Genomic DNA, 227,465 nt, shown 5'->3' on the forward strand with positions numbered 1-227,465 from the left:
TTCTCCGATTTCGGCAACCCCTCCCTCGCGCCGGAAAGCAGCACGAGTTTCGACTTGGGCATCGAGAAAGGGCAACGCGATTCCCGCCTCCGCTTTGCTGTGACCGCCTTCCGCCGCGACAGCGAGAACCTCATCGGTTTTGCTTCTTGCGCGCCCGGAGACGACGCCCCGATTTGCGCAGAGCGCCCCTTCGGCTTTTATGCCAACACGGGCCGCGCCCGCGCGCAAGGCATTGAGGTGGAGGCCGGTCACAGCCTAACCGATGCGCTCTATGTCGCGGGGGTTTACAGCCTCGTCGACACCGAGGACCGCGACACCGGCAATTGGCTGGCCCGCCGCCCGCGCCATTCGGGAACGCTGTACGCTGATTGGGAAAGCAATTTCGGCCTCAACCTCGGCGCGGATTTGCGCATCGTGGGCGACAGCTATGACGATGCAGGCAATTTCACCCGCCTCGACGGCTTTGAGGTCGTCGACCTGCGCGCCTCGCAGGGAATCGGCGAGAATCTGACCCTGTTCGGCCGTGTCGAGAACATCTTCGACAAGGACTACGAAACAGTCGCGGGATATGGCACCCCCGGTCGCGGGGCATTCATCGGGCTGAGGGCGCAGATGTGAACCGTCTCGCGCCCGCGCTGGCCTTCGCTCTCGCGGCATGCGCGGGCGGAGGAGCTGCGGGGGAAGAGGTGGCCGGACCAACCGTGGTCAGCCTCAACCCCTGTACCGACGCCATCCTCGCACAGGTCGCAGCGCCCGGGCAGCTGCTCGCGGTCTCGCATTACAGCAAGGACCCGTCCTCCAGCTCGATGGAGCCGGAGGATGCCGCGCGCTTTGCAGCGACGGGCGGAACGGTTGAGGAGGTGCTCGCGCTCGACCCCGATGTGGTGGTGGCAAGCAGCTTCCTCGCGCCCGCCACCCGCGCCGCGCTGAAGGAGTTTGGTGTGGAGGTCGTCACCTTCGGCGGCACCGCGACGGTCGAGGAGAGCCTGGCGCAGGTTCGCGAACTAGCGGCGCTGGTCGGGGATGAGGCGGCCGGCGAGCGACTTGTGGCGGACATCGAGGGAGCATTGGCCGAAGCCGCACCGGTCGGTCCTTCTGTCGAAGCGGCCCTCTGGCAACCGGGCGGCATCGTGCCGGGCGAGGCTTCGCTGGTGAGCGACCTGCTGCGGCGCACCGGCTTCTCCAGCTATAGCGCGGCGCGGGGCATGGCGCAGGCCGACTACCTCTCGCTCGAGCAGGTCGTGGCAGACCCGCCAGAGGTGTTGCTGATTGCCGGAAGCGAGCGCGGCCAGTCCCATCCGGCGCTGGAAAACCTCGCCGGAATGCGACGCGAGAGCTTCGACACCCGCCTCATCTACTGCGGCGGTCCGACCATCATCCGCGCTGCGCAGCGGTTGGCTGAGATAAGGCAATCCCTCCCCGTTCGTGTCGAGCGAAGTCGAGACACCCGCTCGCCTACGCTTCTCGACTTCGCTCGAAGCGAACGGAGGTTGGGTCGATGAACCGCGCCACGCTCATGTTCGGCGTGTTGCTGGCTTTGGCCCTGCCGCTTTCATTGCTCGCAGGGCGCGTGTGGCTCGACCCTGCGAGCACGCCCAACGCGACCATCATCCTCGCCGAATTGCGCCTGCCACGGGCAGTGCTCGCCATGATTGTCGGCGGCGGGCTGGGCGCGGCGGGGGCGGCGATGCAGGGTTATCTGCGCAATCCGCTCGCCGACCCCGGACTGTTCGGTATCGCACCGGGAGCGGCACTTGGCGCGGTGGTGGCGCTATGGTTCGGCTATGCGGCGAGCGCTTGGCTACTACCGCTATTCGCACTCGTCGGAGCGGGCGGGGCGATGGCGCTTCTGGCCGCGATTGCCGGGCGAACGGGCGGGATTGCGCTGTTCACGCTGGCGGGATTGATGGTCGCGAGCCTTGCAGGCGCTTTGACCGCGCTGGCGATTTCGATGGCGCCCAATGCCTTCGCCATGAGCGAAATCGTGCTGTGGCTGAACGGCGCGCTGACCGACCGCAGCTGGCGCGAGGTTTGGATTGCCGCGCCGCTGGTTACGCTCGGCGTTGTGCTGCTGTGGCGCACGGGGCGCTCGCTCGACGCGCTGACATTGGGTGAGCCGGTGGCGCGGTCGCTCGGCATCGATACCTCGAAATTGCTCTGGCTGCTCATCCTCGGCATCGGCCTGACGGTCGGCGCGAGCGTGGCGGTAGCGGGCATCATCGGCTTCGTCGGCCTCATCGTGCCACATCTCGTCCGCCCGCTGACCGACCGCAGGCCCTCGCAGCTTATCGTTCCGAGTGCGCTTGCCGGGGCCTTGCTGGTACTGGTCGCGGATAGTGTGGTGCGTGTATTGCCGCTCGTGACCGAACTCAGGCTCGGCATTGCGCTCAGCCTGCTCGGCGCACCGTTCTTCCTCTGCCTGCTTATCCGGATGCGGAGAGGACTGGCATGACGCTTTCGGCGCAATACCTATCACTGGCAGGCCGTCTGGAAGCCGCGTCCTGCGCTTTGGAGAAGGGCGGGATTACCGCTATCTGCGGCCCTAACGGAGCGGGCAAGTCCTCACTCCTGCAGATCTTGGCCGGACTGCTCGAAACCGATGCCGGAGAAGTGACGCTGGACGGCGAAAGCCTCGCCTCGCTCGAAAGCCGGGCTAAGCGCCTCGGCTACCTTCCCCAAGCGCCCGAAATCGCGTGGGACGTCACGGTGCGCAGCGTGGTCGAACTCGGCCGCATCCCGCATCGTGACGCGGCGACGGCGCCGGTAGAGGCGGCAATCGCGGCCATGGACCTCGCCGGATACGAGAGCAGGCGCGCCCAGGCGCTGTCGGGCGGAGAGCAGGCGCGTGTCCTGCTCGCGCGTGTCCTGGCGGGCGAGCCGGAATGGATACTCGCCGACGAGCCGCTGGCGGCGCTCGACATCGGCCACCAGCAGGCGCTGATCGGACACCTGAAACGCGAAGCGAGGGCGGGCAGGGGCGTGGTTCTGGTGCTCCACGACCTTGCGATGGCGATGAACCATGCCGACCGCGTGTTGGTTCTGGATGAAGGCCGGTTGGTCGCCGACGCCGGACCTGCAGAGGCCTTGTCGAGTGAGCGGATTGCCGAAGTCTGGGGCGTCGAGACCCGCTGGCTAGGCGAAGAGGGCGCACGGGCACTCGCGCACGCCTGACCCGTTCTTGCGGTCATGGACCGCGATGCGCTCGTCTCACACTGGTTCGAACTGACGCGCGAGCGGATGCCTGCGCTCGCCTCCGAGCGCGGCTGGCCGGTGCGGTTCGACCATTGCTTCCAGCGCATCCTGCTCGACAATGCGGTGGGTGCGAAGTGGAGCGATCACATCGCCTCGCCTGCATACAAAAACGCACCCGTGCGGGTGCTGCAGGATGCCATCGATATAGGGGAGGCCTGCGCGGCGGGGAGGGCGGAGCTTGCCGCCTTCAACCGCCTGTCGCTGGAATGGCGGGGCAAGCTTTAGGCCCACCCCGCCAACTAGATTACATTCCGGCGTCGCCGACCGTGGCTGGACCATCGTCCGACACGCTGCTGTCTGCCGCCTCGTCACCCGCGATGAGGCCGCGGGCCTCGAGCATCGGGGTGACGTCGGGCGCGCGGCCCGCGAAGTTTTCGAACATTTTGAAGTAATCCATCGTGCCGCCGCGGCTGAGCACGGTGGCGCGATAATGGTCGCCATTCGCGCGGGTCAGGCCGCCATTGTCGATGAACCACTTGCGGCTGTCATGGTCCAGCATCTGCGTCCACAGATAGCTGTAGTAACCAGCCGAATAGCCGGTCGGGCTGCTGAAGATGTGGTTGAAATAGGTGCTGCGATAGCGCGGCGGCACGAGGCTGACCTCGAGGCCAAGGTCTTCCAGCGCGCTGCGTTCGAACTCGTCCACCTTTTCCGGTGTATCGAGCGCGGCGGCCTCTTCCTTGGAAAGAGCTGCCCAGCGCATGTCGAGCAGCGCGGCTTCCAGCGTCTCGCCAAAGTCGTAGCCCTGGTTGAACTTGGAGGCTTCGGCAATGCGGTCGACCATGGACTGCGGGATGGTTTCGCCGGTTTCGTAGTGCTTGGCATAGTTGCGCAGCACTTCGGGATAGGTCGCCCACATCTCGTGCACCTGGCTCGGGTACTCGACGAAGTCGCGCGCCACGGCGGTCCCGCTCAGGCTCGGATAGCGCTGGTCGGCAAAGAAGCCGTGCAGCGCGTGGCCGAATTCGTGGAAGGTCGTGTTCACATCGTCATAGGTCATCAGCTGGACCTCGCCAGCGGGAGCCTTCACGATGTTGAGCGTGTTGTAGATGACCGGCTTGGTGTTCCACAGGTGGCTCTGGTCGACGATGGCGTTCATCCACGCACCGCCGCGCTTGGAGGGGCGCTGGAACGGGTCGAAGTAGAACAGGCCCAGTTCGCTGCCATCGCGGTCGAACACGGTGTAGGTCCAGATATCCGGATGCCAGGTGGGGATGTCGCTGCGGCGCTCGAAGGTCAGGCCGTAGAGCTTTTCCGCCATGTAGAAGACGCCGTCTTCCAGCACCTTGTCCATCTGGAAATAGTCGGTGAGCGCGTCTTCATCGAGGTCGTAACGTTCGGCCTTGATGCGGTTGGCATAGCGATACCAGTCCCACGGCTTCACTTCGTAATTACCGCCGTCGGCTTCGATCGCTTCGTTGAGGATGGCGGCTTCGCGGCGCTGGGTTGCCGCAAGCGCGGGAACCATCTGTTCCATGAAATCGAGCGCGGTCTTGGGCTTTTCCGCCATGCGGTCGTACATGGTGTAGCTGGCCCAGTCGTCCTCGCCGAACAGCGCAGCCTTCTCGGCGCGAAGCTCGGCAATTTTCGCGATCAGCGGTCGCGTGTCGATATCGGTCGTGCCGTCGGCGCGGTGATAGCTTGCCTTGAAAAGCTTTTCGCGCGCGGAGCGGTTGGTCATGGCGGGAAGCAGCGGTTGCTGCGTGGTGTTCTGCAGCGGCAGGGCGAACTTGCCCGGGAAACCCTTTTCCACCGCGAGCGCGGCAGCGGTTTCGATTTCACCATCCGAAAGGCCCGCCAGATCGCTGCGGTTGTCGAAGATGACCGGCTGGTCCGACATGGCGGCGGCGATAAGCTGGCCCGCTTCGGTGGTCAGCGTCGAAAGCTCGGTGTTGATGGCTTTCACCCGCTCGCGCTGGGCTTCGGTCAGGAGCGCGCCGGCGTGGACCATATTGTCATAGGTCTGCTCCAGCAGCTTGGCATCTTCGGGCGTCATCGTCATCGCGGCGCGGTTGTCGTAGACAGCCTTCACGCGCTGGAAGAGCACCGGGTCGAGCGTGATGCTGTCGCTGTGCGCGGTCAGGCGCGGGCCGATCTCGGAAGCGATCTCCTTGATACGGTCGTTGGTGTTGGAACCGGTGAGCGTGTAGAACATCGAGGCGACACGGCCGAGCATCCGGCCCGACTTCTCGTAGGCGACAATGGTGTTCTCGAACGAGGGAGCGGCCGGGTTGGCCTTGATGGCCTCGATCTCTGCCTTGTGAATGGCCATGCCCTGTTCGAAGGCAGGGATGTAATCGTCTTCCGAAACAGCGCGCCAGTCGGGCGCGTGGAACGGCAGGCTGCTGTCGGCGGCGAAATAGCCGGTCCCCTTGGGGATGGATACGGCCGCATCGACGGCGGCGTCTGCGATGGGGTCCATGTCACCTCCCGGGGTGCTGGTGCAGGCAGAAAGAAGGGCGGCGGCGGCAGTGGTGGCCAAAATGTGGGCCTTCATGGCGACTCCAATATCTGTTTTGCGAATCCTGCTTCCCAAATGCGCGGGAGTGGCAATTGGTTGCAGTTGCGACAATGTGCGCCAAGCGCAAGGCTGGCGCACGGGCAAGCTGCGACCGGCGAATGTTGGATGCCAGTCTACCAGCGGCGTATGAAGCTCACCTGAGGGCCTCGCCCTCTCCCCGTTCAGCCTGGTCGCGAGCGACCGCGGCGGCTTCCCCCAGCGCCTGGCGGTTGACCGTCATCACGCGCGGCTGGCCGGTGTCATCGACGATCAGCCAGAGCGAGCCGAGTTCGAAAAAGCCGCCCTGGTCCTTCTCGACCGTCATCTGCGACAAATCGAGGCGCTGGAGGAGGTCGAGCATGTTGTCGTCGAACACCTCGTCGAACAGCGATTCGACCTCGTCTTCGGTGAGTTCGCGCCGTTCGCCCTGATCGGTGATGTAGAGCAGCGGAATGCCCACCTCATCGAGGATTCGCGCCCTGTCACCGCTCTTCGCGGCATCGCGCAGGGAGGAAATCGCGGCCTCGAACTGGCTCGGAGACGCTCCGGTGGCGCAGGAGATGGCGCCGCCTTTCACGGCATCATGCGCGCGGTCGAATTCGATGTCGGGATCGTCCTGTTCGGACCACACCATCAACAGGCAATTGTCGCCCGGATTGGGGCTGGCCTCGGCCTCGACCGTTTCCAGCAGGCGCTGGCGTGCCGGATCTTCGGCGGTCCGCTCGCCAGTGACCGGCGAGCACGCACCCGCCATGGCGGCCAGTATCAGCGTGGTCAGGGGCGACAGGCGGGGAGGGGTCATGTTGGAGTGGCCGGATAGGTGACTACGGGTTGGTAGAGCGAACCCTGCTCGCGCAGGAAACTTTCGTACAATATGTAGTCATCGACCTGCCACGGTCCAAGGGCCAGCCCTTCGTGCCGTGCAAGGAACGGGGCGAGCGGGCCGGATGCGGTATTCAGCCGGGCCAGCGTGATGTGGGGCGTGAACTTGCGGGTCTGAGGTTCGAGGCCGCACTGGTGCAGAACCCGCTCGAGCTTGCGCTGGAACCGCATGAGCGGTTCGGTCGGGTTCACGCGGGCGTAGAGGAGTGTGGGGCGGTGTTTCTTTTCGAAATATCCGACACCTGCGACAGCAAGCTCGAACGGCTCGAAGGGCAATGTCGAGGCCGCATTGGCGATATCCTCGGCCATTGGGGTGTCGACCTCGCCGATATAGCGCAGGGTCAGGTGCAATTGCGCATCATCCTGCCAGCGCGCGTTGTCGACGTCCTGCATGATGTCGAGCAGCGCCTCGCGGATGGCGCGGGGCGGGCGAATGCCGAAAAAGAGGCGGTGGCTCATCGTTAACCCCGCACCTGTTGCGGGTCGTAGGTCAGGAGGTAAACCGGCGGACAGTGTTGCGACCGGCGGCCTTGGCGGCATAGAGCGCATTGTCGGCGCGTTGCAAGGCATCCGAAATGCGCTCGTCTCCCGCGAAGGTGGAGATACCCACCGAGGCGGTGCCGAGCCGTTCGGCCATGTCGAATTCGTCCGCCAGCTCGGCGATGGCCGCACGCAGCTTTTCCGCGACGAAATCGGCTTCCTGCTCGTCCGCAATGCAAAGCACCACGGCGAACTCTTCTCCGCCGAGGCGGGCGGCCTTGTGGCCATGGCCGCCGATTTCGCGCAATGTGTCGCGCAGCACCTGACCGATGCGGATGAGCACACGGTCACCCATGTCGTGACCATAAAGGTCGTTGACCTGCTTGAAATTGTCGATGTCGATCAGCAGGAGGTGACGGTCCATTTCCGACATGGTGTCACCTTCGAACATGGCGCGGCGATTATAGAGGCCGGTCAGCGGATCACGCTTGGCGAGAAACTCCGCTTCGGCCAGCGCTTCGGCGAGGTCTTCGCCCAGCCGCCGGTTGTCGACCAGCATGCCGGCCGCAAAAATGCGGTTCCTGGCTGCTCCGATGGCAAAGGCTGCGACCGCGAGCAGGATGACGGTGATACCGAAGAGCACCGGCATGCGGAATTCCTCGGGAGCGCCTGCCATGCCGAACCAGAACACCAGCAGGAAGGATGCACAGAAGGCCACCCAAATTTGCGGAAGCGAGGAGGTGTTGGTGATGACCAGGCTGGTGGCAATCAGCGCCCCGGCCAGCACGAGGAATGCCGCAGGATGGAAAGTGGGTTCGAGAAACAGGGGCAGGATGAGGTAGGCCCAGCTGGCCCCGGCAAGGGTCCCGACCAAGATGCACGCGCGATAAACACCATCGATGCTCGCACCAGTCGCGAGGCGGGCGCGAATGCGGACATAGACGAGGCTGGTCAGGCCGATTGCGACAAAGCGCAGGATGGCCGGGAGCAGGAAGCTCTGCGCGTTGGGAAGCAACTGGGAAAAGGCGATAATGACCGCCGTGCCGACGATATTGGTTGCCAGCGTGTGGCGCTCCACCTCGGCCATCGAACGCAGGATTTCGGTGCGCCGTTCCGCGTACCATCCTTCGTCTCGTTCGATTGCCGGGACACCGGTGGATGCCCTCTGCGCCGTGCCGTCCATCACGCCATCCTATCACACGCAAAGAGTACAGCCCACTTCAATATCAGGATGCGACCGTGCCGCTCTCGCGCGGGTCCTCGTAGGCGGCATCCATGAAGATCTTCGCCCGGCGTTCGGAACGGAATTCGAGGCCGCGGGCAACCTTGCCGGCCGCATGGGTGTAGTCGAGCTCGGCGGCGATGCCGTCGTAATCCTTCGCCGCAATCGCAGCGTTCAGGCGCGGGCTCTTCTTCTCGGACACATTTCCGAGGCCGACATTGTAGACGAGGTCGAGCAGGGCGTCGAACTCGTGCTGGTAGAGCGGCAGGTCGCCAACCAGCTTGGCTACGCCGCGCTCGGCGGTCTTGAGGTCCTGCTCGAGAAAATCGAGCACCTGCTCGTCGGAAATCCGGTCGCCGACGCGCAGATTGTCTGCCGGGCGGATCAAATGTCCCACACCCACCGTCGGATAACCCGCGACATCGCGATAGACGGTGTAGCGCACCCCCTCTTCCTCGATGAGGGCCTGCTTGAATTGCTCGCTCGCCTTGAGAAGGTGGGCCGGTTTACGGATATCTTCCTGCTCGACCACCTTGGTCGTGGGATGAGCGGAGGTTGTGGGATCCTTCTTCTGGACCGGCGGGCCGGTAAAGGCGGCAAGGCTCATGGCCCCCGCACCCATCATCAGCGAAGCGCGCTTGCGCGTCGAGAGCCGTGGTTTGACCTTGTAGACGCTGGCGGCAGCACGGCGGGCACGCTTCAATTCCTTGCGGTGCCTGCGGTGCCTGCGGATACGCGCAAGCAGGCCGAGCGCCTTGGGCTGCTCGCCCGCGTGCGGGGTCGAGGTCCATTTTTCTTCGTCGAGCGGCCGGTCGAGTTCCTCCATCAGGGCTTTCAATCGCGCGCTCTCTATCGAGCTTTTCGGCGATGGCCTGAACTTGGGGATATCGGTCGGCGCGCTGACCTTGCTGGTTGAATTGTCCGACATGGATAAGTGCGCCTTGTAACTTCGTATTTCTGCCCGGGAGTGCCGGGGCGCCCGGCCCGTAACCCGCTCGATCAGCAGGCAGGGGGAGGGCGATGTGTACCTGTTCAACGGTCGAACGGCGCGGATAGGTCCACGCTTCACCGTTCCTGAAACACAGATGGCAGGCAGGCGTGTCGCCATGAAAAAAGGGGCCGGACATCGTCCGACCCCCTCCATAATCCTCCTCGTCACGCGAGGAGTTAGCTATAAGCCCTTGTTAAAGAACGAAATCCGCTACCGTCAGTTCGACCTGTCCATCCAGCCAGATCATGAAGTCCGCCACACCGTCACCGTCGGTATCGCCCTCGATCAGCGTATAATACTGATCCGGAGTTCCATCGAAGGAGATGCGCAACTCGCCCGCGACACCGCTGAATGCTGCCGAACCGATGAAAGCGAAGGCGTCGTCCCCGCCGCCGGCGATCGCATCGATGGCGCCGAGGTCGATGATGTCGTTTTCAGCCTGGTCGAAGTCTGTGATGTAGTCGGCGTTGTCTTCCCAACGCGCAGTGTGGCCTTTCGCGAAGACGAAGGTGTCTGCACCGGCGCCCCCCGACATGATGTCCAGCCCCCAGCTGCCGATCAGGATATCATCACCATCGCCACCGACGAGGATATCGTTGTGGCCACCACCGTTGAGCAGGTCGTTGCCTATACCGCCTTCGAGATAGTCCTCGCCAGCAGCGCCGAACAACTGGTCGTTACCATCCTCGCCGTACAGGAGGTCATCGCCGGACTGGCCGTTGAGCATGTCGTCATCCAGCCCGCCATATCCGTAGTCGGCGTCCGCACCGAGATAAGCGCGATCGGTCCCCTCTCCGCCGAAGATCTTGTCGTTGCCAGCGCCGCCCCTGAACAGGTCGCCGCCATTTTCGCCGTACAAATCGTCGTTGCCGTCACCGCCGTACAGCTTGTCCCAGCCGTTGCCGCCGTAGAGGTTGTCGTTGCCCTCGTCGCCGAAGAGGAAGTCCGAACCGATGCCACCTACAATGTCGTCGAAGCCATCCCCGCCGTAGATGGCAGTGGACAGGTCGCCTGCGTGAAGCGTGTCGTCGAAGGCTGAGCCCGCCAGGCGTTCGACATCGATCAGGGTATCCATGCCCGCGCCGCCGGTATCCTGCGCAATGCCCTGGATGCCGAGGTCAACGGTCACTGCAGCGGCAGAATTGGCATAGCTGACGGTATCCGTGCCGTTCCCACCGTCGAGCAGGTCGTCGCCTTCGCCGCTGTAGAGCGTGTCCCAGCCATTCTCGCCATAGAGCGTGTCGTTGCCATAAACTGCATGCAGGTGGTCGTTGCCGGAGCCCCCGCGAACCGTATCATCCGGGTCATATACCTCGCTGAGCTCAGCCCCGGCGACATCGGCATAAATTGTATCGTCGCCATCCATGCCGAGCAGCGTCTCGCTGCCGTTCGAGCCGGTGATGATATTGTCGACGCTGTTGCCGGTGAGTGTGCGTCCATTTGCATAATTTGCTTCGCGATAGGACAGGTTCTCGAGGTTCTCGCCAAGGGTGTAGTCGTAATTGACGACGACCGTATCGATGCCTTCTCCGGCGTTCTCCACGATGGTGCCGGTTTCCCACACACGGTAGGTGTCGTTGCCGAGACCGCCGATGAAGGTACCGTTCTGGCCCGCCAGGTAGTTGTCCTGCTCGTTTCCGGTCAGCGTGCTCGACGAGCCGAAAATCGTCGCCTGTTCGACATGGAGCGGCATGACATAGTCGAGATTGGGGCTGAGCGAGACACGGTCGTAGCCGCCGTCCGCTGCCTCGATGACTGTCGCATCGCTGCTGGTGAGATAGTAATAGTCGTCGCCCGCACCGCCCGTCGCGCTGTCTGCTGCGTCCATATTGCGGAAATGGTTGGTGCCATCGGTGCCGATTACGCTCTGAGCGAAACCCCAGCCTTCGAAAGTAATGTCGAAGATGCCGTCGGGAGCTTCGTAATAGGCCGCCGAGACATGCAGGTAATTGCTAGGTTGTCCTGTCCAGTAATCGGTCCCGGTGCCGGGAATGACGACATCATTTGTATCGTCCACGTAGAAGTGCGTCAGGCCGTCGGTGAGGCTGCCATCCATGATGTCGGCACCTTCGCCGCCATCGAGATAATTGTAGCCGGTGCCATAAGCGGTAATCGTGTCATCGCCCGCGCCGCCATTGAAGGCAGTGTCCCCGCTTCCGCCGCCGTAGAGGACGTCGTCCCCGGTCCCGCCATCGAGGTAAAGTTGCCAATCGCTATAGCCGACGAACTCGATTCCACGCGCATCCAGCGTATCCGCCCCGTCTAGCCCGAACGCCTCCAGTGTGCCGTAGTAATTCGACTCTGGAAGCGCGAAGGTCATCAAATTGTCGAGCGCATTTCCGTAAAGAGAGAAATCCTGACCATCAGGCCCGATTTCGAAATTCTCGACATAGTTCGGCAGGACGAAGGAGCCATCGGAAAGGATGACCGTATCGATGCCCTCGTCGGGAGCCTCGACCACGATGTCGTTGAGGTTGTCGACATGGTACACGTCGTCCCCGAGGCCGCCGTACATCGTATCTTCCCCGAAGCCGCCGTCGAGAATGTCGTCGCCGTCAGTGCCAAATAGCGTGCCGTTGGCCGCATGGCTGTCGCCCCCCGAAACCAGGCTGCTGACATCGATCGCCAGTATACCGTCGACCGTATTGATAAGGGCGGTCTGGGTGTTCTCGTTGATGACCATTTCATCGCCGTAGGGCAGCACGGCTGTCTGGATTTCATTGAGGTAAAGCGGCTCGCTCGGCTGGAATGTCTCCATGTCATAGCCGGTGATGGTGCCGCCAAGGCTGTCGAGGGCAAACAGCGTCGAACCATCGGCGCTGAACGTCAGGGCCGCAATCTCTCCCGAAAATCCGTCATTGTAGGAGAGCGTGGTGATGTAGTTCATCTCCATGTCGAACAGGTACAGCGACCCGTTCACGTAGAAGGCATGCTTGTACCCGGTCCACGTCGACGCCTCGACACCGGTCGCACCGTCGAGCGCGCCCGGCGGGAGCGCGGCGTTTTCTGTCGTCATGCCGTAATCGAAACCATAGGCTCCGGTCAGTTCGTACTCGCCGTCAGTCGTCCCCAGCTCCCCGACGAGGGCCAGGGCTTGATCGCCAACCGGGGTCAGGGATGGAGCGAGTTCACCGGACTCGTAGCCGTTCTGCTGTTCGTAGGTGCCATCCCAATAATCCATCGTCGTGAGCGGCGCGGTCCCGCCACCTTCGACCGTCTGCGTCATGATGATGTAGGGGAGGGGGGCAAAGGACACGTCGCCGAATGCGCGCTGGTTGCCGGAGACGGGGACATCATAGGTCGTCGCCTGGAAAGTCTGTGTATCGACTATCACGACATGCGCCGTAGCCGTGAAATCCGCGCCACTTCCCGATTCATTCGATAACGTGCCCACGGTGATGGCGAGGACCGAGCCGTCCATCGGGTGGATGGCTATCCCGTCCAGATCGCCGCCGATGTAGAGCTCACGCACGAGGCTTCCGTCGATGGTATCGAAAACCCGCAGGTAGCCGTCGTTGCAGGCGAGGTAGATCAGCGAGCCGTCAAGGCTCACCACCCAGTTCTCGTCTGCTTCCTTCGAAATCAGGAATTCGGCCATGTCTGCGTCCCCCTTGGCATTGGTAGAAATACCTATGGGGAAGGGCGATACAGCCTAAAACTTGATGAATTCTAACCACATGGCACTTTGATTGGAGAGTATCGCTCCAAACAAAAAGAAAAGCCGGACTGCAATTGCTGCAGCCCGGCTTTTTTCGCAAATAAATCGGTAGCCGATTATTACAGCACGAAATCACCCGCGGTCAGGTCGAGTACACCGCCCAGCGAAATCGAGAAGTCGGCTAAGCCGTCCCCGTCCACATCGCCTTCGATCACGGTCTGGTTCTGGCCATCGACATAGAAGCGCAGCTGGCCGGCAACACCGCTGAATGCCTCGTTCGCGATAAAGGTGAAGGCATCGTCCGCGCCGCCCTTGATGGCATCGATGGCCGAAAGGTCGATGGTGTCACCTTCCTCGCTGCTGAAGTCGGCAATGTGGTCCGGTTCATCCTGGCCCCGGGCGGAATGCCCGTCGTCGAAGACGAAGGTGTCGGCGCCCGTACCTCCGTTGAGCGTGTCGCGGCCCCAGCCGCCGATCAGCACGTCGTCACCGGCACCGCCGATAAGCTGGTCGTCCTGGCCGCCACCATTGAGCGTGTCGTTGCCGCCTCCGCCGTGAAGCGTGTCGTCCTCGGCCTGTCCGTTGAGCATGTCGTCGTCCGCGCCGCCATAGGCGACGTCGTTGCCCGAGCCGAGCCACGCACGGTCGGTCCCCGCCTCGCCGAAGATGAAGTCACGCCCATTGCCGCCCTGGAAGCCGTCGCCGCCATTGCCGCCGTACATGATGTCGTCGCCATCGCCGCCGTTCAGCTGGTCCCAGCCATTGCCGCCGGTCAGCGTGTCGTCACCGCTTTCGCCGAAGAGCGCGTCGGAACCGCCGAGGCCGGTGATGACGTCATTGCCGAGGCCGCCGACGATGCTGTTGACCACCTCGCTTCCGCCGAGAGTGTCGTCGAAAGTGCTGCCGATGAGGTTTTCCATGTCGACGAGCATGTCGAGGCCCGCGCCAACCGTGTCCTGCACCTCGCTCGAAGCGAGGTCGACGATGACGCCTTCCAGCGCGGTCGCGTAGCTCGCGGTGTCGCGGCCATTGCCGCCGTCGAGGTAGTCATTTCCTTCGCCGCCCTCGAGCGTGTCCCAGCCAGCACCGCCATAGAGGCTGTCGTCACCTTCCGCCCCGGCCAGCGCGTCATTGCCGCCGAGACCGTAGATGCCATCACGTTCCGCGCCGCCGGTGAAGCCGTCGACTGCATTGGTGCCTTCGGTAATGGTACCGATGCCGAGGTTGTTTTCGCCGGTGAACCCGACAAAGCGAACGAGGTCGAACTCGCCGTTCGAAAGCACCAGTGTACCGTCGGCGAAACCGTCACCATCGCCGTCATACTGGACCAGCGTCTGGCCGCCGGAGTGTTCGTAGCGAAATTCACCCGCAGAGCCGCTGAAAGCGGACGAGCCGATGAAGGTGCTTACAAGCGAACCTGCTGCATCGTTCCACGTCAGGTCGATCCAGTCGTCTGCTGCGAAATCGGTGATGGTGACACCATCGATGGCCCGGACAGCAGAGCGGAATGAGTATTCGTCAGCACCGCCATTGCCGGTGAGGATATCCGTGCCAGCCGACAGGTAGTCGAAGCTGGCGCTGCTGTAGTCCAGGGTCCAGAAATAATCGTCACCCGAGCCACCGATAATGATGTCGTCACCAGACGTGTTGGGAACGTAGACAGAAACTGCCGAAGCTGACGCGTCGACATTGTAGGTGCCGCCGTCGAAGTATAGCGAAAAGGAGATGAGTTCGACTTCGGTGACGTCTGCAGAAACCGTGGCGCCCGAAATGCTGGTCCAGTCACTTTCTGTGACTATGGTGTAGTTTCCGCTGCCGCCAGCCGGAGAGACGACATCGCGACCTTCGCCACCCCAGATATCATGGCCGACACCGTCAATTCGGAACCGGTCGTCCAGCGATGACCCGATAAGGGTGCTGAAATCTGTATAAAGAGTGAGCTGGACTCCCTCGGTGGCGTTGGGATTATCTCCCCAGGCCGATGCGTCGATGGTCAGGAAACCATCGGAGAAATAGTCGTTAAAAGCGAAATTCTCGATGTTGGTGAAAGTCGTTGTTCCCGACCCGGAACCCGTACTGAAAGTCAGCGTCGAGCCAGTCAGGACGTATTCGCCCCCGTAACCGAAGTCGGGACTAACATACAGCTCGTCTTCGCCTTCTCCGCCATCGACGGTGTCGTTGCCTGACGTAACTTCTATCGAGTCCTGGCCGGCGCCGCCTTCGACCACATCGTCACCGGACGTTCCTTCGAGAACGTCATTTCCATCCGTACCAACGATATACATATTTGACCCCTGACATATCCATGTCGTGCCTGCGCGACGATCCGGTCACGGCAGGCACTATAATTGAACTCGAAGCGTGGATTGCTTTGCGACCCAAAGCGAATTTTCCGCCCATTTGAGTTTGGAATGAATAGTAAAAAGCCCTGCCGGTCAATGCCGGCAGGGCTACGAATTGGTTTTTATTCTGATAAAGCCACGAATTCGCGATTTTACATTACGAAGTCTCCCGCCGTGAGGTCATGCACGCCTTCCAGCCTGATCTGGAAGTCGGCCACGCCATCGCCGTTCACATCGCCTGCGACGAAAGTAGCCTCGCCTTCGACGTAGAACCTGAGCTCGCCCGCCGTACCGCTGAAGTCCGCATCGCCGATGAAAGCGAAGGCATCGTCATCGCCGCCAGCGATGGCATCGATGGCGGATAGGTCGATAATGTCGCCGTCTTCCTGGCTGAAGTCGGAGATGACATCCGCATTGCCCGTCCAGCGGCCCGAATGGCCGGTTTCGAAGACGAAACTGTCCGCACCCGTCCCGCCGGTTAGCGTGTCGAGACCCCAGTTGCCGATGAGTATGTCGTCGCCTGCGCCGCCGATGAGCACGTCTTTCTGCGCGCCGCCATCGAGCGTGTCGTTGTCCGCACCCCCGTCGAGCGTGTCACGGCCATTCGAGCCCTTGAGCACATCGTCGCCTTCATCGCCATGGAGCACGTCGTCGCCGGCCTGGCCGTAGATGTCGTCTGCGTCCGCGCCGCCCCATGCGGTGTCGACATCGTTGCCGCCGTAGATGCGGTCGGTGCCCGCCTCGCCGTGGAAAGTGTCGGCGCCGGCATTGCCCTTCATCAGGTCGCCGCCATTGCCGCCCCACAGCGTATCGTCGCCTTCACCGCCGGACATCTTGTCCCAGCCAGCGCCGCCGTAGAGCGTGTCGATGCCTGCCTCGCCTTCGAGGACATCGCTGCCGCCTTCACCGTAGAGCGTATCGCCCTCTTCGCCGCCGCTGAGCGTGTTGATGCCTTCGTCACCGGTCAGCGTGTCGGCAAAGGCTGAGCCGGACAGGTTCTCGATGGACAAGAGGGTATCGAGACCTGCGCCCATAGTATCCTGTGCCATGTCGGCAAGCGCGAGGCTGACCATGATGCCCGAGGTGGCAGACGCATAGCTGGCCGTGTCTATCCCATCGCCGCCATCGAGCGTATCATCTCCATCGCCTCCTTCCAGCGTGTCCGCGCCAGCTTCGCCGTAAAGTAGGTCAGCGCCACCGTTGCCATTGAAGATGTCGGCGCGGTTGGTGCCATAAATTGTGTCTGCAAAAGCGGTGCCGATTACGTGTTCGACACTCTGCAACGTATCCACCCCGTAGTCGGTGCTGGTGACCTTGCTCCAGCGCATGAAGATGCCGGTGGCGGACTGGGAATAATCGACTGTGTCGTGTCCCTTGCCAGCGATGATTGTGTCGTTACCGCGGCCCGGATCAATGTAATCGTCACCAGCTTTGCTCTCGATACGGTCATCGCCATCGCCGCCATAGATCACGCCGCCCCCGATGATGACGTTGTCGAGCTCGTTGCCGACGATATGTGCAAAGAGGTCTGGGTCATTGGCCCCTTCCAGCGTCGAGATCACACGCTCGAGATTGGGATCCATCACGATGTCAAGCAGGTCGGTTCGCAGCGTGTCGTAGCCGCCGTCCGCAGCTTCGTGAATGGTGAAGTCGGCAACAGCGGGGTTGCGCAAGATCAGGTAGGTATCATCCCCGCCGCCGCCGTGGAGATCAAGCTCTTCGGTAGGCACGAGAGTCTCACCCTCGTCGGAGCCGACAAGCGCGCCAACACCGGTGCCGAGCACCCAGCCGTCTTCAGCCATCTCGATATCAAGCATGGCGTCCAACTGAGCCATGATATCAGCATAGGCGGCATCGCCGGCCAGGTTGTACACATTGTTCGTGTCGCTCGCTGCGTAAAGTTCCACGCCTCCCTCGAAGTAGCGGATATAACGCCATTCGTTCGTACGGATCGAGCCACTCCCATTGTGGGTAGTGATCGCCGAGCCATCGTCGAGCAGTGAAGGGTCCTCGATGAAAGAAACGAGGCTGCGTCCGTCAAGGTTGTCCGGGCTTGCAACGCCTAGGAGGTCGTACACGGTTGGCATGATGTCGAGCAGTTCGACGACCTGCCCAACGACTTGGCCATCGTCATCGCTTCCCGGCTGGGCGATGACGAAAGGCGCGCGTGCGGCATTGTCCCACAGCGTGAACTTCCCCCACTTGTCCTTGTCGCCGAGGTGGTAGCCGTGATCGGTCCAGAGCACGATCATTGTGTTATCGTCGAGGCCGGTCGCCTCTAGCTGGTCGAGGATCTTGCCGATCAAAGAGTCGGCGAAACTGATCGCGGCAAGGTAGGCCTGCATGGCATACGCGCCTGCTTCATCGGGATCGATAGACCAGCGCTCGACGCCGATCATGTTGAAGGCCGCTTCGGGAAGGTCGTCCAGGTCGAAGGGCGGATTGTCTACGAGGACGATTTCATCGATGGGGTATAGGTCGTAGAATTCCTGAGGTACGACCCAGTTGAGGTGCGGCTTGTTGATCCCAACGAACATCGCAAAGGGATCGGTGGCGTCGTAGCTTGCAAGCAGGTCGAGCGCATAGCCGACGTTGACTTCATCGCCGTTGATACCGGTCAGCGCCGGATCAAGGACACCGATCTGGTTGCCGGTCACATCGGTACGGTCGTTGAATATTACGTTCGCAATTTGGTTTCCATAGTCGGCGCTGAATCGGTTTGAATGGACGACTTTGCCGATCATGCTCGTGTGGAAGCCCGCATTCATCAACTGGCCCATCATCGTGTCGCCGGGATCGACCGCGTCAGACCATAGCAGTAAATTGCCATGTACTCCCGTATGCGCAGGAGACAGTCCGGTTAGCATGGACGTGCGGGAAGGATTGCACATCGCGACTTGCGAAAATCCGTTCTCGAAGGTCGTTCCCATCGCCATGATGCGGTCGATGTTCGGAGTGTGGACCGTGCCCGCGTAAAGACTCTTCAGCATCGAAAATGCTGCCAGGTCGTCCACTGAAATAAAAATAACGTTCATTGGTTATCACCTGACAGCGTTCTTGCCATGTCAGCCCAATTGAGGCGGTCGGTTTTTATCCGGGCGGAGAATGGTGAGTTCGTCAGCGAACCTGCGGCAAACATCTCGGTACCTGCAAGCGGCAAAAAATTCATTACTCGCTTTTCCGTGTAGCTGGGACAGCACGACGGCGTATTGTCCACGCCTTTTGCCTGCCGCGAATTATGGCCTGACCGTAAAGATTGTTTTCTGGCGATTGGTAAATGGTCGGATAGGGATTAGCTTTGAGACACGCCGTGGCCCGAATTCTTGGGTCACAAGCGCTGCGAGCAAGGCAGATAACCGACCAGCGGCACGACAAACATTGCCGAACGCCTCCAAAATCGCGCAAGACTTCCTATGTCGGCGGCCAAGCTTGACCTTAACGAACATTTGCGGAACACGCTTCCTCCATGGCACTTACGAAAATCTCCGTCCGCGGCGCGCGGGAACACAATCTCAAGGGCGTCGATATCGACCTGCCGCGGGACAGTCTCATCGTCATCACGGGGCTGTCGGGCTCGGGCAAGTCGAGTCTCGCCTTCGACACCATCTATGCCGAGGGGCAGCGGCGCTATGTCGAGAGCCTGAGCGCCTATGCGCGCCAGTTCCTCGAGATGATGCAGAAGCCCGATGTCGAGCATATCGACGGGCTTTCCCCCGCCATCTCCATCGAGCAGAAGACCACCAGCCGCAACCCGCGCTCGACCGTGGCGACGGTGACCGAGATTTACGACTACATGCGTCTGCTATGGGCGAGGGTGGGGGTGCCATACTCGCCCACCACCGGCCTGCCGATCGAGGCGCAGACGGTCTCCAATATGGTCGACCGGGTGATGGAACTGCCCGAAGGCACGCGGCTCTATTTGCTTGCGCCGGTCGTGCGCGGTCGCAAGGGCGAATACCGCAAGGAGCTGGCCGAGTGGCAGAAGGCGGGCTTTACCCGTGTGCGCATCGACGGTGAAATGTACGCAATCGAGGAAGCCCCCGCGCTCGACAAGAAGTTCAAGCACGACATTGAAGTGGTGGTCGATCGCCTCGCGGTGAAAGAGGGGCTGGAAACGCGCCTTGCCGACAGTTTCGAGACCGCGCTGAAGCTCGCCGATGGGCTGGCCTATGTGGATCTTGCCGATGGCGTGGTGCCGGGACGTGAGGATGAGGGAGCGTCAGGCGGCGCGATGAAGGGGGCGGGGCTGCCCGCCAACCGCATCGTTTTTTCGGAACGCTTCTCCTGTCCGGTCTCCGGTTTCACCATCGAGGAAGTCGAGCCGCGCCTGTTCTCCTTCAACGCGCCGCAGGGGGCCTGCCCGACCTGTGACGGTATCGGCGAGAAGCAACTGTTCGACCCGCAGCTGGTCGTTCCCAACGAGGCGCTCAGCCTCAAGAAGGGCGCGGTGGTGCCTTGGGCGAAAAGCAACCCGCCAAGCCCCTATTACATGCAGGTGCTGGCCAGCCTCGCGCGCGAATACGAGTTCGACCTCACCACCCCGTGGGAGGAGTTCGACAAGGAAATCCGCGACATCATCCTCTACGGCACCAAGGGCCGCGCCATCCCGCTCACCTTCAAGGACGGGCGCAAGCAGTACACGGTGAAGAAGCCGTTCGAGGGTGTCATCGGCAACCTCAACCGCCGCATGCTCCAAACCGAGAGCGCATGGATGCGCGAGGAGCTGGCCAAGTTCCAGACCGCGCAGCCATGCGAGACCTGCCACGGCAAGCGCCTCAACGAGAAGGCGCTGGCGGTGAAGATCGACGGGACCGATATCGCCACGCCGACCAAGATGAGCGTGGCCGATGCGAAGGCCTATTTCCTCGCGCTCCCCGATGCGCTGAACGACACGCAGCAGCAGATTGCCAAGGCCATCCTCAAGGAAATCAACGAGCGACTGGGCTTCCTCGACAATGTCGGGCTCGACTACCTCAACCTCGACCGCACCAGCGGCACATTGTCCGGCGGGGAGAGCCAGCGCATCCGTCTCGCCAGCCAGATTGGCTCGGGGCTTTCGGGTGTGCTCTACGTGCTCGACGAGCCCAGCATCGGCCTCCACCAGCGCGACAACGACCGGCTCCTGGAAACCCTCAAGCGCCTGCGTGATCTCGGCAACACCGTCATCGTTGTCGAACATGACGAGGACGCCATCCGCACCGCTGACCACGTGGTCGACCTCGGCCCGGGCGCGGGCGTGCATGGCGGCGAGGTGGTGGCGCAGGGTACGCTCAAGCAGGTGCTCCGCTCGAAGAAGTCGCTCACTGCAGACTACCTCACCGGGAGGCGCGAGATTGCCGTCCCGCAGGACCGCCGCAAGGGCAACGGGCACGAGCTCACCGTCCACGGCGCGCGGGCGAACAACTTGAACAACGTCACCGCCAGCATCCCGCTCGGCACCTTTACCTGCATCACCGGCGTCTCGGGCTCGGGCAAGTCGTCTTTCACTATCGACACGCTCTACGCGTCTGCCGCGCGGACATTGAACGGTGCACGCGTGGTCGCGGGCGCGCACGACAAGGTCACCGGCCTCGAATATTGCGACAAGGTGATCGAGATCGACCAGTCGCCCATCGGCCGCACCCCGCGCTCCAACCCGGCGACCTACACCGGCGCCTTCACCCAAATCCGCGACTGGTTCGCGGGCCTCCCCGAAGCGCAGGCGCGCGGCTACAAGCCCGGCCGCTTCAGCTTCAACGTCAAGGGCGGCCGCTGCGAGGCGTGCCAGGGCGACGGCCTGATCAAGATCGAGATGCACTTCCTGCCCGACGTCTACGTCACCTGCGAGGAATGCGGCGGCAAGCGCTACAACCGCGAAACGCTGGAGGTGAAGTTCAAGGGCCACTCCATCGCCGACGTGCTCGACATGACGATCGAGGATGCGGAAGTCTTCTTCAAGGCCGTCCCCCCGATCCGCGACAAGATGCACATGCTGAACGAGGTGGGGCTGGGCTACGTCAAGGTCGGCCAGCAGGCGACCACGCTGTCAGGCGGCGAGGCGCAGCGCGTGAAGCTGGCCAAGGAACTGTCGAAGCGCAGCACCGGCCAGACGCTCTACATCCTCGACGAGCCCACCACTGGCCTCCATTTCGAGGATGTGAGGAAACTCCTCGAAGTGCTCCACCGGCTGGTGGACCAGGGCAATTCGGTGGTGGTGATCGAGCACAATCTCGACGTCATCAAGACCGCCGACCACATTCTCGACCTCGGCCCCGGCGGCGGCGTGCGGGGCGGGGAGGTTGTGGCGCAGGGGACGCCGGAGGAAGTGGCCGAGGTGGCGGAGAGCTACACGGGGCAGTATCTCAAGCCGATGCTGGAGCGGCAGCGGGAGGCGGCGGAGTGAGCGAAGTGCTAAATCGGCAATTCTACAGTGACTTCGAGCGCATTGCGTTTCATTAACTTGACGGTATTACGCTGCCCCTATGGGAGATGGTCAGGAAATTGAGCGTGTGAAGCTTGACGATTCAATGCTTCGTAGCTGCCTGAAAGAATGGTTGGCTGATTGCCACGCTAGCGAGTCAGATACAGCAATCACCGAGGAATTGCCCATCCCACGTCCATCGGTGCGCGCTGATGTTGTCGTTACTAACGGACGCTTCGCAGGTTATGAAATCAAGAGCGATCTCGATAGCTTATCGCGTCTTCCCCGTCAGGTTCGAGGCTACAGCGAAGTATTTGAGAGGGCCTTTGTTGTCACCACTACAAGGCGGGTCGTACAAGCTAAGAAATACCTACCTGACTGGTGGGGTTTAATTGAGATTAAGCCCGATTTGTCTGTACGTGTCCATAATAAGGGGCGTATGAACCCAGCGCTCAACATAAAGAACGTTTTGTACATTCTTCCGCGAACGAAGCTTAGAAATGTCGCAGCAGAACTCGAGCTAAGCGTTCAATCCAATTTGAAAAAATCTGACTTGATTACTGCAATCACAGCCGGAGCGTCGAGGTCAAAAATCCTGTCAGCTTTCCGGAAAAGTATGAAAGATTAATTCATTCGTCGAGGTCATCTGGGTCCACAATCCGAGACTGGCGCTCAATATGTCCGGACATACGCAAGGCGTGCCAATCTCGCGGCCGGTCTCCAACATCAATACCTTGTTGAGCGACCTCGGTGATCCTCTCGTCCGTACGGGAATCGATAGGGTCGAATGCATCGTGAGCAGCGATTACCTCGCACCCGCGCGTCCATCCCTCCGGATCGTCGCTATTTTCATCGCGATGAATCAGCCATTGCTCGTCCAATGTATGAACGACCGTAGCTCGAAAGCTTCTAGGCTTGAATGCGCTTAGAGATGAGACCTTATGTGATGCAGCATAATCCCCGAAAAGAAATGGGAACTCATCACAGGCGTCTACCCATACTTCTCGATCATAGTTGTCAGCAATTCGAAGCCCGTCGTGATTGGGTTGCGGGTAGGAATTGCTCATGCATACGGCCTCAAGATCGGCAATCTGTTGGCGATCAAGCTCGTTCGTTATCAGCGCCATGGTGTCCGCAGCCCATTCTGCCCGTTCCAAATAATTTCGCCGAGCTTGGCCACAATCCAAAATTACCAAGACTTGTGCACTGCTTGGTGCGATAGAAAGTATCTGAATAGCCAAATTTGCAAGGAGATCGGATTGGTGTCGCTGGATACGAATTGCGATGCGCTCATGCGAATTTAGCAGTAGCGCTGCTTGCCTGATGATCGCATTAGCTTGCGGCCCTGGGTTAGTATACTGCAAGACAGGAACTGCTTCTGGCAATTCGGCAACGAGAGCTCGCCAATTGCGAAAACCATCGGCGGGATCGAGCAATGACGATAACGCCTCATTGAACGCATTGTTCTCTGCCGTTTCTCTTTCGACGCGGGCAGCCTCCGCAATGGGGTCAGAAGGATTGCGTGACTGATACGGAGGCGGTGCCACCCGCTTGTCAAGATCTATGAGAAACTGGGGCGCTCGGATAGCGGAAACGAGTTCCACCGAAGGTGCGAAGTCTGTTGCCGACCTGTTTCGTGTCAATTCGAAAAGAGGCAATAGCCGGTTTCTGCATTCGTCGCTCAAATGAGCGAATGCGATTTGTGAAACTTCGTCACCAGTTAGGACTGGCACATAGCTATGTTCGGAAAAATTAACGACCGGCACGCTGACTCCTTTTGTTCGCTTTTCGTTCTTTACCGTACCTCTGTCCCGGTTGCAATGCGAAGCCACCGAAATGGATGTAGTTGTTCACAAAAATGAAATCCACATGACAGCAAGCGCGCTGTCCTACTCCGCATTCTCAGTATAACTAATTCGGTTCACTCCAATCCAAGAGGTGAACCATGAACGCTCTCGTCACCATCGAAAGTCCGCTCGATAGCTCCGCTGGCGCGGAGCAGGCCCCCACCGCCGGTCCTCACGGGGAGGGGCACACCCTCTTCTCGCCCCGGCGGCAGGCCGAGTTTCTCACATCTCTCCAGCTGTTCGGCCCAAGGAGAGTTTAGGGCCCGGCTCGCGGCGAAGGCGGCGCGGGTTTCGGCTCAGACCGCCGATCACCTTTGGTGAGCTTCGCTTCCGCCAGCGGCGGGCCTCTCCGGCGCTGCGCAAGGCGTGGGATGCGGCGCTGCTCGCGGCGCGGGAGCCTTGGCTCTCCTGAGCTTGCCGAAGGGCCGGGCAGGGGGCTCGCCAGCCGCCTGCTCCGCCGCAAGCCCCCTACATCATTTGATGGCGCGCGTTCATGTTGCGCCTGCTAAGAGCTTCCCATCGCTGGCCCGGATTTGGCTCGCCGGCGACCGAGAGAAGCTTGAATGCATTGCTCCCGCCTCGTGCAAAGGAGTCGCATCATGCCCGATTGGGTCTTTATCATCCTGTCCGTCCTTGGGGCGCTCGCCTTCGCCTATGCGATGAGCGAGCTCATTATGCTCGGCCGCCGCGGACGCTGATACCGCCGCCGCCCGCGGTGAGGGGCGGAAATCCCCGCTCTGGAACCGGCCGCCGATGCGGCGTATACTGCCCTTCCGGAAGAGGAGGGTGCAGCGATGAAGTGGCTGGTAATGATAGCGGCGGGCGTGGTCGGCTTCGTGATCGCCTTCGGCTTTGCCGCGCGCGACGAAATCGGGGCCGAGGTCGACCGCAAGCTGGATGAGGACTTCGTCCCCCAATGCGTCAAGCGCGCGCAGTTCCCGCCCGAGTTCGCGGGGCGCGAGGAAGACATCTGCGGGTGCATGAAACGCGATTTTGACGCGCGCGGTCTGAAGCTGACCGACGCTTTCGGCGACCAGCGCGACCTGATGCGCCAGATCACGCAGGAATGCGCCGAGGCCTATCGCTGAACACGCGAGGCCCTTTGGGGTCGTTCGGTTGCCATTCATGAAATCGAATTTAGAGTGACACTCTACGGGTCGCACCGGACTGAAACCGAGATTTCGGGAGAGACATGCGATGCGTAGGAAACAAGCCGAATTCATGGGGGCACTGTGCCTCATCGGGCTCATGGCGAGCCCTGCTACGGCAGGCCTGACGGGGTATCTGAAGCTTCCGGACATCCCTGGCGAGAGCACCGAAAACGCCGGTATCGAACCCGACGAGATCGACGTGAATATCGCGCCCGACGAGGAATCTCGCGCCGCTCGAGCCGAGGGTGATGTCGAATACTTCACGATCACGCTTACACCCGCTGCCCAAGGCGACGAGCACGAGGTGGAGTATCATATCGCGAGGGCGGCGAACGCTGCCCCGAGCGACGACCGGATGATCGTCTGGTCCGGCGCGGCGGCACGGCCAGCGGGCAAGCGCCAGCATCGGCCCTTCAGGGCGATCAAGCCGATCGACAAGTCCTCGCCGGCCCGGGCCGCGAGCGAGGTCGAAGTCATGCCCGCTCCGCAATCGGACCGGAGCGGACGCGTGCGCGTGGCGGCGGCTTGGGACGGCTGCAAGGTCGGGGCGAAATACCCGCATGCGCTACTCGGCGGGGGTGAGCCCGTGCAAGAATACATGCTGGTGGATGTCACCGTAAGCGAATGCGCGAGCGAACATGTCTCGCTCACTTTCGAGGAGATCAAGACCGACTACTGAGGCCGGCTGTCGGCGCGCCAATCAGTCGAGCAGGGCGAGTTCCACCGTGCCGTGGCCACGGCGCACGATGCCGATTTCCTCCGCAGCGGCGCGGCTGAGGTCGATGGTGCGCCCACGGGTGAAGGGGCCGCGGTCGTTGATGCGGACGACGACGCTCTTGCCGGTGCTCGGATTGGTCACGAGGACGCGGCTGCCGAAGGGCAGGGTGCGATGTGCAGCGGTCATGGCATGCATGTCGAACCGTTCGCCATTGGCGGTGCGGCGGCCATGGAAGCGTTTGCCGTAGTAGGACGCGACGCCATTGCCGAGCGAGGTGCCGGCGGGCTCTGCCTCGACCGGCGGCTCGAAGCTGTCGAGGTCGACCGCGTGCGCGCCGGGCTCGGGCGTGTCGGGCAGTTCGCGATAGGGCGCGAATTGCGATGAGAATGTCGGCTGGACGATTGCAGTGGTGTCGCTGTCCTGCGAGTGTCCGGCGGTACTCGGCAGCGCCAGGGCTGCAAGAAACAGTACGCTGCGAAGCGCGCGATTGGCCATGAATGGACCTCCCGTTCGGTTCCGGAGGCTATAGGGCAAGCTTGCAGAGGAGTCGTTAACGTGCGCGTCAACTGCCTCGTTTCGGCCACGTTTCGGCGCGCTAATCGCGTTTGTTGGCAAATTTAGTGGGTAGCGCGCTCATCGGGCACAAGTTGCAGGGATTCGGGGGAGGGCATAGCAAATGGGGCCGGCATTGCTGCCGACCCCACTCTCACCGATGCGTGGCCGAGTTCCTTCATCCGAAGATCAAGGGACGCGTAACTTGGCATCCGATGTTTTCCCTTCCGTTCCGTCCGAAGACTTCACTTCCGGTTCTATCACCGGCGCTCGCACCGGCATCCGGATCTACCCTCCACTCGGCCCGGTGTCGGTCGCGTCGCGATCCGAAGATCGTTCGCTTACCTTGCCCAGCCGCGCTTCAGCGGGCGGTTCCGCAGCCATGCCTTCCGTTGGTGGCGGGAGGCTCAAACGGTCACATCGCCTTCCGGTCCGAAGACCTTTATACGACGCCACCTTCGCACATCCTGCCGGGTTGGCCTGGCTCGCCTCGGGAAACCTTCGCACTTCCGTCATCGACCCGCCTTGCGTCCGGCGTGAACCTTCGGCACGAGGGTCTCGAAAAGCGCGTGGACAGATCCCGCGACGTCTTCCCGGTTTGGAATTTCTCACTTCTTTCAAGTCGTTAGACCGTCGAGAGGAGAAGCTTTCTTCGCCGTTCCGATGAATTGAAGCTGCGCCTGATCAGCCGATTCTTCAAGCTGTCAAACCCGGAGTTATCCACTTTCCCCGCAATTCGCTGTGGAGGGGGGTGGATAAGTCAACCACTCGTCGCAAAATTCGGAACGCGTATGGGCGATGGGGCGTAATCTTACGCCTCCAAGCCCAAATTCAGCGAAATTTTCTACCGGTCGCGCTTGGCGAGCAGGCGCAGGCGGAGCGCGTTGAGCTTGATGAAGCCTTCGGCATCCTTCTGGTCATAGGCGCCCGCGTCATCCTCGAATGTGACGTGCGCTTCGGAATAGAGCGAATTGTCCGACTTGCGGCCGACCACCATGGCGTTGCCCTTGTAGAGCTTCAGCCGGACGGTGCCGCTGACCTTCTCCTGGCTGAGGTCGACCGCCGCCTGCAGCATTTCGCGCTCGGGGCTGAACCAGAGGCCGTTGTACACCAGCTCGGCATAGCGCGGCATGAGCTCGTCCTTGAGATGCGCTGCGCCGCGGTCGAGCGTGATCTGCTCGATGCCGCGATGCGCGCGGGCGTAGATTTCGCCGCCGGGGGTTTCGTACATGCCGCGGCTCTTCATACCGACGAAGCGGTTCTCCACGAGGTCGAGGCGGCCAATGCCGTGCTTGCGGCCAAGTTCGTTGAGCGCGGTCAGCAGCTCTGCCGGGCTCATCGCCTGACCATTCAGCGAAACGCCGTCGCCCTTCTCGAAGCCGATCTCGATATATTCGGGCGTGTCGGGCGCGTCTTCGGGATGGTCGGTGCGCGAATAAACGTAGTCGGGCGTCTCCTGCCACGGGTCTTCGAGCACCTTGCCCTCCGACGAGGTGTGGAGGAGGTTGGCATCGGTCGAGAAGGGGCTCTCGCCGCGCTTGTCTTTCGGCACCGCAATCTGGTGCGCCTCGGCCCAGGCGATCAGCGCGGTGCGGCTGGTGAGGTCCCATTCGCGCCACGGGGCGATGACCTTGATGTCCGGATCGAGCGCATAAGCGGACAGTTCGAAACGAACCTGGTCATTGCCCTTGCCGGTGGCGCCGTGGGCGATGGCGTCGGCGTTTGTCTCATGCGCGATTTCGACGAGGCGCTTCGATATCAGCGGGCGCGCGATGCTGGTGCCGAGCAGGTAGTCGCCTTCATAGCGGGCGTTGGCACGCATCATCGGGAAGACGAAATCGCGCACGAATTCCTCGCGCAAATCCTCGATGAAGATGTGCTTGTCCGGAATGCCCATGGCGCGGGCCTTCTCGCGCGCAGGCTCGATTTCCTCGCCCTGTCCGAGGTCGGCGGTGAAGGTGACCACCTCCAGCCCGCGCTCGACTTCGAGCCACTTGGCGATGACGGAAGTATCGAGGCCGCCGGAATAGGCCAGGACCACACGCTTGATATCGGACATTCGAATACACCTTCTGACTATGGCCGCGCCGCTAGCAGCACCGCTGCGCTGGTGGCAATGAAGAAGCGCTAAGGCGGCGCAAAGCCAGGGGCGCGCGATTGACAGTGATGGGCGCCCGTAGGAAGGCCCGCCCATGTCCACTTGCGTCACCTGTTCCGGACCCTTGCGCTTCCAGCGCCGTTACGTGTTCGAGAGCGATGCCTTCCGCCGCATCTATAGCGGGCGCGAGGTCTATCGCTGCGAGGCGTGCAACCTGAGCCAGGTCGATACGGCAAAGGTCGATGACGCGGCGCTAACGCAGTACTACCGCGAGGATTACCGCAAGGTGGGCTCGGCGGGCAGGCTGAACGAGGCGACGCGACAGTGGTATCTCAAACGCGGCGAGGCGCTTGCCGAGCTGGCCCGTAACCACGCAGTCGAGAGTGTCGTATCCATTTTCGAGGTCGGCGCGGGCTTTGGCTACAATTTGCGAGCGTTCGGCCAGCGCTATCCGGGGGCGAGGCTGGAAACCGACGAGATATCCGGTGTCGCGAACGAAGCGCGCGCCGGCGCCATAGCCGCTGGCCAGTTGGGCGATGGGCGTCACGACGTCGTCATCCTCAGCCATGTGCTTGAGCATTTCACCGATCCACGCGCACTGCTTGAGCGGGTCTGGCAGGGCCTTCGCCGCGGCGGAATTGTCGTTATCGAGGTTCCCAACGATGTTGACGGGATCGAGCGGTTCAACGGACCGGACGAACCGCATCTGACCTTTTTCGAAGAGCCGACCTTGCGTGCCCTGCTAGGGCGCACCCGCTTCGAAATCGCCGAACTGTTTCCGGCAGGCCCCGCGTATGTCGAGCGGTCACGCATGCGGTCTGCGCGTCAGGCGCTGCGATGGGTGCTGTACCGCATTCCCGGGATGGGCGCTTACCTCCACCGCCGCGCCGCGCGCAATGTGGCGGCATTGCCCGATTTCTCTGGCGAAAACCCCCGCGGGGTCTTCCTGCGCGCTGTCCTGCGCAAAAGCTGACGAAGGTTCCTGTTAACCCGCGCGCGGCATGGCTAAGACTTGGCCCTGCAATCGGGCGTAGGAGGGACGCAGCACATGGGACTTTGGAACAAGGCCAGATCGCTGGCCGAGCAGGCGCCGCCCGAGCGCAACCGCTATGTCGATTTCCTGCGCGCGCTTTCCATCCTCGCGGTGGTGGTCGGCCACTGGCTGGTCGCCGCGCCCTATATCGGCAGCGACGGCGAGGTGGTCGGCGGGCATTTGCTCGGCATATTGCCGTGGACGCAGTGGCTCACCTGGGGATTCCAGGTCATGCCGATTTTCTTCCTCGTCGGCGGCTATTCGAACGGGGTGAGCTGGGCCTCGACCCGCGCCAAGAACGGTCACTATTCGGACTGGTTCGCCAGCCGCATCCAGCGCCTCATCAACCCGGTCTTCCCTGTGCTGCTGGTGTGGGCGGCTTTCGCCTTCATCGCCACGCAGGTCGGCATGGCGCGCGAGACGGTACGCATGGCTGTGTTCCTCGCGCTGATCCCGGTGTGGTTTCTCGCCGTCTATTTGCTGGTGACCGCGCTCGCGCCGCTGACGTGGAAGCTGTGGGAGAGACTGGGCTGGGGCAGCATAGCGCTCTTCATCGCGGGTGCGGTCGCCATCGACTGGCTGACGCTCTCGCAGGGCGTGCCCTATGTAAACTTCCTCAACTTCCTCTTCGTGTGGCTGGGCATCCACCAGCTCGGTTACGCATGGCAGCAGGGCAGGCTCGGGCAGGGAAGGGCGCTGGCGCTGTTCCTCGTCGGCCTCGCTGCACTGGTGGGCCTCACCATCTACGGCCCCTATCCCATCGCCATGATCGGCGTGCCGGGGGCGGAGATCACCAATTCCATGCCGCCGACACTCGCGCTGCTGGCGCTGGGCGTGACGCAGACGGGGCTGGTGCTTGCGCTGGAGCCGTGGGGCAGGAAGCTGCTCGACAACCTGACGTTCTGGACCTCGACGGTGCTGATGAACGGCATGATCATGACCGTCTATCTCTGGCACCTGACGTCTTACGTGCTGGTGATGGTCGCCGCCTGGGCAGCGGGAGGCATGGGGCTGCGCGTCATGCCGGGGACAGCCGAATGGTGGCTCGCCCGCCCCGTCTGGTTCGCGCTCTACATCGCCGCCTTGCTCCCGCTGATCGCCATCTTCGCCCGCTACGAGCGGGGGATGGGAGCCGCCAAGCGCGAGACCCCGGTCCCGCGCCTGCGCCTCGTGATTGGCATGATCGCGATCTGCACCGGGCTAGCCATGACCGCGGCCATCAGCATCGCCAGCCCCGAGGGCGTGACCGGCGTGCGCCTATGGGTCGTGGCGCTGCCCTTTGTCGGCGCCGCGTTGGTGGGGTTCGGGCCGGTCTATCGATGGGTGAGGGGGTGAAGTGCCCCCTCTATTCTTCTGATGGTTCGTCGCGAGGTTCAGCCGATGCGCTAAGCAGGGACAGGAGGTTCGTAAAATTTATGACGGACCAGCATTCTCTTATTGTGAGGGAAATTAACGCGTACATAAAGAATCCTGAAGCCAAACGAGAAGCTTGGTTCGTCCAAATGTAAAAATCGAATCCACCAGCAGCCATGATGGCTATGTAGACGATGGCAGAGAACAGAATCAGGATAGAGGTTTGGTATCCATAAACGTAGTCTTCAATCGGGTTTTCTTCTCGTACGAATTTGGAGCGGAAATCCTTATCGTTAATAATTATTGCGGCGCGCGCAGTCCAAGCGACTGCCATGCCGACCAAGATTGACGCGGCTGGAAAGAGAGCTTTTTCTGCGAAACCGAACCCATCGATCCGAAGGAAGAAGGTCAATATCGCTGCCACAGCGATATCGAGGATCAACCATTTGCTCACAAGCGCCCTCAGACCGGTCTGCCGTCCGGTCCGCTTGAAAAACCAAGGCCAAAACTCAGGTATCATTGTTCGGTTTTCTTAGTCGGTGATAGGCGCGTTTGGCTGCTGCCAGCATCGTCTCCTTGAGAGCATCAGCCTTATCGGCAAGTTCAACAAGTTCTAGCAGAGGTGTTCCGCGAAGATAGATTGTTTTCAGTTTCCCTCCCTTTTCGGTTTTGACCGTAGCTGACGCAGGGTCGCCTACAGATGCAGCGCTCCTAGCGGCTTCCTCCACCACGTCTTTGTCCAAATCATCGCCACGGGATTCAACGGTAGTCTTCGCGCCGCGGATTGCCTCATTGTATTCTTCGGCTGGCCTATGGATCAAGCCGTACACATCGTGCGGGTTCTCGAACTCTGCTGTGAACGAAAATCTTGTGACTCGGTAGGAATCTCTGATCTGTTCAATGAATCCAGTCGGATCACGCAATTCATCGACTCGTATAGTGACACCCGCTTCAGCCGGTGCGCTTGCAGAATTCAGAAGCTTCTCCAGTTTAGGCGCAATTTCGATTGCTTTCGCGGCTACGTTGGGTCTCCTCTCGATCACACATGTCTGGGTTTCGCCGTCGAAGACACCCTCAGTGTAGGGCGCACGTTCACCTTCCGCCTCGAAAAACTTACGAGTTCCTTCGTCATACTGTGGTTGGTTGACTTTCTGCACCCGACCAATCTGAAAGTAGACGGCGCTTCCAGCAAACCTTTCAGCAGCCGCAATATGCCAGTCGCTTCCGCCTCCGATTTCACCTTCTGGCATGGCTAGAAGAGCTTCTGCTATTACGTCGCTCGGTTCGCGCTCGACCGTAAGAAAATCTGCTTGTTCAAGATGCTCTGCTCGAATGCGCAGAACGTGGACCCACTTTTCCATACTTCACCCCCATTGCCTCCGCGAACTTGCAGGAGGTAAGTCATGCTTGATTACTTCCTGAATTTACGAGCGATTTGCCGGATTGCAAATTAAGAGCTACCCATTCTTGTCCGCGTTAACCGGGTTCAAACATGCACTTTCCTACACCCACCCACCTGGCTACCCTCACCCGCGCTCTTTGACCCCGTAAACCCTCACCCTCCGAAAGCCCCGCCACCGTGCGGGGCTTTGGCGTTTTGGCGTGCCTCTATGGACGGCGCTGCCCGCATGTATTTCGTCAACTTGCGTTAAATTCACCAACACGCGGCCGCGCAGCTTGCGGGCCGCTGTGCGGTTGAAAATTACTCCGCCGCTTCCCTCTGCGCGAAGCGCCATTCGGGCACCTTGCCTTCGTCGGCGGCGCGCAGGCGGGCGCTTTCTTCCGTGATCCACTCGCGGGTCATGGGGATGGCGCTGCGGTCCTTCACGTAGATCAGCTGCCAGTTGACCATGTCGCCGTGGCGGAAGCTCTGTTCGGCGCCGGCGAGGTAGTAGAGCCACATGCGGTAGAAGGTCTCGTCGTACATATCGACGATTTCGGCGCGGTGCTGGACCGTGCGGTTGTACCATTCCTCCAGCGTGTGGCTGTAGTGGAAGCGCATCGCCTCCACGTCCATCACCTGCCAGCCGTATTGCTCGGACTGGCTGACGAGTTCGGAAAGCGCCGGGATGTAGCCGCCCGGGAAGATGTAGGTGCGCGTCCATGCGTCGGTAAAGCCGGGAGGGCCGGCGCGTCCGCAGCAGTGGCTCATCATCACGCCGTCGGGTTTGAGCAAGCGGGCGGTGTGTTCGTAGAACTGCGGGTAATGCGGCGTGCCCACGTGTTCGAGCAGGCCGACCGAGCTGATGCGGTCGAACTGGCCCTCAACGTCGCGGTAGTCGGTGAGGCTGAACTTGACCTTGTCGGCCACGCCCGCTTCCTCCGCGCGCTCCTTGCAGAAGGCGATCTGGTCGGGGGCGAGGGCGACGCCGTGGACTTCCACGTCGTAATGCCGCGCGAGGTAGAGCGCGAAGCCGCCCCAGCCGCAGCCGATGTCGAGGATGCGCTGGCCGGGCTTGATGTGCATCTTGGCCGCGAGGTGCGCCTTCTTGTCGAGCTGCGCCTTCTCGAGCGAGGTGGTTGCCGGATCCTCGCGGTAATAGGCCATGGTGTACTGGCGATCCTCGTCGAGGAAACGCTCGTAGAGCTCGCGGGTGAGGTTATAGGTGTGCTCGGCGTTCTTCTTCGCCTTGCCGCGCAAGTTGATGCTGTCGGCCCTGGCGAGCAGTTTCTGGGTCATCATGCGCAGTTTGCCCTGCGGCTTGATCTGCTTGTCCGTGGGCTTGCCGGCCTGCTTCGTGACGAAGAGGATGAGATCGCGAATATCGTGCGGCTCTTCCACCGTGAGCCAGCCCCACATGAAGGCTTCGCCCGCGCCCATTTGCGGATAGCGGGCGATGTGGTTGGCGGCTTTCTTGTTGGTAAGAGTGATGCGCAGGGAAGGCTCTGCGGTCGGCGCGCCATAGTCGTACACCGTGCCGTCATGGTCGGTGACGATCAGGTGCCCGGCCTTGATCACCGTCTTCAGGAATTTGTCGAGCAACCACATAAGCTTGTTCCCTCCCACGCGATGTGGGCCGAGCATGGCACGGGATTGCGGGGAGTCAATCGAGTGGTAGGATGTTGTCCATGACCGATGCCAAGACCCAGATAACCGATGTCGACCCGGCAGATTTCATCGAGGCCGTCGAGCCGGAGAATAAGCGCGAGGAGGCAAAGCTTCTCGACGCTTTGTTCCGCAAGGTGACGGGCAAGGAGCCGCAGATGTGGGGGCCGAGCATTATCGGTTATGGCGAGTATCGTACGACATATGACAGCGGGCGGGACGTGCACTGGATGCGGAGCGGGTTCAGTCCGAGGAAGGCGAAACACTCGCTCTACCTGATGGGCGGCTATTGCGACGAAGTTGCGGGCAAGCGGCGCGATGCGCTGTTGGAGAAGCTGGGCAAGTACAAGACGGGCAAGAGCTGCCTCTACATCAACAAGCTCGCCGATGTGGACATGGATGTGCTGGAGGAATTGCTGCGCAACGACTGGGAGGCGATGGCGCGCAAATATCGGGACTAGGGGTCAGATACCGGCGTACCACTGGTAGCCGGAGCGGTCTTCCCAATAGCCGCCTTTGCCCTTGCCGATGTCGTCGAGGCTGGCGACGGCCTCGATGGCGGTCAAATATTTGGCGTGCTTGTAGCCCAGCTGGCGTTCGATGCGCATCCGCAGCGGTGCGCCGTTCTTTACCGGCAGCGGCTCGCCGTTGAGCAGGTGGGCGACGATGGTTTGCGGATGGTAGGCGTCGATAAGGTCGACGCTCTCGTAATAGTCCTGCCCGTTCAAATTGTCGGCGCAGCGGAAGACGATGAATTTCGCTTCCGGCTTGAGCTTTGCAGCATCGAGCAGGAGCGAGAGTTGCGGGCCGGTCCACTCGCCGATGGCGCTCCAGCCCTCGACGCAATCGTGGCGGGTTACCTGCGTGCGCTGGGGCAGCTTGCGGATGTTGTCGAGACTGAGGCTGAGCGGGTTCTCGACCAGCCCGCGCACTTCCAGCCGCCAGTTGGCAAAGCCTTCGGCGGCTTGTGCGGGATAGTCGCCGTTCTGCGGGTCGGTCGAGCCATTGCCGCGGAAATAAGGCGAGATGGCGCTCTTCGGATATTCGGGCGCAAGCGCCTCGCGATTGGTCAGCAAGCGGTGGGCACCCTGATGCCATTTCTCCGCCGCGCCGAGCAGTCTGGACCCGGCATTGCTCTCGGCCACCTTGTTGCAGCCTGCGACGAAAGCCGCGCCTGCCACGGCGAGGAAACCCCTACGCTTCATCGCGCGTGCCTCCCGTAATCATGTCGCGAATTTGCCGGAACGGCCCCGCAAGGATGACCAGCAAGACGTGGACCACGAAGAAGCCGAACAGCAGGAACGCGAAGATGAAATGCAGGCTTCGCGCCGACTGCCTGCCGCCCATCAAATCGACCATCCAGCCGAAGGTCGGCTCCATGCCCGGGCTGATGCCGATGCCGGTGAAAACCATCATCGGAAGGAAGGCACCGAGGACCAGTCCGTAAGCAAGCTTCTGGAGGAAATTGAATTTCCCGCCCTCGTGGTCGAAGTTGAGTTTGAGATGCTGGACAATATCGTTCCAGATGGCTCCCGGTTTCCACTCCTTGCGGGTGGTCATCAGGTCGCGCTTGAAGTGGCGGTTCACGAGCATGGCGACCCACATGAAGAGCAGCATCAGCGCGAAGGGCCATGCCATCAGGATATGCCAGTCGCGCGCCACGGCGAGGCTGTAATAGCCCGGAATGGTCATCCAGTCCGGGAAACGCGGCACGGCGAGCCACGCCTGCTCGGGCGCAAATCCCCAGTCACCCCAATAGAGGCGGCGGTGGGCGTTGGAAATGGTGAGGCCCGACATGAACAGAACAACGACGCAGACGAGGTTGCTCCAGTGCCAGATACGGGTCGAGAGCGCGTGGCGCTTCATGCGGTGGCCTCGCGAGCGAGATAGATGACGTCGCGCTCCTGCCGCAGCAGGTGTTGGCCGCTGTCGATGTAGAGCGTCTGGCCGCTGGCAAGGTTTCCGCTGGCGAGGAACACTGCTGCATCGGCCACCTCGCTGGCCGAGGTGCGACGGCCGAGCAGGTTCATTCTGTGCGAGATTTCGGCCTCTTCCTCGCTCTGGTCATGGCTGGCGAGAATGGCGCCCGGAGCGAGGCCGTAGACACGGTCATCCTCGCGCGCCGCGCCCATCGAGAGCATGGCAATCGTCGCATCCAGCGCGTGCTTGCTCATCGTGTAGCTGAAGAAATCGGGATTGGGATTGGCCAGCTTCTGGTCGGTGACCTGGATAACGTGACGGCCAGAAGCAGTTCGCGCCTGGGCAAGGTAACGTTGCGCGAGGACCGCGGGGGCGCGGGCATTGACCTCCATGGCCTGCCTGTTCGTTGCGGCATCCAGTCCGGTTACATCGTCAGGTTTGAAAACCGAGGCGCAATTGACCAGCGCGCGCCAGTCGGAAAGGCGAGGGACCAATGTCTCGACCATCGCGGTGACGGCATCGAGGTCGCAAAGGTCCGCTTGTACCGTCTCTGCGCTGTGCAATTTCGCAGCGAGGGCTTCTGCCTCCTCGCCGGAGGACTTGTAGTGGATGACCACGTGCCATCCCGCTTCACTGAAGGCCTTGGAAATGGCTGCGCCGAGGCGCTGGGCGCCGCCTGTTACCAGAACCGATGGTCTCTCTTCGCTCATCGACCCCGGCATAGGGTGTGTCTTGCAAATAGGAAAGCGGCGCCGCCACCTTGGGAGTGACGACGCCGCCGATTGCGACCCTTGTCAGGTCAAAACCGTCTTAACGGCAGCTCAGGCTGCCACGGTCGATTTCGCGGCCGACGATTGCGCCGACAGCGCCGCCGAGGATGGCACCGAGCGTCTTGTCGCCGCGGCCTGCCAGCTCGTGGCCGGCCAGCGCGCCGACCCCGGCACCGATGACGAGACCGGTCGTGCCGTTGTCGCGCTTGCAGTAATAGCGACCGTCACGGCCGCGCCACATGTAGCTGGAGCGCGTGATACGACGCGGCGACACGTAATAGCCGCGGTCGTCATAAACGCGCACGACGCGGTGACCCTTGTCCTTGGCACGCTTGCCGTGCGCCGGAGCCCATGCGGGAGGGTCGGCAGCGGCCGGAGCCGCGGTTCCGATGCCGGTCAGCGCGAGAGTGGCAGCGCCGATTGCGATTGCGAATTTCTTCATGGTTTGTCCCTTTGGTAATCCCTGGCTGCAATTAGCGCATGGGGATTACAACGGCGGCTGAACGAACGCGCTTAACTCCATATTAGCGATAAATCGTGCGCGCTGTGCGGATGAGCCGTTGGGATTATGCGAGCCTTGCCCGCAACTTGGCCTGCCATTGCGGGCCGAGGGCGGGGAGCGAGAGCAACTCGCGCACCTCAGCTTCGGGCGACTCGCGCGTTGGGTCGAACAGCAGCGCGAAGGCCTCCTCGACGCTCCACTTTTCCTGGCTTCGTTCTACCAGTTCAAGCGCGTCGCCGGCTTCGGCCACGCCCTCTTCGAGCACGCGATAATACCAGCCGCAGCGGTGGTTCGCGATGATCCGCTTGACCATGTCCCTGCGCTGGAAGTGTCGCTCCAGCGTGCTGCAGGGCTGGCGACCCATGCTGAGTTCGAGCAGCGCGCTGCCTAGCCGGAAGCGGTCGCCGATGAATACATCGCGTTCCGTCAGGCCCCGTGTATGGAGGTTCTCCCCGAAAGCCCCGGGGGTGGAGAGGCGCGCGACCTCGGGGATTTCCCCAAGCCAGTAGGGATAGTGGTCGGCGGCGTAGAGGTGGACCGCCATATGCTCGCCGCCGTGGTGCTTGCGGTCGGTCTGCGTGTCGCCTTCCAGCCCCATGCGCGTGACGCGGACGGGACCTTCTATTGCGGTCTTGTCGATAGAACTGAGCTTGCCATCGGGCAGGGGAGCAGCCTTGCCGGTGCACAGGGCGAGGACTTCGGCTTTCATGGACGGCATGCCTTTCCAACAGGCTGGAACACATGGAACACGGTCCATGGGCAGAAATCGATTTTCCGCTGAAGGCACCCGAAACCGGCGGTTTTCGAAGGCGTGTGAAGGCTCATGGAAGCCTTATCAGCACACAGCGCCAAAGTAGGAAAGCCTCACGCAGGCCGCCGCAGCGTAAGGGCATACCAGTCGCGCTGCACACCGTCCGCGCCTTCGCCGCGATAGCGCTCGGTCATCTCTATATCGAAACCGGCCTCGCGATAGGCCTGCTCGAGCCACGCCTCGTCGGGCAGGTTGGTCAGCCGTCCGAGCGGGTCCCGGCCTTCACCGCTCCCGAGTTTGTAATTGGCAAAGTGCCAGCCGCCGGGCTTCAGCGCGCGGTAGATGGCAGTAAGCACTCGCGGCATATCGACCCGCGCGACGTGCAGCAGGCAAGCATGCGCCCAAACCGCATCATAGGCTGCCACTGCATCCAGTTCGTCGAACCGCATGACCCGCGCGCCGACATCGAAACGCTCGTTGGCTTTTTTCACCATGGCAGGCGTGCCATCGGTAGCATCGAGGTCGAACCCGCGTTCGATGATCCGCGCCGAGTCCCGCCCACCGCCGCAACCGAGCTCAAGGATGCGTGCCCCAGGCTCCAGCCGGTCGAGGAAACTGTCGAGATGGCGGCTGGGAGCCTGCCCGAAACTCAGCGTGTAGCGCGGCGCATTGGTCTGGTAATATTCGAGAGTTGCGGGGTCCATCACCAAGCCTGTGTGGGCTTGCGGGCCTCGCTTTGGCAAGCCTGCCTGTTCGCGCTAACCAGTGCATCTCGTCACATGTCCGGGGGGAACATGAGCAAGACCAGCGACACCGCCACGGGCATCGCGCCGATAACTTCGACAGAGCGCTTTGGCGAACTCGACATATTGCGTGGTTTCGCGCTGCTCGCGGTCTTCGTCGTCCATTTTGTCGGGGCGAGCTTCTATGACCTTCCGCTGGAAGAAAGCCTGTCGGAAAGCTGGAATGCAGACGTCCTCCAACGCGGCGCCGTGTTCCTTTCCGACTGGTGGTTCGAGAACAAGGGCAACACGCTGTTCGCCACGCTGTTCGGAATGGGTTTCTGGGTCATGATGGAGCGGTTGGAGGCGCGCGGAAGCGACTTCCAACGGATCTACCTGCGCAGGCTCACCGCGCTTTTTCTCATTGGGCTGGTGCACCTTTTCCTGCTGTTCCCGATGGACGTGCTGCACGAATATGCCCTGCTTGGTTTTGCGCTGTTCTTCATGCGCAAGCTTTCGGCGCCAGCGATGCTCGTCCTCGGGCTGGTGCTCGCATTCGTCGGCCAGCCGCTGGGGGATTTCCTCGCAGGCGAGCTGGTGACCGGAGAGCGCGCAGAAAGCCGCTGGCAGGAGGTTTTCGCAGGCGGCAGCTATGCCGAGTGGGTGGCTTGGTGGCCCGGCTGGCACCTCTATCTCGAAATAGAGCGCGGCGGATTGCTCGGCTGGGCGCTCTACATCCTCGGACGCTTCCTGCTTGGCGCATGGATAATCCGCATGGGTTTCGTTGCGCGCGCGAGGGAACTGCTTCCCCTGATGCGCCGGATTTGCCTCGTCGCCCTGCCGCTGGGGCTGGTGCTCGAACTCGTCAGCCTGCTCCAGTGGATGGAACTGCTGCCCAAGACTGACTGGTCCGACACCGCGCTGCACGAGATCGGCGGGCCCATCCTTGCGCTAGGCTATGCGACCGGGCTGATACTGCTCTACCATTCGAACTGGCGTGGTTGGGTGGCGCAACTCGCGCCTGTGGGGCGCACCGCGCTTTCCGCCTATGTCGGGCACGGCGTGGCCTGGACCTTCCTGTTCTTCCCGATGGGGCTGGGGATGCAGGGGCGACTGACGCCTGCCGCCTCCATGCTGGTCGCGCTCGGGCTGTTCGCCGCTTTCACGCTAGCCGCGAAGTTCTGGCTGGCGCGCTATCGCTACGGCCCGCTCGAATATCTCTGGCGCTGGGCGACCTACGGCAGCCGCCCGAAGTTCAGGCTTCAGCCCGCTGCTGCCTGAGCCTCGGCTTCCGCCGCCTCGCGGTCGCGCTGGGCGCGGCTTTTCTTCTCCGCTGCCGTCTTGAGCTGACCGCAGGCTGCGTCGATGTCGCGGCCGCGCGGGGTGCGCACCGGGGCCGAAATGCCGCCTTCGAAGACGATGTCGGAGAAGCGCTTCACCCGCTCGGGCGTGGAAGTGTCATAGGCAGCGCCCGGCCATGGGTTGAACGGGATGAGGTTCACCTTGGCGGGCAGCTTGTAATGCTTGAGCAGCCGGACAAGCTCACGGGCGTGCTCGTCCGTGTCGTTCTTGTCCTTGAGCATCACATATTCGAAAGTGATGCGGCGGGCGTTGCTCGCGCCGGGGTAGGCGGCGCAGGCTTCGAGCAGTTCCTCGATGCCGTACTTCTTGTTGAGCGGCACGATCTCGTCGCGGATTTCCTTGGTCACCGCGTGGAGCGAAACGGCAAGGTTCACGCCGATTTCCTCGCCGCACTTTTCCATCATCGGGACCACGCCGCTGGTGGAGAGCGTTATACGGCGCTTCGACAGGGCGAGGCCGTCGCCATCCATGACCAGCTTGAGCGCACCCTTCACATTGTCGAAATTGTAGAGCGGCTCGCCCATGCCCATCATCACGATATTGGTGAGGAGGCGTCCGTCGCTCGTGTAGTGGCCCTCGTCCTCGGCTTCGTCGAGACCGGCCATGGATCCCTTCGGCCATTCGCCCAGAGCATCGCGTGCGAGCATGACCTGGCCGACGATTTCGCCCGGCGTCAAATTGCGCACAAGCTTCATCGTGCCGGTGTGGCAGAAACGGCAATTGAGCGTGCAACCAACCTGGCTCGACACGCAGAGCGTGCCGCGATCGGCATCGGGGATGAAGACCATCTCGAACTCGTGCCCGTCGGCGGTCTTCAGCAGCCACTTGCGCGTGCCGTCGGTCGAATGCTGGGCTTCGACCACTTCGGGACGGCCGATGACGAAGCGTTCGCTGAGCCACGGACGCATGGTCTTGGCGATATCGGTCATCGCCTCGAAATCGGTGACGCCGCGATGGTAGAGCCAGTGGAACACCTGCTTTGAGCGCAACTTGGCCTGCTTCGCCTCAAGGCCCGCTTCCTCGAACAATTCGCGGATGCGGTCCTTAGGAAGGCCAATCAGGTCCACGCGGCCATCGGCGCGCGGCGTGATGTCACGCGCAACGGGGACCGGGTCTACCTGCCCGGGAATGCTCATCAGTGTCGTATCTGCCATGGGAGCCGCGCATATAGTCGCGATGGCCAAGGAATGAAAGAGCCTGCGCGGGCGCGCAACAATCCGTCTTTTGCGTTCGCGTTCCTTTCATTCGTCGAAAAGTAGGTTCAGCTCGTCGCAGAATTCGCAACTGCACAATCCGTCGCTGGAGTGGCTCTTTTCGTCGCGCCTTATGTGGCTAAAAAATCACGCTTTCTTGTTGTGAAATGTTCATGAAACTGTTTTCGGTCGAGCGCCGTTTTCATGGTCCACGCGGTCGCAAACCGACGGCGGACAACAAAAACGGAGTTATGAAATGAAAACCACCGCAGCACTTCTCGTCGCAGGTTCGATGCTTGCAGTTGCAACCCCGGCCATGGCGCAGGACAGCGAGAATTTCGACGGCTTTCGCCTCGAAGCCCTCGCCGGCTATGACGTCGCCCAAGCAGGCAGCAGCGTCGATACCGAAGGTGAAGACGACGAATCCATCGAAGGCCTCGCCTATGGCGTCGGCGCCGGTTACGATTTCGACGCTGGTGGCGTCGTCCTCGGCCTTGAAGCCGAATATGTCGGTTCAACCGGTGAAGTCGACGTCGACGGCGGCGACCCCGAAGGTTTCGGCCTTGGTACGGTTTCGGCCGGTCGTGACCTCTATCTCGGCGGCCGTATCGGTGTGAAGGCGAATGACGACCTCCTCGTCTATGCCAAAGGCGGTTACACCAATGCCACCTTCGACGTTCTTTCGCGCGACGGTGACATCGAATATCGCGCCGACATCGACACCGACGGCTATCGCGTCGGCGCGGGTCTCGAATATGCGCTGAGCGGCAACACCTTTGCGAAGGTCGAGTACCGTTATTCGAATTATTCGGACGCCGAACTTGATTTCGAGGGCGACGCGCCGGACGTAGACCTCGGCGAAATCGACCTCGACCGTCACCAGGTCATGGCTGGCTTCGGCATGCGCTTCTAAGCGCCTGACCAGCTAAGCAAACGGGCCGGGAGCGTGAGAGCGCTCCCGGCCTTTTTTATGTCAGCGTCGCGTGCAGGCAAGAGTGGCGGCGTCGATGGCGGTGGCTGCCCCTGTAAGCAGGTAGGTGTTGGAAAAGCGGCGACCGCGCGCGTCGGTGGCGTAGACGGTCATGCTGTCGGCCTTGCGGATGGCATCGAGGATAGCGCTGTCCATCGCCGCATCGCGTGCCCATGCATCGGCCTTGCCGGGAGTTAGGCGGAAGCTGGTCCTCCCGACGCGCAGGGTGACGCGGGTATTGGCGCGCAATTCTCGTGAGAGGCGGAGGTGGACCTGGCTGCGGATACGACGCGCGGGCCAGCTGGCAATGGTCGCGTAGGGCTGGAAATCGCGCGACAGCGTGCTCGGCTCTGCCTCGGCTATGGCATAGCAGCGGGGAACCGACGGGTCGCGGAAGGCGGCCCAGGTCGAGAACACACCGAGGCTGTCCTTTGCCATCAGCGGAGTGGCAAGAGCCAAGGTCGCAAGGGCGGGGAGGGCGAGCTTACGCATAGTCGATCGCCATGACCTCCCACTCCTTGTCGCCGCCGGGCAGCCGCACGGTGCGCAAATCGCCGACCGACGCGCCCTTGAGCGCGCGGGCGAGCGGACTCGACCAGCCAATACGGCCTTGGCTTGCATCCTGCTCGTCGTCGCCCACCAGAGTGACAACCTTCTCTACATCGTCCTCGTCGGCGAGCGTGACGGTCGCGCCGAAGAAAGCGCGGCTCTTGTCGGGCTGGTCTTGCGGCGTGATGACGCGCGCGGCCTTCATCCGGCGCGAGAGGTGGCCAAGCTCGCGGTCGATTTCGCGCATGCGCTTGCGGCCGTAGAGATAGTCGCCGTTCTCGCTGCGGTCGCCGTTTCCGGCGGCCCAGCTGACGATTTCGACTATCTCCGGCCGTTCTGTGCCCAGCAAATGGTCATAGCGCGCCTTCATGGCGGCATAGCCTGCCGGTGTTATCGGATTGGTCTTGCCCTGCATTGCGGGGCCAGCCCCTAGCGCAAGTCAGCGTGGAAGGTAATGCTTCACATCGCGCTGGTAGGGGGCCGACTTGTCCGGATGCATGTTGGCATAGGTCACCGCGTTCCCGATGACGCGCATGACGTAATAGCGCGTCTCGAAATTGGCGGGGATCTGCTCTATCCAGGTGACCCAGTCGACCGACCCGTTACGCGGGTCGCCATTGAGGCGAAGCCATTCGTTCACCCGGCCCGGACCCGCGTTGTATGCCGCAATCGCGAGCGGATAGGCACCGTCATAGCGGTTCATCAGGCGAGCGAAGTGCTGGTCGCCGAGGCGGATATTATAGGACGGGTCGCCCGTGAGGCTCGCCGACATGTACTGGATGCCTGCCTTGCCTGCTTCCTCGCGCGCGGTGCCCGGCATCAGCTGCATCATGCCGCGTGCGCCTGCATGGCTGACGCGGGTGCGGTCGAATTCGCTTTCCTGGCGGGCGATAGCGTGGACCATCGTCCAGTTCGCGCCCGAATGAGTGGGCACGGTCGGGAAACCGAGCCGCTCGAAACCGGCAACTCCGGTCTCGCCAGCGACCATGCCAGCGACAACGGCCATCTCCTCGAGACCCGTTTCGCGGGCGAGTTCGGCCACGAGTGCCATTTCGGTCGGCGTCTTCGCGTTTTCCGCAATGGTTTCGAAGAACGCACGTTCGGTCCGCCAGTCACGGCGGTTGCGCGCCATTTCGCGCAAGGCCTTGGTGGTCGGCTTCGCTTCGAAGGCGCGGCGGGCTTCCTCGTCGATGCCGGCGGTCAGGATCGGCGCGAAGGTCGGCATGGGCTTGCCCATCTCGCTCAGCGCCAGCTGGCCGTAATAATAATCGGGATAGGCCGCGGCCATGTTCCAGTAGCGCTCCGCCTCGGCACGGTCTCCGGCACGCGCCGCCGCGCGGCCCGCCCAGTAAAAACCCTTCGCGCGGGTCAGCGGGGTCTTGCCCGCCGTGCCATAGCGGTAGAACAGCGGCGCGGCGCGCGCCCCGTCACCCAGCGACCACAGCGCCTTGGTGCCGCCGAGCCACATGAGGTCGGTATATTTGTCGCGCAGGGTGAAGCTGCGCTGCGAGATATCGGTGCCGGGGGCGAACAAATCGTCGACCCTGGAGGCGATATTCACCGCGCTGCGAGCATCGGCTCCCTGCGCCACGCGCAGTGCCTCCACGACGTAATCGGTCCCGTCGAAAGCAGGAGTCGTGAAGCTGGCACGGTTGGCGAGCAGGTTCACTGCCGCGGGCAACTGGCCATTGCTGCGATAATAGCGCGCGAGATTATAGACATAGCCCGCGTCGCTCATCGCGCCCTGGGGCACGGTGAGACCGGCGTCGCTCGGCGTACTGCCCTGGAGGAGGGCAAGACGCGCCTGCGCCATCGGGCGATAGGCGGGCGACACGCGCATGATCTGGCGCGATGCAGCCTCGAGATTGCCCTGCCACAGCAGCGCATCCATGCGCGCATCATGGTCTTCGGGCGAGAACGTCTGGCCGAACAGGCCCTGCATATAGGCTTCTGCAGGGCCGCTCATCGTGCCGTTGCGCCAGGCTTCGCGCGCAAGCTCGCCGGCTTCGGGACGGTTCATCGCCGCCAGCGCCAGCGCATAGCGCGCCTTTGCCCCATTAGTGATGGGCGGGTGCGCGTCGAAGAAGCGGACGAGCGCCTGTGGTGACACCGCGTCGCTATCGAGCGCATCTTCCGCGCGGCGCTGGAGCAGTTCCTGCTTGGGAAACTCCGGATGGCTGGCGATGAAGCCGGCATAATCGGCGAAAGCGCCTTCGTCTGACTTGGTCAGATACTCCCAGCGCGCGATTGCCTGGGACATCTTTCCGGGCATCTGGGCGACCATCGACTGGCTGCTGCTGTCGGGCCAGCTGGTCGGCGTTTGCGCCTGCGCGGCGTAGGGAAATGCCATCGCCGTTCCGGCGAGCAGTGCGAAAGAAAAATATGATTTTCGGCCCATGCTGGACATAATGCCCGGCCCCTCCTTATCAGGCGGTGAATGAATTGTGTCCGCGGGTGCCTCAAAGCGCCCGTTTTTCATGTAACTAACGCAGGAAAGAAGAAAATGTTCTCAGGCTCGATTCCGGCTCTGGCGACTCCTTTTCGCGACGGGTCGTTCGACGAGGCGGCTTTCCACAAGCTGGTCGACTGGCAAATCGAAAACGGCAGCAAGGGGCTGGTGCCTTGCGGTACGACCGGCGAGGCCTCGACCATCTCCAATGCGGAGCATCACCGCGTCATCGAGGTATGTATCGAGCAGGCCGCGGGCCGGGTCCCCGTCATCGCCGGTTGCGGCAGCAACGATACGCGTAACGCGCTGCTGCACATGCAATTCGCCAAGAAGGCGGGCGCTGCTGCGGGCCTCTGCGTTGCGCCTTATTACAACCGCCCGAGCCAGACGGGTCTCATCGCCCATTTCAGCCATCTGGCCGAGAACAGCGACCTGCCCATCGTCCTCTACAACGTGCCAAGCCGCACGGTGACCGATATCGAGGACGAGACCGTGTGCGAGCTGGTCAACAAATACCCCGACCGCATCATCGCCATCAAGGATGCGAGCGGCGATTTGTCGCGCGTGGCCGACCACCGCATGGGCATCGGGCGCGATTTTTGCCAGCTTTCGGGCAATGACGAGCTATGGCTGCCGCATTCGGCTGCGGGTGGCTCGGGCTGCATTTCGGTGACGGCCAATGTTGCGCCGAAGCTGTGCGCCGAATTCCACGAGGCGATTGCCGCCGCCGACCTCATCAAGGCGCGCGAAATCAACGACCGCCTGTTCCCGCTGCATTACGCGATGTTCTCCGACGCGAGCCCCGCGCCGGTGAAATACGCGCTGAGCCGTGTGCACGACTGGTTCTCCGAGGACGTCCGCCTGCCGCTGTGCAATGCGAGCGAGGCCAGCCGCCGCCAAGTCGACGAGGCGCTGGAGCACGCGGGACTTCTGTGACAGAGCCCTTTCGCAGCCCGCTTCTGGACATACCCCACGACCTTGCGCGTACGGTGCGCAGCGTATTCGATTTCCATGGTCGGTCTCGCCGCACCGAGGTCTGGACCTATCTTCTCGTCTGGAACTTGGCGCTGCAGTTCACCCTAGGGCTGTTGCTCAAGCTTGGGTTCGATATCGAGACAGAAGACGGAAAGCTGACGCTCTTCGCCGGTCTCGTTACTTTCGCTTATCTCGCACCTTTACCAGCGCTAATCGCGCGTCGTGCCCACGATATCGGCTGGACCGGCTGGACCGCAGTTGCCGTTCCCTTCACCGTATTGGTTTCCGTGCTGGATGAGAACGGGTCTCCCTCGCTCGCAGGCATCGAAAAGCAGGACTTGGGATTGCTGGTCTGGGTATCATCAGCAGCGTTCCTGCTGATATTGCTGATTGCGCTTCTTCCGCCTCACCCGAAGGCGTCGGTCTATGGACCCAATCCTCGATTGAACGAGGTAGCAGACAGCTGAAACGTTTCGCCCCCGCCATATCGGGATATGACGGGGGCGAAGTTGTCAGTTGCTTAGGCGTCAGTTCGCCGGGTTGTGCTTCTCGACGAAACCGATGGATGCCTCGAGCATCTTGAGGCGCGTCGAAGACAGCGACAGCCAGTGGTCTTCGCCGTCGAGCGTGACCAGCTCGTAGGGCCTGCCGGCATCCTTGAGCGCATCGGCCATCTTGTGGCTGTGCGAATAAGGCACGACCGTGTCGTCCTTGCCGTGGATGAGCAGCACCGGCGCATCGGCCTTTGCGGCGAAGCGGCGCGGAGACACTGCGTCCCAGCCTTCTTTCGGGCCGAGTTGGTCGAGCAGCGCGCGCTTGGTAATCCGCTGGCTGCCCGATGCGCGATAGTCCTCATTATACATGGCGGTGATGTCGCTCACCGGAGCAACTGCGACCGCGCATTCATACAGTCCCTGCTGCAGCGTTACGCCCGCAAGAGCGGCATAGCCGCCATAGCTGGCACCGACGATGCAGGCGCGGCTCGGGTCGATGATGCCCTTTTCAGCGAGCGCAGCCATCCCGTCCGAAAGGTCGGTCTGCATCTTGCGGCCCCATTCGCCATAACCTGCCAGCTTGAAGGCCTGGTTGCGGTTGGTCGAACCGCGGAAATTGGGCTGGAAGACCGCATATCCGCGTGCAGCAAATGCCTGCGCCCACCAGTCGAACCCTTCGGTATCATGGGTATGCGGACCGCCGTGCGGCATCATGACCAGCGGCAGGTCCTTGGCTTCCTTGCCGGGCGGCAGGGTCAGGATGCCGTCCATCTCGAGACCATCGGCAGCGGTGTATTCGAAGACCGAGGTTTCGCCTACTACGTCCGGAGTAAGAGATTTGCGTTCATAGGCGATGGCATTGGCTTGTCCGGTCGAAAGGTCGACCACGAACCAGGAACCGCTGTCCCTGTTGCCGCTGGTGCGCACGAGGACTTTCTTGAAGTCGGGCGTCCAGTCCACCATCCGCATGTCGAAATCGGCAAAGGCGGCGCGGATGCTGTTGGCGGTCTTGCCATATTCGGGATTATGGAAAACCGGGCCCTCTTCCTCATCGAGATAACCGACGAGGTAGCCGGTCGTCTCGTCCCAGTAGAGGCGCTCGACATGGGCATCGTCGAGGAAGGGCTTGGCCTCACCGCCGGCGAGAGGGATTTCATACCAACGGATAATATTCTCCGCATCGCGCTCGGAATAAATGACGGTGGTCCCATCATAGCCGAGGCCGACGAGGCCGACGCGGCCATTGCGCTGGTTGCCCGAGGCGATCACGTCGTCGGTGCCCGATTTCAGCTTCCAGTCGCCGTCATTGTAGCTCAGGTCGAGCGATGCAGCGATTTTCCCGTCAGGGCCCAGTACCCAGTCACGATATTCGTTTTCGCTCGCGGAATTGGCCACCTTGCTGACGCGGTTGGTGCGCGTCTCGACCTCGTAGAGGTAGGGGCGACCGTGCTTCCACGTATATTCGCGCATGTTGGAGCCGAGCTTCTCCAGCTCGATGGCACCGAAATAGGCGACATAGCGCCCGTCGACGAAGCGTACGCCGTAGTTACCGTTGATGGAATCGACGAGATTGCGCTTGTTGCCGAAGACGGTCTCGATTTCGCCTTCGTAGGTCACCGGAATGATGCGCGCGACGGAAAACTCGGCCTTGTCGGTGGTGAAGCCCCACAGCTTCTCGGTCTGGCTGGTGATGAACAGCAACTGGTCGTCGCCAATCCAGTCGAAACCGCGGACCTTGGCATCGCCCACCGCCATGCGGCGGATGAGTTTGAGGTCGGGGCCGACGATGAACAGCTGGCGCGTGCCGTCGAGAGTCATCAGGACGGCGATGTTGTTGCCGCTCGGCGAAATGGCGGCATCCTCGACATCGGGCAGGGCGCCATAAGCCGACAGCGGCGCAGGCTCCTTGGCAGCCAGCGCCTGGCCGGAAATTGCGAAAGACACGGCAGCCAATGCTGCCAGGCAGTGACGGAAATACTTCATGCGACCCCCTAAAAGATGCGCGTCTTTTGCATGGCATGACTTACCGAAGCAATAACATAGGGCATGGGGGCTTGGCCTTTTCCCCGATAGTCACTAGATGCGCCGACCTTATGGCCCGTCCCAAACCCGCCACTTTCGACAAGCAGAAAACCGTCGCCGACAACCGGCGCGTGCGGTTCGATTACCATGTCGAGGAGACCTTCGAGGCCGGCCTCGCGCTGCAGGGCACCGAGGTAAAGGCGCTGCGGGCGGGCGAGGCGAGCATCAAGGAAAGCTATGCCGAGGTGCGCGACGGGCAGGTCTGGCTCATCAACGCCAACATTCCCGAATATTCGCACGGCAACCGGCTGAACCATGAACCGCGCCGTCCGCGCAAGCTGCTGCTGCACGCGCGCGAAATCGAGAAGCTCTTCGGCGCGGTAGAGCGCAAGGGCATGACGCTGGTCCCGCTGTCGATCTATTTCAATTCGACCGGCCGCGCGAAGGTGGAACTCGCTCTGGCCAAGGGCAAGCAGGCGCATGACAAGCGCCAGTCCATCAAGGAACGCGACTGGAAGCGCGACAAGGCCCGGCTGATGCGCGAAAAGGGATAAATTCTGCTTCTACCCCTTTCGCAATCAACCTGTGCTAACCACATCGACAATCATGCCGGTTTCGTCGCCTTTCCCCTGTTTTGCACCCTTGCACCCCGCCAGCGAGCGGCGCATGGCAGGAGCATGGGCGTGAGCAGCTTCAAATCGAAGACTTTCCTGGCGGATTTTCTCCGCAAGCACATGCCCACGCGCGATGAAATGGCGAAAAACCGTTTCCTCAAGCCGATCGCGCACCGTTTCCTGAGCCCGGAACTCTGGCGTTTTACCCGCCGCAGCGTGCCGCGCGGCGTGGCGCTGGGCCTGTTCGCAGCCTTCATCGTGCCGCTGGGCCAGATTTTCCTCGCCGCTTTCATGGCGCTGCCCGCACGAGCCAACGTGCCCCTGGCTGCGCTGGTCACCTTCGTCACCAATCCCTTCACGCTGCCCTTCTGGCTCTTGTTTGCCAACCAGACCGGCAAGTTCGTGCTCAATATCGATGCTGCCGTCGGCGGTGGGGCAGGCCAGCTTGCCGAGGACAGCGGCGCGCTTGCCCGCTGGCTGGAGCTGGGTGGGGTGACAGCCTTCGGCTTCCTCGTCCTCGCCATCGTGACCGCTGCAGTCGGCTACATCCTGTCCGGTTTCATCTGGCGTTTCGTTGTCGCCCGCAAGCGTGCACGCCGCCTCCGCCACATGGAAGCACGGCTGGACGAGCGGCTCGAAAAGGGCGCTGAATGAGCTTCTCGGCGGAAGAAGACGTCGAGGGCCTGCCCCCTGTCCCGCTCCTGCTCGGCATATTGCTGGCCTTTGCCGTATCCGTTGGTCTCGTCTGGCTCGCAGCCGGCACATCGCTGGCGGCGGCGGCCTATGGCGGCTCGCTGGTTGCAGTGGTCCTCGCGCTCCTGCTGTCGGCCCGCATGCGGAACAAGCCGACAGAAGACGGTGTGGGCCAGCCCGACTGGTCGGTGACGGCCGCAGCCATCGAGAACCGCAGGCGCGGTGTCGCGGTTGTCGATCGCGCCAATCGCCTTACCTGCGCCAATTCGACCTACGAGAAATGGTTCGGCGCAGACGTCGCGCCGCATGAATTGCGCTTTTCCGACGAAGCCCGGCAGAAAGTCGCCGATGCCTCGCGCACGGCATGGCGCGAAGGTTTTGCCGAATGCGCTGACCTCCCGCTTTCCGAGGGCGAGAACATCTACAACCTCGTCGTCGAGCGAGTCGGGCGCGGCGAGGATTACCTTGTCTGGCGCTTCGGTGAAATCGTCCGCCAGCGTACGCATGACGGCATGGCCGAGCGTATCGCGGGACCGCTCGGCACCATCATGTCGCGCTCGGGCATCGAGCTGGCACTGGTCTCGCCCGACGGCATCGTCCAGGTGGCGACACCGGGCCTTTCGGAACGGGCGACCGGCGCGAAGGATGCCTCGCTCACGGGGCAGGAGTTCGTCCAGCTGCTGCGTTCCGACGACCGCGACCGTATCTTTTTCGCGCGCGAAGGACAGCAGGGTTCGCCGCAGACGCTGGTCCATATCCCGCTCGACCCGCCGCCTGCCAAGGCCGGCCAGCCGCCCGAGGCCGCACCGGCGCTGATGCTGCTGGTCGACAGCACTGTCGGTATCGGCGGCGGTTGGCAGGGTGCGGGCAAGGCCGCCATCCCGCAACTCGAAGCGCTTCTTTCCGCGCTCCCGCTCGGCCTTGCACTGACCGACCGCGACGGGCGCTTCCTGTTTGCCAACAAGGCCTTCCTGCGCGCAGTCGAGCGCGAGGACCTGGGCCTGCCGCAATTCCCTTCCGACCTCGTCGTGCGCGAGGACAAGGCGGCGATGGCCGACACCGTTCGCCGCTTCGCCAAGGGCGCGACGGCCAGCGGCGACATGGCCGTGCGCCTCGCCAACGACAAGGAAGAGCCGGTCTCCATCGGTCTTGCGGGTGTGCGCGGGCTGGGCGATGCCGCCGTGCTCCTTTCCATCAGCGATTCCACCGAGGAAAAGCGCCTGCGCCGCCAGGTCGCGCAGGCCACCAAGATGCAGGCCGTCGGCCAGCTCGCGGGCGGTGTCGCGCATGACTTCAACAATGTGCTGACCGCCATTATCGGCTATTGCGACCTCATGCTGCTGCGCCACACGCCGGGCGACAGCGATTACGACGACATCCAGCAGATCAAGGCGAACTCCAACCGCGCGGCGTCTTTGACCCGACAGTTGCTCGCCTTCTCGCGCCAGCAGACCCTGCGCCCGGTCGTCCTCCAGATGCCCGACGTGGTGAGCGAGGTCAGCCAGCTGCTGAAACGCCTGATGGGCGACAAGATCGAATTCTCGGTCCGCCACGACCGCGAACTCGGCCCGGTGCGTGCCGACCCGCAGCAGCTTGAGCAGGTCATCATCAACCTCGCGGTGAACGCACGCGATGCGATGCAGAGCCATGCGGCCAAGCTCGGCAAGCAGGACTGGAAGGGGCGCCTCACGCTCGCCACCCGCCGCGTCTCGGCGCGCGACGTGCGCAAGATGGGCATCGATATCATGCCCGCCGACGATTACACCGTGCTCATCGTGCAGGACACGGGTGGCGGCATCCCGCAGGACAACATCAACAAGATTTTCGAACCCTTCTTCACCACCAAGGAGCAGGGCAAGGGCACCGGGCTCGGCCTTTCGACGGTCTACGGCATCGTCAAACAGTCGAACGGCTTCATCTTCGCCGACAATGTCACCGATGCGAACGGCGAGGCGGCTGGCGCGCGCTTCACGATGTACCTGCCGGTCTACAAGGGCGAGATGCCTGCCTCCATGCGCGGCGAGGAGTCCGAAGAGGCCAAGGCAAGCGAATGGTCGGGCGGCGGCAAGCTGCTGTTGGTGGAGGACGAAGACATGGTCCGCGCCGTGGCCGAGCGCGCGCTCACGCGTGCAGGCTATTCGGTCACCACCGCACGCGACGGCGAGGAAGGCCTCGCGCAGGTTGCCAATGGCGATATCGAATTCGACCTCATCGTGTCCGACGTCGTCATGCCCGCGATGGACGGCCCGGCAATGGCGCGCGCCGTGCGCAAGGTAAAACCGAAGATTCCGATACTCTTCATGTCGGGTTATGCCGAAGAGCAGTTGCGCAACGACATCGATATCGACAACATGCACTTCATACCCAAGCCCTTCAGCGTCCAGCAGATCAATGCGAAGGTGTCTGAAGTCTTGGGAGAACAGGCCAAGGTCGACGCCTGACATTCGCGCGACCCTGCGGCCTATGCACGAGGGGAGCAGCAATGACGGGTCGTTTCATTCCGGGTCTGGTAGTCACCACCGCGCTGGCAGCCATGCCGCTAGCCGCGCAGACGGACGCAGAGGCGCTCGCCGACCCCGATGCCACCGCGCAAGGCGATGTTTCGGTTACCATTTACAATGGCGGCGAATCGCTGGTGCAGGACATCCGCCAGCTCAACATTGCCAATGGCCGCAGCCGCATCGAATTTCCCGATGTCTCGGCGCGCATCCAGCCCGAAACTCTGAGCTTCGCCGCCGACGGCGCGGCCATCGTCGAACAGAATTTCGACTTCGACCTCCTCACCCCGACCAAGCTGATGGAAAAGGCGATCGGCCAGACCATCACCCTCATCCGGACCAATCCCGCGACCGGCGCCGAGACGCGCGAGCGGGCCACGGTGCTCTCGACCGCAGGGGGCGTAGTCGTAAAGATCGGCGACCGTATCGAAGTGCTGCGCGATGATGGCCTGCCGGTGCGCGCCATTTTCGACCGTGTCCCGCCCAATTTGCGCGCTCGCCCGACGCTGTCGGTCATGGTCGATTCGACGCGGGCAGGGCGCCGTCCTGCCTCCATTCGCTACCTCACCGACGGGCTGGGCTGGGATGCCGACTATGTCGCGCTGTTCGACGAGGGTAACAGCCTCATCGACATGCAGGGCTGGGTGACACTGACCAACACCACCGGCACCACCTTTCACGATGCCGACCTGCTGCTCGTCGCAGGCGACCCGACGCACGGCCGCGACCGCCGCCGCGCCCGTCGCAGCATGGTCCGCCCCGGCACCGAGACCGCCAATCGCGAGCGGCTGGCCGATTTCTATCTTTATCCTATCGAGGGCCGCACCACGGTCGCCAACCAGCAGACCAAGCAGGTGAGCTTTCTCGATGTGCAGGGCGTACCGGCCAACCGTCGCTACACCAGCTATATTGATTGGCTCGCGCGCGACCCGAGCCCGGTTGCGGTGAATACATCAATTCGTTTCAGCACCTCACGCGAGCAGGGGCTGGGCGATGCACTGCCCGGAGGCACGGTGCGCTTCTACCAGCGCGACAGCCAAGGGTCGCCGCAATTCATCGGCGAATCCAGCATCCGCCACACGCCGATGGGCAGCCAGCTCGGCCTAACCACGGGCGACGCCTTCGATGTCTACACGCAGGCCGAAGTCGAAAGCCGCGAGGAAATTTCCAGGGGCGAATTCGAACGTTCCTACCGCAAGCGCGTCCTCGTCGATGGCGAGGTGGTGCGCGAGGAGGATATCGAGGTCGAGGTGAAATATTACCGCACGACCATGCGCTACACCTTCTTCAACGCCAAGCCGGTGCCGGTCGATGTCGAGCTCTTCCAGCGCGGGCTGCAGCCCAATTGGTGGAGCCGCGACTACCGTGTGGTGTCGGAAGATGTCGAAGGCGAGCAGCACAGCATCGGCACTCGCAAATGGACCGTGCGCGTGCCCGCCAATGACGAGCGGGTAATGCGAGTGACTTACGAAACGCGCTACTGAGCGGGAGGGTTAGCGCTATGCGCCTCACGCTCCCATATGCCGCGGCCCTGACCTGCGCGCTGGCCATGCCCGCCGCCGCGCAGGAGGAGAACCGCGCGCGCATCTTCGCCTCTGCGCCCAGCCATCACGCCGTCACCGTCTATCGCGACCCCGAGCGCGAGGAAGAAGAGCGCATGCGCCGCAACTGGCCGCAAGGTTTCGCGATGATAAGCGAGACCCGGACAGTCACGCTCCCGCCCGGCCAGTCGACCATCCTCTTCGAAGGCGTGGCCGAGGGCATGGTCGCCGTCAGCGCCATCGTCACCGGCCTGCCCGGCGGCACAATCGAGAAGAACCGCAACGCCGACCTCCTCTCGCCTGCCGCGCTGGTCGACCGCACGCTCGGCAACCGCGTCACCATCACGCGCACCAATCCGGGCACGGGCGAGGCGAGCAGCGAGGAGGCTATCGTGCGCACCCGCGCCGACGGGGGCCTCGTACTTGAGACCCAGAGCGGGTTCGAGGCGGTGCGCTGTTCGGGACTTCCGGAGAAGCTCACCTTCGACAGCGTTCCGCGCGAGCTCTCCGCCAATCCCATCTTCAACATCGACACCTTCAGCGAGACCGGCGGCACCTACGAGGTGACGCTGACCTACCTCTCCTGGGGCTTCGACTGGGAGGCCAATTACGTCGCCTATCTCGGCAACGGGAAGGCGGACGGCACCTTCGACATGCAGCTGATGAGCTGGCTCACCGTGCTCAACGACAATGGCCAGTCCTTTCCCGATGCCGAGCTGATGGTGGTTGCCGGCGAACTGGTGGTCGAAAGCGATTTCGAAGACCTCGCCGATGCGCCGACTGCCCGCCCGCTTCGCCTGAATTGCTATCCGCTGGGTTCCACCGCTACCGGCTCGCCGGTGCCGTTCTACGGTCCTTACCCACCACCGCCTCCGCCGCCGCCTTCTCCGGCAATGATGGACTCGGTAGCCCCGATTGTCGTGACTGGCTCTCGCGCACGGCAGCAGGCGCTCGAACTTGCCAGCCCCGTGACCGTGCTCTCGGCAGAAGCCATGGCGCGCGAGGAGGCGCTTGGCGACCTGAAACTTTACCGCGTTCCGCGCGGAGTTACGGTTGCCGCCAAGGGCATGAAGCAGGTTGCCTTCCTCTCGCGCGAAGCGGTTAGCACACGCTGGGTTTACGAGGCGCAATGCGACCCGCTCGATGACATTGAAGATTTCGAAAATCTCGACCCGACCTCTATCAAGCTCGTCACCGAGAATACCGAAGAATCCGGCCTCGGTGCATCATTGCCGATGGGCAATTTGACTGTTTACGAAAACACCAGCGTCGGCCCCCAACTGGTATCGGAACTGAACCTGCGCGATTATCCTTACGGGCAGGATGTCGAGCTTGAGATCGGAGACAGCACCCAGGTTTTTGCTGAGTGCAATCATGTTGAAGACAAGGATGCTGAAGACCGCGGGCGCCGCTGGACCAAGATGCGGGTTCTGCTCAGCAACGCTAATGATGCGCCTGTCCGGGTAAGGCTGAAACTCGGCTATCCCGACGAGTGGGAAATCCGCTATCCCCGCCGCAAGCCACAATTGAAGGATGGCGAGATGGTCATCGAAGTCGAAGTCCCCCCTAACGGGACGTTCGACAAGGTCTTCCGCATCCGTCCGACCAAGGCGCGTCTCCGCTAATTTCTCCCCCGGCGTGAAAAAATTTCTGTTCCACTCTTGTTCTTACGGAACAAAGTGGGTACATGACGTTCCAGTTGAAGAGTCGATAGCGGCTCTGGATATTGCAAAGGGGAATATGTCATGGCGGCCAGTCTGAAGCTTGTAGAAGGAAAGAAAGTGGACGCAGACCGCCAGAAGGCATTGGACGCAGCGCTCTCGCAGATTGACCGCGCATTCGGGAAGGGCTCGGCGATGAAGCTGGGCCAGAAGGAAGCGATGAATGTGGAGGCTATCTCCACCGGCTCCCTCGGCCTCGATATCGCACTGGGTGTCGGCGGCCTGCCCAAGGGCCGCGTCATCGAAGTCTATGGCCCTGAAAGCTCGGGCAAGACCACGCTCGCGCTGCACTGCATCGCCGAAGCGCAGAAGGCCGGCGGCACCGCGGCCTTCGTCGACGCCGAACATGCGCTCGACCCGGTCTATGCCAAGAAGCTGGGTGTCGACATCGACGAACTGATCGTGTCGCAGCCCGATACCGGCGAACAGGCACTCGAAATCACCGACACGCTGGTGCGCTCGAATGCCATCGACATTCTCGTGGTCGACTCGGTTGCAGCACTCGTGCCGCGCGCCGAAATCGAAGGCGAGATGGGTGACAGCCACGTCGGCCTGCAGGCCCGCCTCATGTCGCAGTCGCTGCGCAAGCTCACCGGCTCGATCAACCGTTCCAAGTGCATGGTGATTTTCATCAACCAGCTGCGCATGAAGATCGGCGTGATGTACGGTAACCCCGAGACCACCACCGGCGGTAACGCGCTCAAGTTCTACGCTTCGGTCCGTCTCGACATCCGCCGTACCGGCCAGATCAAGGACCGTGACGAGGTTATCGGCAACTCGACCCGCGTGAAAGTGGTCAAGAACAAGGTCGCCCCGCCGTTCAAGCAGGTCGAATTCGACATCATGTATGGCGAAGGCATCTCGAAGATCGGCGAAATCCTCGACCTCGGTGTGAAGGCCGGCGTGGTGGAGAAGTCGGGCAGCTGGTTCAGCTATGACAGCGTCCGCATCGGCCAGGGCCGCGAGAACGCGAAGAATTTCCTGAAAGAAAATCCTGAAATGTGCGCCAAGTTGGAAGCCGCCATCCGCGGCAAAACCGACGAGGTCGCCGAAGAGATGATGACTGGTCCGGACGCGGAAGACTGATCACATCGCTTCAAGCGGGAGCGCGAGGCAGCACCCATTCCCCGCCGCCTCGCCGCCAGCCGGACTGTCCCCCGGCGCTCCCGGAAACACGGAAAGCCGGTGCGCGCGCTCCCTCCCATTGCCGCCGCACCGGCTTTTCGCGTGTCCGGTCGGGACACAAGATTGAGGGTGGCGCTCCGCTCTCCGGCTGCCTAGGCAAGGGCAAATTTTTCGGAGAGAGCGCATGACCATCACCGTCCACCACCTCAACAACAGTCGCTCACAGCGCATTCTCTGGCTGCTGGAGGAACTGGGCGCGGATTACGACATCGTCTCCTACCAGCGCGATGCCACGACAAACCTCGCACCGTCCGAACTCAAGAATGCCCACCCGCTCGGCAAGTCGCCTGTCATCGAAGACAATGGCCGCCTCATCAGCGAAAGCGGGGCCATCATCGAATACCTCTGCGAGAGGCATGGCGGCGAGGACTGGCTCCCGGACCGCAGCAGCGACGCCTGGATAGACCATCTCGAATGGATGCAATTCGGCGAAAGCTCTTTCTTCGTGCCGGTGATGCTGAAGATTTACGCTGGTCGCCTTGGCGATGCAGCTGCCCCGTTGATGCCGCGCGTGGACGAACAGCTCGCAGCCCACATCGCCTATGCCGAAGAGAAAATTTCCGACGACCTGCACTTCGTCGGCAACGACTGGAGCGCGGCCGATGTGATGATGAGTTTCCCCGCCGAAATCGCCGTCATGCAGGGCTATGGCGAGAAGGCACCCAAGCTCGCCCGCTTCGTCGAGGCCATCCATGCGCGGCCAGCGTGGCAGAAGGCCTACGAGCGCGGCGGCCCCTACTTCGTCTGGTAACGCGATGACCACGGCAAACGAATGGCAGGACCGCGTCGGCGAGAGCTGGGCAAGAGAGTGGCAGCGCACAGACCGCAGCTTTCGCGAGTTGACCGGCCAGTTGCTCGATACGGTACAGGCTGAGCCATACCGGTCTGCTCTGGACATCGGATGCGGTGCCGGGGAACTGACGGTCAGCCTTGCAAAGGCCAATCCCTCTGCCGCTCACCTCGGTCTCGATATCAGCGAAGACCTCGCCGCTGCGGCACGTGAACGCACGGCTGCCTTGCCCAATGCGACTATCCAACTCGGCGATGCTGCGTCATGGAATTGCGACGGAAATGACCGTCCGGACCTGCTTGTCTCCCGCCACGGCGTCATGTTCTTTCCGGACCCGACATCTGCATTCGCGCATCTGCGGAAGCAAGCCGACCCGCAAGCCCACCTCACATTTAGTTGTTTTCGCCAGCCATCGGAGAACGTGTGGGTACGCGAACTCGCTTCCCTCATGCCCAAGTCACCCGAAGCGCAGGCTCCCGACCCGCGCGCGCCTGGCCCCTTTGCATTCGGTGAAAAGGACTATGTCGCGGACCTGCTCGGGAAGGCAGGCTGGCGCAACATCGACTTCATTCCCGTCGACTACGCGATGGTGGTGGGCGAAGGGGAGGACGGAGATGCGGTCGCCGATGCGACGTCCTATTTCCGCGCCATCGGCCCCGCCGCACGTGTAATCTCCGAACTCGACGGCGCGGCGCGCGAGGAGGTCCTGCAGCGCCTCTTCGGGATGGGCGAAAGGCATCGCACCGGGAATACGGTCTCGCTACCTGCCGCCTGCTGGATTGTGACGGCCACAGCCTCCGACTAATCGACCGTTTCGCGCATTGTGCGCGGGTTTTGCGGCTTGTCGCGGGCAGCGCGATTGCCTAATTGCGCCCGCATGACGTCGACCAATGAAATCCGCCGCTCCTTCCTCGATTATTTCGGCAGCAACGACCATGCCGAAGTGCCGAGCGCGCCGCTCGTGCCCTTCAGCGATCCCACGCTGATGTTCGTCAATGCAGGGATGGTGCCGTTCAAGAACGCCTTTACCGGTCTCGAGACCCCGCCCGCACCGCGCGCCACCAGCGCGCAAAAATGCGTGCGCGCCGGCGGCAAGCATAACGACCTCGACAATGTCGGCTACACCGCGCGGCATCACACTTTCTTCGAGATGCTCGGCAATTTCAGCTTCGGCGATTATTTCAAGGAACAGGCGATCGACCACGCCTGGACCCTCCTGACCAAGGAATGGGGTCTCGACGAGGACCGCCTGCTGGTCACCGTCTATCACACCGACGACGAGGCCTTCGACCTATGGAAAAAGCGCACCGGCTTTGCCGACGAGCGCATCATCCGCATCCCGACCAAAGACAATTTCTGGGCCATGGGCTCGGACGGTCCGTGCGGTCCCTGCTCGGAAATCTTTTACGACCACGGGGACCACATCTGGGGCGGCCCTCCGGGTAGCCCCGAAGAGGATGGCGACCGTTTCGTCGAAATTTGGAACCTGGTCTTCATGCAGTTCACGCAGGAAGCGGACGAAATTGTCGGCGACCTGCCCAAGCCCAGTATCGACACCGGCATGGGTATCGAGCGCGTGGCGGCCGTCATGCAGGGCGTCCATGACAATTACGACACCGACACTTTCAAGGCGCTCATCGGCGCAAGCGAAGCGCTGACCGGGGTCAAGGCTGAAGGCGACAAGACCGCCAGCCACCGTGTCATTGCGGACCACCTGCGCTCGACCAGCTTCCTCCTTGCTGATGGAGTGCTGCCCAGCAACGAGGGCCGCGGTTATGTCCTTCGCCGTATCATGCGCCGGGCCATGCGCCATGCGCACCTGCTGGGCGCGAGCGAGCCATTGATGTACCGCCTCGTGCCCGAACTCGTCAGCGAGATGGGCGCAGCCTATCCCGAACTGGTACGCGGCCAGCCGCTCATCCAGGAAGTGCTCGAACGCGAGGAAACGCAGTTCCGCCGCACGCTCGACAAGGGCCTCAAGCTGCTCGACGAAGCCACCGGCGATATGGGCGAGGGCGGCACGCTCGACGGCGGCACCGCCTTCAAACTCTACGACACCTATGGCTTCCCCTACGACCTTACCGAGGATGCGCTGCGCAACCGCGGCATCGGCGTCGACAAGGACGGGTTCGATGCTGCCATGGCGCAGCAGAAAGCCGCCGCGCGCGCTGCGTGGAAGGGTTCTGGCGAGGCGGCCAGCGAGGAAGTCTGGTTCGACATCGCCGAGCGCGAAGGCTCGACCGAGTTCACCGGCTACAGCTCCGACACGGGCGAGGCCGAAGTGGTTGCGCTGGTGAAAGACGGCAAGGAAGTCGACAGCGCCTCCGAAGGCGACGAAGTTATCATCCTTACCAACCAGACGCCGTTCTATGGCGAGAGCGGCGGCCAGACCGGCGATGCCGGACGCATCTGGACGCCCGAGGGCCTCGAGGCCAAGGTCTCGACTACCAATAAGCCGCTCGGCCGGCTGCACACGCATGTCGCGAAAATTGCCAAGGGCGGCGTGAAGGTCGGCGATGCGGTGCATCTCGAGATCGACGCCGAGCGCCGCGACCGCATTCGTGCGAACCATTCGGCCACGCATCTCGTCCACGCCGCGCTGCGCAACCGTCTTGGCGGCCACGTCACGCAAAAGGGCTCACTTGTTTCGGACGACCGTTTCCGTTTCGACTTCTCGCACCCCAAGCCGCTCGGCGATGACGATATCGCTGCTATCGAGGCCGAGGTGAACGAGGAAATCCGCGCCAACGAAACCGTCGGCACGCGCCTGATGACGCCCGACGATGCCGTGGCAGCTGGGGCGCTCGCGCTATTCGGCGAGAAGTATGGTGACGAGGTTCGCGTCCTCTCGATGGGTCGTAAGGGCGGCGAGGGCAAGAACTACTCGGTCGAACTGTGCGGCGGCACCCATGTCGAGGCGACGGGTGACATCGGCCTGTTCAAGATTGTCAGCGAAAGCGCGGTCAGTTCGGGCGTGCGCCGTATCGAGGCGCTGACCGGCGAGGCGGCGCGCCAATGGCTGCTCGCTCGTGATGAAACCGTCCGTGCCATTGCCGGTGCGCTGAAGACCTCGCCCGATGAAGCGGCTGCTCGCGTCTCGGCGTTGGTCGATGAGCGCAAGCGGCTCGAAAAGGAACTCGCCGAAGCCAAGCGCGCGCTTGCGCTGGGTGGCGGCGGCTCGGGCGATGCAGGCTCGGCCGACGAGGACATCGGCGGGGTCAAATTCTCCGGCCAGGTCATCGAAGGCCTCAGCCCCAAGGAACTGCGCCCGCTGCTCGACGAAGCCAAGACCCGCATGGGTTCGGGTATCGCCGCAATCTGCGCGGTCAATGACGGCAAGGGCGCTTTCGCCGTGGCCGTGACCGACGATCTGACCGATCGCTTCAGTGCCGTTGATTTCGTGCGCGCCGGCGTGGAGGCGCTCGGCGGCAAGGGCGGCGGTGGCCGTCCCGATATGGCTCAGGGCGGCGGTCCGGACGGTTCGAAAGCGGATGACGCCATCGCTGCCGTGCGCGAGGTCCTCGCAAAAGAAAACGCCTGACCCGCCCGAAGCCGGTCAGGCGCTGTTTCTCCTCTCTCGGGAGATAATCAGGCGTTGGGCGTGCTCTTGGTGACGCCGCTCGAGCCCTGCTCGATGTCATAGCCTTCGGTGTCTCCGGGTGCGCCGCGCTGGTCGGTCGGTGCCTGATCCATCTGCGGATCCTGCACATTCTGCGGCTTGAACTTTTCATCGTTCGGGGTCGGCTTGGTCGGGTCCTGTTGGCTCATATTTGCTCTCCTTTTGCCTAATCAACGGCTTGGGAGCGAAAATGTTCAACCATCCGCCGTGCTGGAGCGTAGTTTCGGCTTGTAACCCAGCGCGCCTTCCTCCTCGATCTGCGCACGGAATTCGTCGCGCTTTTCGTGGATGGAGGCGATGACCGGACCCATGGCGACGCCGATATCGACGAGAACTGCCTCGGTCAGCTGAAGAGTCGCCTCGAGCGCTTCGGGAACGGCATGGCTGGCCCCTGCGCGGTAGAGTTCGGCGGCATGCGCGATATCGCGGGCGCGGGCGACGATGAGGAGGTCGGGATATTCGCCGCGCAATTTGCGCACGAGGCGCTCGGCAAGGACCGGTTCGTCCATTGTGAGCACGACGGCGAGGGCGTCTTCAACGCCCAGGCGGTGCAAGGCATCGCCTCTCGCGGCATCGCCGAAGGTCGCGCGATACCCCTTGCGCTTGGCGCTTGCGATGAGGTCGGCATCGCTGTCGAGCGCGACATAGGGTTTCTCGTGCTTGTCGAGCATCTGGGCGATGAGGCGGCCCACGCGGCCGGCCCCGACGATGATGACCTTGCGCTCGCCCTCGTCCTCGGGCGGGAGCTCTGGTGCTGGTTCAACCCGGCGCGCCACCACGCGGCCGAGGCGGGCGAGCAGCGGCGTGATGGTTAGGCCGATGGCAGTCACGATTTGCCAGAATTGCGCGGTGCCGGGCTGGATCAGCAGCGCCGAGCTGGCCGCGGCGAGCACGATGAGCGTGGTTTCCGAGGGGCTGGCCATGAGAATGCCGGTCTCGGCTGCGGTGCTGCGGCGCGCTCCCATCAGGCGGAGCAAGACCCCGGTCAGTAGTGCCTTGAAGACCAGCACACCCACGACCGCAGTCGCAATCATGCCGAAATGCTCGGCAATGGTGGCGAGGTCGATGCTCATGCCGACCGTAATCAGGAAGATACCCAGCGCGAGACCCTTGAAGGGCTCCATGATGCTTTCGACCTCGGTGTGGTACTCGGTCTCGGCAATCAGCAGGCCTGCAATCAGCGCGCCGACGATGGGCGACAGGCCGACGGCAGCCGTCGCGAGGCTCGAGCCGATGACCACCAGCATGGCTGCGGCAAGGAACAATTCGGGGCTCTTGGTGCGTGCGGCCTGCGCGAAGAGGCGGGGGAGGGCGAAACGGCCCACGATCATCATCACCGCGATGACCGCGGCGCCCTGCCACATGGTCGTGAGCAGGCCTTCCCAGCCTTCCGACGCGGCATTGGGTGCCATGGCGCCGAGGACGAAGACGATGGGGACGATCATGATATCTTCGAACAGCAGCATCGACAATGCTGCACGGCCGACAGGGCTGGTGCTGCCCGAAATCGGGAGGACGATGGCAGTCGAGGAGAAGGCGAGGGCAAAGCCCAATGCCAGCGCGCCAATCCAGTACTGCCCCATCATCGAGAGGACGACGGCAAGGCAGATGCCGCCAATGAGGAGTTCCGCCGCGCCGAGCCCGAACACCAGCCTGCGCAATTGCCACAGGCGCTTGAATGAAAGTTCCAGCCCGATGGCGAAGAGCAACAGGATGATCCCGAATTCGGCGAATAAATCCAGCGCCTCCGGGTCCGATATTGTGACGTGTTCGAGCCATGGTCGCTCGAAGACGAGTTGGCCGAGGCCGTACGGTCCGACGAGGATGCCGATGAGGATGAACCCGATGACCGGCGTGATGCGGAAGCGGGTGAAAACGGGAATGACCAAGCCCGCCGCGCCAAGGATGACGAGCGCGTCGGAAAGTGCAGGTGATGCCAGTTCGCCCGATGCCATGGGTTAGCTCTAGCCAGCAGGTTTTACGAAGTCACGACGCTTGGGAAGTTTTAGCCACCGCCGGGATGCGCAGGACCGAGCGGTTCGCGGCGCGGACGCGGTTTCCCGGGGTGTTTGCCATCCTCGTCCCACTCGATGCGGTAGAGGTCGAAGCGGCGGTCGGCGAGATTACGCACGGTCCCTTCGGCGCGCGCCCATTGGAGGTCGGCAAGGTTCACGTCGCTGATGGTGAGCGTTTCCACGTTCTCGGTGGATTCGGCGGCAATGCCATCGCGCGCGAAGGGGAAGTCGCAGGGAGTCAGGATGCAGCTTTGCGCATACTGGATGTCCATATTGCCCACATTCGGCAAATTGCCGACATTGCCCGAGAGCACGACGAAGCACTGGTTCTCGATGGCGCGCGCCTGTCCGCAATAGCGCACGCGGAGATAGCCCTGGCGGCTGTCGGTGCAGAAGGGCACGAAGATGATGCGCGCGCCTTCGTCGGCAAGGCGGCGGCTGAGTTCGGGGAATTCGCTGTCGTAGCAAATCTGCACGCCGATCGGACCGCAGTCGGTCTGGATGACCTCCACCTTGTCGCCGCCCTTGATGTTCCACCAGTACCGCTCGTTCGGCGTGGGGTGGATCTTCTCCTGCGCGTGGACCGAACCGTCGCGCAGGCAGACATAGGCGACATTGTGGATGTCGCCATCTTCCATCCGCGTCGGGTGGCTGCCGGCGATGATGTTGATGTTGTAGCGCATCGCCATCTCGGAGATGTCGTCGCGCAGGCGCGGGGTATATTCGGACAGGCGCTCGATTGCCTCGACGGGCGAGAGTTCCTTCTCCTCGAAACTCAGCAGCATGAGCGTGAAGAGCTCGGGAAAGACGATGAAGTCCGATTCGTAATCGCTTGCAACGTCTACGAAATATGTGACGTGGCGCATGAATTCGTCATAGTCCGCCACCTGCCGCGCCTGCAGCTGGCACGTCGCCACGCGCACGGCCTCGACACCGCGCGGGATGCGCTTTTTCACCGGCTGGTCGCGCTCGACATAGGGGTTGCGCCAGACCATCATCACGGCGTTCGCTATGCTGGCCTTGTCCTCGGGAAGGTAGCCTTCCATGATGCGTTCGGGCTCGAAACCATTCGCGAGCTGGAAGCGCAGGACGGGGTCGTGCAATTTCCCTTCGACGACCTTTTCCAGATAGTCTTGCGGACCATCCACCTTGCGGCGGGAGCGTCGATAATTCGGCATACGTCCGGCGAAGACGATGCCAGTCAGGTCCTTGTCTTCGGCCAGCGCGCGGCGCTCTTCGTATAGTCGCCGCCCGATGCGTACGCCGCGCACCTTGGGGTCGACGCACATCTCGTAGCCATAAAGCCAGTCGCCGGTCGGGTCGTGACGGCTGCCGTAGCCATTGCCGGTAATCTCGTCCCAGTCATGGTCCTGGAAGGCGAGTGCCTCGGCCAACTGCATGGTGGCACAGTATCCTACCACCTCGTCATCGAGCAGGGCGACGAAGCAACCTTCCTTGAAGTTGTTGATCTGCCCGCGGATTTCGCCGTGGGTGTAGGCGGGCATGTCCTCGTAAACGCGCCGCACGAGGTTCGCGATGCCGGGAATGTCCTTGATCATCGCATTGCGGACATCGAGCCGTTTCTGCCCGAACTTTTCCGAACCCTTGCGGCGTGTGGTGCGCTTCTTCGCTGGCTGCTTGGCCATCAATACCCCGTCTTCAATTTATCGACCCCAAACGAAAACGGGGCCGGCTTTACGCCGACCCCGATGATCTGGCTTATCCGGGTAACGACCCGGACGCGCTTGGGTTTCAGCCCCAGTTCGCCATTTCGGCTTCGAGGCCTTCCACGATGGCTTCGAAGAACTGTTCGGTGGTCATCCAGCTCTGGTCCGGGCCGATCAGCAGTGCGAGGTCCTTGGTCATCTTGCCGCTCTCGACGGTCTTGATGCAGACCTGCTCGAGCGTCTCGGCGAACTTCACCACATCGGGCGTGCCATCGAACTTGCCGCGATACATGAGGCCGCGCGTCCAGGCGAAGATGCTGGCGATCGGGTTGGTCGAGGTCGCCTTGCCCTGCTGGTGCTGGCGATAGTGACGGGTGACGGTGCCGTGGGCTGCTTCCGCTTCCACGGTCTTGCCATCGGGCGTCATCAGCACCGAGGTCATCAGGCCGAGCGAGCCGAAGCCCTGCGCGACGATGTCCGACTGCACGTCGCCGTCGTAGTTCTTGCAGGCCCAGACGAACTTGCCGTTCCACTTGAGCGCGGCGGCGACCATGTCGTCGATCAGGCGGTGCTCGTAGGTGAGGCCGTGCTTTTCGAACTCGGCCTTGTATTCGGCGTCGAACACTTCCTGGAACAGGTCCTTGAAGCGGCCATCGTACTTCTTGAGAATGGTGTTCTTGGTCGACAGGTACACCGGCCACTTGCGGTCGAGACCATAAGCGAAGCTGGCGCGCGCGAAGTCGCGGATGCTGTCGTCGAGGTTGTACATTGCCATGGCGACGCCGGGGCTCTGGAATTCGAACACGTCGAGATCGATGTTCTCGCCGTTCTCGCCTTCGAAGACGAGGCGCAGCTTGCCGGCGCCCGGGATCAGCGTGTCGGTGGCGCGATACTGGTCACCGAAAGCATGACGGCCGACCACGATGGGGTCGGTCCAGCCCGGCACGAGACGCGGCACGTTGTCGATGACGATCGGCTCGCGGAAGACCACGCCGCCGAGGATGTTGCGGATCGTGCCGTTGGGCGAACGCCACATCTTCTTGAGGTCAAATTCTTCAACGCGTGCTTCGTCGGGAGTGATCGTGGCGCACTTCACGCCGACACCGTGTTCCTTGATCGCGTTGGCCGCATCGACCGTGATCTGGTCATCGGTCTCGTCGCGCTTTTCGATCGAGAGGTCGTAATACTTGAGGTCGATGTCGAGATAGGGAAGGATCAGCCGTTCGCGGATCCACTTCCAGATGATCTTCGTCATTTCGTCGCCGTCGAGTTCGACGACCGGGTTGGCTACCTTGATCTTGGCCATGGGTTTCCTGTCTGTTCGGATTGAGTTGGGCGCGCTTTAGCAGAGACGCTGGCGAGGGCAAGGTGGGGCCGGATGCGGGCTTGGTTACGGTAGGCTTAACCCCATGAGGCAATAGCAAATTATATTGCCATCAAGCCGCTGCTTGGATTAGGGGAGCGCCCGCACGGCGCGGTGGGGCGACCGCGCAGCCGGGTCCATTTTTGTAAAAAGCGAGTTGTTGCGCGCGCTTGCCGCTCGCATTGATTGTCACATGTCCCTGAAGGATTATCTCGACACCAAGGTTCGCGATTCGATGGAGCACCGTCGAATCCAGCTTTACGCGATGCTTTTCCTGTTCGACGTCGCCATCGGCTTCGGCAGCTTCTGGCTGGCGGGCAAGGTCTATGTCGGCGAGGATGTTTCGATGCGGGCCATCCAGGTCATGCAGCTGACTGCGCCGATCTACCTCGTCATCGCCATCTACAACCGCGTCTATTCAATCGAGGCGCTGGAAAACCTGCGGCATGCCATCTGGCGCATGGGACTGGCGCTGGCCTTTGCGGTGATGTTCTTTCTCGTGCTCACTTTTTACGCGCGGACCAGCGCGGATTTTGCGCGCAGCACCTTTTCCCTCGCGGTGGCCATCGCTTTCCTTGGAATGGCGGTGGTCCGTGTCTTCGTCGCCTTCCAGATCAAGCGCCAGTTCGGGGGCAAGGTCAGCAATATCCTGCTCATCGAAGATGGCGGGCCGGATGTCCGGCTGCCTGGCGCGGATCGAGTGACGGCCGATCCGGCCCTTGTGGAAAATGCACAAACCAATCCCGAAGCGCTCGACATGCTCGGGCGGACAATGCTCCACAATGACCGGGTCATCGTCAGTTGCCCGGTCGAACGCCGCGTCTTCTGGACACGGATCATGCGGGCTGCCGGGGTTCGAGGCGAGGTCGTTTCCGAAGCGTTGCAGGAATTGGGAGCGCTTGCGCTTGAAAGGCACGACGGCTGGTCCTTCCTCGTCGTTTCCGCCGGCCCCCTGGGTCTGCGCGACCGCCTGACCAAGCGTGCCATCGACCTCGCTTTCACGATACCCGCTCTTATCCTGCTGGGCCCCCTCATGCTGGTGGTGGCGCTGCTCATCAAGCTGGAGGACGGCGGTCCGGTGTTCTTCGTGCAGCCGCGGATGGGGCAGGGCAATATCATGTTCAACATGCTCAAGTTCCGCTCGATGAAGGTCGCCAGGCTGGATTCCGAAGGCGCCCGTTCGACCTCCCGGGACGATGACCGTGTCACGCGTATCGGCAAGTTCATCCGCCGCACCAGTATCGATGAGCTGCCGCAATTGCTCAACGTCCTGCGCTCCGAGATGAGCCTCGTCGGACCGCGCCCCCATGCACTGGGTTCGCTCGCCAACGACAAGTTGTTCTGGGAAATCGATACCGATTACTGGCAGCGCCACTCGCTCAAGCCCGGCTTGACCGGATTGGCACAGGTCCGCGGTTTTCGCGGTGCGACGGAGACCGAGGACCATTTGACCGACCGTCTCAACGCCGACCTAGAGTACATCCGGAACTGGTCCCCATTGGCCGACATCCGTATCATTTTTGCAACGGCCCGCGTGCTTGTGCATCCCAATGCCTACTAGGGGCTATCCTGCGCAAAAATACCGAAATATAAAATAATTAGGCCATGCGCGGAACCATCGAGGGCTCTTGTGTTTGGTTCCATTGTGCGGGCGCGAATAACCCGGTGCAATCGTATTTTAACCGGTTGCACTTAGGGGGAAACATTGCTAGCCAGCCGTTCGAATTCTCGCTTAAGAAGAAAAACTAGGAGATTACCTATGAAGACCAGCCGCCTTCTCTCGGGCCTCGGTGCAGTAGCTATGGCGGTCGTTCCCGTCGCAGCTCAGGCCGGCACCCGTGCGGCCGACACCGGCGCCATCGCTGTTCAGCCCGTCAAGATGTCGGGTGTTGAGCGTGGTACCGAAACTGTGACCACGAAGAGCGAACTCGGTGGCTCGGCTACCATCCTCGCTGTTCTCGCTGCTGTTGCCGTCATCGTCGGCATCATCATCGCAGTGGACGACGACACCACCGACTAATCGGTTAGTCGAAAAGAATTCTTGACCTCGCCGGCCCCGGTCGGCGAGGTTTTTCTTGTTTGTAGCGGTGTTCCATCCTGTGGGGGGTCTAGTGCCGACTCAGAAGAATCATTCCGGCGTCGCGCGCCTGCTGCATGTCCATCGCACCCTGGGCTGGCCTCTCGTTGCGCTTCTCGTCATCGCAGTGGTCCTGGGTGGCGGAGGAATCCGGCACGGACTGACCAATCTCGTCGTGCAGCTCACCGCCCTCGCGGTGATCCTGTTCCAGCCGGGCATGGTGAGGCGGTTCTTTTCTGAAGCGCCCCTGTGGCTCAAGGTCCTCGTGCCCCTGACCATCCTGCTTCCGCTCCTGCAACTGGTTCCGCTGCCTGCAGGAATGTGGCGCGGTTTGCCCGGCCGCGAGATGGCGGCCGAAACGCGGGACCTGATCGGTGCGGGCGACGGGTGGTTTCCCGTAACCCTCGACCGTGCGCGGACACTCATCGCGCTGTTCGCACTCGCGGCCCCCTTGGCCGTCATCTTCTCGGCGCATGGTCTGAAGGCTGACTGGCGACGTAGTGCGCTCGTCCTCCTCGTTGCGCTCGCATTCCTGCATTTCGCATTTGGCGTGGTGCAATTTGCAGCGGGAGGCGACACGTTGCGCCTGTATGAGACCAATGATGCCGGAAGGTTCTACGGCTTCTTCGTGGGGCACATCGCCAGCGGGCTATTCCTCGTCATCGGCCTGTGCGCGCTGATCGGCCTCTTTGCATCCAAGAGGCGCACCTCGCTCGACCTGATGCTTTACCCCGCTGGAGCTGCCTTGCTCGTGATCGGCGTTGTCCTGTCCAGTTCGCGGTCCGCGATCGCCCTGCTGCTGCTGCCCGGATTGTGGGCGGCATGGCTGGGGTGGAAGGAATTGCGTCGCTTTTCGCCCAGGACCCGCTGGCTGACGCTTGGTGGCGTGATAACGCTGCTCGGCGCTGCGGCGCTCGTGATGGCGACCAACGAACGCCTCGGCGCTACCTGGGAGCGGTTCGAGAGCTTCGAGGATTCCCGCCCGGATATCTGGGAAGACACCATGGTCGGCATCGAGCGCTATTGGCCGGTGGGAAGCGGCATGGGCACGTTCGACGAGGTGTTCCAGGTTGAGGAATCGCTTGAAACGCTCCCGGCGAAGAAAGCCGCCAGGGCGCATAACGAATATTTCGAAATCACGCTGGAGGCGGGGATATTCGGCATCCTGCTGGTGGTCGCCTGGGTTGCCGGATTGCTCTATTCCGCCTATCGGGGGCTGCGCACGGTTCAGGCCCCGGTAACGCTCGCGGCGGCACTGTCGCTGCTTTGTATTGCGCTTCAGGCGCTCATCTATTTCCCACTGCGCAATATGGCGGTCTTATGCATTGCAGGACTGCTTGTGGCTCTGCTAACGGCGCCGGTGACGATTAAGAGGGATCGGGTCATTGAATAGGATTTTCGCAGGTGGGCTGATGGCCCTCACTCTGCTTCTCGCGGGCTGCTTCAGCCCGTCCGACGGCTTGCCCGCTGGGGAAGAGGCATATCGCGTCATTCCGGTTCAATCGGAGGACGGGGCCTTGCGTGAATATCGCATTGGCGTTCTCGATGTACTGTCGATCCGTACCTTTCAGGAACCCGAACTGACTTTCGACCAGATCGCGGTCACTTCGGCCGGAACGATCAATTTCCCCTTCATCGGCGAACTCAATGTCATCGGTAAGACGCCGCAGACCCTGAGCGACGAAATCGAGGCCGGGCTGGGGACGCGCTATATTCGCGATCCGCAGGTCGTCGTCGGCGTGGTCAGCTCGGCCGCGCAGCGTGTCACGGTCGATGGCGAAGTCGTCCAGCCGGGCGTTTACGAGATTGCGGGCACTTCCTCGCTTATCGAATCCGTCGCCCGTGCGCGCGGTCTCAAATTCACCGGTGTGGATGACGAGGTCATCGTTTTCCGCATGATCGAAGGCGAGCGTCATGGCGCGGTCTTCGACTTGCGCGCGATCCGCGAAGGCCGCGCTCCCGACCCCGAAATCATCGGCGGCGACCGCATTGTCGTCGGCTATTCGGCACTCCGCGGCGCCTGGGAAGATTTCAAATCGGCCGCACCGGTCTTCAACGTTTTCAGAAGGTTCTGATAAGTGTCTAGTGGAATTCCGGTCGGCGGAACATATGAAATGGCGCATCCCGACGCGCCTGCAAAACGTCCCGTGACAGGCATGGGTACGGATGCTGCATCCGACGATGTGTTCATGGACATCGACCTGCGGCGCATCGGCGCGGCGATCAGGCGCAACCTGATCGGCGTCATGGCCGTGCTGGTCATCTCCCTTGCCGTCGGTGTCCTCGTCACCCTCCTGATGCGCCCGCAATATATCGCGACTTCGCAGGTTCTCATCGAACAGCAGGCCGACACGATTATCGAGGGTGCGGATACGCAGGCCTATGTCCCGGCGCAGGAGACCGAGCGCTTCCTGCAGACGCAGGTCGATGTCATCGAAAGCTACAGTCTCGCCGAACGCGTGGTCGAATCCGAAAACCTCGCCGACCGCGAGGATTTCTTCGAAGCGCAGGGAACCGAGCTGCCGCAGCTCGACACTGCGGAAGGTTTGGCCAATGCGGGTGAGGCGGGCCTCGCCCGCCTGCGCCGCGAAACCGCTATCGCGCTTGTCATGGACGGGCTTTCGGTCGCGCTGCCCTTCGACAGCCGCCTTGTCTCGATCAATTTCAAGAGCGGGGATCCGGCCATTGCCGCCGAAATGTCCAACTCGATTTCGCAGAACTTCATCGAGGCCAACCTCGCCCGCAAGTTCGACAGCAGCGCCTATGCACGCGAATTCCTTGCCCAGCAGCTCGAAGATGCGCGCAACAAGCTCGAGCAGAGCGAGAAGGACCTCAATGCCTTCTCGCGCGCTGCGGGCCTGATCCGTGTGCCCGGTCAGGGCCAGAATGCCGATCAGGAGACCACGCTTTCGGTTACCACCGAGACCCTGCAGCAGCTCAACATGGCCGCCTCGCAGGCGACCGCCGAGCGTATCATGGCTGAAAACAGCTGGCGCAGTGTCGCCAGCCAGCCGATTTCCTCGATACCCCAGGTGCTGAGCAACCCTGCCTATACCTCGCTCGTGCGCGAACGTGCCGTCGTCGAAGCGCGCTTGGCCGAAGAAAAGGCCCGGCACCTCGACGGGCATCCCAATGTCCAGGCGCTTCAGGCGCAGGCCGACCGTATCGACGCTCAGATCCAGGACGTGGGACAGTCGATCAAGAACTCGATCAGGCTGGCCTATGAATCGACTCGCGACCGCGAGAACCAGATCCAGTCGCAGGTCGGCTTGGTACGCGATTCCGCGCTCGACGAGCAGGATCGCGGTGTCCAGTACAACGTGCTCAAGCGCGTGGCCGAGACCGATCGTGCGCTCTACAACACGCTGCTGACGCGCTTCAACGAACTCAACGCCACTGCCGGGGCGACTTCGAACAATGTCTCGATGGTCGATACCGCGCAGGTGCCGCGCCAGCCCTCGTCGCCGAACCTCGTGCTCAACATGGCGGTGGCACTCCTGAGCGGGCTGTTCCTCGCCGCCGGTTTCGTCTTCCTGCGCGAGCAGTTCGACGATGTCCTGCGCACGCCGGAAGATGTCGAGCGCAAGCTCGGTATCCCGCTCCTTGGCCTCATCCCGATGATCCAGGGCAATGTACCCGCAGAAGATCTGGAGGACCCCAAGTCGCCGGTCAGCGAAGCTTACCAGTCGCTGGTGACGAACCTTCGTTACAGCTCGGGTGAGGGTATTCCCCGTACGCTTACGGTTACTTCGGCCCAGGCGGGCGAGGGCAAGACCACCTCGGCCGGCAAGCTGGCGCTGGAATTCGCCGAACTCGGTCGCAAGACCCTGCTCATCGACGCCGACCTTCGTCGTCCGACGCTTCACCGCAAGCTCGACAATCGCCGCCAGGAAGGCTTCACGACCGTCCTCGCCGGGGAGAAGACGGTCGAGGAGGTCGTGGTACCCTCGGGCCATCCGAACCTGTCGTACATGACCGCGCTGCCCATGCCGCCGGATCCGGCAGCCCTGCTCGGCGGCACGCGTCTGGACGACCTGATCGCCGGCCTGCTGACCAAGTACGATTCGGTGGTGTTCGATGCGCCGCCGATGCTTGGCCTGTCCGATGCGCCGACGCTGGCTGCGCATACCGACGCGATCCTCGTGGTCATCGATGCCCATTCGGGACATCGCGGTGCGGTGAAGTCGGCCCTGCGCCGCCTCGAAATGGTCAACGCCAACGTCATTGGTGCCATCCTCACCAAGTTCAATCCGAAGAATGTCAGCGGCGAATACAGCTACTACGGCTCGGATTATTACCAGTACGAACATGCGGACGACGACCAGTGAGCGGGCGGCCCGCCCGCATCGCCGGATGGGCCCTGCGTATCGCGGTCTTCCTGGTCCTTGCCGGGATAATCGCGGTTTTCCAGGTCGACCGCGCATCTCGTGATCGCATCAGCCTGCTCGCCTGGGTCCCTCCGGGATTGGGCGGCTTTGCCGATGGCAATATCGCGCGGCCCCTCGCCCTCGTGAAGCCGGACATGGCGGTCGAGCGGGCAACCGCGACCCTGAAGCATCGGCCTGTCGATGCAGGCAATCTCGCGGCTTTCGCCGTGGCGGCGATCGAGGCCGACGACGAGGCGCGGGCGGGACAGGCGCTGAGCCTCGCTGCGCAGCGCGGATGGCGCGATACCTATACGCAGGTGATGGTCATCGGCAGCGCGCTCGCGTCGCAGCGCTGGGAAGTCGTGGCGCAGCGCATCGACGCGCTGGCGCGCCTGCGCCGCGAGGAGCAGGCCATCAACGGCTTTCTCAGCCTGACGGTGAGGGAAGACGAGGGGCGGCGCGCTATCGCCAAGCGCATGGCCGAAAGTGAACCGCTGGTCGAAGCCGTCACGGGTTTCCTCGACAGCTATTCCGAATACGGCCCCGAAGTGGCGCAGACGGTTGCCTATGCCGAAGAAGAGGGCGCTCTCGAATGCGAGCGCCTCGCTCGTGTGGCGCGGCTTCTGCTGTCCGAAAGCAGGGCAGACGAAGTACTCGGCTTCTGGCCGCAGCGCTGCGACAGTGGCGGTGAGGGCATGGGCTTTGCCTTTGCCGACAACCAGGCCGATCCCTTCACCTGGCAATTCCCTTCGCAAGCAGGAGTATCGGTGCGTCCGGGCAACGAGGACGGGACGCTGACGGCCCGCAACCGCGATCCGCTGCGCCGCCGGTTCGCATCGCGCTATCTCTTGCTGGAACCGGGTTCCTATACGGTGCGTCTCGAGCAGTCGCAGAAGTCCGGCACCGCTTACTCGTCACCGGGACGCCCGGCTGAAGTCCAGGTCTTCGTACGCTGTGTCAGGCCCGAAGAGGGGGCCTCTGCAGTGCTCCTGAACGAACCCTATGCGGATGGATTGTTGTTTGTCGTGCCGGAAAGCTGCAAGACGCAGCACCTGTCGCTGACGCTTGGCAAGGGACGGGTTACCGATCTTGCCATCCAGCTTTCGCCCGGCGGCGCCTGAGATGCGTATTCCGGCCCAGTTCCCGCTCATCGCTGCGCTGGCCGTGCCGCGCGTCGCGGTCAGCTATGCAGGATATGTTGCCGCTCCCGCGCTGATGATCAACTGGCTGTCCTCGCGCAGCTACGCGAAGGCGCTCATCTTCCTGGCGTTTCTCGTCTTCTCGGCGTTCGTTAACTGGGCGCTCGGCCTGAAGTTCTCCTTTACCGCATGGGGGCTCGAACTGGCCCTGTTCCTCCCGTTCATGGCGGCAATCCTGGCTTTCACGCCGAGCCGGTTCGTCAACGGGCGCAGTTTTATCCGGACGCTGAACCTGATTGTAGCCATCAGCAGCTTTATCGTCCTCCTGCAGATGGGCTTTCCCTTGAAGCTGCCCTACGTCCACTACCTGCCGGACTATTGGAACGGCGGCTTCGGCCGTGGCGGGGCGAAAATCGTCACCATGATCGGCTTCTTCGGTGTCGTCGAAGCCCTTTCGCGCAAACGCGCCATGACCTTGAGGGACAACTGGTCGCTGATCGTTGCGGCGCTGAACTTTCTCGTGCCGAACTTCATTCTCGGCATCCTTGCCGGCGGTGCGGCGCTGACCATTTTCGCTCGCCGCAACCGTGCGCTCCTGTTCGCTGGAGCAGCAATCGCGATGATACTCGTGCCATACCTTCAGTATCGCGCCGAGCAGCGCAACGATGCCTTTGCGCAGGCTTATGGTTCAAACCCGAAGATCTATTCCTTCGTGATTGTCGGCAAGCTTTACGCCGAACAGCCGCACACCGCGCTGGTGGGTACGGGAATCGGGCAGTTTTCCAGCCAGCCGGCCATCTGGACGAGCCCCGTCAACCGCTACATCGGCATCCACGAGTTGCCGAAGCTGCCAGGCATGTTCACCTCGGAGGTCCACGAGCGTTATCTCGCCCCGCTGATGCTGCGGTTCCGGGAGAAATCCTACGCGATCGAATCCTCGGCCAACAAACCCTACAGCGGGATTACCCAGTTGCTGGCCGAATTGGGCCTGCCCGTAACCTTGCTGTTGCTCTACTGCGCCTACCGCACCTTCTGGCGTGGCTCGGGGACCGATTTCGGGCGTGCTGTCTTCCTTTTCGTCATGGCCATCAACCTGCTCGACCCGCAGGTGGATTCGCCATGGTTCGGAGCGATGCTGTTTGCCGCCCTCGAGGCTATCCGGCGCGATGCGCGGGTTCGTGCGCTGGCGCGTGCGGATGATGCCTCGCGCGAATCCGGCCTTTATTTCAAACCGGCCAGGCCGGTTGCCCACCAACCTGCCGAATAGTCACGGGTCCCTGTGAGCAAGTCCCCCTTTCCCGATTTCTACATCATCGGTGCGGCCAAGGCTGGCACCACCTCTCTCGTCGACATGCTGCGCGCGCATGAGCAAGCGTGGTTTCCGCACGAGAAGGAGCCGCATCATTTCTTCCTGCGCGACGACAGCCGCGCGTGGACCTTGCGCGACGGGAGCAGGGAGAAGCCTCTCGCAAGCCTGCTGCCCTATGGCAGCGAAAGCGCCTATCTTGGCCTTTACCGGGATGCTCCCGAAGAGGCGTTGCGCGGGGACGCGAGCACGCAATATCTCGTCAATGATACGACGGCGAAGTCCATTCATGCCCAGCGCCCAGACGCCAAAATCGTCGTGGTCCTTCGTCATCCCACCGATCGCGCCTATTCGGCATGGGTCCACGCTCGCTCCCGCGGCGAGGACGCCTTGGCCAGTTTCGACGAAGCCATCGGCGAATGCGAGAACGGTTTGCGGGACACCGCTTTTGCCACGAACTATCTGGCCGAAGGCGATTATGCGCGCCACCTGAAGCCCTATCAGGATCTGTTCGGCGACAATCTTCTGGTCATCCTGTTCGAGGACCTCATCCAGAAGCCGCAGGCAGTTTACGACCGCCTGACCACTTTCCTCGGCATCGAGCAACGCAGCCTCCCGGACAATTCGGCTTCGCACAAGAACGCGAGTATCGAACTGGCGAATCCTGTCGCACGGGCCTTTCGAATGACCGCCAAGCGCCTCAGGCGGATGGCACCGGGCATTTTCGAGCTGCCGCTGTTCCGCAAACCCTACGAGGCGCTGCTGGCGAAGATGGGGCGCAAGCCTGAAAAGCTCTCGCCTGAAATGCGCAAGCGTCTCGACGCCTATTATACGCCGCACATCGCAAAGCTCGAGGCGTCGCTCGGCAGCGACCTACCGGGCTGGCACCGCTGATGGGGCGCGAGGCCGACCGCCGGACTGTTCTCAAGGCGACGGCTGCGGTTGCCGCCAGCAGGGCGCTCGGCTTCCCGCTGGCGCTCGGTGTAAGCATGTGGCTGACCCGCGTGCTCACGCGCGAGGAATTTGCGTTCTTCGGTGTATTATCGAGCCTCGCCATCCTGTTCGCCATGTTCGCACAGGCAGGCTTCCAGACGTCGGTCGTGCGCCTGCTGGGCGAGGCGGAGGCCGGTGACGAAACCTTCAAGAAGCCCTCGATCTTCTACGCATCGGTCATCGTCACCTTCGTCTTCTCGCTCATCCTCGCGATCCTGTTCTACTTCGTCGGGCGCGGGCTGCTGCCCGACATCGCGGGACAGAGCGACTGGCTGTTCTTCCTCGCCGCCATCCTACTGGTGGCGCGGTCGGTGAACACGGTCGCGGCGCAGGCGCTGCGCGGTATCGGCAGGGTAGGGGCATCGGCAAACCTCAGCGGGCAGGGCGAACAGGGCGGGATGATACGCTGCCTTGCCATCCTTGCCGGTTTTGCACTGGTCGTGACGACCGGTGTGCTCACGCTGGAAGCGGCCATTTGGGTCGCCATCGCCGCCTCGGTCCTGTGTGCGCTATGGTCGGCAATCATCCTCCTGCGGCATACCGGGATGCGCTTCGATGCCCGCGACATCGCGCGCACGATGAACAGCCGCAAGCAGGACAATTTCAACATGATGCTGAGCGAGGCACTGGTCTACTGGACCGGTGTGTCTGCCGCCGTGGTCATCGGTGGCGCGCTGGTCGATGCAGCGGCGATTGCCGGCATGGTGGCCGCCTTCCAGCTGCGCAACATCCTCACCAGCCCGATGACGATGATTGCGGGCGCAGTACCCAACATCCTCATCCGTCTGCACCGCGAGGGCGACAAGGAAGAGCTCGAACGTGTGCTGCGGACGACTGCTTCGGTCAGTTTCGTGATTTGCCTCGCCGCCTGCCTGTTCCTGCTCGCCATCGGCCCGGCGGGCCTGAGGCTCATCTTCGGACCCGATTATGGCGATGCCTATTACCATCTCGCCATCATCAGCGGCGGTATCGTGTTCTTCGTCTATTGCGGCCTCTCCGGCCAATCGCTGTTGCTGCTTGGCGATACCCGGGTGCAGAGGCGCGTCATGCTGGTGGTTACCGCCATCACCATGCCGGCCTATATCCTGCTCGCGATTTACCTTGGAGCCTATGGCGTCTCGATCGGCCTCGTTATCTCGATGGTGCTGCAAAAGGGCCTGATGATCAGAGCAGTGCGGCAGAACCTCGATATCAGCACCAATGCCTATCTCGACCCGCGCGAATATGCGCGCGCCTTCCGCATGCTGAAGCGGATTGTCGCCAATCGCGGTAAGCAAGGGCAGGGCTAGGCCCCCGACTCCCGTATAGACCAGGTAACAAAAAACCCGCCTCGAAGGGCGGGTTTTCGTTCGATGGTGGGCGTACCAAGGTTCGAACTTGGGACCCCTACGATGTCAACATAGTGCTCTACCACTGAGCTATACGCCCACGCTATCGAACAGGCCGTTTTGTGCGGCAGGCGCGCCCTTTAGCGAGGCCTGTGAAACCGCGCAAGGGGGCAATCGCACATGGATCGAATTAAAGCTGTGCGCTGAGCTTTTCTTCCAGCACCCGTTCCACTTCCATGACGAGGTCGCGCAGGTGGAAGGGCTTGGAAAGCACCTTGGCATGCGGCTGCTCGCGGCTTGCCTTCAGCGTGACGGCAGCAAAGCCGGTGATGAACATCACCTTGGTCGAAGGGCTGATTTCGTTGCAGCGCTGGGCCAGCTCGATCCCGTCCATCTCGGGCATGACGATATCCGACAGCAGCAGGTCGTAATTGTCATTCTCGAGCAGGGGGATGGCCTCGGTGCCGCGGTCCACCGCGTCGACCGAATAACCGGCCTGCCCGAGCGCGCGCTCGAGATAGGTACGCATGGCCTCGTCATCCTCGGCCAGCAGGATTCGTTTCTGGTGCAGCTCACTCATGGGCATCTCCATAGAGGAAATCGCTTAACAAATCTTGCGGTTCCTGCAGCTTTGTCTCTAATTGAGACCGCCTTTCTTTGACTTGTCCAGTGCATGCAACCAGATTGGAGCAATGAGCTGCCCCGAAAACGGACCTTCCGGCGATGATTCGCGAGGCTTCGAGGAGAGGCAGGGCGCGGCTTTCGACATAGTCACTGCAAGCAATCCCGGCCTTCCGGTCCTGATTGCAGCGCCGCATGGCGGGCGGGACTACCCCGAGGATGTCCTTGCCAATATGCGCGACCCGTCGTTGCGGCTGCGGCTCGAGGACCGCCATGTCGACACGCTGGCCGCCGAAGTTGCCCGCCTGAGCGGCGCCGCGCTTATCCGGGCCAATGTGCCGAGGGCGATCATCGACCTCAACCGCGCGCCCGACGATGTCGACTGGGGCATGGTTTCGGGGCAGCAACCCGAGCGGATGCGTCACTCTCTCGCCAACCGCCGGGCGCGGAGCGGGCTGGGGCTGGTGCCGCGCAGGTTGCCGGTCTCCGGCGAATTGTGGAAGCGCCCCTTGCCGCGCACCGAACTCGATAGCCGCATCGAGACCATCCACCGCCCATACCACCAGGCACTTGGCAGTGCGCTGGAGTCCTTACGCGACCAGTGGGGCGCGTCATTGCTGGTGGACCTCCATTCCATGCCACCCCTGCGCAAGCGCCATCCCGGCGAGGTGACTCCCGAATTCGTCATCGGAGACCGTTTCGGTGCGAGCTGCGATGGCCGGCTTGTCGCTACCGCGCTCAATCATTTGGGCGAGCATTACCGCCCGGTCGCACACAACCGTCCCTACTCGGGCGGCTATGTACTCGATCGTCACGGGGCCCCCCGGCGCGGTATCCACGCCATGCAGGTCGAGGTTTGCCGCACGACCTATCTCGACAGCCGGATGGAGGAGCCCTGCGCGCGCCTGCCCGCTGTGGCCCGGCTGCTCGCCGAAATGGTCGCCAGACTCGCGGCTGAAGTCGCCGAAATGGGTCACCGCGACGAATTGCCGCAGGCCGCGGAATAACCGCACATAAAAAACCACCCCGTGCAAGATGCACGAGGTGGCCAAGGTTCAGGGAGGAGATGCACCTATGATGCATCCATGTCGGCAGGCCATGAGGGGAGCGCCGCCGACACATGGTAAATGGGTATTTCGCGCATCCGTTTCAAGCATGTGAAAAGAGGCGAAACCGGCCCTTCCAGCGCGGTTCCGCCTCTTTTCGTCGTATCGTTGTCCCCCCGGATAGGGAGGCATCAAATCAGTTTGCGGCAGCCGGCTGCGGAGCCTTGCCCTGCTGTGCCTGGCGCGCGAAGACGACGCGCATCAGTTCGAGCGAATAGACATGCGCATGGATGAGCATGAGCAGGCCGTTCTTGTGCCATTCGGCCAGCTTCTCGGCGCTGATGTCGCGCAGCTTTTCCTGGTCGACCATCTTGAAGCCGCGGTAGATGAAGGGCTTTTCCTCTCCTTCGCGCTGGATGGCGACTTCGCCGTCCATCAGCAGGCCGGCATCCTTGAGTTCGGTCAGGAAGGCCTGCGTGCGCTGGGCCGACTGTTCGAAGTGCTGGCAGAACTCGAGGATACGGTCGACGGCATTGGTCTTGTTGCCTTCGTCATCGAACAGGCGCTCGCCTTCGTCGAATTCGCCGACAGCACCGCTGGTCGGGTCGAACATCAGCGACAGGTCGGTCGCGTCCTGCTGCAGCTTGGCGAGCATGAAGGGGTAGCGGCGGATGTAGGCCGGGATGTAAACCGGCTCGGAGACCTTGCCTTCATCGTCGACAAAGGTGTTCACGCCTTCGTTGAGGCCCATGAGCGCCAGCGGCAGCGGGTTGTCGCCGGTCGAGAAGACGATGGGATAGTGGCGCTGCGCCTGCACGAACTCGTCGACGGTCAGCGGAATGGCGTGGGCCTTGGCGAGCCAGGGAGCGCTGTCGATGCTGCGCGTGCTGTAGTTCTTGTGGTCCTTGCTGTTCAGCGGCATCAGGTCGTTGAAGAACAGGGGCAATTGGGGCTGCTGCGGCGCGCTCGCCATGGGTAATCTCCGAAGTCTTTTCTAGTAATGGAATGAGGCGAACCATGCCCTGAAAGGGCATCACGCGCCGGAAGTTGCGCCCCTTACGGGGTTGCGTGCGAATCCGCAAGCGGCACTAGCTTGCCCGGGTTAAGCAGGTCTTTAGGATCAAGCGCCTGTTTTACGGCTCGCATGACAGCCAGCGAGGTGGGGTCACCCAACCGCCCGAGCTCGTCTCGCTTGATCTGTCCGATGCCGTGTTCGGCGCTGATGGAGCCGCCCCATTCGGTCACCTTGTCGTGGACATAGGCGCTGATGGTTTTTCCCTCGCTCCGTTCCCATTCGCCACGTGTCGCACCGGCGGGGGCAAGGACATGGAAGTGCACGTTGCCGTCGCCGAGGTGTCCGAATGCAACGGCCTTCGTGCCCGGGAACTGCTGTTCGACCTCGGGTGAGATGGCTTCGACGAAATCCGCCATCTTCGCCACGGGCACCGAGATGTCGTGCTGCATGGCGGGCCCGATGGCGCGCTCCGCCGGGGCAATGGAGTCGCGCAGCAGCCAGAAGGCCTCGGACTGGGTTTCGTTCGCTGCGATAACGGCGTCCTCCAGCAGGTCAGCCTCGAGCGCCTCGCCGAGCAGTGTTTCGGTCAGTTCCTGCAAGGCGTCGGTCGCGCCGGTAGCCGCCACCAGTTCGATGAGGGCGTGCCACGCGTGCTCGCCGTCCAGCGGAGCGCGTGCATCTGGCATGTGGTCGAGAACCGCGGCGAGGCTGTGAGCGGGAACGGCCTCGAAGCCTTCCAGCGCATCGCCCGCCTGCGTCTCGCAATGCAGCAGCAACTTTCGCGCGTGCTGGAGCGAGGGGAGGCCTGCCCAGACCACCCGCCTGCCGCCGATTTCGGGGAGCAGCCGCAGGGTCGCGGCTGTCACGATGCCGAGTGTGCCTTCGGAGCCGATGAGCAACTGCTTGAGGTCGAACCCGCGATTGTCTTTCTTGAGCGGGGTGAGCGTGTCGAGCACGCTGCCGTCGGCCATCACTGCCTCCAGCCCGAGCACCTGCGCGCGCATCGTGCCGTGGCGGAGGACCTGTGTGCCGCCGGCATTGGTGGAGATAAGTCCGCCAATCGTCGCCGAGCCCTTTCCGCCAAGTGTCAGGGGAAAGCGCAAGCGGTGTTTTTCCGCCAGCTCGTGCAGGTTCTGCAGGATGAACCCGGCCTCGCAGGTGACCTGCATGGCGTCAGCATCCATTTCGCGCACAGCGTCCATGCGGCGAAGCGACAAAAGCACGGCTTCACCCGATGCGTCGGGCGTGGCTCCGCCGGACATACCGCTGTTCCCGCCCTGCGGTACAATCGGGACCGCGTAACGCGCGCACAGCTTCACGAACGCGGCCACCTCGTCGGTCGAGGAGGGCGAGGCGAGACCCAGCGCTTTGCCGGTAAACCGCCCGCGCCAGTCGGTCAGCCACGGTTCGAGTAACTCGGCATCGCGGGTGAAACCGCGCGGGCCGAGCAGCGTGGCGGCATCTTCGAGGAAAGCATCATTCGTATTCATCGCTGCCGCCATGCCACACGGGGACACTGAAAAGCTACCACTTGCCATCGCAGCGCATTCAATTAAGCCGATATTCAATTGTCGGGGGGCATAGCGGCATCTTCACGCCCGCATGCGATTTCCCGCGCGGCCAGAGGAGCGATATCCGCATTCGATAATGCCCAGCCTGCCGTTCCTCTTTGCGCCGCTTGCGCTGCTGTTACCGCTGGCATTGCCCGGCGCGCAGCCTGCCGGGGCAGAGGACATCGTGCCGGTGGCCGAGCAGGCGCGCGAACGTGACCGCAGCCTTTCGCCGCTCCCGCTGTCGCAGGATGCACCGGCATGGTCGCCGCTGTTCGACGGCGTGGCGCCCGCGAATGGCGAGCAGGTGCGCATCCAGCGCCGCGTGATCCTGCGTATTTCGCCCGCGCCCGCACGACAGAACCTTACTGCCGAGGCTGCGCCTGCGCCGGTACGTCAGCGCATCGTCGAGCGGCCCGCAGGTAATTGCATCGAAAGCGCCGACATCGGCGGGGTGGCCGACCGGGGCGACAGGCTGGTGATGTTCATGCGCGACCGGCGCACGCTGGCTGCCAAGCTGGAGAAGGGCTGCAGCCCGCGCGATTTCTACCGTGGTTTCTACATGGAACGCAGCGATGACGGGAAGCTGTGCGTCCGCCGCGACCGGTTGATGAGCCGCTCGGGCGCGAAATGCCAGGTGGCAAGCTTCACACAGCTGGTGGTCGAAAGGGTCGAGTAGAGCCGTTTTCCTTGACTTTTGCGCCCCGATTGGCGAGAGGCGCGCACGGTAAGGGCCGCGTCTCAGCGGCCTTTTTCCTGTTTCCTGAAGTTATCCTATCCCATTGGGGGCAATTGTAAGCCGCATGAGTTTTGCCGATCTCGGCCTGTCCGAAAAGCTTTTGAAAGCCGTCGAAGAGGCCGGCTACACCGAGCCGACTCCCATCCAGGCGCAGGCCATCCCGCCGGTCCTGATGATGAAGGACATCATCGGCATCGCCCAGACGGGTACGGGCAAGACCGCCAGCTTCGTGCTGCCGATGATCGACATCCTCGCCAGCGGCCGCCGCCGCGCGCTGATGCCGCGCAGCCTCATCCTTGCCCCGACGCGCGAACTCGCCGCTCAGGTCGCCGAGAATTTCGAGAAATACGGCAAGAACCACGATCTCTCGCTCGTCCTCCTCATCGGCGGCGTGCAGATGGGCGACCAGGTCAAGGCGCTGAACGAGGGCGTCGATGTCCTCATCGCGACGCCGGGCCGCCTGATGGACTTGTTCGAGCGTGGGAAGATCCTGCTCAACGGCTGCGAACTGCTGGTTATCGACGAAGCCGACCGCATGCTCGACATGGGGTTCATCCCCGATATCGAATTCATCTGTTCCAAGCTTCCCGAGCAGCGCCAGACGATGCTGTTCTCGGCGACAATGCCGCCGCCGATCGAGAAGCTGGCCAAGAAGTTCCTCGAAAACCCGAAGCGCATCGAAGTCAGCCGCGCGGCGACCACGAACAAGGACATTACCGCGTTCAAGATTCCGGTCGAAACCCGCCAGAAGCGCGAGACTTTGCGCTGGCTGCTGCGCAACGACCATGTCGAAACCGCCATCATCTTCGCCAACCGCAAGACCACCGTGCGCGAGCTCAACAAGAGCCTGCAGCGCCATGGCTTCGCCAGCAGTGAAATCCATGGCGACATGGACCAGTCGAACCGGTTGAAGGAACTCGACCGGTTCAAGAATGGCGAGGTCAATATCCTCGTCGCTTCCGACGTTGCCGCGCGCGGGCTCGACATCAAGGGCGTGAGCCACGTCTTCAACTTCGACACGCCATGGCATCCGGACGACTATGTCCACCGCATCGGCCGCACCGGTCGGGCAGGGGCAAAGGGCCGCGCTTTCACCTTCGTCTCGAGGGAGGATGCCGAAGCCATCCAGAACGTCGAGAAGCTGACCAAGAACGAAATTCCGGTCTTCGGCAAGAAAGATGTCCGCGTCGAACTGGTCGAGGCGCCCAAGGAAGAGAAGAAGTCGAAGCCTGCCAAGCAGGACAGCGACGACAAGGCGCAGGACAAGCCCAAGCGCAGCCGCAAGAAGGCGGAAGCCAAGGACGAGGCCCCGCGCGAGGACAAGCCGCAGCGCAAGTCGCGCCGCCATGAGCAGGACGATGCGCCGGTTCCGGCTGGCGAATGGAACGGGCCGAAGCCCGGCTTCCTCGACGTTTCGGCGACCTGAGGGCTATTCGGGCGCGAGCTTGACGAAGCTGTCGAGCACGCGCTTGGTGCCTGCCTTCTCGAACTCGATTTCGAGCTTGTTGCCTTCCTGGTCGGTCACGAAGCCGTAGCCGAATTTCTCGTGGAAGACGCGCGCTCCGATGGCGACATCGGTGCGCGGCTTGGCAGCGAAGCTGGCTGCGCTCCTGCCGCTTTCGGGGATACGCTTGGGCGAAGTGTCGTAGCCTGATGAAAGCGCGCGCTGCCATCCGGGACCGCGCGCGGTGCTGCGGTCGGGGCGGGCGCTCGAGACATGGGCGAAGGGGTCTTCGGTCTCGGTCCAGTTCGCGCGCCAAAGCGATGCGCCGCCGCTCATCGTGGTCTCGCTCTCGATATGCTCCTCGGGCAATTCCTCGATGAAACGGCTGGGAATGGAGCTGGTCCACTGGCCGTAAATGCGGCGATTTGCGGCGTGGAAGATGGTGCAGCGACGCTTCGCCCGCGTAATCGCGACATAGGCGAGGCGGCGTTCCTCCTCGAGGCTGGCGAGCCCGCCTTCGTCGATGGCACGCTGGCTGGGAAAGACGCCTTCCTCCCAGCCGGGCAGGAAGACATGGTCGAATTCCAGTCCCTTGGCCGCGTGCATGGTCATGATGGTGACCTTCTCGCCATCGTCTGCGCGGTCGTTGTCCATCACGAGGCTGACATGCTCGAGGAAGTCGGTCAGCGTCTCGTATTCCTCCATCGCGCGCGCGAGTTCGGTGAGGTTTTCGAGACGACCCGCGCTCTCGGCGCTGCGGTCCTTGTTGAGCATTTCCTCATAGCCGCTCTCGGTGATGACCGTACGGAGCAATTCGGAGGGCGTCACCTGCTCGGCCAATTCACGCCAATGCGCAAATTGCACCAGCAGGCCGCCCAGCGTGTTGCGCGCGCGGGCGGGCAGTTCGTCACTGTCGGCAAGGTCGAGTGACGCGGCGGCGAGCGGCTGCTGCGTTTTGCGCGCATGGCGGCGCATGGCCTCCAGCGTCTTCGCTCCGAGCCCGCGCTTGGGCTGGTTATAGATACGCTCGAAGGCGAGGTCGTCGGCAGGCTGGGCGATGGTGCGCAGATAGGCGAGGGCATCGCGGATTTCGGCGCGCTCGTAGAATCGGAAACCACCGACGATGCGGTAGTTGAGGCCAATCTGGATGAAGCGGTCCTCGAACTCTCGCGTCTGGTATTGCGCGCGGACGAGGATGGCGACCTCGTCCAAGGGCGCGCCTTCGCTTACGAGGCGTTCGATGGCCTCGCCCACACGGCGCGCTTCTTCGGGCGCATCCCACACGCCGACGATGCGCACCTTCTCGCCCGCCGGAAGTTCGGTCCACAGCGTCTTTCCGAGCCGCTCGCTATTCGCGTTGATTAGGCCAGAGGCGGCTGCGAGGATTTGCGGGGTCGAGCGATAATTCTGCTCCAGCTTGACCACCGCCGCGCCGGGAAAATCCTTTTCGAACCGCAGGATATTGGCAACTTCTGCGCCGCGCCATGAATAGATGGACTGGTCGTCATCACCCACCACGCAGATGTTCTTGCGCGCCTGTGCGAGGAGCCTGAGCCACAGATACTGGACCTGGTTGGTGTCCTGGTATTCGTCGACGAGGATGTATTTGAAGCGCTGCTGGTACTGCTCAAGCACATCGTGGTGCTGGCGGAAGATGTTGAGCATGTGCAGCAGCAAATCGCCAAAATCGCAGGCGTTCAGCGCTTTCAGCCGGTTCTGGTAAAGCTTGTAGAACTGCGCGCCACGGCCATTGGCATAGGCTTCGTTCTCGACCGCATCGAGGTCGCCCGGATTGAGCCCGCGGTTCTTCCAGCGGTCGATGAGACCGGCCAGCTGCCGCGCGGGCCAGCGCTTCTCGTCGAGGTCGTTGTCCTGGATGAGCTGTTTCAGCAGCCGCAGCTGGTCGTCGGTGTCGATGATTGTGTAATTGCTCTGCAGCCCGACCAATTCGGCATGACGGCGCAGCATCTTTGCCCCGATGGAATGAAATGTGCCGAGCCACGGCATGCCTTCCACCGCATCGCCAATGTGCCTTCCGACGCGCTGGCGCATCTCGCGCGCGGCCTTGTTGGTGAAGGTCACGCAGAGGATTTCGCTCGGCCATGCTTTCCGCATTGCGATGAGATGTGCGAGTCGTGCGGTAAGCGCGGCGGTCTTGCCCGTGCCTGCACCCGCCAGCATCAGCACCGGCCCCTCGGTCGTCAGCACGGCCTCGCGCTGCGGGGCGTTGAGCATCGCCGCATAGGGCGGAATTTCGCCGTTTTCGGGCGATTGGGCAGGGGCAGGAAGGTCGGACATTTCTTCGGAACAGCTAGGGAACGCCAAGCCGCAACACAACCCCCGGAAGATGGCTTGCCGGAACTATCCCACTGTTCCAAGAGTAATATCGCCAATGACACTCTCAGGAGAGATAACAATGAAGAACATGATTCTTGCCGGCGCTGCCGCGCTGGCCCTCACCGCCGTGCCTGCTGCCGCAGATGACCACATGGAAGACGAAGTGACCGTCTACCAGCTGGGTGAAGACCAGGTGGTGATCTACGACAGCTGGCCCGAAGAACGCCGCGTCATTTATGACGCGTGGCCCTATGGCGTGCAGGAATATTACTGGACGCTCGAACCGGCCCAGACCGAAGGCTGGTGGGTGCTGACCGATCCGCAGCGCGTGCGCATCTACGAAATGACGCCCGAACAGCGCGCCATGGCGTGGCAGCAGATCAACGCCCAGATGAGCGGCGAGAACAACGCGAGCACCACCGGCACGACGGCCCGCACCACGGCAGCCACCACGACCTCGCCTGCACCGCGTTTCGTGCGCAGCGAAGTGACGCAGACGACGCCTGCCGGCTATAATGCTGCCGCTTCGGGGGAAGAACTCCCGGTTTGCACGCCCGACCAGCAGGATGGCTGCATCAACAGCTGGGAAAAGAACAAGACGGGCAACCGCCCGCTTGAGTACTGGCCGGGACGCCCGGCAAGCGAGATCGAAGGTCCGCTTCCGGCAACACAGGAAGAGTTCGACAGCATGTCCAAGTCGGATGACGATGACGGCGACGACGAAGAATAATCCGAACGTCCAGCACCGCTAGCTAGCCTGGCGGCGACGCTTGGAGGGGGCGGGTCCACCATGGTGGGCTCGCCCCTTTGCTATGCGCAGGTCAGTCTTTCAGGCGCAGGATCGTGAGCTTGGCCTTGCCGACCTTGCGCTCCGCCTCGATGTCGAGCGCCTTTACTGCGATATCTTCGTCCTTGCGCGTTTCCAGCGCAATCCAGGTGGCCGGACCAATCCAGCCGAGCCGCGCCATGCGGTCGAGCGCCACCTGTCCGGCTCCGGTATCATAGGGCGGGTCGAGGAGGATGAGGTCGTGCGGCGCCTTGGCCGGGCCGAGGCTCATGACCGAGCCTTGTTGCACCTGTGTCCGGGTGCGTGCGTCGAAAGTGTCGATATTGGCGCGGATGGCTTTCACCGCTTCGGCCTCTTGTTCGACGAAGAGGCAATGGCCCGCACCGCGCGAGAGGGCTTCGAGCCCCAGCGCGCCCGAGCCTGCGAAAAGGTCGAGCACCGACAACCCCTCGAAACTTCCGAGGCGGCTGGCGAGCATGCTGAAGAGCGTCTCGCGCGTGCGGTCGGCGGTGGGACGCGTGAAATCGCCTTTGGGCGCGACCAGCTTTCGCCCGCGCCATTCGCCTGCAATAATCCTCACTGGCGGCCCCCGCGTCCAAGTTCACGCTTGAATGCCTGCACGTCGCCGCGCTTCAGCTCGACTGCCTGCCCGCGCGGCAGATCGCCGAGATGGAACGGGCCATAGCCGATACGCAGCAGCCGGTTCACTTCGAGCCCGAGATGTTCGAGCACACGGCGCACTTCGCGGTTCTTGCCTTCGCGCAGGGTCATTTCAATCCAGCGGTTGCGACCCGAACCGCGCTCGAGGTTGGCCTCGATTTGCCCGTAACGGATGCCGTCGATTTCGATGCCTTCGATGAGGCTATCGAGCTGGTCCTGAGTGATGTCGCCGAAGGCGCGCGCGCGGTAGGTGCGCGGCACGCCGGTGGAGGGGAGCTCCATCGCGCGCTTCATCTCGCCATCATTGGTGAGCAGCAGCAGGCCCTCGGTGTTGAAGTCGAGACGGCCCACCGGCATCACGCGGCCTGCGTCCTTGGGCAGGGCGTTGCGCAGCGCGGCATAGATGGTCGGGCGGCCCTTGGGGTCACGCTCCGCCGTCAGCAGGCCGGAGGGCTTGTGGAAAGCGAACAGCCGCGTCTCTTCCGCCTCGCCGACGGGCTTGCCGTCGACGGTGACGCCGCGCAGGCTTTCGAGCTTCACCGCAGGCGTGTCGAGCACCTTGCCGTTGAGCGACACGCGCCCGGCTTCGATCATGCGCTCTACTTCGCGGCGGCTGGCCACACCCGCGCGCGCGAGCAGCTTGGCGATACGGTCGCCGGCTTCGGGGAGTCTGTTGTCGGACATGGATGCGCGGTTAGGCGCTCAGTTGGCGGCGCGCAAGGCTTCCTCGACCGTCTCGTGATAGCGGCGGATACCGCCCTCCATCGTGCCAAGCGTCAGGTGCGGCACCGCGCCAGAGGACAGACCCTGCTGGCCAAGCTCCGCCGCGCGAAAATCCTCGCTCGCGAACACGCCGCCGTCGAGCAGCGCCCAACTGCGTTCCCAATGGTCGCGCGCCTTGTCGGTGCTCGGGTGCTCGGGGATGAGCATAAAGTCTTCGACCAGCGTGCGGTCGTGCGCCTGCGGCATCATCACCATGAGGTTGATATAATCGGGGCTGGGGATGACCAGCGCGCCGGGCATCAGCTGGTAGGCGAATGTGATGACCTTGCGCATCTGCGCCATGTCAGTGAGGTCGACGCCCTCGAGTTCTTCGAGCCGACCCACGGCGCTGCGCGAATGCGGACCGATCATATCGCCGCTGGTGACGCCATCCTTGAAGAAAGGACCTATGGTCTGCGCATGAAGCCGCGTGACATGGTAGCTTTCGAGGAAGGCATCCATGATGAGCTTCCAGTTGCCCGCAACCTCGTGCGTCTTGCGGCGGAAGAGGACATGGTCGGCCACGCCCAGCGCATCGAAATCCTCGCCCAGTTTCTCGGCGAGGGTGAAGTCGGCGGTGTTTTCCTGCGGGCAGAACCAGATCATCCCGCCGGTTTCCTTCGAGGGCAATTCGACCAGCCCCATCGCGCCCTTGTCGAGATCCGGGAAAGTATCGGGGCGGGGCAGGGCGAGCAGCCGCCCGTCCACCGCATAGGTCCAGGCATGATAAGGGCAGACGAGCTTCTTCGTGCAGGCCACCTCATTGCCCTCGACCAGCCGCGTGCCGCGATGGCGGCAGACGTTGAGGAAGACATGCGCTTTGCCCTCTGCATCGCGCGTGATGAGCAGTGGTCGCCCGGTCGCATCATGCGGCACGGCCATTCCGGCCTCGGGAAGCAAGGCGCTGGGACAAAGGATTTGCGGCAGCCGGTCGTAGATGGCGCTCTTCTCGCGCGCCCAGTAATCGGGGTCGGTGTAGACATGCGCGGGCACGCTGGACTGCTTCAGCCCCTCGTGCTTCTTTTCCGCGGCGATATCGCGCGCCAGCTTCAGCATGCCGTCCGTAGGCCGCCGTCCGTCGAGCAATGAAGTCGGAACTCCCATCGCGCCTGTTCCTTTCTCTCTCTTGGCGCTAGTGTCGCAAAAAATATACGAAAACGGAAGGACGCTAGGGCATGGCCGAAGCGGTTGCAGAACAGAAAAAAGAGAAAATATCCGCCACGCGCGCTCTCAGATTGGCCCTATCGAACCGCAAGACCGGGTTCATGGCCTTGTTCGGTTTCGCCAGCGGACTGCCTTTCTCCCTGTTCCTCGGAACGCTCTATGCATGGCTGAGCGAGGCCGAAGTCGACCTCGAAACGATGGGTGTGTTTTCGCTTATCGGACTCGCCTACGCGTTCCAGTTTCTCTGGTCGCCGCTGGTCGATCGCCTCGATATTCCTGGCCTGAGGCGGCTCGGCAAGCGCAAGCAGTGGATTGCACCGATGCAACTGCTGCTGGGTATTATCCTATTGACCATGGCGTTCCTCGAGCCGCGTTCGCAGCTTGGCTGGTTCAGCCTGCTTGCGGGCATCGGTGCCTTCGCCTCGGCGACGCAGGACATCGTCATCAACGCATGGCGTATCGACGTCGCGGACGAGGAAGCGACGCTCGATATCCTGTCGACCGTCACGCAGATGGGCTTCCGGCTGGCCGCTCTCGTGGGGGGAGCGCTCGGCCTGATTATCGCTGCTCGTATCGGCTGGCCCGAGACCTATCTCATCATGGGCGGCATCATGCTGGCCATTGGCATCGCGGGTCTGTTCGCGCCCGACGCTGATGTCGATGCTGCGACCGCGACGTCGGAGCATGCAGCCAAGACTGCGGAACTGTACGAGGTCGGCGAAATCGCGCCCAAGCAGCGCAACCTTGCACTCGCCGCTGTCGGCATCCTGTGGGCCTGGGCAATCGGAACCGTGCTGGTGTTCATGGTCCGCTCGATGACGGCGCTTCCCGAAGACCGCCCCAACCCGACCGAATTCACAGCCACCTACGGGCCGCTGATCATCATCGCCACGATCGTCATCCCCGCCTTCATCGCGGCTTACCTCGTCAAGCTGAAGAAGGACGGCAAATATGTCATTACCGAAGGCCGTGTGGCGGGCAAACGTGACGGGCTGATCCTCGACCAGCTTTACCGGGCGCTGGTCCTCCCGCTGGTCGAGTTCGTCGGCCGTATGGGCTGGTCGCTGGTGCTGATCCTCGCTTTGGTTCTGACTTATCGCATTTGCGACGCCATTTGGGGGGTATTCGCCTACCCGTTCTATCTCGGCGAGCTCAACTACACGAATGACGAGGTGGCCTTTGCATCCAAGTTCTTCGGCGTGGGCGCGATTGTCGCCGGGCTGGCGCTCGGGGGCTACATGCTTACCGTCATCGGCCGGATGGCGACGCTGACGCTGGGGGCGTTACTCGCTGCTCTGACCAACCTTCTTTATGCCGATCTCGCCATCGGTGGCGCGACCATGCAGGCAGGGAGCGATTTGATCGGCTTTACCGCGCTGATCCAGTGGATGGCACCATTCGGTTCCGAAGGGCTGCCACGCCTGACCTTCACGATCATGTTCGAAAACCTTGCCATCGGTATTGCGGGGGCCGCCTATATCGCATGGCTCAGCTCGATCGTTTCGAAGGGCTATAGCGCCGTGCAATATGCGCTGCTCGCTTCGCTGACCTTGCTGGTGGCTACGCTTGGCCGTGGCGCGCTGGGCGAGATGATCGAGAACCAGGGTTATTACGATGTCTTCATCCTGACGACCTTCATCGGTTTCATTGCCGTGGTGCTGTGCATCCTCGAGTGGATCCGCGAAAAGACCGCGGGGAGGCGCAGCGGGGTGGTGACGCCCGATGCCACGCATGAGGTGGCGACGGGCGCCTAAACCGGCAATTCGTCGTTTAGGCGCAGGACCTCGCCCGCGAGATAGAGCGAGCCTGCGATGAGGATGGGGTAGTCGTCTGCGGGAATCGCGAACAACGCCTCTTCGATATTCGCGGCTCCTCGCGCATCGCTTCCAAATGCCTCGACAGGATGGGCCTCGTGACCGGGTACCGGTAGCACGGTGAGCGAGCGAATGCGGCCTTCGAGTGGATCCAGCAGGGAACGCGGGTCCTTGTTCTCGAGCATGCCGAGAACAAGGTGCAATGGGCCATCGATCGCCTTGGCTATAGCGGCTCCGGCGCTCGGGTTGTGTCCGCCATCGAGCCAGATGTCCTGCCGCCCGGCCAAAGCGGTAAGCGGTCCGGGCCCGAGCAATTGCATCCTTGCCGGCCAGAACGCCGAACCGATGCCTCTCTTGATCGCATCGCCGCTGACAGGGATCCTGTCCTGGAGCCGCAGCATCCCGTTGGCGAGAGCCGCATTGCGGTGCTGGTGCGGACCACGGATGCCGGGTTCGGGATAGTGGTAATCGTCGATGTAAATGTTGCCGTTCTCGAAGGAATGGACCTCGTGCAACGGCGCGCCTTCGCGCTCGGCAATCGCTTTGATCACCTGTTGTGCCTGTGGCGCGTTGTTGCCGCGCACCGTGACCAACGGCACGCCCTGCTTCGCAATCCCCGCCTTCTCGAACGCGATGCGGGCCAGCGGTTCGGTCGGCACGCCTTCCTCCGGCGCTAAGAGAAACCGTTCGTGGTCAATGCCCAGCGCCGCGATGCCGCAGGCTGCCAGCACTTCCGGTTCGAGCACATTGGTGGCATCGAAGCGTCCACCGAGGCCGACCTCAACCACGCAGGCATCGGCGGGGACACGGGCGAATTCGGCAAAGGCGGCGGCGATGGTGACTTCGAAGAAACTCGGGCCCAAGTCCTCGCCCGCATCTAAAACCTCGGCCAGCAATTCAGCGAGACGTTCGTCGGAAATGAGCTCGCCCGCCACGCGGATACGCTCGTTGTAGCGCACGAGGTGGGGGCTGGTGGTGACGTGTACCTTGTAGCCATCCGCTTCCAGCATCGCGCGCAGGAAGGCGCAGGTCGAGCCCTTGCCGTTGGTCCCGGCAACATGGAAGGTCGGCGGCAGCTTGCGATGCGGATTGCCGAGGCGTTCCAGCAGGGCAAGGATGGTCTCCAGTCCCAGCCGCCCGTCGGGCACACTGAGTTTGGCCAGCCGGTCGAGCTGAGCCTGCACGGCAGTATTATCCGAGCGGGCGAAGTCTTTCATTTGAGGAGCCTCCCCCGCTGGGGGAGGTGGCAGCGCGAAGCGCTGACGGATGGGGCGAGGAGAGCGCTGGTCCAGCCCCCTCCGAGCCGCCTTTTGGCGGCCCACCTCCCCCAAAGGGGGAGACACTGCTCCACCTTACGCAGCTTCGGCAGGCGCGAGATAGTCGATGATGGTCGCCAGCGTGTCGCGCAAATCGTGGCGATGCACCACCATGTCGACCATGCCGTGCTTGTGCAGGTACTCGGCGCGCTGGAAGCCGTCGGGCAGCTGCTCGCGGATGGTGTCTTGGATCACGCGCTGGCCAGCAAAGCCGATGAGCGCGCCCGGCTCTGCGATATGGACATCGCCCAGCATGGCATAGCTTGCGGTGACGCCGCCCGTGGTCGGGTCGGTCAGCACGACGATATAGGGCAGGCCGGCCTCTTTCAGGCGGCGCGTCATCACGGTCGCCTTGGGCATCTGCATCAGGCTGAGGATGCCTTCCTGCATGCGTGCACCGCCTGCTGCGGTCACGACGATATAGGGCGCACGCAGCGTAAGCGCGCGCTCGGCGCCCTGGCAGAAGGCGGTACCCACCGCCATGCCCATGCTGCCGCCCATGAAGGTGAAATCCTGTACGCCGACGACGGCGGGCTTGCCCTCGATCGCGCCTTCACCGACGAGGAAAGCATCCTTGTGCGGGCTCTTGGCGCGCGCCTGCTTGAGGCGGTCGGTGTATTTCTTCGAATCGCGGAACTTGAGCGGGTCTTCGCTGACTTCGGGCACCGGCAGGGTGCGGAAGCCCTCGTCGAGCAGCAGCGCGAGCCGCTTGTCAGCACCGATACGGCCATGGTGGTCGCAGCGGGGGCAGACGTCCTTGTTCTCGGCATATTCCTGCCCGAAGACCATTTGCTGGCAGCCGGGGCACTTGACCCACAGATCCTTGTCGGTGGTGCGCTTGGGCAGCCAGCTGATATTGTTACGGACGCGTGTAAACCAGTTCATGCCATGTCTTCTTTCCGGGGGCCCTTTGCCGCCGAATGCACCGCCTTGGCAAGACTTGCAGTCAATTTGCGCAGTTTTTCCGGAGCGTCAGAGCCGTGTTCGCCGACAAGTTCGACGAGCGCGGAGCCTACGACCACACCGTCCGCGACCTTGGCAATCGCACCCGCCTGCTCGGGCGTACGCACGCCGAAGCCGACCGCAATGGGCAGGTCGGTGGCGGCTTTCAGCTTTGCGACCGCGTCTTCGATAGAGGTCTGTGCGGCCTGCTGCTTGCCGGTGATACCCGCCACCGAGACATAATAGAGAAACCCGTCCGACCCTTCGAGCACCTGCGGCAGGCGCTTCGCATCGGTGGTCGGCGTCGCGAGGCGGATGGGCGCGATGCCCGCTGCGCGCAGGTCGGGGCCGAGCGCATCGTCTTCCTCGGGCGGAATGTCGACGCAGATCACGCCGTCGACTCCCGCTTCCTTCGCAGCCGAGGCAAACCATTCCGGCCCGTGCCGGATCATCGGGTTGGCATAGCCCATCAGCACCAGCGGCACGTTCGGGTGGCGCTCGCGAAACTTGCGCGCGATGCGCAGCACATCGGCAGTCGTCGTCCCCGCACCTAGCGAGCGCAGGTTCGCATTCTGGATGGCGGGACCGTCGGCCATGGGATCGGTGAAGGGCATCCCCAGCTCGATCACATCCGCGCCGCCCTCGACCAGCGCGTCGAGATTGGCGGCAGTGTCGCCATCGCCTGCGGTGATGAAGCAGACGAGCGCGGGGTGGGGCTTGGAAAAGGCGTTGGAGAGTCGGGTCATCCTTGGACTTCCTCACGACGGAGAATTCTCAGCGCAACGACGGCAATAACTGGAGGAATAGCCATGATCAAAAAATAGAATGTCCAATCTGGGCGGGGCCAGCCGTTTTCGGATATGCAGGTAAAGGAGTTTTGGCCGAAGTCCGCGGTGCAAGTCAGCTGGCCAGTGTAGTGGTATTCATAGATATTGTAGCTCAAAACTCCTGTCCAAATTAATGCCCAGATACCGGAAAGCACGAAGATCCGTGTTTTCGCTAGTGGTCCCTTCACATCTCCACTCCCAGCCGCTCGGCGAATTGGCCCTCTGAAAGGCAAGGCACCGTGCTGCCAGCCATGGGATCGGTGAAGGGCATGCCCAGTTCGATCACATCCGCGCCGCCCTCGACTAGTGCATCTAGATTGGCTGCCGTGTCGCCATCGCCTGCGGTAACGAGGCAGACAAGCGCGGGGTGGGGTTTGGAGAAGGCGTTGGAGAGGCGGGTCATGCTTTCTTCCACGGCTGCCAAACTACGAGGGTAATTGCCACACTAATGCTTGCGAAACGGATCCAGAAGTCGAGCCTTGTGTCGGTGATTGGGTGATCAAAGATCATTGGTAATAACGCATGCCCGATTGCAGTAGCGATTGCGGCCAGAAAGACACCGAAAGCGAGAGCTCCGAGAAAGGGTAATTTCACATCTCCACTCCCAGCCGCTCGGCGACGGTGAAGATGTCCTTGTCCCCGCGTCCGCACAGGTTCGCGAGGATCACGCTGTCCTTCGGCATCTCCTTTGCGCGCTTCGCCACGGCTGCGATCGCGTGGCTCGGCTCAAGCGCAGGGATAATGCCCTCGGTGCGGCAGAGGAGCTGGAAGGCCTCCAGTGCCTCCTCGTCTGTGATTGCGGTGTATTCGACGCGGCCCGTGTCTTTCAGCCAGGCGTGCTCGGGACCGATGCCGGGATAGTCCAGACCTGCACTGATCGAGTGGCCTTCGGTGATCTGGCCGTCCTCGTCCTGCAGCAGATAGGTCTTGTTGCCGTGCAGCACGCCGGGAAATCCGCCGAGCAGGGATGCTGCGTGTTCGTCGCCATCGAGGCCGTGGCCTGCCGCCTCGACACCAAGCATCTTCACGTCCGGGTCGTCGAGGAAGGGGTGGAACAGGCCAAGCGCGTTCGAGCCGCCGCCGATAGCTGCCACCAGCAGATCGGGCAGGCGGCCGATGCGGTCCTGCATCTGCGCGCGCGCTTCCTTGCCGATCACGCTTTGGAAGTCGCGGACGAGCTCGGGATAGGGATGCGGACCGGCGGCGGTGCCGATGATGTAGAAGGTGTCGTGGACATTCGCGACCCAGTCGCGCAGCCCCTCGTTCATAGCGTCCTTCAGCGTACCGCGTCCGCTGGTGACCGGCACGACTTCCGCGCCCAGCAGCTTCATGCGGAAGACGTTGGGTGATTGCCGCCGCACGTCCTCTGCGCCCATGTAGATGACGCAGGGCAGGCCGAAGCGCGCACAGACGGTGGCGGTGGCGACGCCGTGCTGGCCCGCACCGGTTTCCGCGATGATGCGCGTCTTGCCCATGCGCATGGCGAGCAGGATCTGCCCGATGCAATTGTTGATCTTGTGTGCGCCCGTGTGGTTCAATTCGTCGCGCTTGAACCAGACCTGCGCGCCGCCGAGCGCCTCGGTCAGCCGCTCTGCGAAATAGAGCGGGGAGGGGCGGCCCACATAATGTTCGAGCAGGTCGTCGAATTCAGCGTGGAATGCGGGATCCGCCTGCGCCGCGCGGTATTCGCGCTCGAGGTCGAGGACCAGCGGCATCAGCGTTTCGGCAACATAGCGCCCGCCGTAATCGCCGAAGTGTCCGCGCTCGTCAGGCTGGTTCTTGTAGGTGTTCGGATTGCTCGCCATGGCCCTCCCATGCCGAGGGATTGCGGACAAGTCGAGAGTGGCTTTGGTTTGTCCTCGACAAGCGGCATTCAACGCGCCATTCGCCGCTGCCATGAAGGACGATTTCAAGCTGCCCGAAGAGTGCGAAACCATGCGCGAGGTGCGCCTTGGCGTGGACGCGACCGACCGCGAATTGATGGAACTGCTCGACCGCCGCTTCGGCTACATGCGCGCAGCCGCCCGTATCAAGACCGACCGCAATGTGGTGCGGGACGAAGCGCGAAAAGCCGAGGTCATCGACAATGCGGTGACAGATGCCAGAAAGCGCGACCTTCCGCATGAGAAAATCGCGCAAATCTGGGACCTTCTGGTCGAAACCTCGATAGCTTACGAGCTTGAGGAGTGGGACAGCATCCGCGCCTGAGCGCGAAATCGCGGGCTCAGTTCCCGTTGTTGAAGTCGACCCATTCCTCGCGCGTCATGCAGACCTTTTCCTTGCGTCGGCTGGAAATGTCGGTGCGGATGCGGCGGCAGATTTTCTCTTCCTTGGCCGGTGCTGCCTCGGGCTGCGCTTCAGCCTTCTTGTCGCTTTCCTTATCCTGCGGCTCGGTCGCGAGGGCCGGAACGGCGAGGGCGGCAAGGGCAAGGGCGGGCAGGGCAAAACGCATGGAAATTCCTCGGGTTTTTCGGGAGAATTCGTGGCCCGCCCTGCTAGGCGCGGGGGGATGAACGGTCGATGAGTATTCTACGAACGACCCTTGGGGCTCCGCTGAAGCGATGACAGCACCCCGCGCAGCGTGCGAACTTCGAGGTGATTCCAGCCCGGCTTGGTGAGCACACCGCGCAAGGTCCGGCGGGTGGCATCAGCGCGCGGCTCGGGCAGGAAATAGCCCTTCGGCTCAAGCATACCTTCGAGGTGATTGATGAGGCCCTCGAGTTCTTCCTGAGGGGCAGGCGGAAGCAGCTCTTCCTGCGTCGGCTGCACGAGGCTCTCGTGCTTCGACCACTCATAGGCGCACAGGATGACCGCTTGCGCGAGGTTCAACGAGCCGAATTCGGGATTGATGGGCACGGTCAGGATGGCGCGGGCGAGCGCGACGTCCTCAGTCTCCAGTCCCGAGCGTTCGGGGCCAAAAAGAATAGCGCTGCGCCCTTCCGCCCTGGCCATTTCCGCGCTGGCCTGCTCGGGCGTGACGACCGGTTTGGTCACGCCGCGCTTGCGCACCGTGGTGGCGTAGACATGGGCGCAATCGGCGACCGCCTCTGCGGTGCTGTCGAAGACCTGCGCTTTTTCCAAGACGATGTCCGCCCCTGCAGCGGCGGGACCCGCATCGGGATTGGGCCAGCCATCGCGCGGAGTGACCATGCGCAGTTCGACCAGCCCGAAATTGAGCATGGCGCGCGCGGCCTTGCCGATATTCTCGCCCAGTTGCGGCCGGACGAGGACGATGACGGGTTTGCGGCTGTCAGCCACGCTCGGCCGCCGCTTCCTGAACCGTGCTGGCAAACTCCTCGAAATCGCGCGCTTCGCTGAAGTCGCGGTAGACCGAGGCGAAGCGGATGTAGGCGACGCTGTCCAGTTGGCGCAGGCCATCCATGACCAGTTCGCCGATGCGCTGCGAGGGGATCTCCGCCTCGCCTGCGGTTTCGACCTGGCGCTGGATGCCGCTGACGAGCTGGTCGATTTGCTCCTGCGCGACATCGCGCTTGCGGCAGGCGAGCGAGATCGATTGTTCGAGCTTGCTGCGGTCGAAGGGCTGGCGGCGATCGCCAGACTTGACGACCGTCACTTCACGCAATTGCACGCGTTCGAACGTGGTGAAGCGCGCCCCGCATTTGGAGCATTGGCGACGGCGGCGGATGGAGGTGGAATCCTCGGTCGGCCGGGAATCCTTCACCTGGCTGTCGTCATGGGCGCAAAAAGGGCAGCGCATTTTCTATCCGTAATGTGTCGGGTGCGAGGATCAGGGGCGTATGCGCTTGTAGAGCATGAAGCCGGCCCCGGCGACGAGGCCCACCGGCCAGGTGATGACGGGGAGTATAGCTGCGCCCACCACGCCGACTGCGGCGCCGGTCAGGACCGGCTTGGTCGACGGGTGATCGAGACCACCCTTGGCCATTTCCTTGATCTCGGCAGTCGCATCGCCGATCAGATCGTGGTCCTGGAAGGCATTGCGGCTCCCGCGGGTATCCTGCTCTTCGGAGCCTAGGCGCTCGTCCCGCTTCGAGGAGCCGTAGCGGTCGTTGTCGCGGTCGTCAGGGATATTGGCCATCGGGATTTCCTTCAGCGTCCGGGATAGACCGGGAAAGCTTCGCACAATTCGGCCACGCGGTCACGCACGCTTTGTTCGACCTGTCCGTCGCCTTCCGGCCCGTTCTTCGACATGCCGTCCACGACTTCACAGATGAGCTTGCCGATGGTTTCGAACTCTGCCTCGCCGAAGCCGCGCGTGGTGCCGGCCGGTGTGCCGAGGCGGATGCCGCTGGTCACGAAGGGGCTGCGCGTGTCGTAGGGGATGCCGTTCTTGTTGCAGGTGAGCCATGCACGGTCGAGACCTGCCTCGGCGGCCTTGCCGGTAACGTCCTTGGCGGTGAGGTCGACCAGCATGGAGTGGTTGTCCGTCCCGCCCGAAACGACGCGAAGGCCATTCGCCTCGATACCTCGCGCCAACGCCCGCGCATTGGCGACGACATTGGCGGCATAGCTCTTGAACTCGGGGCGCAGCGCCTCGCGGAAGGCCACCGCCTTGGCCGCGACCACATGCATCAGCGGGCCGCCCTGCATGCCGGGGAAGACCGCCATGTTGATCGGCTTAGTGTATCTCTCGTCGTTCCACAGGATGATGCCGGAACGCGGTCCGCGCAGGCTCTTGTGGGTGGTGGTGGTCACCACATCGGCATGCGGGAAGGGCGAGGGATGCGCGCCGCCTGCGACGAGGCCCGAAATGTGGCTCATGTCGACCATCAGGTAGGCGCCGACTTCGTCAGCGACCTTGCGGAAGGCTTCCCAGTCCCACACGCGGCTGTAGGCGGTGCCGCCCGCGATGATGAGCTTGGGTTTGTGCTCTTTCGCGATGGCCATGACCTCATCCATATCGATGAGTTCATCGTCCTTGCGCACGCCGTAGCTGACCGGATTGAACCACTTGCCGCTCATGTTGACCGGCGAACCATGGGTGAGGTGGCCGCCCGAATTGAGGTCGAGGCCCATGAAGGTGTCGCCCGGCTGCAGCAGCGCGAGGAAAACCGCCTGGTTCATCTGGCTGCCCGAATTGGGCTGGACGTTGGCGAAGTTGCAGCCGAAAAGTTCCTTCGCGCGGTCGATGGCGAGCGTCTCGACCACGTCGGCATAGTCGCAGCCGCCATAGTAGCGCTTGCCCGGATAACCCTCGGCGTATTTGTTTGTGAAGACGCTGCCGCAAGCTTCGAGCACGGCGGTCGAGGCGATGTTCTCGCTCGCGATGAGCTCGATTTTGTTCTGCTGGCGCTTCAGTTCGTTGCGGACCGCCGCGTAGACCTCGGGGTCGGCCTGTTCGAGCGTGTCGTTCCAGAAACGGTTGTCGGTCATGCGGGTCGCGGGTCCTGTCAGGAAGGGTTGGAAAGCTTGTCGACGCGGCGCTGGTGGCGCCCGCCGGCGAATTCGGTGTCGAGGAAGGCGGTGACGCAGGCCTTGGCCATGTCCACGCCGGTCAGCCGCGCACCAAGCGCAATGCAATTCGCGTCATTATGCTCGCGGGCGAGGGCGGCGGAGAGCGGTTCCGAGACCAGCGCGCAGCGCACGGCAGGGTTGCGGTTCACGCTCATCGAAATGCCGATGCCGCTGCCGCACAGCGCGATGCCGCGCTCAGCGGTGCCATCGGCCACGACACCGGCCAGCTTGTAGCCGAAGTCGGGATAGTCGACGCTGTCGGTGGTCTCCGGTCCGAGGTCGGCGACCTCGTGACCCTGTTCGATAAGCCAGTCGCGCAAACTCGCTTTGAGCTCGATTGCGGCATGGTCGGAAGCAAGGGCGATACGCATGGGCGGGGCCATAGGGACTTGGGGCGATTCTCTCCACCCCGTTTCCCCCCTCATGCACACGAATTTGTGAGGGTCAGGCAGGCGCGATCATCAAAAAATTAAGCATTAACGCCTATTTGCGGGCGTCATGCACATGCCTGTCCAATCTTCGATGATTCCCGCTGCGGTCGCCGGCATTTCGGCAGAGCCTTTCCAGAACAGCTCGATCGACCGAATCCTGCACGCCGTGCGCGTGCATCTGGGGACCGAAATCGCCTTCGTGTCGCGCTATGTCGAGAATGACGAGAAGGAGCTGACCCACGTCGACTCCGATCTCGAGCTGCCTATGGGACCCGGCTTTCGCGACCCGCGCGAGAACAGCTATTGCTGGCACATCGCCGAAGGACGCCTGCCCGAACTGATCCAGGACCCGGCGGACCATGAATTTACGCAGGATATCGCGATAACGCATTTCCTGCCCGTGGGCTGCCACCTCAACGTGCCGCTGCGCCTGTCCGACGGGACGCTTTACGGCAGCTTCTGCTGCCTCAGCCGCTCGCCCGACAGGTCGATGAACGAGCGTGACATCGGCGTGCTGCGCGCCTTTGCCGCGCTTGCGGTGGAGCAGATCGAGGGCAACCTCGACCACGACTATCGCTGCCAGCGCATCGACAAGCGGATCACCAAGCTGATCGGCGACCGTGCGATGCAGATCCACCAGCAGCCGATCCACTCGATCAAGACCGGCAAGCCCGTTGGCCTCGAATGCCTTGCCCGTTTCCCCGACGCAATGATGCGCGGCCCGGACAAGTGGTTCGAGGAAGCCGCCGAGATTGGGCGCGGGCTCGAGCTCGAATTGCTCGCGGTCGAATGCGCGCTCGACAGTCTCGGATCAATTCCGCCGGAATACTACGTGTCGGTCAACGCATCGCCCGATACGATCATGTCCGGCGCGTTGCACCAGGTGCTGGAGCGCGCGGGCAAGACCAATCTCGTGGTCGAGGTGACCGAGCACCAACAGGTCGAGGATTTTGCAGCACTCAAAAAGGCGCTGAAGCCGATTTCTCGCTATGCGCGCATCGCTATCGACGACGTGGGCTCGGGCTATGCCGGCCTGCGCCATCTCGTCGATCTTGCCCCCGACATGCTAAAACTCGACATGACGCTGACGCGCGACATCCACCAGGACCTCGCCCGCTGCGCACTGGTGGGCGCGATGGTCCGCTTTGCCGAAGCCATCGGTTCCAAGCTCATCGCCGAGGGCGTGGAGCATGCGGAGGAGGCCGAGGTCTTGAAAAAGCTCGGCGTCGAATACGGGCAAGGGTTCTATTATGCGAAACCCATGCCCGTCGCCGATGCGGTGAAGTACCTCAAGAAGGGATGATATTTATACTTATCGTTCTGAGATAAAAGACTATTTGGCCTTGTCGCGACCCGCTTGGATACGATCGAGAACGTCTGGATTCGCTTCGAGATAATCCATGACTCGTGCGCGGACTTCCGGCCCAACAGCCTGTTGTATTATCTGAAGTTCCGCGAAGTATGCTTGGTTCGCTTCCGCGACGGCTGGATCTCCTAGAAGAGAAGTGACTTTTCCGAAATAGTGGGTGCCGGTATCAGTCTGGGCAAAAGCCAGAATATCCTGGAGTTCTTGCAAATCGAACTCGCGCGTGTAGGCGACTGCGGTTGCCTCAAGCATTGATGGCAAATGCTTCCTAACGACGGGCATCAACCGTTGAGGAAGCCCGGCGAAGAATTCGTCCATTATCGCCCTTATTCCGGGTTCCTCGAAAATCGGATCGGTCATTGAGGCTGCACTGAATTGCCCGGCTATCTGCGCCATGATGTCTTCGAACATCATGTCACGGGTTTCATCTGGGAACATGACCGCGATGATTTGCCGCGCAACCGCTAATTCATCTGCTGGTATTTCAGCCTGAAGAACTTCGGTCTGAGCCGCAGTCGGTGTGGACGCAGCAAAAAATGCGGCACTGCCTGCCGCTAAGATCAGCTTCAACTTCAAGTTATCGACCCCTACTCAGTTTTACTGATCGAGGAACGAGCGCATCTTGCGGCTGCGGCTCGGATGCTTGAGCTTGCGCAGCGCCTTGGCCTCGATCTGGCGGATACGTTCGCGCGTCACCGAGAACTGCTGGCCGACTTCTTCCAGCGTGTGATCGGTGTTCATGCCGATGCCGAAGCGCATGCGCAGCACGCGTTCTTCGCGCGGGGTGAGCGAGGCAAGGACGCGGGTGACCGTTTCCTTGAGGTTCGACTGGATCGCCGCATCGACGGGGATGATGGCGTTCGGGTCCTGAATAAAGTCGCCGAGGTGCGAATCTTCCTCGTCGCCGATCGGCGTTTCGAGGCTGATCGGTTCCTTGGCGATCTTCATCACCTTGCGCACCTTCTCGAGCGGCATGGAGAGCTTCTCCGCCATCTCTTCGGGTGTCGGTTCGCGGCCCTGATCGTGCAGGAACTGGCGCGAACAGCGGACCAGCTTGTTGATCGTCTCGATCATGTGGACCGGGATGCGGATGGTGCGCGCCTGGTCGGCGATCGAGCGGGTGATGGCCTGCCTGATCCACCATGTGGCGTAAGTGCTGAACTTGTAGCCGCGGCGGTACTCGAACTTGTCGACCGCCTTCATCAGGCCGATGTTGCCTTCCTGGATCAGGTCGAGGAACTGCAGCCCGCGGTTGGTGTATTTCTTCGCAATCGAGATGACGAGACGCAGGTTCGCCTCGACCATTTCCTTCTTGGCGATACGCGCCTCGCGCTCACCCTTCTGGACCATGTTCACGATGCGGCGGAATTCAGCCAGGGCCATTCCGGTGGCGCTGGCGATATCGGAAATTTCGGTGCGGATGCGGTCGATCGCGTCAGCTTCCTTCTCGGCGAAGGCGGCCCATTTCTTGTCCTTCTTGACGCGCTCGTCCATCCAAGTGTCGTCGAGTTCGTTGCCGATATAGGCATCGAGGAAATCGACGCGCTTGACCTTGTGACGCTCCGCAAGGCGCAGCATCTGGCCGCCGAGCGCGGTCAGGCGACGGTTGAAGGCATAGAGGTTGTCGACCAGGAATTCGATCTTGGTGGCGTGGAACTGGACGCTTTCGACCTCGGCGGTGAGCTGGTCGGAAAGAGCCTCGTATTTCTTTTCCTTGGCGGGCGGGAAAGTCTCACCCCGGCCGAGGACTTCCACGCGCTCCGCCTGGAGCTTCTCGAACTTGCCGAACAGGTCCTTGATGCGCGCAAAACGCTCGATGGCGTCGGGTTTGAGCGCCGCTTCCATCTGGGCGAGCGACATGGTGTTGTCCTCGTCCTCGTCGTCGTCGGACTTGGAGGAGCCTTCCTCACCGTCTTCGCCTTCGCCGTCCTCGTCGTCATCCTCGTCGTCGTCACGGATGGTCGGGCCGGCGGTTTCTTCGGAGATCTCGCCGTCGTCGTCATCGTCTTCGGCGTCGTCGTTCAGCTTGTCGGCGGGCGGCTCCTTGGAAAGCATCGCGTCGAGATCGAGGATCTCGCGCAGCTGCATTTCCTCGTTGTTGAGCGCTTCGGACCACTGGATGATGGCGTGGAAGGTGATCGGGCTCTGGCACAGGCCCATGATCATCATGTCGCGGCCGGCCTCGATGCGCTTGGCGATGGCGATTTCGCCTTCGCGGCTGAGCAGTTCCACCGCGCCCATTTCGCGCAGGTACATGCGCACCGGGTCGTCGGTGCGGCCTTCGGACGCGGCCTTCTTGGCAGGCGCCTTCTTGGCGTCCTTTTCCTTCGCGGAAGGAGCCGGTGCGATTTCCTCGACTTCGTCTTCGGCTTCCGCGTCCTCGTCATGCTCGACGATCTGCACACCCATTTCGGACAGGGCCGACTGGATGTCCTCGATCTGGTCGGAGCTCATTTCGCCTTGCGGCAGCGCGTCGTTGAGCTCGTCATAGGTGACGTAGCCCTTCTTCTTTGCCTTGGTGATGAGCTTCTTGATCGATGCCTCGTTGAGATCGATCAGGGGTGCGTCGTCCTTGTCGCCCGACTTCGATTTGGTGGCCATAAACTGCAATCGGTCCGTATTACTGGCCGCTGTCAGGAGAGGTGCCCTGCGCGGCGTCTGAATTCTTGTCAGCCGCTATCGCGGCCTTTCGGCTTGCCATTTGTCCGAGTCGCGCCTCGAAATCCAGCTTCCGTTTCAACAAACGCTGTTGATCGGCGAAAGCTCCCTCGGGGTCCGTCTCGAATCGCGCGGTCGCTTCGGCGAGCGCGGCTTCGAGTGCCGGCCTTTCGACCAGCAGCGACACGGCTTCAGCCAAATCCTCGCGCGCATCTACCGGATCGGAGCCTTTATCGAGAAAGGCGAAGCGGGTGTTTGCCGGTGGGGCGGGAAGGCCTTCTGGCAGCGATATGGGCGATTGGCTGCGCGAATCAAGCATTTCCGCAGCGGCAAGCAAGGAATCTATCGCCGGGCCGACATTTCGGTCACGCGCGGCGAATTGCGAGAGCGATGCCTCGTGGCGCGCAATCTCGCCGGGATGCTGCAAAAGGCCGTGGATGACCGCGCTCGCCAGCGTGTCGCGCGCACCGCCCGAGGTCGCGTGTTTGAGGCGTGTTGCGGTCTCGGGTGAGATGCGCGGGGGCGGGGCGTTGAAGCTGCCCTTTTTCCACTCGCCGCGCGGTTTGAATTCGCGCGGCGGGAAGGCGAAGGCGGAGAAACGCTCGAGCAGTTCCTTCTTGTAGAGCGCGCGAATGTCCGGGTGCTGGATGGCCTCGACATGGTTGAGCAGGCGCTCCTTAAAACCCGCCTTTTCTTCCGGCGAGTTCAGCGGCAACGCGTCCCGCTCGAAATGCCACAGCGTGTCGAGCAGGCTGGCGGGTGAGGACAGCAGTTCCTCCATCGCGCCAACGCCTTTGTCACGGATGAGGTCGTCGGGGTCCATGCCTGCCGGCATCCGGACGATCGACAGCGAGTGGCCGGGACGCAGCATCGGGAGGACCCGCCCGATCGCACGCATCGCGGCCCGCTGTCCGGCATTGTCGCCGTCGAAGCACAGGATGGGCCGCTCGACCTGCCGCCAGAGAAGCTCGATCTGATTTTCCGTCAGCGCCGTGCCGAGCGGGGCGACTGCCTCGGCGATACCCGCATTGGCGAGCGCTATGGCGTCCATATAGCCTTCGACCACCACGATGCGCCCCGACTGGCGTGCAGCGGGGGCGGCGCGATGGAGGTTGTAGAGCGTGCGCCCCTTGTCGAAGAGCGGGGTGTCGGGACTGTTGAGATATTTGGGCCCGTGAGCGTCCGCGTCGAGGATACGGCCACCGAAAGCGATGACCCGCCCGCGCGTGTCCTGGATGGGCAGCATCAGGCGGCCCCGGAACCGGTCGTATGGGTCCTTTCCCTCGATCTCGATACGCATGCCTGCCTCGATGAGCATCGGCTCCTCGAAGGACAGCGCGCCCTTCAGCGCCTGCCGTTCCGACGGCGCGAAACCGAAGCCGAATTCGCGCACGACTTTGTCCGAAAACCCGCGGCGCTTGAGGTAGGCGCGTGCTTCTGCACCTTCTGGCGAGGCCAGCTTATCGACAAACCACTGCTGCGCGGCGGCGGTCACATCGTGCAGACTTGCTCGTTTCTCCGCCGCTTGCGCTGCGCGCGGGTCGGGGGCTGGGACTTCCATCCCGGCCTCTGCCGCCAGTTCCTTCACCGCGTCCATGAAAGGCATGCCGCGCTGGTCGGTCAGCCAGCGGATGGCATCGCCATGCGCCTCGCAGCCGAAGCAATGGTAGAAGCCCTTCTCGTCATTGACGTAGAAGCTCGGCGTTTTCTCGTTGTGGAACGGGCAACAGGCCTTGAACTCGCGCCCCGCCTTCGTCAGGCGCACGGTGCGACCAATCACCGCGGACAGCGTGGTCCGCATGCGCAATTCGTCCAGCCATTGGGGGCTTAGCATGACTTTCCCTCGCCGTTCGTGTCGAGCGAAGTCGAGACACGTTCACATGGTGGTTTGGCGAAATGGGAGAGCGCCACCCAGTCAGCTTTCCCAAGAGCTTCCTTCTTCGCTCGAGACCATTTCTTCACGCGGAGTTCGCATGAGAGCGCTTCTTCGCGGGACGAAAACCGTTCGGCCCAAAAAAGTCGAACAGGCAGACGGCGGGAAGTGAAATCGCAATATCCGCCAATCTGGTGCTCGCCGATACGCCTTTCCAAATCGTCGGTATGCCCGGTGTAATACTTCCTGTCAGCGCATTGCAGGATGTAGCACCAGAAAGGCATCGGTTCGTCCAGGCCAATGTGTCTCGACTTCGCTCGACACGAACGGGAAATTGTTCGCGCGTTGCGAACTTTTTGAGAATGCAAACCACCTTGCCTTTCGCATCGAGCGAAGTCGAGATGTTACTCGGGCTTGTTCGCGGATTTCTCGTCTATTTCTTCTGCCGGGAAGGGACCCTTGGCGACTGCCTGGTTGCCGTCCACTTCGAGAAGGTAGGCATCCGCAGGACCGGCAGGAGGCAGGGTTGATTGCCACCAGAAGGTCAGCGTGCTGCCGGGCTTCCAACCGTCACCCTCGACGACGCGCCAGATGAGGCGGCCATCGTCGCTGGTGATGGAAATGGCATCCTCGCTGCCTAGCGCATCCAACGCCTGCGCGTTGGAATAGCCGACTGCGCGGTTGAAGCCGTGAGCCTTCTGCGTCATGCGGAACAGCGTTGGCGGGCTTTCGAGGGCTTCAGGGCCATCGCTGGCTTCGGCCTCAGGTTCCTGCGCTTCGGCGAGCGTCACCTGGTGCACATAGGTGTAGATGGTGCCCTCAGGCATTTCGCCCGGTTTGCATTCCTCGGTGCCCTCGGGACACGCGACAAAGCTCACCATCTTGCCGACTTCGCGATTGCCGGCGCTGAGCACGGTTTCGACTTCCGGACCCTGCGGCCCGACGATCTTCGCGCCAAGAGTCGCGAGGTCGAGGTCGGCCGCGGCCAGCGTGCGCGGCTGGGCGACCGTCGGTGTGGGCGTCGGCTCGGGTTCGGGCTGTTCTTGCGAACAGGCCGCCAGCGCCAGCGGAGCGATGAGCAGGAGCTTCCTCACGACAGCGCTTCCTTCACCAGGCCGCTGGCCTTGGTCATGTCGAGCGTCGCACCGTGACGGGCTTTCAATTCGCCCATGACCTTGCCCATGTCCTTCATGCCTTCTGCGCCCGTATCGGCCTTGATTTGCGCAATCGCCGCGCGGGTTTCTTCCTCGCTCATCTGCTGCGGCAGGAATTCCTCGATGACGACGAGTTCGGCCTTTTCCTTCTCCGCCAGTTCCTGACGCCCGCCGTCCTCGTACATCGCAATCGATTCCTTGCGCTGCTTGGCCATCTTCATCAGCACGTCGGTGACGAGTTCGTCGTCTTCCGGCATCTTGTCGGCGGTGCGCAGTTCGATGTCGCGGTCCTTGATTTTCGCCCCGATGAGGCGAAGCGCAGCCGTGCGCTCCTTGTCCTTGGCCTTCATGGCGGTGACGGTTTCGGACTGGATTTTTTCGCGGAGCATTATGTCTCTTCTTGCCTAAGCTGTGGATGTTTCAAGGCTCATGTAATGGAAGGGCGCAGAAAGCCAAGTGTTCTGCCCAAACGCGGCTTGACGGGAATCGCTCTGGCCCCTAGCGGCTGGGACTTAGCACACATCGCTGGAAACCCCTGACCCGGAGCGCCCATGGCCCTGTCCGCATTCTCGCACGCGCAACCCAAAGACGCGACGGGAGTCCTCGTCCTCGCAGACGGCACCTGTATCTGGGGCAAGGGCTTCGGTGCCAGTGGCTCGGCCGTTGGCGAAGTCTGCTTCAATACCGCCATGACCGGATACCAGGAGGTGATGACCGACCCCTCCTACGACAGCCAGATCGTCACCTTCACCTTCCCGCATATCGGCAATGTCGGCGCGAACGAGGAAGACGTGGAGAGCCGCGGTCTGGGGGCAGTCGGCTGCATCGTGCGGCAGGACATCACCCGGCATTCGAATTTCCGCGCCAGTGACGAGTTTGTCGAGTGGTGCGTCAAGCATGGCAAGATTGGCCTGTCGGGCATCGACACCCGCGCGCTGACCCGCCGCATCCGCGTGCAGGGCGCGCCCAATGCAGTGATTGCGCATAATCCGCGCGGCCAATTCGACATGAAGGCGCTGAAGAAGCAGGCCGCCGAATGGAGCGGGCTGGAAGGTCTCGACCTCGTCCCCGGCGTGACGCGCGAGGGGCATGAGGAGTGGAAGGGCGGTTTCTGGCAGCTCGGCACGGGCTATGCCGAAGCCGACAACGCCAAGCCGCATGTCGTCGCCATCGATTACGGCGCGAAGGACAATATCTTCCGCAACCTCGTGAAGGCAGGCGCGAAAGTGACCGTGGTCCCCGCGCGCACCAGCCTGGAAGACATTCTCGCGCTGCAGCCCGACGGCGTGTTCCTTTCCAACGGCCCGGGCGACCCGGCGGCGACTGGCGAATATGCCGTGCCCGTCATCAAGGGCCTGCTCGAGCGTGATGTGCCGCTGTTCGGCATCTGCCTCGGCCACCAGATGCTCGGCCTCGCGGCTGGCGCGGAGACCGCCAAGATGTTCCAGGGGCACCGAGGCGCCAACCATCCCGTCCAGCGCGTGGGCGAGGGCTGGGGCGAGAGCACTGGCCTCGTCGAGATTACCAGCATGAACCACGGCTTCGCAGTCGATGCCGAGACGCTGCCCGATACGGTCGAGCAGACGCATGTCTCGCTTTTCGACGGAACCAATTGCGGCATTTCCATCCGCGGCAAGAAAGCTTTCGGCGTACAATACCACCCCGAAGCCTCGCCCGGGCCGCAAGACAGCTTCTACCTGTTCGAAAAATTCGTGGGGATGTTGGGATGACGATGGCAATTCGCATTGCTCTTATTGCTCCGCTGGCACTCGCGCTCGGCGCTTGTGGCAGCGGCGAGACCAATGAGGTTACGCGCGGCGCGAACGGCATGCCGAAGGGAGATACCGGCTGGACCGTGAACCGCACCGACGAGACCCTGGTGATGAAGCGCCAGCTCGACCAGCTCACGGTGTCCTACACGCTCGCCCAGCAGCGTGATGGTGCCGAGGGCGAAATCGCCGCGAAGGTCGCGCCTTGCCTCAATGGCAAGGGCGAACAGTCCGCCACGCGAAGCTTCACCTCGACCGACTATGACGATGCCAGCGCGCTCGCCGAACTGCGCGACGGGTTCGACTATGTGATTTCGACCGTCAGCGATCGCTGCGACATCCCGGAGAACGTTACCGGCACCATCGTGCAGGGCTTCGACGGCCTCTATTTCCGCTCCGCCTCCGACCGCGACGAATTCCTCGGACAGTGAGTTTGAACCCGATGCGCATCAAGTCGGCCTCTCGATTGCCATTGCTCGGCATGTTCGCGTTGCTCGCAGCCTGTTCTGGCAATGCGGTTGAGACGACCGACGAATGTGTCGCCCGGTTTGCGACGCATGTCGAAAACGCGAAAAGCCTTGGTGGAGCGACTTGGCTCGGCAATTACACCTACGAGTTGGAAGGGAATGGCGACATGCCCGACCCTGCAGAATTCGGCGAAGCAAAGCCTGCCGCAGAGCGACCCCATATCACCATTTCCTCGGGTAATTCCGACAAGGCGGTAGAAGCCTTCACCAAGGGGAAAGTGCCCGCAGGCGGCGCGTTTTTCTTCTCCGAAGATGTCTCGCTTTTCCGCACGGCTGGTTCGGCAGGAACCTTGGAAGAGACCGTATATTCCGGATGTACCGGCGGACCGCAAAACTCGAAGCTCATCCGCATCGATTGGGTAGAAGCCCCTAAGGACATGAACACGTAATGCCCAAACGCACCGACATCTCCTCGATCCTCGTCATCGGCGCCGGCCCCATCATCATCGGGCAGGCCTGCGAGTTCGACTATTCCGGCACCCAGGCCATCAAAGCGCTGAAAGAAGAGGGCTACCGGGTCATCCTGGTGAACTCCAATCCGGCGACCATCATGACCGATCCGGAAATGGTGAAGGGCGAAAACGGCGGGCCGGACGGGGCGACTTACATCGAGCCGATCACGCCCGAAATCGTCGCCAAGATTATCGAGAAGGAACGCCCCGACGCCATCCTGCCGACCATGGGCGGGCAGACGGCGCTCAACTGCGCGCTGAAGCTCGACGAGATGGGCGTGTTGGAAAAGTTCGGCGTCGAGATGATCGGCGCCAAGGCTGACGCGATCGACAAGGCCGAAAACCGCCAGCGCTTCCGCGAGGCGATGGACAAGATCGGCCTCGAAAGCGCGCGTAGTGGCATCGCGAACACTGTGGACGAGGCCTATGAGGTTCTCGAGCGCACGGGTTTGCCATCCATCATCCGTCCCAGTTTCACGCTTGGCGGGACAGGCGGCGGCATTGCCTACAACAAGGCCGAGTTCGAGCGCATCGTGCGCGAAGGTCTCGACGCATCGCCCACTACCGAGGTCCTGATCGAGGAATCGCTCCTCGGCTGGAAGGAATACGAGATGGAGGTGGTGCGCGACCGCAAGGACAATTGCATCATCATCTGCTCCATCGAGAATGTGGACCCGATGGGAGTGCATACGGGCGACTCCATCACCGTCGCCCCGGCGCTGACGCTGACCGACAAGGAATACCAGATCATGCGCACCGCCTCGATCGAGGTGCTGCGCGAAATCGGTGTGGAAACAGGCGGTTCGAACGTACAGTTCGCAGTCAATCCCAAGGATGGCCGCCTCATCGTCATCGAGATGAACCCGCGTGTCTCGCGCTCCTCGGCGCTGGCCTCGAAGGCCACCGGCTTCCCCATCGCGCGCGTAGCGGCGAAGCTGGCGGTGGGCTACACGCTCGATGAAATCCAGAACGAAATTACCGGCGCGACCCCTGCGAGTTTCGAGCCGACCATCGACTATGTCGTGACCAAGATCCCGCGTTTCGCCTTCGAGAAGTTCAAGGGCTCCAAGAACGAGCTATCGACGGCGATGAAGTCGGTCGGCGAAGTCATGGCCATCGGTCGCTGTTTTGCAGAATCGATGCAGAAAGCGCTTCGTGGTCTCGAAACGGGTCTCGACGGGTTCAACCGCGTGCCCGAACTTGAAGGTGTCAGCCGCGAGAAGATTACCGCCGCGCTCAGCCAGCGCACGCCCGACCGCATCCTCAAGATTGCCCAAGCCTTCCGCGAGGAGTTCACGGTCGAGGAAATCGCCCAGATTACCGGCTTCGACCCGTGGTTCCTGCGCCAGATCGAAGCGATCATCTACGAAGAGCGGATGCTCGGCCACAACGGCCTCCCGCGCGACGAGGCGGAAATGCGCCGCCTGAAGGCGATGGGCTTCTCCGACAAGCGACTTGCCACTCTGGCGGTGCGTTCGGTCGGTGTGGCTGGCGGCCTCGCCGAAACGCAGGCGCGCCGTTCGGGTCTGCTGCACGACGCGCTGCGCGCCATGGCTGGCGCGACGAGCGAGCAGGAAGTGCGCAAGCTGCGCCACAAGCTTGGCGTCTATCCGGTCTACAAGCGCATCGACAGCTGCGCCGCCGAATTCGAGGCCATTACGCCTTACATGTACTCGACCTACGAAGCGCCCAGCTTCGGCGAGAGCGAGGACGAGGCAGATCCGAGCGACCGCAAGAAGATCGTCATCCTCGGCGGTGGTCCGAACCGTATCGGGCAGGGCATCGAGTTCGACTATTGCTGCGTCCACGCCTGTTTCGCGCTGGCCGAGGCCGGGTTCGAGACGATCATGGTCAACTGCAACCCCGAGACGGTTTCGACCGATTACGACACCTCCGACCGTCTCTATTTCGAGCCGCTGACCGAGGAAGATGTGCTCGAAATCATGCGCGTCGAGATGTCGAAGGGCGAAGTGGTCGGTGTGATTGTCCAGTTCGGCGGGCAGACGCCGCTCAAGCTGGCCGCCGCGCTGGAGCGCGAGGGTATTCCCATCCTCGGCACCAGCCCCGATGCTATCGACCTTGCCGAAGACCGCGAGCGTTTCGCCAAGCTGGTCAACAAGCTGAACCTGATGCAGCCCTTGAACGGCATCGCCAAGAGCCGTGACGAAGCCGCAGCAGCTGCTGCGCGCATCGGCTATCCGGTGTTGCTGCGCCCGAGCTACGTTTTGGGCGGCCGCGCGATGGAGATCGTCGACAGCGAACCGCAGCTCGACGATTACATCAACACCGCCGTCAACGTGTCGGGCGATAGCCCCGTTCTGGTCGACCAGTACCTGCGCGACGCGGTCGAATGCGACGTCGATGTCGTCTCCGACGGCAATGAGGTGCGCATCGCCGGCGTGATGCAGCATATCGAGGAAGCGGGCGTGCACTCGGGCGACAGCGCCTGCACCCTGCCGCCGTACAGCCTGCCCGCCGAGATCGTCGAGGAGATGGAACGCCAGGCGAAGGCTCTGGCCGAAGCACTCGAAGTGCGGGGCCTCATGAACGTGCAGTTCGCGGTGAAGGACGGCGAGGTCTACCTCATCGAGGTCAACCCGCGCGCCAGCCGCACCGTGCCCTTCGTTGCCAAGGCCATCGGCCAGCCGGTCGCCAAGGTCGCCGCGCGCGTCATGGCGGGCGAGCCGCTGTCGAGCTTCGAGCACTTCGACCTGAAGCCCGACCACATGGCGGTGAAAGAAGCCGTCTTCCCCTTCGCGCGTTTCCCCGGTTCGGACCCGGTCCTTTCGCCCGAGATGAAATCGACCGGCGAAGTCATGGGCATCGACCGCGGTTTCCCGGCGGCCTTCTACAAGTCGCAGCTGGGCGCAGGCATGATGCTGCCCAAGGGCGGGACGGTCTTCGTCTCGGTCAAGGACAGCGACAAGGAAGTCATTTTGCCCGCAGTGAAGACCATCCTCGAGCAAGGCTTCAAGGTCATCGCCACGGGCGGGACGCAGAAGTTCCTCGCCGACAACGGGCTCGAGGTGGAGCGCGTCAACAAGGTGGCCGAAGGTCGCCCGCACATCGTCGATGCAATTATCGATGGCGAAGTGTCGCTCATCTTCAACTCGACCGAGGGCTGGCAGTCGCTATTGGACAGCCAGTCCATCCGCGAGGCGGCGCTCGAAAAGAAGCTTCCCTATTACACCACCGCCGCCGGCAGCGCGGCTGCGGCACGGGCAATTGCGGAGGTTTCGACCGAGCAGCTTGAAGTGCGTTCCTTGCAAGACTATTATAGCTGACAAGAACTAGACGCGTATCCTTCCTCACATTCGGTCCCGACAGGTTCCGCAGATTTGCGGGTGGGGGTCGAATTGTCCGGGGAGGGGCGCCAAGCAGGAAGGAATTGCGCGCATGGACAAGGTGCCGATGCTGCAAGAGGGCTATGAAAAACTGACCGCGGACCTCAAGGCTCTGCGGGCCGAACGTCCGCAAATCGTCGATGCAATCGAGGAAGCGCGTGCGCATGGCGACCTTTCGGAAAATGCCGAGTATCACGCTGCCAAGGAACGCCAGGGCCAGGTCGAAGCGATGATCGGCGACCTCGAAGGCAAGATCGGCCGCGCGCAGATTATCGACCCCACCACGCTTTCTGGCGACAAGGTCATTTTCGGCGCGACGGTGACGCTGCTCGACGAAGACGACAAGCCGGTGAAGTACCAGATTGTCGGCCAGACCGAGGCGGATGCGAGCAAGGGCCGTATCAGCTACACCTCGCCGATCGCGCGTGCGCTGATCGGCAAGAAGGTCGATGATGAAATCGAAGTCACCGTGCCGAGCGGCGACAAGTTCTACCTCGTCGAGAAAATCGAATTCGTCTGATGTAATTGCTGTCCGGCCCGCGCGTCCTCGTGCAGGGCCGGGCGGGCAATATCACGCGCCGAACAGGCGACCCGTCTTTTTCGGGGCTGCCTTCGCCACTTCGATTTCGCGCACCATCGCCCAGTTGGTGATTTCCACGCCCTCGATTTCGAAGGTGCGCTTCTTCATCGCCGTATAGCCGGCGCTTTCGAAAGCCGGCTTGGCGATTTCGCTCGCCTCGGTGAAGAGGTGGGTAATGCCGTGATACTTGGCGTAGGCGGCTGCCGTTTCGAGCAGCGTTGCTGCCAGTCCTTCCTTGGTGTGGTCGGGATGGCAGTAGAGATGGTCGAGGTGTCCGGTGGGCTCGAGCAGGGCATAGGCCACCGGCGTGTCGTCATCATCCGCGGCGATGAAAAACAGCGAACCTGCCTGCGCATGCTCGTCGTAGTAATCCGCGCCCGGATAATGTTCGAGCCAGGCCTCGACCTGCTCTTCGCTATAGGCTTCCGGTCCGATCTCGCCGATTGCGGCGCGCCCCAGCGCTTCCAGCGCTTCGGCATCGCCTTCCTCGAATGACCGGATCGAATAGCCCATTGCGTGTCTGCTGCCTTATGCTTCCGGGTCGAGCAGCTTGTGCAGGTGGACGATGACGTATTTCATTTCCGCATCGTCGACCGTGCGCTGGGCGTTGCCGCGCCAGGCGCTCTCGGCGTCTTCATAGGTCGAGAACACGCCAGCGACGTGGATGCTCTCGGGGTCGGAAAAGGTTACGCTGCGCGGGTCGGTCACGCGGCCGCCCATCACGAGATAGAGCGTCTGTTTGCTCTCTTTTTCTTCCATTGGTCCGTTCTTCCATTTGGGGAGGAGATACGGCCACGCCCCATAGCGGAAGCGGCGCGACAGGCAACCCTGTCACGCCGCTACGCTGGTTTGGTTTAGATTCGGTTTAGCTGCCGAGGCGTGCGCGCAGATCGCGATAGGCTCGCGACGACTTGCGGTTGGCGCGGCGGCCGCTCGAGCGGAGCGTATCGCTCATCGAATCGAGACGGTAACCGGCATCGCGCTTCAGGCGGCGGGCCTGCGTTCCTGCCGCATCGCCGAGATCTTCCACTTTGTCGGTAGCGCTTTCGACCATCGACAGGCCGTAGGCCAGTGCGGCATCGGCCGCATAGGAAGCCCACGAACCGCCGCGGCGACCGAGGTCGCGACCGCGCTTGGTCATCGCGCCGATGGCGAGACCGATGGTGATGGCACCGGCAATCGTGGCAATCGGGTGCTTCTTTGCGAATTCGACAGCGCTGTCGGCCACGTCCTTGGCCTGGTCGAGAACGCTGCGCTCTTCATGGCGCTTCTCGCCTGCCTCGATACGGGCACGAAGCTGTTCGCGCTTTTCCTGATCGGTCAGTTTGCTGTCTGCGCTGATGGGGGTGACATTGGTCGTCGCGGTGTCGGACATTACATACCTCTTGAATTCGTGTTCGATAAATCAACGATTTGGACCGCGCTACCGTTCCGAATATGCTCCCTCTTCGTCCCATTCCCCGTCCGCTTCATCCGGCTCCAGCCCCAAGAGCGAAAGGAGGGGGTTGCGCGCGAACCATACCGCGACGGCGGCAAGGAGCGCGGCGAGCGCCCCCTTGTTGTCTTCGGCAACCTCGATCGCTTCTTCGTAAAGGTCCAGCGCACCTTCCTTGGCGCGGTCCATGATGCGATCACCCACACCCTTGTGCGCAAGGTCGGCCTTCAGGTGCTTGATATCGGCATCGACGAGAGCCCTGGCAGAATCGCGCAGGTACTTATCCTCGAGCATGCGGGTCTTGCGGTCACTCATCGCCATCGTCCGTAAATGCCGAGCGGATATCGTCGATACGGCCCTTGAGGGCCACGAGGAACATGACCCCGAGGATGATCAGGGCAATCGTCACGATCGCCGTTGCAATCCAGGGGCCCACCAGCGGGGCGAGGGCGATCACGGCCCCGACCGTCGCCGCGATCAGCGCAAGGTGCAAAACGCCAAAGGCGCCAAGCCCGAAGGCAATGGCACCCTTGAGGCGATTGGCGGCGAAGCTGGCGCGACTCTTCTGGTATGCGACCTCGGCTTCGGCATAGGTCTTTCCGTCCTCGAACAACGCCAGCACGTCGTCGGCGAGCGACGGGCCATGAACCGGCTCGTCGCTCGCATCGTCTTCGTAGCTGTCGGGGATGTCGAGCGGGCCTTCATAGCCCGCCCGGTCACCTGTTTCTTCGTCCCTCATGCTGCCCCTCTATCCGCTCGCTATCAGCGACGGAAGAGGCGCGAGAGAAGGAAGCCGGCGACTGCGGCAATGCCGATTGCCGTACCCGGGCTCTTGCGGACGAATTCGCGGCCATCTTCGACCAGGTCATCGACCGATTTTTCGTCGAGCTTGGCGGCATAATCGTTGAGCGCAGTCGAGGCGCTGCGGGCATAATCGCCATATTTCGCGCCGAGCTTTTCATCGACCTGATAGGCATTCTCGGAGATGGTGCTGCTGAGCGCACGCAGTCCCTCGCTGGTCTTGACCTTGCCTTCGGTGGCGAGTTCCTTGCCCTTGACCTTGGCGTCGGCGCCATAGGTCTTGGCTTCGCTCACCCAGTCCTGGCTCTTGCCCTTGGCCTGGCCACGAAGCGCGCCTGCGCGCTCCTTGCCTTCTGCGCGAAGGGCGGCTGCGCCGGCCTTGGCTTCTTCAAGGGCAGCGTTGAAGCGGCTCTTGGCTTCGGCACGGTGCGGATTGGTAGTGGTGGTTTCGGTGTCGATTGCAGTGTTGGTCACGGGAGTCATCTCCTTGGCTGCACCCTTCTTCGCCACGGTCTTGCGCGGCTTCTTCGCGGTGCTGGTTTTCTTGGTGGTCGCGGTCTTGCGCTTCTTGGGCGTTCCGCCTGCGGTTGTGTCGGCCATGTGTTTTTTCCGTTTTCCCTCAATTCGTATTCATTTTCCGGGCGTTCTCGGAAACCCGGCCTTCTATGGTGCAACGCAACTTGCGCGGGTGTGTTCCGACGCATAGAGCGCTTCGCATATTCCCCATTTAGGGGTGTCCTATACTATTACAACACCTGACGCCGGAGAGTGTTCCGAAATGACCGCAATCATCGACATCCACGCACGCGAAATCCTTGACAGCCGGGGCAATCCCACGGTGGAGGTCGATGTCCTGCTCGAAGACGGCAGTTTCGGCCGCGCGGCGGTGCCTTCGGGTGCCTCGACCGGCGCGCATGAAGCCGTCGAACTGCGCGATGCAGACAAGGACCGCTATCTCGGCAAGGGCGTGACCAAGGCGGTCGACGCGGTGAACACCGAAATTCGCGACCTTCTGGTCGGCAATTTCGATGCCGAGGACCAGCGCGACGTCGACCATTCGATGATTGCCCTCGACGATACGCCCAACAAGGGGCGCTTGGGCGCGAACGGTATCCTGGGTGTCAGCATGGCGACCGCCAAGGCCGCGGCCAATGCGCGCGGCCTGCCGCTCTACAGCTATATCGGCGGCGTCTCGGCGCATGTCCTGCCCGTGCCGATGATGAACATCATCAATGGCGGCGAGCATGCCGACAATCCCATCGACATCCAGGAATTCATGGTCATGCCGGTGGGCGCGGACAGTATTGCGGAAGCCGTGCGCTGGGGTGCGGAAATCTTTCACACGCTGAAGAAGGGCCTGTCGCAGAAGGGTCTTGCTACCTCGGTCGGTGACGAGGGCGGTTTCGCCCCGAACCTCGCCGGCACGCGCGAGGCGCTCGATTTCATCATGTCCTCGGTCGAACAGGCCGGGTTCACGCCCGGTGACGACGTGGTCCTCGCGCTCGATTGCGCCTCGACCGAGTTCTATCGCGACGGAAAGTACGAAATTTCGGGCGAAGGGCTCTCGCTCGATGGCCCGGAAATGGCCGAATATCTCGACAAGCTGTGCCGCGACTATCCCATCCGCTCGATTGAGGACGGCATGGCGGAAGACGATTTCGAAGGCTGGGCAGCACTGACCCAGCGCATCGGCAAGACCATCCAGCTGGTCGGCGACGATCTCTTCGTCACCAACCCGCAGCGCCTGCGCGAAGGCATCGACCAGGGTCTTGCAAACTCGCTGCTGGTGAAGGTCAATCAGATCGGCACGCTGTCCGAAACGCTCGACGCGGTCAGCATTGCCAGCCGCGCCAGCTACACTTCAGTCATGTCGCACCGTTCGGGCGAGACCGAGGACGCGACGATTGCCGACCTCGCGGTCGCCACGAACTGCGGCCAGATCAAGACCGGCAGCCTTGCGCGCAGCGACCGGCTCGCGAAGTACAACCAGCTCATCCGCATCGAGGAAGAACTGGGCGACAGCGCGATATATGCGGGCCGCGACTGCTTCGGCGTCAAAATCTGCTGAGCGGCTAGTCTTCCGCCCGGTTTTTCGGGTGGAACCAGTATTGCCACACGCCCCAGCCGTTGATGAGCAGGAGCAATCCGTTCATCGCGGCGAGCGGCATCGCGTCCTGCGTCAGCCCGATATAAATCCATAGCGCCGAGACGAGGCAAAACAGGATGAAGCCCCACGCGGTCGCGCGGCGGCCCATGTCGAAGGCTATCATCGATGCGGCCACGACCGTGCCGATGGAGGCAATCCATTCGAGCGGTCCGTTCATGCTGAGCCCTTTCCCATAATTGCCAACTTTCCCATGATTGCAACGACGGCTTTGGCGCGTTAGCGTTCCGGAATTGCTCTTTGTGGGAGAGGGGCTTGGCCAGATTTCCTGTCCATCCAGACGAGGTGACTGCCGATTGGCTGTCCGACACATTAGGCGTGTGCGTGTCGGATGTGCGCTGGGAGCCTATCGGCACGGGGCAGGTCGGCGACAGCGTGCGCTTTCATCTCGAAGGGGAGGGCGCGCCTGCGACCCTAGCCGGAAAATTCCCCGCAGCCGATGACAACAGCCGGGGGACAGCTGCGATGTTCGGTCTCTATGCCAAGGAGGTCGCGTTCTACCGGCAGGCCGCGCCGCTGCTCGATGTGCGTGTCCCGCAAGTCCAGTTCGCCAATGCCAGCGAGGATGGCAGCGAGTTCATCCTGCTGTTCGAGGACTTGGGCCCGGCGAGGCAAGGCGACCAGATCAAGGGCTGTGACATTGCTGATGCATGCGCCGCCATGCGGCAAGCGGCTGCCATCCACGCGCCGAGTTGGGAGAGAGACGAGATTATCGAGGCCGCCTGGATACAGCCGCCCGAAGACCTCGGGGCTAAGGTCGGTGCGATGTACCCGCAAGCTCAGGCCTCTTTCCGTGAGCGCTATGCCGGCACGCTCGAGCCGGAATACATGGCCGTGTGCGACCAGCTCGCCGAAGCGACCGAGGTTTATTACCGCCGCGACCAAGAGGTGCAGTGCCTCGTCCATGGCGACTTCCGCCTCGACAACATGCTGTTCGACATTCGCGGCGGGATGGAGCCTATTGCCGTCCTCGACTGGCAGACGGTAACCGTGGGCAAGGCGATGACCGATGTCGGCTATTTCCTCGGCTGCGGCATCGGGCAGCTCGGCCTCGACCACGAGGAGGAACTGGTCGAGCTCTACCTGGCCGAGATGGCGCAGCGCGGCGTCACCCTCTCCCGCGAGGCTATCGAACGCGACTACAGGCGCGGCATATTGCACGGTGTTTCGACCGCCGTCTTCAGCGCGGCCTTCGTCGAGCGCACCGCACGCGGGGACGAGAATTTCCTGTCGATGGCGCGCGGCGCTTGCGCTCTGGCATTGAAGCACGACAGCATCGGGGTCTTGAGGGAGGAGTAGCGATGGCACTTTCAAAAGGCGACGAATACCCGCTCCACCAGACCGCGGAGCCGGTCGCCTATGCCGGCACCGACCGCAATTTCTACGACCGCTACTTCTTCAACGGCTATGCGCCCGACGGCAGTGGCTTCTTTGCGCTCGCGCTGGGGGTCTATCCGCATCTCGACGTTGCCGACGCGCATTTCAGCTTCATCCGCGGCGGCACGCAATACTGCCTTCACGCCAGCTGCGAAATGGGGATGGAGCGGATGGCCATGCGGGTCGGTCCCATCGCCATCGAGGTGGTCGAACCGCTGCATGCGCTCAAGGTCACGGTGGACGACACCGATGGCATCGCGGGCGAGTTCACCTTCACCGGCCGCGCCTTTCCCATCGAGGAGCCGCGCTTCACCCACCGCATCGGTCCGCGCGCCTTCATGGACTACACGCGCATGACGCAGAACGGCCACTACAACGGTTGGATTTCGCTTGATGGCGAGCGGCAGGACATGGTCGATGGCACGGCAGGAACGCGCGACCGCAGCTGGGGCGTGCGCCCTATTGGCGCGCGCGACACGCAGCCCATGCCCGGCGCGCCCGTGCCGAGCTTCTTCTGGCAATGGACCCCCATCAGCTTCCCGACCGGCAGCCTGTTCTTCCACGTCAACAACGATAGCCAAGGCAGGGCATGGAACACGCGCGCCGCCTGGGCGCCCGATGGTGCCGATGCGCGGGATATCGTCGAAGGCCATGGCAGCATGCGCACGCGGCTCGAGGCTGGCACGCGCTGGCCCTCCGGTGGGACGCTCTCACTAGCAGCGCATGGCGCTCCGGAACAGGTGACGTTCGAGCCGCTGGGTCGCTTCCAGATGCGCGGACTCGGTTACACCCATCCCGAGTGGGGTCACGGCATGCACCACGGCGCATTGCGGGTGGAGCGGGAGGATATCGACCTTGCCACCCTCGACCCGCTCGCGCCGGAAAACCTGCACGTCCAGACGCTGGTACGCGCGAATGGCAGCGATGGCCGCGATGGCATCGGCGTATTCGAGCAGCTTATCCTTGGTCCCTTCGCCCCGCTTGGGCTGGAAGGGATGCTCGACGGAGCGGCCTAACCCGCGAAACGGGACTGCAAATCGAGCAGCGCCAGCGCCGCCTTGGCTGCTTCGCCGCCCTTGTCCTTCTTCGACGGGTCGGCGCGGACGAGGGCCTGTTCCTCGTTTTCGACCGTGATGATGCCATTGCCGATGGCAATGCCGTCCATGGTCAGCGCCATGATGCCGCGCGCGCTTTCGCCCGCGACGATTTCGAAGTGATAGGTCTCGCCGCGGATGACCACGCCGATGGCGACGAAGCCGTCATAGCGGCCCGTTTCGGCAGCCATGGCAATGGCTCCGGGAATTTCGAGCGCGCCGGGGACGGTGAGGACCTCGGCCGAATGGCCGGCGGCTTCGAGCGCGGCCTTGGCGCCCGCCACCAGCATGTCGTTGAGGTGGTCGTAGAAACGCGCTTCGACGATGAGGAAATTGGCCATGTGGGTCACTCCGGAATGGGCATGTGGTCGACGATTTCGAGGCCATAGCCTTCAATCGCCACGACGTTGGGCTGGGAATTGCTGAGCAGGATCATGTCCTCCACGCCCATGTCGGCGAGGATTTGCGAACCGATGCCGACATTGCGCTCGTCACCCTTGCCGCCATAGCCGCTCGCCGGCCGGCCGGTGATGATGACGATGATGCCCGAGCCGTGCTCGCCCATCACCTCCATCGCGCGCTGCAGGGTGCGCTTGCGCGGGCCGGGCTTGCCGAGCACGTCGTCGAAAATCGAAATCGGGTGGACGCGGGTGAGGGTGGGCTGGCCCTGCTTCACTTCGCCCTTCTGCAGGACATAGCTTTCGCTGCCGTCGACCGTGTTGCGGTAGGTCAGCATTTTCCAGCTGCCGCCATAGTCGGAATCGAATGTGTCCTCGGCAATGCGCTCGACGAGATGATCGTGGCGCATGCGGTATTCGATGAGATCGCGGATGGTGCCGATTTTCATGTCGTGCTTGCGCGCGAAGCTGACGAGGTCGTCGAGACGCGCCATGGTCCCGTCGTCCTTCATGATTTCGCAAATCACGCCCGAGGGGTTGAGACCGGCAAGACGCGAGATATCGACCGCTGCCTCGGTATGGCCTGCGCGCACCAGCACGCCGCCATCGCGGGCGGTGAGCGGGAAGACATGGCCGGGGGTGACGATATCGTCCGGGCCCTTGGTCGGGTCGATGGCGACCGAGACAGTGCGCGAGCGGTCGGCGGCGCTGATGCCGGTGGTGACGCCCGTCTTCGCTTCGATGGAGGTGGTGAAGGCGGTCTGCATGCTCTCGCGATTGTCGCGGCTCATCGGCTCGAGGCCGAGCGCTTTCACGCGTTTGGTGTCGAGCGAGAGGCAGATGAGCCCGCGGCCATGCGTGGCCATGAAATTAATGGCGTTGGGGGTCGCCATCTGCGCTGGAATGACGAGGTCGCCCTCATTCTCGCGGTCTTCGTCATCGACCAGGATAAACATGCGGCCATTGCGCGCTTCGTCGATGATTTCCTCGGCGCCGACGATCACGGGGGTTTCGTCATTGGCCTCGAGGAAGCTTTCGAGCTTGCCGAGTGTGTCGGCGGTCGGGTTCCAGCTATCCTCGGTGCAATCGCGCAAGGTGTTGGCATGGAGACCGGCGGCGCGGGCGAGGCCAGCGCGGGTCATGAGGCCGTTTCCGATGAGGGTGCGGACTTTGTCGATGGTGTTCATGGCAGCGCCGCTATCACATCGAAATGTGATGTGCAACCGGAGTTCACATTCTGTGTGAGGCGCTGAGCCCCTCGTTGACATAATCCGCATTTCGCCGGAAGCATCCCTCCCATGACAATCCCCGCCGCACGCGACGACCATCCCGAAATCCGCTCCGCCGTCCGCGCCCTCGTGGCAGGGTTCGGCGATGCCTATTTCCGCAAGGTGGACGAAGCGCGCGAATATCCCGAGGAATTCGTCGAGGCGCTGACAAAAGAGGGCTGGATGGCGGCCCTCATCCCCGAGGAGTTCGGCGGGGCAGGGCTGGGGCTGACTGAAGCCTCCATCATCATGGAGGAAATCAACCGGGCAGGGGGCAATTCGGGCGCCTGCCACGGGCAAATGTACAACATGAACACGCTGCTGCGGCATGGCTCGGCGGAGCAGAAGCAGCGCTATCTTCCGGCTATCGCGGAAGGGCGCATCCGCCTGCAGTCGATGGCGGTGACCGAGCCGACCACCGGCACCAACACCACCGAACTCAAGACTCGCGCCGTGCGGCAGGGCGACAAATACGTCGTCTCCGGCCAGAAGGTCTGGATTAGCCGCATCCAGCATTCGGACCTGATGATACTGCTCGCCCGTACGACCCCGCGCGAGGAAGTGGCGAAGAAGACCGAGGGGCTGTCCATTTTCCTCGTCGACCTCGACAAGGCTATCGGCAACGGAATGGAAATCCGCCCCATCCGCAACATGGTCAATCACGAGACCAACGAGGTGTTCTTCGACGGCCTCGAACTCCCTGCCGACAGCCTCATCGGGGAGGAGGGGAAAGGCTTTCGCTACATCCTCGACGGGCTCAATGCCGAGCGCGCGCTGATTGCCGCGGAATGCATCGGCGATGGCTACTGGTTCATCGAGCGCGCTGCGAATTACTCGTCCGAGCGCATCGTTTTCGACCGCCCCATCGGCGCCAACCAAGGCGTCCAGTTCCCCATCGCGCAGGCTTACATGGAGGTACGCGCCGCCGACTTGATGCGCTACGAGGCCTGCCGCCTGTTCGACGAGGGCAAGGCCTGCGGGGCGGAAGCCAACATGGCCAAGTACCTCGCCGCCGAAAGCTCGTGGAAGGCCGCCAATGCCTGCATGCAGACTTTCGGCGGCTTCGGATTTGCCAGCGAATATGACATCGAGCGCAAGTTCCGCGAAACGCGCCTCTACCAGGTTGCGCCCATCAGCTCGAACCTCATCCTGAGTTTCGTGGGCGAACACGTGCTGGGCATGCCGCGTTCGTTCTAGCGGTAAGTAGCCTCGGCACTCATCGCGATCGCGCCGTCGCAACGGATAGCTTCGAACTGGCCCTTTCCGGCGCGTCGCAGGTATATCGGCTGGCCGAGGAATAGCGGAGCCATGGCGCGGAATGAGAACCTCGCAAGTGGCCCGTTGCGCATTGCCAGACCGGCCAGTTTCGCTGCCGTGAAAGGACCGTGCACGATGAGGGCCGGGTAGCCCTCGACCTCGGTCGTGTAGGGGTGGTCGTAATGGATGCGGTGGCCGTTGGCCGTCGCTGCCGAGAAGCGGAAGAGATTGACCTCGTCCGGTTGCCAAACCTCCCCTTCGGGCGGTGTGTCGGAGGGGACAGGCATCCCGAGACGCTCGCCTTCGTCGCGATAAACGTAGGTCTGCACCTCGCGCACCTTCAGCGCGCCGCCTTGTTCGAGCCGCTTCTCGACCTTGGCGAACACGAGGTCGCCGCTGCGCCCCGCCTTGTGAGTGAGTTCGGCCACCCGGCTCGTCTGCCGCGCCTCTGCGCCAAGTTCGATGTCACCTGCAAATTCCATCGACGCGCCGGCATACATCCGGCGCGGGAGTGAAACATCGGGCAGGAAATCGCCCCGGCGCGGATGCCCGTCGGCACCTATCTCGCCGTCGAGCGGGGACGGCAGGAACCAGGCCCAGTGCGGCAGCGGCGGGTCTTGCGATTCGTCATCCAGACCCACGGCCTGGGCGAACCGTCGCAAGGCAGCGGCATCGAGCACCTGCTCGGCAACCTCTTCGCGCCCGACAGCCTGATGCCATTCAGCGACCTCTTCTGGTGTGACGCGAGACACGGCTCAGGAGCCCGTAAATTCGGCCTTGCGCTTTTGCAGGAAGGCAAGCGCACCCTCGACCGCATCCTTGGTGTCGCCCGCCTGTCGCTGGGCCGCCGCTTCCGCTGCGAGCGTCGAACCGAGGTCCGCCTGCAATCCATCGCGCAGCGTCTGCTTCATCAGTCCGAGCGCTGCGGTCGGACCACCGGCGAGGCGCTTCACCAATGCGGTTGCCTCTGCCTCAAGCGCGTCATCCTCGACGCATTTGTAGATGAGGCCGATGCGCTCGGCTTCTTCGCCATGAATTTTCTCGCCCAGCATCATCATGCGCGTGGCGTGCGCGGTCCCGACGAGGCGCGGCAGCATCCAGCTCGACCCGCCATCGGGCACGAGTCCGATATTGACGAAGGCCTGCAGGAAATAGCCGCTCTTGCCCGCAATCACGAAATCGGCCGCCAATGCGATCGAGCAGCCGACACCAGCCGCCGGACCTTGTACCATCGACACAACCGGCACCGGCACGCTGGCCAGCGCCTGGATCATCGGATTGTAGTGCTGGCTGAGCGAAGTGAAGGCGCGGTTGCCGCCCGAAATGCGCATCTCGGCATTCCCCGCAAGGTCGGCTCCCGAACAGAACGCACGCCCTTCGCCCTTCAGCAGGATGGCGCGCACATCGCCACGGTCGCGAACAGCTGCAAAGATTTCATCCGCCATTTGCGGGGGGCAGGCATTGAGCCGCTCGGGGCGATTGAGCGTGATGGTGAGAACCGAATCCTCGGTCTTCGTCAGAATGGTTTCGAAGTCGCTCACATCTCTCTCCTGCCGCGCGCCATGATTGAGCGTCTCATGCGCAGGTGCATCTCCGAATGCAACCTTTCACGCGGGCGCGAAAGCTGGCGTAAAGCGCGATGTGCGCCTTGCCGTAGGGTCAGCGATGTGAAGAAAAATGGTGGACGCACTAGGGCTCGAACCTAGGACCCGCTGATTAAGAGTCAGCTGCTCTACCAACTGAGCTATGCGTCCACACTCACGGCGTTTGTTCCGCGTTTCGCCCGGTGTTGCGGGCGGCCCCCGACTCGGGGGAGGCGCTCATATAGCGGCTGCTTCGCCGAATAAAAGCGCTAATTTGAAAATTATGCTGCCGACTGGCGGCGCAGGTTGCCGAGACCTTCTTCGCGCAGCCTGATGGTGGCGCCGAAGGGGTCCGCCGGATTGTCGAGAATGTCGACGACTTTACCGTATTCGAGCGTGCGCAAGGCAGCGAATGCCTCGTGCAAAGCAAGACCCGTCAGGCGGTGGATATCCCAAACAGTCGTATCCTCGCCGGAGACCTGACGATTGCACAGCGATAACAACACCTCGCCGCAAGCTCCATCGCCTGCGGCTTTCGCCATGCTCTCGCAGTCGGCGAGCGCGTCCTGATTTGTATCGGCCTCTTGCGAGAGGCTCGTTCTTGCGACCACGTTAGTTTCCTTATGTCACCGCTCGCGCTCCTCACTTCGCCGGGTGACCAATTTGCAGCGTGCTTATAACGCCCGAAAGCATTTTTGCTAGTCACGCGGCTGGGGGACAGCCCTAAGGAGGCGGGATGAATGCGGGATTTCTGGTGAGATAGCGAGAACACGGAGAAACGCGCGGGACCGCTCGAACGCCTAAGCACCAATGGACCTTTAAAAAGGAGCGTCGTGGTCGAGGCATGGTTCCACAGAGCCGCTCGAATCGACCGCGCCAAGGATTTTTTTCGCCCGGTACCACACCTACCCATCCGGGCCTGATTGCGCTTTGGCTAGCCAACGATAAGGCCGGTCCGCGGGGCCTTGCGATTCCAGCGGTGCACCATCATCAGCACCCCGATACAAATCATGTTGGTCATCATCGAGCTGCCGCCGTGGCTGATGAAAGGCAGCGGAATGCCCACCACCGGCGCGAAGCCCATGACCATCAGCAGGTTGATGGCGATGTAAAAGAAAATGGTCGCCGTCATCCCCGCAGCGAGCAGCTTGGAGAAGCGGTCGGCGGCATTCGAAGCCACTTTCAGGCCCCAGAACAGGATGAGGCCGAAGCAGAACAGGATGAACAGGCCGCCGGCAAACCCCCACTCCTCCGCCATGGTCGCAAAGACGAAGTCGGTGTGCGGTTCTGGAAGGTAGTTGAGATGGCTTTGCGATCCTTCGTTGAAGCCCTTGCCGAACAGTCCGCCCGAGCCGATGGCGATCTTGGACTGGGTTATCTGGTAGCCGTCGCCAAGCGGGTCGTTCTCGGGGTCGAGGAAGGTGAGCACGCGCTTCTGCTGGTATTCCTGCAAGCCCACGAAGAAGGCGACCGGGAGCAAGGCCAGCCCGGCAGCGCCCGCAGCAAGGAACCAGCGCAAGGGCAGCCCTGCCAGGAACATGACCACGAATCCGCCGAATGCGATGGCGAGCGACGTGCCGAGATCCGGCTGCAGGAGCACGAAGGAAATCGGCAGCAGGATGATGGCACCTGCAGGGATAAGCGCACGGAAATTGGGGACCATGCCGACCGGAAGGCCCCCGTAGTAGTGCGCAAGCGCCAGCACAGCGGCCGGCTTCATCAGTTCCGACGGCTGGATGCGAATCGGGCCAGCTTCAAGCCAGCGCTGGCTGCCTCCCTGCACCTGCCCCATGACTTCGACCGCCAGGAGCAAGAGAAGGACGCCGATATAGCCCGGATAGGTGAGCAATTGCACTGTCGGCTTGTTGAAGCGCGAAATGACGACGGCCATGGTGAACAGAATGGCGAACCGCAGCAGATGGCCCTTGGCGTATTGGTCGAAGTCGCCGGCTGCCGCAGAGGTCAAGATCAGTGCGCCGAAGCCGATGAGGCCGAACAGCGGGAACAGCATCATCCATGGCTGGCGCGCCACGGGTGCGGGGATGATTCCGCTCATTCGCCAGTACCTCGCGGGCTAACTTCACCTGAGGTGCTCGGTGGACGTGAGCCTTCTGCGCGAGACCCTTCGGCCTGCGCGGCCATGGCTTCGGACTGGCGCTGGGCGAGGCGTGCCTCGGCCTCGACCTGGTCGAAAATCTGTTCGGTACGCTGGGGTACGGGCTCGACGACTTCGCCTGCCGCTTGGGCGTAAGCGCGATATTTCGCATCGAGCCGCTGCTGGGCGGTGCCGCCCCATTGCTCCTCGAGCGGGCGCAGGGCCTCCATGCCCTTCACCGGATCGAACAGGAAAGTCATGACATCTCGTGCGATGGGATAGGCAGCGCCCGAACCGCCACCGTGCTCGATCACGACGGCACCGGCATATTTCGGCTTGTCGAAGGGGGCGAAAAACACGAACAAGCCGTGGTCGCGATATTTCCACGGGCCGGTCTTGCCGTTCGAGATGCTCAGCGAGACGACCTGCGCGGTGCCGGTCTTGCCCGCCATCTGGATGCCCTCGATCGGCAATTTGGCGCGTCCCGCAGTGCCGGGACCGTTGACCACATCGCTCATGGCCTTGCGGACATAATCGATCTCGCTTGCGGTAAAGTCGAAATGCTCGAATTCGGGGCGCGGGTCGTCCATGCGCAGGTGCGGCACGACCTTGTTGCCTGTGGCAAGGCGCGCGCTCATGACTGCCAGTTGCAGCGGGTTCACGAGGTAGTAGCCCTGGCCGATCGATGCGTTGACCGTGTCGTAAGGCTGCCAGGCCTGGTCGTATTTGCGCTGCTTCCAGGCCGGGTCGGGCACGGTGCCGTAGAACTGGCTAGTGACGGGCAAGTCGAATTCCTCGCCCAGCCCCATCTTGTGGGCCCATTTTGCTACTTGGTCGAAGCCGACCTGTTGGGCAAAATGGTAAAAATAGCTGTCGCAGGACTGGTAGATGGCCTTTGCCATGTCGACCCGGCCGTGATTGCTCCAGCAATTGAAGAAGCGGTTACCGATACGCCGACCACCGCCGCAGATGATGGCCTCTTCCGGCTTCACACCAGCATCGAGGAAGGCCATGCAATGCATTGGTTTTACAGTCGAACCGGGCGGGTACAGGCCTTTCAGGACCTTGTTGCGCAGAGGCACGCGCTCGTCTTCGCGCAACATCGAGTACTCGACGCGGCCAATGCCTGCGGAGAAGCTGTTCGGGTCGAAACTGGGCATGGAGGACATGCACAGGATGTCGCCCGTATCGCAATCCATCACCACGCAGGAGCCGCTTTCCAGGCCGATGCGCCGAGCGGCATAGTCCTGGAGCGGGCCATCGATGGTCAGCCGAACCGATGCTCCCTGCTTGTCCTCGCGCGTTTCCAGATCGCGCACGATGCGGCCCGAGGCGGTGACCTCGACGCGCCGTGCCCCGGGCGTGCCCTGCAATTCCTCTTCGAACTGCGCCTCGAGGGCATCCTTGCCGATCTTGTAGCCCGGCGTAATGAGGATGGGGTCGGGGTTTTCCTCGTACTCTTCCGCCGACGCCGGGCCGACGTAGCCGATCAGGTGACCCACGGTCGCTCCGGTCGGATAGTAGCGGGAGAAGCCGCGCTGCGGCACGACGCCGGGCAGGTCGGGCAGGCGCACGCTGATGGCGGCGAACTGGTCGTAATCGAGCCCGGTGGCAACTTCGATGGGCTGGAAGCCCCTCGCGTCGTCGATTTTCTTGAGGATATCCGCGACGGCATTCTGCGACAGGTTGAGCAGGCCTGCCAGCTGGCCAAGTGTGGCCGCGGCATCGTCCATGCGGTCGGGAATGACATCGACACGGAAGTCGGCGCGATTCGAAGCAAGCGGGGCGCCGTTGCGGTCGAGTATCCAGCCGCGGCGCGGCGGGATCAGCGAGAGGTTGACCCGATTGCTTTCGCTTTCGAGGACCCAGCGCTCGTTTTCGGCGATGGCGATATAGGCCATGCGTGCGGCGAGAATGGTCCCGATACCGCCCATTCCGGCACCGATGACGAAGGTGCGGCGGGTGAAAGCGTTGTCGAGCGTCGTCTGGCTGACCAGATCGCGCCGCTTGGTGCGTGCTTTCTTTCGTCCGAACAGGCCCATCAGAGCCTCTTCCAGCGCCACAGGCGCCACAGGTCGAGACGGGCAACCACGCGCGAGATAATGGGGAAAACGAGGATGGTGAGGACCAGCTGGGGCACGATTGCGGCGAGCGATGCCGATGTCAGCGGGGCGCCCGAGAGCAACCATCCTGAAAAGAGGTAAAGCACGCCCAGCAAGCCGGCGATCAGCCAGTCCTGCCAGAAGGCGCGCCAGGGAAGGCGCATTTCCGAAGCCTCGATGAGGAGAAGAGTCACAGACCAGGTGAAAATGGCAAAGCCGAAGGGTTGGCCATTGTAGAGATCATCGAAGATACCGAGCGGAATGCCGGCCCAGACCGGCAACAGGCCGGGCCGCACGAGCCTCCAGCCGAGCAGCATGAGGAAACCCAGCGGCGGCACCATCGGCAGCGCGGCGGCAATGAAGAAAATCGGAACCAGGCTCCCCAGCATGATCGATAGCCAGGGCACGACATTGGCGAGCAGGGGGGAATGCGAGCGGTTCAGGCGGCTGCCGTAGGCATCGCTGCGGGCACGCGGGTCGATCCGCTCCATCAGTCGCCCAGTTCCGTCTCGATGGGCGTTTCGGCGCCGGTGGCAGCATCGGGTTCGAAGATGGGTTCGACCGAGACATAATCGGTGGCGGCCGGATCGCTCACGATACGCGCAAGGCCGCCGTCGTCGGTGAGTTCGGTGACGATCGCCACTGCGATGCCCGGGGGATAATATCCACCCGCACCGCTGGTCACGAACATATCGCCGACCTTCAGGGGATTGATGCCGAGATTGATCAGCTTGATCCGCAGCAGGCTGTCGCCGCGCCCTTCGGCAAAGGCAACGGTTTCGTCGCCCGCCCGGCGAACGGGCAGGACGCTCTCGCTATCTGTCAGCAGGAGAACGCGCGAAGACAGGCTGCCGGTTTCAAGGATGCGCCCCACTACGCCGCGCGGGCTGCGCACGGGCATGCCGACAGTTACGCCATCCTCCGAGCCAGCGCCCAGATAGGCAAAACGGCGGGTGCTCGAAGCCGTCGAGCCGACCAGCCGTGCTACGGCCACCGGTTTGCGCTCTTCCTCCTGCAGGCCGAGCAGGCCCTTGAGGCGCACATTTTCCTGGCGCAATGCTTCGGCTTCCTCGAGCCGGATCCGCGCCAGTTCCATTTCGCGCTTGAGCTCGGCATTCTTCGAACCGGCGCGGTAATAGCCGCTGATACTGTCCCACAGCGATTTCGAGCCCGTTCGTGCCGCCGCCACAGTCTCGGTCGCGGGAGAGGCAGCGTCCTGCGCCGCGCCGCGCGGGCCGCCGAAAAGCTGGGGCTGGAAGAAGGAGATGCCAAGCAGGACGGCGCCCAGAAGAGCGCCGACCCCGGCCACGATGTAGCCGGTGAACAGATTGTATTGCGCCCGCTTGGAATAGCTGGAGCGCCGCTGACTGCTCGGCGCCATCGCGCTTGCCCCCTTATGCGGTCATCAACACGCCGCGATAGACCGGATCTTCCATCGCCCGACCGGTGCCGACCGCCACGCAGGAAAGCGGGTCTTCCGCAATCGTGACGGGCAGGCCGGTTTCCTCGCGCAGGTATTCGTCGAGACCACCGATCAACGCACCGCCACCGGTCAGCACAATGCCCTGGTCGACGATGTCTGCGGCGAGTTCGGGCGCGGTGTTTTCGAGCGCGATGCGCACGCCTTCGACGATGGCACCGATAGGCTCAGACAGTGCCTCGGCGATGTGACCCTGGTTGATCGTGATTTCCTTGGGAACGCCGTTGACGAGGTCGCGGCCCTTGATGGTGATCTGTTCGCCCGTGCCGTCTTCGGGCGGGCGTGCGACACCGTAATCCTTCTTGATGCGCTCGGCGGTGCTGTCGCCGATGAGGAGGTTGTGGTGTCGTCGGACGTAGGAGACAATGGCTTCGTCCATCTTGTCGCCGCCGGTGCGCACCGAGGTGGTGTAAGCAAGGCCGCGCAGCGACAGGACCGCAACTTCGGTCGTGCCGCCGCCGATATCGACGACCATCGAACCGACGGGCTCGGTCACGGGCATGTCCGCGCCGATGGCCGCTGCCATGGGCTCGAGGATGAGGTAGACCTGCGAGGCGCCGGCGTTCGAAGCGGCATCGCGGATCGCGCGGCGCTCGACGCTGGTCGAACCCGAGGGCACGCAGATGGTGATTTCGGGATAGCGCATCAGGCTGCGACGACCGTTCACCTTCTTGATGAAGTGCTTGATCATCTCCTCGGCCACGTCGAGGTCGGCAATCACGCCGTCGCGCAAGGGGCGAATGGCTTCGATGGAATCTGGCGTCTTGCCCATCATCATCTTCGCATCGTCGCCAACGGCCTTCACACGCTTCTGGCCGTTGATGAATTCGAGCGCGACGACGCTCGGCTCGTTCAGGACGATGCCCTGATCCTGCACATAGACCAGCGTGTTGGCGGTACCGAGGTCGATCGCCATGTTCTGCACGCCGAATTTGAAGATGTTGTTCCAGAAGCCCATTTTAGTTTCGAATTCCGTGTGATGCTTGGGGTTTGCGGGCGAGTGCGAGTCGCCGGACGCATTCCTTGGGGGGAAACGGTGGTGGTCCTTTAGCGATATTACGCACGGAAAGCCAAAAATTTCCTCAATGTCTGCGGGGGATACGCAAACCTCTTGTCTCGGATTCGCAGCGCTTCGTCGCTATGATGCCCGGTCCATGCCAGAAATACGTCGTCTGCCCGATAATCTCGTCAACCGCATCGCCGCCGGCGAGGTGGTCGAACGCCCCTCTTCCGCGCTCAAGGAACTGGTCGAGAATGCCATCGACGCAGGCGCCTCGCGGATCGCGGTGAAACTGGTCGAGGGCGGGCTGACGAGCCTCGAAGTGACCGACGACGGCTGCGGCATGTCGCCCGACGAAATGGCGCTGGCACTCGAACGTCACGCGACCTCGAAACTGCCCGACGAGGCCATTGAACAGGTCGCGACACTGGGCTTTCGCGGAGAGGCGCTGCCGAGCATTGCCAGCGTGGCGAAATTCACGCTCGAGAGCCGCCCGCAGGGTGCGGAGCAGGGCTGGAAGCGCGTGGTCGACCATGGCGAGCTGGTCGCCGAAGGTCCGGCTGCCCTGCCGCCGGGAACGCGCGTACGGGTCGAGAACCTCTTCGCCAAGATACCCGCGCGCCGGAAATTCCTGCGCACACCGCGCAGCGAATATGCCGCCTGCCTTGATGTGGTGAAGCGCCTCGCCATGGCGCGGCCCGATGTCGCCATCACGCTCGACCATGCCGACCGTCGCATCCTCGGCCTGCAGGGCGGGGAGGGTCTGGCGAACCGGGTTGCACAGGTCGTGGCGCGTGAGCTCAAGGACAATGGCGTTGCCATCGACCTCGAACGCGGGCCGATGCGGTTGACCGGAATTGCCGGGCTGCCGACCTACAACCGCGGGATTGCCGACCACCAGTATCTCTTCGTCAATGGACGTCCGGTGAAGGACCGCCTGCTGACGGGCGCGGTGCGCGGCGCTTATTCGGACATGCTCGCGCGCGACCGGCATGCGGTGCTGGCGTTGTTCCTCGACCTGCCGCCCGAGATGGTCGATGTGAATGTCCATCCGGCCAAGACCGAGGTTCGCTTCCGGGACTCGCAAGCGGTGCGCGGCTTCATCGTGTCGGGCCTTCGCAATGCGCTGGCGACCGGCGACAAGCGCAGTGCCCAATCCCCCGACGCCGGAGCCATGTCGCGCTGGCAGGCAGAGCCGGTGCGCGAGGAGCCCGCACCAGCATTGCGCTCGATTTTCGAGGGCCGCGACTGGTCCGCGCCGCAGCAGCGCGTTTCCGAAGCAGGCGCCGCATGGCGCGGCTACGAGGCCGAAGTCATGGCCGAACCGCGCGGCCGTGCCGAGGAGTCCGCACCAGTGGCGGCGGAGGAGCAGGATTACCCGCTCGGCATCGCGCGCGGGCAGGTCGCCAATACCTATATCGTTGCCGAAGCGAAGGACGGGCTGGTGCTGGTCGACCAGCACGCAGCACACGAGCGCTTAGTCCTCGAACGCCTGAAAGCAGCCGGTGCGGAAGAGGCAGTTGCGCGCAGCCAGGCGCTGCTCATCCCCGAAGTCGTGGAGCTGGAGGAAACCAGCTGTGACCGGCTTGAGGAGGCTGCCGACACGCTTGCCAAACATGGCCTTGCACTGGAACGCTTCGGTCCCTCGGCGATGCTGGTGCGAAGCCTTCCGCACGCCATCGCGCGCACCGACCCCGAAAAGCTCCTGCGCGACATCGACGACGACCTCGCACTCAACGGCGAGGCCTTGCACCTCGGCGAAAAGCTCGACCTCGTGCTCGCCACCATGGCCTGCCATGGCTCGGTCAGGGCGGGGCGCACCCTGCGCGTCGACGAGATGAACGCACTCCTGCGCGAAATGGAGCGCACACCGCGTTCGGGCCAATGCAACCATGGGCGACCGACGTGGGTTAAGTTAGCCCTCGAAGATGTCGAGAAGCTGTTTGGTAGACATTAGAGGCACTTACGTGCAGAATTTTTGTGGGCCAAGTTTCAGTTGAAATGTAAGTTCGCCCACAAAGGGAAGGGGCAAGGCGTTGACGGGAAACGGTGGGGATTTAATCCCGATTGCACTTGAGGGAGCCAAAGCCACGGGCGCGCCGTTGGGCGCTGCCATTGGCACTACGCTCTCCAATGTATGGCAAGGCGTTCTCGGAGACCGTGTTGCCGCTTGGCGTATCAAGAATGCAATGTCGTATAATGAGCCAATACATCGATTGGCAGAAGAGCGTGGACTGACAATCAATCTGGACAGGATTCCAGAGAGCTTCGCGTTCAGTTGGTTCGACAAGGCGACTCAGGAAGACAGCCCCGAAATTCAAGAGCTATTTGCACAACTGCTAGCGAATGCTGCGGGAGGCAACGAAGACGCGATGGCTAAACGTAACGTCGAGCTTGTGGGGAGACTGTCACCTTCAGACGCGAACTTGCTGCAAGCAATTTATGAGGAATATGCCTCTAAATATGGAGACCATCAAAATGGCCAATGCTGGTTGGCTGATTGGGAGGGATTCTCAAAAAACACCGCTCGCGAAGACCTTAGTATCGAGAGTATTTCTTATGAGAATATGCAAAATCTTGGTGTGCTTGAGGTCGAGCGAGTCACCAGTTTGCACGCTTCAAAATTAGAGAGGTGGTTGCGGGGCCAGACTGGGCAAGATGGCGGTGGCTTTCATACCCACTACCCAGTCGAGGACGCGATTTTGCTAAGCGACGAAGTTTACCTCACCGAGACTGGAATGTCCTTGCTGAATGCGCTGTTTTAGGAGCCACGCCATGGTGCCCTTCGAAACCGAGGTGGTAATTTGGAACTAGGGCGAAATGGAGCCAGTGAGGCGAAGAGGGTCATCGCTGAGCTTGAGCGCACGGGCGGCGACGCGGGGGAAATATTGCGTCCATTGACGCTTGAAGATTGCACGGTCGTTGGTCTCGTCGTTCAATGGACCGCACAAGGGATTTTTGCTGCACAGCAACTCATTGAGTTCGTCGAAGAGCGGGAACGAGACGCCATAAGACCTTGGAAAGACTCTCCGAGGGATGGTGACATTCTGAACCTACTTGAGGATTACCTCCCCAATTTAGAGTTGGAAGAGGAGGACGCTACGAGCTTGGTGAAAGCGATATCTAAGGTTCGAACTATCGAGAGCATTCGGCATCATTTGGCGCATTTAGCGTTGCGGCGTCATCCACAAGTTGATGCATTAATTGGCCTATCTCTTCGTCGGAGAGAAAACTTTCGCAAAGTAAGTTTGCAGCCGCGCTACGGTGAAGTCATGACAGTCTACATTTCGATGCCCGAAGTCAGAGAAATGCTTGATGGTATGCAAGAAGCGGTCAACTACATGACCTCACTTTATTCGCGAATTGCAGGTAAACCTTAACCGACGTGTTTTTGTGGGTAGACATGGGTTAAGCTCTCGATGGAAGACGTCGAGAAGCTGTTCGGGAGACATTGATGCGCTGGATTATCGCTGCCTTGCCGCTCGCGCTGGCAGCCTGTGGTGGCCTGACACCCGCTGAAGAAGAGGCTGCGCGGCAAGCTGCGGTGGCCGAGGTGGAGGCCAACCAGGAGCCGCCTCCCGAGGTCCTGGAACTCGACCGGATCCGCTTTGCCGATATCGAGAAGTTCGACCTCTTCGGAGCGGGCTGCAATTTTTCGCCCGATGGCGACGCTTCCGCTCCGGTAGCATTGGCGCAGGCAGACGCCGGGTATTTGATACGGCGCGGTGAATTGCAGAAGCTGGCTTCCGACAAGGGCAGCGCGGAGATGCCCTATATGTCGCACCGCAAATATGACGGGCGGGAATATTCCTTCACGCTCGATTTCGACGAGGCGAAGGGGCGGCAAAGCGGTTACGAGACAATGGATTACGACGGCACTCTGACAGTGCGTGATGGCTCCGACAACGTGCTGTATCTGGCCGATGGCCTCGTGCAGTGCGGGGCGTGAGCTAGTCCGAACCGCCCGGGTCGCGCGTGCGGATAAGGGCGTTCGAAATCATTTCGAGCACCATCTCGTCATGCTGGTTGAAGGTGCGGATACGGCTCTTGAAGATACCCATTTCGGGCCGCGAGGCGCTGCGGCGTTTTTCGAGGATTTCGGTTTCGCAGCGCAGCGTATCACCGGGGTAGACCGGCTTTTTCCAGCGTAGCTGGTCGACCCCGGGTGAGCCCAATCCGGCGGACTTCTCGTTCATCATGTTGTCGACCATCATCCGCATGGTCATCGAACAGGTGTGCCATCCGCTGGCGGAGATCCTTCCGAAATGCGTCTGCGCGGCGATGTCGTCGTCAAGGTGGAAAGGCTGCGGGTCGTATTTCGACGCGAATTCGATCACTTCCTCGCGCGTAACTTCATAGCCGCCGAAGCTGCGCGTCATGCCGATCTCGAGGTCTTCGTAGAATATCATGAGCGCCTGCTTGGACTACACCATGGGGCGTAGCAACATCCAAATCGCCATGCCTATCATCGCGAGGTTCTCGGTCAGCGAGACGAAACCCAGCGGCACGTTCGCGCTGCCACCCACGCAGGCGCATTTGATTGAACGTTTCTGGATGTAGACCGCGTAGAAGACGCTGACCGCGCCGATTGTGCCGATGAAAAGTGCGATCGGGATTGAGAGCCATGGCAGCACGCGGCCCGCCATCAGCACCGCCGCCGTCGCCTCGAGGAAGGGATAGGCATAGGCGTAGGGCACCCATTTCTTCCCCAGCAGGTCGTAGCCCACGAACATGGTCGAGAATTGCTCGACATCCTGCAGCTTGAGCATGGCCAGCATTGCCATCGAGAAAGCGACGAACCATTCTCCGGTGCGGATGGTGAAGGGGGCCTGATAGACGAATAGGCTGAGCGCGACGGCCAGCGCCGCACCAACTGCGAAGACAGCGATGACCGGCCGGTAGCTGGTGTCGCTTGTCGTTTCCTTGTCGTAACCGAAGTGCTTGCGAAGGTCGGTATAGCCGCCGATGCGCTCGTCGCCGATGAAGCTTTGCGGGGTGGTCTTGACCCCGTGCTCGGCCTTGAATGCGTCGGTTGCCTCGCGCGTGGTCAAGGGGTGGTCCTCGACCGTGTAACCCTCGCGTTCAAGCACCCATTTGGACTTGATGCCATAGGGGCAGACATGGTTCTCCATCGCCATGCGATAGAGGCGGGCGGTCTTTTGCGGTTTGCTCATGGTCTCCAATGTCAGGCGCGAAAATGCGGTTTCAAGCCCTCGGGGCCGAAATCGGGAATGATGCGATAGCGCGCAGTGAACAGGCTGAAGATGCCGAACATGATGAGGCCAATGGCGACCAGTGTGAATATGAGGCCGGTGTCTCGCAGCGAGAGGATTGCCTCACCGAGGCCCACGACCCGTTCTTCCTTCTCGGCCCATGCCCCGCGTACCATCGACCATCCAATGAGCAGGAAAACGACCGCTCGGGCGAAATGTCCGGCGCGCCCGATGGGCTTGGCGATATTGGGAGCACGCGAACTGATGCGATGCATGAAGTGGGCGGTGAAGCCGGTCTTCGCTTGCATGAAGGCGCCCACGAGGAAGCCGATGCCGACCACGATGATGACAATCCAGCCGATTTCCATCTGGAGGATCGATCCGGCCATCTCCTGCCCGCTGCTATCGCCCTCGCTGCTGCGCTTCTCACCGGTGGCGAACTGGAAGCAAGCATAGGCAAGGAACATGTGGGCCACCGCGCTGGCGGCATCGCCGATGCGTTTCATGATGCCCGTCGGGTCGGTTCCACGATGCTGCAGGTCGCTGATTGCACACATCAGGCGGAAGGCGACATAGGCGAGGAGGCCGATGGTCATCACCCACAGGATGGGCGTGCCGAAAGGAACTTCCTGGATATAGTCGTAAACCGCGCTGCCGCCGCCCTTGGCATCGCCCCTCGTGCTCAGCGCGATATAGCCGAGCAAGAGGTAGGTGATGCCGCGCGCGGCGAAGCCCGTGCGCACCAGCCAGTTGAACTTTTCGGACTTGTCCACCATGGCCGGTGCGCTTTCGCCGGAGGGCCGTCAGGCGCGGAACTTGGGCACGCCAGCGTCGCTGTCGAGCTCGGGAATGATGCGATAGCGCGCCAGCACGAGGCTGAAGAGCCCGAACAGCATCAGGCCGATAGCGGTGAGAGTGAAGATGAAGCCATCGCCCGCGAGGCTGGCCATGGCATCGCCCAGCGTCTTCACCTGGCTCGCGCCGCTCGACATGAAGCCTGCCTTGAACAGCGACCAGCCGATAACCGTGTAGACCACGCCGCGAGCCACATAGCCTGCGCCGCCGAGCCAGCGAGTGGCCGAAGGGGCCTGACCGCTGATGCGGTTCATGAACTCGCCGGTGATGCCCTTCTTCACCTGGAAAATGGCGGCGATGAAGAATGCGACGCCAAGGATTCCGAGAAGTGCGCCGCCGAATTCCATTGATAGAACACCCGAGGCGGCTTCCTGAGCACCACCTCCGCCGTCCGAGCCGCTCGAGGTGCCTGAACTGTCGCGGCCAGCAAACTGGTATGCTGAATAGGCGAGCGCGATATGGGCGATGCCGCTACCGGCGTGGCCGATGCGCTTGGCCCAACCCTTGCCGTCGCTTCCCTGATTTTCGATGTCGAACAGAGGCGAGCAGAAACGGAAGAGCGCATAGGCGGTGAGGCCGATGACCATGATCCAGAGGATCACATTGCCGCCGGGGAAATCGTTGATTGCACGGAAGATGCCGTTGGTGCCCTCGGCAATTTTGCTGGCGCTGGTGAGCGCGACGAGGCCGAGCACGAAATACAGGATTGCACGGCTGAAATAGCCGACACGCACGAGCCAGCTGAACTTTTCGGATTTATCTACCACCAGGAAACTCCCCTTGTTTGGGAAGCTAACGGCAGGAGAGGGCGAAGCGTTCCGCTTGCCGTTCAATCGCTTGTGGAAAGTGCGTCCAGCAGATTGCTGTCGAGCGTGGTGCGTGACGCGCCGGGCAAGCCGATGAGGTGACGCAGGAGCGGGGCCACAGCGGTATTCTGGAACACCGGCGTCGTGGCTCCCGAGCGGAAGGCAGGCCCACTGGCGATGAAGATGGCCTGCATCTCGGGCGCAAACGGGTCGTAGCCGTGGTTGCCGCCGGTCCAGGAACCCGACGACCGCGAGCGGCTGATGGTCCAGCCGGTTTCGGGCAGGCAGAAGTAGGGCGGGATGCGGTCGTGCGTACCGTATTCATAGCGCGCAGGAATGTCCTGCTTGGCCCAGCAGGTCATGTGGTCATGCTTGGCAAGGATGGCTTCGCGGAACTCGCGGCTCTTGCCCTCGGCAGGCTCGAAAGTGGCATAGGCCCCCGCCTCGATCAGGCGGTAGAGCGAGCTGTCGACCACTTCGTCGAGCGCGATGACACGCTCCGAACTCGTGGCCGCCATACCGTGGTCGGACACGATGACGAGATTGGCCGGCTGGCCGAACTCTTCAAGGCCTTCGACCAGCATCGCGATATGCGCATCGACATCGCGCAGGGCCTCGTTGACTTCCTCGCTTTCGGGTCCGCCATCGTGGCCCGCACTGTCGACCGTGTCGAAATAGAGCGTCAGAAACTCGGGGCGGATGTCGGCGGGGCGGCGCAGCCAGTCGAGAACCGAGTTGACGCGCTGCGTGTTCGAGACCTGCATCGAGAATTGCTGCCAGTCGCTCGGCAGGATGCCGTCGGTGACCGGGCCATAGCGCACCGCCGTGCCGCCCCATGGAACAGCCGAACCGGGCCAGAACATCGCGGCGCTGCGGATGCCTGCCTCTTCCGCCTCGACCCAGACGGGCTTGGCCTGGTTCCACCAATACGGGTCGACCGTGGCCATGGTGAAGGGCTCTTCGGGCTTGCCCTGGTCTTCCATGCGGTTGGCGGTGATGCCGTGCTTGTCCGGCACGAGGCCGGTCACAAGCGTCCAGTGATTGGGGAAGGTCTTGGTCGGGAAGGACGGGCGCATCGCCGCGCGCACGCCGCCGTCTGCCAGCGCGCTCAACGTCGGCGTGATGCCGCGGTCGAGATAGTCGGGATGGAAACCGTCGATGGAAACGAGAATGGTCACCGGCTCGCGCTGTTCGGCCTGAACCGCGGAGACGCTCTCAACCTGCGGAGCGCAGGCCGCCAGTGTCGTGGCCGTGGCTAGGGCGAGGGCAATGACCAGTTTCTTCATCGACGCGTTTTCCTCAGACGTTGAACTTGAACAGCATCACGTCGCCGTCCTTCACGAGGTATTCCTTGCCTTCCTGGCGCAGCTTGCCCGCATCGCGCGCACCGCTTTCGCCGCCGAGTGCGACGTAATCGTCATAGGCAATCGTCTCGGCACGGATGAAGCCGCGTTCGAAATCGGTGTGGATTTCGCCCGCTGCCTGCGGAGCCTTGGCACCTTCGGGGAAGGTCCATGCGCGCGCTTCCTTGGGGCCGGCGGTGAAGAAGGTGTTGAGGCCGAGCAGGCGGTACCCGGCCTTGATGACGCGGCTGAGACCGCTTTCCTCAAGGCCCAGCTCGGCGAGATATTCGGCGCGGTCTTCGGCCTCCATCGCGACCAGCTCGCTTTCGATGGCGGCAGAGACGACGACCGCCTGCGCGCCCTCGGCCTTGGCCTTTTCGAACACGATGTCGGACAGCGCATTGCCCTTCGCCGCGTCTTCCTCGCCCACGTTGCAGACATAGAGCACGGGCTTGGCGGTCAGCAGCTGCGCCTGGCGCAGCACGCGCGCCTCTTCCTCGTCATTGGGCTCGGTCAGACGGGCGGGCTTGCCATCGCGCAGCAGGGCTAGCGCCTGGCCGAGCACGCTTGCGACAATCTTCGATTCCTTGTCGCCCGCCGTGGCGCGCTTTTCCGCTGCCGGGACGCGCTTTTCGAGGCTTTCGAGATCGGAGAGCATGAGCTCGGTCTCGACCACTTCGGCATCGGCAATCGGGTCGACCTTGTTCGACACGTGCTGGATGTCGTCATCCTCGAAGCAGCGCAGGACATGGACGATGGCATCCACCTCGCGGATGTTGCCGAGGAACTGGTTGCCGAGGCCTTCGCCCTGGCTCGCGCCCTTCACGAGGCCCGCGATGTCGACGAAGGCGAGCTGCGTCGGGATGATCTTGGCTGAGCCTGCGATGGCGGCAATCTTGTCCAGCCGCTCGTCGGGCACGGAAACCTGGCCAACATTCGGCTCGATCGTGCAGAACGGATAGTTCGCAGCCTGTGCGGCCTGCGTCTCGGTCAATGCATTGAAAAGGGTGGACTTGCCCACATTGGGCAGGCCGACGATCCCGCAACGGAAACCCATCGATAACTCCGGAAAATAAGTGTTGGCCGCGCCCTTAGCGGGTCAGGACCGCGAGGGGAAGCGCGCTCTGGAGATGAGGGTGGCTCGACAAGAGGGCAAGCGGTGATAGCATGAGCTGGATATCTCAGGGGGAGACCAACGAAATGCGCCGCTTCGGATTTGCTGTAACGTTTGCCTTGGCGACCGCGCTGGCCGCGACCTCGGCGGCAGCGCAGGACAGGCTGCTCGAAGTCGAGGCGGCGATGGACGAGAGTTCAATCACGGTCACACTCCCCAAGCCGGACGAACGCGGCGTGGCGGCTCGATATCTTTACGTTGCGCAAATCGAAACCGGAGTGGGTTCGGCGGCGACCAGCGTCGATCGCGGTGCGCCGCTCACTACCGGCATCCTGCGGTTCCGGCGTATGGGCAAGAAGGTGGTGGCCGAGCTGGAGAACACCCAGTTCGCGGCCCCTGATGGAAGCGCCTTGCAGCAGGCCTCGGTCACAAACAGCTTCCCGACAGCGACCTTGTGGGTCGGGGAAATCTCCGAGACGGCTGAGGACGGCAGCTTCAGCTTCGATATCTCTTCCTTCCTCGCGATGGATCACTTCGGTTTCGCCGGCCAGCTTGGCGAAACCTATGCGCTCAGCAAGGAAGGCTCGCTGGCAGATCCCTCCCGCGTTCAGGTGTTTCCGGAGAATGCCGAGTTCTCGGCCATGCTGACCTTCAAGGCGAAACAGGCGGATGCCAGCCTGCGCAACGTCTCGCCCGACGGCGGTACGATCGCGCTGTGGGTCCGGCATTCGCTGGTGAAGCTGCCGGATGAGCCCATGCCTGTGCGGACCGATCCCTATGGCTTTGCCTTCAGCACCTACCGCTATGACTTTTCCGCCCCGCTCGGGGAATCGATGCTGACAAAGCTGGCCCAGCGGCATCGGCTGGAAAAGACCGACCCGGCGGCCGCGCGCTCGCCGGTGAAAGAGCCGATCGTATTCTATGTCGATGGCGCTGCTCCCGAACCCGTAAGGCAAGCGCTGATCGACGGGGTTGGCTGGTGGGCACAAGCGTTCGACGAGGCAGGCTTTGTGGACGCATTCCGGGTCGAAGTGTTGCCGGAGAATATCGACCCGCTCGACATGCGTTACAACGTCGTCAACTGGGTCAACCGCGCGACGAGGGGCTGGTCCTACGGGCCGAGCATCGTCGATCCGCGCACGGGCGAGATCCTGAAGGGCAGTGTGATGCTGGGCTCGCTGCGTGTGCGGCAGGATATCATGATCTTCCAGGCTCTGATGGGCGCAGGCCTTACCAACACCGGCGATCCCAACGATCCGGTCGCAATGGCGCTTGCCCGCATCCGCCAGTTGGGCGCGCACGAGGTCGGACACACACTGGGGCTGGCGCATAATTTTGCCGGCAGTTCGCAGGAGCGTTATTCTGTCATGGACTACCCTGCGCCGCGCGTGGAACTGGTCGATGGCAGGCCCAGCATCGCCAATGCCTACGGCGTTGGGGTGGGCGAGTGGGACAAGTTCGCCATCCGCTATCTTTATGCAGCCCGCACGGACGAGGAAGCGCGCACCATGGTGGACGAGGCGCGCGAACGCGGATTGCGGTTCGTGAGCGATGCCGATGCACGAGGAACCTCTGCGGCGAACCCGCACGGCTCGCTATGGGACGATGCGGCCGATCCGGTCGCGGAACTGGACCGGGTCCTGGCTGTCCGGCGCGCTGCGCTCGCCCGCTTCGATGTGGACGCTATTCCGGATGGGCAGGACTTGCCGAGCCTGCGCCGCGCCTTCGTGCCGATCTGGCTGCTGCATCGCTATCAGGTCGAAGCGGCCGCCAAGGCGCTGGGCGGAATGGTGACACCGCACGGACTTGCTGGCGATAGTGCACAGGTCGAAACCGTAAGCGCTCGCACCCAGCAGGAAGCGCTCGACGTGCTGCTCCGGGCGCTTAGCCCCCGAGAGCTGACCGTCCCCGACAGGCTCCAGCCGCTACTATCTTATGGACCTGCGACCGATTACGATTACTCGACGACGATCGAGGTCATTCCGACCGCCGGAGGACCGGTGTTCGACAGCCTGCGGGCGACGGAGATCGGCGCGGTGCATGTCCTCGACAGCCTGCTCGATCCGCAGCGGTTGAACCGCCTGGAGATGCAAAACGCCGCTTCGCCCGAAATACCCTCGGCGCATGAGGTGTTGGGGCGGCTGATCTTCCATGCCGACAACCTGGGAGGCAAGGGCGCAGTGGGAAGACGGATCGCCACGACCATCGCACTGGATCTTGCACGGACCTTGCAGGAAGGCGCGCTATCCCGGTCGATTGCCATGCAGGGCGAGGGACAGTTGGCGCGCTGGGCACAGGAACTGTCGCGCACGCGAGGTCGCGGTGTGGAAGCCGACTGGCGACGCGGACTGGGGGCCTTGCTGTCCGACAGCGAACGCCTTGCCGGAGCGCTCAAGGACCCGGCGCTGCTGCCGATGGTCCCGCCGGGCAGCCCGATCGGCTAATCGTCAGGCCTTGTGGACGGCCCTGATCATCGGGCCGTAGGGACTCTCGCCGAGCCATTCGAGCTGGACCTTCGCGCAAACCTCGTTGATCGGGATCTGCGGTTTGGGACCGGGGTGGACCGGCTTGCGCAAGGGCCGTGTTCCGGGAGGCATGGCGATAATTCGTGCAATGGCATTCGGTACGTCCATCGGATCGGTCGTCCCACCGCCGTTACCGCCTACCTGACGCATCTGCGCGATCATGGCGGTGTAGCCGGAGGTGTGCTTTTCTTCCGCCCTGTCGAGGAGCTTCATCGACATGCGGTTGGCGTTCGCCCAGATTTCGGTCGGGTATCCGCCCGGCTCGATAATCGTGACCTCGATGTTATGTGGCACGAGTTCGTAAGCCATCTGCTCGCTCAGCGCCTCGAGCGCGAACTTGGTCGGCGAATACTGGCCGAAGCCCGGGACCATGACGCGGCCAAGCTGCGAGGTGACGTTGAAGATCTGTCCGGACTTACGGGCGCGCATGGCGGGTAGCGCGGCGCGCGCCATGCGATGCGGGCCGTAGACATTGGTATCGAAGAGCAGGTGCGTGGCTTGCATGTCCTGGATTTCGATCGGGCCTGCGGTCGAAATGCCGGCGTTGTTCACCAGCACGTCCAGCGCGCCGCCATTGATGCGCTCGGCCTCCGCGACTCCCGATGCAACCATTGCATCGTCGGTCACATCGATTTCGATGACGCGAAGGTCCAGCTTTTCATTTTTGGCCAGCTCGCGAAGCTCGTCTGCTTCAGGTCGCGGGAGATTGCGCATGGTGGCAAAGACGCGTGCCCCCTTCCGGGCGAAACTTTCCGCCATCAGCCTGCCGAAGCCGGAAGAGCAACCGGTGATGAGGATGGCTTTCCCCGAAAGGTCGGGCGGCGCAGCCTCGACCTTGTCACTCTGTGCGACGGCAGCCGTAGCGGCGATGGCTCCAGTGGCCGCCGCCGAGGCCAGTAGCGTGCGGCGGGTCAGGTCGGTCATGGTGTGTCTCCTCGCTCTGGCAGCAAGGCTACACAGGTTTCCGCCGGTTCGGCAAATGCGATGATGGCACAACCTTCGCCGACCCAATCAATCGAGCGGGGCGTCGTGCTCCTGCGGAAGCTTGCCACGCCGCCGCATGGCCCTCTCGAAGGCCGCGTCGACATCGAAATCTTCGCCACTGTCCTCTTGGGCCATGGCCTCGCCAAGCGAGCGGACAAGGGCTTGCTTGTAGAGGTTGCCGAAAATCGTCGCCGCAGCTGCTATCGACACCAGCACCAGCGTTATTATCCTCGCGCTGGTGCTCATTTCCGACGCGAAGAAGATGGCTGCCTGGAAGGCAATCAGCAGGATGACCAGAAAGGCGGTAATCTTCTTTCGCATGGCGATGTCATGCTCTGTGCCCCCGAAGCGCCGAATATTCGGTTAAGTACCGGGAAGAACCTTATTCCTGCATCCTGAGTGCGATATCGTTCATGAAGCGCACGTCGTCATTCTTCGCCAGCCACTCGGCCTCCGCGCCCATCGCGCCGAGCATGTTGGCGAGGTCGTCCATCTCGCTCTTGGCGTAATTGCCGAGCACGTGGCCGGTCACACGGTCCTTGTGACCCGGATGGCCGATGCCGATGCGCACGCGGCGGAAATCGGGGCCGAGATGCTGGTTGATGGAGCGCAGGCCGTTGTGTCCTGCAAGGCCGCCGCCACGCCGCACCTTGACCTTGAACGGCGCAAGGTCGAGTTCATCATGGAACACGGTCAGTGCCTCGATATCGAGCTTGTAGAAGCGCATTGCTTCACCGACCGCCTGGCCGCTCTTGTTCATGAAGGTAGCGGGCTTGAGGAGGATGATTTTTTCACCCCCGATGCGCCCTTCCTGAACCCAGCCGGAGAACTTCTTCTGCACCGGACCGAAGCCATGGATTTCGGCAATGGCGTCGCACACCATGAAACCGATGTTGTGCCGGTGCATGGCGTAAGTGGGTCCGGGATTACCGAGGCCTGTCCAAATCTGCATGGGTGCGGGTTAGGGGCGTTTGGTCCGTGCCTCAAGCGCCGGAGTCTTTGTTTTTCGCACCGACCTCCGTCGGTGCGTCCTCGCTAGACGTGCGGCAAGCCGCACCCGCTGCGGGCGGGCGGTCGCCCTTGCGGTCCGCCCGTCGCGGACCGTTCCACTGCCAGATAGAGGTTCTTGTACTTGGTCACGGCAGTCAAAGCGCGACTGCGCGCCGGCCGGTCAGGCCGAAGCCAAGCCGCACGGAAGTGCGGCGCCCGGCGTTTGAGGGATAAAACAAATCGAAAAACAAGAACGCCGGCCTCTTGCGAGACCGGCGCCCTGGTGATTTCTCGGCAAGGGAGACGAGCTTATTCGCTCTTGTCTTCCTGTTCCTGAGCCGCATCTTCGTCGGCACCCTGTTCGGTGGCCGGGACGTCCTGCGGATCGACATCGTCTTCGCCTTCTTCGCCTTCAGCGCCTTCGCTCTTCTTGAGAGCCGACGGAGCGACGAGGGTTGCGATGGTGAAGTCGCGGTCGGTGATGGCGCTTTCGGCACCTTCAGGCAGCGTGACTTCGCTGATGTGGATCGAATCGCCGACTTCCTTGCCGGTGACGTCGATTTCGATTTCGCTCGGGATCTTGTCGTTTTCGCAAACGAGGTCGAGTTCGTGACGGACAACATTCAGCACGCCGCCCTTCTTGAGGCCCGGCGAGGCTTCTTCGTTCATGAAGACAACCGGAACCTGGACTTCGATCTTGCCGCCCTTGGCGAGACGGAAGAAGTCGACATGCTCGGGGCGGTCGGAGACGGGGTGAAGCGACACGTCCTTCGGAAGCGTCTTTACCTTCTTGCCACCAAGCTCGATCGTGACGATCGAGTTCATGAAGTGGCCGGTGCCGAGCTGCTTGACCAGCTCTTTCGCTTCGACGTGAATCAGGGTGGGTTCTTCCTTGCCGCCATAGATGACAGCAGGAACACGGCCTTCGCGACGCAGTGCACGGGAGGCTCCCTTGCCAGCCCGTTCGCGCGTCTCGGCCGGAAGTGTCAGAGCATCGCTCATGTCGCTTACCTTTCGAAATGCATTGATTTACAAGTCCGGTCCGCCACGCCTCCAGGGATGACCATGACGCCGGAGCGCGCGCCTATAGCGTGAGGGGCGCAGAATGCAAGGCAAAAGCCCTCCGCCGCGCGTGGGCGGTAGAGGGCTTCGGTTGCGCCGAGTTGCGCTTACTGGATGCGCGTGACGGTGATGTCGCGCTGCGCAAGGTAGTCCTGCACGCTCTTCTCGCCCGCAAGATGACCGGCACCCACGGCGATGAAGACCTGTCCGGGCTCGTCCATGCGCGCATCGATCCATTCTGCCCAGCGCTCGTTACGGGTATGCAGGAGGACTGTGGCGGCCACCGGGTCGGTCATTTCCGAATTCATCAGGGCCGCAAGGCTGTCGGCATCGCCTTCGAGCCATTCGTTGAGCATCTCGTCCATCATCGCCACGACGCGGTCGAGGTCCTTCGCCGACGACATCAGAAAAGCAACCTGGCTCTTGGGCGGGAGCTTGTCGAAAAAGTCGAGCTGCTGCTCGGCTGTTTCGAGTGCAAGACGCGTCGCGTCGGCGGGAGCAGCGGCTTCGATGACGCTCTCCGCACCGCTTTCCGGGTCGTAGCCGTTCATGATGAGCGGCATCACGGCGAGGGTGATGCCGGCGAGCCAGGGCTCGTACCGGTCGAAGGCATCTGCCGGGGCACCAAGCTGTGTAAGGGCCGCCTCATATTGCTGGCGCTGTTCGGGATTGAGCAGGCCGCGCAGCGTCTTGCCCTCGGGCAGTGTGCCCTTGGCCACGACCGCAGCCTTCATGGCAGGCTCGTCCATCGCGCCCTCGGGTATTTCCGTGACCAACGTGTCGCTCGTCTCCAGAGCGCGAGCGATATTGCCGCTGAACCATTGCACATTGGCAGGCAGGATATGGACCGTGCCGAAGAGGTAGATGGTCGTGTCCTCATCCTCGACCTTCCACAGCGCGGGCCCGGTCTGCTGCGGTGCAGGCGCATTGATGGTGCGCATGGGCTCTACGCGCTGCGCGGCGGCGGGTGCGCTTCCCGCAAAGGTCACGGCAAGGCTGGCGCAAGTGGCGAGGAAGAGACGTTTCAACTCGAATACTCCTGAGTGTTTCGGAGAGGGTGTAGGGCAGGCAAGTGAATGATTTCGTAACGCTCAGGCGAGGATGGGCGGCTGGCAGAGGTCAGTCATGTTCGTCATCGAAGATGTCCTCGATTGGCATGTCGAATAGGCGTGCGATACGGAAGGCAAGGGGCAGCGAAGGGTCGTGCTTGCCGGTCTCGATGGCATTCACGGCCTGCCGCGAGACATCGAGCTGGACGGCGAGCTCCGCCTGGCTCCACTCGCGTTCGGCTCTCAGGACACGGAGGCGATTTTTCATGGAATGTCTCCCGCAGGCTTCACATGGTTCCGCGCAGGCGGGCCCATGCATTGGCTAGGAAGAAGGACCCGAGCGTGATCGGAAGGGCGTGTGTGCTGGTCGGAAGGTCCTGCCCGCGCGCTTCACCCGTATGCGCTTCCATGAACCCATCCACGAAGCCCTCGGCGAAGGGCACCATCAGGAGAAAAACAACGGTTATGACGAAGGCGATACTGGTGCCGACCCGCCAGAGAGCCGCGGTGTATTCGTCGGCATTGCGCGTTCGGAACATCACTATGATTGTCGCCAGGAGGGCGAGAGCCAGCAGGGGTGAGATGTCGCCCAGGAAGCTGGCCGGAAAATATTTCGCGGCAATGAAAGCCAAATAGGCAAGGAAAGCGAGGAGCGACGCGATGTTGTGTCGCCTTACTCTGCGTTCGCGCTGGGAAAGGGGAGTGCTGCTCATTTTCGGTTCCGTATCGTTCATTCAATAGGGGGCGTCGGAGCTTCGTTGTCGCGTAAAGCTCCGGCGCTAAGAGGTCAGGCATTCCCGTCGAATTTGATAAGGGCGAAACGTCCTGAGCGTGCTGCGGCGATGGCGAGTTCGACCTTTTTGGCGGCGTTCTTGGCCATGGCAAGGCGGCATTCCCGTTCGGCGCGGCGCGTTTCTGCGTCAAAGCCTCCGAGGCGGCATGCGCGGCGCGCGGCGTTTTCGATGCGGCGTTCGAGCTTTTCCTGGTCGACGCTCTGCGTAAGGTCGAGGTCGGCAGTGGCGACCGAAACGCTCGGTGCATCCTTAGCGGCGGCAGGCGTGGCGATGACTGCGAGGGCAGCGGCGGCGAATGCGAAAGTCTTTTTCATGTCAGGTCTCCAGCTTGGATGTAGGGTCCAGTGGTTAGGTCAACCTTCCTTCTTGTCAGGTTGTCCTGACTATATGTCGCGATTCGCTTACAATGTCAACACTACCTGACACAATGTCGGGAAAACCTTCCTGCCACGCCTTGAATCGAACACGCTATTGACCGTGGAAAGCGCCTCCGCCATTGCGCCGCTCCATGGACCGTAATCCGCAAAAATCCTTTCAGGACATGATCCTCGCTCTCCACGATTTCTGGAGCGCCAACGGGTGCCTCATCCTGCAGCCCTACGACATGCGTATGGGCGCCGGCACCTTCCACACTGCCACCACGCTGCGCGCGCTGGGGCCCGAGCCGTGGAACGCGGCCTTCGTGCAGCCCTGCCGCCGTCCGACCGACGGCCGCTATGGCGAGAACCCGAACCGGCTGCAGCACTATTACCAGTACCAGGTGATCCTGAAGCCGAGCCCGGCGAACATTCAGGACCTCTACCTCGAAAGCCTGCGCGTGATCGGCATCGATCCGCTGAAGCACGATATCCGCTTCGTGGAGGATGACTGGGAAAGCCCGACGCTGGGCGCATGGGGCCTTGGGTGGGAAGTCTGGTGCGACGGGATGGAAGTCACCCAGTTCACCTATTTCCAGCAGATGGGCGGCTTCGACTGCAAGCCGGTCGCAGGCGAGCTGACCTACGGCCTCGAACGCCTCGCCATGTATATCCAGGGCGTCGACAACGTCTACGATCTCGACTTCAACGGGCAGGGCGTGACCTATGGCGACGTCTTCCTCGAGAACGAGAAGCAGATGTCGAAGTGGAACTTCGAGGTCGCCGAAACCGATGCTCTGTTCGACCTGTTCAACAAGGCCGAGGCCGAGTGCAAGAATGCGCTCGATCACAACGTCCCCATTGCTGCTTACGAGCAGGCGGTGGAGGCGAGCCACATCTTCAACCTGCTGCAGGCGCGCGGCGTGATCAGCGTGCAGGAACGCGCCAGCTACATGGGCCGGGTGCGCGACCTCGCACGCGGCAGTTGTGAAGCGCATATGGAAAAGGAAGCGCCCGTGTGGGCCGAGAAATATCCGGAGTGGTCGAAATGAGCGACTTTCTCCTCGAACTTCGCAGCGAAGAAATCCCTGCCCGCATGCAGGCGGGCGCGCGCGCCGAACTCGAAAAGCTGTTCCGCCGCGAGATGGATACCGCCGGTGTCACGACGGGCGAGATCACCGTCTGGTCGACGCCGCGTCGGCTTGCGCTGATTGCACGCGACCTTCCCGAAGCAACCGAGGCTGTCAGCGAGGAACTGAAGGGCCCGCCAGTCGGCGCGCCCGACCAGGCCATCGATGGTTTTTGCCGCAAGGCCGGTGTCGAAAAGGGCGATCTCGAAACACGCGACGTCAAGGGCAGGGCGACCTACTTCGCCGTGAAGAACGTGCCCGGCCGCGCGACAAAGGACCTGCTCGCCGAGGCCATCCCCGCGATCATCCGCGACTTCAGCTGGCCGAAGTCCATGCGCTGGGGAGCTGCCTCGATTTCTACCGAGAGCCTGCGCTGGGTTCGCCCGCTCTCGGGCATCGTCGCTCTGCTGGGTGACGATGTGGTCGAATGCGAGGTGCACGGCGTCACCTCCGGCTCGGTCACTCTGGGCCACCGCTTCCATCATTCGGGCGACATCACCATCGGCAATGCTGCCGACTACGCGGTGAAGTTGCGCGCAGGTCACGTCATCGTCGACCATGAAGAGCGCCAGGACCTCATCCGCTCGGGCGCATCCAAGGTCGCCTCCGAAGCCGGTCTCAAGCTGGTCGAGGACGAGGGCCTCGTCATCGAGAACGCGGGCCTCACCGAATGGCCCGTGCCGCTGCTCGGTCGCTTCGAGGAGGATTTCCTCGAGGTCCCGCCCGAGACGATCCAGCTCACCGCACGCGTGAACCAGAAATATTTCGTCTGCGAGGACGAGGCTGGTGAACTCGCCAATGCCTTCATCTGCACCGCCAATATCGAAGCGGAAGACGGCGGCGCACGCGTGGTCGACGGCAACCGCAAGGTCCTCGCCGCGCGCCTCTCCGACGCGCGCTTCTTCTGGGATGTCGACCGCAAGAAGACCCTCGCCGAGCATGCCAAGGGTCTCGAGCGCATCACTTTCCACGAGAAGCTGGGCACGGTCGCCGACAAGGTCGACCGCGTCGCGAAGCTCGCCGACTGGCTGGTTTTCGACGCCAAGGCTCCGAACGGCGACCACAAGCTCGCGCGGCAGGCTGCCGAACTTTCGAAAGCCGACCTCGTTACCGAGATGGTCGGCGAATTCCCCGAATTGCAGGGCCTCATGGGCGGCTATTACGCCAAGGCGGAAGGTCTTCCGGTCGAAGTTTCCGACGCAATCCGCGACCATTACAAACCTGTCGGTGCAAGCGACGAAGTTCCGACTGCACCGACGACGGTTGCGGTCAGCCTTGCCGACAAGCTCGACAACCTCCTCAGTTTCTTCCGCATCGGCATCCTGCCGACAGGCTCGAAGGACCCCTTCGCGCTTCGCCGCGCCGCGCTCGGCTATTTGCGACTGGTGCAGGCGAACGGCCTCAAGCTGGAACTTGACCAGGTCGTCCACGCATGGGCGAGCCAACGGGTCGCAGGCCTGCCCGAGAAACTCGGCGAGTTCCTGCTAGACCGTCTCGCCGTGCAGCTTCGCGATGAAGGCGTGCGCCATGACTATATCCAGGCATCGCGCAGCTGGCAGGGCCGACCCGACATGCGCGTCGATCGCGTCGAGAGCAGGGCGAGGGCGCTGACCGCATTCCTTGGCACCGAAGATGGCGCCAACCTCCTCGCGGGCTACAAGCGCGCCGCCAATATCCTCAAGAAGGAGGACTGGCACGGCGCCGAGGGCGAAATCGCCCGTACCGGCGAGGAAGATCCGCTCAGCCAGGTCGACGATCCCGATATGCGCGCCGTCATCGATGCCAAGATGTCCGAGCGTCACGCCAAAGAGCTTTCCTACCCGCCCGAGCCTGCCGAGAAGGCACTGATGGATGCGCTTGCGACATCGGAACCGGCAGCGGCCAGGGCCATTGAAGCGGAAGACTTCTCTGCCGCGATGGCGGCGCTGGCCGCGCTTCGCGGGCCTATCGACCGTTTCTTCGATGAAGTGACGGTAAATGCAGAAGAAGAAAACAAGCGGGCACATCGTCTCGACCTGCTTGCAGCATTCCGTGCTGCAGTGCACAAAGTGGCCGACTTCAGCCGTATCGAGGGCTGACGAACATTACCCGCATGGACCGTGTTCCATGTGTTCCAAGCTGTAGGGATTGCCTTGATGAGTAACGATACTGTCTTCACCTTCGGCGGCGATGCTCCGCATACGAATGCCCGGCAGAAGGACAAGACAGTCACCGGCGGCAAGGGCGCAAACCTTGCCGAAATGGCGAGCATCGGCCTGCCGGTACCTCCCGGCTTCACCATCGCGACCGAGGAATGCCTGAAGTACCTCGCCGGCGGCAGCGACTTCTCCGAAAAGCTGCGCAGTGACGTGATGGCCGCGCTGGCCCATGTCGAGAAGACCGTGGGCAAGGGCTTCGGTGATGCTTCCGATCCGCTGCTCGTTTCGGTCCGCTCGGGCGCGGCGGTTTCGATGCCGGGCATGATGGACACCGTGCTCAACCTCGGCCTCAACGACGAGACGGTGCAGGGCCTTGCGAACACATCGGGCGACGAACGCTTCGCCTGGGATAGCTACCGCCGCTTCATCCAGATGTATGGCGATGTCGTTCTCGGCGTGGACCACGGATTGTTCGAGGAAGCGCTCGAAATCGCCAAGGAAGACAATGGCTATTACGCCGACACCGAACTGAGCGCCGAGGAATGGAAGACGCTCGTCGCCGAGTACAAGTCCATCGTCGAAATGGAACTGGGCAAGCCGTTCCCGCAGGACCCGGTCGAGCAACTCTGGGGTGCCATCAGCGCGGTCTTCGACAGTTGGGATACGGAACGCGCAAAGATTTACCGCCGCCTCAACGACATTCCGCATGACATGGGCACGGCGGTCAATGTGCAGGCGATGGTCTTCGGTAACATGGGCGACACCAGCGCCACGGGCGTGGCCTTCACCCGCGACCCCTCGACCGGCGAGAAGGCCTATTACGGCGAATGGCTGGTCAACGCGCAGGGCGAGGACGTCGTTGCAGGCATTCGCACGCCGCAATACCTGACGAAGGCTGCGCGCGAGGCGGCAGGAGCCGACAAGCCGAGCATGGAAGAAGCCATGCCCGAGGCTTTCAGCGAGCTCGCGCATCTCTTCGACCTGCTCGAAAAGCACTATAAGGACATGCAGGACATCGAATTCACCGTGCAGCAGGGCAAGCTGTGGCTGCTCCAGACGCGCAATGGCAAGCGCACCGCGAAAGCTGCGCTCAAGCTGGCGGTCGACATGGTGGGCGAAGGCCTCATCGACGAGAAGACGGCCATCCTGCGCGTCGACCCGATGGCGCTTGACCAGTTGCTCCACCCGACGCTCGATCCCGATGCGCCGCGCGATGTTCTGACCACCGGCCTGCCTGCCTCACCCGGCGCGGCGAGCGGCAAGATCGTGCTCGATGCCGATACGGCGGAACTCTGGGCAGGGCGGGGCGAGAAGGTTATCCTCGTTCGTGTCGAGACCAGCCCGGAGGACATTCACGGCATGCACGCCGCCACGGGCATTCTCACCGCGCGAGGCGGGATGACGAGCCACGCGGCGGTTGTGGCTCGCGGCATGGGGCGCCCGTGCGTTTCGGGCGCATCGCAAGTCTCGATTGCAAGGGAGGGGCGCACTCTCACCATCGGCAATCGCGAGCTGAAAGAGGGCGACACCATCACGCTTGACGGCGGCAATGGCCAGGTCATGGCGGGTGAGGTCGCGACCATCGAACCGGAACTCGCAGGCGACTTCGGCACGCTGATGGACTGGGCCGACAAGCACCGCCGCATGCGTGTCCGCACCAATGCCGAAACCGAGACGGACTGCCGCATGGCGCGCCAGTTCGGCGCGGAGGGCATCGGCCTTTGCCGCACCGAGCACATGTTCTTCGACGCCGACCGCATCAGCGCCGTACGCCAGATGATTCTCGCCGACAGCGAGGCTGGCCGCCGCGATGCGCTCGCCAAGCTGCTGCCCGAACAGCGCGCCGATTTCGTCAAGATTTTCGAGGTGATGACGGGCCTGCCGTGCACCATCCGACTGCTCGACCCGCCGCTGCACGAATTCCTGCCGCATGGCGATGCCGAGTTCGAGGAGTTGGCTACCGCAACTGGCAAGAGCGTCGAGCAGTTGAAGCGCCGCGCGGGCGAACTGCACGAATTCAATCCCATGCTCGGCCACCGCGGATGCCGTCTCGGCATTACCTATCCCGAGATTTACGAGATGCAGGCGCGCGCCATCTTCGAGGCGGCGTGCGAAGTGGCGAAGTCGAGCGGTGAAGCGCCTGTGCCCGAAGTGATGATCCCGCTGGTCGCGACACGCCGCGAGCTCGAAATGCTCAAAGCCGTGGTGGACCGTGCTGCCGAGGAAGCCTTCGCTTCATCGGGCTGTAAGGTCGAATACCTAGTCGGCACGATGATCGAATTGCCGCGCGCAGCCCTGATGGCGGGCGAGATTGCCGAAGTGGGCGAGTTCTTCAGTTTCGGCACCAACGACCTTACGCAGACGACGCTCGGTGTCAGCCGCGACGATGCTGGCCGCTTCCTCACCGACTATGTCGACAAGGGAATCTTCGCGCGCGACCCCTTCGTCAGCCTCGATATCGACGGGGTGGGGCAGCTGGTCGAACTCGCCGCCGAACGCGGCCGCAAGACCCGCAGCGACATCAAGCTCGGCATCTGCGGAGAACATGGCGGCGACCCGGCCAGCATCGCCTTTTGTGAGCAGACCGGTCTCGATTATGTCAGCGCCTCGCCCTACCGCGTACCAATTGCCCGGCTTGCGGCAGCGCAGGCCAGCCTTCGTTAGTCTTTCCAGCCTGTTAAGGTAAGAATCTCGAAGCTTTCGACCGTCCGACCCTTGTCATTCGCGCTTGCAAGAAAGGCGTCGCGCGCCCGCTGCAACGCGGCTTTCCCGAGCGGCGGTGCACCGCTCGAAAGGCTCGAAGTCAACGCCTGGTCGCGCAAGTCCGACACCAGCCGGTCGAGCGATTTGTAGGCGACCTCCAGGCTCCGGCTATCGACCACCTGACGCTTGAACAGCGCCCGCTGCATCAGAGCCGAGGCGGCTGCGTTGTCGACCAGCGGATGCATCCGCGCCGCGGGCCTGTCGGGCTCCGCCGCAATCATCGCGCGGCGCAAATTCGCAAGGCTGCCAGCACCAATCAGCGAGGCAATCAGCATACCGCCCTCGTTCAGTGCCGAGCGAAGGTGGAGCAGAGCCCCGGGAAGATCGTTCACCCTTCCGAGCGATGCGAGGCTGACGATGAGGTCGTAAGGGCCGTCACCGAGAGGCTTCTCCTCATCAAGCGTGCGGACATTTTCCTCGTCCACTACCGAGCCGCGGCCACGCAGCGAAAGCGCCAGCGTGCCGGTCCAGTCACCGACGACGAGCACACGGGCAGGCTCGAACCGCATGAACTCGAGCCGGTCGAGCACATCCTCGACCATGTCGTCGAGCACATAGCGGGCGGCATCGCGCTGCGACTGGCGGACCAGCGCGCGCCGATAGCCAGCCTTGCGGCGCTCGCGGCTGAAGATGCGGGGTGGGGCCTTGGTTTCCATTGCCGATTCCATTGCGGGCGCAGATGCCGCGCTTGCATCGCCCATGCAACCCGTGCAGCAAGTTCCTATGGGGAGAGTAACCACATTGCGGCGTGCGATCGGGGAAGGCGTCGCGCCACTGGTGGACCTCGTCTATCCCCCTCGCTGTCCGGCATGCGGTGAAGGTATCGGGGAGCAAGGCGGCCTCTGCGTGGATTGCTGGAACGACCTCGCGATACCCGGTGACCCCAGCTGCGCCTTGTGCCAGCGACCTTTCGGCGAGAGCGGCCCGGACGAAGGCTCCATCTGCGCGCCATGCCTCGGCAGCCCACCCGTCCATGACGGAATTGCGGCAGGCACGCTTTACACCGACACTTCGCGCAAGCTGGTCCTCGCTCTCAAGCATGGCCGCCGCATCGCGCTGGCACCCTTGCTTGCGAGACTGATTGCCGCGCGAATCCCACAAGCTGAGGATGAGCGGCTCATCATTCCCGTCCCTCTGCACCGTTGGCGGTTGTGGCATCGCGGCTTCAACCAGGCTGCGCTCCTTGCTGGCGAATTGGCCAAAGCGGGCTGCGGCACATTGATGGTCGACGGCCTCAGGCGGACCAAACGCACTCCTAGCCTTGGCGGAATGGGGGCGAAGGCAAGGGCGAGGGCGCTCGCGGGAGCCATCGCTGTGAGCTGGGCGGACAGCGTCAAAGGCCGACACATCCTGCTGGTCGACGACGTGCTGACCAGCGGAGCGACCAGCACAGCCTGCGTAAAGGCCCTCAAGCGCGCCGGCGCGAAAACGGTCGTCATTGCCTGCTTCGCCCGTGTGCTCGACGAAGCGCGCGTCCACACCTGAAAAACGAAACGCCCGGAGTCCGAAAACCCCGGGCGCCACGTGACGAAATACACCGGACCCGTCTTGCGACTTGGTGCAGCCCCCCAGCATGCACGCTCGGTCCTATCCCTCATCGTTACCGGATGCGCCGCATATAAACCCCCATGCGGCTGCGGATCCGGGACCCCCTGAACCTGGCGCTCTGCTGGCACCGTTGCTCCGGTGGGCAGGCCTCACATTGCCTGCGGGTCGATACATCACCCAAAAAAGCCGTTCATCAAAACGACAAGTGCGGTTAGTGTCGATTTTGGACAACCCTTGTGGCGGTCCTGCAACATCCTGTCGTAAATTTACAATTTTCCGGAGCAATCGTGTCCCCCGCAGATAGTACACGCGAAACCGGCACCACATTCCTGCCGAAATTCGACGAGAAGGGACTGCTCAGCGCGGTCGTTCAGGATGTCGAAACGGGCCGCATCCTGATGGTCGCCTTCATGGATGCCGAAGCCATCGAGGCGACCCAAGAGACCGGCATTGCACACTTTCACTCCCGTTCGCGCGGCAAGCTTTGGAAGAAGGGCGAGACCAGCGGCAACGTGCTGCGGGTAGAGGAAATCCTCGTCGATTGCGACCAGGACGCTTTGGTCCTGCGCTGTCGGCCCGCGGGACCCACGTGCCACACCGGCGCGACGAGCTGTTTCTATCGCAAGCTGGAAAAGGGCGTTCTCCAACCCGTCAAGCCTTGACGCTTACGTAAACGTTGGGTTAGAAGGCGGGCATGACCCAGCCTCTACCCAATGCTGACAACGACCGCCGCCATGCAGGCGCGCATCTCGACCGGCCCGACAAGCTCGACCGCGAACAATTCTCGATCTCGGACCTCACCAGCGAGTTCGACTGCACCGCCCGCGCGCTTCGTTTCTACGAGGACGAAGGTCTGATTGCGCCCTCGCGTGTCGGCCTGACCCGCATCTATTCCAAGCGCGACCGTGCGCGTCTCGCCTGGATCATGCGCGCCAAGAACGTCGGGTTCTCGCTCACCGAAATCCGCGAGATGATCGACCTTTACGACCTCGACGACGGCCGTGCCGAACAGCGCCGCGTGACGCTGGAAAAGTGCCGCAAGCACGTCGCCAAGCTGAAGGCCCAGCGCGCCGACATCGATAGTTCGATCAAGGAACTGACCGAGTTCATTTCGCTCGTCGAAGAACAGGTCGACTGAATTTCTTCCCGGCGAGACACCGCCTGAAAATCAATCTCTCCCAAGGACAAACAATGCCCACCTATACCGCACCCACCCGCGACACCCGCTTCATCATCAACGAGGTCCTCGACCTTGCCGCCTACAACAACCTCCCCGGTTTCGAGATGGCTACCGAGGATGTGACCGAGGCGGTCATCAACGAAGGCGGCAAGTTCTGCGCCGAGGTTCTCGCGCCGCTCAACCGTATCGGTGACGAGCATGGCTGCGTGCGCAACGACGACGGTTCGGTCACCACGCCCCCGGGGTTCAAGGAAGCCTTCGACCAGTTCCGCGAGGCGGGCTGGGGCACGATCTCGGCCGACGAGAACTACGGCGGGCAGGGCATGCCGCATGTCCTCGGCTTCGTGATGGAAGAGTTCATCTCCAGCGCCAACCAGTCCTTCGGCATGTACCCCGGCCTCACCAATGGCGCGATTTCGGCGCTGATGGCCAAGGGCTCGCAGGAACAGAAGGACATGTACCTGCCGAAGATGATTTCCAACGAGTGGACCGGCACGATGAACCTGACCGAGCCGCATTGCGGCACGGACCTCGGCATGATTCGCACCAAGGCCGAACCGCAGGGCGACGGCAGCTACTCCATCACCGGCACCAAGATATTCATCTCCGCCGGCGAGCATGACATGGCGGAAAACATCATCCACCTCGTCCTTGCGAAAACCCCGGGCGCGCCCGACAGCACCAAGGGCATCTCGCTCTTCGTCGTGCCCAAGTTCCTCGTCAACGAGGACGGTTCGCTGGGCGAGCGCAACGGCGTGATGTGCGGCTCCATCGAGGAGAAGATGGGGATCCACGGCAACTCGACCTGCGTGCTCAACTATGACGGTGCCAAGGGCTGGATGGTCGGCGAGGAGAACAAGGGTCTCGCCGCCATGTTCATCATGATGAACGCCGCGCGTCTCGGCGTCGGCATCCAGGGCCTGAGCCAGGCCGAGGTCGCCTACCAGAATGCTGTCGCCTATGCGCTCGACCGCCGCCAGGGCCGCGCGCTCACCGGCCCGGCAGAGCCCGAGGCACAGGCCGACCCCATCTTCGTCCACCCCGATGTTCGCCGCATGCTGATGGATGCCAAGGCCTTTACCGAAGGCATGCGCGCGCTTGCCCTGTGGGGCGGCCTGCTGGTCGACCTCACCCACAAGGCGCAGACCGAGGAAGAGCGCGAGGAAGCCGACATGCTGCTCGGCCTGATGACCCCGGTCATCAAGGGCTACGGCACCGACAAGGGCTATGAAGTCGCCACCAACATGCAGCAGGTCTTCGGCGGCCATGGCTACATCGAGGAATGGGGCATGAGCCAGTTCGTCCGCGATGCCCGCATCGCCCAGATTTACGAAGGCACCAACGGCGTGCAGGCTATGGACCTTTGCGGCCGCAAGCTGGCCCAGAAGGGCGGCGCTGCCGTGCAGGCCTTCTTCAAGCACGTGGGCGAGGAAATCGCCGCGGCCAAGGAAGTCGATGAGCTCAAGGACATGGCCGAGGCGCTCGAAAAGGCGCTGGGCCAGCAGCAGGCATCGACCATGTGGTTCATGCAGAACGCGATGCAGAACCCCAACCACCTCGGTGCCGGCGCGCATCACTACATGCACATCATGGGCATCGTGACGCTCGGCCTGATGTGGCTCAAGATGGCCAAGGTCGCCGCATGGAAGCTCGCCGACGCGGGCGACGACAAGGCGTTCTACGAACAGAAACTCGCCACCGCGCGCTATTACATGGACCGCTACCTGCCCGATGCCGGTGCGCTGCGTCGCAAACTGGAAGCGGGCAGCGACAGCCTGATGGCGCTGGGCGAAGAGGCCTTCCAGACGGCAGCGTAAGCCCGAGTCGCAGCGTCACGCTGGGACTTTAGTTGATGAAACACATGCGCGGGGTGCCTCTTCCATAGGGTGCCCTGCGTTTTGCCGTGATATTCAGGATTGAAAGAGCCGATGCGAGGTTAGCAGCGGCGAGGGCTGTAGGAAAATGCCTTGAGCGTCAGCCCTCCATGGCGCGAATACGGGCGAGAATTTGCTTCTTGAGTTTGAAAATATCTCGCGGTTCATCGACCGCGTTCATCTCTTCATTCTTGTCAGCATCAAAAGTCCCCACGTATTTTGTGGTGGGCGAGTTGAAGCGTAGACGCGCAATTGGCTTACGATTGTTGTCGTCCAAGAGTACCGCACAATACGACTGGGAATCCCGCATGACGATGCGCTCGGGCGCGACAAGCTCTGAACCGATTGCGCGGACGATATAGAAGCCATCTAATTCTTCTTGGGTAGTCTCGACTTCAGAAGTGCTGGCAGGTTCGTTCTCGGGTTCGTCGCTCATGGCCGAAGACCACTTCGCATCCAACCTCTCCCGAACGATAGCGTTGAAAGCGTTGGGAATGTGACGAGCAATGACCGATTTTACGCCCGGCGTCAGGCGACGGTCGGTAACGTGCGAGGCAACCAGTCGAACCATCTCATCCGAAGGGGTGGTCATCTCCGATTTCAAGGCATCGATAACGGACGTTTCCATCTGCATGTTCGCAGCAGCTTCGGCAGCGGAATCTATGTCAAAGTCTGTCCTTTGAAATTTTGCCAAACCTTTGACTTCGCTCTTCTTGAGGTTGCGGATGTCAACTTCCAGAAACGGTTCTGCGTCCATGCGATTGGTCGCGTCCAAATCCGTGAAGAACTTGTAGATTGCTCCGTTGGTCAGGATGGCAAAACGTGCATCGGATGCTCCGAAGTAGCGGCAAAGTTGAGAAGCGTGCTTTAGCGAGAGTTCAGATGCCGTCGATTTGCACTCAACAAGCATCGCGACTTCGCCACCAACGCGGATAGCGTAATCGACTTTCTCGCCGCGACGTCCGCCGTAGTCACAAGTAAATTCTGGGGTCACCTCCGCTGGATTGGATAAGTCGAATCCAAGAGCCTCGATAAAGGGATTGACCAGCGCAAACTTGGAAGCCTCTTCCGTTTCCAAGATTTCGGCATGCCGGCGAACTTTGTCTGCCAGCGCTTCAAGTTTCGCTTCCAATTCCACCTGTAACTCCCCCTGATTGAGCTAGACGTTGTAATAATTAAATTATCTACGTCTAGCTTCAATCAAGACGTTATCACTCCGGCAAGAAATCCGGCACCGACAGATACCGCTCGCCCGTATCGTAATTGAAGCCCATCACGCGGCTGCCGGCAGACAGTTCCGGCAACTTTTTTGCGATCGCCGCCAGCGTCGCGCCGCTCGAGATGCCGACCAGCAGGCCCTCGGTCGCAGCGCATTTGCGCGCCCATTCCTTGGCATCTTCCGGCTCGACCTGGATCGCGCCGTCGATGGCCTGGGTGTGGAGGTTCTCGGGCAGGAAGCCTGCGCCGATGCCCTGGATGGGGTGGGGGCCGGGCTGGCCGCCGCTGATGACGGGGGAGAGGGTGGGCTCGACCGCGTAGGCCTTCATGCCGGTCCACGTTTCCTTCAGCACCTCGGCGCAGCCGGTGAGGTGGCCGCCGGTGCCAACGCCGGTGATCATCACGTCGATCGGCTCGTTCGCGAAGTCGGCGAGGATTTCGCGCGCGGTGGTGCGCTTGTGGACTTCGAAGTTCGACGGATTGTCGAACTGGCTCGGCATCCATGCGCCCTCGGTCTGCTCGACCAGTTCCTCGGCGCGGGCGATGGCGGCTTTCATGCCGCCTTCCTTGGGGGTGAGGTCGAAGGTCGCGCCATAGGCCAGCATCAGGCGGCGGCGCTCCATGCTCATGCTTTCGGGCATGACGAGCACGAGCTTGTAGCCCTTGACCGCGGCGGCCATGGCGAGGCCGATGCCGGTGTTGCCGCTGGTCGGCTCGATGATGGTGCCGCCGGGCTTGAGCTTGCCCGCCTTTTCCGCGTCCTCGACCATGGCGAGGCCGATGCGGTCCTTGATCGAGCCGCCGGGATTGGCGCGTTCGCTCTTCACCCAGACCTCGTGGTCGGGGAACAGGCGCGAGAGGCGGATGTGCGGGGTGTTGCCGATGGTTTCGAGGACGGACTGGGCTTTCATGGCATCTGCTCCTGGAGCTTTTTTTCTGGGGGTTGTTCTTGCAATTCTTCAGGCGGGTCGAAGGTCCGCGTCGTGCGCAGGACCGGGAAGATTTTCGTCCACGCGGCCACGGTCACGATAGCGCCTGCACCGCCGGTGACAACCGCCGCGACCGGACCCATGGCATAGGCGAGGCTGCCGGAGAAAAAGTCGCCGAATTCGTTCGACGCGCTGATGGTAAGGAGGCTGACCGAAGAGACGCGGCCGCGCTTGTCGTCGGGCGTGTGCAGCTGGATGAGCGACTGGCGGATATAGACGCTGAACATGTCCGCCGCGCCGACGATGAAAAGCATGGCGAGGCTCAGCGGCATCGAGGTCGAGAAGCCGAAGACCATGGTGGCTACGCCGAAGATGGCGACGGCCCAGAGCATCTTGGGGCCGACATTGGTCTTCAGTGGCCGGAAGCTAAAATAGAGTGCGGTGATGGCCGCGCCGACAGCAGGGGCCATGGCGAGCTGCGCAAGACCGGTCTCTCCGACTTCAAGGATGTCGCGCGCATAGACGGGGAACAGCGCGGTCGCCCCGGCGAGGAAGACGGCGAAGAGATCCAGCGTAATCGCGCCGAGCACCATCTTGTTGCGCACGACGTAGCGCAGCCCCTCGACCATCGCGTGGATGGGCCGCTGGTTCTGCGCACGCGGGGGCTGTGGAACTTTGCCGATGAAGGACAGGGCGGTGATGGAGGTGAGGAACAGCGCGCATGCCACGATGTAGGGCAGGCTCGGGAAGATGGCATAGGTGTACCCGCCGACCGCCGGGCCGACAATCATGCCGACCTGCCAGCTGATGCTCGACAGCGCGATGGCGTTGGGCAGGATGGCCTTGGGCACGAGATTGGGGGCGAGGGCGGAGAGCGCCGGCCCCGCAAAGGCGCGCGCTATGCCGAGGAGGATGGCGACGCCGAAAATCCACGGCAGGCTAATCGCGTCTTGCCATGTCAGCCATGCGAGGATGCCTGCGCAGACCAGCTGCAGCATGACCGTCAGCCGCCCGAGGTTGCGGCGGTCGAAATGGTCGGCGGCCCAGCCCGAGAAGGGCGTCAGGATAAACAGCGGCACGAATTGCAAGAGTCCGATCAGCGCCAGCTGGCCCGAGCTTTCGGCCACGCTCATCCCGCCATCGCGCGCGATATTGTAGGTCTGCCACCCGATGATGAGCATCATCGCGTACTGCGCCAGCGTCATCGACAGGCGCGAGAGCCAGTAGGCGCGGAAGTTCGCTATTCGCAGGGGCGAAGTTTCGGGCGAGGGCGCGGTGTCGGTCGTCACGCCAGACGCATGACAGGCCCGCCTTCGGTTGTGAAGACGGGCCTGCTTTGTTTCCTAGAAGGAGGTTTTGCCGCTCAGCGCAGCTTGCGCAGCCTCGGATTGGGCTGGAGCGTGTCGATCAGCGACAGGAAGTCGTCGACGCGGATGATGCGTTCGAACTGGAAGCCCGCGCGATTGTCGCGGCACCAGATGCAATAGGCTTCGATGCGGCCGATGACCGGCAGTCGCACCACGACGCGCTCGCCGCGATTGATGGCGTCGGCATCGTCGATCATGAAGCCGTTCGCCGAGATATTCGCGATATGCATGCGCATGTCGCCCTTGCCGAAATGCTCGGCAATGACCGGGTGGTCGACCGGGTGGCGCGCCATCCGGCGCTGGTCGGTTACGCTGAGTTGTGCTCCGGCGCTCATGCGGTGTGAACCCTTTTGATGTTCTCGTGACCCGCCACTTATTGCCGCACAAAGGCTGATAATTGGTAAACCGCGTGGTCAGAATTTCAAAAGGATTGGCGCCAAGCCCCTGTCAGCGGCGAATAATCGCGTGTTTCTTCTTGCCTAAGGAAAGCTTGATTTCGCCGCCTTCTGCCACTTCGACGAGGGTGGAGGGGTCGGAAACGGGCTCGCCGTCGAGCTTGACCGCGTTTTCCGCCAGCTTGCGCTTGGCTTCCTTGCCCGAGGCGCAGAATCCGAGGCCGGTCAAAACTGCGCCGATGCGCATGCCTTCTGCGCCGACTTCGATGCTGGGCAGGTCCTCGCCCGCGCCGCCACCGGCGAAGGTGTCGGCCGCGGTCTTTTCGGCGGTCTCGGCAGCCTCGCGGCCACGGACCAGCGCGGTGACTTCGTTCGCCAGCACGGTCTTGGCCTGATTGATGTCCGCCCCTTCGAGCGCCTCGAGGCGCGCGATCTCATCGAGCGGCAAATCGGTGAAGAGGCGCAGGAAGCGGCCCACGTCGCGGTCGTCGACATTGCGCCAGTATTGCCAGAAGTCGTAACTCGGCAGCTGGTCCTCGTTAAGCCAGACGGCGCCCGCGGCGGTCTTGCCCATCTTGGAGCCATCCGCGGTGGTGAGCAGCGGAGTGGTCAGGCCGAACAGCTCGCGCCCGTCCATCCGGCGCGCCAGTTCCATCCCGTTGACGATATTGCCCCACTGGTCGCTCCCGCCCATCTGCAGGCGGCAGTCGTAACGCTGCGCCAGCTCGCGGAAATCGTAGGCCTGCAGGATCATGTAATTGAATTCGAGGAAGGTCAGCGGCTGCTCGCGCTCGAGCCGCAGCTTGACCGAATCGAAAGTGAGCATGCGATTGACCGTGAAGTGCGGGCCGACATCGCGCAGCAGTTCGATATAGCCGAGCTGGCTCAGCCACTCGTCGTTGTTGACCATCACCGCGTCGGTGGGGCCATCGCCAAAGGTGAGCAGCCGCTCGAACACCTGGCGGATGCCGGCGATATTCGCCTCGATACCCGCATCGTCGAGCATCTTGCGGCTCTCGTCCTTGCCCGAAGGGTCGCCCACCTTGGTCGTCCCGCCACCCATCACGACAATCGGCTTGTGGCCGGCCTGCTGGAGGCGGCGCAGCATCATGATCTGCACGAGGCTGCCGATATGCAGGCTGGGCGCGGTGGCGTCGAAACCGATATAGCCGGGCACCACTTGCCGCGCGGCAAGGGCGTCCAGACCTGTCGGGTCGGTAATCTGGTGGATATAGCCGCGCTCTTCGAGCAGACGCAGGAGTTCGGATTGGTAGGTGCTCATGATGGAGCGCCCGCTAGCATGGGGATTTCGAATTGGAAACGCATGAACTGACAGCCCACCCGGCCTATCCGCCGCTGGCAGTGACTTCGGTGACGGCGCGGATCGTTTCGCGCGATGAGAACTGGCTGCGGCTGCGCTGGCGGATAGAGGGTTCGGCCAAGCTCGTCGTGCCCGCCTTCGCCGGCAAGGGCAGGGCGGATGAACTCTGGCGCACGACCTGTTTCGAATTGTTCCTGAAACCCGATGGCGGGACCGCCTATTGCGAATTCAACCTCTCGCCGTCCGAACGCTGGGCGGCCTACGATTTCTCGGATCGGCGTGACGGTATGGAGGATCGGCCCGCGCCGCGCGAGCCGGAGTGCACCATGCGCCAAGGCAGCAGTTTCGCCATCTTCGACGCGGCCATCCCTTCCGGAGCCTTGCCGGAAAGAGATTGCGATGCAGGCCTCACCTGTGTCCTCGAAGAAGAAGGCGGCATCAAGAGCTTCTGGGCAATCGGCCATCCACAGGACCAGCCCGATTTCCACGATCCGGCTTGCTTCACCGCGCGGCTTGTTGCACCTGCAAGCGCATGAAATTCGGGATAGACCGCCTCCTCACCGAAGACGACTTGCGCAAGCCCCTCGAGGGCAAGCGCGTCTCGCTCGTCGCCCACCCAGCCTCCGTCACGGCGCAACTGGAACATTCGCTCGACGCGCTGATCGAGCGCGGGATCAACGTGACCAGCGCCTTCGGCCCGCAGCACGGGCTCAAGGGCGACAAGCAGGACAATATGGTCGAGACCGCGGACGAGACCGACCCGCGCTACGGCATTCCCGTCTTCAGCCTCTATGGCGAAGTGCGCCGCCCTACGGGTCAGTCCATGTCGACCGCCGACGTCTTCCTGTTCGACCTGCAGGACCTCGGCTGCCGTATCTACACCTTCGTCACGACGCTGCTCTACCTGCTGCAGGAAGCGTCGACTTCGGGCAAATCGGTCTGGGTGCTCGACCGCCCCAATCCTGCGGGCGGTCCGGTCGAAGGTACGCTCCTGCTCCCGGGTCAGGAAAGCTTCGTCGGCGCTGCGCCGATGGTGATGCGCCACGGCATGACGATGGGTGAGATGGGCCACTGGTTCATCGAGCACTTCAATCTCGATGTCGATTACCGCGTCATCCAGATGGAAGGCTGGAAGCCCGGAAAGGCACCCGGCTACGGCTGGCCCGAGCAGCGTGTCTGGATTAACCCGAGTCCTAACGCCGCCAGCCTGAACATGGCGCGCGCCTACGCGGGCACGGTAATGCTCGAAGGAACCAATTTGAGCGAGGGCAGGGGCACTACCCGCCCGCTCGAGGTGCTGTTTGGCGCGCCCGACATCGACGCACACGCGGTGCTTGGCGAAATGATCCGCCTCTCGCCCGTCTGGCTGCGCGGTTGCCGCCTGCGCGAATGCTGGTTCGAGCCGACATTCCACAAGCATGCGGGGAAGCTCAACAACGGGCTGATGGTCCATGCCGAGGGCCCGTTCTACGACCACCACGAGTTCAAGCCCTGGCGCCTGCAGGCGCTCGCCTTCAAGGCCATTCGCAATCTCTATCCCGATTACGAGATCTGGCGCGATTTCCCCTACGAATACGAGTTCGACCGACTCGCCATCGACGTCATCAACGGCGGCCCCGCCTTGCGCGAATGGGTCGATGACAGCGAAGCAGAACCGGGAGACCTCGACGAAATTGCCGGACGCGACGAAGACACATGGCGCGAGACCATCGCGCCGCACCTGCTTTACGGGTGATGCCTAGTCGATTTTCCTGATGCGTATTTCGTCCGAGCGCTTGGGTAGCGGGCGAATGTCGCTGGTGTCCTCGCGCATCACCATTACCGAACAGTCGCCAATCCGCAGGTCGACAGCTGCGATGAACTTTGCGTCTTCCTCAGAGGAGGTGCCGCGGTCGAGTTTCGGATGGCCGTTGGCGGCGCGGACTTGCGTGATGCGGTCATCGCAATTTTCAGGTGCGGCATCTCGCGGGGTCTGGAGTTCGACTTGCGGGTCGATCGGTGCAGGGCTTTTCTTGGCCTGCTGGGCCATGGCAGCCGTCGCGCCAAGGGCGAGGGCGGGAACGACGAATTTCTTCATTCCATCTCTCCTTCGCCAGAAATAATACGCCTCAAGCCGTTGATTTCCAAATGCGCCCGTCGAGAGGCTTCACGGGTTGGACGAGGCTGACCAGCACGAAACTGATGAGCATCAGCAAATACCAGCTGCCCAGCTTGGCGAGGCTGACCATTTCCCAGCCGTCTTCCTGACCGGGGTAGTTCCACGCATTGGCGAAGGTGGCGATGTTCTCGGCGAACCAGATGAACAGCGCGACCAGCAGGAAGCCGAGCAGCAGCGGCATCCAGCGATGGACGCGCCAGTTGCGAAAGTGGATTTTCGTGCGCCGGAACAGCCAGATGGTGGCCGCGAACAGCAACAGGCGGATATCCGGCAGCCAATGGTGCGCGAAGAAGTTGACGTAAATGGCGGTCGCAAGCGCATAGGTCGTCCAGCGCGGGGGAAAGGCGGTGTAGCGGAAATCGAAAATGCGCCAGACGCGCGCGATGTAGCTGCCGACGCTGGCGTACATGAAGCCCGAGAAAAGCGGCACCGCGCCGATGTGGAGCAGGCTGTCCTCGGGATAGACCCAAGAACCGGCGGCTGTCTTGAAGAGCTCCATCACCGTGCCGACGATATGGAAAAGCAGGATGACCTTTGCCTCGTCCCACGTCTCCAGCCTGAAGGCCAGCATGCCCACCTGTATGGCGAGCGCGGCCAGGGTGAGGAAATCATAGCGATGCAGCGCGGCATCTTCGGGATAGAAGAAATGGGTGAGCAGGAGCAGGGCGAGGAGCAGCGCTCCGAACAGGCACGCCCACGCCTGCTTCACCCCGAACAGCAGGAACTCGTAGAGCCAGAGCCGCCAGCCGGTACCGGGGTCGAAACTCTCAAGACGCTGGCGTAGCGCCTCGAAGCGGGTGTGCTTCAAGCGCTTACCCCTGCTTGCGGCTCAATTCGCGCATGGCATCGTCCAGCCCGTCGAGCGTCAGTGGATACATGCGATCGTTCACCAGCTGCTTCATCACCTTGGTGGACTGCGAATAATTCCACTGCTTCTCCGGCACGGGGTTGAGCCAGACGGTGGCGGGATAGGTGTTGACCACGCGCTGCATCCATGTAGCGCCGGCTTCTTCGTTCATATGTTCGACGCTGCCGCCCGGGTGGGTGATTTCGTAGGGGCTCATCGCTGCATCGCCGACGAAGACGACCTTGTAGTCGTGCCCGTATTTGTGAAGCACGTCCCACGTCTTGGTGCGCTCCTGCCAGCGGCGGCGGTTGTCCTTCCACACGCCTTCGTAGAGGCAGTTGTGGAAGTAGAAGAATTCGAGGTTCTTGAACTCGCTGGTGGCGGCGCTGAACAGTTCCTCGGTCACCTTGATGAATGGGTCCATCGACCCACCGACATCGAGGAAGAGCAACAGCTTTACCGCATTGTGCCGTTCGGGCCGCATGCGGATGTCGAGCCAGCCCTGCTTGGCCGTGCCGCGGATGGTCGCATCGAGGTCGAGTTCGTCCGCCGCACCTTCGCGGGCAAAGCGGCGCAGGCGGCGCAGCGCCATCTTGATGTTGCGGGTGCCCAGTTCCTTGGTGTTGTCGAGGTTCTTGAACTCGCGCTTGTCCCACACCTTGATGGCGCGCTTGTGCTTGCTCTCGCCGCCGATGCGGACGCCTTCGGGGTTGTAGCCGCTGTTGCCGAAGGGCGAGGTGCCGCCCGTGCCAATCCACTTGTTGCCGCCCTGGTGGCGCTTTTCCTGTTCCTCGAGCCGCTTTTTGAGCGTCTCCATGATCTCGTCCCAGTCGCCGAGGCTCTTGATCTTTTCCATCTCTTCTTCGGAGAGGAATTTCTCGGCTACCGCCTTGAGCCAGTCTTCCGGCACATCGACCGGGTTCTGGCCATAGTCGGTCAGGATACCCTTGAAGACCTTGGAGAAAACCTGGTCGAAGCGGTCGAGCAGGCCCTCGTCCTTAACGAAGGTCGCGCGCGAGAGGTAGTAGAAGCTCTCGGGCGACTGGCCGATGACTTCCTTGTCCAGCGCCTCGAGCAGGGTGAGGTGCTCCTTGAAGCTGGCCTGGATGCCTGCAGCGCGCAGTTCGTCGACGAAATTGAAGAACATGGTGGTGGCCCTACATGGCCGCGCCGGACCGCGCCAGTCCTGTTTCGCAACCTTCTTTTGTAAAAAGACGACAGACTTAACGGGTCGCTAACCATTCTTCCCTAGAGCACAGGCTGAACGAGACCAAAAAAGGGGTCGAATCGCATGGAAGTCAATGCAATCGATGCAAGGGGAGCATCGGCTCTTGACCGTATTCCGGAGGCTTGCGGCAAGGTTACCGTCGGCTGTTCCGACGTGGCCGGTATCGTGCAGGCCGTGCTCGACAGTTCGGGCGTTTTGCGGGCAGAGCACATCGAACTGCAGGGCACCGTAAAGGAACTGGAGGCCGACCAGCGCAAGGTCGCCGAGGCCAGCGACGAAGCGCGCCTTCTCTCGGCCCGTGCCATCGAGCGGCTGAACATGGGCACGACCCAGATCCAGTCGTCGCTCTCGCAAATCACCAACCTTCTCGACCTCGTCGAAACGCTTGCCACCCATGTCACCGGCTTTGCAGCCGCGATGGACCAGGTGAAGCGCTGTTCGCAGGATATCGAGCAGATTGCCGAGACGACGAACATCCTTGCCCTCAACGCCACCATCGAGGCGATGCGTGCCGGCGATGCGGGGCGCACCTTTGCCGTCGTCGCCAACGAGGTGAAGACGCTCGCTGGCGAGACCCGCAAGGCAACCGACGAGATTGCCGACGTCATCGAGACGCTCGGCAGCGAGGCTGCCACCGTCATCGATCGGATCGAAGCGGGCGCCAAGGCGTCGAACGAGGCCAAGACCTCGGTTGCCAGCATCGATGCAACCATCGCGGGCGTGAGCCAGCTGGTCGAAGAAGTCGACAACCAGAACGACCAGATTACCCGCGCAACGGGGATGATGACCGAACATGTCGACCGCGTGTCGGCCGTCATCGACAGCTTCGACCGCGCGGCAAACGAAAACGAGGAACGCCTCGTCACCGCGCATGAGCGCATCACCGACCTCGAAATGACGGCTTCGGAAATGTTCGACCGCATCGTGCAGGCCGGACTCTCGCCAGAAGACAGCCTGATGGTCGAAACCGCACAGAAGCGCGCCCGCGAAGTCGAGCAGCTTGCCGAGAAGGCGATCGCCGAAGGAAAGCTCAGCGTCGACCAGCTTTTCGACCAGAATTACCAGCAGATCCCGAACAGCAACCCGGTCCGCTATCGCACCAGCCTGATGGACTGGGCACACGAAAACTGGCGCCACGTGCTCGACGACGCTGCAGAGGGTGACAAGCGCGTCATGGCTGCCGCTTGCACCGACATGGGCGGGTACCTGCCCACGCACCTCACGCGCCATTCGCAGGCACCGACGGGGAACGTCGAACTCGACACGCGCAATTGCCGCAATGGTCGCAAGATCCTCGATCCCATCGACCAGCGTGCCAAGGAGAGCAATGCTCCCTACATGATGGCGGTCTATCGCCAGGAAAACGACGGCAAGAGCTATCGCGTCGTGCGCAACGTCTATGTGCCGGTCACGATTGCCGGACGTCGCTGGGGCGATTTCGAGCTGGCCTACAGTTTCGACGGATAAACTTCCTGAACATGAGAAAAGGGCCGGGAAGCCATGTTGCTTCCCGGCCCTTTTTCATGGCCTCGGGCGAGGCAGTCCCTTCAAGTCTGGCGGCGCGCCATGAAGGCCAGTCGTTCGAACAGCATCACGTCCTGCTCGTTCTTCAGCAATGCGCCGTGCAGCGGCGGGATGGCGCTGTTGGGGTTGCTGTCCTGCAGCACTTCCAGCGGCATGTCCTCGTTCAGCAGGAGCTTGAGCCAGTCGAGCAATTCGCTGGTGCTGGGCTTTTTCTTCAGCCCCGGCACGTCGCGCAGTTCGTAGAAGATTTCCATCGCCTTGGTGACGAGGTTCTTCTGGATGTCGGGGAAATGGACCTCGATGATGTCGCGCATCGTGTCGCGGTCGGGGAACTTGATGTAGTGGAAGAAGCAACGGCGCAGGAAAGCGTCGGGGAGTTCCTTCTCGTTGTTCGAGGTGATGACGACGATGGGGCGCTCTTTCGCCTCGATACGCTCGTGCGTTTCGTAGACATCGAAGCTCATCCGGTCGAGTTCCTGCAAGAGATCGTTCGGGAATTCGATGTCCGCCTTGTCGATTTCGTCGATCAGCAGGACGGGCAGTTCGGGGCTGGTGAACGCCTCCCACAGCTTGCCCTTCTTGATGTAGTTCGAAATGTCGTGGACGCGCTCGTCGCCGAGCTGGCCGTCTCGCAGGCGGGCGACTGCGTCGTATTCGTAAAGGCCCTGCTGCGCCTTGGTGGTGGACTTGACGTTCCACTCGATCATCGGCGCACCCAGTGCCTTGGAAATTTCGTGCGCGAGGACGGTCTTGCCCGTGCCCGGTTCGCCCTTGACCAGCAGCGGGCGGCGCAGCGTGACGGCGGCGTTCACCGCGACCTTCAAATCCTCGGTGGCGATATAGGAACTGGTGCCTTCGAAACGGGTCTGGTCGGACATGAGTTTTCCCTTGCAACTTTGTGCGATGCGTTAGGGGGCTGGCACTCTCAGGGCAAGGGGGCGTTGTAGGCCAAGAGCGATGAGCGCCGAAGGAGGGCCCATGCCGACAGAGAATATCACGATTGCGACCGACGCCGGGCACGAACTCACCGGCTCGCTGGAACTGCCGACAGGCCTCGTGCGCGGGGCGGCGCTGTTTGCGCACTGCTTCACCTGCACCAAGAACAGCAAGGCGGCTGTGACCGTTGCGCGCGCGCTGGCCAAAGAGGGCATCGCAACGCTGCGGTTCGACTTCACCGGGCTGGGCGGCAGCGGCGGCGAATTCGGGCGCGCGGGCTTTGCGGCCGATGTCTCGGACCTTGTCGCGGCAGCCGAGGATCTGCTCGAGCGGTTTGCGCAGCCCATCCTGCTGGTTGGTCACAGCCTTGGCGGCGCGGCCGTGCTGGCAGCGGCCGATGAAATAGGGTTCGAGCGTATTGCCGCGGTTGCCACAATCGGCGCCCCTTCCGATGTCCCGCATGTGCTGGCCAATATCGACGGGGACCTCGACGCTATCCGTACATCGGGCCAGGGCGAGGTGCGCATCGCGGGCCGTGAGTTCACGCTGGGCCGCGAATTTATCGAGAAGGTCGAGAATACCGACCTGCTGGCCGAGGTCGGACGGCTGCGCAAGCCGCTCCTGTTTCTCCATTCGCCGACCGACGACGTGGTCGGCATCGACCATGCCAGCGCGCTATTCCAGGCGGCGAAGCATCCCAAGAGCTTCGTCAGCCTCGAAGGTGCGGACCATCTGTTGCTGCGCGAGGAGGACGCCTCATTCGTGGCCACCGTCATCGCGGGCTGGGCGAGCAGATACCTGCCGATGCGCGACGACTGGCCGATGCCCGAAGAGGGCGTGGTGACCTGCATGGGCCACGGCAAGTTCGGCACCGAGATACACACCAAGACCCACCGCTTCATCGCCGACGAGCCCAAGTCCTATGGCGGTGACGATACAGGGCCCACGCCCTACGACCTGCTGCTGGGCGCGCTTGGTGCATGCACGTCGATGACGATGAAGATGTATGCCGACCGCAAGGAATGGCCGCTCGAAGGCGTGCAAATCCACCTCACCCATTCGCGCGACCATGCGAAGGACTGCAAGGACTGCCTCGCCGAGGAAGATGGCATGCCACACCAGCTGCTGACGCGCGAAATCAGCATTCGCGGGGATGCGTTGGACGAGGACCAGCGGGCGCGCTTGCTCGAGATTGCGGACAAGTGCCCGGTCCATAAAACGCTGGAAGGGCGGATCAGCGTCGAGACGCGGTTGGCTGATTAGGCGGCGGTTTTCACCACGAGTCGGTGACTGGTGCCTTGCTCGCATTCGAGCCGCTCGAGCTCGGTGCCGAGCGAACGGGTGATGGCCTTGATGATACGCATCCCGAGACCTGTTCCCTCGGGGCCTGCACCTTCCTTGATCCCCGCGCCGTTGTCGCTGACAGTGACGCTGTAGCCTTGGTCAATCGCGGCTAGCGCAACTTCGACGCGGCCTTTTCCGGCTTCGGCGAAGGCGTATTTGGCCGCGTTGCTGACAAGTTCATTGACCACGACGCCGACATTGACCGCGTCATCGGGCGACACTTCGACATGGTCGGAAGTGTAAGCGAGTTCTACGCAACCGTCGGTCTCGGACATGTTCTGCCGTAGCTCTTCGACCAGGGTGCCGAGATATTCGTCGAGGTCGATCGTGGTCAGATCGCCGCGGGTATAGAGGTTCTGGTGGACTTTCCCGATGGCCTTGATGCGGTTTTGCGTGGCGGCGAGGGCATCCTTGGCATCTTCTGATGCGGTCTGGTTCGCCTGCATGGCGACGAAGCTCTGGACCATTTGCAGCGAATTGGAGACGCGGTGGTGCACTTCGCGCACCAGCATTTCGAGCCGCTCATTGGCTTCGCGCAGGTCTGCCTCTGCCTCGCGCTTTTCACGCTCCAGCCGGTCGCGGGCGAAGGCCTGGCGAAAGCGGCTGTCGAGCAGGTCGAAGAAGCTGTCGCCCACGGTCTTCACAACGAAATCGGTTGCCCCGGCATGGATCGCTTCGACCGCAACGGCGGTATCGCTGTCTCCGGTGACGAAAACGACTGCCGGATGCCCTTCCACCGCGACAATTTCGTCGAGCATCTGCCGGCCACTCTTGCCCGGCATATGGTTGTCGATGGCGACCAGGTCGTATTGCTTGGACTTCATGCATTCGAGGCCTTCATCGGCGCTCTCTGCCGTATCGACGTCGAACCCGCGTTTGTTCAGCGCGCGCTGGATCAGCCGCCGGAGACCGGCGTCATCATCGACGTAAAGGATCTTTTTCGGTTCTATCAGTCTTCTGCCGAGGGGACCTGGATGACCGAAAGGAACAGGCCGAGCTGGCGGATGGCGTCGGCGAAGCTTTCATAATTCACCGGCTTGGTGATGTAGACGTTGCAGCCAAGGTCGTAGCAGCGCTGGATTTCCACCTTGTCATCGGTGGTGGTGAGGACGACGACAGGGGTGCGGTGCAGCGTTTCGTCCTGCTTGATCTTCTCGAGGATCGAGGTTCCGCTCATGTCGGGCAGGTTGAGGTCGAGGAGCACCAGCGCAGGGCCGTTATGTGCCGGGCCGCTCGGGTCGTTGAAGAGGTATTCCAGCGCCGAGGTGCCGTCTTCGAAGTGCGCGATGTCATTGGAAATACCCGCGCGGCGGATATTCTTCTCGATGAGGCGGGCGTGGCCTGCATCATCCTCGATCATGACGATGCTGACGGATTGCTGCGAATTCATGCAAGTGCCTCCTGGGCAATGAATTTTGCCGGTAGAGAAAGTCTAAACCGCGAACCTTTTCCAAGTTCCGAATCGACTTCGATGGTACCGCCAAGGCGATAGGCCAGCGCGCGGACATTGGCGAGGCCGAGGCCTTCGCCTTCCTGGTCCTGCGTGCCGGCGCGGCGGAAAAGCTCGAAAATCCGCTCGTGGTCCTCGGGCGCGATACCGCGGCCATTGTCGATGACATCGATGCGCACCGTGCCGACCGCCTTGCTGCCCTCGACCACGATTTTGCCCGCACGTTCCGGGCTGAGATACTTGATGGCGTTTTCGATGAGGTTCTGGAGGATCTGCTCGACCGCGATCCGGTCGCTCTCCAGTTCCGGGATGGATTTCACCTCGATAGTCGCACCTGCGTCCTCGGTGCGCTGGTAGAGCGAGTCGACGATATCCTCGACCAGCTCCTCCATATCGAGCTCTTCGGGCTGCAGCTTGCGCCGGCCCTGCCGCGAGAGTTCGAGGATAGAATTGATGAGACGGTCCATCTTCTCGGTCGAGGTGCGGATGAAGCCGAGGGCTTCGGGCAGGTCCTCGTCGACTGCGAGCCAGGCCTCTTCATCACGCAGGTCCGGGTGGTTTGCGTAAAGCTCCTCGAGATGCGCGTGAATAATCTTGCGGGCTTCGTCCAATTCGGAAGTGAAACCGAGCACATTGACCAGTGGTGAGCGCAAATCGTGGCTGACGATATATGCGAAACGCTGGATTTCCTCGTTTGCGCGGATGAGCTCGGCCGTCCGGCTCTGCACGGCGGTTTCGAGGCCCGTGTTCGCTTCGCGAAGGCTGACCTGAGCTGCGGCAAGATCGCGATTGTATCGCAGCACGATCGAAACGGCGGTCACCAGCACACCGAGCAGCAGCATGAGCGACAGGCCACCGACGATGTAGAACAGGAGCAGCGAATCCAGCTGCGCGCGGTTGCGTTCGACGAGGGTGCGGGATTCCGCGGCCGACATTTCTTCGGCGATTTCGCGAATGTCCTGCGTGATCAGGACCGCGCCATCGGTGTTGAAATCCATGGTGTCCGCATCGGCAACCGCCGCCTCCGGGTCGGCAAACATGGCGTCGATCATCACCGTGCGCTCGGCATTGAGCTCGCGAATTTCTTCCAGGCGATCGCGTTGTTCGACGCTGACAAGCATGTCGGCCAACCGTGCCTGCTCACTTTCGAAGTCGGAACTCGCTTCGCGAACGGTTCTCGCGAAAAGCGGATCTGGCTGGAGCAGGAAACCGCGCCGCCCAACAGCTATCTGTTCGCTGAAGGTTGCGAGGCTGTCGATGCTGGCTTGTCGCTCGAGCGTCTTTTCGACGGCATCGGTGTCCTCGGTAATCGCGCCGAGGGTCATGAATGCAGTGATCAGCGCAGTTGCGAGAAGAGCGAGACCGACGCCCAGCAGCAGGAGGACGCGCCGACGGCCGATTGCCTCGTACCTTCTGCGAACCGAATCCGTCATCCAAGCTCCCTGTCCCGGTGGATTAGGCGAGTGCCGTTAACGCAGTGATGCCAAAGAAGAAAGCCAGCATTGCCCCGGTGGCGAAGCGCCACGCGAAAGACGCACCCCGCAGGCCGCGCTCCATTGCAAGGTGCCAGATGAAACCGCTCACCAGCAGCGCCACGGCTACAGTCACCAACGGAGACAAACCGAGCCACACCGCACTCAGCAGGTATACTGCAGGCATGGCGATGACCTGAAGGATCAAAGCGCCTGCGAACCACACGATGGGTATCGGGCGATAGGCCGTATCGGAAGCATACCAGTCCGGCAGCGAGGAATCCGGGCGCGATATCCGGCGGTCGTCGTAGACGATGTCTTCTTCACGCGGGTCGGGATAGTCCCGATCAGGCATCGATCATGTCGCGGTCGAATTCGCCGGCATTGTTCTGGATGAAGTTGAAGCGGTGTTCCGGGTTACGGCCCATCAGCTGGTCGACCAGTTCCTTGACCACCGCACGCTGCTCGAATTCGGCGGGCAGGGTGATGCGGATGAGGCTGCGGGTCTCCGGGTCCATCGTGGTTTCCCTGAGCTGGGCGGGGTTCATTTCGCCCAGGCCCTTGAAGCGGCCGACTTCGACCTTCTTGCCCTTGAAGACGGTCTCTTCCAGTTCCTTCCTGTGCTCGTCGTCGCGGGCGTAGCGGCTCTCCTTGCCTGCAGTGAGCTTGTAGAGCGGCGGCTGCGCGAGATAGAGGTAACCGCCGCGCACCACATCGGGCATCTCCTGGAAGAAGAAAGTCATCAGCAGCGTGGCGATATGCGCACCGTCGACATCGGCGTCGGTCATGATGATGATGCGGTCGTAGCGCAGGTTTTCCGCGTCGCATTCCTTGCGCGTCCCGCAGCCCATCGCGAGGCTGAGGTCGGCGATTTCGCTGTTGGCGCGGATCTTGTCGGCGGTGGCCGAGGCGACGTTGAGGATCTTGCCGCGGATGGGGAGGATGGCCTGCGTCTTGCGGTTGCGCGCCTGCTTGGCGCTGCCGCCTGCCGAGTCTCCTTCGACGATGAAGAGTTCGGTCTCGCCGTCGCCTTCACCCGAGCAATCGGTGAGCTTGCCCGGCAGGCGCAGCTTCTTGGCGTTGGTCGCCGTCTTGCGCTTGATTTCGCGTTCCTGCTTCCTGCGCAGGCGCTCGTCCATCCGCTCCATGACCTGGCCGAGCAGTGCCTTGCCGCGATCCATGTTGTCGGAAAGGAAATGGTCGAAATGGTCGCGTACCGCATTCTCGACGAGGCGCGCGGCTTCGGGCGAGGTCAGGCGGTCCTTGGTCTGGCTCTGGAACTGCGGGTCGCGGATGAAGACCGACAGCATCACATCCGCGCCGACCATTATATCGTCGGCGGTCAGGTCCTTGGCCTTCTTGGTGCCGGTGAGTTCACCGAAGGCGCGCAGGCCCTTGGTGAGCGCGGCGCGCAGGCCCTGCTCATGCGTCCCGCCATCAGGCGTGGGCACGGTGTTACAATACCAACTGGTCGAGCCGTCCGAATAGAGCGGCCAGGCGATCGCCCATTCGACGCTGCCCTGCTCGAGCCCGTCGATTTCGGGGAAGGCCTGCTTGCCCGCGAAGGGCTGGGCGGTGACGCATTCGCGCCCGCCGATTTGCTCAGCGAGATGGTCGGCAAGGCCGCCGGGGAACTTGAAGACCGCTTCGGCTGGGACTTCTTCGGAAGCGAGGCTCTCGGCGCACTTCCAGCGGATTTCGACGCCGGCGAAGAGATAGGCCTTCGAGCGCGCCAGCTTGAACAATCGCTTGGGGTTGAACTTGCGGTCGCCGAAAATCTCGGTGTCGGGGACGAATGTGACGGTCGTGCCGCGCCGGTTGGGGGTCGGGCCAAGTTCCTCGATGCTGCCCTTGGGCGCGCCCTTGGAGAATTCCTGCGCATAGAGCGTCTTGTCGCGCGCCACCTCGACACGGGTATAGTCGGACAGCGCGTTGACCACGCTGACACCGACACCATGAAGGCCGCCGCTGGTGGCATAGGCCTTGCCCGAGAACTTGCCGCCAGAATGCAGCGTCGTGAGGATGACTTCGAGCGTCGACTTGCCCGGATATTTCGGATGCTCGGCCACCGGCATCCCGCGCCCGTTATCGGCGATGGTGATGCGGTTGCCTTCCTCAAGGCGCACTTCGATGCGGCTTGCATGCCCTGCGACCGCCTCGTCCATCGAGTTGTCGAGCACTTCCGCAACGAGGTGATGCAGCGCGCGGTCGTCGGTGCCGCCGATATACATGCCGGGGCGGCGGCGCACAGGCTCGAGGCCCTCGAGGACCTCGATGGAGGAAGCGTCATAGTCGCCGGAAGATGTCGGCGTGTTTTCGAACAGGTCGTCGGACATGGGTTCAGGCTATATCGCACGCACCCGCACCCGCAAGCGGGCAGCCGAACTTATCCGCCTGTCAGAAGCCTTTCGGAGCGGTCGAGACGATGGTGACATCGCCATTGGTGACGCGCCGGACCTCCATGGCCCGCTCGACAACGCCGTTGCGCTGGAAGCGGAAAGGACCGTCCATCCCGTCGAACCCGCCCGACTGGAACAGGACGTTAGTGGGGAAGGGGCGCCCGTAGTCCCAATCGCGTGCGGCGCGCAGGGTGAGGAGGACCGCGTCATATCCAAGCGTCGCGACGCGGTAAGGCTGGCCGCCGAAGCGTTCCTCGTAACTGCGCACGAAGCCGCCGTAACGCGCATCGCTGACCGAGGAGAAGAGGGCTCCGCGAAGGGCCGTTGAACGCAGCACATCGCGGTCGCCGCTCCAGCGTTCGGTACCGAGGATTTGCAGGCCGTCGCGCTTGACAGCCTCGCCGCCGCGGATGGAATTCGTGCCGCCGTCGGCAATCAGCACCGCGTCGATGCCGCCGCGCTGGCGAAGGCGTCCGCCTGCGCTCACCACCGAGGTGTTGGTGCGCGAATAGCGCTCGCTGGCGACGAAATTGCCGCCATGTGCCGAGAGGGCGGTGCGCAAAGCTGCTTCGGCGCGGTCACCATATTCGCCGTCCGGCGCGAGGATGGCGAAATCGTCCGCGCCGTTGTCGCGCGCGTATTCGACGCTGCGGGCGATGGACTGTTCGGGGATATGCCCCATCACGAAGACGCCGGGACCGGCGACGCTCGTATCGTTGGAAAAGCTGATGATCGGCACGCCGGCTGGAGCGGCCTCTGCGCGCACGGAAACGACATTGCTGCCGAGCAGCGGGCCGAGGATGAGCTTGTTGCCATCGGCCAGCGCCTGGCGCGCGGCTGCCTGCGGGCCCTGCGCCGTGTCATAGGTGGTGATGCGCAGGTTGCTCGCCTCGGTATCGAGGATGGCCATGGTGGTCGCATTGGCAATTGACTGGCCGACCTCGCCGTTCTGTCCCGACAGCGGCACGAGCAGGGCAACGCGGTGAAGGCCATCCTGCGGCAAGCTTGACGGACCGGGTTCGGGCGTGGGGCCTGTTGTCGGCGCCTCGCCGCCCTTGGGAATGATCGAACAGCCCGAAAGAAGGACCGCACTTGCGGCCATCATCATGTTCCGGCGGGTGAAAAATGCGCGCTTCATTCTTGCCGCGTCCTGTATTGCTAGTCCATGGGGGGCAGGTGAGCGATACCGCCCAACCTTCACAAGACCGCCTTACACCCGGTCTCTATCTCGTTGCCACCCCTATCGGCAATCTTGGCGATATCACCCTGCGCGCCGTGGACATCCTGTCACGCTGCGATGGCGTGGCCTGCGAGGATACGCGGGTTACGGGCAAGCTTTTGAAGCATCTCGGCATTTCCAAGCCCATGTGGCGCTATGACGACCATAGCGAACATCGCGACCGTGGCCGGCTGGTCGACTCGATGCGTTCCCGCGCCGTGGCGCTGGTGAGCGATGCGGGGACGCCGATGATTTCGGACCCGGGATACCGGCTGGTGAACGATTGCCGCGCCGAGGGGATACCGGTGACGAGCCTGCCCGGCGCATGTGCGGCGGTGGTCGGTCTCACGCTTTCGGGATTACCGAACGACCGTTTCCTTTTCGCAGGCTTTCTTCCGTCGAAGGAGAAGGCACGCCGTGAAACGCTTGAGGAGTTGGCGAATACCGACGCGACCCTCGTGTTTTACGAGACCGGACCGCGGCTGCTCAAATCGCTGGCTGCGCTGAAGGAGCTGATGCCCGAGCGCGAAATCGCCGTGGCGCGCGAACTCACCAAGCTGCACGAGGAATGTCGCCGCGGCCTCGCCGACGGACTGATGGCCTATTACGACGCCAATCCGCCCAAGGGTGAAATCGTCCTGCTCGTCGGCCCGCCCGAGACCCATGCCCCAAGCGACGCCGATGCCGACACCATGCTGCGCGAGGCGATGGCCACGATGAAGGCGAGCCAGGCCGCGGCGCAGGTCTCCAAGGCCACCGGCCTCGACCGCAAGACGCTCTATGCCCGCGCGATGGAGATGAAGTCCGAATGAAGCGCCAGCTGGCCGAACGCAGCGGCCGCGACGGCGAGACCCGTGCGGCCTTCTGGCTGCGGGCGAAGGGCTGGCAAATCCTCGACACGCGCGTGAAGACACCGGCAGGCGAAATCGACCTCGTCGCAAAGCGCGGCAAGCTGGTCGCCTTCGTCGAGGTGAAGTGGCGCAAGAAGCGCGAGGAACTCGACCATGCCATCGACGAGCACCGCCTCGCGCGCGTCGCCGCTGCTGCCGAGGCCGTGGCGCATCGCTATGCAGGCGAGGGCGAGGACATTCGCGTCGACGTAATCCTGCTTGCACCCGGCGCCTTCCCTCGCCACATCGCCAACGCCTGGCAACCGTAAGGAATTCGCATGTCACTCCGCGTCGCCGTCCAGATGGACCCGCTCGAAAGCATCAATATCGCGGGCGACAGCAGTTTCGCACTGATGCTCAGCGCGCAGGAGCGCGGGCACGAGGTCTGGCACTACGATGTCGGCAGCCTCGCATGGCAGAGCGACGGCACGCCTTCTGGCAGGATTACCGCCCACGCTGCGCCGGTCACGGTGCAGAGGGTGGAGGGCAATCACTTCACGGCTGGCGAGCGCCGCCGCATCGACCTCGCCAAGGATATCGACGTCGTGCTGATGCGGCAGGACCCGCCGTTCCACCTTGGCTATATCAGCGCTGCCTTCCTGCTCGACCGGCTGAAGGGCACGACGCTGGTCATAAACGACCCGCGCGAGGTGGTGAACGCGCCCGAAAAGATGTTCGTGCTCGACTATGCGCGGTTCATGCCGCCGACCATGATTGCGCGGCATCTGGACGATTTGAAAGCTTTCCAGAAGGAACACGGCTCGGTTGTGATGAAGCCGCTCCACGGTAATGGCGGCAAGGCGATCTTCCGGCTCGATGCGGATGGCACGAACCTTTCCGCGCTGAGCGAGGTTTTCAACCAGACCTGGCCCGAGCCGCACATGATCCAGCCCTTCCTTCCCGAAGTCAGCGAAGGCGACAAGCGGATCGTGCTTGTCGATGGCGAATTCACAGGCGCTATCAACCGCTTCCCCGGCGAAGGTGAGTTTCGTTCGAACCTTGCGCAGGGCGGCCATGCGGAATCGGCCACATTGACGCCGCGCGAGGAGGAAATCTGCGCCGCCATGGGCCCGGAACTCAAAAAGCGCGGGCTGGTATTCGTCGGCATCGATGTCATCGGCGGCAAGTGGCTGACCGAAATCAACGTCACCTCGCCCACCGGCATCGTCGCCATCGACAAGTTCAACGGCACCGACACGCCGGGCTTGATCTGGGACGCCATCGAGCGGCGGCACGCAGCGATGTAATCAGTCGTCGCGCTCGCGCGGGTGGGCGCTGCGATAGGTGTCGAGCAGGCTGGCGGCATCGACTTTGGTATAGATTTGCGTCGAGCCGAGGCTGGCGTGGCCGAGCAATTCCTGCAGGCTCCGTAGGTCCGCTCCCGCACCCAGAAGATGCGTGGCGAAGCTGTGCCGCAGGGCGTGGGGCGTTGCCGTATCGGGCAAGCCGAGTGCGCGGCGGGCGCGGGCGGTGGCTTTCTGGACGACGCCTTGCGACAGGCTGCCGCCTTTGATGCCGCGGAACAGTGGCTGGTCGGGGGCAAGCGACCAGGGGCACTTGCGGACATAGGCATCCACCGCCTCGCGGATGAGCGGGACCAGCGGCACCACCCGCTGCTTGTCGCCCTTGCCGGTGACGGTCAGCGTCTCGCCGAGCGGCAGGACGCTCGCAGAAAGCGACAGCGCCTCGGAAATACGCATGCCCGCGCCGTAGAGCATCAGCAGCACCGCCCGGTCGCGTGCGCCCACCCAGTCGTCCCCGGCCAGCGCTTCGACCGTCTCGGCCAAACCGAGGGCATCGTCGGGCGACACGGGGCGCGGCAGGCCCTTCTTGACACGCGGGCCGCGCAGGCGCGGAGCCTCGGTGACTTCATGGCCCGCTTGCGCCCGCGCGAAGCCGATGAAGGCCTTGAGCGCCGACAATTCGCGCGCGGCCGAGGCGTTGGACAGTCCGTCGTTGCGTCTCGTGGCGAGGTGGGTGCGCAGCTTGCCGGTGGAGATGGTCGCGACTTGTTCGAATTCGCCGATTTCAAGCCGCGTGAGGAGCCGCTCAGCCGCCTTGTGATAAGCGCGCACCGTGTGCGGCGAGCGCCTCAGGCCAAGCGCCAGATGGTCGTGCCAAGCGCCGAGGACATCCTGGCGGCTCAACTGCTGACCAGCTCCGTCGCCACCAGTTCGCCCAGCAGCGCGTCGAGCAAGGGCATTCCGGCATCGGTGACGATAAGCCGTGCGCCGTCCTGCCGGACAAGGCCGAGGTCGCGGTAAAGCGCGAGTTTGCCAGCGTCTATCAGGTGGTCGCTCGTCACCCCGAAGCGATTGCCCAGCGCGGCGAGGTCCACGCCTTCTGCCAGTCGCAGCCCCATCAGCAGCGCCTCGGAGGCCTGCTCGTTGCTGGTCAGCAGGCGGTGTTCGGCAATGCCGTCACCTTGGCTTTCGACTGCGCTCAGGAAATTCTCCGGCTTCTTGTGCCGCGTCGTCGCCACGCCGCCGCGCCGTCCGTGCGCGCCGGGGCCGATGCCGTGATAGTCGAGATAGCGCCAGTAGGTGAGGTTGTGGCGACTCTCCTCGCCGGGGCGAGCGTGGTTGCTGATTTCATACGCCGGAAGGCCCGCTGCTGCCGTCATCTCGCGGGTGAGGGCGAAGAGGTCGGCGGCCGGGTCGTCGGCAAGCGGGTCGAACACGCCGCGCCGCACATCGGTGGCGAAGCGCGTCGCCGGCTCGATGGTCAGCTGGTAAAGCGACATATGCGATGTGCCGAGCGCAAGAGCCTCCGACAGCTCCTGCCGCCACTCCTCCTCGGTCTGGTCGGGGCGCGCGTAAATCAGGTCGATGGAGACACGGTCGAACAGCTTCTGCGCCGTCTCGACCGCCGCAAGCGCTTCTTCGACACCGTGCAGGCGCCCGAGGAATTGGAGCACATCGGGCCGCAAACTCTGCACACCCAGCGAGACGCGGTTGATGCCGGCGCGGGCGAGGTCCGCGAAATTCGCCGCCTCGACCGAGGACGGATTGCCCTCCAGCGTGATTTCGATGCCGGGCGCAAAGCCCCACAGCGTCTCGGCCTCGCGCAAGAGTGACGCCACGAGTGCAGGCGGCATCAGTGATGGCGTTCCCCCGCCAAAAAAGATACTTACGAGCGGCTCTTCATTTTTCGTCGCAGCATGTTCGGCGCGCATGTCGGCCAGCAGAGCGGCTTCCCACGCGGCCATGTCGGTGCGCTCGCGGACATGGCTGTTGAAGTCGCAATAGGGGCATTTGGCGAGGCAGAAGGGCCAGTGGATGTAGAGCGAACGGGCCAAGCGCGGCTTCACCTCAAATTAAGCACAGCCGCGGCATATCGTGCGGCATGGACGGGTCGAAAATCATCATCGCGGCAGGCGCCGCATTCGCCGCGCTATGTGCCACGGGTATCACCGTGGCCGCAAGCGCAAGGGACGCTTCTTCCGCGGGTAGCTACGAAACGCAGGCCAAGCACGACAACCGCATGAGCGACCGGATGGCCGTGCGGATGCTCGACGCGCACAACCGCGAACGCGTGCGCCTCGGCCTCCCCAAGCTCAAGTGGAACCGTGCGCTCGAGCGCGAGGCCAAGCAGTGGGGCCACGAACTGGCGCGGCGCGGCAGGCTCGAACATGCCGACCAGCGCACTCGCAATTCCACCGGCGAGAACCTTTGGATGGGGAGCCAGGGGCAATGGGATGCCATGGTCGGGATCGACATGATGATCGACGAGAAACAGCACTATACCCACGGAAATTTCCCCGAGATTTCGCGCACGGGCAAATGGGCCGACGTGGCGCATTACACGCAAATCGTGTGGCGCGACACCAAGGAAGTCGGCTGCTCGGTGGTCAACGAGCGCGGGTGGGATGTTCTGGTCTGTCGCTACTGGCCGGCGGGCAATGTCTGGGGCCAGAAGGCCTATTAATCAGCCGAATTGCTCGGCCACCAGCTTGGCAAAAGCATCGGCGCGGTGGCTGATGGCGTGCTTTTCTTCAGGAGCTATCTCGGCAAAGGTCTGGTCGCGGCCATTGGGCACGAAAACCGGGTCATAGCCGAAGCCCATTTCCCCGCGCGGCGGCCAGGTCAGCGTTCCTGGCGCAGTGCCCTCGTACACCGCCTGCTCGCCATCGGGCCATGCCAGCGCGAGCACGCAATGGAAGGCGCAGGAGCGGTCGACATCGGCGCCCTTCTGCTGGAGCATGCCCTCGACCTTGCCCATCGCCATGTACCAGTCGCGGCCCGGCTCGCCCTCGAAATGCTGCCGTTCGGCCCAGTCGGCGGTGTACACTCCGGGGCGGCCATCGAGCGCATCGACCGACAATCCGCTGTCGTCGGCAAGGGCAGGGAGGCCCGAGGCCTCCGCCGCAGCCCGCGCCTTCAAAAGCGCGTTCTGGACGAAGGTGGTCCCGGTTTCCGGCGGTTCGGGCAGGCCCAGCGAACCTGCGGAGATGCACTTCACCCCGTAAGGGTCGAGAAGCGCGGAGATCTCCTTCAGCTTGCCCGCATTATGCGTGGCAATCACGAGGCTGCCCGAACCGATGCGCCGTGTCATTTGCGCGTGGCCTCGTCCTGTGCGCGGAAGATGTCGGCGCAGCCCATCTGGGCAAGGCGGAGGAGACGCAGGAAGGCTTCCTCGTCATAGGGCGCGCCTTCGGCGGTCGCCTGAGCCTCGGCAATCTTGCCGCCTTCGATAAGCACGAAGTTGGCATCCGCATCGGCGTTACTGTCTTCGGGATAGTCGAGGTCGAGCACCGGCGTGCCCTTGTAGATACCGCAGGATACGGCAGCGACCTTGGCGGTGATGGGGTCTTCCACGATGTCTCCCGACTTCATCAACGCGTTGACGGCAAGCCGCAGAGCGACCCAGGCGCCCGAGATCGAGGCTGTGCGGGTGCCGCCATCGGCCTGGATGACGTCGCAATCGAGTGTAATCTGACGCTCGCCGAGCTTCCTGTGGTCTACCACGGCGCGCAAGCTACGCCCGATAAGGCGCTGGATTTCCTGCGTTCGTCCGCTCTGCTTGCCCTTGGCAGCCTCGCGCTGGCCGCGGGTATGCGTGGCGCGCGGAAGCATGGAATATTCGCCGGTGACCCAGCCTTCGCCTTTCCCGCGAAGCCACGGCGGGATGCGTTCTTCGACCGACGCGGTGCACAGCACCTTGGTCTCGCCGAAGCTGATGAGGCAGCTGCCCTCGGCGTGCTTGGTGTAGCCGGTCTCGATGGTGATGGCGCGCATTTCATCGGGCGCGCGTCCTGAAGGTCGCATGTTTTCTCCAATGCAGTCGAATCTCTGGACAGCGGGTTAGGCGCAAGGCCCTTGAGGCCGCAAGGGGAGTGGTTAGATAGGACACATGAATTCACCGCCGCTCACCGATTTGTCCGACCGCGCCCGCGAGATTTTCCGGCTCGTGGTCGAGGGTTACCTTGAAAGCGGTTCTCCGGTCGGCTCCAAAGCATTGGCGGGCGAGGGCGGGGTGAACCTTTCGCCTGCCTCCATCCGCTCGGTCCTGGCGGAGCTGGAACAGCGTGGGCTGCTGGCTGCCCCGCATACGAGCGCGGGCCGCATGCCGACCGACAGCGGTCTCAGGCTCTTCGTCGATGCGATGATGCAGGTGGCTGAACCCACCGCGCAGGAGCGCGCTGCCATCGAGGAGCGCATCGCCCAGCCGGGCCCCATCGAGCGCGCGCTGGAACAGACCAGCGCGCTGCTGTCAGACCTTTCGGGCGCGGCGGGCATGGTCATGGTGCCCCGCAGGGAGCCGCGGCTTGCGCAGGTTTCGCTCACCGCGCTCGATGCCAATCGTGTGCTCGCAGTGCTGGTCGGGGAGGACGGGCAGGTCGAGAACCGCATCCTGCCGCTTCCCGCACAGGCGCTCGGTACGTCGCTCGAACAGGCGAGCAATTTCCTCACCGCCAAGGCCGCAGGTCGAACGCTGGCCGAGGCAGCCGCGCTGGTCGAACGCGAGATTGCAAGCGAGCGCAGCGCGCTCGACGAGGCCAGCCGCGACCTTGTCGCCAAGGGCATCGCCCTGTGGTCCGAGGATGCCTCCCACCGCCCTGTGCTCATCGTGCGCGGGCAGGCAAATTTGCTCGACGAAAGTGCACTCGCCGATATCGACCGCGTGCGTTCGCTGCTCGACGACCTGGAAAACAAGCAATCGGTCGCCAGCCTCCTCGAAAACGCCCGCGAGGCCGAGGCCATGCGCATTTTCATCGGCAGCGAGAACCGGCTCTTCTCGCTTTCGGGCTCTTCGGTCATCGCCGCGCCTTACCGCGATGCAGCCGGAAAAGTGGTCGGCGTGCTGGGTGTCATCGGCCCGACGCGGTTGAATTACGCGCGGGTCGTCCCCATGGTGGACTTCACGGCCCGATCCTTGGGCAAGAGAATAGGCTGACAGGGTTTTTCCAAGTGAACAACGAGAACACGAACGAACCGCAGGACAAGGCGGTCGATGAAGAAGTAGCGCGCGAGATGGAAGGCGTGCCCGAACACCTGCGCGATGATGGCGGCGAGGATGAGGACGATGCGGACGTAGCGCTCGACGAAGCGCTGGCGAGCCTGCGCGGCGACCTCGAGAACGCCAAGCAGGAAGTCCTCTACGCCCGCGCCGAAACGCAGAACGTGCGCCGCCGCATGGAGAAGGACGTGCAGGACGCGCGCAATTATGCCGCGACCGGTTTCGCGCGTGATATTCTCAGCGTCGCCGACAACCTCGGCCGCGCGCTCGACGCCATTCCCGCCGAACAGCGCGAGGACGAGAAGCTCAAGGGCTTTATTGCGGGTATCGAAGCGACGCAGCGCGAGCTGGAAAAGGTCTTCAACCAGAACGGCATCACGCGCATTGCCGCCAAGGGCATGCCGCTCGACCCGAACCAGCACCAGGCGATGATGGAAATTCCGACCGCCGACGCGGAGCCGGGGACAATCGTGCAGGAAATGCAGGCCGGTTACATGATCAAGGACCGCCTCCTGCGCCCGGCCATGGTCGGCGTGGCCAAGAAGCCGGACTGATATTTTCGACATCGGGAGAGAGACGATGAGGACTGCCCTTTTGACGAGCGCGGTCCTCGCCGCCTCCGTGTTTGCCACACCGCTCGCCGCGAAGGAGACTGCCGACGAGCGGGTGATGGCGCTTGCCGACGAATATTACGACTTCAACCTCGCGCAATACGAGATGACCGAGAGCGAGAGCGGCAACACCGAATGGGGTGATCGCCTGTGGAGCGTCACGCCCGAGGCGCAGCGGGAAAGGGCTGCGCGCTATGCGCAAATACTTGCGCGGCTCGATGCTATCGATGCTGCTGCCCTGTCGGAGGAAGCGCAGACCAATGCGCTGGTCCTTCGCACGCTGCTCGAAAGCGACATTGGCGATGCGCGCTTTGCCGAGTGGGAGATGCCTTTCGACAGCGATAGCAATTTCTGGTCCTACCTCGCGGGACGTAGTGGCTTCACCTCGGTCGAGGATTACGAAAATTACATCGGCCGGATGCGCGATTTGCCGCGCTATTTCGCCGATCAGACGGCCAACGCGAAGGCAGGCCTCGCACGCGGGTTCAGCGTGCCGCGCGTGACGCTCGAAGGGCGCGATGCCTCGATCGGGGCCTATGTCGTCGATTTCCCCGAGATGAGCCCGTTCTGGGCGCCCTTCGACCAGATGCCCGAGCGCTTCTCGGACGAGGACAAGGCGCGGCTGACCGCGGCGGGCAAGGCCGCCATCGCCGAAAGCGTGACACCGGCCTATCGCGACTTGCTCGATTTCTTCCGGAACACCTATCTGCCGCAGACGCGCACCACGCTGGGCGCGAGCGAATTTCCCGAGGGCGAGGCCTATTACACGCAGCAAATCCGCCAGTACACCACGCTCGACCTGACGGCGGAGCAGATCCACAAGATCGGCCTCGAGGAAGTCGCGCGCATCACTGCCGAGATGGAAAAGGCGAAGGAGGACGCAGGCTTCACCGGCACGCTGGCCGAGTTCATCGCCTTCCTGCGCACCGACCCGCAATTCGTGGCCGATACGCCCGATGAGCTGATGGGCGTGGCCGCCTATACCGCCAAGCGCGTCGACGACAGGCTGGATGATTATTTCGGCTTCCTGCCGCGCTACCGGCATGGCCTGCGCCCGGTCGACCCGGCCATCGCGCCCTTCTACACGGCGGGCCGCGGCGGGCTGGAATATTGTCAGATCAACACGCATGATTTACCTTCGCGCCCGGTCTACAACATCCCCGCGCTGACCATGCACGAATGCGCTCCGGGCCATTCCTTCCAGGCCGCCATTGCGCTGGAGCAGGAGGACTCCCCGCGCTTCCGCCGCCAGACTTATTTCTCCGGCTTCGGCGAGGGCTGGGGGCTCTATGTCGAATATCTCGGCAATGAGATGGGCATCTACCGCACGCCCTACGAGCGCTTCGGCCAGCTATCCTACGAGATGTGGCGCGCCGCGCGGCTCGTCATCGACACCGGCATCCACCACTATGGCTGGAGCCGCGAGCAGGCGGTCGACTACCTCTCCAGCCATACCGCCCTGTCGGACCGCGAGGTCGGCACAGAAATCGACCGCTACATCAGCTGGCCGGGTCAGGCGCTGGCCTACAAGCTGGGCGAAATGACCATCCGCCGCGAACGGGCGAGGGCGGAAGAGGCGCTTGGCGGTGCGTTCGACATTCGCAAGTTCCACGATGTCGTGCTGTCCTTGGGCTCGGTACCACTTCCGGCGCTTGAGGCGCGCATCGACAGCTTCATTGCGGATGGCGGGCAGGGTTTGCCGGGGGTGGCTTACGATTGACGCTCAGCGGCAGCGCGACAGGTCGTTCAAATAGGGCTCCAGCGCATGCCTGCGGTCGTCGGCCCAGAGGCCGTAAACCCGGTCTTCCTGCACCGGGCTGACCGCATATTCGGTGGCGCGCTTGAGGAAAGCCCGACCGTCGGCCGGACAGAACGACAGACGGTTGGAGAGGTCGAGGAAGGTAGTCACCGAGGCGTATTCGGCTTGCCGTGCGAGTTCCTCCTCCCGCCTTTCGCGAGCCCGTTCGCGGGCAATGTCGTCGGTCTTGTCCGAGGTTCGGTGCAGTTCCTCCTCGCGCCTGAGACGCGAAGCCTCCGCCCTCATAACGCGCGAGTCCGCTGGCGCGTAGGCCGCAAGGCCGGGCGCTGCGACACCGTGATTGTCCTTCGCCCGCTCGACCACTTCTAGTTCCGAGCCGGGGTCGACCACCATACCGACAGCCACAGCGCCTACCGCGGCGGCCTTCGTTGCGATCGGAGCATCGCTCTCGAATGCGGGCGCTTCCGACAGCGGTTCGGCCAGCAATAGCGTGACCAGCATCGCAGCATCGAACTCGTCCTCGACAAGTTCCTGCAATTCGCAGGGAAACAAGAGCGAAGCCTTGGCTGCCAAGGCGATTTGCTTTTGGTTCGAGATACATGCGATTTCTTCGACCGAAAGCGTGGGAATGGTGGCCTTGGCGTGCGAAAAAGCATCCTCGACCAACGCCTCGCGGTCGGGGATATCCTGAGCCGAAATCGGGGCGGCTATTCCGGCGGTCATCGCAACGATACCGAACGCGCCCAAACCTGCTTTCACGCTAAATCCCCTGCTGTCCGCTCTATCTTGTCGCGCGAAGCTTTCCTGGCAATGAACGCGCTCACCCGGTCGCCCCGGGAAACCTAACCAGCAAGTCATAAGCGCTGACATCGGGCGCGCCCGCCAGTTTTACCCCATTCCTCAGCCAGAAGGCGTGCTTCACGATTTCGGCCTGCTGCTCAATGCCGTAGCGCTCGAGCGACCAGCCGGGCTTTAGGCTGTAATCATAGCGCGCCCATGGCATACGGCGGGTGACGAGGTACCACTCGCCTTTGGTCTGGACCTGCCAGACATGCACCAGCTCATGGATGAGTAGGCCCTGCCGGATGACGCTGACTTGCGAGAAATCGTCGCAATAGTTCTCGGAAGAAGGGTGGAAATGCAGGTGCCCGCGCGGGGCCATGGTGATGCGGCGGGGCTGGAAGGGAAACCACTTGCGCCGCTTAATCGTGACCTGCGAATAATCGATGGCATCGCCGAATACGGTGCGCGCCAAGGCAATCTCGCCCGGAGTCAGCACTCGCTCCCCGCCCGCCGCGCATTTGGGCGGGACGGGCTCATCATGGCTTTCGACCCCGAGATTGTCGGCGATTTTGTTCAGCGCTCGTCCCCGGCACCTTGTACTGTAACCTGCGTGGTCAAGGTCTCGCCATCTGCGAAGGTGAGGGTCATCTCGACCGTGCTTCCCGCGGTGACACTGTCGTCGAGATCGAACGCCATGACATGCATACCGCCGGGTGCGAGACTGCCTGTTCCTCCTGCAGCGATATCGATGCCCGACATGCCTTCCATCATCATCTTGCCGTCCATCTCCATGGACTGGTGCAGTTCACTTCGGCCAGCACCATCGATGCCGACCGCCGAGATGGTCAGGGGCTTTTCGCCCGGGTTGGTGATGTCGAAATAGGCTGCAGCGGGATTGCCACTGACAGGGGGCAAAACCAGGCGTGCGTTTTCAACCACCGGAGCAGCGTCTGTGGCAGCAACGGTGGTCTCCTCCGCTTCTTCTCTGTCGGCGCAAGCGGCCAGCGCGAGGGCGGCAATTGCGGGCAGGGCAAGAAGGCGACGGCCGAAATTCATCGAAAAACTCCTGTATTCGTTCGTGTAAAAAACTAGCGGCCTGCATCCCTTGTGCCAAGGAAAAGCGCTCCTATATCGCCCCTGTAATACACCGTTTTATCGAGCTGCCGACCGGTTTTGCCAATCACGGGAAACCAGCTGTGCAGCGTCCAATGACTTGAAACAGATGGGGAAACCATGAGCAAGATTATCGGTATCGACCTTGGCACCACCAACAGCTGCGTCGCCGTGATGGACGGCGGCAAGCCCAAGGTCATCGAGAATTCCGAAGGCGCGCGTACCACGCCCTCGATCGTCGCCTTTACCAAGGATGGCGAGCGTCTGATCGGCCAGCCGGCCAAGCGCCAGGCGGTCACCAATCCGGACAACACCCTTTTCGCGATCAAGCGCCTCATCGGCCGCCGCTTCGACGACCCCATGACCAAGAAGGACATGGAACTGGTCCCCTATGACATCGTCAAGGGTCCGAACGGCGACGCATGGGTCGAAGCTGCTGGCGAAAAGTACAGCCCCAGCCAGGTTTCCGCCTTCATCCTCCAGAAGATGAAGGAAACCGCCGAGGAATATCTTGGCGAGAAGGTCGAAAAGGCGGTCATTACCGTCCCGGCCTACTTCAACGACGCACAGCGCCAGGCAACCAAGGACGCAGGCAAGATTGCCGGCCTCGAAGTCGAGCGCATCATCAACGAGCCGACTGCGGCTGCGCTGGCTTATGGTCTCGACAAGGAAGACGGCAAGACCATCGCCGTTTACGACCTTGGCGGTGGCACCTTCGACGTTTCGATCCTCGAGATCGGTGACGGCGTCTTCGAAGTGAAGTCGACCAATGGCGACACCTTCCTCGGCGGTGAAGACTTCGACAGCGCGATTGTCGAATGGCTGGCCGACCAGTTCAAGAAGAAGGAAAACATGGACCTGCGGAGCGACAAGCTCGCGCTGCAGCGCCTCAAGGAAGCGGCCGAGAAGGCGAAGATCGAGCTGAGCTCGGCGCAGACCACGGAAGTGAACCTGCCCTTCATCACCGCGCGCATGGAAGGTGGCTCGTCCACCCCGCTGCACCTTGTTGAAACCATCAGCCGCTCCGACCTCGAAAAGATGGTCGGCGACCTCATCAAGCGCACGCTCGAGCCCTGCAAGAAGGCTCTCGCGGACGCGGGCATCGACAAGGGCGGCGTGGACGAGGTCATCCTCGTCGGCGGTATGACCCGCATGCCCAAGGTCCGCGAAGTGGTCGAAGAATTCTTCGGCAAGAAGCCGCACACCGGCGTGAACCCCGATGAAGTCGTGGCCATGGGTGCTGCCATCCAGGCCGGCGTCCTCCAGGGCGATGTCAAGGACGTGCTGCTGCTCGACGTGACCCCGCTGTCGCTGGGTATCGAAACCTTGGGCGGCATCATGACCAAGATGATCGACCGCAACACGACGATCCCGACCAAGAAGAGCCAGACCTACTCGACTGCCGAGGACAACCAGCAGGCGGTGACGATCCGCGTGTTCCAGGGCGAGCGCGAGATGGCGCAGGACAACAAGCTGCTCGGCCAGTTCGATCTCGTCGGTATCCCGCCCGCACCGCGCGGCGTGCCGCAGATCGAGGTCACTTTCGACATCGATGCCAACGGCATCGTCAACGTGTCGGCCAAGGACAAAGGCACCGGCAAGGAGCAGCAGATCCGCATCCAGGCATCGGGTGGCTTGTCGGACGCCGACATCGACCAGATGGTCCAGGACGCGGAAAAGTTCGCCGACGAGGACAAAAAGCGCCGCGAAAGCGCCGAGGCCCGCAACCAGGCCGACAGCCTCGTCCACGCGACCGAGAAGCAGCTCGAAGAGCATGGCGACAAGATCGACGCATCGCTCAAGGGCGAAGTCGAAGAGAAGGTCGCGGCGCTCAAGACCGCGCTTGAAGGCGACGATGCCGCTGACATCAACGCCAAGGCCCAGGACCTGTCGCAGAGCGCGATGAAGATGGGCCAGTCGATTTACGAGCAGGAGCAGGCAAATGCCGCTTCGGATGCTCCGGCAGGCGATGCCGGTGCGGACGCCGCTCAGGAGGAAGAGGTGGTCGACGCCGAATTCTCCGAAGTCGACGAAGACGCGAAGAACTGAGACGCCTGATGAAAACTCCGCCCCCACCGGTGCAAGTCCGCTCCGGTGGGGGTAAGTTTTAGGGCGGGGAAAGTCATGTCAGCTACCGAAATCGATTTTTACGAAGTGCTCGGCGTCAGCCGCGATGCGGACGGCGCGGCCATCAAGAGCGCCTATCGCAAGCTCGCGATGAAGCACCACCCGGACAGGAACCCGGGGTGCAAGGACAGCGAAAACACTTTCAAGGCGATCAGCGTCGCCTACGACTGCCTGAAGGACCCGCAGAAACGTGCGGCCTACGACCAGTACGGCCATGCCGCCTTCCAGAACGGCGGCGGTCCGGGCGGGGCGCATGGCAATGCGGATTTCGGCGACATCGGCGACATTTTCGAGACCATTTTCGGCTCGGCCTTCGGTGGCGGCGGCGGACGTGCGCGTCCGCGGCGCGGCGCAGATTTGCGCTACGACATGGAAATCGGCCTCGAGGAAGCTTTCCATGGCAAATCGAGCGAAATCGAAATCGAGGTCAGCAAGGCCTGCGACACTTGTCACGGTTCCGGCGCGCAGCCCGGCACCCATGCCCGCACCTGCAACCTGTGCGGAGGGCAGGGCAATGTCCGCGCGAAACAGGGCTTTTTCGTGGTCGAGCGGCCATGTCCCAATTGCCATGGCGCCGGCGAAGTCATCACCTCGCCCTGCCGCGATTGCCGCGGGGAAGGGCGGGTCGACGTGCCGCAGAAGCTCGAAGTCGATATCCCTCCTGGCGTCGATACCGGCACGCGCATCCGCCTGTCCGGCAAGGGCGAGGCAGGTCCGCGCGGGGCACCTGCGGGCGATCTCTATATTTTCGTCCATGTGAAGCCGCACGAGATCTTCCAGCGCGAAGGCACCACCCTCGCCACGCGCGTCCCGATCAGCTTCACCATGGCGGCGCTGGGCGGTTCGATCGAGATTCCCGGCCTCGATGGCGAGGAACTGACGCTGGAAATTCCGGCCGGCATCCAGTCGGGCAAGCAGCTGCGCCAGCGCGGCGCAGGCATGCCCGTGCTGCAGGGCCGCGGACGCGGTGACATGGTGGTCGAGATTGCCGTTGAGACTCCGACCAAGCTCACCAAGGAACAGCGCGCTGTCCTCGAACAGTTCCGCGATCTGGAAACGGGCGACGAATGCCCGCAGTCGCAAGGCTTCTTCGAGAAAATCCGCACCGCTTTCGGCGGCTAGCAGCCCCTAATAGCCAAGGTCTCCGCGCACCCCGATTTCGCGGTCGTGGATGCCTGCCATCATATCGTCGACGACACCCGAAGTTTCGTATTTTCGCTCCTCGATGGCCGCGACGGCGAACTCGCGGGCGACCGGCGTGATGATCTTGAGCGCGGCGTCGCGGCGCTTGTTCGGCTCTTCATCGCTGACCGGGGCGAGGCAATCGGTTTCGAGCGTAACATGCGTCTCGTCCGCTGGAGTTATTGTGACGTGGCAGGAAATTTCGTGTTCGGTGTTGATCCGGCGGATGTCGACCCGCGCCTTGTCACCGGTCAGGCGCTGGCTGGAAATGCGCAGCCCGCCAAGTCCCGTTCCGAAGACGTCTTCGCTGTGCCCATCCAGCGCGGCGATGGCCCGGGCCTTGGTGGCCTCGACCAGGACTTTGCCATCGCTACCGGGAGCCGCTGCATAAGCTGCAAAGCCTAGCAAGCCTGCGCCGCCAAGCGCCCAGACGGCTATATTGTCCATTTACTGGTCACCCCAGCCAGCGTCCTGCAACTCGATCTGCTCGGCTGCAGCATTGAACATGGCTTCGACTTCGGGATCGTCCTCGTAGACGCCCGACTGTGCGCGATCGTAGTTTTCGAGCGCTTCGTTGACATTATCCTTGTGGTTTTTCGCCATAACGGCGGTTTGTTTCGCAAGGACCCTCGTGTAGTCGAAGTCCCGTCCATCGAGGCTTGAAGCGACGAATTCCATGACCGCGGCCTCGTCCAATTCCTCCATTGTCCGGGACTGCGAGGAACTACCAGCACCGCGGTCGCAATCGGCATTCACACGGGTGCTGGCCGCATCGACTGCCTCGAACCTGATTAGGCAGCTCCGTGAGTATTCCCTCCCATTTGACGAGGAGAGCGCGACTTTCACGCCGTCCTCTACAAGGCTTGCTCCGCTTATAGTCTGCACAGCACCGTTGGCGCTTGGCTTGTAGTTCTTGGTGGCGCTCGAAAGCTTCATGCCGAGTTGCTCCGGCGTCATTGCATACACGCCGGGTTCTTCACCGCATGCTGCAAGTCCGACACTTGCCAGAACGAGCGCTGCGGCGTGAAATGACTTTTTCATTGAATGACCCCCTCAAGATTACCTATTCTAGATAGTGTAAAAATGTTGAGGATTTCTTTTCAAGCCAGACGTTCGAATACTTCGGAGCGTATTTGTTCGATTAAAGAGGCGGCGCAGCGTTCAGCCTCCGCCTCTTCATCGAGGATGGCGAGGAAGGCGCGGCGCTTGAAATGGCGGCAGCGGTCCAGCGGCATCGGTTCGTCTAGGGTCGAGCAGGTAATGTCGATCATCCGCTCTGCCCCGTGGAGGCGGCCCCAAAGGTAATCGTTCTCGCGATAGGCCCGGCTGAAAAAGGCCCCGAAGTTATAGAATTCGATGCCGCGCAAGGTCGCCAGCGTTCCCCCTTCGCGCAGGCTGCGGGCATCGTCGGGACTGATCCGGTCGATCTTGACCGGATCGAATTCGGTCAGGCCCTCGTTGCGGAGTAAAGGCAAGGTGGCAACGTCATAAAAGGGAAAGCCGAGATAGGCGAACAGCATGCGCCGCTTGAGGTGATCGGGCATGGCGCTCAGCGCTTCGGCGAGCATTTCTTCGGCCTTGTCGTCGATATCCGGCAGCAGGCGCCTGCTTTCCACGTGGTCGAGCAGCGCCCCCGGATTGGCGACAACATCCCGGGCAATTGCGCCGAATTCATGACCGAGGACGCCGAGGCTCTCTTTCTCGAAGTAGAGCGCCAGGATGGCATAAACCGCGTCGCGGCCCTGCTCCAGCGCGTCGTCGGGGATATCGGGGTCTGCCTCCCAGTCGCGTGCGAGACGGCGGGCAAGCAGGCGCAGCCGGCGGATGCGAAAGCCGATATCGTGTTCACGGAAGAACAGGATCGCCTCGGGCGTCGCCCCGCCTTTGTCATTCGCCAGCCGGTCGAGCCCGCGGCGGGTTAGCTCGGCGCGAAGGGCATCCTCGATCGGCGCATGATCGGTCGTGTGGAGCGCGGGCGCGGCTTGCCAGGCGAGCTTCGCCAGCCGCGTCACGATGCCGCTGGCCTTGGACTGGGCATAGGACTGGAAGGCATAGCCTGCCTGTTCGGCCGCGGCTTGCTGGGCCTTCTGTCGCCATGCCTTGAGTCGCTTGGGTGTGGGGCTGTCGAGGAACAGCGTGTATCCGAACAGCTTCTCCACCGCGCGTTCGACATCCGGGCGCAAGGCGGTGACGATGCGCGCCAGCCGTTCGGCCTCGCGGCTCTGCTCTTCCAGCTGTTCGAGGTTGTCCCGGATCGGTTGCTCGCGCGGGATCGTCGACAGCGATCCGAAGATTGCGTTGAAGAACCCAACGTCGCCGGTACGCTTGGCATGCCGTTCGCCGAAGCGGTCGGGGCGCGGGTCGACATAGACGAAGCGCCGGTCGACCTCGCGCTGGGCCGGACGCCCGCGCAGCGCGGCCATGGCTCCGCCGAAGGGCTTGTTTACCAGCACCGAGCCATCGATCAGCGAGACATTCTCGACATTCTCGCGCAGGACATGGATCGGCATGATGTTATCGAGGAATTTCCCGCGGCTGTGCCACTCGTGGCCCATGTCTTGCGCCAGCTGGTCGATTTCCTCCACCTTGAGCGGGGGGAACGCGCCCGGGAAGCTGGCGGTTGCGCGTGCGGCGAAGACGAGCTCCATGGGGTCGGCGAGGTTTTGCCCGGCCTCCAGCGGAGTCTTGCGGCGGAAGGCAATGGGCATGCGGTGTTCGCTATCTTCCACGACCGGCGGGCTGTGGAGGCGAAGCTGCTCCAGGTAGCCGTGGAAGTCGGTCGCCGTCACGAACAGGTCGAGTGGATGGTTGGGCGGAAGCAGCGGCGCCTCGTGCGGCGTGGATTCCATCGCGGCGAAGGCGCGGGCGAGCAGCTTGGAGAATCCAAGCCCCGAAAAGGGCGGCTCGAACCAGCGACCGCGGATGAGGTGCGAGACCTTGCGCCGTACCTCCTCGCGTGTCTCGGGGGCGACTTCGGACGCAATTTCGGTGCCCGGGCGGTTGAGTATCCAGCTGGCAAAGGGCTGGGCCCAGATCTTCCCGCCCGACCAGCTTAGTTTCGCATCGGGATCGGTCAGTTCGTCGACATCGGCGACCTCGAGCCACAGGTCGGTCAGCGGCTCGAGGCTCTGGCCGGAGTAGATCGCCTGCGCGAGAAACACCGCATTGATGCCGCCCGCGCTTGCGCCGCTCGCGATGTCGGGCAGGACGCGCAGGCGCAGGTCCATGTCGGCCTCGATTTCCTCGAGCAGGTCGAGATAGACCGAGTGCACGCCGCCGCGATGCTCATGGCCGGAATGGAAATCGCGGCTCGCCCGGGCAAGCTGCCACATCTCGCGCGTCACGCCGTGCATGTAGACTGCCAGGCTGACCCCGCCGTAGCAGACAAGCGCGATCCTTAGTTCTTTCTGCCGCATCGTTGACCCTTGTGCACAGCCCGTGCAGCAAAGGCAATTGCGTTCTGCAAATGTTCTGTTAGTCAATCGGGCATGGCAAAGCCCAAGAAACGTTATGTCTGCCAGGCCTGCGGGTCCGTATCCCACCGCTGGCAGGGTCAATGCACCGATTGCGCGGAATGGAACACGCTGGTCGAGGATGCGCCCGCGACGGTTTTCTCCCTGAAGCACGATTTGTCGAGCGGGGGCAGGGCGGTGGAATTCGTCGACCTCGACAAGCCGGGCGAAATGCCCGTGCGCCAGAAAACCGGCCTTGCCGAATTCGATCGCGCATTGGGCGGTGGGCTCGTGCCCGGAAGCGCGATCCTGATGGGTGGCGATCCGGGTATCGGCAAGTCCACGCTCCTGCTCCAGGCGGCAGCCAAGGTGGCGAGGGAAGGGCATAGCGTAGCCTATGTCAGCGGCGAGGAAGCCTCGGGTCAGGTCCGCATGCGTGCGGCCCGCCTCGGTCTGTCGGACGCTCCGGTGAAGCTGGCTGCGGCCACCGGCGTCCGTGATATCCTTACCACGCTCGGCCAGATGGAAACGCCGAAGTTTCTCGTCATCGACTCCATCCAGACGATGCATTCCGACACCATCGAAGGTGCGCCCGGGACGGTCAGCCAGGTGCGCGGCTGCGCGTTCGAGCTCATCCGCTATGCCAAGGAGAACGGCGTTGCGCTGGTGCTGGTCGGGCACGTCACCAAGGACGGCAACATCGCCGGCCCGCGCGTGCTCGAACACATGGTCGATGTGGTGATGAGCTTCGAGGGCGAGCGCAGCCATCAGTACCGCATCCTGCGCGCCTTGAAGAACCGCTTCGGCGCGGTCGACGAGATCGGTGTCTTCGCCATGGCGGGCGACGGGCTGGAGGAGGTCGAGAACCCTTCCATGCTGTTCCTCTCGGGCCGCGAGCAGCCGATGGCGGGCAGCGCGGTATTTCCGGCGATGGAAGGCACGCGGCCCGTGCTGGTCGAGATACAGGCGCTCATCGTGCGGTTGCAATCGGGCGCGACCCCGCGGCGCGCGGTGGTAGGGTGGGACAATGGCCGCCTCGCGATGTTGCTGGCGGTGCTGGAATCGCGTTGCGGCCTGTCGTTCAGTTCTGCGGAGGTCTATCTCAACGTCGCGGGCGGCTATCGGCTGTCCGACCCGGCCGCCGATCTGGCGGTCGCGGCGGCGCTGGTAAGCGCTCTTGCAGACAAGCCGCTGCCCGATCGCAGCGTATGGCTGGGGGAGATCAGTCTTGCCGGGGAAGTGCGCCCGGTCGCCCATGGCGGTGTGCGTTTGCGCGAGGCGGCCAAGCTCGGTTTCGGCAAGGGGTTCGGCCCGTCCGATACGAAGAACGGCTCGTCAGGCCTCGATTATGCAGGCTTGGGACAATTGGCAAACCTCGTTGACCGCGTGATGAGCAGTTAATAAACCCCAAACCCCGAGGGGTTAGTAGGGTTCTATGACGGGTTTCGATTTCCTTGTGCTGCTGATCGTGGGCATTGCTGCCACGGGCGGATATATGCGCGGCTTCCTGCAGGAGGTGCTGTCGCTGGGCTCGTGGGTCCTCGCGGGCTTCGCGATCCGCTATATGCACACGCCGCTGACGGTGGTCCTGCAGGATTACATCGGCAAGAACGTCACCACCTCGGTGCTTTCGTTCACCCTTCTCCTGCTCATTCCTTACGCCGCGATGAAGGTCATAGCGAACAACGTCGGGATGGCTTCGCGCAATTCCGTCCTTGGCCCGATCGACCGTATTCTCGGCGTCGGCTTCGGTGCGCTGAAAGGCCTTGTCATCGCGGTCATCGCCTTTTCCGTGCTCGTGCTCGGATACGATTCCGTATGGGACTATCGCGGCCGCCCGGTCTGGATCACGACCGCCAAGAGCTACGAGCTTGTCGATGCCGGTTCGCGTTCGCTGGTCGAAGTGCTGGCGCAGCGGCGCGCGAGGCTGCTGGGCGAACAGGCCGCCGAGCGTGAAGCCGAAGAAGCGGAAGCCGCCGCCGAGTGAGCGGGCAGGCGAAAGCCCCGCTTTATTCCCCGCAAATGCTCGCGCTGGCGGTGGAACTGGCGCGCTACCCTTTTGATGGCGGTGCCGCCTATTCCGCAGAGCGTCGGTCGAAAACCTGTGGCAGTACTGTGGCGCTCTCCTTTGAAGCCGGCCTGGCAAACATCGGTCTCAAGGTGACCGCTTGCGCCGTCGGGCAGGCCTCTGCGGCCATCTTCGCGCGCCATTGCGAAGGGAAATCGAAGGATGACATTGTCCAAAGCGCCGATGCCATAACTGCGTGGCTGGACCACGGCGAGCCACTTCCCGACTGGCCCGACCTTCACCTGATCGCGGCCGCGCGCGACTATCCTGCCCGGCACGGGGCGATACTCCTGCCGTGGAAGGCTGCGCTGGACGCGCTTTCCTCCGGCGAAGAGGGGCGCTAAGCCGCTGCGATAAAATCATACGACACGGGAGTTGAGGGACATGGCGGGGGCACCAGCCTTGCAGAGGGAACCGACCGAGAAGGAGATCAAGCTGGTCATCGCCGCGAGCAGCGCGGGCACGGTGTTCGAGTGGTATGATTTCTTCATCTACGGCACGCTGGCCGGCCTTATCGGTGCTGCCTTTTTCCCGAGCGGCAACGAAACGCTCCAAATCCTGCTGGTCTGGGCCGGTTTCGCCGTCGGCTTCGGCTTCCGCCCGCTGGGGGCCATCCTGTTCGGCTTCCTCGGCGACAGGCTGGGACGCAAATACACCTTCCTCGTGACGGTCACGCTGATGGGTATCGCCACGGCGGGTGTCGGTCTCATCCCGAGCGCGGCCAGCATCGGCATCGCCGCGCCGATCATCGTTATCTGCCTGCGCATCCTGCAAGGCCTGGCGCTGGGCGGGGAATATGGCGGAGCGGCCATTTACGTGGCCGAGCACGCCCCGCCCGAAAAGCGCGGCTTTTACACCAGCTTCATCCAGGCCAGCGTTGTCGGCGGCTTTGTGTTGTCGATCATCGTCGTACTCGCTTGCCGCGCGCTGATCCCGGCCGATGATTTTGCGGAGTGGGGCTGGCGCGTGCCGTTCCTGCTGTCGATCGCGCTGCTCGGCATTTCGCTCTGGATGCGCCTCAAGCTTTCGGAAAGCCCGGTCTTTCAGGCGATGAAGGAAGCGGGCGAAACCAGCGCCAATCCGTTCAAGGAAAGCCTGACCTATCCCGGTAATCCGAAGCGCATTTTCGTGGCGCTCTTCGGTATCACCGGCATCCTGACGACCATCTGGTACACCGCCTTTTTCTCCTCGCTCAGCTTCCTGCGCCGCGACATGCGGGTCGATGAAAGCACGGTGGAGTGGATCCTCCTGATCGCCGGTTTCATTTCGATGAGCTTCTATATCGTCGTTGGGAAATGGTCCGACCGCGTAGGCCGCAAGAAACCCATCATCATTGGCGCGGTCGCCACGCTGGCGCTGCTCTTCCCTATCTTCTGGGCCATGGGCAGCCTTGCCAACCCGGGGCTTGCGCAGGCCGCTAAGGACAATCCGGTCGTGGTGACCGGACAGGAATGCACCACCGATCCTTTCGCCGAACTGTTCGACCGGGAGCAGAGCGAATGCGGCAAGGTATTGGAGACGCTGACCGCCAGCGGGGTCGCTTACACGATCGAGGCCGGCGATGAGCTCGGCCTTTCGGTAGGCGGTGAGCCGGTTGCCATCGATGCGAACTGGACGGAGGATTCCGCAGCTCGGCGCGACGGTGTTCAGGCAGCGCTGACCGCCCGCGGCTTCGATTTCTCCAAGCAGACGCCGCCCCTGCTGAACATCCTTGGTATCGGCGGGCTCCTGCTCGTGTGCGGTGTGCTTTCGGCGCTGACCTATGGTTCGGTCGCCGCGCTTCTGTCGGAGATGTTCCCTGCCAAAATCCGCTACAGCTCGATGTCGATACCCTATCATATCGGTGCGGGTTACCTCGGCGGTTTCCTGCCGCTTATTGCGGGCATCATCGTGGCGCGCACGGGCGACGTCTATGCGGGACTGTGGTATACGATGGCGGTTGTCGGCTTCGGCCTGATCGTCGCCTGGTGGGGCATTCCCGACGGGCCTCCGCGTGATTTCGAGGACTCGGAAGATGCGCCTCCGGTCGGGCCCGCGACCTGGTGAAGAAGCCTGAATGACGCTGCCACCTCCCACACTCCGTCTCGATATCGACCGGGATGCGCTTGCTGCCAACTGGCGGGCGCTCGACCGGTTGTCGGGCAAGGCGCGGGCAGGGGCGGCGGTGAAGGCGGATTGCTATGGCCTCGGGGTTGAGCATTGCGTGCCGGTGCTGCGCGATGCGGGCTGCCGCGATTTCTTCGTCGCGCACTGGAGCGAAGTCGCGGCGGTGCTCGAGCATGTCGAGCCGACCCAAGTGGCGGTGCTGCATGGTCCGCTGGACGCCTCCGAGGTCGCCTATGCGCGCGAGACGGGCGTGGTGCCGGTCATCGACTCCATCCGGCAAGCGAAGCTGTGGACCGAGGGCGGGGGAGGGGCGTGTCACCTCATGGTCGATACCGGCATCAACCGGCTCGGCATTTCACCGAAGGAGATTTCGGACCCGGCGGTGCAGGCGCTCGATGTACAGGTGCTACTGAGCCACCTCGCCTGCGCGGACGAGGACAGCGCGATGAACGCGCGGCAGTTGGCCGCATTCCGCGATATCCTTCCCAGCATCGAACACCGCGAGACCAGCCTTGCGAACAGCGCAGGCATTGCTCTGGGCGCAGACTATCATTTCGACCTCACACGCCCCGGCCTTTCGCTCTACGGCGGCGTCCCGCGTCCAGAAATGGCGGACGCAATCCGCCAGGTGGCCTATCCCAAAGCGGCCATCATCCAGACCCGCAAGCTAAGCGCGGGCGAATGTGTCGGCTATAATGCGACGTTTACCGCGCAGCATGACATGCGCGTGGGCGTGCTCTCGCTGGGATATGCCGACGGTATCCTGCGCGCATGGGGCGGCGCGCACTTCAGGGCGGGTGAAAAATCGCTTCCTATCCTCGGCAAGGTGTCGATGGATATGATCGTCGTCGACCTGTCGGACGCGCCAAACCTGAGCGAGGGCGACTGGCTCGAACTGCCCTACAACCTCCCCGATGCTGCGCAGCAAACCGCTGTTTCGCAATATGAACTGCTCACGGTTCTGGGGAACCGCTTCCAGCGCTGAAACGCATGTTGCGCTGCACATTGTGCAAATGCTAAGGCTTCTTGCAACGCACAATGGGGAGATGAAGCGACATGGCAAAGCGGACCGCCGAAGGCGAACCGATCATCATCAAGAAATACGCCAACCGGCGGCTCTACAACACCGATACCTCGAGCTACATCACGCTCGACGATCTGGCGAAGATGGTCCGCGACAATGTCGATTTCCAGGTGCTCGACGCCAAGACGGGCGACGATATCACCCACACGATCCTGACCCAGATCATCGTCGAGGAAGAAAGCCAGGGCGGCCAGCAGATGCTGCCGGTCAGCTTCTTGCGCGACCTGATCTCGATGTACGGCAATTCGATGCAGTCGATGATGCCGAGCTACCTCGAAGCGAGCATGGCCAATTTCCGCAAGAACCGCGAACAGCTTCAGGCGGCCTTTGCCAAGGGTATCGAGGCGAATCCGCTCGCCAAGATGGCCGAGGCGAACCTCAAGATGATGCAGAACGCGGCCGAGGCCTTCATCCCGGCAACCCGCAAGACAGTCGATTCCGCGAAGAAGGAAGCCGATGGCGAGCTGGCCGCCATGCGCGAGCAGATGGCCGCGATGCAGAAGAAGCTGGATGAGCTGAGCAAGTAGCCTACTCAATCCTCCGTTCGTATCGAGCGGAGGACGCAGTCCGTAGTCGAGATACCTTGAACCCAGCGCAAAACGTGTCTCGACTTCGCTCGACACGAACGGCTAGGGGCGGGCGCGAAACAACCTAAAAGTGAGAATCAACCCGTGGCCAACATCCGCCATGCATTGAACGCCCGCCGTGCCGACGATTTTGCGGCCTGGTACCAGGAAGTCATCTCCGCTGCCGAGATGGCGGAGGAATCGGGGGTGCGTGGCTGCATGGTCATCCGGCCGTGGGGCTTCGGCATCTGGGAGCGCATGCAGCGCCTGCTCGATGACCGCATCAAGGCGACCGGCCACGAAAACGCCTATTTTCCCATCTTCATCCCGCTCTCGAACTTCGAGCGCGAGGCCGAGCACGTCGAAGGCTTTGCCAAGGAAATGGCGGTCGTCACGCACCACCGCCTGATTGCAGGCAAGGACGGCGGGCTGGTCCCCGACCCTGATGCCAAGCTGGAAGAGCCGCTGGTCGTGCGTCCGACGTCCGAGACCATCATCGGCGATGCGATGGCGCGCTGGGTCCAAAGCTGGCGCGATTTGCCGCTGAAGCTCAACCAGTGGGCCAATGTCGTGCGCTGGGAAATGCGCACCCGCATGTTCCTGCGCACGAGCGAATTCCTCTGGCAGGAAGGCCACACCGCGCACGCAGACGAGGGCGAGGCGAAGGACCACACGCTCACCATGCTCGAAGTCTATCGCGCCTTTGCGGATGAGGACCTCGCGCTGGCAGTCGTGCCCGGCGAAAAGCCCGAAAACGAGCGCTTCCCCGGCGCGGTCGAAACCTGGTCCATCGAGGCCATGATGCAGGACGGCAAGGCGCTGCAGGCCGGCACGAGCCATTACCTCGGCACGAATTTCTCGAAAGCTTCGGGGATCAAGTACCAGAACAAGGAAGGCGGCGAGAGCCTCTGCCACACCACCAGCTGGGGCGTTTCGACCCGCATGGTTGGTGGCGTCATCATGACCCACGGCGATGACGACGGCCTGCGCCTGCCGCCCAAGATTGCTCCGCAGCAGGTGGTCATCCTGCCGATGCTGCGCGACAAGCCGGAAGACGAAGCGCTTATCGAATATTGCGAGGCCCTGCGCGCGACGCTCGCCAGCCAGCAGGTGCTGGGCGAGCCGCTCCGCGTGCTGCTCGACACCCGCCCCGGCAAGGCGGCGCAGAAGCGCTGGGATTATGTGCGCAAAGGCGCGCCGATCATCGTCGAGGTCGGCGGCCGCGACATGGAGAACGGCGTCGTCTCGATGCTGCGCCGCGACCGCTTGTGGGACACGGAAACCGGCAAGACCGCGTTTCAGACACCGACGCGCGAAGTGGCCGGTCAGACCATTCCCGATGTACTCGCCGACATGCAGTCCGCGCTGCTCACCGAGGCCAAGGAACGCCGTGATGCGAACATCACGCGCGGCGTCACCGATTTTGCTGAAGTCGAAAAGCACTTCGCCGCCTCGCGCTATCCGGGCTGGGTCGAAGTCCAGTGGTCGAAGCCGACCGGCGCGGCGCTGGAAAAGGTCGTCGAGCGGCTGAAGGAGCACAAGCTCACCATCCGCAACGTGCCGATGGACAGCTTGCCGGTGGACGGCGCGTGCATCTTCACCGGCGAGCCTGCGACCGAGCGCGTCTTGCTGGCAAAGGCATACTAGCTTGAACTGACAGCGGTTCTGGTGAAGACAGGCGGCATGAGAAAGCTCATCCCGCTTGTCGCCCTTCTCGCAACACCGCTCGCTGCGCAGAGCACGCCGCCAATATCTGACGACCCCGCTGCCGGAGTCTCGCAGGAACGCCTGCGCGCCGACATCGACACGCTGGTCGGATTCGGCACGCGCCACACGCTGTCCGAGCAGAACAATCCCGAGCGCGGTATCGGCGCAGCAGTCGATTGGGGGCTCGCCGAATTTGGGCGCATTTCGGAAGACTGCAACGGCTGCCTCGAAATCGTCGCGCCCGAGCGCATCGAGGAGGGCCGTCGCCTGCCGCGCCCCACGCGTATCCGCAATGCTGTCGCCATCCAGCGCGGGACCGAGCGGCCCAACGAGATCGTTATCGTGCAAGGGCATATCGACAGCCGCGCCAGCGATGCGATGGATTGGGAAAGCGATGCGCCCGGCGCAAATGACGATGGCTCTGGCACGGTGCTCGTGTTGGAAGCAGCTCGTGCGCTTACGCAACGGCGCTATCCGGTGACCATCGTCTTCGCGCTTCTTTCGGGCGAGGAGCAGGGCCTCTACGGTGGCCGCCTGCTGGCCGATTACGCCGAGAAACAAGGCTGGCAGGTCAAGGCCGTGCTAAACAACGATGTCGTCGGCAACAGCTGCGGCAGCGACGGCTATTGCGACCCCGACCACGTCCGCGTCTTTTCCGAGGGTCCGCGCGCCGACCTTACCGATGCCATCCGCGCAGCCCAGCGCCGCGAGGGCGGGGAAAACGACAGCCCCAGCCGCAACCTCTCGCGCTGGCTCGACAACCTTGCCGACGAAACCGAAGGCGGACTCGACGTGCGCCAGATTTGGCGCGTCGACCGCATGGGCCGCGGCGGTGACCAGATACCGTTCATGGAGAAGGGCTTTCCCGCCATCCGCATCGCCGTGGCGGTCGAGGATTACGAACACCAGCACCAGGACCTACGCGTCGAAGATGGCGTGACCTATGGCGACACGGCGGACGAGATGGACTTCGCCTATCTCGCCAAGGTGACCCAGTTCAACATTCGTGCGCTCGACAAGCTGGCCCGCTCTCCCGCGCCGCCGGCTTCAAGTGCGCAGGCTGCCGTCCAGACCTTCACCGACATCAGCTGGAGCGAAGTGCCCGGCGCCATCGGCTACACCGTCTGGCAGCGCCGCACCGACGAGCCTTACTGGCGCGAAGAGCCGGTCATCGAGAACATCGTCGCCACCAACGCGCGCCTCGAAGGCATTCGCGGCGACGACTGGATTTTCGGCGTCAGCGCGACGGGCGAGAGCGGCGTGATGAGCCCCGTTTCCAGCGCCGTGCCCGCAGGACAATTCGAACCCATTCCGGTTGAAGAGGATGACAGCGAGTAGGTCCGTCCCCATATGGGCGGCATGAAAAAACAGAACAGAACCGGCAGGCCGCAGGGCTTGCCGAGTAAAGAACAGATAATCGAATTCATCCAGAGCTCCGACCGTCCTGCAGGCAAGCGCGAAATCGCCAAGGCCTTCGGCATCAAGGGGCAGGAAAAAATCGCGCTGAAGAAGCGCCTCAAGGACATGGCCGAGGAAGGCCTCATCGACGGCAAGAAAACCGCGTTCCACAAGATGGGCGGGCTGCCCAAGGTGACCGTTTTGAAGGTCGTCGAAATCGAGGATGGCGAACCTGTCGCGGTTCCCGAAAGCTGGGATGCGGACGCGCCAAACAAGCCGCCAAGGCTCGTGGTCAAGGAAAGCAAGAAGGTCGCGGCGCTCAAACGCGGCGACCGTTTCCTTGCGCGCACCGAAGAGCGCGGCAAGGGCTGGACTGCCCATCCGATGAAGAAGCTGCCCGCGCGCACCGAAGGCCTGATGGGCGTCGTCGAGATGGACGGCGGCGGCAAGCCATGGCTCGCGCCGGTGGACAAGCGCGTGCGCAATTCCTCGCCCATCGGCGACCTCGGCGAGGCTAAGGAAGGCGAGCTGGTGCTGGCCGAGCCCATGGGCAAGTCGCCCCGCGCCAAGGTGAAGGTGGTCGAGGTCATCGGCGACCCGCTCGCACCCAAGAGCTTCAGCCTCATCGCCATCGCCAAGCACGGCATCCCGCACATCTTCCCGCCCGAGGCGCTGGAAGAGGCACAGGCGGTGGCCGAACTCCCGCTGAGCGAGGACAAGCGCGAGGATTTGCGCGATGTGCCCATCGTTGCCATCGACCCCGCCGATGCGCGCGACCACGACGACGCCATCTGGGCCGAGCCCGACGGGGAAGGGGGCTACAAGGCCATCGTCGCGATTGCCGACGTGTCTTTCTACGTGCGCCCGGGCGGGAAGCTCGACCGCGAGGCGCGGAAGCGCGGCAATTCGGTCTATTTCCCAGACCGCGTCGTGCCGATGCTGCCTGAAATCCTCTCCGCGGATGTCTGCTCGCTGGTCGAGCACGAGGACCGCGCGGCGATGGCCTGCCACATACGCATCTCGCCCGAGGGCAAGGTGACCAAGTGGCGCTTCACCCGCGCCATTGTGCGGCTCGCGGCGAACATCGCCTATGAGGATGCACAGGCGATTGCGGATCAGAAATTCCGTTCGTCTCGAGCGAAGTTGAGAGACGGGAGTGAAGAGCCAGGCCAGCGTGTCTCGACTGCGCTCGACACGAGCGGTGAACTGGACACTGTCCTCAAGAACCTGTGGGGTGCGTGGAAGCTGCTGTTCAAGGCCCGCGAGGCGCGCGACCCGCTCGACCTTGAGTTGCCCGAGCGGCAGGTGCGCCTTAATGACGAGGGCGTAATCGAGGAAATCGCCGTGCGCGAGCGCCTCGATGCACACCGCGTGGTAGAAGACTTCATGATCGCGGCCAATGTCGCGGCGGCCAAGGCGCTGGAGGAAAAAGCCGCGCCTGTCGTCTACCGCGTCCACGAGACGCCGAGCCGCGAAAAGCTGATGGCGTTCAAGGAATACCTCGCCAGCCAGGGCAAGAAATTCGCCATGGGCCAGGTCATCACCCCCGGCCTCTTCAACCGGATGCTCAAGGACATCGTCGACCCGGCTGAAAAGGCGCTGATCATGGAGGCTGTGCTGCGGAGCCAGACGCAGGCCTATTACGGGCCGGCGAATGCAGGACACTTCGGCCTCGCGCTGGGCAGCTATGCGCATTTCACTTCGCCCATCCGCCGCTATGCCGACCTGCTCGTGCACCGCGCGCTGGTCGATTCATACAAGCTTGAGCAGCCGAAGCCGAAAGGAAACATTCCCGACACCTCGGGCCTCTCGGACCGTGACCGCACGGCGCTGAACCAGATTACCGACGCCATCAGCCAGACCGAGCGCCGCGCGATGGAGGCCGAGCGCGACACCATCGACCGCTATGTCGCGGCATGGCTTTCGGGCCGCGTGGGCGAGGTGTTCGACACCCGTATCACCGGCGTACAGGGCTTTGGCTTCTTCGCCACCATCGAGAACCTCGGCGGGGACGGCCTCGTGCCTGTCTCCACCCTCGGGCGCGACTACTTCCGTTACGACGAAGGCGCGCGCGAACTGGTCGGCGAGAACACGGGCAAGACCTATGCCGTGGGTGACCGGTTGAAGCTGAGACTGGCGGAATCCAACGCGCTCACCGGTGCGCTCAAATTCGAGCTACCCGACGGCGATGGGGAGCCCATCGAAAAGCGCGGAGACCGACCGCCGCCAAAGAAAAAGCATTTCAAGAAAGGCAAGGGCGCGCCTCGCCAGAAACACGCGCAGGGTCAGCGCGGCCGCCCGAAGAACATCCGCCACCAGGGGCGCGGCAAGAAGCGCTAGGCCAGCTCGTCGAGCTGTTCTTTCGAAAGCGTGCCCGGCACGAGGTAAAGCGGGCAGGGCAGGAAGGACGCGCGCGCAGCGAAATGGGCCACCAGCGGGTCCTTGCCCCCTTCTTTCGACGTCCCCAGCACCAGCGCGGCAACTTCGCCGTGCTCGTCGAGGTATTTCGTAATCACATCGGCGGGCGAGCCGGGCTTGACCGTAATGACCGGCATCTTGCCCATTTCGCCGAAGATATTGCCCGCCGCGCTGTTGGCCATGACTTCGGCACGCTCGCGCGCTTCCTGCTCGATGGTGGCCTGCACGCCGCCAAAGGCGTTGAAGGTCTGCTGCGGGACCAGCGCAAGGATATGCACCGAACCGCCCGTCTTCATGGCGCGCAGCGAGGCAAAGCGCAGCGCGTGCTTCGCCTCCTCGGTTTCGTCCATCACGACGAGGTATGTTCGCATAGGTCCGGCCCCCTTCTGTGGGCACGGGTTACAAGCTAATTCGTATTCTGCGCAAGGACCTTGCGGCCCCGCGCCAAATTGGCCAGAGACCCATTCAAACAATTCCCAGCGAGGACGTAACGTCAAAACATGCCCACGCCGATCAAGATGCCCGCCCTGTCGCCCACCATGGAAGAGGGCACGCTCGCCAAGTGGCTGGTGAAGCCGGGCGATACCGTTTCCGCCGGCGACATCATGGCCGAAATCGAAACCGACAAGGCGACGATGGAATTCGAAGCCGTGGACGAGGGCACGATTGCCTCGATCATGGTCGATGAAGGCACCGAAGGCGTGAAGGTCGGCACGGTCATCGCCATGCTCGCCGAAGAGGGCGAGGACCTGGACGAGGCTGCAAAGGCAGCTCCGTCGGGCGGTGAAGCGCAGGCCGAAGAAGCGCGCGAGGAAAAGGTAGAGCAGGAAGAGAAGCGCACCGAAGCGCCTGCTCCCACTCCCGCCGCTGCCAAGAGCGATGATGGCAGCCGCATCAAGGCCAGCCCGCTCGCTCGCCGCATTGCCGAGCAGAAGGGTCTCGACCTGTCGACCATCACCGGTTCAGGCCCGAACGGCCGTATCGTGAAGGCCGATGTCGAGGATGCGAAGCCCGGCGCTGCTCCTGCCAAGGAAGCTGCTGCGGCCCCCGCACCCGCTCCGGCCAAGCCCGCCACCATGGGCGGCGATCTCGATGCGCCTTACGAAGCGCAGAAGCTCAACAATGTCCGCAAGGTCATCGCGCGCCGCCTGACCGAGGCGAAGCAGACCATCCCGCACATCTATCTCACCGTGGACGTGCGCCTCGATGCCCTGCTCAAGCTGCGCAGCGAACTCAACAAGAGCCTCGAGGCGGACGGCATCAAGCTGTCGGTCAACGATTTGCTAATCAAGGCGCAGGCCCGCGCGCTCCAGCGCGTGCCGCTGTGCAATGTCAGCTTCCAGGGCGACGAGCTTTACCAGTACACGCGCGAGGATATCTCGGTCGCCGTGGCCGCGCCTTCGGGCCTCATCACGCCGATCATCCGCGATGCGGGCCGCAAGGGCCTCGCGCAGATATCCGCCGAGATGAAGGAACTCGCGGGCAAGGCGCGCGACGGCAAGCTGCAGCCGCATGAATTCCAGGGCGGCACCGCCTCGCTCTCCAACCTCGGCATGTTCGGCACCAAGCAGTTCGACGCGGTGATCAACCCGCCGCAGGCGATGATCCTCGCGGTCGGCGCGGGCGAGCAGCGCCCGCACGTGGTCGACGGCGCTCTGGCAGTCGCCACCGTGATGAGCGCCACCGGCAGCTTCGACCACCGCGCCATCGACGGCGCGGACGGCGCGCAATTCATGCAGGCCTTCCAGCAGCTTGTGGAGAACCCGATGGGGCTGGTGGTTTGATCCAAAAGCGCGGGGTGGCGTAAATTATGACCTTGCTTTTAAATATCCTGCTGTTTGTTATCGGAATTTTTGTCATCCTATTTTTGTGGCTCGGCATAGCGGGAGATAACTTTGATGTGGCATTGTTAGTATTGATGCTCATTTGCTTGTTTGTTCAATTTTTTGACATGCGAGCGATGTACGTCTTCGCGGGCGCATTCATGCTCATGCTGCTTCTGGATCAGATCTGGCCTGGCACACGGGGCGGGTGGCACTGACATTGTCCAACTCACGCTCTCCCCTTATCCGCGTCACGGCCATGCCTGCCGACACCAACCCCTACGGCGGGGTGTTCGGCGGGTGGCTGATGAGCCAGATGGCGCTTGGCGCGGGGTCGCTTGCGAGCCGTGAGGGGAAGGGCAAGGCGGTGGTCGTCTCGGCCAGTGATTTCGCCTTCCCCGGCGCGATGGAGGTGGGCGACGAACTCTCGGTCTATTGCGAGATCGCCGCGACCGGAAACACCTCGCTCACTATCACAGCCGAAGCCGTCGCTAGGGAGCGCAATGGCGAGGCCGAGACCAAGGTGGCGCAGGGCACGTTCAAATTCGTGCTGCTCGATGACAACAATCGCCCCCGCGCGGTTGCCGAGCGTTGGGCATAGGCGGTCAGCGACACCGAAAGAATTTATCCAGATTTTGGTGATATGTCCGAGACTTCTAAGAGTTTCGCGAAAGTATCGGCTACCACATGGCGATCGAAGACAGAAGCTGGCAAGGCCAAATTTATCAGCTTGGCGTCAATCATCGGGCGGCCAGTTATCGGCGCTGGTTCAAACGCGACGGTGCCGACTGGATTTTCGCGGGCAGCTTCGGACATCGGTTCTGCATAGATACGAAAACCGCAGGTGCGATATTCGCCGAAGGGGTAGATATCGAACATGAGGCAACCTCAGCCATCCCTTCGGGCAATGACCTGACGATCCTCTTGCCGCTTGGATTTCTTGGTATGGTTCCACTGGTCTGGTCGCTGACCTATGGTCCCACCCCGGTTGCTTTTGCGCTGTGGGCAGTCTGGCTTTTTCTGGGCTTCTTCCTTGGGGGCAAAACCGACAACCGGTTGTTGTTCTCCAAATGGAGAATGCGTCGGAATGCTACGCGCCGGCTTCTTGACGGATCCTATCGAAATTGGAGGAGCTTTGCCCCGCTCCACTGGCCGCTGGCGCTCTACGAGTTCTTCGGCTTGCTGATTGTAGCGGCCATCGCGGCGCAATTCTTCCTTGCGGAAATGGGTTATTTCCCATTCGAAACCGCCATGCGATCCTCGCTTGTGTTGGTGGCGGTTGCCTGGTTGGTTTATCTGTGGATGCGAAAGTTTTTCCGCCGTTTAGCCGAGGAGGTCGCTCCGCTTCACGGTGCTGCACCGATTTCGCCGGACCTCGCCCGGCGACTGCGCACCGAAGCCTCGCGATAGGCATTCCGACAAATATCCGACCTTTCCTATTCGTCGGTTTCATGGCAGCGGGTTCGGATGCATCGCGAATTTCGCAGTTCGAATACCTATTCCATTTCCCCTCGCGCGTCCGGTCCGCTTTTTAGCGCCGTGACCGTGTTCCATGTGTTCCATCCTGTCGGACCAACCGAAGGCTAAATCCAAATGGCTACCAACTACGACGTCATCGTTCTCGGCTCCGGACCCGGCGGCTATGTCGCGGCGATCCGCTGCGCGCAGCTGGGCCTGAAGACCGCTATCGTCGAACGCGAACTGCTCGGCGGCATCTGTTTGAACTGGGGCTGCATCCCGACCAAGGCGCTGCTGCGCTCGGCCGAGATCCTGCACTATGCCCAGCACGCCAGCGACTATGGCCTCAAGATCGCGGGCAAGATCGAAGCCGACCTCGAAGCGGTGGTGAAGCGCAGCCGCGGCGTGGCCAAGCAGCTCAATCAGGGCGTCACGCACCTGATGAAGAAGAACAAGATCACGGTGCACATGGGCGAGGGCACGCTGACCGGCCCGACCAGCCTCACCGTGAAAGGCGAGAAGGGCGAGGAGAAGCTCACCGCCAAGCACGTGATTGTCGCCACCGGAGCACGCGCCCGCGACCTGCCCTTCGCCCCGGCAGACGGCAAGCGCGTGTGGACCTATCGCCACGCCATGACGCCCGCCGAGATGCCGAAGAAGCTGCTGGTGATCGGATCGGGCGCGATCGGGATCGAGTTCGCCAGCTTCTACAACGACATGGGGGTCGACGTGACCGTGGTCGAAATGCTCGACCGCATCGTTCCGGTGGAGGACAAGGACGTCTCCGCCTTCCTCGAGAAGAGCCTGACCAAGCAGGGCATGACGATCATGACCGGCGCAGGTGTCGAGGCGCTCGACGTCTCGGACAAGGGCGTGAAGGCCAAGATCAAGGCCAAGGACGGCAAGGTCTCAGAGACCGAGTTCAGCCACTGCATCGTCGCCATTGGCATCGTGCCGAACACCGAGAATGTGGGCCTCGAAAAGCTGGTCGAAATGGACCGCGGCTTCATCCAGATCGATCCCTATGGCCGCACCAAGTCGAAGGGCCTCTGGGCCATCGGCGACTGCACGCCGGGTCCGTGGCTTGCGCACAAGGCGAGCCACGAGGGCGTCACATGCGCCGAGGCGATTGCCAAGGAACTGGGCAACAAGGACGTCCACCCGCATCCGCTCGACCGCGGCAACATCCCGGGCTGCACCTATTGCCACCCGCAGATCGCCAGCGTCGGCCTGACCGAGGAAAAGGCCAAGGAAGCAGGTTACAGCGTCAAGGCGGGCACCTTCCCCTTCATCGGCAACGGCAAGGCCATCGCGCTGGGCGAGGCGGAAGGCTTCGTGAAGACCGTATTCGATGCCAAGACCGGCGAACTGCTCGGCGCGCACATGGTCGGGGCTGAAGTGACCGAGATGATCCAGGGCTTCGTCGTCGGCAAGACACTGGAGACGACCGAGGCGGAACTGATGAACACCGTCTTCCCGCATCCGACGATCAGCGAAAGCATGCACGAGAGCGTACTTGCGAGCTACGGGCGCGCCTTGCACATCTGATGCGCAAGGGTAGGGGAGGGTGATGACCAGTTTCCTGCTCCTCGCCTTCCTGATCCTTGTGGCCGGAGTGGTTGCCGTACCGCTGGCCAGCCGCTTCGGGCTCGGATCGGTGCTCGGCTATCTCCTTGCCGGGATGGCGATCAGCCCCATCCTGCTGGGCCTCAAAGTCGACGTCGAGGCGCTGCAGGTCTTCGCCGAATTCGGCGTGGTGATGATGCTCTTCATCATCGGGCTGGAGATGGAGCCAAAGCGCCTATGGGCCATGCGCGGCAAGCTGCTCGGGCTGGGCGGAGGGCAGGTCCTCCTCACGACGCTCGCGATCACCGGCATTGCGCTGCTCAACAGCAATCCGTGGCAAACGGCGCTCGCCATCGGCATGGTGCTGGCGCTCTCCTCGACCGCCATCATCGTCCAGACGCTGACCGAAAAGAACCTGATGAAGAGCGAGGGCGGAGAGGCCAGCTTCTCGGTCCTGCTGGTGCAGGATGTCGCGGTCATCCCCATTCTCGCGCTGTTGCCGCTGCTCGCCATGCCAGAGCTCTACAGCGGCGGGGCGGGGCATGGAGAGGGCGGCCACGGCGGACTCGACCTGACCGCCAACATGCCCGTCTGGCTTGCGGCGATATCGCGCGTTGGGGCCGTTGCGGCGGTGGTCGGCATCGGCATTTACGCGATCCGCCCGCTGTTCCGCTACATCGCAGCGGCCAACCTGCGTGAACTGTTCACCGCCGCCGCTTTGGTGGTCGTCATCGGGATTGCCCTGCTGATGAGCCTCGTCGGCTTGTCACCCGCACTCGGAGCCTTCGTGGCGGGCGTTGTCCTCGCGACGAGCGAATATCGCCACGAACTCGAAAGCGACATCAACCCGTTCAAGGGCCTGCTGCTCGGGCTCTTCTTCATCACCGTCGGTGCAGGCATCGATTTCGTGCTGGCGGTCGAGATGTGGCAGGATGTCGTCTTCTGGGCGAGTGTGACCATCGCGGCCAAATTCGCCGTGCTGCTTCTCGTGGGGTGGCTCTACGGTCTCAGAAAGCAGGCTCTCTGGCTCTTCGCGCTAAGCCTGCCGCAAGCGGGTGAGTTCGCCTTCGTCCTCATTGCCTTCGCGGTAGGGAATGCGGTCCTGCCTCAAGCGCTGGCAGACGAATTGCTGCTCATCGTCGCGCTCACGATGCTGGTCACGCCGCTGCTCTTCATTCTCTACGACAAGGTCATCGCCCACGCCTATTGCACCGATGGCGAGGGGCGCGAGGCGGATACCATCGAGGAAGAAAACGAAATCATCATCGCCGGGCGCGGTCGCATGGGCGGGATTATCGACCGCATGCTGCAGGCTGCGGGTTACTCGACCACGGTCATCGACTACGACAGCAAGCAATTGGAAATCGTGCGCAAGTTCGGTTTCCGCACGTACTTCGGCGATGCGACACGGCCCGACCTGCTCCATTCGGCAGGCATCGAGAAGGCGAAGCTGCTGGTGGTGGCGCTCGACGAACGTGAGCAAATCGACCGCCTCGTGAAGCATGTCGTGAAAGACTACCCGAATGTGCACATCACCGCGCGCGCCATCGACCGCAACCATGTCTACGAATTGTGGGCCTACGGATGCCGGGATGTCATCCGCGAGACCTATGACAGCAGCCTGCGTATGGGCCGCTCTGCGTTCGAGGCCTTGGGCATGGACCGCCAGCAAGCCATGGCTGCCCGCGACGCATTCGAGGAAATGGACCGTCGTTTCATGCCTGAGGTGGCCAATCTCTACCGGCTCGACATCCCCTATCACGAGAACGAGCCGCTGATGGAAAAGGTCAAGGAATTGCGGAAGGAATGGGACCCCGTCCTGCGCGAGCAGATGGACGAAATCCTCAAGCGCGGTTCCTGACTGGGCGGGTTGCCGCAAATCTTCGTCGATTCACCGTTCGGTCGGGCGCCAAACCCGGTCTCAAGCATTTGTTGCTTGAGGAGATTTGCGATGGAATACGAAATTCTGGACGAGCCGCAGGGTATCGACGAGGACGACGAGGCCACGCGTGATGGCGGGTTGGTAGAGGACCATGTCGCGCTGAAGAACCAGTCGAGCGTGAAGCCGCAGGATTATCCGATGGACGAGCGGCGCGACTCGTATCTGATTACGCCTCAGCAGGAGGGGTAAGACGCTCCCAGGGTGGGATTGGCCTCCGCTTTGCTACGGCCGTCTCCGGCGCTTTGGCGCCTACGAATCCGAACCCGGTGGGGTCTTTCAGCACGCATATCCGCCATCATCACCCGCTCTTTCGAGCGGGTGCTGCTGGCGGACAGGGTGGGATTCGAACCCACGAAGGGCTTGCACCCTTGCCGGTTTTCAAGACCGGTGCATTCAACCGCTCTGCCACCTGTCCGCTGAGCGGAATGCGGGCTAGCCAAAGCGGAAGGAAATGTCACCCGTAATATCGGAACTTGCGCAGGGTCTGCCGCGTAAGCCACTCATGACACTTGCCATTCAGCTTCAGCCTGCAACAAAAGACAAATGAGACTTCGCAAACTCCTTCTCGTCGCCAGCGCCGCCATGCTCGGCCTGCCTGCCGCTCCCGCCATGTCGCAGGATATGTCCTTCGACGCTTATCTCCAGTTGCTGATCGCCAGGGCGAGGGCGGAAGGAGTCAGCGAATCCACGCTGCAGCGCATGACGGCGGGGCTCGAGCCGAACCGCAGGGTTATCGAACTGGATCAGACGCAACCCGGTTCGTGGGACAAGCCAGGCTATCCGCCGCTCGCCCCCTACATTGCGACCCATGTCGATGATGCGCGCATCAACGGTGGCCGGCGCGAATATGCCAACTGGCGCAGTTCCATAACCGCCATCGAGCGCGAGTATGGTGTCCCTGGCGAAATTATCGTCGCCATCTGGGGGCACGAGACGGCCTATGGCCGCGTGAAAGGTGGTTTCGACTTGTCGCAGTCGCTTGCAACCCTGGCTTGGGAGGGCCGTCGCCGCGAGCTCTTCTCGAGCGAGTGGGTCGACCTGATGAAAGTTGCCGACAAGGGCTATTCGCGAAGCGAGCTCAAGGGCAGTTGGGCGGGCGCTTTCGGCAATCCGCAGTTCCTGCCGAGCGTTTACCTCCGCCTTGCCAGCGATGGTGACGGAGACGGGCGCGCGGACATCATGAACAACAGCGCCGATGCGCTCGCATCCATCGCGAACTACTTTCGCGATGCGGGGTGGCGCGAAGGCCAGCCTTGGGGCGTGCGGGCCTATGTGCCCTCGGGCTTCGATGTCGATCGCTACAAGACCAAGCTCGTGGGCCCCGTCTGCCCCCGCGTCCACGAACGCCATAGCCAGTACAAGACCGCCGCCGAATGGCGCGCGCTCGGCATCCAGCCGCAACGTCCCTTGCCGGAAAACACGCTCGTCAGCCTGTTCCAGCCCGATGGACCGGGTACGCCGGCATGGCTGCTCACTAGTAATTACCGCGTCATCCTCGAGTACAATTGCTCGAACTATTACGCGATGAGCGTGGGGCTCTTGGCCGACGAAATCGCCCGCTGACACCCGCGGTGGATAGGCGCGCGGCGCACTCGCCAAGCGTCACTGCGCTGGTTATAGCTGGCGGCGAACTCAACTCTCGATAGGGACGTGCCGCCTCAAGGGCGGTGCCGCGCGCTGCTTGCGACCGATTTTTCGAAAACTCTCTGCTACCTGTGCGGCCGCCGCACTGCTCGCCGGACCTGCCTCGGCGCAGGACAAGGAAAAGCCGTTGCCGCCCGAGGCCGGGGTAGCACCGATTGCCTATCTTTATGATGTAACGAGCGGGCAGGTGCTCTTCGAACGCGAGGCAGATCGCCGTTTCATGCCCGCATCCATCACCAAGGTGATGACCACCTTCCTCGCCTTCGAATGGCTTGAGGATGGCAAGATTGCGCAGCAACAGAGCTTCACCATCCGGCCCGAGATATGGAAAAAGTGGAATAACGTGGGTTCGACCATGTTCCTGCCGCATGATGCGCGGGTCTCGGTGGACGACCTGATCCACGGCGTGACGACCGTATCGGCCAATGACGGCGCAGCAGCTCTTGCCGACGGCGCTGCGGGTAGTATCGAGGAATGGGTCGCCGCGATGAATGCCAAGGCCGAGGAAATCGGTATGCGCGACAGCCGCTTCGGGACACCCAATGGCTGGATGGACGAAGGGCGCACCTTCACCACGGCGCGGGACCTGACCACGCTGGCAACCGCCATGCTCCGGCGGCATCCCAAGAAATACCGCCACTTTGTCGGCCACCGCGAATTTACCTACAACGAGATAACCCAGCCCAATCATGACCCCATCAGCGGAGTCGTACCGGGGGCGGACGGCATCAAGACCGGTTTCACCAACCAGGCGGGCTACGGCTTCCTCGGCTCGGCGGAACGCAGCGGAAGGCGGCTCGTCATGGTAGTGGCCGCCAGCCCACGCGCCCGCGATCGCGACCGCGCCGCCCGCGACCTCATCGAATGGGGCTTCTCCGCTTTCGAACAGCGCCGCCTCTTCGCGCCCGATGTTCCGGTGGCGCTGGCCGAGGTGCAGGGCGGTTCGAGCCGCGAAGTGGCGCTGGTCGCGGAAAACGGGGTCTATGTCGACCTGCCCACCGGTTCGTCGGGCGATGTGACGCTGAAGCTCGATTACGAGGGACCGCTCCGCGCTCCCATCACCCGCGGGGAGAAGGTGGCCACGCTCTCCGTATCCATCGACGGCATGCCCGACTACACGATCCCGCTCTTTGCCCGCGACGACGTTCCGCAGGCCGGCTTTGCGGACCGCATCCTCAACGGCTTCATCGGATGGTTGTCGTGAGCCGCGGCAAGTTCATCGCTTTCGAAGGCGGGGAGGGCATGGGGAAATCCACCCAGGCACGGCTCTTGCAATCCTCATTGGCGGAGCGCGGTATCGAGGCGGTGCTGACCCGCGAACCCGGCGGCACGCCCGGCGCAGAGGCGATCCGCGAAATGCTCCTGCATCCCCCCGGCGAGGGCTGGGGTGCCGAGGCCGAGGCCCTCCTGTTCGCTGCGGCCCGTGCGGATCATGTGCACCGGCTCATCGGGCCGTCGCTCGGCGCAGGGAAATGGGTGATCTGCGACCGTTTCGTCGATTCCAGCAGGGCGTATCAGGGCTATGCGGGCGAATTGGGCGACGAGAAGGTGAGGGCACTCCACGAAATCGGCAGCCGCGGGCTTTTACCCGACCTCACCATCGTTATCGGCGCTGACAGCGAGGAGGTCGGCAAGCGGCTCCGCGCCCGCGATGGCGATAATTCCGACGCGATTGGCGGGCGGGACGAGGAGTATCACACCAGCGTCAATGCAGCTTTCGACGCATTCGCCCAAGCCGAGCCAGTGCGTTTCGCACGCGTTGAGGGGACAGGTTCGGTGGAGGAAGTGCAGGCCCGCGTGATGACGGCTGTCTCCGCGTTGATCGGGAGTACGGGCCAGTGAGCATGGTCGGCCACGATGCCGCGTGGCAAGCTTGGCGCAGCGCCATGTCCGGCGCGCGCATGCATCACGCGTGGCTGCTCGCAGGCAAGAAGGGGCTGGGCAAGGCCACCTTCGCGCAGGCTGCTGCACGCGAGTTGCTGCGTGCGGCGGGGGAGGGGGAGCATCCCGACATCCTCACCCTGACCTATGGCCCCAAGAACAAGGACGAGGCCAAGAAGCGCGACGACGGCAAGCCATACGAGCTCGCGCGCGGTATCAAGGTCGACCAGGTCCGCGACATTCAGCGCCGGCTGAACACACGCCCGACCATGGGGGACAAGCGCGTCGTCATCATCGACCCGGCAGACGACATGGAAGTGTCAGCCTCCAACGCGCTCCTGAAAAGCCTCGAGGAGCCGCCGCAGGGGACCTATTTCCTCCTTGTCGCGCACAGCCCTGCGCGGCTCCTGCCCACCATCCGCTCGCGCTGTCGCACCGTCCGCTTTCCCGCGATTCCGCACGAGGAGATGGACCAGCTTCTCCGTAGGCTCGCGCCCGAAGCCGACATCGCCTCGCGCGATGCTGCGATTGCCGCCGCCGCGGGTTCGCCGGGTGCGGCTCTGTCCTTCCTCGATTTCGACCTCGGCAAGTCGGCTCAGCTGATGCGCCGCATCGTCGAGGAGGGCGACCGCGACTTTGGCCTGCGCGGTCAGCTTGCAGGCACAATCGGGGCAAAGCAGAACATACCGCGGCTTCAAGCCGTCCTCGACCTTGCGCGCGCCATCCTTGCCGAGCGGATCGAAAGCGCGAGCGGCGACCCGCGCAAGCTGGTCGACACGCATGCCGAACTCGTGCGCCTCACAGGTGAGCAGCCGACCTATAATTTCGACCCCGGATTGCTCGGTATGGAAATCGGGACCTTGCTCGCGAGTGCAGGCGCGGCTAGCGAGCGCGGCAATGGCTGACCCTTATTACATCACCACCGCGATCCACTATCCCAACGGCAAGCCGCATATCGGCCACGCCTATGAAACGATTGCGGCCGACGTCATCGCACGGTTCCAGCGCCTGATGGGTCGCGACGTGCGCTTCCAGACCGGCACCGACGAGCACGGGCTCAAGATGGCGCAGAAGGCGCGCGACCTCGGCATGACCCCGCGCGAACTGGCCGACGAGATGTCGGGTGCATTCAAGGACCTCTTTGACCGCCTCGACATCACCTACGACCGCTTCATCCGCACCACGGACGAGGACCACCACAAGGCGAGCCGCGCCATCTGGGAAGCGATGGAGGCCAAGGGCGACCTCTACCTCGACCGCTACGAAGGCTGGTACTCGGTCCGCGACGAGGCCTATTACGACGAGAAGGAACTGAAGGAAGGTCCGGATGGCGAGAAGCTGTCGCCGCAGGACACTCCGGTCGAATGGACCGAGGAGGAGACCTGGTTCTTCCGCCTGTCGAAATATGCCGAGCCGCTGCTCGAGTTGCTGAACAAGCCCGGCTTCCTCGAACCGGCGAGCCGCCGCAACGAGATGATTGCCTTCGTCGAGGGCGGTCTGAAGGACCTTTCTGTCAGCCGCACGAGCTTCGACTGGGGCGTGAAGGTGCCCGGTGCGAACAATCACGTTATGTATGTGTGGGTCGACGCGCTGACCAATTACATCACCGGCGTCGGCTATCCCGATGGCGGCGAGATGTGGGACAAGTACTGGCCGGCCAGCCTCCACCTCATCGGCAAGGACATCGTCCGCTTCCACACCATCTACTGGCCGGCCTTCCTGATGAGCGCAGACATCCCTGTGCCACAGCAGGTTTTCGGCCATGGCTTCCTGCTCAATCGCGGCGTCAAGGAGTCGAAGTCGGCAGGCAACGTCACCGACCCCAACGAGCTGGTCGATCTCTTCGGGGTGGACTCGCTACGCTACTTCCTGATGGCCGAGGTCGTCTTCGGAAAAGATGGCAGCTATTCCGCCGAAGCGCTTGTAAACAAGGTCAATGCCGAACTCGCCAACAGCTTCGGAAACCTTGCGCAGCGCACGCTTTCCATGATTCACAAGAACATGGACGGCAGACTGGAAGACTTCACGCCAAACGGCGATGACAAGACCTTGCTCGCCACCGTCCAGGAAGCCTGCCGCGACATCTTGCCGCGCGAATTCGAGGCGCTCAATTTCAGTGTCGGCATCGAGGCCTGGCTGAAGGCGGTGTTTGCCTGCAATGCCTATGTCGACGAGCAGGCACCGTGGGGCCTCAAGAAAACCGACCCCGAGCGCATGAAGGCCGTCCTGCAGACGCTTTTCATCGCCATCCGCGACCTCGCCATCGCCATCCAGCCGGTCGTGCCGACCAAGGCGGCGGCCGTGCTCGAACAGCTTGGCGTCACGCCAGAACGCCGCATGTATGCCGACCTGTCGGATGAAGGCTGGTTCGGAGCGCTCGTTTCCAGCGGGTTCGTGGTAAAAAAGCCCACGCCCGCCTTCCCGCGGCTCGAAATGCCCGAGGAAGAGGCCGCCTGATGCTTGTCGATAGCCACTGCCATCTCGAATACGAGGGGCTGGTCGAGAACCAGTCCGACGTGCTCGACCGCGCGCGCGGGGCAGGGGTGGGGGCCTTCCTTAACATCTCGACCAAACGCGCCGAATGGGCGCAGGTGGTAGGGACCGCCAATGCCAAACCCGATGTCTGGGCCAGCGTCGGCATCCATCCGCACAACGCCGATGCACATCCCGACCTGACTCGCGAAGAATTGCTCGAAGCGACGCGGGACTCGCGCGTTATCGGCATGGGCGAGACCGGTCTCGATTATTATTACGACAAGTCCGACCGCGCCGAGCAGCAGCGCCTGTTCCGCATCCACATCGATGTCGCGCGCGAAACTGGGCTTCCGGTTATCATCCACACGCGCGACGCCGAGGACGATACTCTCGCCATCCTCGCCGACGAGATGGGGAAGGGGGCATTCCCCGCGCTCATCCACTGTTTCACCGCTTCGGCAGAGTTTGGCGAGAAGGTGCTGGAGCTCGGCCTTTCGATTTCGATCTCGGGCATCGTGACATTCAAGAACGCGAAGGACCTGCAGGATGTCGCCAAAAGCGTGCCGCAGGACCGTTTGCTGGTCGAAACCGACAGCCCGTTCCTTGCGCCGGTCCCGCATCGCGGAAAGCCTTGCGAGCCGGGTTTCGTGCGCGATACCGCCTGCTTCATCGCCGATCTGCGCGGCGAAACGCTCGAAGAACTGGCGGAATACACCACGCGCAATTTCTACACGCTGTTCAGCAAGGCGGCTTCGTGAAGCTGATCATGCTTGGCTCGGGCACGTCGACCGGCGTGCCGCGCGTCGGGAATGACTGGGGCTCCTGCGACCCGAACGAACCGAAGAACCGCCGTACGCGCGTCTCCATCATTGTCGAGAACAACGCCGGTCAGCGCATCCTCGTTGACACCTCCACCGACTTGCGCGCCCAGCTGCTCGCCAACAACATCCCCAAGGTCGATGCCGTCTTCTGGACGCATGACCACGCCGACCATTGCCATGGCATCGATGATCTGCGGGTCATGCGGTATGACCGGAGCAATCCCATGCCCGGCTTTGCAGGTCGCGTGACATGCGAGAGGTTGCGCCGGCGCTTCGATTACGTTTTCGAGGGCCAGTTCGGCTATCCCACCATCGTGGACTTGCGAGAAACCTCGCAAGCCCAGATGGTTGCTGGTTTTTCCTTTGATGATGTCGAGATGCCGCACGGTCCGGTCAAAAGCACCGGTTTCCGGTTCGAAGCCGATGGCAAGAGCGTGGTCTACGCCACCGATTTCAGCGAAATCACGCCGGCGATGGTCAAGTGCTTCAAGGGTTGCGACTTGTTGGTCGTCGATTGCCTTCGCGAGCGACCGCATCCGACGCATGCGCATCTGGAGATGGCGTTGGACCTTGCGCGCCGGGTCAAGGCCAAGCGGACGGTGCTCACGCATCTGGACAAGTCGATGGATTACGCCACGATAGCCGCCAAGGTGCCGAAAGGTGTCACGGTTGGCTACGATGGATTGGAGGTCGCAATATGAATATGGACGGCGGGACGATTGCCTGGGCCGCGATGATGAGCGCGCTGGTCGTGGCTTATGTGGTCGGGATGAAGCGCGACCCGAGTTTGAACAGCACCAAGCTCATCAAGATGGCGGCCATCTGGGTCGCGATCATCGTTGGGGCGTATCTTCTGGTGAGTACGCTCACCGGGATGTCTTGAGCTGCTGCCTAAACGAATTTAACATAATATATATTATCACTTTCAAGTTCAAAGCTAAGGCAAACGCCAAGTTGACCCATGTCTGACGATCTGGACCGCCTCCTCCGCATCATGGCCCGCTTGCGCGACCCGGAGCGCGGTTGCGAATGGGATACTGCGCAGGATTTCTCGACCATCGCGCCGTACACGATCGAGGAAGCTTACGAGGTCGCCGATGCCATCGAGCGTTCCGACATGGAGGACTTGCGCGGCGAACTCGGCGATTTGCTGTTCCAGGTCGTGTTCCACGCAAGGATGGCCGAGGAAGCCGGTCACTTCGCCTTCTGCGATGTGGCGAAAACCATCGCCGACAAGATGGAAGCCCGTCATCCGCATATCTTCGGCGACGAAGGCGGCGTGATGGAGGAAGGCCGCTGGGAGGATTTGAAGGCGGCTGAACGTGAAGCTGCCGGGACCAAGGGTGCGCTCGATGGTGTCGCTCTCGCATTGCCGGCACTCCTGCGCGCGCAAAAGCTCCAGAAGCGCGCTGCCCGGCACGGCTTCGACTGGCCCGACGTCACGGGGCCTCGTGACAAGGTTCTGGAAGAGATTGAGGAGCTTGCCGAGGCTACTTCAGGTGAAATCGAGGAAGAGGCTGGCGATTTCCTCTTCGCTGCCGTCAACCTCGTCCGGGCTTATGGCGTCGATGCGGAAGGTGCGTTGAGAGCGGCCAACGCCAAGTTCGAGCGCCGTTTCCGGGCAATGGAAGAATTGGCGGGCGGTGACTTTGCCGAGCGCGACCTCGATGCACAGGAGGCCCTGTGGCAGGAGGTCAAGCGCCGCGAGAAAACCGGCTTATAGGGTTTCGAACTGGCCCAGTTCCTTGGGATTGAGCCTGACGATGAAGCGGCGGCGTGGGCCATCGTCGCCCTCACCCGCCTCCTCCTCTTCGAGAACTTCGCCATGAGCGTGTAGCCACGCAATGCGGCGCCCGTCGCTCGCGGCGAGTTCGAATTCATGCACCGACGCGCGTGCCGTCAGCATTTCGCCGAGTTTCTGCAGCAAATCATCGACGCCCTCGCCGGTCATTGCGGAGACTGCGACGATGTCCTCGTTTGAAGCTGCGACGTCGCCCAATTCCTCGGCGCGCTCCTCGTCCAGAAGGTCCCACTTGTTCCAGACTTCGAGGATGGGGATGCTCGAGGTGCCCCCCTCCCCCTCGATGACTTCAAGGTCGGTGAGCACCCGCAAGACCTGCGCTTTCTGCGCATCGGCCGATGGGTTCGACATGTCCCGGACATGGCAGATGACATCCGCCGCCGTGACTTCTTCCAACGTGGCGCGGAAAGCGGCGACGAGTTGGGTCGGCAGGTCGGAGATGAAGCCGACAGTGTCCGATAGAATGGCCTTCTCGACACCGGGCAGGCCGATGGCGCGCATGGTCGGGTCGAGCGTGGCGAAGAGCAGGTCTTCGGCCATCACCTCCGCGCCGGTCAGGCGGTTAAAAAGCGTCGATTTCCCGGCGTTTGTATAGCCGACCAGCGCGACCACCGGCCAGGGCGCACGTTCGCGGCGCTCGCGGTGGAGGCCGCGGGTCTTGCGGACTTGCTCCAGCTCCTTGCGCAGGCGCCCCATGCGCTGGCGGATCATCCTGCGGTCGGCCTCAATCTGCGTCTCGCCCGGGCCGCCAAGGAAACCGAAGCCACCGCGCTGGCGCTCGAGGTGCGTCCAGCTACGCACGAGGCGGCTCTGCTGGTAATCGAGATGGGCAAGTTCGACCTGCAAACGGCCTTCTGCGGTTGCTGCGCGTTCGCCGAAGATTTCGAGGATGAGGCCGGTACGGTCGATGACCTTGCGGCTCAGCTTCTCTTCCAGATTGCGCTGCTGGATCGGGCTGAGCGCGCCGTCCACCACGACGAGTTCCGCCTCGTGCTGTTCGCAGGCGATCCGGATATTCTCGACCTGGCCCGCACCGAAAAGCAGGTTGGGTTTGACCTCGCGAACCGGCAGCACGAAGCTGTCCTCAATCTCGATACCGATGGCGAGCGCAAGCCCTTCGGCCTCGCGCAGGCGGCTGTCCGCGTCGAGGTCGTAGCGCATTCCGCGGATGTCGGGGCACACGACAAGGGCCCGCGCACCGCGCGAGACCTCGCCTAGCAAATCGTCGTCGAAACTCAGTTTTCGTCTTCTTCTTCCCAGTCCTCGGTCAAATCGACCGGAGTGGCTGGCTGGATGGTGGAGACCGCATGCTTGTAGGCGAGCTGCACATAGCCATCACGCTCGAGCAGCATGCAGAACAGGTCATAGGCCGCGATCACGCCCTGCAGCATTACGCCGTTGACGAGGAACATCGTCACCTGCGCCTCTGCTTCGCGCACGCGGCTGAGGAAAACGTCCTGCAGCAGGCGTTGCTTGGCATTGCTACCCTGGCTGGCAAATTGCGCCGCATCGATGGGCTGGCCGGGCATGATCGTGCTGACCGCATGTTTGTAGACCAGCTGCGACTGCCCGTCCCGCCGCAGCAGGATGGAGAAATTGTCGAACCAGGTCACGATACCCTGAAGCTTCACGCCCTTCACGAGAAAGACGGTGACGGGTGTCTTGTTCTTGCGCAGCAGGTTTAGAAATGCGTCCTGCAGGCTCGGCTGCTTGCCCTTTGGCGCGGGCGGTTGCTGAGGCCTCGGGCGGGCCGATAGGGTGCGTTCGCCAGACATCTTGCGTGTCTCCTTATTGTTGGCGGCCGCTTTGCGGTCCGCGATCTGGACGCTCCCACCGCGTCCGGGCACCAGACATTACGTCCGGATTTGAAACGCAATGTGCCGATTGGAGTGCCCGAGGGCAATAAATAAATATTTCCGAGGCTTCTGGACGAAATTGGGCGCCAGTGGGTGTGATGCCTTATTGGCTTCCGCCACCCTTGCGTTCGGCCATGCCCAGGAGCTTCAGCTTGCGGTGCAAGGCCGAGCGCTCCATCCCGATGAAACTCGCTGTCTTGGAGATATTGCCCGAGAAGCGGCGGATCTGGATAGCGAGATATTCACGCTCGAAGCTCTCACGTGCTTCGCGCAAGGGTGCGCCCATCAGCGCCGCCATGCCGGTGTTTCCGGCTGCACTGCCTCCCGAGATTTCTTCGGACAGCATTTCGGCCTCGACGGTTTCCAACTGGTCGCGCGGCGTCAGGATGATGGTACGCTCGACTACATTGCGCAGCTGGCGAACGTTGCCCGGCCAGTCATAGGCCTGCAGCGCAGCCATCGCTTCCTCGCTGATGGCGGGCGGGCGGATGCCCTGCTCCGTTGCGTAGCGGGCAAAGAAATATTCGGCGAGCGCCGGGATGTCGTCACGCCGCTCGGCCAGCGAGGGGATTTCGACCGGCACGACGTTGAGGCGGTAGAAGAGGTCTTCGCGGAAGTTCTTTTCCTCCATCTCCTTGGCGAGGTCGCGAGCGGTCGAGGAAACGACACGCACGTCCACACCGATCTGCCGCGTCCCGCCGACGCGCACGAAGCTCTGTTCGGTCAGGACGCGCAGGATACGGGCCTGAGTCGAGAGCGGCATGTCGGCCACCTCGTCGAGGTAGAGAGTGCCGCCGTCTGCAGTTTCCAGCAGGCCGGGCCGAACCAGCTTGCCGTCGGCTTCCTCGCCGAACAATTCCTCTTCGAAGCGCTCGGGTGTGATGCGCGCGGAATTGACGATGACGAAGGGTTTGTCCCCGCGCGTGGACCAGCTGTGAAGCAGGCGCGCGGCCACTTCCTTGCCCGATCCTGCAGGACCGCTGATGAGCACGCGGCTGCCGGTCTGCGCCACGCGTTTCAACGTGGCACGGACGTTGTTTATTACCGCGGAGTTGCCGGTAAACTCGCCCCCCTCGCCCAAGCCTTCGCGCAGGCGTGTGTTCTCGCGGCGCAGGCGTTCGGTCTCGGTGGCACGTTCGACGAGGTGGAGCAGGCGCTC

At 62.6% G+C, this 227,465-nt stretch carries 212 protein-coding genes, 3 tRNA genes and 1 pseudogene (2 of these 216 running past the window's edge); 99 read left to right on the forward strand and 117 right to left on the reverse strand.

The features are described from left to right. The 5 genes in view from K3152_RS02835 to K3152_RS02855 are tightly spaced (at most 15 nt apart) and all read left to right on the forward strand, a layout consistent with a single transcriptional unit that may run on beyond the window. On the forward strand, window positions 1–618 hold the 3' portion of the coding sequence (locus K3152_RS02835; RefSeq protein WP_221572503.1) for a TonB-dependent receptor plug domain-containing protein. It extends 1,323 nt beyond the left edge of the window; only the last 618 of its 1,941 coding nucleotides appear in the window; the start codon falls outside the window, past its left edge; it ends in the stop codon at window positions 616–618. Continuing rightward, the gene (locus K3152_RS02840) at window positions 615–1,502 is read left to right on the forward strand and encodes an ABC transporter substrate-binding protein (protein ID WP_221572504.1); all 888 of its coding nucleotides are present in this window, start codon (window positions 615–617) and stop codon (window positions 1,500–1,502) included. Before K3152_RS02835 ends, K3152_RS02840 begins: the two co-directional genes overlap by 4 nt. Beyond that, window positions 1,499–2,452 (forward strand): FecCD family ABC transporter permease, encoded by a 954-nt coding sequence (locus tag K3152_RS02845; protein WP_221572505.1) that lies wholly within the window; start codon window positions 1,499–1,501, stop codon window positions 2,450–2,452. Before K3152_RS02840 ends, K3152_RS02845 begins: the two co-directional genes overlap by 4 nt. Further along, window positions 2,449–3,171: an ABC transporter ATP-binding protein gene (locus tag K3152_RS02850; RefSeq protein ID WP_221572506.1), complete on the forward strand. Its 723-nt coding sequence runs from the start codon at window positions 2,449–2,451 to the stop codon at window positions 3,169–3,171. The genes K3152_RS02845 and K3152_RS02850 overlap by 4 nt, the downstream gene beginning before the upstream one ends. Before the next feature lie 15 nt (window positions 3,172–3,186). Next, window positions 3,187–3,477, forward strand: a complete 291-nt coding sequence (locus K3152_RS02855; protein ID WP_221572507.1) for a GCN5-related N-acetyltransferase — start codon at window positions 3,187–3,189, stop codon at window positions 3,475–3,477. 19 nt (window positions 3,478–3,496) lie between these two features. Here K3152_RS02855 and K3152_RS02860 read toward each other — a convergent pair whose 3' ends face one another. The 8 genes from K3152_RS02860 to K3152_RS02895 all read right to left on the reverse strand — a co-directional run bounded on the left by K3152_RS02860 (window position 3,497) and on the right by K3152_RS02895 (window position 18,362). After that, window positions 3,497–5,749 carry a M3 family metallopeptidase gene (locus tag K3152_RS02860; RefSeq protein WP_221572508.1) on the reverse strand — a complete coding sequence of 751 codons (2,253 nt, stop codon included), beginning with the start codon at window positions 5,747–5,749 and terminating at the stop codon, window positions 3,497–3,499. Window positions 5,750–5,906: 157 nt separating this feature from the next. Continuing rightward, window positions 5,907–6,554, reverse strand: coding sequence for a hypothetical protein (locus K3152_RS02865; protein ID WP_221572509.1), 648 nt, complete (start codon window positions 6,552–6,554; stop codon window positions 5,907–5,909). Continuing rightward, window positions 6,551–7,093, reverse strand: coding sequence for an RNA 2',3'-cyclic phosphodiesterase (thpR, locus tag K3152_RS02870; protein ID WP_221572510.1), 543 nt, complete (start codon window positions 7,091–7,093; stop codon window positions 6,551–6,553). Before thpR ends, K3152_RS02865 begins: the two co-directional genes overlap by 4 nt. Before the next feature lie 31 nt (window positions 7,094–7,124). Then, window positions 7,125–8,297 (reverse strand): GGDEF domain-containing protein, encoded by a 1,173-nt coding sequence (locus tag K3152_RS02875; protein ID WP_221572511.1) that lies wholly within the window; start codon window positions 8,295–8,297, stop codon window positions 7,125–7,127. 43 nt (window positions 8,298–8,340) lie between these two features. After that, the gene (locus K3152_RS02880; RefSeq protein ID WP_247713122.1) at window positions 8,341–9,264 is read right to left on the reverse strand and encodes a lysozyme; all 924 of its coding nucleotides are present in this window, start codon (window positions 9,262–9,264) and stop codon (window positions 8,341–8,343) included. A gap of 256 nt (window positions 9,265–9,520) precedes the next feature. Next, window positions 9,521–12,925, reverse strand: coding sequence for a calcium-binding protein (locus tag K3152_RS02885; RefSeq protein ID WP_221572512.1), 3,405 nt, complete (start codon window positions 12,923–12,925; stop codon window positions 9,521–9,523). 179 nt (window positions 12,926–13,104) lie between these two features. Beyond that, window positions 13,105–15,270: a calcium-binding protein gene (locus tag K3152_RS02890; protein WP_221572513.1), complete on the reverse strand. Its 2,166-nt coding sequence runs from the start codon at window positions 15,268–15,270 to the stop codon at window positions 13,105–13,107. 209 nt (window positions 15,271–15,479) lie between these two features. Continuing rightward, a complete protein-coding gene (locus K3152_RS02895; RefSeq protein ID WP_221572514.1) occupies window positions 15,480–18,362 on the reverse strand; it encodes a sulfatase-like hydrolase/transferase in 2,883 nt (960 codons plus the stop codon). A gap of 431 nt (window positions 18,363–18,793) precedes the next feature. Between K3152_RS02895 and uvrA the strand changes: the two genes are divergently transcribed. Further along, window positions 18,794–21,709 carry an excinuclease ABC subunit UvrA gene (gene uvrA, locus K3152_RS02900; RefSeq protein WP_221572515.1) on the forward strand — a complete coding sequence of 972 codons (2,916 nt, stop codon included), beginning with the start codon at window positions 18,794–18,796 and terminating at the stop codon, window positions 21,707–21,709. 106 nt (window positions 21,710–21,815) lie between these two features. After that, window positions 21,816–22,355, forward strand: a complete 540-nt coding sequence (locus K3152_RS02905) for a sce7726 family protein (protein WP_221572516.1) — start codon at window positions 21,816–21,818, stop codon at window positions 22,353–22,355. Window position 22,356: 1 nt separating this feature from the next. On the opposite strand, the gene K3152_RS02910 is transcribed toward K3152_RS02905, so the two are convergent. Continuing rightward, on the reverse strand, window positions 22,357–23,493 hold the full coding sequence (locus K3152_RS02910; RefSeq protein WP_221572517.1) for a beta family protein: 1,137 nt from the start codon (window positions 23,491–23,493) through the stop codon (window positions 22,357–22,359). Window positions 23,494–24,368: 875 nt separating this feature from the next. Between K3152_RS02910 and K3152_RS02915 the strand changes: the two genes are divergently transcribed. Both K3152_RS02915 and K3152_RS02920 read left to right on the forward strand, forming a co-directional pair. Beyond that, on the forward strand, window positions 24,369–24,662 hold the full coding sequence (locus K3152_RS02915) for a hypothetical protein (RefSeq protein ID WP_221572518.1): 294 nt from the start codon (window positions 24,369–24,371) through the stop codon (window positions 24,660–24,662). Window positions 24,663–24,771: 109 nt separating this feature from the next. Then, window positions 24,772–25,404, forward strand: coding sequence for an Hcp family type VI secretion system effector (locus K3152_RS02920; RefSeq protein ID WP_221572519.1), 633 nt, complete (start codon window positions 24,772–24,774; stop codon window positions 25,402–25,404). A gap of 21 nt (window positions 25,405–25,425) precedes the next feature. Here K3152_RS02920 and K3152_RS02925 read toward each other — a convergent pair whose 3' ends face one another. Then, the gene (locus tag K3152_RS02925; protein ID WP_221572520.1) at window positions 25,426–25,938 is read right to left on the reverse strand and encodes a septal ring lytic transglycosylase RlpA family protein; all 513 of its coding nucleotides are present in this window, start codon (window positions 25,936–25,938) and stop codon (window positions 25,426–25,428) included. Window positions 25,939–26,839: 901 nt separating this feature from the next. Next, window positions 26,840–28,054 (reverse strand): argininosuccinate synthase, encoded by a 1,215-nt coding sequence (locus tag K3152_RS02930; RefSeq protein ID WP_221572521.1) that lies wholly within the window; start codon window positions 28,052–28,054, stop codon window positions 26,840–26,842. 133 nt (window positions 28,055–28,187) lie between these two features. Between K3152_RS02930 and K3152_RS02935 the strand changes: the two genes are divergently transcribed. Both K3152_RS02935 and K3152_RS02940 read left to right on the forward strand, forming a co-directional pair. Continuing rightward, window positions 28,188–29,066 (forward strand): class I SAM-dependent methyltransferase, encoded by an 879-nt coding sequence (locus tag K3152_RS02935; protein WP_221572522.1) that lies wholly within the window; start codon window positions 28,188–28,190, stop codon window positions 29,064–29,066. 75 nt (window positions 29,067–29,141) lie between these two features. Beyond that, window positions 29,142–30,461, forward strand: coding sequence for an acyltransferase family protein (locus K3152_RS02940; protein ID WP_221572523.1), 1,320 nt, complete (start codon window positions 29,142–29,144; stop codon window positions 30,459–30,461). A 10-nt stretch (window positions 30,462–30,471) separates the two neighbouring features. On the opposite strand, the gene K3152_RS02945 is transcribed toward K3152_RS02940, so the two are convergent. The 3 genes from K3152_RS02945 to K3152_RS02955 all read right to left on the reverse strand — a co-directional run bounded on the left by K3152_RS02945 (window position 30,472) and on the right by K3152_RS02955 (window position 33,468). Continuing rightward, on the reverse strand, window positions 30,472–30,999 hold the full coding sequence (locus K3152_RS02945; protein WP_221572524.1) for a hypothetical protein: 528 nt from the start codon (window positions 30,997–30,999) through the stop codon (window positions 30,472–30,474). Further along, window positions 30,989–31,840: a hypothetical protein gene (locus K3152_RS02950; protein ID WP_221572525.1), complete on the reverse strand. Its 852-nt coding sequence runs from the start codon at window positions 31,838–31,840 to the stop codon at window positions 30,989–30,991. Before K3152_RS02950 ends, K3152_RS02945 begins: the two co-directional genes overlap by 11 nt. Window positions 31,841–32,181: 341 nt before the next feature. Further along, entirely contained in the window at window positions 32,182–33,468 is a 1,287-nt protein-coding gene (locus K3152_RS02955; RefSeq protein ID WP_221572526.1) for an SAM-dependent methyltransferase, read from the reverse strand. Window positions 33,469–33,548: 80 nt separating this feature from the next. On the opposite strand from K3152_RS02955, the gene K3152_RS02960 reads away from it, so the two are divergent. Continuing rightward, on the forward strand, window positions 33,549–33,986 hold the full coding sequence (locus K3152_RS02960; RefSeq protein ID WP_221572527.1) for a DUF1801 domain-containing protein: 438 nt from the start codon (window positions 33,549–33,551) through the stop codon (window positions 33,984–33,986). 3 nt (window positions 33,987–33,989) lie between these two features. Here the strand turns inward: K3152_RS02960 and K3152_RS02965 are convergent, their stop codons facing one another. From K3152_RS02965 to K3152_RS02990, 6 genes are all read right to left on the reverse strand, one after another. Further along, window positions 33,990–34,730 (reverse strand): molybdopterin-binding protein, encoded by a 741-nt coding sequence (locus K3152_RS02965; protein WP_221572528.1) that lies wholly within the window; start codon window positions 34,728–34,730, stop codon window positions 33,990–33,992. Beyond that, on the reverse strand, window positions 34,720–35,391 hold the full coding sequence (locus K3152_RS02970) for a cytochrome b/b6 domain-containing protein (protein ID WP_221572529.1): 672 nt from the start codon (window positions 35,389–35,391) through the stop codon (window positions 34,720–34,722). Before K3152_RS02970 ends, K3152_RS02965 begins: the two co-directional genes overlap by 11 nt. Beyond that, window positions 35,388–36,155, reverse strand: coding sequence for an SDR family oxidoreductase (locus tag K3152_RS02975; RefSeq protein ID WP_221572530.1), 768 nt, complete (start codon window positions 36,153–36,155; stop codon window positions 35,388–35,390). The genes K3152_RS02970 and K3152_RS02975 overlap by 4 nt, the downstream gene beginning before the upstream one ends. A 100-nt stretch (window positions 36,156–36,255) precedes the next feature. Beyond that, a complete protein-coding gene (locus K3152_RS02980; protein WP_040963622.1) occupies window positions 36,256–36,657 on the reverse strand; it encodes a glycine zipper 2TM domain-containing protein in 402 nt (133 codons plus the stop codon). A 124-nt stretch (window positions 36,658–36,781) separates the two neighbouring features. Further along, window positions 36,782–37,426, reverse strand: a complete 645-nt coding sequence (locus K3152_RS02985; RefSeq protein WP_221572531.1) for an MOSC domain-containing protein — start codon at window positions 37,424–37,426, stop codon at window positions 36,782–36,784. A 155-nt stretch (window positions 37,427–37,581) separates the two neighbouring features. Next, entirely contained in the window at window positions 37,582–38,172 is a 591-nt protein-coding gene (locus K3152_RS02990) for a class I SAM-dependent methyltransferase (protein WP_247713124.1), read from the reverse strand. A gap of 90 nt (window positions 38,173–38,262) precedes the next feature. Between K3152_RS02990 and K3152_RS02995 the strand changes: the two genes are divergently transcribed. Continuing rightward, the gene (locus tag K3152_RS02995) at window positions 38,263–39,471 is read left to right on the forward strand and encodes a DUF418 domain-containing protein (RefSeq protein WP_221572533.1); all 1,209 of its coding nucleotides are present in this window, start codon (window positions 38,263–38,265) and stop codon (window positions 39,469–39,471) included. On the opposite strand, the gene rlmN is transcribed toward K3152_RS02995, so the two are convergent. Continuing rightward, a complete protein-coding gene (gene rlmN, locus K3152_RS03000) occupies window positions 39,453–40,706 on the reverse strand; it encodes a dual-specificity RNA methyltransferase RlmN (RefSeq protein ID WP_221572534.1) in 1,254 nt (417 codons plus the stop codon). The two genes, K3152_RS02995 and rlmN, sit on opposite strands and share 19 nt — an antisense overlap. A gap of 295 nt (window positions 40,707–41,001) precedes the next feature. On the opposite strand from rlmN, the gene K3152_RS03005 reads away from it, so the two are divergent. Beyond that, entirely contained in the window at window positions 41,002–41,658 is a 657-nt protein-coding gene (locus K3152_RS03005) for an outer membrane protein (protein WP_221572535.1), read from the forward strand. A 60-nt stretch (window positions 41,659–41,718) separates the two neighbouring features. Here the strand turns inward: K3152_RS03005 and K3152_RS03010 are convergent, their stop codons facing one another. The 3 genes from K3152_RS03010 to K3152_RS03020 are packed head-to-tail and all read right to left on the reverse strand — an operon-like array spanning window position 41,719 to window position 44,614. Further along, complete coding sequence (locus tag K3152_RS03010; protein ID WP_221572536.1) at window positions 41,719–42,207, reverse strand: hypothetical protein; 489 nt, start codon at window positions 42,205–42,207, stop codon at window positions 41,719–41,721. Beyond that, window positions 42,200–42,679 carry a transcription elongation factor GreB gene (greB, locus tag K3152_RS03015; protein WP_221572537.1) on the reverse strand — a complete coding sequence of 160 codons (480 nt, stop codon included), beginning with the start codon at window positions 42,677–42,679 and terminating at the stop codon, window positions 42,200–42,202. Before greB ends, K3152_RS03010 begins: the two co-directional genes overlap by 8 nt. 24 nt (window positions 42,680–42,703) lie before the next feature. Continuing rightward, window positions 42,704–44,614, reverse strand: coding sequence for a lytic transglycosylase domain-containing protein (locus K3152_RS03020; RefSeq protein ID WP_247713125.1), 1,911 nt, complete (start codon window positions 44,612–44,614; stop codon window positions 42,704–42,706). Between the two features lie 153 nt (window positions 44,615–44,767). On the opposite strand from K3152_RS03020, the gene dapA reads away from it, so the two are divergent. Next, window positions 44,768–45,649, forward strand: coding sequence for a 4-hydroxy-tetrahydrodipicolinate synthase (gene dapA, locus K3152_RS03025; protein WP_221572539.1), 882 nt, complete (start codon window positions 44,768–44,770; stop codon window positions 45,647–45,649). Then, window positions 45,646–46,155, forward strand: a complete 510-nt coding sequence (locus tag K3152_RS03030; protein ID WP_221572540.1) for a DUF805 domain-containing protein — start codon at window positions 45,646–45,648, stop codon at window positions 46,153–46,155. The genes dapA and K3152_RS03030 overlap by 4 nt, the downstream gene beginning before the upstream one ends. A 60-nt stretch (window positions 46,156–46,215) precedes the next feature. On the opposite strand, the gene K3152_RS03035 is transcribed toward K3152_RS03030, so the two are convergent. After that, window positions 46,216–48,165 carry an alpha/beta hydrolase family protein gene (locus tag K3152_RS03035; protein WP_247713126.1) on the reverse strand — a complete coding sequence of 650 codons (1,950 nt, stop codon included), beginning with the start codon at window positions 48,163–48,165 and terminating at the stop codon, window positions 46,216–46,218. Between the two features lie 110 nt (window positions 48,166–48,275). Here K3152_RS03035 and smpB point away from each other — a divergent pair, with 110 nt between their 5' ends. The 9 genes from smpB to alaS all read left to right on the forward strand — a co-directional run bounded on the left by smpB (window position 48,276) and on the right by alaS (window position 60,787). Further along, complete coding sequence (smpB, locus tag K3152_RS03040; protein WP_221572541.1) at window positions 48,276–48,758, forward strand: SsrA-binding protein SmpB; 483 nt, start codon at window positions 48,276–48,278, stop codon at window positions 48,756–48,758. 123 nt (window positions 48,759–48,881) lie between these two features. Beyond that, complete coding sequence (locus K3152_RS03045) at window positions 48,882–49,472, forward strand: DUF2062 domain-containing protein (RefSeq protein ID WP_247713127.1); 591 nt, start codon at window positions 48,882–48,884, stop codon at window positions 49,470–49,472. Further along, a complete protein-coding gene (locus tag K3152_RS03050) occupies window positions 49,469–51,952 on the forward strand; it encodes a hybrid sensor histidine kinase/response regulator (RefSeq protein ID WP_221572542.1) in 2,484 nt (827 codons plus the stop codon). Before K3152_RS03045 ends, K3152_RS03050 begins: the two co-directional genes overlap by 4 nt. Before the next feature lie 41 nt (window positions 51,953–51,993). Further along, window positions 51,994–53,493 (forward strand): DUF4139 domain-containing protein, encoded by a 1,500-nt coding sequence (locus tag K3152_RS03055; RefSeq protein ID WP_221572543.1) that lies wholly within the window; start codon window positions 51,994–51,996, stop codon window positions 53,491–53,493. Between the two features lie 17 nt (window positions 53,494–53,510). Then, window positions 53,511–55,175 carry a DUF4139 domain-containing protein gene (locus K3152_RS03060; protein ID WP_221572544.1) on the forward strand — a complete coding sequence of 555 codons (1,665 nt, stop codon included), beginning with the start codon at window positions 53,511–53,513 and terminating at the stop codon, window positions 55,173–55,175. A gap of 120 nt (window positions 55,176–55,295) precedes the next feature. Continuing rightward, a complete protein-coding gene (gene recA / locus K3152_RS03065; RefSeq protein ID WP_221572545.1) occupies window positions 55,296–56,357 on the forward strand; it encodes a recombinase RecA in 1,062 nt (353 codons plus the stop codon). A gap of 223 nt (window positions 56,358–56,580) precedes the next feature. Beyond that, window positions 56,581–57,207, forward strand: coding sequence for a glutathione S-transferase family protein (locus tag K3152_RS03070; protein WP_221572546.1), 627 nt, complete (start codon window positions 56,581–56,583; stop codon window positions 57,205–57,207). Between the two features lie 4 nt (window positions 57,208–57,211). Next, a complete protein-coding gene (locus tag K3152_RS03075) occupies window positions 57,212–58,051 on the forward strand; it encodes a class I SAM-dependent methyltransferase (RefSeq protein ID WP_221572547.1) in 840 nt (279 codons plus the stop codon). 72 nt (window positions 58,052–58,123) lie between these two features. Continuing rightward, window positions 58,124–60,787 carry an alanine--tRNA ligase gene (alaS, locus tag K3152_RS03080; RefSeq protein ID WP_221572548.1) on the forward strand — a complete coding sequence of 888 codons (2,664 nt, stop codon included), beginning with the start codon at window positions 58,124–58,126 and terminating at the stop codon, window positions 60,785–60,787. A 47-nt stretch (window positions 60,788–60,834) separates the two neighbouring features. Here the strand turns inward: alaS and K3152_RS03085 are convergent, their stop codons facing one another. The 4 genes from K3152_RS03085 to K3152_RS03100 form a co-directional block, all read right to left on the reverse strand. Then, window positions 60,835–61,014 carry a hypothetical protein gene (locus K3152_RS03085; RefSeq protein ID WP_221572549.1) on the reverse strand — a complete coding sequence of 60 codons (180 nt, stop codon included), beginning with the start codon at window positions 61,012–61,014 and terminating at the stop codon, window positions 60,835–60,837. 45 nt (window positions 61,015–61,059) lie between these two features. After that, the gene (locus K3152_RS03090) at window positions 61,060–62,820 is read right to left on the reverse strand and encodes a cation:proton antiporter domain-containing protein (RefSeq protein WP_221572550.1); all 1,761 of its coding nucleotides are present in this window, start codon (window positions 62,818–62,820) and stop codon (window positions 61,060–61,062) included. A 50-nt stretch (window positions 62,821–62,870) separates the two neighbouring features. Next, the gene (locus K3152_RS03095) at window positions 62,871–64,526 is read right to left on the reverse strand and encodes a carbon-nitrogen hydrolase family protein (protein WP_221572551.1); all 1,656 of its coding nucleotides are present in this window, start codon (window positions 64,524–64,526) and stop codon (window positions 62,871–62,873) included. Between the two features lie 106 nt (window positions 64,527–64,632). Beyond that, entirely contained in the window at window positions 64,633–65,853 is a 1,221-nt protein-coding gene (locus tag K3152_RS03100; protein ID WP_221572552.1) for an NADP-dependent isocitrate dehydrogenase, read from the reverse strand. A 250-nt stretch (window positions 65,854–66,103) separates the two neighbouring features. Between K3152_RS03100 and K3152_RS14105 the strand changes: the two genes are divergently transcribed. The 9 genes from K3152_RS14105 to K3152_RS03145 all read left to right on the forward strand — a co-directional run bounded on the left by K3152_RS14105 (window position 66,104) and on the right by K3152_RS03145 (window position 77,081). Further along, window positions 66,104–67,471, forward strand: a complete 1,368-nt coding sequence (locus K3152_RS14105; protein WP_247713128.1) for a sugar transferase — start codon at window positions 66,104–66,106, stop codon at window positions 67,469–67,471. Between the two features lie 240 nt (window positions 67,472–67,711). Continuing rightward, the gene (locus tag K3152_RS03110; RefSeq protein ID WP_221572553.1) at window positions 67,712–67,930 is read left to right on the forward strand and encodes a hypothetical protein; all 219 of its coding nucleotides are present in this window, start codon (window positions 67,712–67,714) and stop codon (window positions 67,928–67,930) included. A 91-nt stretch (window positions 67,931–68,021) separates the two neighbouring features. Then, window positions 68,022–69,380, forward strand: a complete 1,359-nt coding sequence (locus K3152_RS14335; RefSeq protein WP_221572554.1) for an O-antigen ligase family protein — start codon at window positions 68,022–68,024, stop codon at window positions 69,378–69,380. Window positions 69,381–69,399: 19 nt separating this feature from the next. Further along, window positions 69,400–70,062, forward strand: a complete 663-nt coding sequence (locus K3152_RS03120) for a polysaccharide biosynthesis/export family protein (protein ID WP_247713129.1) — start codon at window positions 69,400–69,402, stop codon at window positions 70,060–70,062. 39 nt (window positions 70,063–70,101) lie between these two features. After that, complete coding sequence (locus K3152_RS03125; RefSeq protein ID WP_247713130.1) at window positions 70,102–72,315, forward strand: GumC family protein; 2,214 nt, start codon at window positions 70,102–70,104, stop codon at window positions 72,313–72,315. Next, on the forward strand, window positions 72,312–73,475 hold the full coding sequence (locus K3152_RS03130; RefSeq protein ID WP_221572557.1) for a hypothetical protein: 1,164 nt from the start codon (window positions 72,312–72,314) through the stop codon (window positions 73,473–73,475). The genes K3152_RS03125 and K3152_RS03130 overlap by 4 nt, the downstream gene beginning before the upstream one ends. Window position 73,476: 1 nt before the next feature. Continuing rightward, window positions 73,477–74,760, forward strand: coding sequence for a hypothetical protein (locus tag K3152_RS03135; RefSeq protein WP_221572558.1), 1,284 nt, complete (start codon window positions 73,477–73,479; stop codon window positions 74,758–74,760). Between the two features lie 12 nt (window positions 74,761–74,772). Continuing rightward, window positions 74,773–75,693, forward strand: coding sequence for a sulfotransferase family protein (locus K3152_RS03140; protein WP_221572559.1), 921 nt, complete (start codon window positions 74,773–74,775; stop codon window positions 75,691–75,693). Then, complete coding sequence (locus K3152_RS03145; RefSeq protein WP_221572560.1) at window positions 75,693–77,081, forward strand: lipopolysaccharide biosynthesis protein; 1,389 nt, start codon at window positions 75,693–75,695, stop codon at window positions 77,079–77,081. The genes K3152_RS03140 and K3152_RS03145 overlap by 1 nt, the downstream gene beginning before the upstream one ends. 64 nt (window positions 77,082–77,145) lie before the next feature. Here K3152_RS03145 and K3152_RS03150 read toward each other — a convergent pair. Both K3152_RS03150 and cpdR read right to left on the reverse strand, forming a co-directional pair. Continuing rightward, window positions 77,146–77,220: transfer RNA gene (locus K3152_RS03150), tRNA-Val, on the reverse strand. Window positions 77,221–77,310: 90 nt separating this feature from the next. Then, the gene (gene cpdR / locus K3152_RS03155; protein WP_221572561.1) at window positions 77,311–77,700 is read right to left on the reverse strand and encodes a cell cycle two-component system response regulator CpdR; all 390 of its coding nucleotides are present in this window, start codon (window positions 77,698–77,700) and stop codon (window positions 77,311–77,313) included. Window positions 77,701–77,812: 112 nt separating this feature from the next. Here cpdR and K3152_RS03160 point away from each other — a divergent pair, with 112 nt between their 5' ends. Next, on the forward strand, window positions 77,813–78,748 hold the full coding sequence (locus tag K3152_RS03160) for an N-formylglutamate amidohydrolase (protein ID WP_221572562.1): 936 nt from the start codon (window positions 77,813–77,815) through the stop codon (window positions 78,746–78,748). A 235-nt stretch (window positions 78,749–78,983) separates the two neighbouring features. Here K3152_RS03160 and K3152_RS03165 read toward each other — a convergent pair whose 3' ends face one another. Together K3152_RS03165 and K3152_RS03170 are read right to left on the reverse strand one after the other, a co-directional pair. Continuing rightward, window positions 78,984–79,760, reverse strand: a complete 777-nt coding sequence (locus tag K3152_RS03165) for a SapC family protein (RefSeq protein WP_221572563.1) — start codon at window positions 79,758–79,760, stop codon at window positions 78,984–78,986. Between the two features lie 83 nt (window positions 79,761–79,843). Beyond that, window positions 79,844–81,292: an FAD-binding oxidoreductase gene (locus tag K3152_RS03170; RefSeq protein ID WP_221572564.1), complete on the reverse strand. Its 1,449-nt coding sequence runs from the start codon at window positions 81,290–81,292 to the stop codon at window positions 79,844–79,846. 157 nt (window positions 81,293–81,449) lie between these two features. Here K3152_RS03170 and K3152_RS03175 point away from each other — a divergent pair, with 157 nt between their 5' ends. After that, complete coding sequence (locus K3152_RS03175; RefSeq protein WP_221572565.1) at window positions 81,450–82,031, forward strand: hypothetical protein; 582 nt, start codon at window positions 81,450–81,452, stop codon at window positions 82,029–82,031. Window positions 82,032–82,155: 124 nt separating this feature from the next. Continuing rightward, entirely contained in the window at window positions 82,156–83,517 is a 1,362-nt protein-coding gene (locus tag K3152_RS03180; protein WP_221572566.1) for a DEAD/DEAH box helicase, read from the forward strand. Between the two features lie 3 nt (window positions 83,518–83,520). Here K3152_RS03180 and K3152_RS03185 read toward each other — a convergent pair whose 3' ends face one another. Further along, a complete protein-coding gene (locus tag K3152_RS03185) occupies window positions 83,521–85,833 on the reverse strand; it encodes an ATP-dependent helicase (protein ID WP_221572567.1) in 2,313 nt (770 codons plus the stop codon). Between the two features lie 118 nt (window positions 85,834–85,951). On the opposite strand from K3152_RS03185, the gene K3152_RS03190 reads away from it, so the two are divergent. After that, a complete protein-coding gene (locus K3152_RS03190) occupies window positions 85,952–86,602 on the forward strand; it encodes a hypothetical protein (RefSeq protein ID WP_221572568.1) in 651 nt (216 codons plus the stop codon). 91 nt (window positions 86,603–86,693) lie between these two features. Here K3152_RS03190 and rsmD read toward each other — a convergent pair whose 3' ends face one another. The 3 genes from rsmD to K3152_RS03205 are packed head-to-tail and all read right to left on the reverse strand — an operon-like array spanning window position 86,694 to window position 89,185. Further along, entirely contained in the window at window positions 86,694–87,239 is a 546-nt protein-coding gene (gene rsmD / locus K3152_RS03195) for a 16S rRNA (guanine(966)-N(2))-methyltransferase RsmD (RefSeq protein ID WP_221572569.1), read from the reverse strand. Next, window positions 87,236–88,003, reverse strand: coding sequence for a pseudouridine synthase (locus tag K3152_RS03200; RefSeq protein ID WP_221572570.1), 768 nt, complete (start codon window positions 88,001–88,003; stop codon window positions 87,236–87,238). The genes rsmD and K3152_RS03200 overlap by 4 nt, the downstream gene beginning before the upstream one ends. Before the next feature lie 18 nt (window positions 88,004–88,021). Further along, window positions 88,022–89,185 (reverse strand): aromatic ring-hydroxylating oxygenase subunit alpha, encoded by a 1,164-nt coding sequence (locus K3152_RS03205; RefSeq protein WP_221572571.1) that lies wholly within the window; start codon window positions 89,183–89,185, stop codon window positions 88,022–88,024. 71 nt (window positions 89,186–89,256) lie between these two features. Between K3152_RS03205 and K3152_RS03210 the strand changes: the two genes are divergently transcribed. Next, a complete protein-coding gene (locus tag K3152_RS03210; protein WP_221572572.1) occupies window positions 89,257–90,999 on the forward strand; it encodes an AmpG family muropeptide MFS transporter in 1,743 nt (580 codons plus the stop codon). On the opposite strand, the gene K3152_RS03215 is transcribed toward K3152_RS03210, so the two are convergent. The 5 genes and pseudogenes from K3152_RS03215 to trpB all read right to left on the reverse strand — a co-directional run bounded on the left by K3152_RS03215 (window position 90,996) and on the right by trpB (window position 95,949). Beyond that, window positions 90,996–92,276 (reverse strand): bifunctional folylpolyglutamate synthase/dihydrofolate synthase, encoded by a 1,281-nt coding sequence (locus K3152_RS03215; RefSeq protein WP_221572573.1) that lies wholly within the window; start codon window positions 92,274–92,276, stop codon window positions 90,996–90,998. The two genes, K3152_RS03210 and K3152_RS03215, sit on opposite strands and share 4 nt — an antisense overlap. 135 nt (window positions 92,277–92,411) lie before the next feature. After that, complete coding sequence (accD, locus tag K3152_RS03220; protein ID WP_221572574.1) at window positions 92,412–93,260, reverse strand: acetyl-CoA carboxylase, carboxyltransferase subunit beta; 849 nt, start codon at window positions 93,258–93,260, stop codon at window positions 92,412–92,414. Then, window positions 93,257–94,063 carry a tryptophan synthase subunit alpha gene (trpA, locus tag K3152_RS03225; RefSeq protein ID WP_221572575.1) on the reverse strand — a complete coding sequence of 269 codons (807 nt, stop codon included), beginning with the start codon at window positions 94,061–94,063 and terminating at the stop codon, window positions 93,257–93,259. The genes accD and trpA overlap by 4 nt, the downstream gene beginning before the upstream one ends. 328 nt (window positions 94,064–94,391) lie before the next feature. Further along, window positions 94,392–94,547 (reverse strand): annotated as a pseudogene (locus K3152_RS03230) (tryptophan synthase subunit alpha); the annotation flags it as partial. A gap of 187 nt (window positions 94,548–94,734) precedes the next feature. Continuing rightward, window positions 94,735–95,949, reverse strand: coding sequence for a tryptophan synthase subunit beta (gene trpB, locus K3152_RS03235; protein ID WP_221572576.1), 1,215 nt, complete (start codon window positions 95,947–95,949; stop codon window positions 94,735–94,737). Between the two features lie 91 nt (window positions 95,950–96,040). Here trpB and K3152_RS03240 point away from each other — a divergent pair, with 91 nt between their 5' ends. Continuing rightward, a complete protein-coding gene (locus K3152_RS03240) occupies window positions 96,041–96,352 on the forward strand; it encodes a chorismate mutase (RefSeq protein ID WP_221572577.1) in 312 nt (103 codons plus the stop codon). A 16-nt stretch (window positions 96,353–96,368) separates the two neighbouring features. Here K3152_RS03240 and K3152_RS03245 read toward each other — a convergent pair whose 3' ends face one another. The 6 genes from K3152_RS03245 to rpiB all read right to left on the reverse strand — a co-directional run bounded on the left by K3152_RS03245 (window position 96,369) and on the right by rpiB (window position 99,948). Continuing rightward, window positions 96,369–96,596, reverse strand: a complete 228-nt coding sequence (locus tag K3152_RS03245) for a hypothetical protein (RefSeq protein ID WP_040963668.1) — start codon at window positions 96,594–96,596, stop codon at window positions 96,369–96,371. A gap of 77 nt (window positions 96,597–96,673) precedes the next feature. Beyond that, window positions 96,674–97,402, reverse strand: coding sequence for an RNA methyltransferase (locus K3152_RS03250; RefSeq protein WP_221572578.1), 729 nt, complete (start codon window positions 97,400–97,402; stop codon window positions 96,674–96,676). Beyond that, complete coding sequence (gene nrdR / locus K3152_RS03255; protein ID WP_221572579.1) at window positions 97,395–97,862, reverse strand: transcriptional regulator NrdR; 468 nt, start codon at window positions 97,860–97,862, stop codon at window positions 97,395–97,397. The genes K3152_RS03250 and nrdR overlap by 8 nt, the downstream gene beginning before the upstream one ends. A 30-nt stretch (window positions 97,863–97,892) precedes the next feature. Then, the gene (locus K3152_RS14115) at window positions 97,893–98,201 is read right to left on the reverse strand and encodes a hypothetical protein (RefSeq protein ID WP_247713236.1); all 309 of its coding nucleotides are present in this window, start codon (window positions 98,199–98,201) and stop codon (window positions 97,893–97,895) included. An 11-nt stretch (window positions 98,202–98,212) separates the two neighbouring features. After that, window positions 98,213–99,496 carry a serine hydroxymethyltransferase gene (glyA, locus tag K3152_RS03265; RefSeq protein WP_221572580.1) on the reverse strand — a complete coding sequence of 428 codons (1,284 nt, stop codon included), beginning with the start codon at window positions 99,494–99,496 and terminating at the stop codon, window positions 98,213–98,215. A 17-nt stretch (window positions 99,497–99,513) separates the two neighbouring features. Continuing rightward, entirely contained in the window at window positions 99,514–99,948 is a 435-nt protein-coding gene (gene rpiB / locus K3152_RS03270) for a ribose 5-phosphate isomerase B (protein ID WP_221572581.1), read from the reverse strand. 133 nt (window positions 99,949–100,081) lie between these two features. Here rpiB and K3152_RS03275 point away from each other — a divergent pair, with 133 nt between their 5' ends. Then, window positions 100,082–101,311, forward strand: coding sequence for a sensor domain-containing phosphodiesterase (locus K3152_RS03275; RefSeq protein WP_221572582.1), 1,230 nt, complete (start codon window positions 100,082–100,084; stop codon window positions 101,309–101,311). Between the two features lie 30 nt (window positions 101,312–101,341). On the opposite strand, the gene K3152_RS03280 is transcribed toward K3152_RS03275, so the two are convergent. From K3152_RS03280 to K3152_RS03305, 6 genes are all read right to left on the reverse strand, one after another. Beyond that, window positions 101,342–101,950 (reverse strand): DUF2059 domain-containing protein, encoded by a 609-nt coding sequence (locus tag K3152_RS03280; RefSeq protein WP_221572583.1) that lies wholly within the window; start codon window positions 101,948–101,950, stop codon window positions 101,342–101,344. 21 nt (window positions 101,951–101,971) lie between these two features. Next, entirely contained in the window at window positions 101,972–103,975 is a 2,004-nt protein-coding gene (gene rpoD, locus K3152_RS03285) for an RNA polymerase sigma factor RpoD (protein WP_221572584.1), read from the reverse strand. Window positions 103,976–103,994: 19 nt separating this feature from the next. Beyond that, a complete protein-coding gene (gene dnaG / locus K3152_RS03290; protein WP_221572585.1) occupies window positions 103,995–105,866 on the reverse strand; it encodes a DNA primase in 1,872 nt (623 codons plus the stop codon). Continuing rightward, entirely contained in the window at window positions 105,860–106,189 is a 330-nt protein-coding gene (locus K3152_RS03295) for a GIY-YIG nuclease family protein (protein WP_221572586.1), read from the reverse strand. Before K3152_RS03295 ends, dnaG begins: the two co-directional genes overlap by 7 nt. A gap of 120 nt (window positions 106,190–106,309) precedes the next feature. Continuing rightward, on the reverse strand, window positions 106,310–106,999 hold the full coding sequence (locus K3152_RS03300) for a hypothetical protein (RefSeq protein WP_221572587.1): 690 nt from the start codon (window positions 106,997–106,999) through the stop codon (window positions 106,310–106,312). Then, complete coding sequence (locus tag K3152_RS03305; protein ID WP_221572588.1) at window positions 106,996–107,448, reverse strand: GatB/YqeY domain-containing protein; 453 nt, start codon at window positions 107,446–107,448, stop codon at window positions 106,996–106,998. Before K3152_RS03305 ends, K3152_RS03300 begins: the two co-directional genes overlap by 4 nt. A gap of 162 nt (window positions 107,449–107,610) precedes the next feature. On the opposite strand from K3152_RS03305, the gene carA reads away from it, so the two are divergent. From carA to greA, 5 genes are all read left to right on the forward strand, one after another. Then, window positions 107,611–108,789: a glutamine-hydrolyzing carbamoyl-phosphate synthase small subunit gene (gene carA, locus K3152_RS03310; RefSeq protein WP_221572589.1), complete on the forward strand. Its 1,179-nt coding sequence runs from the start codon at window positions 107,611–107,613 to the stop codon at window positions 108,787–108,789. Next, a complete protein-coding gene (locus K3152_RS03315; protein ID WP_221572590.1) occupies window positions 108,786–109,259 on the forward strand; it encodes a hypothetical protein in 474 nt (157 codons plus the stop codon). The genes carA and K3152_RS03315 overlap by 4 nt, the downstream gene beginning before the upstream one ends. Window positions 109,260–109,270: 11 nt before the next feature. Continuing rightward, on the forward strand, window positions 109,271–109,744 hold the full coding sequence (locus K3152_RS03320) for a hypothetical protein (RefSeq protein ID WP_221572591.1): 474 nt from the start codon (window positions 109,271–109,273) through the stop codon (window positions 109,742–109,744). Further along, window positions 109,744–113,091, forward strand: coding sequence for a carbamoyl-phosphate synthase large subunit (carB, locus tag K3152_RS03325; RefSeq protein WP_221572592.1), 3,348 nt, complete (start codon window positions 109,744–109,746; stop codon window positions 113,089–113,091). Before K3152_RS03320 ends, carB begins: the two co-directional genes overlap by 1 nt. Window positions 113,092–113,203: 112 nt before the next feature. Then, window positions 113,204–113,671: a transcription elongation factor GreA gene (gene greA / locus K3152_RS03330; protein ID WP_247713131.1), complete on the forward strand. Its 468-nt coding sequence runs from the start codon at window positions 113,204–113,206 to the stop codon at window positions 113,669–113,671. A gap of 51 nt (window positions 113,672–113,722) precedes the next feature. Here the strand turns inward: greA and K3152_RS03335 are convergent, their stop codons facing one another. From K3152_RS03335 to K3152_RS03360, 6 genes are all read right to left on the reverse strand, one after another. Then, complete coding sequence (locus K3152_RS03335) at window positions 113,723–114,244, reverse strand: GNAT family N-acetyltransferase (protein WP_221572593.1); 522 nt, start codon at window positions 114,242–114,244, stop codon at window positions 113,723–113,725. 15 nt (window positions 114,245–114,259) lie between these two features. Beyond that, window positions 114,260–114,490 (reverse strand): DUF4170 domain-containing protein, encoded by a 231-nt coding sequence (locus K3152_RS03340; protein ID WP_040963686.1) that lies wholly within the window; start codon window positions 114,488–114,490, stop codon window positions 114,260–114,262. Window positions 114,491–114,596: 106 nt separating this feature from the next. Further along, a complete protein-coding gene (locus K3152_RS03345; RefSeq protein WP_221572594.1) occupies window positions 114,597–115,106 on the reverse strand; it encodes a hypothetical protein in 510 nt (169 codons plus the stop codon). Between the two features lie 48 nt (window positions 115,107–115,154). Beyond that, complete coding sequence (locus K3152_RS03350) at window positions 115,155–115,481, reverse strand: hypothetical protein (protein WP_221572595.1); 327 nt, start codon at window positions 115,479–115,481, stop codon at window positions 115,155–115,157. Then, window positions 115,474–115,905 (reverse strand): phage holin family protein, encoded by a 432-nt coding sequence (locus K3152_RS03355; RefSeq protein WP_221572596.1) that lies wholly within the window; start codon window positions 115,903–115,905, stop codon window positions 115,474–115,476. Before K3152_RS03355 ends, K3152_RS03350 begins: the two co-directional genes overlap by 8 nt. Before the next feature lie 23 nt (window positions 115,906–115,928). Beyond that, window positions 115,929–116,567: a hypothetical protein gene (locus K3152_RS03360; protein ID WP_221572597.1), complete on the reverse strand. Its 639-nt coding sequence runs from the start codon at window positions 116,565–116,567 to the stop codon at window positions 115,929–115,931. 178 nt (window positions 116,568–116,745) lie between these two features. Here K3152_RS03360 and eno point away from each other — a divergent pair, with 178 nt between their 5' ends. Then, on the forward strand, window positions 116,746–118,035 hold the full coding sequence (eno, locus tag K3152_RS03365) for a phosphopyruvate hydratase (protein ID WP_221572598.1): 1,290 nt from the start codon (window positions 116,746–116,748) through the stop codon (window positions 118,033–118,035). A gap of 4 nt (window positions 118,036–118,039) precedes the next feature. Here eno and K3152_RS03370 read toward each other — a convergent pair whose 3' ends face one another. Further along, the gene (locus tag K3152_RS03370; protein WP_221572599.1) at window positions 118,040–118,291 is read right to left on the reverse strand and encodes a hypothetical protein; all 252 of its coding nucleotides are present in this window, start codon (window positions 118,289–118,291) and stop codon (window positions 118,040–118,042) included. A 95-nt stretch (window positions 118,292–118,386) separates the two neighbouring features. Here K3152_RS03370 and K3152_RS03375 point away from each other — a divergent pair, with 95 nt between their 5' ends. Together K3152_RS03375 and K3152_RS03380 are read left to right on the forward strand one after the other, a co-directional pair. Then, on the forward strand, window positions 118,387–119,430 hold the full coding sequence (locus K3152_RS03375) for an aminoglycoside phosphotransferase family protein (protein ID WP_247713132.1): 1,044 nt from the start codon (window positions 118,387–118,389) through the stop codon (window positions 119,428–119,430). 2 nt (window positions 119,431–119,432) lie between these two features. Continuing rightward, complete coding sequence (locus K3152_RS03380; protein ID WP_221572600.1) at window positions 119,433–120,524, forward strand: Rv3169 family protein; 1,092 nt, start codon at window positions 119,433–119,435, stop codon at window positions 120,522–120,524. Here the strand turns inward: K3152_RS03380 and ribH are convergent. Both ribH and ribB read right to left on the reverse strand, forming a co-directional pair. After that, the gene (gene ribH, locus K3152_RS03385; protein WP_221572601.1) at window positions 120,521–120,943 is read right to left on the reverse strand and encodes a 6,7-dimethyl-8-ribityllumazine synthase; all 423 of its coding nucleotides are present in this window, start codon (window positions 120,941–120,943) and stop codon (window positions 120,521–120,523) included. The two genes, K3152_RS03380 and ribH, sit on opposite strands and share 4 nt — an antisense overlap. A 5-nt stretch (window positions 120,944–120,948) precedes the next feature. After that, entirely contained in the window at window positions 120,949–122,187 is a 1,239-nt protein-coding gene (ribB, locus tag K3152_RS03390; protein ID WP_221572602.1) for a 3,4-dihydroxy-2-butanone-4-phosphate synthase, read from the reverse strand. A 111-nt stretch (window positions 122,188–122,298) separates the two neighbouring features. Between ribB and K3152_RS03395 the strand changes: the two genes are divergently transcribed. Then, entirely contained in the window at window positions 122,299–123,465 is a 1,167-nt protein-coding gene (locus K3152_RS03395; RefSeq protein WP_221572603.1) for an acyl-CoA dehydrogenase family protein, read from the forward strand. Here K3152_RS03395 and K3152_RS03400 read toward each other — a convergent pair. The 9 genes from K3152_RS03400 to K3152_RS03440 form a co-directional block, all read right to left on the reverse strand. Continuing rightward, window positions 123,462–124,277, reverse strand: a complete 816-nt coding sequence (locus K3152_RS03400; RefSeq protein ID WP_221572604.1) for an HTD2 family dehydratase — start codon at window positions 124,275–124,277, stop codon at window positions 123,462–123,464. The genes K3152_RS03395 and K3152_RS03400 overlap by 4 nt on opposite strands. 3 nt (window positions 124,278–124,280) lie before the next feature. Then, entirely contained in the window at window positions 124,281–125,066 is a 786-nt protein-coding gene (locus K3152_RS03405) for an enoyl-CoA hydratase-related protein (protein WP_221572605.1), read from the reverse strand. Between the two features lie 137 nt (window positions 125,067–125,203). Then, window positions 125,204–125,279 (reverse strand) — tRNA-Lys (locus K3152_RS03410). Between the two features lie 110 nt (window positions 125,280–125,389). Further along, window positions 125,390–125,719 (reverse strand): hypothetical protein, encoded by a 330-nt coding sequence (locus K3152_RS03415; protein WP_221572606.1) that lies wholly within the window; start codon window positions 125,717–125,719, stop codon window positions 125,390–125,392. A 323-nt stretch (window positions 125,720–126,042) separates the two neighbouring features. Further along, on the reverse strand, window positions 126,043–127,164 hold the full coding sequence (gene rodA, locus K3152_RS03420) for a rod shape-determining protein RodA (RefSeq protein WP_221572607.1): 1,122 nt from the start codon (window positions 127,162–127,164) through the stop codon (window positions 126,043–126,045). Beyond that, on the reverse strand, window positions 127,161–129,245 hold the full coding sequence (gene mrdA, locus K3152_RS03425) for a penicillin-binding protein 2 (protein ID WP_221572608.1): 2,085 nt from the start codon (window positions 129,243–129,245) through the stop codon (window positions 127,161–127,163). The genes rodA and mrdA overlap by 4 nt, the downstream gene beginning before the upstream one ends. Next, window positions 129,245–129,796 (reverse strand): rod shape-determining protein MreD, encoded by a 552-nt coding sequence (locus K3152_RS03430; RefSeq protein ID WP_221572609.1) that lies wholly within the window; start codon window positions 129,794–129,796, stop codon window positions 129,245–129,247. Before K3152_RS03430 ends, mrdA begins: the two co-directional genes overlap by 1 nt. Beyond that, a complete protein-coding gene (gene mreC / locus K3152_RS03435; protein ID WP_221572610.1) occupies window positions 129,796–130,686 on the reverse strand; it encodes a rod shape-determining protein MreC in 891 nt (296 codons plus the stop codon). Before mreC ends, K3152_RS03430 begins: the two co-directional genes overlap by 1 nt. A gap of 13 nt (window positions 130,687–130,699) precedes the next feature. Then, on the reverse strand, window positions 130,700–131,743 hold the full coding sequence (locus tag K3152_RS03440) for a rod shape-determining protein (RefSeq protein ID WP_040963709.1): 1,044 nt from the start codon (window positions 131,741–131,743) through the stop codon (window positions 130,700–130,702). Between the two features lie 196 nt (window positions 131,744–131,939). Between K3152_RS03440 and mutL the strand changes: the two genes are divergently transcribed. The 4 genes from mutL to K3152_RS03460 all read left to right on the forward strand — a co-directional run bounded on the left by mutL (window position 131,940) and on the right by K3152_RS03460 (window position 135,734). Beyond that, window positions 131,940–133,742 carry a DNA mismatch repair endonuclease MutL gene (mutL, locus tag K3152_RS03445; RefSeq protein WP_221572611.1) on the forward strand — a complete coding sequence of 601 codons (1,803 nt, stop codon included), beginning with the start codon at window positions 131,940–131,942 and terminating at the stop codon, window positions 133,740–133,742. A gap of 79 nt (window positions 133,743–133,821) precedes the next feature. Beyond that, on the forward strand, window positions 133,822–134,550 hold the full coding sequence (locus tag K3152_RS03450; protein WP_221572612.1) for a DUF4393 domain-containing protein: 729 nt from the start codon (window positions 133,822–133,824) through the stop codon (window positions 134,548–134,550). A 132-nt stretch (window positions 134,551–134,682) separates the two neighbouring features. Beyond that, window positions 134,683–135,165 (forward strand): hypothetical protein, encoded by a 483-nt coding sequence (locus K3152_RS03455; RefSeq protein ID WP_221572613.1) that lies wholly within the window; start codon window positions 134,683–134,685, stop codon window positions 135,163–135,165. A 74-nt stretch (window positions 135,166–135,239) separates the two neighbouring features. Further along, window positions 135,240–135,734, forward strand: coding sequence for a hypothetical protein (locus K3152_RS03460; protein WP_221572614.1), 495 nt, complete (start codon window positions 135,240–135,242; stop codon window positions 135,732–135,734). Between the two features lies 1 nt (window position 135,735). On the opposite strand, the gene K3152_RS03465 is transcribed toward K3152_RS03460, so the two are convergent. The 6 genes from K3152_RS03465 to ychF all read right to left on the reverse strand — a co-directional run bounded on the left by K3152_RS03465 (window position 135,736) and on the right by ychF (window position 141,059). Next, window positions 135,736–136,194 (reverse strand): MaoC family dehydratase, encoded by a 459-nt coding sequence (locus tag K3152_RS03465; protein WP_221572615.1) that lies wholly within the window; start codon window positions 136,192–136,194, stop codon window positions 135,736–135,738. Between the two features lie 15 nt (window positions 136,195–136,209). Then, window positions 136,210–136,959, reverse strand: a complete 750-nt coding sequence (locus tag K3152_RS03470) for a MauE/DoxX family redox-associated membrane protein (protein WP_221572616.1) — start codon at window positions 136,957–136,959, stop codon at window positions 136,210–136,212. 11 nt (window positions 136,960–136,970) lie between these two features. Continuing rightward, entirely contained in the window at window positions 136,971–137,774 is an 804-nt protein-coding gene (locus tag K3152_RS03475; RefSeq protein ID WP_221572617.1) for a DUF1206 domain-containing protein, read from the reverse strand. Window positions 137,775–137,801: 27 nt separating this feature from the next. Beyond that, a complete protein-coding gene (locus K3152_RS03480) occupies window positions 137,802–138,620 on the reverse strand; it encodes a DUF1206 domain-containing protein (protein WP_221572618.1) in 819 nt (272 codons plus the stop codon). 62 nt (window positions 138,621–138,682) lie between these two features. Further along, on the reverse strand, window positions 138,683–139,945 hold the full coding sequence (locus tag K3152_RS03485) for an alkaline phosphatase family protein (protein WP_221572619.1): 1,263 nt from the start codon (window positions 139,943–139,945) through the stop codon (window positions 138,683–138,685). 13 nt (window positions 139,946–139,958) lie between these two features. Further along, complete coding sequence (ychF, locus tag K3152_RS03490; protein ID WP_221572620.1) at window positions 139,959–141,059, reverse strand: redox-regulated ATPase YchF; 1,101 nt, start codon at window positions 141,057–141,059, stop codon at window positions 139,959–139,961. Between the two features lie 110 nt (window positions 141,060–141,169). On the opposite strand from ychF, the gene K3152_RS03495 reads away from it, so the two are divergent. Beyond that, window positions 141,170–143,560: a zinc-dependent metalloprotease gene (locus K3152_RS03495; protein WP_221572621.1), complete on the forward strand. Its 2,391-nt coding sequence runs from the start codon at window positions 141,170–141,172 to the stop codon at window positions 143,558–143,560. A gap of 3 nt (window positions 143,561–143,563) precedes the next feature. Here the strand turns inward: K3152_RS03495 and K3152_RS03500 are convergent, their stop codons facing one another. The 8 genes from K3152_RS03500 to K3152_RS03535 form a co-directional block, all read right to left on the reverse strand. Then, window positions 143,564–144,565 (reverse strand): SDR family oxidoreductase, encoded by a 1,002-nt coding sequence (locus K3152_RS03500; RefSeq protein ID WP_221572622.1) that lies wholly within the window; start codon window positions 144,563–144,565, stop codon window positions 143,564–143,566. A gap of 87 nt (window positions 144,566–144,652) precedes the next feature. Further along, window positions 144,653–144,946 carry a hypothetical protein gene (locus K3152_RS03505; protein ID WP_221572623.1) on the reverse strand — a complete coding sequence of 98 codons (294 nt, stop codon included), beginning with the start codon at window positions 144,944–144,946 and terminating at the stop codon, window positions 144,653–144,655. A 61-nt stretch (window positions 144,947–145,007) separates the two neighbouring features. Further along, a complete protein-coding gene (gene pth, locus K3152_RS03510) occupies window positions 145,008–145,577 on the reverse strand; it encodes an aminoacyl-tRNA hydrolase (protein WP_221572624.1) in 570 nt (189 codons plus the stop codon). Between the two features lie 347 nt (window positions 145,578–145,924). Beyond that, window positions 145,925–146,617, reverse strand: coding sequence for a 50S ribosomal protein L25/general stress protein Ctc (locus K3152_RS03515; protein WP_221572625.1), 693 nt, complete (start codon window positions 146,615–146,617; stop codon window positions 145,925–145,927). Between the two features lie 167 nt (window positions 146,618–146,784). Beyond that, window positions 146,785–147,705 carry a TraB/GumN family protein gene (locus K3152_RS03520; RefSeq protein ID WP_247713133.1) on the reverse strand — a complete coding sequence of 307 codons (921 nt, stop codon included), beginning with the start codon at window positions 147,703–147,705 and terminating at the stop codon, window positions 146,785–146,787. Between the two features lie 91 nt (window positions 147,706–147,796). After that, entirely contained in the window at window positions 147,797–147,994 is a 198-nt protein-coding gene (locus K3152_RS03525; protein WP_221572626.1) for a helix-turn-helix transcriptional regulator, read from the reverse strand. Window positions 147,995–148,013: 19 nt separating this feature from the next. Then, complete coding sequence (locus K3152_RS03530) at window positions 148,014–148,439, reverse strand: hypothetical protein (RefSeq protein WP_221572627.1); 426 nt, start codon at window positions 148,437–148,439, stop codon at window positions 148,014–148,016. 74 nt (window positions 148,440–148,513) lie between these two features. Further along, window positions 148,514–148,834, reverse strand: coding sequence for a UrcA family protein (locus tag K3152_RS03535; RefSeq protein ID WP_221572628.1), 321 nt, complete (start codon window positions 148,832–148,834; stop codon window positions 148,514–148,516). A 194-nt stretch (window positions 148,835–149,028) separates the two neighbouring features. On the opposite strand from K3152_RS03535, the gene K3152_RS03540 reads away from it, so the two are divergent. The 3 genes from K3152_RS03540 to ppdK are packed head-to-tail and all read left to right on the forward strand — an operon-like array spanning window position 149,029 to window position 154,808. After that, window positions 149,029–149,928: a glycine--tRNA ligase subunit alpha gene (locus K3152_RS03540; protein WP_221572629.1), complete on the forward strand. Its 900-nt coding sequence runs from the start codon at window positions 149,029–149,031 to the stop codon at window positions 149,926–149,928. Next, complete coding sequence (gene glyS, locus K3152_RS03545; RefSeq protein WP_221572630.1) at window positions 149,925–152,084, forward strand: glycine--tRNA ligase subunit beta; 2,160 nt, start codon at window positions 149,925–149,927, stop codon at window positions 152,082–152,084. The genes K3152_RS03540 and glyS overlap by 4 nt, the downstream gene beginning before the upstream one ends. A gap of 57 nt (window positions 152,085–152,141) precedes the next feature. Further along, window positions 152,142–154,808: a pyruvate, phosphate dikinase gene (gene ppdK / locus K3152_RS03550; RefSeq protein ID WP_221572631.1), complete on the forward strand. Its 2,667-nt coding sequence runs from the start codon at window positions 152,142–152,144 to the stop codon at window positions 154,806–154,808. On the opposite strand, the gene K3152_RS03555 is transcribed toward ppdK, so the two are convergent. Further along, complete coding sequence (locus K3152_RS03555; RefSeq protein ID WP_221572632.1) at window positions 154,805–155,563, reverse strand: class I SAM-dependent methyltransferase; 759 nt, start codon at window positions 155,561–155,563, stop codon at window positions 154,805–154,807. The two genes, ppdK and K3152_RS03555, sit on opposite strands and share 4 nt — an antisense overlap. Before the next feature lie 67 nt (window positions 155,564–155,630). Between K3152_RS03555 and K3152_RS03560 the strand changes: the two genes are divergently transcribed. The 4 genes from K3152_RS03560 (at window position 155,631) to K3152_RS03575 (ending at window position 159,452) form a co-directional block, all read left to right on the forward strand. Further along, a complete protein-coding gene (locus K3152_RS03560; protein ID WP_345719752.1) occupies window positions 155,631–156,392 on the forward strand; it encodes a double zinc ribbon domain-containing protein in 762 nt (253 codons plus the stop codon). Window positions 156,393–156,742: 350 nt separating this feature from the next. Further along, window positions 156,743–157,117 carry a phosphoribosyl-AMP cyclohydrolase gene (hisI, locus tag K3152_RS03565; RefSeq protein WP_425594663.1) on the forward strand — a complete coding sequence of 125 codons (375 nt, stop codon included), beginning with the start codon at window positions 156,743–156,745 and terminating at the stop codon, window positions 157,115–157,117. Window positions 157,118–157,149: 32 nt separating this feature from the next. Next, entirely contained in the window at window positions 157,150–157,593 is a 444-nt protein-coding gene (locus tag K3152_RS03570; RefSeq protein WP_040963732.1) for a MerR family transcriptional regulator, read from the forward strand. 53 nt (window positions 157,594–157,646) lie between these two features. Further along, entirely contained in the window at window positions 157,647–159,452 is a 1,806-nt protein-coding gene (locus K3152_RS03575) for an acyl-CoA dehydrogenase C-terminal domain-containing protein (protein ID WP_221572633.1), read from the forward strand. A 157-nt stretch (window positions 159,453–159,609) separates the two neighbouring features. Here K3152_RS03575 and K3152_RS03580 read toward each other — a convergent pair whose 3' ends face one another. The 5 genes from K3152_RS03580 to tyrS form a co-directional block, all read right to left on the reverse strand. Further along, complete coding sequence (locus tag K3152_RS03580) at window positions 159,610–160,647, reverse strand: type I restriction endonuclease (RefSeq protein ID WP_221572634.1); 1,038 nt, start codon at window positions 160,645–160,647, stop codon at window positions 159,610–159,612. A gap of 73 nt (window positions 160,648–160,720) precedes the next feature. After that, window positions 160,721–161,638: a cysteine synthase A gene (gene cysK, locus K3152_RS03585; protein WP_221572635.1), complete on the reverse strand. Its 918-nt coding sequence runs from the start codon at window positions 161,636–161,638 to the stop codon at window positions 160,721–160,723. Next, a complete protein-coding gene (locus tag K3152_RS03590) occupies window positions 161,635–162,945 on the reverse strand; it encodes an MFS transporter (protein WP_345719754.1) in 1,311 nt (436 codons plus the stop codon). The genes cysK and K3152_RS03590 overlap by 4 nt, the downstream gene beginning before the upstream one ends. 74 nt (window positions 162,946–163,019) lie before the next feature. Beyond that, window positions 163,020–163,358 (reverse strand): PilZ domain-containing protein, encoded by a 339-nt coding sequence (locus K3152_RS03595; protein ID WP_040963739.1) that lies wholly within the window; start codon window positions 163,356–163,358, stop codon window positions 163,020–163,022. 112 nt (window positions 163,359–163,470) lie between these two features. Further along, complete coding sequence (tyrS, locus tag K3152_RS03600) at window positions 163,471–164,700, reverse strand: tyrosine--tRNA ligase (RefSeq protein ID WP_221572636.1); 1,230 nt, start codon at window positions 164,698–164,700, stop codon at window positions 163,471–163,473. Between the two features lie 32 nt (window positions 164,701–164,732). On the opposite strand from tyrS, the gene K3152_RS03605 reads away from it, so the two are divergent. Continuing rightward, complete coding sequence (locus tag K3152_RS03605; protein ID WP_221572637.1) at window positions 164,733–165,275, forward strand: DOMON-like domain-containing protein; 543 nt, start codon at window positions 164,733–164,735, stop codon at window positions 165,273–165,275. Then, complete coding sequence (locus K3152_RS03610) at window positions 165,272–166,474, forward strand: exo-beta-N-acetylmuramidase NamZ family protein (protein WP_221572638.1); 1,203 nt, start codon at window positions 165,272–165,274, stop codon at window positions 166,472–166,474. The genes K3152_RS03605 and K3152_RS03610 overlap by 4 nt, the downstream gene beginning before the upstream one ends. A gap of 3 nt (window positions 166,475–166,477) precedes the next feature. Here the strand turns inward: K3152_RS03610 and K3152_RS03615 are convergent, their stop codons facing one another. From K3152_RS03615 to K3152_RS03625, 3 genes are read right to left on the reverse strand one after another with little or no spacing between them, the layout of a single operon-like run. Then, window positions 166,478–166,816, reverse strand: coding sequence for a hypothetical protein (locus K3152_RS03615; RefSeq protein ID WP_221572639.1), 339 nt, complete (start codon window positions 166,814–166,816; stop codon window positions 166,478–166,480). Between the two features lie 31 nt (window positions 166,817–166,847). Further along, entirely contained in the window at window positions 166,848–167,705 is an 858-nt protein-coding gene (locus tag K3152_RS03620) for a DUF817 domain-containing protein (protein WP_221572640.1), read from the reverse strand. Window positions 167,706–167,709: 4 nt separating this feature from the next. After that, window positions 167,710–168,891, reverse strand: a complete 1,182-nt coding sequence (locus K3152_RS03625) for a vWA domain-containing protein (protein WP_221572641.1) — start codon at window positions 168,889–168,891, stop codon at window positions 167,710–167,712. Window positions 168,892–169,035: 144 nt separating this feature from the next. On the opposite strand from K3152_RS03625, the gene K3152_RS03630 reads away from it, so the two are divergent. Beyond that, window positions 169,036–170,439, forward strand: a complete 1,404-nt coding sequence (locus tag K3152_RS03630) for a methyl-accepting chemotaxis protein (protein WP_221572642.1) — start codon at window positions 169,036–169,038, stop codon at window positions 170,437–170,439. Between the two features lie 80 nt (window positions 170,440–170,519). Here the strand turns inward: K3152_RS03630 and K3152_RS03635 are convergent, their stop codons facing one another. Then, a complete protein-coding gene (locus tag K3152_RS03635; RefSeq protein WP_221572643.1) occupies window positions 170,520–171,374 on the reverse strand; it encodes an AAA family ATPase in 855 nt (284 codons plus the stop codon). A gap of 100 nt (window positions 171,375–171,474) precedes the next feature. On the opposite strand from K3152_RS03635, the gene K3152_RS03640 reads away from it, so the two are divergent. Further along, window positions 171,475–172,695, forward strand: a complete 1,221-nt coding sequence (locus K3152_RS03640; protein ID WP_221572644.1) for a bifunctional alpha/beta hydrolase/OsmC family protein — start codon at window positions 171,475–171,477, stop codon at window positions 172,693–172,695. Here the strand turns inward: K3152_RS03640 and K3152_RS03645 are convergent. From K3152_RS03645 to K3152_RS03670, 6 genes are all read right to left on the reverse strand, one after another. Continuing rightward, a complete protein-coding gene (locus tag K3152_RS03645) occupies window positions 172,692–173,729 on the reverse strand; it encodes a response regulator (RefSeq protein ID WP_282098341.1) in 1,038 nt (345 codons plus the stop codon). The two genes, K3152_RS03640 and K3152_RS03645, sit on opposite strands and share 4 nt — an antisense overlap. Then, window positions 173,726–174,166 (reverse strand): response regulator, encoded by a 441-nt coding sequence (locus tag K3152_RS03650; RefSeq protein WP_221572646.1) that lies wholly within the window; start codon window positions 174,164–174,166, stop codon window positions 173,726–173,728. The genes K3152_RS03645 and K3152_RS03650 overlap by 4 nt, the downstream gene beginning before the upstream one ends. Continuing rightward, window positions 174,163–175,659, reverse strand: coding sequence for a sensor histidine kinase (locus K3152_RS03655; protein WP_221572647.1), 1,497 nt, complete (start codon window positions 175,657–175,659; stop codon window positions 174,163–174,165). The genes K3152_RS03650 and K3152_RS03655 overlap by 4 nt, the downstream gene beginning before the upstream one ends. A 22-nt stretch (window positions 175,660–175,681) precedes the next feature. Then, a complete protein-coding gene (locus K3152_RS03660; protein ID WP_221572648.1) occupies window positions 175,682–176,053 on the reverse strand; it encodes a hypothetical protein in 372 nt (123 codons plus the stop codon). Continuing rightward, the gene (gene parE / locus K3152_RS03665; RefSeq protein WP_221572649.1) at window positions 176,046–178,034 is read right to left on the reverse strand and encodes a DNA topoisomerase IV subunit B; all 1,989 of its coding nucleotides are present in this window, start codon (window positions 178,032–178,034) and stop codon (window positions 176,046–176,048) included. Before parE ends, K3152_RS03660 begins: the two co-directional genes overlap by 8 nt. Window positions 178,035–178,095: 61 nt before the next feature. Then, window positions 178,096–179,235, reverse strand: a complete 1,140-nt coding sequence (locus tag K3152_RS03670) for a penicillin-binding protein activator (RefSeq protein ID WP_221572650.1) — start codon at window positions 179,233–179,235, stop codon at window positions 178,096–178,098. Between the two features lie 38 nt (window positions 179,236–179,273). Between K3152_RS03670 and rsmI the strand changes: the two genes are divergently transcribed. From rsmI to gshB, 3 genes are read left to right on the forward strand one after another with little or no spacing between them, the layout of a single operon-like run. After that, on the forward strand, window positions 179,274–180,128 hold the full coding sequence (rsmI, locus tag K3152_RS03675; protein WP_221572651.1) for a 16S rRNA (cytidine(1402)-2'-O)-methyltransferase: 855 nt from the start codon (window positions 179,274–179,276) through the stop codon (window positions 180,126–180,128). Further along, on the forward strand, window positions 180,125–180,475 hold the full coding sequence (locus K3152_RS03680; RefSeq protein ID WP_221572652.1) for a YraN family protein: 351 nt from the start codon (window positions 180,125–180,127) through the stop codon (window positions 180,473–180,475). Before rsmI ends, K3152_RS03680 begins: the two co-directional genes overlap by 4 nt. A 9-nt stretch (window positions 180,476–180,484) precedes the next feature. Beyond that, on the forward strand, window positions 180,485–181,453 hold the full coding sequence (gene gshB / locus K3152_RS03685; RefSeq protein ID WP_221572653.1) for a glutathione synthase: 969 nt from the start codon (window positions 180,485–180,487) through the stop codon (window positions 181,451–181,453). Here gshB and K3152_RS03690 read toward each other — a convergent pair whose 3' ends face one another. Both K3152_RS03690 and hemW read right to left on the reverse strand, forming a co-directional pair. Continuing rightward, window positions 181,454–182,353, reverse strand: coding sequence for a tyrosine recombinase XerC (locus K3152_RS03690; protein ID WP_221572654.1), 900 nt, complete (start codon window positions 182,351–182,353; stop codon window positions 181,454–181,456). After that, entirely contained in the window at window positions 182,350–183,504 is a 1,155-nt protein-coding gene (hemW, locus tag K3152_RS03695; RefSeq protein ID WP_221572655.1) for a radical SAM family heme chaperone HemW, read from the reverse strand. The genes K3152_RS03690 and hemW overlap by 4 nt, the downstream gene beginning before the upstream one ends. 47 nt (window positions 183,505–183,551) lie before the next feature. Between hemW and K3152_RS03700 the strand changes: the two genes are divergently transcribed. Further along, window positions 183,552–184,133: a CAP domain-containing protein gene (locus K3152_RS03700; protein WP_221572656.1), complete on the forward strand. Its 582-nt coding sequence runs from the start codon at window positions 183,552–183,554 to the stop codon at window positions 184,131–184,133. Here K3152_RS03700 and rdgB read toward each other — a convergent pair whose 3' ends face one another. Then, window positions 184,134–184,760, reverse strand: a complete 627-nt coding sequence (rdgB, locus tag K3152_RS03705; RefSeq protein WP_221572657.1) for an RdgB/HAM1 family non-canonical purine NTP pyrophosphatase — start codon at window positions 184,758–184,760, stop codon at window positions 184,134–184,136. Further along, window positions 184,757–185,473 carry a ribonuclease PH gene (rph, locus tag K3152_RS03710; protein ID WP_221572658.1) on the reverse strand — a complete coding sequence of 239 codons (717 nt, stop codon included), beginning with the start codon at window positions 185,471–185,473 and terminating at the stop codon, window positions 184,757–184,759. Before rph ends, rdgB begins: the two co-directional genes overlap by 4 nt. Window positions 185,474–185,558: 85 nt before the next feature. On the opposite strand from rph, the gene hrcA reads away from it, so the two are divergent. From hrcA to K3152_RS03725, 3 genes are read left to right on the forward strand one after another with little or no spacing between them, the layout of a single operon-like run. Next, a complete protein-coding gene (hrcA, locus tag K3152_RS03715) occupies window positions 185,559–186,602 on the forward strand; it encodes a heat-inducible transcriptional repressor HrcA (RefSeq protein WP_221572659.1) in 1,044 nt (347 codons plus the stop codon). A gap of 14 nt (window positions 186,603–186,616) precedes the next feature. Further along, window positions 186,617–187,219: a nucleotide exchange factor GrpE gene (gene grpE / locus K3152_RS03720; RefSeq protein ID WP_221572660.1), complete on the forward strand. Its 603-nt coding sequence runs from the start codon at window positions 186,617–186,619 to the stop codon at window positions 187,217–187,219. 25 nt (window positions 187,220–187,244) lie between these two features. Further along, window positions 187,245–188,996: a DUF885 domain-containing protein gene (locus K3152_RS03725; RefSeq protein ID WP_221572661.1), complete on the forward strand. Its 1,752-nt coding sequence runs from the start codon at window positions 187,245–187,247 to the stop codon at window positions 188,994–188,996. 3 nt (window positions 188,997–188,999) lie between these two features. Here K3152_RS03725 and K3152_RS03730 read toward each other — a convergent pair whose 3' ends face one another. From K3152_RS03730 to K3152_RS03740, 3 genes are all read right to left on the reverse strand, one after another. After that, window positions 189,000–189,794: a hypothetical protein gene (locus tag K3152_RS03730; RefSeq protein WP_221572662.1), complete on the reverse strand. Its 795-nt coding sequence runs from the start codon at window positions 189,792–189,794 to the stop codon at window positions 189,000–189,002. A gap of 61 nt (window positions 189,795–189,855) precedes the next feature. Continuing rightward, a complete protein-coding gene (locus K3152_RS03735; RefSeq protein ID WP_221572663.1) occupies window positions 189,856–190,314 on the reverse strand; it encodes a vgr related protein in 459 nt (152 codons plus the stop codon). 77 nt (window positions 190,315–190,391) lie between these two features. After that, window positions 190,392–190,874: a copper chaperone PCu(A)C gene (locus K3152_RS03740; RefSeq protein WP_221572664.1), complete on the reverse strand. Its 483-nt coding sequence runs from the start codon at window positions 190,872–190,874 to the stop codon at window positions 190,392–190,394. 177 nt (window positions 190,875–191,051) lie between these two features. On the opposite strand from K3152_RS03740, the gene dnaK reads away from it, so the two are divergent. Both dnaK and dnaJ read left to right on the forward strand, forming a co-directional pair. Further along, window positions 191,052–192,980, forward strand: a complete 1,929-nt coding sequence (dnaK, locus tag K3152_RS03745) for a molecular chaperone DnaK (RefSeq protein ID WP_221572665.1) — start codon at window positions 191,052–191,054, stop codon at window positions 192,978–192,980. Window positions 192,981–193,055: 75 nt separating this feature from the next. After that, the gene (gene dnaJ, locus K3152_RS03750; RefSeq protein ID WP_221572666.1) at window positions 193,056–194,180 is read left to right on the forward strand and encodes a molecular chaperone DnaJ; all 1,125 of its coding nucleotides are present in this window, start codon (window positions 193,056–193,058) and stop codon (window positions 194,178–194,180) included. A gap of 6 nt (window positions 194,181–194,186) precedes the next feature. Here the strand turns inward: dnaJ and K3152_RS03755 are convergent, their stop codons facing one another. The 3 genes from K3152_RS03755 to K3152_RS03765 are packed head-to-tail and all read right to left on the reverse strand — an operon-like array spanning window position 194,187 to window position 197,656. Continuing rightward, complete coding sequence (locus tag K3152_RS03755) at window positions 194,187–194,687, reverse strand: hypothetical protein (protein WP_221572667.1); 501 nt, start codon at window positions 194,685–194,687, stop codon at window positions 194,187–194,189. Then, a complete protein-coding gene (locus K3152_RS03760; protein ID WP_221572668.1) occupies window positions 194,688–195,281 on the reverse strand; it encodes a hypothetical protein in 594 nt (197 codons plus the stop codon). 59 nt (window positions 195,282–195,340) lie between these two features. Further along, window positions 195,341–197,656 (reverse strand): patatin-like protein, encoded by a 2,316-nt coding sequence (locus tag K3152_RS03765; protein WP_221572669.1) that lies wholly within the window; start codon window positions 197,654–197,656, stop codon window positions 195,341–195,343. 72 nt (window positions 197,657–197,728) lie between these two features. Here K3152_RS03765 and radA point away from each other — a divergent pair, with 72 nt between their 5' ends. The 9 genes from radA to rnr all read left to right on the forward strand — a co-directional run bounded on the left by radA (window position 197,729) and on the right by rnr (window position 208,961). Next, a complete protein-coding gene (gene radA, locus K3152_RS03770; RefSeq protein ID WP_221572670.1) occupies window positions 197,729–199,093 on the forward strand; it encodes a DNA repair protein RadA in 1,365 nt (454 codons plus the stop codon). A gap of 34 nt (window positions 199,094–199,127) precedes the next feature. After that, on the forward strand, window positions 199,128–199,679 hold the full coding sequence (locus K3152_RS03775; RefSeq protein ID WP_221572671.1) for a CvpA family protein: 552 nt from the start codon (window positions 199,128–199,130) through the stop codon (window positions 199,677–199,679). After that, a complete protein-coding gene (locus K3152_RS03780; protein ID WP_345719755.1) occupies window positions 199,676–200,104 on the forward strand; it encodes an iron-sulfur cluster assembly scaffold protein in 429 nt (142 codons plus the stop codon). The genes K3152_RS03775 and K3152_RS03780 overlap by 4 nt, the downstream gene beginning before the upstream one ends. 40 nt (window positions 200,105–200,144) lie before the next feature. Further along, entirely contained in the window at window positions 200,145–201,806 is a 1,662-nt protein-coding gene (locus tag K3152_RS03785; RefSeq protein WP_221572672.1) for an MFS transporter, read from the forward strand. A 10-nt stretch (window positions 201,807–201,816) separates the two neighbouring features. After that, window positions 201,817–202,851 carry an alanine racemase gene (gene alr / locus K3152_RS03790; RefSeq protein ID WP_221572673.1) on the forward strand — a complete coding sequence of 345 codons (1,035 nt, stop codon included), beginning with the start codon at window positions 201,817–201,819 and terminating at the stop codon, window positions 202,849–202,851. 71 nt (window positions 202,852–202,922) lie between these two features. After that, a complete protein-coding gene (phaR, locus tag K3152_RS03795; protein WP_221572674.1) occupies window positions 202,923–203,477 on the forward strand; it encodes a polyhydroxyalkanoate synthesis repressor PhaR in 555 nt (184 codons plus the stop codon). A gap of 144 nt (window positions 203,478–203,621) precedes the next feature. Beyond that, a complete protein-coding gene (gene proS, locus K3152_RS03800; protein ID WP_221572675.1) occupies window positions 203,622–205,163 on the forward strand; it encodes a proline--tRNA ligase in 1,542 nt (513 codons plus the stop codon). A gap of 36 nt (window positions 205,164–205,199) precedes the next feature. Further along, a complete protein-coding gene (locus K3152_RS03805) occupies window positions 205,200–206,561 on the forward strand; it encodes a M20/M25/M40 family metallo-hydrolase (RefSeq protein WP_221572676.1) in 1,362 nt (453 codons plus the stop codon). 21 nt (window positions 206,562–206,582) lie between these two features. Beyond that, window positions 206,583–208,961, forward strand: coding sequence for a ribonuclease R (rnr, locus tag K3152_RS03810; RefSeq protein ID WP_425594664.1), 2,379 nt, complete (start codon window positions 206,583–206,585; stop codon window positions 208,959–208,961). Here the strand turns inward: rnr and K3152_RS03815 are convergent. Then, window positions 208,958–209,410, reverse strand: a complete 453-nt coding sequence (locus tag K3152_RS03815) for a universal stress protein (protein ID WP_221572678.1) — start codon at window positions 209,408–209,410, stop codon at window positions 208,958–208,960. The two genes, rnr and K3152_RS03815, sit on opposite strands and share 4 nt — an antisense overlap. A 129-nt stretch (window positions 209,411–209,539) precedes the next feature. On the opposite strand from K3152_RS03815, the gene K3152_RS03820 reads away from it, so the two are divergent. From K3152_RS03820 to K3152_RS03845, 6 genes are all read left to right on the forward strand, one after another. After that, on the forward strand, window positions 209,540–210,823 hold the full coding sequence (locus K3152_RS03820; protein ID WP_221572679.1) for a pyruvate dehydrogenase complex dihydrolipoamide acetyltransferase: 1,284 nt from the start codon (window positions 209,540–209,542) through the stop codon (window positions 210,821–210,823). 298 nt (window positions 210,824–211,121) lie between these two features. Next, the gene (locus K3152_RS03825) at window positions 211,122–211,463 is read left to right on the forward strand and encodes an acyl-CoA thioesterase (RefSeq protein WP_221573081.1); all 342 of its coding nucleotides are present in this window, start codon (window positions 211,122–211,124) and stop codon (window positions 211,461–211,463) included. An 86-nt stretch (window positions 211,464–211,549) separates the two neighbouring features. Beyond that, window positions 211,550–212,272 (forward strand): hypothetical protein, encoded by a 723-nt coding sequence (locus K3152_RS03830; RefSeq protein ID WP_221572680.1) that lies wholly within the window; start codon window positions 211,550–211,552, stop codon window positions 212,270–212,272. Window positions 212,273–212,455: 183 nt separating this feature from the next. After that, window positions 212,456–213,868: a dihydrolipoyl dehydrogenase gene (gene lpdA / locus K3152_RS03835; protein ID WP_221572681.1), complete on the forward strand. Its 1,413-nt coding sequence runs from the start codon at window positions 212,456–212,458 to the stop codon at window positions 213,866–213,868. Window positions 213,869–213,890: 22 nt separating this feature from the next. After that, on the forward strand, window positions 213,891–215,747 hold the full coding sequence (locus K3152_RS03840; RefSeq protein WP_221572682.1) for a monovalent cation:proton antiporter-2 (CPA2) family protein: 1,857 nt from the start codon (window positions 213,891–213,893) through the stop codon (window positions 215,745–215,747). A gap of 90 nt (window positions 215,748–215,837) precedes the next feature. Then, a complete protein-coding gene (locus K3152_RS03845; protein WP_221572683.1) occupies window positions 215,838–216,017 on the forward strand; it encodes a hypothetical protein in 180 nt (59 codons plus the stop codon). Window positions 216,018–216,153: 136 nt separating this feature from the next. On the opposite strand, the gene K3152_RS03850 is transcribed toward K3152_RS03845, so the two are convergent. Continuing rightward, window positions 216,154–216,243, reverse strand: a tRNA-Ser gene (locus K3152_RS03850). A 128-nt stretch (window positions 216,244–216,371) separates the two neighbouring features. Between K3152_RS03850 and K3152_RS03855 the strand changes: the two genes are divergently transcribed. From K3152_RS03855 to mazG, 9 genes are all read left to right on the forward strand, one after another. After that, entirely contained in the window at window positions 216,372–217,391 is a 1,020-nt protein-coding gene (locus tag K3152_RS03855) for a lytic murein transglycosylase (protein ID WP_221572684.1), read from the forward strand. Window positions 217,392–217,509: 118 nt separating this feature from the next. Beyond that, on the forward strand, window positions 217,510–218,676 hold the full coding sequence (locus K3152_RS03860) for a D-alanyl-D-alanine carboxypeptidase family protein (RefSeq protein ID WP_221572685.1): 1,167 nt from the start codon (window positions 217,510–217,512) through the stop codon (window positions 218,674–218,676). Beyond that, a complete protein-coding gene (tmk, locus tag K3152_RS03865) occupies window positions 218,673–219,314 on the forward strand; it encodes a dTMP kinase (RefSeq protein ID WP_221572686.1) in 642 nt (213 codons plus the stop codon). The genes K3152_RS03860 and tmk overlap by 4 nt, the downstream gene beginning before the upstream one ends. Before the next feature lie 2 nt (window positions 219,315–219,316). After that, a complete protein-coding gene (locus K3152_RS03870; protein WP_221573082.1) occupies window positions 219,317–220,258 on the forward strand; it encodes an AAA family ATPase in 942 nt (313 codons plus the stop codon). Next, window positions 220,251–221,810: a methionine--tRNA ligase gene (metG, locus tag K3152_RS03875; RefSeq protein ID WP_221572687.1), complete on the forward strand. Its 1,560-nt coding sequence runs from the start codon at window positions 220,251–220,253 to the stop codon at window positions 221,808–221,810. The genes K3152_RS03870 and metG overlap by 8 nt, the downstream gene beginning before the upstream one ends. After that, on the forward strand, window positions 221,810–222,586 hold the full coding sequence (locus K3152_RS03880; protein ID WP_221572688.1) for a TatD family hydrolase: 777 nt from the start codon (window positions 221,810–221,812) through the stop codon (window positions 222,584–222,586). The genes metG and K3152_RS03880 overlap by 1 nt, the downstream gene beginning before the upstream one ends. Then, window positions 222,583–223,350, forward strand: coding sequence for an MBL fold metallo-hydrolase (locus K3152_RS03885; protein WP_221572689.1), 768 nt, complete (start codon window positions 222,583–222,585; stop codon window positions 223,348–223,350). Before K3152_RS03880 ends, K3152_RS03885 begins: the two co-directional genes overlap by 4 nt. After that, entirely contained in the window at window positions 223,347–223,532 is a 186-nt protein-coding gene (locus tag K3152_RS03890; RefSeq protein ID WP_221572690.1) for a hypothetical protein, read from the forward strand. Before K3152_RS03885 ends, K3152_RS03890 begins: the two co-directional genes overlap by 4 nt. 78 nt (window positions 223,533–223,610) lie before the next feature. Next, window positions 223,611–224,372: a nucleoside triphosphate pyrophosphohydrolase gene (gene mazG, locus K3152_RS03895; protein WP_221572691.1), complete on the forward strand. Its 762-nt coding sequence runs from the start codon at window positions 223,611–223,613 to the stop codon at window positions 224,370–224,372. On the opposite strand, the gene hflX is transcribed toward mazG, so the two are convergent. The 3 genes from hflX to ntrX form a co-directional block, all read right to left on the reverse strand. Next, complete coding sequence (gene hflX / locus K3152_RS03900; RefSeq protein ID WP_345719756.1) at window positions 224,367–225,632, reverse strand: GTPase HflX; 1,266 nt, start codon at window positions 225,630–225,632, stop codon at window positions 224,367–224,369. The two genes, mazG and hflX, sit on opposite strands and share 6 nt — an antisense overlap. 53 nt (window positions 225,633–225,685) lie before the next feature. Next, window positions 225,686–226,225 (reverse strand): RNA chaperone Hfq, encoded by a 540-nt coding sequence (gene hfq / locus K3152_RS03905; protein ID WP_221572692.1) that lies wholly within the window; start codon window positions 226,223–226,225, stop codon window positions 225,686–225,688. Window positions 226,226–226,409: 184 nt separating this feature from the next. Next, a protein-coding gene (ntrX, locus tag K3152_RS03910) for a nitrogen assimilation response regulator NtrX (RefSeq protein WP_221572693.1) crosses the window boundary here: on the reverse strand, window positions 226,410–227,465 show its 3' portion. The gene runs 327 nt beyond the window's last position; 1,056 of the gene's 1,383 nt are visible here — the last part of the coding sequence; its start codon lies beyond the right edge, outside the window — the gene reads right to left on this strand; it ends in the stop codon at window positions 226,410–226,412.

This window comes from Qipengyuania polymorpha, assembly GCF_019711435.1.
Classification (GTDB): domain Bacteria; phylum Pseudomonadota; class Alphaproteobacteria; order Sphingomonadales; family Sphingomonadaceae; genus Qipengyuania; species Qipengyuania polymorpha.

Coding starts and splice junctions, on each gene's coding strand:
- K3152_RS02995 (WP_221572533.1), top strand. CDS start 38,263: ATGAGCAAGACCAGCGACACCGCCACGGGCATCGCGCCGATAACTTCG.
- eno (WP_221572598.1), top strand. CDS start 116,746: ATGACCGCAATCATCGACATCCACGCACGCGAAATCCTTGACAGCCGG.
- K3152_RS03215 (WP_221572573.1), bottom strand. CDS start 92,276: ATGAAAGACTTCGCCCGCTCGGATAATACTGCCGTGCAGGCTCAGCTC.
- K3152_RS02970 (WP_221572529.1), bottom strand. CDS start 35,391: ATGAAGCGCCACGCGCTCTCGACCCGTATCTGGCACTGGAGCAACCTC.
- K3152_RS03345 (WP_221572594.1), bottom strand. CDS start 115,106: ATGTCCGACACCGCGACGACCAATGTCACCCCCATCAGCGCAGACAGC.
- K3152_RS03295 (WP_221572586.1), bottom strand. CDS start 106,189: ATGCCTTTCTGGTGCTACATCCTGCAATGCGCTGACAGGAAGTATTAC.
- recA (WP_221572545.1), top strand. CDS start 55,296: ATGGCGGCCAGTCTGAAGCTTGTAGAAGGAAAGAAAGTGGACGCAGAC.
- K3152_RS03740 (WP_221572664.1), bottom strand. CDS start 190,874: ATGAATTTCGGCCGTCGCCTTCTTGCCCTGCCCGCAATTGCCGCCCTC.
- K3152_RS03045 (WP_247713127.1), top strand. CDS start 48,882: ATGGGCGTGAGCAGCTTCAAATCGAAGACTTTCCTGGCGGATTTTCTC.
- rodA (WP_221572607.1), bottom strand. CDS start 127,164: ATGAGCGGAATCATCCCCGCACCCGTGGCGCGCCAGCCATGGATGATG.
- K3152_RS03050 (WP_221572542.1), top strand. CDS start 49,469: ATGAGCTTCTCGGCGGAAGAAGACGTCGAGGGCCTGCCCCCTGTCCCG.
- greA (WP_247713131.1), top strand. CDS start 113,204: ATGGACAAGGTGCCGATGCTGCAAGAGGGCTATGAAAAACTGACCGCG.
- carA (WP_221572589.1), top strand. CDS start 107,611: ATGGCCCTGTCCGCATTCTCGCACGCGCAACCCAAAGACGCGACGGGA.
- parE (WP_221572649.1), bottom strand. CDS start 178,034: ATGTCCGACGACCTGTTCGAAAACACGCCGACATCTTCCGGCGACTAT.
- K3152_RS02975 (WP_221572530.1), bottom strand. CDS start 36,155: ATGAGCGAAGAGAGACCATCGGTTCTGGTAACAGGCGGCGCCCAGCGC.
- pth (WP_221572624.1), bottom strand. CDS start 145,577: ATGCAGATTTGGACAGGCCTCGGTAATCCCGGACCCACTTACGCCATG.
- K3152_RS03370 (WP_221572599.1), bottom strand. CDS start 118,291: ATGAACGGACCGCTCGAATGGATTGCCTCCATCGGCACGGTCGTGGCC.
- accD (WP_221572574.1), bottom strand. CDS start 93,260: ATGAACTGGTTTACACGCGTCCGTAACAATATCAGCTGGCTGCCCAAG.
- K3152_RS03320 (WP_221572591.1), top strand. CDS start 109,271: ATGCGCATCAAGTCGGCCTCTCGATTGCCATTGCTCGGCATGTTCGCG.
- phaR (WP_221572674.1), top strand. CDS start 202,923: ATGGCAAAGCGGACCGCCGAAGGCGAACCGATCATCATCAAGAAATAC.
- trpA (WP_221572575.1), bottom strand. CDS start 94,063: ATGACCCGACTCTCCAACGCCTTTTCCAAGCCCCACCCCGCGCTCGTC.
- K3152_RS14115 (WP_247713236.1), bottom strand. CDS start 98,201: ATGGCCAATATCCCTGACGACCGCGACAACGACCGCTACGGCTCCTCG.
- K3152_RS03075 (WP_221572547.1), top strand. CDS start 57,212: ATGACCACGGCAAACGAATGGCAGGACCGCGTCGGCGAGAGCTGGGCA.
- K3152_RS03655 (WP_221572647.1), bottom strand. CDS start 175,659: ATGACGGATTCGGTTCGCAGAAGGTACGAGGCAATCGGCCGTCGGCGC.
- rpiB (WP_221572581.1), bottom strand. CDS start 99,948: ATGCGTATCGCCCTTGCTTCCGACCATGCCGCAATCGAGCTCAAAGCG.
- K3152_RS03880 (WP_221572688.1), top strand. CDS start 221,810: ATGCTTGTCGATAGCCACTGCCATCTCGAATACGAGGGGCTGGTCGAG.
- K3152_RS03005 (WP_221572535.1), top strand. CDS start 41,002: ATGAAAACCACCGCAGCACTTCTCGTCGCAGGTTCGATGCTTGCAGTT.
- K3152_RS03060 (WP_221572544.1), top strand. CDS start 53,511: ATGCGCCTCACGCTCCCATATGCCGCGGCCCTGACCTGCGCGCTGGCC.
- K3152_RS03275 (WP_221572582.1), top strand. CDS start 100,082: ATGCCTGTCCAATCTTCGATGATTCCCGCTGCGGTCGCCGGCATTTCG.
- K3152_RS03380 (WP_221572600.1), top strand. CDS start 119,433: ATGGCACTTTCAAAAGGCGACGAATACCCGCTCCACCAGACCGCGGAG.
- K3152_RS03765 (WP_221572669.1), bottom strand. CDS start 197,656: ATGCGGCAGAAAGAACTAAGGATCGCGCTTGTCTGCTACGGCGGGGTC.
- gshB (WP_221572653.1), top strand. CDS start 180,485: ATGTCACTCCGCGTCGCCGTCCAGATGGACCCGCTCGAAAGCATCAAT.
- K3152_RS02945 (WP_221572524.1), bottom strand. CDS start 30,999: ATGATACCTGAGTTTTGGCCTTGGTTTTTCAAGCGGACCGGACGGCAG.
- K3152_RS03175 (WP_221572565.1), top strand. CDS start 81,450: ATGCCCAGCCTGCCGTTCCTCTTTGCGCCGCTTGCGCTGCTGTTACCG.
- K3152_RS03470 (WP_221572616.1), bottom strand. CDS start 136,959: ATGAGCAAACCGCAAAAGACCGCCCGCCTCTATCGCATGGCGATGGAG.
- K3152_RS03630 (WP_221572642.1), top strand. CDS start 169,036: ATGGAAGTCAATGCAATCGATGCAAGGGGAGCATCGGCTCTTGACCGT.
- K3152_RS02965 (WP_221572528.1), bottom strand. CDS start 34,730: ATGAAGCGTAGGGGTTTCCTCGCCGTGGCAGGCGCGGCTTTCGTCGCA.
- K3152_RS03120 (WP_247713129.1), top strand. CDS start 69,400: ATGGCCCTCACTCTGCTTCTCGCGGGCTGCTTCAGCCCGTCCGACGGC.
- K3152_RS03660 (WP_221572648.1), bottom strand. CDS start 176,053: ATGCCTGATCGGGACTATCCCGACCCGCGTGAAGAAGACATCGTCTAC.
- hfq (WP_221572692.1), bottom strand. CDS start 226,225: ATGTCTGGCGAACGCACCCTATCGGCCCGCCCGAGGCCTCAGCAACCG.
- K3152_RS02915 (WP_221572518.1), top strand. CDS start 24,369: ATGAAGTGGCTGGTAATGATAGCGGCGGGCGTGGTCGGCTTCGTGATC.
- K3152_RS03020 (WP_247713125.1), bottom strand. CDS start 44,614: ATGGCATTTCCCTACGCCGCGCAGGCGCAAACGCCGACCAGCTGGCCC.
- radA (WP_221572670.1), top strand. CDS start 197,729: ATGGCAAAGCCCAAGAAACGTTATGTCTGCCAGGCCTGCGGGTCCGTA.
- K3152_RS02845 (WP_221572505.1), top strand. CDS start 1,499: ATGAACCGCGCCACGCTCATGTTCGGCGTGTTGCTGGCTTTGGCCCTG.
- K3152_RS03465 (WP_221572615.1), bottom strand. CDS start 136,194: ATGATATTCTACGAAGACCTCGAGATCGGCATGACGCGCAGCTTCGGC.
- K3152_RS03360 (WP_221572597.1), bottom strand. CDS start 116,567: ATGGCCGACACAACCGCAGGCGGAACGCCCAAGAAGCGCAAGACCGCG.
- K3152_RS03055 (WP_221572543.1), top strand. CDS start 51,994: ATGACGGGTCGTTTCATTCCGGGTCTGGTAGTCACCACCGCGCTGGCA.
- K3152_RS03475 (WP_221572617.1), bottom strand. CDS start 137,774: ATGGTGGACAAGTCCGAAAAGTTCAACTGGCTGGTGCGCACGGGCTTC.
- cysK (WP_221572635.1), bottom strand. CDS start 161,638: ATGAAAGCCCAGTCCGTCCTCGAAACCATCGGCAACACCCCGCACATC.
- alr (WP_221572673.1), top strand. CDS start 201,817: ATGACGCTGCCACCTCCCACACTCCGTCTCGATATCGACCGGGATGCG.
- K3152_RS03725 (WP_221572661.1), top strand. CDS start 187,245: ATGAGGACTGCCCTTTTGACGAGCGCGGTCCTCGCCGCCTCCGTGTTT.
- thpR (WP_221572510.1), bottom strand. CDS start 7,093: ATGAGCCACCGCCTCTTTTTCGGCATTCGCCCGCCCCGCGCCATCCGC.
- K3152_RS03670 (WP_221572650.1), bottom strand. CDS start 179,235: ATGAAGCGCGCATTTTTCACCCGCCGGAACATGATGATGGCCGCAAGT.
- K3152_RS02920 (WP_221572519.1), top strand. CDS start 24,772: ATGCGTAGGAAACAAGCCGAATTCATGGGGGCACTGTGCCTCATCGGG.
- K3152_RS03070 (WP_221572546.1), top strand. CDS start 56,581: ATGACCATCACCGTCCACCACCTCAACAACAGTCGCTCACAGCGCATT.
- K3152_RS02955 (WP_221572526.1), bottom strand. CDS start 33,468: ATGTGGTTGCTCGACAAATTCCTGAAGACGGTGATCAAGGCCGGGCAC.
- smpB (WP_221572541.1), top strand. CDS start 48,276: ATGGCCCGTCCCAAACCCGCCACTTTCGACAAGCAGAAAACCGTCGCC.
- K3152_RS03095 (WP_221572551.1), bottom strand. CDS start 64,526: ATGGCCAAGCAGCCAGCGAAGAAGCGCACCACACGCCGCAAGGGTTCG.
- K3152_RS03170 (WP_221572564.1), bottom strand. CDS start 81,292: ATGAATACGAATGATGCTTTCCTCGAAGATGCCGCCACGCTGCTCGGC.
- K3152_RS03760 (WP_221572668.1), bottom strand. CDS start 195,281: ATGAAAAAGTCATTTCACGCCGCAGCGCTCGTTCTGGCAAGTGTCGGA.
- metG (WP_221572687.1), top strand. CDS start 220,251: ATGGCTGACCCTTATTACATCACCACCGCGATCCACTATCCCAACGGC.
- K3152_RS02875 (WP_221572511.1), bottom strand. CDS start 8,297: ATGGACGGCACGGCGCAGAGGGCATCCACCGGTGTCCCGGCAATCGAA.
- glyS (WP_221572630.1), top strand. CDS start 149,925: ATGAGCGACTTTCTCCTCGAACTTCGCAGCGAAGAAATCCCTGCCCGC.
- K3152_RS03775 (WP_221572671.1), top strand. CDS start 199,128: ATGACGGGTTTCGATTTCCTTGTGCTGCTGATCGTGGGCATTGCTGCC.
- trpB (WP_221572576.1), bottom strand. CDS start 95,949: ATGGCGAGCAATCCGAACACCTACAAGAACCAGCCTGACGAGCGCGGA.
- K3152_RS02855 (WP_221572507.1), top strand. CDS start 3,187: ATGGACCGCGATGCGCTCGTCTCACACTGGTTCGAACTGACGCGCGAG.
- K3152_RS03010 (WP_221572536.1), bottom strand. CDS start 42,207: ATGCGTAAGCTCGCCCTCCCCGCCCTTGCGACCTTGGCTCTTGCCACT.
- K3152_RS03815 (WP_221572678.1), bottom strand. CDS start 209,410: ATGCGAACATACCTCGTCGTGATGGACGAAACCGAGGAGGCGAAGCAC.
- greB (WP_221572537.1), bottom strand. CDS start 42,679: ATGCAGGGCAAGACCAATCCGATAACACCGGCAGGCTATGCCGCCATG.
- dnaK (WP_221572665.1), top strand. CDS start 191,052: ATGAGCAAGATTATCGGTATCGACCTTGGCACCACCAACAGCTGCGTC.
- K3152_RS02980 (WP_040963622.1), bottom strand. CDS start 36,657: ATGAAGAAATTCGCAATCGCAATCGGCGCTGCCACTCTCGCGCTGACC.
- K3152_RS03680 (WP_221572652.1), top strand. CDS start 180,125: ATGAAGCGCCAGCTGGCCGAACGCAGCGGCCGCGACGGCGAGACCCGT.
- K3152_RS03180 (WP_221572566.1), top strand. CDS start 82,156: ATGAGTTTTGCCGATCTCGGCCTGTCCGAAAAGCTTTTGAAAGCCGTC.
- K3152_RS03205 (WP_221572571.1), bottom strand. CDS start 89,185: ATGGGAGTTCCGACTTCATTGCTCGACGGACGGCGGCCTACGGACGGC.
- K3152_RS03625 (WP_221572641.1), bottom strand. CDS start 168,891: ATGTTCTTCAATTTCGTCGACGAACTGCGCGCTGCAGGCATCCAGGCC.
- glyA (WP_221572580.1), bottom strand. CDS start 99,496: ATGACCGACAACCGTTTCTGGAACGACACGCTCGAACAGGCCGACCCC.
- rdgB (WP_221572657.1), bottom strand. CDS start 184,760: ATGACACGGCGCATCGGTTCGGGCAGCCTCGTGATTGCCACGCATAAT.
- ppdK (WP_221572631.1), top strand. CDS start 152,142: ATGAGTAACGATACTGTCTTCACCTTCGGCGGCGATGCTCCGCATACG.
- dnaG (WP_221572585.1), bottom strand. CDS start 105,866: ATGCTAAGCCCCCAATGGCTGGACGAATTGCGCATGCGGACCACGCTG.
- K3152_RS03440 (WP_040963709.1), bottom strand. CDS start 131,743: ATGGGCTTCTGGAACAACATCTTCAAATTCGGCGTGCAGAACATGGCG.
- dnaJ (WP_221572666.1), top strand. CDS start 193,056: ATGTCAGCTACCGAAATCGATTTTTACGAAGTGCTCGGCGTCAGCCGC.
- K3152_RS03460 (WP_221572614.1), top strand. CDS start 135,240: ATGCGCTGGATTATCGCTGCCTTGCCGCTCGCGCTGGCAGCCTGTGGT.
- K3152_RS03350 (WP_221572595.1), bottom strand. CDS start 115,481: ATGAGTGACCGCAAGACCCGCATGCTCGAGGATAAGTACCTGCGCGAT.
- mrdA (WP_221572608.1), bottom strand. CDS start 129,245: ATGGGCCTGTTCGGACGAAAGAAAGCACGCACCAAGCGGCGCGATCTG.
- K3152_RS03395 (WP_221572603.1), top strand. CDS start 122,299: ATGACAATCCCCGCCGCACGCGACGACCATCCCGAAATCCGCTCCGCC.
- K3152_RS03805 (WP_221572676.1), top strand. CDS start 205,200: ATGAGAAAGCTCATCCCGCTTGTCGCCCTTCTCGCAACACCGCTCGCT.
- K3152_RS03505 (WP_221572623.1), bottom strand. CDS start 144,946: ATGCGAAAGAAGATTACCGCCTTTCTGGTCATCCTGCTGATTGCCTTC.
- ribH (WP_221572601.1), bottom strand. CDS start 120,943: ATGGCCAATTTCCTCATCGTCGAAGCGCGTTTCTACGACCACCTCAAC.
- K3152_RS03595 (WP_040963739.1), bottom strand. CDS start 163,358: ATGAGCGCCGGAGCACAACTCAGCGTAACCGACCAGCGCCGGATGGCG.
- K3152_RS03615 (WP_221572639.1), bottom strand. CDS start 166,816: ATGAAGAAATTCGTCGTTCCCGCCCTCGCCCTTGGCGCGACGGCTGCC.
- rlmN (WP_221572534.1), bottom strand. CDS start 40,706: ATGGCAGATACGACACTGATGAGCATTCCCGGGCAGGTAGACCCGGTC.
- K3152_RS02940 (WP_221572523.1), top strand. CDS start 29,142: ATGGGACTTTGGAACAAGGCCAGATCGCTGGCCGAGCAGGCGCCGCCC.
- K3152_RS02960 (WP_221572527.1), top strand. CDS start 33,549: ATGACCGATGCCAAGACCCAGATAACCGATGTCGACCCGGCAGATTTC.
- mazG (WP_221572691.1), top strand. CDS start 223,611: ATGTCTGACGATCTGGACCGCCTCCTCCGCATCATGGCCCGCTTGCGC.
- K3152_RS03845 (WP_221572683.1), top strand. CDS start 215,838: ATGGAATACGAAATTCTGGACGAGCCGCAGGGTATCGACGAGGACGAC.
- K3152_RS03640 (WP_221572644.1), top strand. CDS start 171,475: ATGCCGACAGAGAATATCACGATTGCGACCGACGCCGGGCACGAACTC.
- dapA (WP_221572539.1), top strand. CDS start 44,768: ATGTTCTCAGGCTCGATTCCGGCTCTGGCGACTCCTTTTCGCGACGGG.
- K3152_RS03855 (WP_221572684.1), top strand. CDS start 216,372: ATGAGACTTCGCAAACTCCTTCTCGTCGCCAGCGCCGCCATGCTCGGC.
- K3152_RS03575 (WP_221572633.1), top strand. CDS start 157,647: ATGCCCACCTATACCGCACCCACCCGCGACACCCGCTTCATCATCAAC.
- K3152_RS02865 (WP_221572509.1), bottom strand. CDS start 6,554: ATGACCCCTCCCCGCCTGTCGCCCCTGACCACGCTGATACTGGCCGCC.
- K3152_RS03540 (WP_221572629.1), top strand. CDS start 149,029: ATGGACCGTAATCCGCAAAAATCCTTTCAGGACATGATCCTCGCTCTC.
- K3152_RS03610 (WP_221572638.1), top strand. CDS start 165,272: ATGAAATTCGGGATAGACCGCCTCCTCACCGAAGACGACTTGCGCAAG.
- lpdA (WP_221572681.1), top strand. CDS start 212,456: ATGGCTACCAACTACGACGTCATCGTTCTCGGCTCCGGACCCGGCGGC.
- tyrS (WP_221572636.1), bottom strand. CDS start 164,700: ATGAGCACCTACCAATCCGAACTCCTGCGTCTGCTCGAAGAGCGCGGC.
- K3152_RS03240 (WP_221572577.1), top strand. CDS start 96,041: ATGAAGGACGATTTCAAGCTGCCCGAAGAGTGCGAAACCATGCGCGAG.
- K3152_RS03515 (WP_221572625.1), bottom strand. CDS start 146,617: ATGAGCGATGCTCTGACACTTCCGGCCGAGACGCGCGAACGGGCTGGC.
- K3152_RS03335 (WP_221572593.1), bottom strand. CDS start 114,244: ATGGGCTATTCGATCCGGTCATTCGAGGAAGGCGATGCCGAAGCGCTG.
- K3152_RS03635 (WP_221572643.1), bottom strand. CDS start 171,374: ATGTCCGACCAGACCCGTTTCGAAGGCACCAGTTCCTATATCGCCACC.
- K3152_RS02880 (WP_247713122.1), bottom strand. CDS start 9,264: ATGTCGGACAATTCAACCAGCAAGGTCAGCGCGCCGACCGATATCCCC.
- K3152_RS02890 (WP_221572513.1), bottom strand. CDS start 15,270: ATGTATATCGTTGGTACGGATGGAAATGACGTTCTCGAAGGAACGTCC.
- K3152_RS03820 (WP_221572679.1), top strand. CDS start 209,540: ATGCCCACGCCGATCAAGATGCCCGCCCTGTCGCCCACCATGGAAGAG.
- uvrA (WP_221572515.1), top strand. CDS start 18,794: ATGGCACTTACGAAAATCTCCGTCCGCGGCGCGCGGGAACACAATCTC.
- rpoD (WP_221572584.1), bottom strand. CDS start 103,975: ATGGCCACCAAATCGAAGTCGGGCGACAAGGACGACGCACCCCTGATC.
- K3152_RS02990 (WP_247713124.1), bottom strand. CDS start 38,172: ATGGACCCCGCAACTCTCGAATATTACCAGACCAATGCGCCGCGCTAC.
- K3152_RS02860 (WP_221572508.1), bottom strand. CDS start 5,749: ATGAAGGCCCACATTTTGGCCACCACTGCCGCCGCCGCCCTTCTTTCT.
- alaS (WP_221572548.1), top strand. CDS start 58,124: ATGACGTCGACCAATGAAATCCGCCGCTCCTTCCTCGATTATTTCGGC.
- rnr (WP_425594664.1), top strand. CDS start 206,583: ATGAAAAAACAGAACAGAACCGGCAGGCCGCAGGGCTTGCCGAGTAAA.
- K3152_RS03570 (WP_040963732.1), top strand. CDS start 157,150: ATGACCCAGCCTCTACCCAATGCTGACAACGACCGCCGCCATGCAGGC.
- ribB (WP_221572602.1), bottom strand. CDS start 122,187: ATGAACACCATCGACAAAGTCCGCACCCTCATCGGAAACGGCCTCATG.
- K3152_RS03495 (WP_221572621.1), top strand. CDS start 141,170: ATGAGCTGGATATCTCAGGGGGAGACCAACGAAATGCGCCGCTTCGGA.
- K3152_RS02950 (WP_221572525.1), bottom strand. CDS start 31,840: ATGGAAAAGTGGGTCCACGTTCTGCGCATTCGAGCAGAGCATCTTGAA.
- K3152_RS03355 (WP_221572596.1), bottom strand. CDS start 115,905: ATGAGGGACGAAGAAACAGGTGACCGGGCGGGCTATGAAGGCCCGCTC.
- K3152_RS03755 (WP_221572667.1), bottom strand. CDS start 194,687: ATGGACAATATAGCCGTCTGGGCGCTTGGCGGCGCAGGCTTGCTAGGC.
- K3152_RS03525 (WP_221572626.1), bottom strand. CDS start 147,994: ATGAAAAATCGCCTCCGTGTCCTGAGAGCCGAACGCGAGTGGAGCCAG.
- K3152_RS03840 (WP_221572682.1), top strand. CDS start 213,891: ATGACCAGTTTCCTGCTCCTCGCCTTCCTGATCCTTGTGGCCGGAGTG.
- K3152_RS02850 (WP_221572506.1), top strand. CDS start 2,449: ATGACGCTTTCGGCGCAATACCTATCACTGGCAGGCCGTCTGGAAGCC.
- K3152_RS03145 (WP_221572560.1), top strand. CDS start 75,693: ATGGGGCGCGAGGCCGACCGCCGGACTGTTCTCAAGGCGACGGCTGCG.
- K3152_RS03560 (WP_345719752.1), top strand. CDS start 155,631: ATGGGGAGAGTAACCACATTGCGGCGTGCGATCGGGGAAGGCGTCGCG.
- K3152_RS02930 (WP_221572521.1), bottom strand. CDS start 28,054: ATGTCCGATATCAAGCGTGTGGTCCTGGCCTATTCCGGCGGCCTCGAT.
- K3152_RS02895 (WP_221572514.1), bottom strand. CDS start 18,362: ATGAACGTTATTTTTATTTCAGTGGACGACCTGGCAGCATTTTCGATG.
- mutL (WP_221572611.1), top strand. CDS start 131,940: ATGCCAGAAATACGTCGTCTGCCCGATAATCTCGTCAACCGCATCGCC.
- K3152_RS03340 (WP_040963686.1), bottom strand. CDS start 114,490: ATGGAAGAAAAAGAGAGCAAACAGACGCTCTATCTCGTGATGGGCGGC.
- K3152_RS03530 (WP_221572627.1), bottom strand. CDS start 148,439: ATGAGCAGCACTCCCCTTTCCCAGCGCGAACGCAGAGTAAGGCGACAC.
- K3152_RS02935 (WP_221572522.1), top strand. CDS start 28,188: ATGTCCACTTGCGTCACCTGTTCCGGACCCTTGCGCTTCCAGCGCCGT.
- K3152_RS03125 (WP_247713130.1), top strand. CDS start 70,102: ATGGCGCATCCCGACGCGCCTGCAAAACGTCCCGTGACAGGCATGGGT.
- K3152_RS02985 (WP_221572531.1), bottom strand. CDS start 37,426: ATGAAAGCCGAAGTCCTCGCCCTGTGCACCGGCAAGGCTGCTCCCCTG.
- K3152_RS02885 (WP_221572512.1), bottom strand. CDS start 12,925: ATGGCCGAATTCCTGATTTCGAAGGAAGCAGACGAGAACTGGGTGGTG.
- K3152_RS03500 (WP_221572622.1), bottom strand. CDS start 144,565: ATGACCGACCTGACCCGCCGCACGCTACTGGCCTCGGCGGCGGCCACT.
- K3152_RS03535 (WP_221572628.1), bottom strand. CDS start 148,834: ATGAAAAAGACTTTCGCATTCGCCGCCGCTGCCCTCGCAGTCATCGCC.
- hrcA (WP_221572659.1), top strand. CDS start 185,559: ATGAATTCACCGCCGCTCACCGATTTGTCCGACCGCGCCCGCGAGATT.
- K3152_RS03430 (WP_221572609.1), bottom strand. CDS start 129,796: ATGGAGCGGATCGACCCGCGTGCCCGCAGCGATGCCTACGGCAGCCGC.
- K3152_RS03100 (WP_221572552.1), bottom strand. CDS start 65,853: ATGGCCAAGATCAAGGTAGCCAACCCGGTCGTCGAACTCGACGGCGAC.
- K3152_RS03825 (WP_221573081.1), top strand. CDS start 211,122: ATGCCTGCCGACACCAACCCCTACGGCGGGGTGTTCGGCGGGTGGCTG.
- nrdR (WP_221572579.1), bottom strand. CDS start 97,862: ATGCGCTGCCCTTTTTGCGCCCATGACGACAGCCAGGTGAAGGATTCC.
- carB (WP_221572592.1), top strand. CDS start 109,744: ATGCCCAAACGCACCGACATCTCCTCGATCCTCGTCATCGGCGCCGGC.
- K3152_RS14105 (WP_247713128.1), top strand. CDS start 66,104: ATGTCCCTGAAGGATTATCTCGACACCAAGGTTCGCGATTCGATGGAG.
- K3152_RS03135 (WP_221572558.1), top strand. CDS start 73,477: ATGCGTATTCCGGCCCAGTTCCCGCTCATCGCTGCGCTGGCCGTGCCG.
- K3152_RS03190 (WP_221572568.1), top strand. CDS start 85,952: ATGAAGAACATGATTCTTGCCGGCGCTGCCGCGCTGGCCCTCACCGCC.
- K3152_RS03090 (WP_221572550.1), bottom strand. CDS start 62,820: ATGGCATCGGGCGAACTGGCATCACCTGCACTTTCCGACGCGCTCGTC.
- K3152_RS03830 (WP_221572680.1), top strand. CDS start 211,550: ATGGCGATCGAAGACAGAAGCTGGCAAGGCCAAATTTATCAGCTTGGC.
- K3152_RS03315 (WP_221572590.1), top strand. CDS start 108,786: ATGACGATGGCAATTCGCATTGCTCTTATTGCTCCGCTGGCACTCGCG.
- K3152_RS03160 (WP_221572562.1), top strand. CDS start 77,813: ATGAGCTGCCCCGAAAACGGACCTTCCGGCGATGATTCGCGAGGCTTC.
- K3152_RS03650 (WP_221572646.1), bottom strand. CDS start 174,166: ATGAATTCGCAGCAATCCGTCAGCATCGTCATGATCGAGGATGATGCA.
- ychF (WP_221572620.1), bottom strand. CDS start 141,059: ATGGGTTTCCGTTGCGGGATCGTCGGCCTGCCCAATGTGGGCAAGTCC.
- K3152_RS03870 (WP_221573082.1), top strand. CDS start 219,317: ATGGTCGGCCACGATGCCGCGTGGCAAGCTTGGCGCAGCGCCATGTCC.
- K3152_RS03165 (WP_221572563.1), bottom strand. CDS start 79,760: ATGGCGAGCGCGCCGCAGCAGCCCCAATTGCCCCTGTTCTTCAACGAC.
- K3152_RS03185 (WP_221572567.1), bottom strand. CDS start 85,833: ATGTCCGACCTTCCTGCCCCTGCCCAATCGCCCGAAAACGGCGAAATT.
- K3152_RS03200 (WP_221572570.1), bottom strand. CDS start 88,003: ATGTCCGACAACAGACTCCCCGAAGCCGGCGACCGTATCGCCAAGCTG.
- K3152_RS03110 (WP_221572553.1), top strand. CDS start 67,712: ATGGCGGTCGTTCCCGTCGCAGCTCAGGCCGGCACCCGTGCGGCCGAC.
- rph (WP_221572658.1), bottom strand. CDS start 185,473: ATGCGACCTTCAGGACGCGCGCCCGATGAAATGCGCGCCATCACCATC.
- K3152_RS03035 (WP_247713126.1), bottom strand. CDS start 48,165: ATGAAGTATTTCCGTCACTGCCTGGCAGCATTGGCTGCCGTGTCTTTC.
- K3152_RS03305 (WP_221572588.1), bottom strand. CDS start 107,448: ATGCTCCGCGAAAAAATCCAGTCCGAAACCGTCACCGCCATGAAGGCC.
- K3152_RS02925 (WP_221572520.1), bottom strand. CDS start 25,938: ATGGCCAATCGCGCGCTTCGCAGCGTACTGTTTCTTGCAGCCCTGGCG.
- K3152_RS03085 (WP_221572549.1), bottom strand. CDS start 61,014: ATGAGCCAACAGGACCCGACCAAGCCGACCCCGAACGATGAAAAGTTC.
- K3152_RS03210 (WP_221572572.1), top strand. CDS start 89,257: ATGGCCGAAGCGGTTGCAGAACAGAAAAAAGAGAAAATATCCGCCACG.
- K3152_RS03555 (WP_221572632.1), bottom strand. CDS start 155,563: ATGGAAACCAAGGCCCCACCCCGCATCTTCAGCCGCGAGCGCCGCAAG.
- K3152_RS03245 (WP_040963668.1), bottom strand. CDS start 96,596: ATGCGTTTTGCCCTGCCCGCCCTTGCCCTTGCCGCCCTCGCCGTTCCG.
- mreC (WP_221572610.1), bottom strand. CDS start 130,686: ATGGCGCCGAGCAGTCAGCGGCGCTCCAGCTATTCCAAGCGGGCGCAA.
- cpdR (WP_221572561.1), bottom strand. CDS start 77,700: ATGAGTGAGCTGCACCAGAAACGAATCCTGCTGGCCGAGGATGACGAG.
- K3152_RS03785 (WP_221572672.1), top strand. CDS start 200,145: ATGGCGGGGGCACCAGCCTTGCAGAGGGAACCGACCGAGAAGGAGATC.
- K3152_RS03485 (WP_221572619.1), bottom strand. CDS start 139,945: ATGAAGAAACTGGTCATTGCCCTCGCCCTAGCCACGGCCACGACACTG.
- K3152_RS03700 (WP_221572656.1), top strand. CDS start 183,552: ATGGACGGGTCGAAAATCATCATCGCGGCAGGCGCCGCATTCGCCGCG.
- K3152_RS03890 (WP_221572690.1), top strand. CDS start 223,347: ATGAATATGGACGGCGGGACGATTGCCTGGGCCGCGATGATGAGCGCG.